A 225,886-nucleotide genomic window follows, 5' to 3' on the forward strand; every position below is an offset into this window, starting at 1 on the left:
GCCAGATCGGAGGCGGACAGGTTCGCCCTGTTGAGAGCCGTCTGGACCACCGAGCGGGTGCGTTCCCAGATCTCCACCGGGTCGTGCTCGACCCAGCCGGCCCGGGGCAGGATCTGCTCGTGTTCGAGCTGGTGGCGGGCGACCTCGTTGCCGCCGTGGTCGAAGATCATGAATCGGGTGCTCGTCGTCCCCTGGTCGACTGCTCCGACGAAGTCAGGCATGAGGGTCGTGTCTCCTTTGGCGCTCGGTTGATCAGCCGGGGCCTCTCCGGTCCGGCGGCTTGCGGGGCGGCTCGCGCGCGGTCTCCCGGCCGGTCTCGTGTACGGTCCCGGACGGACGTCAGGCGGGGTCAGGCTGCCTCGCTGTCGGCCGGCACCCGGCCCGCCCCGGGCTCGTCGGCCGGCACCGGCACCCGGCCCGCCTCGGGCTCCTCGCCGGGCGGCAGGAACCGGGCCACCATGATCTGGTAGAGGCCCGCGCCGAGCAACCCTCCGATCAGCGGGCCCACGATCGGCACCCAGAAGTAGAGCCGGCCGTACTGGTCCTGCCAGGCGGTCTCGTAGCCGGTGAGGAAGGAGGCCAGGCGCGGCCCGAAGTCGCGGGCGGGGTTGATGGCGTAGCCGGCGTCGGTGCCCCAGGCCATGCCGATCGCCACCACGATCAGGCCCACCACGAAGGGCGCGAGGTTCGCCGCGGGCGCGGAGTTGCGCAGGTCGGAGACGGCGAGTATGAGCAGGAGCAGGATCGCGGTGCCGATCACCTGGTCGCGGAGGGCGCCCCAGGTGCCCACGGGCAGGGTGCCGTTGCCGGGCAGCGTCGAGAAGACGCCCTGTGTCTTGATCGTCAGTCCCGGGTCGGCGGCGTGCAGCACCTCGGTGTAGTTCCACCGCACGATCAGCGCGGCGACGAACGCGCCCGCGGTCTGCGCCAGCGAGTAGGGAAGCACCTTGCGCCAGGGGAAGCCCTTGAACGCGGCGAGTGCGACGGTGACGGCGGGGTTGAGGTGCGCCCCGCTGATCCGGGCCGCCACGTAGACGCCGAGGGTGACGCCCAGGCCCCAGGCCCAGGCGATGCTGTCGTGGTCGCCGATCCCGCCCGCGACGACCTGGGCGACGACTCCGGTTCCGAACAGGATAAGGATCATGGTTCCCGCGAACTCGGCGGCCAGCTCACCGAGCAGGCCCCGGGCTCTCACAGATTCCGCCACTTCTCCTCCTCATCGTGCCGTGCTGCGGCGCGGGCCGTACCCGGCTCGATGCGGCTACCGGGGGCCTCGCGGACAGCCATGGAGGAAGGCCACCGGAACCCGGCGGCCCTCGCACAATTCGGACGTTAAGGTCATGATGATCAACGGTCAACCGTAATAACAGAGAAATATTCTGGCATTTCGGCGCGTTTCCGCCGTGGCGATTCCGCCGGTCGTGACGTGTGCGCCGGGCCGCCACGCCCCCGGCGAACCGGGACCCGGCCCTTGCCGTGCCCGCCCTGACATGTAACGGTCGAAGAGAATCCGACCGCGAGTACAGGGGGGTACGTTCCGCATGGAGAAGAGGATGCCGTTCGAGCGGGAGAACCTGCTCGACCTGCCCGACACGTACCGGGAACTGCGCGCCACCGAGCCTGTGGCGCGGGTCCGCACCTACGTGGGCGACCCCGCGTGGCTGGTCACCGGCTACGAGGAGGCCCGGCAGGCCCTCTCCGACCCGCGCCTGGGCCGCTCGTCCCCCGATCCGGAGCGCTCCTCCCGGATCTCGGACTCGGTGCTGTTCGGCGGCCCGCGCGACGAGATCGAGACCGAGAAGTCCCGGCACCAGCGGATGCGCCGGATGCTCACCCCGGCCTTCTCCGCCCGCCGGATGGGCGCCATGCGGCCGCGCGTCCAGGAGCTCGTCGACGAACTCCTCGACCGCCTCGCCGAGCTGCCGAAGCCGGTCGACCTGCACGAGGGGTTCTCCGTCCCGCTGCCCATCCTGGTGATCTGCGAGCTGCTCGGCGTGCCGTACGAGGACCGCGACCACTTCAGGAAGCTGGCCGACGAGATGGGGATGCTGGGCGACCCGATGCGGGCCCAGGCGGCGATGGACGCCATGACCGACTACGCCGGGGGGATCCTCGCCGAGAAGCGGGCGCGCCCGGCCGAGGACGTCTTCTCCGACCTGGCCACCATGGACGCCTCCGACGAGGAGGCGGCCAAGCTCGCGGGAGGGCTGCTGTTCGCGGGTCACGAGACCACGGTCAGCCGGATCGACTACGGCGTGCTCCTGCTGCTGTCCAACCCCGAGCAGCGGGACGCCCTGGTCGCCGACCCGTCGCTGGCGGACGCGGCGGTGGAGGAGATCCTGCGCCTGGCCGCGCCGAGCGACCACGGCCTGCCCCGCTACGCCCAGGAGCCGGTCACCGTCGGCGGCGTGGCCGTCGAACCCGGTGAGGCGGTGGTCGTCTCCATCCAGTCGGCCAACCGCGACGAGCGGGCTTTCCCGGATCCCGAGCGGTTCGACCTGCGCCGCCCCACCGGCGAGCCGCACGTCGGGTTCGGTTACGGCCCGCACTTCTGCATCGGGGCGAGCCTGGCCCGGGTGGAGCTGCGGACGGTGTTCGGCACGCTGTTCCGGCGCTTCCCCACGCTGGCCCTGGCGGTGCCCATGGAGGAGATCCAGGCTCGTCCGAACGCCCTGACCGGCGGCCTCACCGGCCTGCCCGTGACCTGGTAGCCCGGCCGTCCCCTGAAAGGGGCGGCCAGGGCGGGGAGATCGCTCAGGCCAGGGGGACGAAGGAGTCGCGGGCGTGGTCGGCGACGGCGGCGCCGACCACGGTCGCCTCGATCGGCAGCACGTCCATGCACAGCCGGATCGCGTCCACGAGCATCGGGCTGGGCACCCGCATGGACAGCGTGCAGTGCGGCACCCAGCGGCCGGGCAGATAGACGTCGAAGCCGCCGATCCCGGCCCGGCCGAGCCGTTCGTGCACCGCCGCGTGGTGGGCGAGCAGCTCCGGCGTCGGGATCGGGCCGAGCCAGAGCACCCGGCCCAGGAACTGCCCGACGAAGTCGAAGCGCAGCTCGAACGGCACCGCCACCCGCATGTCCCGCAGCGCCGCGACGACCCCGGGGCCGTCGAGCCGGGGAGCGCCGATCAGCGAGACGTGGGGACGGTGCCGGCCGCTGAGCAGGTCGCGCATCGACGGCACACCCGCCCGCGCCAGCGCGTCCCACAGCGTCCTGATGCGTTTCTCGGCGGCGGGATCGAGATAGAGCTCCAGGGCGGCGACCATGAGGGAAGGGTAGGGCCTTTCCCGCGGACCCCCGTCCCGCCGGGTCCGGCACCCGGGTCAGGGACGCGGGTGCCGGACCGGTGGGACGGGCGCCGGACCCGGGCCAGGGCGCCGGGTCCGGCGGGTCAGAGCAGGAAGCCGGTCGCCCCGTAGGTGACCTCGGACAGGACGGCCTGACCGCCGGTGTTGGGGTGGAAGTAGTCCCAGGTGCTCAGGTGCGACAGCGTGAAGGGGTAGGAGAAGACGGCGCCGCCGTCGTGCCGGCAGTTGACCTGCTCGGAGCAGACCCGTGTCAGGACGTCGTTGAAGTCGACGACGCGCTGCCGCACCCGGTCACGCCGGTCGGCGTCGGCCTGGGCGGTGGACAGCGGGTTGGCCAGCATCGACTTGCAGATGCCGAAGGCCGACCACGCCGTCCGGGCCGACGAGCTGCCCTTGCCCGCCTCCCACAGCCGCTTGATGTCGGGGATGGTGGCGACGAAGATCGACGCGTTGGGCAGGCCGGTGACGAGCGTCTGCATCGCCGTACGGAATCTCGCCTCGAAGTCGGCGACCGACGTCATGGTGGACTCCGACGACGTACAGGCGTCGTTGGCCCCGATGAGGATCGTCACGTAGCCGGCGTTCTGGGAGACGGCCTTCTGGGCCTGGCCTGCCATGTCGGCGACCTTGGCGCCCGTCTTGGCGTCGTTGTAGGCGACGAGAGACGGGTTGGCGGCGCGCAGGCGCAGGTAGTGGCTGTTGACGGACGTGCTGGACCCGGTGGACCACGACCTGGACGCGCAGTCGAGGTAGTAGCCGCAGGCGTTGAAACCGCGGGTGATGGAGTCGCCCATCGAGGCCATGACGCCGGGGGCCTGGGCGGCCTGCGAGGCGTTCGCCAGGGTCAGGGCCGGGACGAACGCGAGCATCACGGCCGCGAGGAGGGTGAGGGCGCGATGGAGGGTGAGGGCGCGACGGAGGGTGTGCATCTGCTCTCCTGGGGGGTGCTCCCCTGTCGGGGGTCGTGCTCAGAATGTCAGGTCGCCGCCTCGCTTTGACAAGTGGAGATGACAGATCGGTTATTCATTCTTGACTTTCGCCTCCGCGCCGCCGCGAGACCGGGCGGGGCGCCGCGCCGGGTCCGGTGTCCGGACCCGGAAGTCCCAAGACACGCCCAAGGACGTTGCCGGAGTTATTGGGGGCCCGGGGGCGGCGCGGTGACCTGCGGCGGAGGAGAATGGGAACGGTTGTCCGGGAGTGGACGGGGCGCGAGCGCCCACACGCCGAGAGGACACGGCAATGATCACCATCGAAACTCCTCTCTGGGCCGCCCGGCTGCGTGCGCGACGGCGGGCCCGCCTGTGGAGCCGGAGAGAGCTCGGGGAACGGGTCGCCGAGGCCGCGGGTGACGCCGGCCGCGACCGCCTGCCCGGCCCGGACGGGATGGCCGGGATGGTCGCCTCCTGGGAGGCCGGGGAGCGGCCGGACGAGATGTGCGCGGAGTGGCTGTGCCGGGCGTTCGACGCCGACGAGACCGGCGAGAGAGGCCTGTTCGGCGGGGAGGCGGCCGGCACGACGCTCTGGCACCACCTGACGGGCGTGCCGCTGGTGCCCGAGCGGTTCTCACCCGACGACGAGGAGCGGACCGGCCGGGCGATCGAGGACCCGGCGCGGGCCGACGACCGTACGGTCGCCTACTTCGAGGCCGTGCTCGACGCCTACACCCGCACGGACATGCGCCCCGCGGGCCTGGTCGGCGCCCTGGCCCCGGTCTTCGGCGCGATCCAGGGGCTGCGCCGCGACGCGGGCCCGGCCGTCCGCCGTTCCCTGCTGCGGCTCAGCTCGCAGGACGCCGACCTGGTCAGCCGGATGTACTGCGAGGCCGGTGACCCGGAGGCGGCGCTGGTCTGGTCGGACCGCGCCCTGCGGGCCGCCCGGGAGGCCGGTGACGAGCGGCTGGTGGCGTACGCGCTCGCCCACCGGGCCGGGCTGGAGGAGTTCCGCGGCGATCCCGGGGAGGTGATCGGCCTGGCCGTCGCCGCGCGCGAGCACGTCACCCCGGCCGAGCCGCCGGCCGCGACGGCCCGCAGGCACGAGGCGCAGGGGCACGCCATGGCGGGTGAGGAGGACATGTGCCACCGCTGCCTTGAGGAGTGCGCGGAGGAGGCGGCCGCGGGGACGCCGGAGACGCCGGGAACGCCGGGAACATCGGCGGCGTCCGAGGCGCTCGGGGCGTCACGGTCCGGGGTGGAGGGGGTGGCCCGCCCGGAGCCCGGGACGCCGGACGACGACCGGCTCCGCCCGATCGAGTACCCCGCCGGGCTGGGCGGCGCGCTGGCCGCCGGCTGTCTCATCGACCTGCACCGTCCCGCCGACGCGATCGAGATGCTGGAGCGGGAGCTGCCCGGCGCCCCGGCCGGGTACATGACGGCGTACGCCATGGCACGCCTGGCCCACGCCTACGCCGACGCGCACGAGGACGAGCGGTCGGCCGCGACGGCCCGCGCGGCGCTCGCGCTGTCGCAGCGGACCGGCGCGACCCGTGCGATGCGGGAACTCCTCCTGATCCACGGCGAGGCGCCCCGCTGGATGTTCGCGGGCTGACAGCCGGCCCCCGCGAACTCAGGCGGGGTCACCGGGGTCCCGGGACGCGCGGAGGATTCCGGCGCGGGCGGCGACCAGGGCGGTGTCGGCCGCCCGGTCGGCGATCGTGTCGTCCACCGGCTCGCCGCTGACGAACAGCCGGTAGTACAGCGGCGCGACGGCGGTCCGCACCACCTCGGCGGGGTCGGTGCCCGCCGGCAGCTCGCCGCGCTCGACCGCCCGGGTGACGAGGACGGCCGACTGCTCGTGGCGGGCGGCGAAGAACGCGCGCAGCGCCCGCGCCGTGGGCACGTTGCGCATGGCGGCCGCGATGAACGCGGTCGAGACCGGCCCCAGCTCCGGATCGGCGAAACCGGCCACCACCAGGCGGGCGAGCGCCCGCAGGTCGCCCTGGATCGAGCCGGTGTCGGGGACGGGCCAGGGCTCGCCGCCCGCGAGGTCGAGGGCGTCGGCGGCGAGCCCCTCCACGCCGCCCCAGCGCCGGTAGACCGTCGTCTTGTGGACGCCGGCGCGCGCGGCGACGCCCTCCACGGTCAGCCCGTCGAACCCCTTCTCGCCCAGCTCGGCGAGGGTCGCCTGCCGTACGGCCTCGCGCACCCGCGCGGCGCGCCCGCCCGGCCGGGTCGTCCCACCGGAATCCACGATCCCTCCCGTTATCCGTTTGCCCGTCCCGCGTCGCGTCGGGCATACTCCATCTTAACGCAACTAGTTGCGTTAAGATCTGCCACAGCGACCAGGGAGCGCAGCAGCCATGGGCATCTCGCCGGACACCGCCACGACCCGTTCATCCCGTCTCCCGGAGGAAAACCCTGTCCACCCAGCTCTCCCTTCGCGACGTTTCCAAGGCGTACGGCGACCGGCCGGTTCTTGACCACGTCTCCTTCACCGTCCGACCCGGCGAGCGCGCCGGGATCGTCGGGGAGAACGGCTCCGGCAAGTCCACGCTGCTGCGGCTGATCGCCGGCGTCGAGCCCCCGGACGACGGTGAGATCACCGTCGTCGCCGACGGCGGGATCGGCCACCTCGCCCAGACCCTCGACCTGCCGGACGACCACACCGTCCAGGACGCCGTCGACGCCGCGCTCGCCGACCTGCGCGACATGGAGCGGCGGATGCGCGAGCTGGCCGCCGACCTCACCGGGGACCGGCTGTCCGAGTACGGCGACCTGCTCGACGCCTACGAGGCGCGCGGCGGCTACGAGGCCGACGCCCGCGTCGACAGGTCCCTGCACGGCCTCGGGCTCGGCCGCGTCGGGCGCGACCGGCGGCTGGGCGGCCTGTCCGGCGGTGAGCGGGCCCGCCTCGCCCTGGCCTGCCTGCTGGCGGCCTCCCCGGAGATCCTGCTGCTCGACGAGCCGACCAACCACCTCGACGCCGCCGCCACGCACTGGCTGGAGGAGCGGCTTCGGTCCCACCGGGGCACGGTGGTCGCCGTGTCGCACGACCGTCTCTTCCTCGACCGGGTGGCCACCGCGATCCTGGAGGTCGAGGACGGCGGGGTGACCCGCTTCGGCGGCGGCTACACCGGGTTCCTGGCGGAGCAGGCCGCGGCCCGGCGGCGCTGGGAGCAGGCGTACGCCGACTGGTGCGAGGAGGTACGGCGGGCCGAGGAGTTCACGGCCGTCACCGCGCACCGCGTCGCCCACGGTCGCGCCATGAAGGACAACAACAAGATGGCCTACGACCGTGACGCCGGCCGGGTGCAGAGCTCGATCGCCGGCCGGGTCCGCCAGGGCGCCGAACGCCTGCGGCGGCTCCACGAGGACCCGGTGCCCAGGCCGCCCGATCCCCTGCGTTTCGGGGGCGTCCCCGCCTCCGGCGCGGCGAACGACACGGTGAGCGACGCGGCGGACGGTACGGCGGACGGCCCGGTGAGCGGCCCGCTGGACGGTACGACGGCCGGCGCGGTGCACGGCACGGTGAACGGCACGACGGCCGGCGCGGTGAACGGCACGACGGGCGGTGCGATCGCCGAGCTGCGGGCCGTACGGGTGGCCGACCGGCTCCACGTCGGCTCCCTGACCGTCGGGCCGGGCCGGCGGCTGCTGGTCCACGGCCCGAACGGCGCGGGCAAGTCCACGCTCCTGCGGGTGCTGGCCGGCGTCACCGAGCCCGACGAGGGCACCGTACGGCGCCGCGGCCGGATCGGCTACCTGCCGCAGGAGTCGTCCTTCGACCGGCCGGAGCGCCCGCTCCTCGCCGCCTTCGCCGAGGGGCGGCCCGGCCACCCCGAGGAGCACCGGGCGCGGCTGCTGTCGATGGGACTGTTCCGGCCCGAGCAGCTCACGACGCCGGTCGGGGCCCTCTCCGTCGGCCAGCGGCGCCGGCTCGGCCTGGCCCGCCTGCTGACGGAGGAGGCGGACCTGCTGCTGCTGGACGAGCCGGCCAACCACCTGTCGCTCAGGCTCGTCGAGGAGTTGGAGGAGGCGCTCGCCGCCTACCAGGGCGCCCTCGTCCTGGTCTCCCACGACCGGGCGCTGCGCGGCCGGTTCACCGGCGAGGAGATCGAGCTCCGCGACGGCCGCCTCCGCTGAGCGCCGAGCCCCGTCCGCGGGGAAGGTCCTCCATCAGCCGGTCCAGGACGTCGCCGCCGAGCGCCGAGCCCCCGCCCGCATGGAAGAGCCCGTCCTCCCCCGTGACGACCGCCTCATGGCGCGCTCCGACCCACCATCTGTTCCCCCGGACGAAAGGACCCCCATGTCATCCGACCAGACCTTCTCCGTGACGGAGATCCACGTGTCCGGCCCGGACGCCGGGCCGTACGGCATCGCCGCCGGACCCGACGGCGCGCTGTGGTTCACCCTGGTCCACCAGGGCCGGATCGGCCGGATCACTCCCGGCGGGGAGCTCACCTCCCATCCGCTCGATCCGGCGTCGGGCGGGCCGACCACCATCACCGCCGGGCCCGACGGCGCCCTGTGGTTCACCGAGTACCGCGGCCACCGGATCGGGCGCCTCACCACCGGCGGTGAGGCCACCGCGTTCCCGCTGCCCACGCCGGAGGCGGGGCCGTTCGGGATCGCGGCGGGGCCCGACGGCGCCCTGTGGTTCACCGAGACCGGCGCCGACCGGATCGGCCGCGTCACGGTGGACGGGGAGGTCACCGAGTTCCCGCTGCCGGAACGCGGTGCCTTCCCGTCGGCCATCGCCGCCGGGCCCGACGACGCCCTGTGGTTCACGATGAACCAGGCGAACGCCATCGGCAGGATCGGCATGGACGGTGACGTCGCCGTCCACCGGCTGCCGACCGAGGGCGCGGCCCCGGTGGGCATCACCGCCGGGGTGGACGGCGCGATGTGGTTCGTGGAGATCGGTGCGGGTCAGATCGGGCGGATCACCCCGGACGGGCGGATCGAGGAGTTCCCGCTCCCCGACCGCGCCGCCCGCCCGCACGCCATCGTCGCCGGCCCGGACGGGAACTGCTGGTTCACCGAGTGGGGCGCCAACCGCGTCGGCCGGATCACCCCCGGCGGGCGGATCGACGGGTACGCCCTGCCGACCCCGTCGTCGGAGCCGCACGGCATCGCGGCCGGTCCGGACGGCGCGCTGTGGGTGGCGCTGGAGATCGGCGCGCTGGCCCGCCTCGCCCCGGAGTTCGCGGGCTGACCGTCCGGCGTACGGGCAGGACCGGGAATTCAGTTCCGAAGCGCGGGTATGGACCCCGAATGAGCATCAACGACGAACTTCACGAGGTTGAAGAGGAAATCGCGCGACTGCGTTCCGAGGCGGCCGACCTGCGCGAGCAGGTGAACGATCTCGGCCCGACCGACGCGGTCGAGCGGTCGGCTCTGATCACCATGGCCGAGCAGCAGGAGTCCCTGGCCGACGACCTGGAGGTCAGGCGCGAGGGGCTGAACCGGAAGCTCGGCGAGGCGGGCCAGGGGGAGTCGCGGGGGTCCTGAGCCGCGGGGACCGGTGGGCCGCTTTCTCCGGGGACGTGACGTGACACATCGCAGGCGGTCGGTTACACGCCACCTCGAAGGGTACCCATAACAACGAACCATCATCGGGGGGACGAAATGATCAAATCGCTGCACAAGATGGGCGTGAAGTCCAGCATGATGTATGCGGCCGGGCTCGCGTCCATCGGCCTGTCGTTCGCGACGTGGTACATGTCGCTCTCGCAGGAGAAGGCCGGGCTGGACCGGGCGGACCGCTGGGGCATCTTCATCGGCGAGTGGGCGCCCACCTTCTTCGCGATGGGCGTCGCGCTGCGGATCGAGGAGACCCACGAGGGCATGGAGCAGGGCCGGGGGCACGGCATGGAGATGACCGAGGGGACCTACGCCGAGGGCATGATGCCCTCGCGCGCCGGGGTCTAGCCCTTCGCGGTCCCCGCCGCGGGGACCCACGCGAAGGTTCGGTTCACGGTGACGACCGCGAACGGGCCGCGTCCACGGGTGCGGCCCGCTCGCGGTCATGACCGTCCGACCACCGCCGGATGCCGGGGGTCGTCGGCGCGGACGACGACGTCGGCGCTCTTCACCGGCCCGGCCTCGTCCTCGTAGCGCGCGTAGGCGGGCAACGTCCACCGCAGCCCGGGGTCGGTCCGCCGGTCCAGCGCGCCCGGCGACAGCCACAGGTGCACGGTCAGATCGAACGGCAGGCCCCGGCCCAGCAGCAGGCCGCCGTCCAGCAGCAGCACCCCGCCCGGCGGCACGGTGACGTACGGCGCGCGGGTGGCCCGGTCGGTGACGCTGTCCCACAGTGTGGGGACGATCCGCCCCGAGGAGCCGGGGCCGAGCGGGGCGAGGACCTCGCGCACCAGGCCCTTGAGGTCGAGCCAGTCGTCGTAGTAGGCGTCCGGATCGGTACGGCCGTGCTCCAGGCGCAGCGATGCCGGGCGCAGGAAATCTCGCGCCGACACCCTCATCACCTCCCTGCCGCGCAGGCGGAGCGGGCCGGCCAGCGCGTCCGCGAGATCCTCCGGCCGCGCGGCCGGGGCTCCGTCGAGCGCCACCCGGACCCAGGCGTCACGGGGGGCCGCGGCGATCCGGTCGGCGAGTTCCTCCACCAGCAGCGACGGGGTGATGGGCCGTATCCTCACCGGGACATCCTCTCCCACACGCCTGTCCGGAAACTCCCGCGAACCCACCTGGAAACCCTCGCGCGACCGTCCGGAAGCCCCCCGCCCGCCCGGGAGTCCCCCCGCGCCCGGAGACACGCGACGACCCGGCAACGCGCCGCCATCGAGGACGCGCCACCACCGGGGCGAACTCATCGTCCGGCCGGCAAGGCCCGCCCTCCGGGGACGCGCCGCCACCGGGGCGAAACCGCCGTCCACCGCCCGAGGCCCGGCCAATCGCCATGATCCAGTCAAAGTCGGACGTGATCTCGCTCAAAAATCAGCACATCCGGGTTGTCACACGGTCACTCGCGGTAACGATCCTGATGGATCGTACCGGCTCGGCCGTGACTGGACGCCGGTCTCCCTGGCGGCGCCGCCCTCTGGCGGAGGCGGCGACGGGAGGCCGACGTGACCTTCGCGTCTCACCGTCACCGCGCTCGCGGCCGGCTACTCATGGAGACCGCGAGTCAGGAGAACTTCAATGATCAAGCGTGGCAAGCCGACCAAGAACGGACAGGTCAAGCTCACCTTCAGCGTGCCGGCCGACCACGCCGCCGGCGGGATCTCGCTGGTCGGCGACTTCAACGGCTGGGATCCCTACGCCCACCCGATGCAGCGCAGGAACGGCACCTACCAGGTGAGCCTCACCGTCCCCTCGGAGAGGCCCATCCGCTTCCGCTACCTCGCCGACGGCGGCGTGTGGTTCGACGACGCCGACGCCGACCACTGTGACGAGCACGGCTGTCAGCTGAACCCGACGGGCCGCGAGGACTCCTCCACGGCCCCCTTCCCGGCCTGACGCGCCGCGTCCCGGCCGTGCCGGCCCCACCCGATGGCCGCCGTCCACCGGGACGGCCCTACGCCTCCCGCTCCGGACCGCGGCGGAGACGGTCCAGCAGGACGGCGAGCACCGTGCCGTACACCACATGGCCGGCGGCCATCACCGCCGGCCGACCGGGCCGGTCGTCGGAGATCGGCGGCAGGATGCCGAAGCCCGGCACCCAGCCCTGGTAGCTGACGAGCCAGATGGCCAGGCCGTAGCCGGCGCCCAGGGTGACCGGCGCGCGCCGTCCCCCGCGGAGCAGCGCGAGCAGGGAGCCGCAGGCCGCGCCGAACCCGAAGTGCGCGATCGTGCCGAGCGCCTTCTCCCCCGGCTTGGGACGGTGCCGGTGGCCCGGCAGGACGGCGCGGGCGATCCGCTTGGGAGGCTGGTCGGGCATCAGCCCCGCCCGCTGCCCGGCGATCGTCACCGCGCTCATCACCGCCGTCGCACCCGCCCCGGCGACCGCGCCGCGCACGAGATTCCCCACCGTCACCTGATCTCTCCCGTCTTCCCGTCCCCGTCGGACGCCTTCTTCCCGTCTCCGCCGAGCGCGGCGAGGGTGTCGCGGGCGAGCTGGAGCTCCTCCCGCGGTTGGACCACCAGAACCGGTACGGCCGCGCCCGGCGCGCTCACCACCCCGTCCTCCTCCACCGCGGCACGGGCCGGCGGTTCGACGCCGAGCAGGCCGAGCCGGGCGCAGACGGCCTCGCGGACCTCCGGCTGGTCCCAGCCGATCTCCCCGGTGAACACCAGCGCGTCCAGCCGGTCCAGGCTCGTCGCGGCGGCCCCGATCTCCCTGGCCACCCGGTGGGCGAACACCGCGAGGGCCAGCGCGGCGGCGGGGTCGGCGGCCTTCACCAGCTCCCGCGTGTCACCGGACCTGCCCCCCGACAGCCCGATCAGCCCGGAGCGGTGCTCCAGGCCGTCGCGCAGTTCCGCAAGGGTCAGCCGGGAGTCCGACAGCAGCCACAGCAGCATGCCGGGGTCGACGCTGCCCGACCGCTTGCTCATCGGGACGCCCTCCAGCGGTGTGAAGCCCATCGAGGTGTCCAGGCTGCGGCCCTCGCGGACCGCGCACACCGAGGAGCCGCCGCCGAGGTGGGTGAGGACGAGCCGGAGCGTCCCGGCGGGCCTGTCCAGCAGCTCCGCCGCCCGGCCCAGCGCCCAGGAGTAGGACAGGCCGTGGAAGCCGTAGCGGTGCAGGCCGTACTTCTCGCGCCACTCCGCGGGCAGCGGGTAGGTCGCGGCGCTCTCGGGCAGACCGGCGTGGAAGGCGGTGTCGGGGCAGAGCACGTGCGGGACGCCGGGCAGCAGCCGGCGGCACGCCTCGACGAGCGCCAGCGCGGGCGGCACGTGCAGCGGGGCGAGGTCGGCGTATCCGCGCACCGCGGCCACCACGCCGTCGTCGGCCACCGTCGGGCGCCGTACGGCCTCGCCGCCGTGCACCAGGCGGTGCCCGACGGCCGTGATCTCGTGGTCCCCCGCGGCGTCGAGGAAGTCCGCCACGGTCCGCTCGACCTCCGCCGGGTCCGGGCTCCGCTCGCTGTGCTCGACGCGCAGCACCTCGCCGTCGCGGACGAGGTGGAGCTGGAGGCTCGACGAGCCCGCGTTGACGGTGAGCACCGCCCGGTCTGTGGTGGCCATGGTCTCCGGGTGCCCGGCCCGGAGCGGGGCAAACGCCCACCCGGACCGGGGCGGACGCCGGCCGGGCGGGGGTGGACACCGGCCGCGCGGGGGCGGATGCCGGGGCGGACGGGGGTGGACGACCGGCCCGGACCGGGGCGGTCGACCGGGGCGGACCGGGGCGGACGACCGGGCGACGCCCCTCCTCCCGGGGCGCGGCGGGTCAGGCCCCGGCAGCATTGAACTGTGCCCGGCCCGGGCGTACGGTGGTCGCAGCGGTTATCCGTCTCTGCACGCTCCGTAGGGAGCCGTCAGGCGTGGTGAGAAGAACGCCGGGTCCGCCCGGCGGGGAGGCCCTCGCTGATATGGTTCCCGTGATCGAAACGGGCAGGGTTGTCCGTCGCCCACCTCGACCGGGGAAAGCGAGCAACCGCTCTCCCCAGAGGGCGGAGAGGTCGCGAGGGCGCTGTTTCCAACAGCTGTGGACAGCGGGGCACATATTGATGAACCGGCTCTCCATCGCCGTGAACGACCAGCCGCGGTTCGCCGTGGTCTCGCTGGCCGGCGATCTCGACAAGCTGTCCGCCTCCGATCTGGAGGAGGCTCTCTCCGCGCTGCTGACGCGCGGGCGAGTTCACATCATCATCGACGTGCACGAGCTGAGATTCTGCGACTCCACCGGCGTGTGGGCGCTGCTCAGCGGCCTGCGCGGCGCCTACGAGCGCAAGGGCTGGCTGCGGCTGGCCGGGGTGCACGGCTTTCTGGAGCGCCTGCTCGACCTCACCCGGCTCAGGGACGCCTTCCCCATCGACGCGAGCGTGGACGAGTCCGTCCTGCGCGCCTTCGAGGGAAACGTCCCGCTCTCCCTCTGACCCGTCTCCTCTTCTGAGATCACGGAGAACCATCGAGGGACCATCGGGTCCGCCCGCCCCCCGCGGTGATCCGCCGGGGCGTCCTCCGTCCCGGTTCCGCCGCGCGGACCTCCCCCTCCCGCACGGCCGCGCATACCTCCCGTACGGCTCGCCCGCCGTCCCCGGCGCCACCCCCGGCCTCCCGTTCGGATGCCTGCCGTACTTCGGATGCCTGCCGTACTTCGGATGCCCGCCGTACGAGCAATAAAAACGAATTCGGATTGCCATTACCGGAAAATCCACGTTTAACCCTCCCTTTAAGGGAAGGGGCCTGTCTCACAAGTGAACCAAGGAGGCGTGGATGCCCAAGTACCACCCGGGCCGTATCTCGGCCGTGGCCCTCCTGGTGGCGGCCCTCAGCGCCTGCGGCGGCGTCGGAGCGAACAGCGGTGACAGCCGCGGCGGAAGCGGAGAGGCGGGCAGCGGTGGCGCGGGATCGTCACTGACCACGATGGGATTCGGTCTCCCCGACGAGATCGCCACCGTCCGGGTCGACGCGTTCAGGAAGGCGTACCCGGACGTGAAGGTCGCGATCAACGAGGGCCAGTTCGACGAGCAGGCGTTCCTGTCGGCGGTGGCGAGCGGCAACCCGCCGGACGTCGTCTACCTGGGCCGTGAGCGGATCGGCAGCTACGCCGCGCGCGGGGCCATCCAGCCGCTGGACGACTGCGTCTCCCGCGAGAAGATCGCCACCGGCGACTTCTACCCGGCGGCACAGCAGCAGTCGAAGTACGACGGCAAGTGGTACGCCGTCCCGGAGTTCTACAACTCGATCGTCCTGCTGGTGAACAACAAGGCCGCCAAGGACGCCGGGGTCGATCCGGCGAGCATCGACACCTCCGACTGGGACGCGCTGGCCAAGCTCGCGGAGAAGATGAACCGCGTCCGGGACGGCAGGATCGAGCGGTTCGGCTTCTATCCCAAGTTGCCGGAGTTCCTGCCGCTGTGGGCCAAGGCCAACGGCGCCGACATCCTGTCCGCCGACGGCCGCACCGCGAAGCTCGACGACCCGAAGGTGGTCGAGGCCCTCGACTACGCCGGCCGCCTGGTGGAGTCGCAGGGCGGCTGGAAGAAGCTGAAGGCGTTCACCGAGACCTTCGACTACTTCGGCGAGGAGAACCCGTTCGCCACCGACAGGCTCGGCGCCATGCTCACCGAGCAGTTCGTGGTCAGCGCCATGGCGGGCACGACGCCGGACGCCGACATCACCGTGCTGCCGGTCAAGGACCGCCAGGGCCACCCGGTCAACAACGTGGGCGGCAACGCGTGGGTGGTCCCCAAGGGCGCCAAGCACCCCGACGTGGCCTGCCGCTGGATGAAGACCATGACCTCCGCCGACACCTGGATCGCGGCGGCCAGGGCCCGCGCCGACAAGCGCGCCAAGGAGGGCAAGGTCAACATCGGCACCTACACCGGCAACGTCAAGGCCGACGACGTCATCTTCTCGGAGGTCGTGAAGCCCAGCGGGCACAAGGCCTACGACGACGCGGTCAAGACGATCCGCTCGGTGCAGCAGGCCGGGTTCGTGGTTCCGCCGTCGGCGGCCGCGGCCGAGTTCACCAAGGCATGGCAGGACGCGGGCAACCGGGTGCTGCTCGGCGAGAGGAAGCCGGCCGACGCCATGAAGCAGGCGCAGCAGCAGGCGCAGCAGGCCATCGACGAGGCGACACAGTGATCCGCGCAGTGATCCGCGCGGTGGTTTCCGTGGTGAGCCGCGCGGTGGTTTCCATGGTGAGCCGCCGGTCGGCGGCCCCGCGGGGGCCGCGGTGAGGCGGATCCGTCCGGAGACGCGGTGGGCGTACGTCTTCCTGCTGCCGTGGCTGATCGGCCTGGTGGTCTTCCAGCTCGGCCCGATGGTCGCCAGCCTGGTGCTGTCGTTCACCGACTTCGACCTGATCGGCAGCCCGGAGTTCGTCGGCCTCGGCAACTACGCCAAGACGGCCCAGGACCCGAAGGTCCTCCGGGCCGTCGGCAACACCGTCTACTACACGGCGCTGCACGTGCCGCTGTCCATCGCGCTCGCGCTCGCCCTGGCGCTCATGCTCAACCGGATCACCGGGCGGGCGGCGGGCGTGTTCCGGACGATCTTCTACCTGCCGTCCATGACGCCGTACGTCGCCGTGGGCGTGCTCTTCCTGTTCCTGCTGAACGGCCAGGCCGGGATGGTCAACCAGTTCCTCGGCCTGTTCGGGATCGAGGGACCGCAGTGGACGACCGACCCGGACTGGATCCTGCCGGGCATCGTGCTGATGTCGCTGTGGAACCTGGGCTCGACCACGATCATCCTGTTCGCGGCGCTGCGCAACGTGCCACGCGAGCTGACCGAGGCGGCGATGATCGACGGGGCCGGCCGGTGGCAGCGGTTCCGGTCGATCACGCTGCCGATGATCAGCTCGGCTGTCTTCTTCGTGGTGATCATCAACACGATCTCCGCGCTGCAGATGTTCGACCAGGTCTACGCGATGTTCTTCGGCAACCAGATCGCCCAGCAGTCCCACGGTGACGCGGCCCTGTTCTACGTGGTCTACCTGTTCCAGCAGGCCTTCCAGTTCCTGCACATGGGATACGCCTCCGCCCTGGCCTGGGTGCTGTTCCTGGTCATCATGGTGATCACCCTCATCCAGGTGAAGGTGGGCAACCGGTTGGTCTACTACGAAGCCGAGGAGCACGCCGGATGACCACCACGCTGGACCGGGCGCGGCCCCGGGTCGAGGCCGGCGGCCCGGCCGACGACGCCGGACGCGGGTCGCGGAAGGTCTTCTTCCTGGTCATGCTGTCCGCGGCGTCGGCCCTGTTCCTGTACCCGTTCGTCTGGCTCGTGGTCGCGTCGCTCAAGCCGCGGTCCCGGACGTTCGCCGACCCGTTCGTCCCGTGGCCCCACCCGTTCGCGCCGGAGAACTACCTGGCGGTCTGGGACGCGGCGCCCATGCTGGCGTGGCTGGTCAACACGCTGATCATCGGCGTCGTCGCGGCGGGCGCGGCCACCCTGTCGAGCGCCTTCGTCGCCTTCGGGTTCGCCTACTTCCGCTTCCCGGGCCGCAACCTGCTCTTCGGCAGCGTGCTGGCGACGATGATGCTGCCCGCGGCGGTCACGCTGGTGCCGACCTACCTCATCTGGAACTCGGTGGGGCTGACCGGCACGCAGGTGCCGCTGTGGGCGGGCAACCTGTTCGGCTCGGCGTTCTACGTCTTCCTGCTGCGCCAGTTCCTGCTGGGCGTGCCCCGGTACGTCTTCGAGGCCGCCCGGGTGGACGGGGCGTCCTACCTGGACCTGTTCTGGCGGATCGCCGTGCCGCTGGCCAGACCGGCGCTGATCATCGCCTTCGTCTTCGAGCTCAAGGCGAGCTGGTTCGACCTGATGAAGCCGCTGATCTATCTCCAGGACCCGGCGCTCTACACGCTGCCGCGCGGCCTGAAGGCGATCGTCGACCAGTTCTACCAGGGCGGCGACCCCAAGTGGGAGATCGTCCTGGCGGCGAGCGTCATCACCACGCTCCCGCTGGTCGTGATCTTCTTCTTCGGCCAGCGCCACTTCGTCCAGGGCATCGCCACCACCGGACGCCGCTGAGCGGCCGCCGGGCCGCCGGGCCGGAAGGACGGCCCGGCGGCCCGGCGGCCCGGTCAAGCCGGTCGCCGCTCGAAGGGGGTGCCGGGCCGGTACAGGACGGCGTGGATGCCGACCGCCGCGGCGGCCTCGACGTTGACCGCCCGGTCGTCGAAGAAGGTGACCTCGCCCGGTTCCGCGCCGAGCTCGTGCAGGACCTTCTCGAAGATCTCGGGGTCGGGCTTGGCCAGGCCGAGGCGGCAGCTGTAGAAGAGGTGGTCGAACGCCCGCGCCCACGGCGCCCGGTCGATGGCCGCGGCCATCGGCTCGGGGGCGTTGGACAGCAGCGCGAGCCGGTGGCGGCCGGCGAGGGCGCGGATCGCCTCCAGGCTCGCCGGGTCGGGGCGCGACCAGCTCGCGGTGTCGGCCGCGTCGAGCGCGGCCACCAGCGGGTCCCCCTCGGAGAACCCGCGGTCCAGGACGTCGCCCCAGTAGGCGTGGGAGGGTCTCCCCCGGTCGTAGAGGTCCCGGTGACGCCAGTAGCGGTCGAGGAACGTCTCGGTGTCGAGGTCGGCGAGGACCGCCATGGCCGTCACGTCCTCGGCCGCCTGCGGCAGCGAGATGACCTCGCCGTAGTCGAGCAGCATCCAGGTGGTCACGCGTCTCCTCCGTCTCGTGGCGAACTTCGTCTCCGTACCGGAGCCGGTCGCGGCGGTCCCGCGGCACCCGGCCGGCCACTGCGGGCGGACCGCCGGAGGCCACCGGAGACCGTCCCCGGAGCCTCGCCGTACAGAGGACCGCCGGAACCGCTCCGCAAGGCTTTCCGGTTCATTTGAACATCTCACGTGTTCGAAGACAAGGGAGACCGGTCACCGGGAGAAGGCACGGGTACGGCGAACGGACCGCCCAGGTGGTGCGGCGCGGTCCGGATCAGTCGCAGCGCATGACGAGCCGGACCGTCGAACCGGCCGGCCCGGATGTGATCTCCACCTCGTCGCACATCTGGCGCATCAGCCAGAGCCCGTAGCCGCGGCGGGACCCGACCTCGGGCGCGGTCATGCCCGCCCGGGGATCGGTGAGCGTCCCCGCCTCGTCGCTGATCTCGGCCACGACGCGGTCGGCGTATCGCCGCAGGACGAGGACGCCCGGGGTGCGGGCGTGGTCCAGCACGTTGTTGGCGGCCTCGCTGATGGCGAGGATGAAGTTCGCCTCCTGCCGCTCGCCCAGCTTCGCCGGGGTGAGGAAGTCACGGGTGCGCTCGCGCAGCTCCGACAGGTTCCCTCCGATCGGGAGGCTCGTCACCGCCTCTCCATGAGCGTCATCGGCCATGGGGCGGCTCCTCGATGATCGGGACGACCCGGTCGAGCGCGGAGAGCCGGAAGAGGCCCCGCAGATGCTCGCCCACGTCGGCGAGGGCGAGCCAGATGCCCCGGCCCGTCGCGTCGGCGTGGGCGTCGAGCAGCATGACGATCCCCGAGGAGTCGCAGAACGGCACGTGGGTCATCCGGATCACCAGGCGGGCGGGGCGTCCGGCGAGCTCCTCGCCCACCGCGGCGCTCAGCGGTTCCACGGCGTCCCTGTCGAGGTCACCGATCGGGATGAGGACCCGAGCGCCTTCTCGATCCGTCTGTCTGTCCAGACGAATGCCCATATGTCCCCGCCGTGGAATAGATCGATCGACCAGGTATCGTCACACTACCCAACGCATGGGAGGCAAACTCCGAGGTGAGAGCCTACGGCGGCGAGATGGGCAGGCGGGTCCGCGAGCACGACTGGGCCGGCACCCCGCTCGGTTCGATGGAGCGGTGGCCGGCGGTGCTGAGGACCGCCGTCGACATCGTCCTGTCGTCACGCACCCAGATCGTCCTGTTCTGGGGCCCCGAGCACATCGGCGTGTACAACGACGCCTACGTCGCCGCGATCGGCGCCAAGCACCCGGCGGCCCTCGGCCGGCCGGCCGCGGAGACCTGGCCCGAGATCTGGGACGCGCTGGGCCCGCTGCTCGACCGGGTCCGCGAGTCGGGAGAGCCGTTCTGGGACCGTGACCACCCCTTCCTGCTGGAACGGCACGGCTTCCTGGAGCAGACCTACTTCGACCTCTCCTACGACCCCGTCCGGCTGCCCGACGGCACCGTCGGCGGAGTCCTCTGCCTGGTCAGCGAGATGACCGGCCGGGTTCTCGGAGAGCGCAGGACCCGCGCCCTGAACCGTGTCGGCCTGGCCGCGAGCGGGATGACGACGCGGCCCGACGTGGCGGCGGCCGTGGTCGCCGCGCTCGCCGGGCACGGCCGCGAGGACGTGCCGTCCGCCCTCGTCTACCTCCTCGGCGACGACGGCGACCTGCGGCTCACCACACCGCGCGACACCGCTCCCGGCCGGATCTCCGCCGGTGACGAGCCGGTGGCCGCCGCCCGCCGGGCCCCGGTCGTCGCGGCGTCCGGCGGGCGTTTCGGCGTGCCCGGCCCCGTCATCGTCCTGCCGCTGGACTCCGGGACCAGGTTCCAGGGCCTGCTGGTGTGCGGGGTGAACCCCCTGCTGCCGGTGGACGAGTCCTACCGGGAGTTCTTCCAGGCGCTCGCCGAGAGCGTGTCGCGGGCGCTGACCGCCGCCGAGGCCCACGAGCGGGAACGCGACCGGACACGCGCGCTCGCCGAGCTCGACAGCGCCAAGACGGCGTTCTTCGCCAACGTCAGTCACGAGCTGCGCACGCCGCTGGCGCTGATCCTGGGACCGCTGGAGGAGCTGCTCGGCCGGGTGCGCGGGATCCTACGGCCTGCCGAGGCGCGGTCCCGGCACAACCGCCGGCTGCGCGAGCTGACCGAGGCCGCGCTGGCGATCAACAAAGCGTCGACGGCCCACGAGGTGCTGACCCTGACGGAGCGGTACGGCCGGCTGCTGGCGGACTCCCCCGGGGCGGCGGTGACGCTCACCTCCGACGGCCTCGTCGTCACCCCGCCGGACGGAAACGCCCCGGGCGGGACCGTCACGGGCGAAGCCGTCGCGAGCGGAGACGCCTCGGAGGGGACCGTCGCGGACCGAGACGCCCCGGAGGGAACCCTCGCGGGCGGGACCGTCGCGGGCAGAGCCGCCGTCACCGGTGAGCCGGCGCTGGACCGGCTCGCCCAGCTCGCCCTCGCGCGCCTGGCGAACCTGGAGCGGCTGGAGCTGGAGCACCGGATCGCGACCACGCTGCAGCTCGCCCTGCTGCCCGAGGTCCCCTCCGCCGGCGACCTGCGGATCGCCGGCCGCTACCTGCCGGGCAGCGACGAGGCGGAGGTGGGCGGCGACTGGTACGACGCCATCCGGATCTCCGACGACGAGCTGATGCTGGTGATCGGCGACGTCGTCGGAAAGGGCGTCGAGGCCGCCGCCACGATGAGCCGGGTGCGCAACGCGCTGCGTGCCTACGCCGTGGAGGACCCCGAGCCCGGCCGCGTCCTCTTCCGCCTCAACCGGATGGCCTGCGGCCCGGGTGAGCGCATGCGCTCCACCGTCCTGTGCGTACGGATCTCCCGGGTCACCGGGTACGTGCGGTACGCCGGCGCCGGGCATCCGCCTCCCCTGGTCTGCCGGGCGGGCGGGGAACCCGAGTACCTCGACGGCGCGCTCGCCCCGCTGATCGGGGTGCTGCCCTCCATCGGCTTCCCCGCCTCCGAGGCGCGCCTCGGGCCCGGCGACCGGCTGCTGCTGTACACCGACGGCATCGTGGAGAAGCGGCCGACGGGCATCCTCACCGGCATGGACCGGCTCCTCACCGAGGCGGCGCGAACGGCCGGCCTCGACCTGGAGGCCCAGCTGGAGTCGCTGCTCTCGCTCGTCGAGGGCGTGGACAACCGGGACGACGTAGCCCTTCTCGGCTTCGTCCACCCCGTGGAGCGGTGACCGGACCGGGACGGCGGAGCGGGACTTCCAGGCCGGGGCGGCGGGCCAGGACGCCCAGGTCAGGACGGCGGGACCGGAAAGGCAGGGTCGGAAACGGCCTAAACTTCACCCATGATTCGCCCCGCGACACCGGACGACGTCCCAGCCATCATCGGTATGATCCGCGACCTCGCCGAGTACGAGAAAGCGCTGGACAAGGTCCAGACCACCCCCGACGACCTGCGCGAGGCGCTCTTCGGCGACTCCCCCGCGGTGTTCTGCCACCTCGCCACCGAGCGCGACGAGCGGGGCGAGGAGAGGCCCGTGGGCTTCGCGATCTGGTTCCTCACCTACTCCACCTGGGTGGGCAGGCACGGAATCCACCTCGAAGACCTCTTCGTCCACCCCGACCGGCGGGGCGGGGGGCACGGCAAGCAGCTGCTCGCCGAGCTGGCGCGTATCTGCGTGGAACGCGGCTACGGCCGTCTGGAATGGGCGGTCCTCGACTGGAACACCCCCTCCATCGAGTTCTACCGGTCGCTGGGGGCCGTGCACCTCGACGAGTGGCACACGTACCGGCTCGCCGGCCCGGCGCTGGAGAAGCTCGCCGCCCGGTAGGGACCTGCGGGGAACGGCCCCGGCGGGATGCCCGACGCGCCTCCCGGCGGGGTCGCCGACCGGGGCCGATCCGGAGATCACCGTCGGCCGGGGCATGAACCTTTCATCCTTCCGTCCATCCCCGCACCCCGCTGACCTGCGCCGATGACGCACGCCCCGCCCGCGGCGACCGCACCGCGTTCACTCCCCGGAGACGACGGCCTAAAGTCCGTCTCGCGTGAGCGCTTCACCGCCATGAACCAGCGGTTCGTCGTCCCCGGAAGGGGGAGGTAATCCCGTGAAGAAATGGCCAGGCGCCGTCGCCGCGGGCGCGGTCGCCCTCCTGTCCGCGTTGCTCGCGGTCGTTCTCGTCCCCGGTTCGGCGTCCGCGCACGGCGCGATGATGGTGCCGGGCAGCCGTACCTACCTCTGCTGGCAGGACGGGCTGTCGCAGACGGGGCAGATCATCCCCGTCAACCCCGCCTGCGCGGCGGCGGTCGCGAAGAGCGGCCCCAACTCCCTGTACAACTGGTTCGGCGTGCTCCGCTCCGACGGCGCCGGGCGCACCCGCGGGTTCATCCCCGACGGGCAGGCGTGCAGCGGCGGCAACCCCACCTACAGCGGGTTCGACCTGCCGCACGCCGACTGGCCCGTGACCCACCTGACCGCCGGAAGCTCCATCCAGTTCCGGTACAACAAGTGGGCCGCGCACCCCGGCTGGTTCTACGTCTACGTCACCAAGGACGGCTGGGACCCCACCCGGCCGCTGACCTGGGACGACCTTGAGGCAGAGCCCTTCTACACGGCCGACCACCCGCCGAGCGTCGGCGCGGCGGGCACCGCGGACGCCTACTACTACTGGGACGCCCGCCTGCCCTCGGGCAAGTCGGGCCGGCACATCGTCTACTCGGTGTGGAAGCGGTCCGACAGCGCGGAGACCTTCTACAACTGCTCCGACGTCGTCTTCGACGGTGGAAAGGGCGAGGTGACCGGTGTGGGCCGTCCCGGCTCGACGCCGACCGCGACCCCCACGGTGACGCCGACCTCGACGCCCACCTCGACCCCCACCTCGACGCCCACGGTGACCCCGAGCTCGACGCCGATCGCTGGCGCCTGCACGGCCGCCTACCGGACGGTCAGCTCCTGGCAGGGCGGGTTCCAGGGCGAGGTGACCGTGACCAACCGCGGCTCCTCCCCGCTCAACGGCTGGACGGTGAGCTGGACTCCGGGCAGCGGCACCACGATCAACAGCGTCTGGAACGGCGTCTACACCGCGTCCGGATCGGTCGCCGTGGTCAGGAACACCGACTGGAACCGGACCGTCGCGGCGAACGGCTCGACCACCTTCGGGTTCGTCGCCAACGGCACCAGCGGCTCTCCCACCCCGACCTGCACCAGCCCCTGACGGATCCCGGTGAAAGGCGGTCCCGGCCGGCGCCCGCGTTCCGCGCCGGCCGGGACCGCCGCGGTCCGCCGCGTTCCCGCACGGAAGGAGGCCCCGCGGTGGTGACCCGGAGGATCGCGCCCCTGCTGGGCGCCGTCTCACTGGGGGCCGCGGCGGCGCTGGTCGTGGCGTCCTGCGCCGGCCGTACGGCGGACACCCGGCACGCCGCCGGGCACGCGGCGGAGACCCGGAACACCGCCGGGCACACCGCGGAACCCCGGAACGCCGCCGGAGCCGCGGCGGGGACCCCGGACGCCCCCGGGTCCGCGACGGCGTCCGACGTCGGCTGCACCGCCACCGTCACCCTCGTCGAGTCCTGGCCGGGCGGCTACCGGGGAGCCGCGACGATCAGCAACGTCTCCGGCCGGCCGATGCGCGACTGGTACATCCAGTGGCTGCTCCCCCAGGGCGCCAAGCTCACCCAGGCGTGGAACGGCACGCCCATGCAGAGCGGGCCCATCGCGATGATCCACGCGCCCGAGGGGGCCGTCCTCGCCCCCGGGGCCACCGTCTCCGAAGTCGGTTTCGTGGGCTCCGCCGCCGCTCCCCCGGCCTTCACCGAGATCACCTGCGGCTGACCGGCCGGCCGGCCGTGCGGGGCGACCGCTGACACCGGCCGGTACGGTGCCGGCAGATCATGTTGCCTGAACGCTTCAGGGAATTACACAATCTCTGCAGGAGGACGGGGGGAGGATCGTGGCACGCGCGGGACTGACGACGGAACGCCTGGTCCGGGCGGGGGCGGAACTGGCCGACGAGGTCGGCTTCGACCAGGTGACCGTCTCGGCGCTCGCCAGGCGGTTCGACGTCAAGGTCGCGAGCCTGTACTCCCACCTGAAGAACTCGCAGGACCTCAGGACCGGGATCGCCCTCCTCGCACTGGAGGAGCTCGCCGACCGGGCCGCCGCCGCCCTGGCCGGGCGGGCCGGCCGGGACGCCCTGGCCGCGCTGGGAAACGTCTACCGCGACTACGCCCGGGAGCACCCGGGCCGCTACGACGCGGCGCGGCTCCGGCTCGACCCGGACACGGCGGCCGCCGGCGCCGGGGGCAGGCACGCGCAGATGACGCGGGCGATCCTGCGCGGTTACGACCTGACGGAGGCGGACCGGACGCACGCCGTACGGCTGCTGGGCAGCGTTTTCCACGGTTACATCAGCCTGGAGGCGGCCGGCGGCTTCAGCCACAGCGATCCCGGCTCACAGGAGAGCTGGGAGTGGATCCTGGACCACCTCGACGCCCTGCTGCGGAGCCGGGTCGTGCCCTGAAACCCGCCCGCGGCGACCCGGTGGCCGACGGAACGACGCGCCCCGCGGCGCCTGACACCGGGCCCCGCCCGGAGCGCGCCCGCCGGGACCGCCCGGGGAAGACCCCCGGGCGGTGAGGACCGGCGGGACGGGATCTCAGCGGTCCTCGCGGAACTCCACGTGGCGCCGGGCGATCGGGTCGTACTTGGTGAGCGTGAGCCGGTCGGGGGAGTTCCGCCGGTTCTTACGGGTCACGTAGGTGTAGCCGGTGCCCGCGGTCGAGCGCAGCTTGATCACGGGACGGAGCTCGTTTCCAGCCATGGCCTTCTCCTTTTCCGATCGACGAGACCCACAACAACGCCGATAACGATTTCCATTCCTCTCGGCGCGGGGCCCCCGGCCGGACGATCGGTCGAATCGCGGGATCGCCGACCGCCGGACATGCCGCGATCTCCCCGACGCCCCGGAAGGAGCGGATCGCCGCCGACCGGAGAACCGGTGCCACCGCGGCCGACGGAGCCGTCCGGGGTGGAACACCCGCGGCACCGGAACGGCGATCCGGCCCCCGCGCCGAAGCCGCCGACGCCACCGTGACGCCACACGACATCCAGAGAGACGTCATAAATGACGTCATTCGGCTTGACGTGACGTCACCATTGGCGTCATAGTGATGCCCATGGACGTCACGCCCTTCGTCGAGAACCTCCGCCGGGCACTGGCCGCGTCGGCGGCGGTCGCCGACCCCGAGACCCGGGCCGCCGTGGAGAACCTGACCACGTCGCTCGACTCCGCGGTCAGGCTCACCCTCATCGAGGTCCTGTCGGCCGCGGCCGACGAGGTCACCCGTGAGCTCGCGCCCGGCTCGGTCGAGGTACGGATCCGCAACCGCGAACCCGAGTTCGTGGTGACACCGCCGGACTTCGGGGAGACCGGGGGTTTCGCGCCGCCGCCCGGAATGCCCGGCGCGTTCGCGCCGCCGGGCGCTCCGGCCCCGCCGGGGCCGCCCGGCTTCCCCACACCGCCGTTCCCCCCGGCCCCGCCGACGCCTCCGACGCTCCCGGGCGAGGAGGGCACGGCCAGGATGACCCTGCGCCTGCCCGAGTCGCTCAAGAGCCGCATCGAGGAGGCGGCGGGCGCCGAAGGCGTCTCGGTCAACGCGTGGCTGGTCCGCGTGCTGTCCGCCGCGTTGCTGGACGGCCCGCGGGAACCGCGTCCCCGCGGGGGCGGCAAGCGCCTCAGCGGCTGGGCCCGCTGAGACTCCCGCGCCCGCCGGTCCGCGCCTGAGCGACGGGCACCCGTTCCCCGGCGGCGGGCGCCCGCCCCCCGTTCCCCGGCGCGGCGGCACCGCGTCCGCCGCGCATCAGCCCATCGCACGCCGGCCCGCCATACGAAGCGCACCACCCGCCGGCCCGCCGTACGAGGTGCACCGCGCGCCGGTCGCTCGCCCCGGGCCTTCGCACCCTCCGCACCATTCCATGATCCCCCGCACCCGAAAGGGAGATTTCGCCATGCCCTCGTTCCCCGCCCCCGGACCCGTCACCCTGCGGGTCAAGCTCCCCGCCGGCCTCCTGGAGGTCACCGCCGCCCCGCGCGAGGACGCGGTCGTCGAGGTCCGGCCCTCCCGGCCGTCCAGCTCCGCCGACACCGAGGCCGCGAGCAGGACCCGCGTCGAACGGCTGGACGACGGCACGATCCTCGTCGAGACGCCCGAGCAGCGCGCGATGCTGGGACGCCGGGCGAGCGTGGACGTGCTCGTCGCCCTTCCCGAAGGGTCGGCGGTCGCCCTCGACGCCGCCTCCGCCGACGTCCGCACCTCCGGGCCGCTGGGGGACGTCGCGGTCGGCTCGGCCTCCGGCGATGTCCGGATCGAGCGCTGCGCCCGGCTTGACGTCAGAACGTCGAGCGGTGACGTCACATGTGATGTCACCGGCGCCGAGGCCGGCGTCCAGACCTCCTCCGGCGACATCCGGCTGCGTGAGCTGCGCGGCGAGGCGGAGATCACCACCTCCAGCGGACGCGTCAAGCTGGGCGCCGCCCACGGCGACACCACCGTCAGGAGCGGCTCCGGCGACATCACCGTCGAGACGGCGGCCGCGTCCTTCAGGACGAGGAGCACCTCCGGCGAGGTCACGATCGGGACGGCCGGTGACCTGGTGGAGATCCACAGCTCCTCGGGTGACATCGAGATCGGGGCGGTGACCCGCGGCCGGGTGTCGGTCGACAGCGTGTCGGGCGACGTCGGGATCGGTGTCGCCGACGGGGTGAGCGCCTGGCTCGACGTCTCCACGGTCTCCGGCGACCTCCGTTCCGGCCTGGAGGAGGCGGACCGGCCTGATGACGAGACCCCGCGGACCGAGATCCGCGTCAAGACCGTGAGCGGCGACATCTCCCTGGTGCGCACCCGCCCGTAGGACCCGTGCCGCGGATCCCGCCACGAGAAGGATCCGCGGCACGGGCCGCCGAACCGCTCCCGGAAGGCAGACCCCCCGTTCCCAGAAGGGAAGAGCCGTGAACAACGAGTTCCAGATCACCGCCCTGTGCCGGGCGACGCACGCCGAGGCGATCGCCGAGGCCGAGCTCTCACGCCTGGCCCCTCGGCGTCCCGGTCCCGCCCGCCGGTGGACCGCCGGCGCCATGCGCCGGCTCGCCGACCGGATCAGCCCCGAACCGGCCGGGGCGCGTCCCGGCCCCGCCCACCGCCGCCCGACCGCCGTCTGACCATCACCGGGCCGCCGTCCGGCCACCGCCCGACCACCATCCGGCCGCCACCCGACCATCACTCGGCCGCCACCCGGCCGCCGGCCGACCATCGCCTGACCACCGCCGAGAAGGCCGGGCATCCGGCCGGTGTCGCATCGCCCGGCCGCGACCACCGAGCCCGCCGCGACGCCGGCGCCGCCCTCCCGTCACTCTCGCCCCGCTCGCGGACACCACCGGGACAACCCCGTCTCCGCCGGACCCTGTCGGGGTCGCGCGGTAGCTTTGGGGCTGCCCACAGGGCCGCCCGCCCCGGCTGCCCGTCCCGAGGAAAGAGAGACCGTGACCACGTCAATTCATCAGCGGATCGCCGACGAGCTGGGTGTGCGCGAGCGGCAGGTACAGGCGGCCGTGGAGTTGCTCGACGGCGGCGCCACGGTGCCGTTCATCGCCCGTTATCGCAAGGAGGTCACGGGGGCGCTCGACGACACGCAGCTGCGCACGCTGGAGGAGCGGCTGCGCTACCTGCGGGAGCTGGAGGACCGGCGGGCCGCGATCCTGGAGTCGATCCGTTCCCAGGGCAAGCTCGACGACGCCCTTGAGGCGCAGATCGTCGCGGCCGACTCCAAGGCCCGCCTGGAGGACATCTACCTCCCCTACAAGCCCAAGCGGCGGACCAAGGCGCAGATCGCCCGCGAGGCCGGTCTCGAACCGCTCGCCGACGGCCTGCTCGCCGACCCGTCCGTCGACCCGCAGGCCGCCGCCGCGGCCTTCGTCGGCGAGGGGGTGCCCGACGCCGCCGCCGCGCTGGACGGGGCGCGGGCGATCCTCGTCGAGCGGTTCGCCGAGGACGCCGACCTGGTCGGCGAGCTGCGCGAGCGGATGTGGACGAAGGGCCGCATGGTCTCGGCGGTCCGCGAGGGCAAGGAGGAGCAGAGGGCGAAGTTCTCCGACTACTTCGACTTCGCCGAGCCGTTCACCAAGCTGCCCTCCCACCGGATCCTGGCGATGTTCCGCGGCGAGAAGGAGGAGGTCCTCACCCTCACCCTGGAGCCCGAGCCGGAGCCCACCGGTTCCTACGAGGCGAGCATCGCCCACCGCTTCGGCGTCTCCGACCGGGGCCGCCCGGCCGACAAGTGGCTGGCCGACACCGTCCGCTGGGCCTGGCGCACCCGCGTCCTCGTCCACCTCGGCATCGACCTGCGGACCCGGCTGTGGCAGGCGGCCGAGGACGAGGCGGTGCGTGTGTTCGCCGCCAACCTCCGCGACCTGCTGCTCGCCGCGCCCGCCGGCACCCGCGCCACCATGGGCCTGGACCCGGGCCTGCGCACCGGCGTGAAGGTCGCGGTGGTCGACGCCACCGGCAAGGTGCTGGAGACCGCCACGATCTACCCGCACGAGCCGCGCCGCCAGTGGGACCAGTCGCTCGCCACGCTGGCAGCGCTCGCCAAGAAGCACGACGTGGAACTGGTCGCGATCGGCAACGGCACCGCCTCCCGCGAGACCGACAAGCTCGCCGGCGAGCTGGTGAAGCTGGTCCCCGGGCTGACCAAGATCGTGGTGTCGGAGGCCGGCGCCTCCGTCTACTCCGCCTCCGCCTACGCCGCCCAGGAGCTGCCCGGCCTGGACGTCTCGCTGCGCGGCGCGGTGTCGATCGCCCGGCGCCTGCAGGACCCGCTGGCCGAGCTGGTCAAGATCGACCCCAAGTCGATCGGCGTCGGCCAGTACCAGCACGACCTCGCCGAGACCAAGCTGTCCCGCTCGCTCGACGCGGTCGTCGAGGACTGCGTGAACGCGGTGGGGGTCGACGTGAACACCGCCTCGGCGCCGCTGCTGGCACGTGTGTCGGGCATCACGGCGGGCCTGGCCGACAACATCGTCGCCCACCGCGACGCGTCCGGCCCGTTCCGGTCGCGCCGGGCGCTCAAAGAGGTGCCCCGCCTCGGCCCCAAGGCGTTCGAGCAGTGCGCGGGCTTCCTGCGCATCCCGGACGGCGACGACCCCCTCGACACCTCCAGCGTGCACCCCGAGGCGTACCCGGTGGTGCGCCGCATCCTGTCGGCCACCGGCGGCGGCATCCGCGAGCTGATCGGCAACGGCACGGTCCTGCGGTCGCTGCGGCCCCAGGACTTCGTCGACGACACCTTCGGCCTGCCGACCGTCACCGACATCCTGTCGGAGCTGGAGAAGCCCGGCCGCGACCCGCGCCCGGCCTTCAAGACGGCGGCCTTCAAGGAGGGCGTGGAGAAGATCTCCGACCTCGAACCCGGCATGGTGCTGGAGGGCGTGGTCACCAACGTCGCCGCCTTCGGCGCGTTCGTCGACGTCGGCGTGCACCAGGACGGCCTGGTCCACGTCTCGGCGCTGTCGCACACCTTCGTCAGGGACCCGCGCGAGGTCGTCAGGCCCGGCGACATCGTCCGGGTGAAGGTGCTCGACGTCGACATCCCGCGTAAGCGCATCTCCCTGACCCTCCGGCTGGAGGACGAGCCCGCCCGCGGCGGGGGCAGGCGTGACCAGGCCGACGGCGGCCGCCGCGGCGGCGACCGGCAGCAGGGCCAGGGCGACCGCCGTCAGGGGCGGGGCGGGCAGCAGGGACGCGGCGGCCAGCAGGGGCGTGGCGACCGCCGGCGTGAAGCGCCGGGCGGCGCGATGGCCGACGCGCTGCGCCGCGCCGGGCTCACCGGCTCCGACGGCGACCGGTAGCCGGCGACGCGCCACACGGTACGGCCGCCGCCCGCGTGGGCGGCGGCCGTACCGCCGATCCAGGCCGTACTGCCTGCCAAGGCCGTACCGCCGGCCGGGCCGCGCCTCCCGGAGGCCGGATCCGCCGTCCGGACCCGGGCGAGCCGGGCGGTCGTACCGCCGGTCAGCCGCGCGGCGCGTACATGATCACGGCCATTCCGGCCAGGCAGATCAGCGCACCGGCCACGTCCCAGCGGTCAGGCCGGAACCCGTCCATGACCATTCCCCAGACCAGCGAGCCCGCGACGAACACCCCGCCGTAGGCGGCGAGGATCCGGCCGAAGTCCTGCGCGGGCTGAAACGCCGCCGCGAAGCCGTACGCGCCGAGCGCGATGACACCGCCCGCGATCCAGAGCGGCCCGCGCCCCTCGCGCACGCCCTGCCACACCAGCCACGCGCCGCCGATCTCCGCCACGGCGGCGAAGGCGAACAGCAGCAGGGAGCGGAGGACCGTCATGGGTACGACGGTACCCGGCGGCGATCAACAGCCCGACCAGGGCCAGCACCGCCACCTCGAAGACCACGACCAGCCGCTGGGTCACCCCGGCGGGGATGTCCTCTCCCGCCAGGGGGATCCCGAACATCCGCACCACGTACGGCAGGACCACCAGCACCAGCACGCCCAGGGACGCCAGGCTCAGCAGGCGCACCGGCCGGGCGTAGGAACCGGCGGCGTGCCGCCGGGAGAGGATCAGGCCCGCCACCGGCATGGCGAGGAAGGCCCCGAACGCCGCGTAGCGGTGGATGCCCCCGGACATCGACAGCGGCAGGCCGGGCGCGTCCGTGGGGAAGACGCCGATCAGCAGCATGCACAGGCCCCAGGCTCCGACCAGCAGCGCGGCCCCGCGGTCCGCGGCGCGCCGCGCCAGCGCGATCCCGAAGGCCGCGGCGCCGGCCGCGAAGAACGTGAGGGAGACGGGCAGCAGCCACCCGTCGGGCGCGAACGCGTACTCGCTGATCAGCGTGTGCACCGGGTCCAGCCCCGTGGCCACGTGCAGCCCCACCATCGACGCGGCTCCGGCGCCGATCGCCGCGTAACCGCCGTGGATCATCCCTGTTCCGGAGAAAGCCTGACTCGCCATGACTCAAAAATGGCGATCGACCAGGGGGTCGGAGTATTGGAGATGGTCCCCAGGCGTCCCTGAGCCGTCCCCGAGGGGCTCCGGCCCGGGGTGGGGTCACCTTCTTCGGGGACGTCCCGGGTATGACAGCTCTGAGCTGCGCGAAGACCGCCGGGGGTAGGGCCTTCCCCCTCAGGGTCGGACCCCCGGGACGGCTCCGGAGCGCAAGTCCCCTCACGGGGCGTCTCCGGACCCGGCACCCGCGGACGGGACGCCTCCGATCCGGCGCCCGCGGACGGGACGCCTCCGGACCCGGCGCCCGCGGACGGAACGCCTCCGGGGCCGGGTTTCCGCTCGCGGGACGCGCCTCCGGAGCCGCGTGCCCCGCCTGCCGGACCGCTCCGCGAGCCGGGCGCCCCGGGGGGACCCGCTTGACTTCGAGCGCGCTCTAAGCGGCAAGGTGAGACATATGGGGATCACCATCCAGGAGGCCTCGCGCCGCTCGGGACTGAGCGCGCACACGCTGCGGTACTACGAGCGGATCGGGCTCATCCACGAGGTGGAGCGCGACCCGAGCGGGCACCGCGCCTACACGGAGGCCGACCTGGCCTGGCTCGACTTCCTGACCAGGCTGCGATCGACCGGCATGCCGATCGCGGACATGTGCCGCTACGCCGAACTGCGCCGCCGAGGCCCGGAGACCACCGCCGAACGGCGGCGGATCCTGGAGGCCCACCGGGAGCGGGTCAGGACGCGGATCGCGCGGCTCACCGAGGACCTGGGGATCCTCGACTACAAGATCGACTTCTATGCGACAACGGAGGCACGATGAACAGGCGCCGTCTCGGCCTGAACGGCCCGGAGGTCTCGGCCATCGGCCTGGGCTGCATGGGGATGTCGGAGTTCTACGGCGCGGCCGACGAGGCCGAGTCGATCGCGGTCATCCACCGCGCCCTCGACCTGGGGGTGAACTTCCTGGACACCGCCGACATGTACGGCAGGGGCCACAACGAGGAGCTGGTGGGCCGGGCGATCGCCGGCCGCAGGGACGAGGTGGTGCTGGCCACCAAGTTCGGCATCGTCAGGAGCGACGACCCCGATGCCCGCGGCGTCGACGGCAGCCCCGCCTACGTCAGAAAGGCCGCCGAGGCCTCCCTGAAGCGGCTGGGCGTGGACCACATCGACCTGTACTACCTGCACCGCCGCGACCCCGACGTCCCCATCGAGGAGACCGTGGGGGCGATGGCCGAGCTGGTCGCCGAGGGCAAGGTCGGTCGCCTCGGCCTGTCGGAGGTGAGCGCGGAGACCCTGCGCCGGGCGCACGCCACGCACCCGATCGCCGCCCTGCAGAGCGAGTACTCGCTGTTCACCCGCGACATCGAGGCGGAGATCCTGCCGGCCGCGCGGGAGCTGGGCGTCGCGCTGGTGGCCTACTCCCCCATCAGCCGGGGCCTGCTGGGCGGCACGCTGCCGCCCGCCGGGGAGCTGCCCGACGACGACTTCCGCAAGCGCCACCCCCGGTTCACCGGGGAGAACGGGGCACGCAACGAGGAGCTCGTGGCGGAGGTGCGCAAGGTCGCCGGGGAGGCGGGCTGCACCCCGGCCCAGCTCGCCCTGGCCTGGCTTCTCTCCCGGGGCGAGGACGTGATCCCGATCCCGGGCACCAAGCGGCTGCGCTACCTGGAGGAGAACGCGGCGGCGGCCGGCGTCACGCTGACCCCGGACCAGCTCGCCGCGCTGGAGGCGGCGGTGCCGGGCGGCGCCCGGGGCGAGCGGTACGTGAACATGTCGCTGATCGAGCGCTGACCTCACCGGAGCCGGAACGCCGGACGGCGGCTCCGGCCCGGCTCCCGGTCCCACCGGTTTCCGGACGGCCGGGAGCCGGACCCACGCCCCCGGGCGGCGGGAGACCGGCACCCGGCCCCACCGGCCTCCGGAAGACCGGGAGCCGGGCGCACGCCCCCGGACGGTGGGAGACCGGGAGCCGGGCCCACATCCCCCGAACGGCGGGAGAGTCGTGACTCCTATCAGTCTCACGGCGGATGCCGCGCGCCCGGCGCCCGCCCTACCCTCGCCCCATGAGCCTCCGTCTTCCCCCCACCGCGGCCGGTCGGCTGCCGGCGTTGGCGCTGGTGACGGCGGTCTGCGCCGCGGCCGGCGCGGGCCTCGCCGTACGGCGGCGCCTGCGGATCGGTCGCCGCGCGCGGGAGTGCGGCGAACTGCTCGCCCGCGAGCCGGTGCGCGGGAAGCGGACGGTGAGCGGCCGGACGGTGAGCGGCCGGACGGTGAGCGAGCGGACGGCCGGCGGCGGGACGGCGGGCGAGTGGGCGGCTGACGAACGGGCGGCGAGCGAGGAGCGGGCGAGGATCGCCCGGGAGCTGCACGACGTCGTCGCGCACAACGTCAGCGCGATGGTCATGCAGGCGGGCGCCGCGCGCCTGTCGCTCCGCCCCGACCAGATCACCGAGCGCGAGGCGCTGCACGTGGTGGAGGAGACCGGCCGGGCCGCCGTGGAGGAGCTGCGCCGTACGCTGGGGCTGCTGCGCACCGGCGCCGAGGACGACGGGCTGGCGCCGCAGCCGACCCTCGCCCACCTGGACGATCTCGCCGAGCGGATGCGCGCCGCGGGCCTCGACGTGCGGCTGAGCGTCGAGGGTGAGCCGAGCCCGCTGCCCGTGGGCCTGGACCTGTCGGCGTACCGGATCGTGCAGGCGGCGCTGGACAACGCCCTGCGGCGCGCGGGTTCCACCGCCGCCGAGGTGCGGATCGCCTACCGGCCCCGGGAGCTGTTCCTGGAGATCACCGACAGCGGGCCGCGCGACGGCCGCGCCGGGGCCTGGGCCGGGGCCGGGCTGGTCGGCGTGCGGGAGCGGGTCGCGCTCTTCCACGGCAGCCTGTCGGCCGGTCCCGAGCCCGGCGGAGGGTACGGCGTGCGGGCGGCCCTCCCGCTGACCGCCCACGCGGTCAGGCCGAGCAGGGTCACGGGGTAGGACGGCCTGGCCGCCGGCCTCCCACGCGGTCGGGCCGGGCGAGGTCACGGGCGGCCTGGCCGTCGGCCTCCCACGCGGTCGGGCCGGGCAGGGGCACGGGATGGGGCGGCCTCCCCGCCGGCCGCCCAGGCGGTCAGGGACCCGGACCCGGCAGCCGGCCCCCGTCAGGTCCGGCCGGAGCGTTCCGGCGGAACCGCGGGTTCAGGAAAGGGATGATGATCACCTATCCGGCGTAAACCCCTACATTCGCCCTGTCCTGTAAGGCTGCCGTGACCGCCCGGCAACCTGGGATGGTTACTGTCCCGTAACATGCACAGTAAGAAGATCGCCGTCCTCGGCATGGCCGGGCTGACCGCCCTGGCCATCCCGTCGGTCGCACACGCCTCGGCCGGCAAGTCGGTGACGGTGACCGTGATGGGCACCTCCGACCTGCACGGCAACACCCTCAACTGGGACTACTTCAAGAACGCCGAGTTCGACGACGGCAAGGGCAACGACGTCGGCCTCGCCAAGGTCTCGACGATGGTCAACAAGATCCGTGCCGAGCGCGGCGCCGACCACACCCTGCTGTTCGACTCCGGCGACACCATCCAGGGCACGCCGCTGGCCTACTACTACGCCAAGGTCGAGCCGATCACACAGACCGGTGAGCTCCACCCCATGGCCCGCGCGATGAACGCCATCGGCTACGACGCGGTGACCCTGGGCAACCACGAGTTCAACTACGGCCTGCCGCTGCTGGCCACCTGGATCAAGCAGGTGAAGGCCCCGGTGCTCGGCGCCAACGCCGTGGACGCCGCCACCGGCAAGCCCGCCTACCAGCCGTTCGTCATCAAGACGATGAAGGTCAAGGGTGAGAAGCCGATCCGCGTCGGCGTGCTCGGTCTCACCAACCCCGGCGTCGCGATCTGGGACAAGGGCAACGTCGAGGGCAAACTGCGCTTCGACGACCTGGTCAAGACCGCCGGGAAGTGGGTGCCGGTCATCCGCGGCCTCGGCGCGGACGTGGTCGTGGTCACCGCGCACGCGGGCGACAGCGGCCTGTCCTCCTACGGCGGCGACCTGCCGGTCGAGAACGCCGCCGCCATGGTCGGCGAGCAGGTCCCCGGCGTGGACGCCGTGCTGTTCGGGCACGCCCACAACGAGGTGCCGCAGCGGTTCGTCACCAACAAGGCCACCGGCCGGCAGGTCCTGCTGACCGAGCCGGCCAAGTGGGGCCAGCGCCTCAGCGTGCTGGACTTCACGCTCACCAAGCAGCGGGGCCGGTGGACGGTCACCGGCAAGTCCTCCACCACGCTGAACACCAACACCGTCGCCGAGGACCCGAAGATCGTCACGCTCATGAAGAAGCAGCACGACACCACGGTCGGGTACGTCAACAAGGAGGTGGCCGCCTCCAAGGACGAACTGCTGGCCGCCGAGTCCCCCTACAAGGACACCCCGATCCTGGACTACATCCAGAAGGTCCAGACCGAGACGGTGAAGAAGGCCATCGCCGGCACGGCGGACGCCGACCTGCCGGTGCTGTCGCTCGCCGCGCCGTTCAGCCGGACCGCGACGTTCCCCGCCGGGCCGGTGAGCATCCGCGACATGGCCGGCCTGTACATCTACGACAACACGCTGATGGCCGTGAGGCTCACGGGCGCCCAGCTCAAGGACTACCTGGAGTACTCGGCGAAGTACTTCGCGCAGCTCGCCCCGGACGCCCCGGTCGACCTGTCCAGGCTGACCAACGCCGACAACATCCCCGACTACAACTACGACCAGCTCTCCGGCGTCGGCTACGACGTGGACGTCGCCAAGCCGGTCGGCCGGCGGATCACCGGCCTGTCCTACAACGGGCAGCCCGTCTCCGCCGACCAGCGTTTCGTGGTCGCCGTCAACAACTACCGCCAGTCGGGCGGCGGCGGATTCCCGCACGTCTCGACCGCGCCGGTGGTCTACAACGCCCAGGTGGAGATCCGCCAGGCGCTGATCGACTATGCCACGGAGACCAAGGTCATCGACTCCGCCGACTTCGCCGAGGTCAACTGGAGGCTGACCCGCGACGGCAAGCCGCTCTTCTAGGTCCTCGGACCCCTTTTTCCGGAACCTTCCGGATCACGACGGTCCATCGATGTCCCGGGGCCGCCTCCGCCGTACGACGGAGGCGGCCCCGGCCCGTCTCCCTGGCGGCCCCGGCCCGTCTCCCTGGCGGGCCCGGACCGACGGCGACCCGCGCTCGACCGGGAGGCGCCCGGGACGCCCGGCCCGCGCTCGACCGGGAGGCGCCCGGGACGCCTGGGACGCCCGGCCCCGGCCGGGAGCGGACCCGCGACGCCCGGCCCGGCTCAGCCCCCGCGGGAGGCGCTCCGCCGGGGGACGACGGCGACGGGTTCCGCCATGTACCACCGGGTGAACCGCTCGCCCCTCGCCAGCGAGTCGAGCCTGCGGGGCAGCTCCCGGCGGGAGAAGGGGTCGGCGCCGGCGTTGCGGATGTGGATGCCCACGGCGTACATGTCGCGGACCTCCATCAGGGTGGCGTAGCCCGGCCACGACCGCAGGTCCCGGCCGTAGGCGAGGGCGAAGGCGTCCACGTCGGCGGCGGTGAGCCCGAAGCGGCGCTGGCCGTGGTAGGTGTGGACCAGGTCCCACTCGCACGGCCCGACCGCGACGCCGTCCCAGTCGCAGAGCACGACGTGCCCGTCGGTGCGGCGCAGCAGGTTGTCGATCCAGGCGTCGCCGTGCAGCAGCACCGGGGCGCCCTTCACCTCCAGGCCCGACCACCGCTCGGTCAGCTCGGCGATGCGGTCGCGCAGCCAGGTCCGCTGGCCGGGGGTGAGCACGGTGGAGCGGTCCACCTCGGCGTGGATCCCGGCCAGCGGGTCGGTGAACCGTTTCACCGCCACCGGCGGCACCGGCAGCAGGTGCAGGGTGCGCAGGATCTCGCCCAGCTCGGTGGTGGTGGGACGCTCGGCCGCCGCCGGGACGTAGTGCCAGAAGGTGACGACCCTGCCCTCGTGGACCACCGGCTGCTCGCAGATCGTGTCGGCCGGCCGTACCGCGGGGAAGCCCTGCTGGGCCAGCCACCGGGCCACCGCCAGGACCACCGGCAGGCGGGCCCGCGCGTCGGACGCGGTGGCGATCCGCACCACGATCCCCCCGCGCAGCTTGAAGACGGCGTTGCTGCGCACCCGCAGCAGCTCGGCGCCCCGGTGGTCGATCCCCAGGTCCTCGCAGACGTCGCGCAGGACCGCGAACGCGTCCCGCGCCAGCGAGCCGCCCGAGCCACCCGGACCGCTTGAGCCGTTCGAACCGCCTGAGCCGCCCATCACACGGCCCGCGCCGCGTCGTCGAGCAGTTCGGCCAGCCGGCGCGCCGCCGCCGTACGGTGCCGGGACGGCGGCACCTCCGCCAGTACCGCCCGGGCCCGGTCGAGCACGATGGAGGTGCGGTGCTCCGCCGGCACCTGGAGCAGTGCCTTCTCCGCCAGCAGGCAGGCCTCCTCGACCTCGCCGCCGCGGGCCAGGTGCGCGGCCCGGTCGAGCAGGATGAGCACCGGGTCGATGGCGTAGGCGCCGGAGGGGCCCGGTGTCCAGTCGACCTCCTCGCCCAGCTCGATCAGGGTGCCGATCCGGTAGAACTGCAGCCGCCGCTCGGAGAAGCGGAAGGCCAGGTGGTCGTGGCCCTCGGGGGGCATCCTGGCGAAGATCCGTTCCGCCTCGGCGAGCGCGACCCTGGCGGCCCGGTGCTCGCCCATCCTGGCGAGCGCGCGGGCCTCGGCCGCCGCGCCGAGGGCCGCCGGGGAGCTGGGCGCGCTGCCGGCCAGCGTCCGCGCCTCCCGGGCGAGCCGCACGGTCTCGGCGAGGTCGCCGTAGTAGTAGGGCAGCATGGCCTCCTGCGCCCGGACCAGGGCGCGCAGCCGCAGGTCGCCCATGTCGTCGGCGGCGGTGCGGGCGGTGCCGTACCAGGTGTGGGCCTGGCGGGTGTCGCCGAGCTTCATCAGCGCGTCGGCCGACAGCAGCGCGAGCATCACGGTGGCGTTGAGCAGGCGCCGCTGGGCCATCGCGGGCTGCCGGGCGCCGACGAGCGTCCGCACGTCGGACAGCTCCAGCATCAGCCGGTAGAGCATGGGCAGCGGGGCGCTGGTGACGTACTCGCGCCGGTAGCGCAGCACCTGCTCGTCGAGGCGGTCGAGTTGCTCCTCGGAGACGGTGGCCGCGACGAGCGTGCGGTCGAGGTCCTGGCGGATCCACTCGACCTCGGCGAGCAGGCGCCCGTTCAGCGGCAGCCGCGCGCCGAGCAGCGCGTGGTGGAACAGCGCGCGGCGCTCCATGCCGTCGTCGCCGCCGGCCCTCTCGTCGGCCTGGTACGGCATGCGGCCGTCCCCCGCGGCGACCACCACGATCCTGGCCCCGCCGCCGTCGTCCTCGCAGTAGTCGCCGGCCAGTCCGAGCCGTACGGCGTTGGCCCGGTACAGCCGCGCCAGCAGGTCGATGGTCTGCGGCCGCGGCCGGGCCCGGTGGTTCTCCCAGGCGTTGAGCAGGTCGATGCTGGCCCGCGCCTCGCCCAGGTCGTGGCGTTCGCACAGCTCCTCCAGCTCCTCGACCGCCTGCCGGGCCGACCAGCCCCGGGCCAGCCGGTGCGCCTTGAGCAGGCTCACCCCGCAGCAGCCATGGATGGCCTGGGCCGTCTGCCAATGGGTCCATCGCCTCGCCTGCGCCTGCTCGCGCCAGCGCCGCGCGCACGCGGGCGGGTGTTCACCTCGGGCCACGGCGCCCTCCCCGGTCGCTGTTCACCCATCACGGACGGGGGCGCGCCACAGCGTGAGCGCTCCGCGTCTCGCCTTCCCGTTATCGCGCTTTCCGCACGGAACAGCGGGAATTTTCCTCCCTATTCCACCAGTTCGGTGGGAGATAGCAAGATGGGACATTGCCTGCCGCGCCGGGAAAACGCACTCTGCTGGGAAGAACGACACCAGCATCCGCCGGGAGTGATCCGGATGACGGCAGACGACGGCCAGGCCGTTGATCATCTGCGGCGACTCGCCGCCCAACTGGAGGCCCACTCCTTCAAGGTGTGCCTCGACGCCCCGGCGGGGCCGCTGCCCCGCCTGCACGTGACCAACCCGATGGTCCCCACCGTGTCCGAGGACGTCCTCGCCGCCCACGAGGAGGACGGCGAATGGTGGTTCTGGCTGTCGTGGGCCGGCCGCATCGGGCACGCCGAGGACATCGCCACGGCCGCGGAGCGCGTGGCCAGTGTGCTGCACGTGGCGCGCCGATAGGTGATTCTTGGCGAGGACATGGGTAACACGTGTTAAGCCCGTGAGAGGAGTGACCTGTGAGAAGGATCCAGATCATCCAGCGGCCGCGGCCGCCCCGTGGACCGGCGCCGCTCGACATGCGGACCCCCTCGGGAAAGATCCTGCCCTTCTAGCCCCGCCGGAGGAAGCCCCCGAGACCTCCCTCGGCCTCCGGCCGGCGTGCCGGAGCGAGCGCCCCACCGGCACACTCCATCCGTGCCGAGGCCGTACCGAGGTCGCGTCCGAGCCCCGCCGGGGCCGTGCCGCGACGCCTCCCCACGGCCGTGCCGCGGGCCTTGCAAGGAGGCTTAAAGCAGGTTGCAGGCGGTCCGGTGAACCTTGGGACCATGAGCAGCCGTCCCTTTCCCGTGAGCGTCAGCGTGGTGGTCCCCGCCCTCAACGAAGCAGCCAACCTCCCACACGTCTTCGCGACCCTGCCCTCGTGGATCGACGAGGTGATCCTCGTCGACGGAAACTCCACCGACGGCACCGTCGCCGTCGCCCGGTCCATCCGTCCCGGCCTGCGCGTGGTCACCCAGACCCGCAGGGGCAAGGGCAACGCCCTCGCCGAGGGGTTCGCCGCCGCCACGGGTGACATCATCGTCATGATCGACGCCGACGGATCCACCGACGGCCATGAGATCTTCGCCTTCGTGACCGCGCTGGTCGAGGGCGCCGACTTCGCCAAGGGCTCCCGTTATGCCCCCGGAGGCGGATCCGACGATCTCAGCCCGCTCCGCTCGCTGGGCAACAGGGCGCTGACCCTGGTCACCAACCGGCTGCACGGCACCCGCTACACCGACCTGTGCTACGGCTACAACGCCTTCTGGGCGCGCCACCTCGACGCCCTGGGCCTCGACTGCGACGGCTTCGAGGTGGAGACCCTGATGAACATCCGCGCGGCCAGGGCCGGGCTGGTGATCCGCGAGGTGCCCAGCCACGAACGCAGCCGCATCCACGGCGTCAGCAACCTGAACGCCGTACGGGACGGCTGGCGGGTGCTCCGCACCATCCTGCGCGAGCACCGCTCGGCCGAGTCCTCGACGCCCGTCCACGCGGCCGCCACGATCTGACCCGCCCTCCCCGGAGCGGAAAACCCTCTTTCCGCCTTGGGTTTGGCTACTCTGCATCTAGACAGGCTAGACAGGGGGTTGCCATGAGCGGGTGGCAGGTCCAGGAGGCGAAACAACGCTTCAGCGAGGTGGTACGGCGCGCGATCGACGAGGGCCCTCAAGTGGTCACCCGGCACGGCGAGGAGGTCGCCGTCGTCATCGACATCGCCGAATACCGACGGCTCAGGGGAGACCTTCCCGATTTCAAGGAGTTCCTCCTCGCCTCGCCGGACTGGGACGACGACATCGAGTTCCCGCGCAGCCGTGACCTTCCCCGAGAGATCGATTTCGACTGATGGGCTCCGGCTACCTGCTCGACACGAACGTGATCTCCGAGCTACGGAAACGAAACAGAGATCCCCAGGTCGGAGAATGGATCGCCGGGACGCACGGACCCACTCTCCACCTCAGCAGCCTCACGGTCGGCGAGATCCGCCGGGGCATCGAGCTCCGGCGGCAGAAGGACCCCGCTCAGGCCACCGTCCTCGAGCGCTGGCTTCACGCCCTTCACCGGCAGTTCGGCGACCGCGTCGTTCCCGTCACCCCGGAGGTGGCCGAGGAGTGGGGGCGGCTGAACGCCGTCCGTCCGCTTCCCGTGGTGGACGGGCTCATCGCCGCGACGGCCAGGGTCAACGGATGGACCCTGGCCACCCGGAACGTCAAGGACTTCACCGGAACGGGGGTGTCGGTGGTCGACCCGTTCGAGCCCTCCGCCTGATCACCGGGGCCCGCCGTACGGCGGCCGGGCGGGGTCAGCAGGTGGTGGCCTCCAGGGCCTCGGTGACGGAGGGGAAGATCTCGAAGACCTGGGTGAGCCCGGCGAGGTTGAGCCGCCGGGCCAGGTTGCCCTGGATGCCTGTGAGGATGAGCCGGAACCCCCTGACCTGTCCGTTGTGCCGTGCCTGAAGCAACTCGCCGATGCCGGAGGAGTCGCAGAAGGTCAGGGCGGACAGGTCGAGGATGACGGTCTTCGACGGCGCGGCGCGCCAGACCTTGCTCAGCTCGGCCCGCAGGATCGGCGTGTGGTAATGATCCAGTTCGCCGCTGGCCTGCACGACGATCGTCGAACCGTGCAGTCCTGACGTCGCCGTGAAACTGGGCTCCGGCTCATTACCCACGAACATGATCAACCTTCTACAGCGGCCGTTCTCAGCCATGCAACTGTCTCATACGGAGCGGACCATCCCGGTGGCACGGCGGTCCGGCGCCCCTCGGCGCCCGGCGTCCCCACCCGGTCTCCGCGTGCGCCCGCGGTGTGGAACGTCCGCGGATCCCGGCCGGGGTCGCCCCTTGTACGACGCCTGTCAATCCCCTTCGGGTGACAGGTGCCCCCCGGCGGGGGGAGTATTCAGGATCCGACCGCCGTCTTGTGGCACGGGGCCGGAGAGCCGCCGGAGGAGCGGGCGAGACCGTGAATCCCCGCAGGTCCCCGCGATGGCGGCGCATCGGGGAGGCGGGCCGGCCGGACCGCGCGACGCGGCCGCGGGGCGAGCGGACGAGGGCCGCCGTGGACGGCGGCGTCTCAGCATGTGAACAAAGGAGGCGAAATTCCCGAGGCGTTGGCGTAGTCTCTCCGAAACTCCACCTAAAAGGGAGTCGGAGATGAAAAGGGTACGAATCGTTCAGAAGCCCCGTCCGCCTCGTACGCCCGCCCCTCTCGACCTGCGCACGCCCTCAGGCCGAAGGCTCCCTTTCTGACGGCTCCCCGCGCCGCCCGCCCCTCGCCCGCAGGAACAGGCGGTTGGCGAACCACAGGACCACCCCCACGGCCAGGAGCGCGCCCGCGCGAAGGTACACCTCGCCTTCGCGGCCCGTGACGGGCAGCGCCAGCACCACGCAGACCACCGCGCCCAGGACGGGCATCCAGCTCGGGGCCCGGTAGTGCGCGTGCTCCACCGGATCCCCGCGCAGGATCAGCACGGCCACGTTGACCAGCGCGAACACGCACAGCAGCAGGAGCACGGTGGTGTCCGCCAGGCCGCTCACGTCACCGGTGACCACCAGCGCCACCGCGATGCCCACGGTGAACAGGATGGCCACCCACGGGGTGGACCTGCGGTGGTGGACGGACGCGAAGACGCCCGGCACGATGCCCTCGCGGGCCATGCCGTACACCAGGCGCGAGGCCATGAGCATGTTGATCAGGGCGGTGTTGCCCACGGCCAGCAGGGCGATGAGCGCGAACAGCTTCGGCGGGAACGCCAGGCCCGCGACCTTGACCACCTCCAGGAGCGGCCCGGTGGACTCGGTCAGGGTCCTGGTGTCCACCAGCATGGTCGCGGTGAAGGCGACGGCCATGTAGATCAGCGCGGCCACGGTGATGCCGCCGAACAACGCCCGGGGGAAGTCCCGCTGGGGGTCGCGGCACTCCTCGGCGAGGTTGACCGAGTCCTCGAAGCCGAGCAGCGAGTAGAAGGCGAGGGCCGTGCCGCCGAGGACGCCGAGGAACGCGCCGTTGACCGGATGGAACTGCACGGCCCTGGCGGGCTCGCCCTCGCCGGAGACCAGCGCGTAGACCCCGATCGCGACGATGACCAGCAGGCCGAACGCCTCGATGATCGTCAGGACCACGTTGACCCGGACCGACTCGGAGATGCCGGCGAAGTTCACCAGCGTGACCAGGCCGAGGAAGATCAGCGCGCCGACGACGGCCGGCAGCGTGACGAACTCGCCCAGGTAGTTGCCGCCGAAGGCGCGGGCCGCCGCGCTCGCCGAGGTGATCCCGCTCATCAGCACGGCGAACGCCACCATGAATGTGACGAAGGGGATGCCGAACGCCTTGTTGGCGTACAGCGCCGCACCGGCCGCCCGGGGGTACTTGCCGACCAGCTCGGCGTAGGCCGTGGCGGTGAGGGCTGCGAGCACGAAGGCGATGAGGAAGGGCAGCCACAGCGCCCCGCCGACGTAGCCGGCCACCTTCCCGACCAGGGCGTATATCCCCGCGCCGAGGATGTCCCCAATCACGAACAGCAACAGCACCTTGCGCCCGATGACCCGCTTCAACGATTGCTTACCGGTTTCGGACCCGACGACAGCCTCAGCCATGCGGCTGCCTTACCCGAAGTCGAGACGGAATCACACTCGGTCACACCGGCCGCTTTTTTCGGCAACCGTGAAGTGCCTTTGAGGACAGCCCCCTAAGGTACACCTGTCACAAAAGGCAAAGAAGGGTAAAAAGTGGTTTCCGTCCTCACCTCCCGCCGTGTCGCCGCCACCGTCGCGGGAGCCGTCCTCCTCTCCCTGTCCGCCGCCTGCGGCGGATCCGCCGACGCGGCGATGTGCGCCGACGCGAAGAAGGCCATGACCGGCTTCCAGACCGACATGGCGGGCGCCGGCCTGGATCTGAAGAACATGACCGCGGTCGCCGAGAAGCACGCCGCGAACCTCAAGGCCATGGCCGCCAAGGCCGACGGCGACCTCGCCTCGGCGCTCAACGACCTGTCCGCGTCCCTCGGCGCCCTCAAGCTCGACGCCGATGACCCGGAGGCCTCCGCCGCCGCCACCCACGACTTCAGCAAGAAGGTCATGGAGGCCAACGCCAAGCTCACCACCACCTGCTCCTGACGCGCACCGCGCCTCCCCCTCTCCCCGAGCTCCCCGGGGAGGCGCGCCGCCGTACGGCCCGAGCGGCCGGGCCGTGACCGGCACCGCATCGGCCGCGCACCGCATCGGCCGCGCACCGCACCGGTCGCGCGCCGTACGTGCCGCGCGAGCGGATCCGTACGGCGCGCACGGCTCAACCCCGCGGCCCCCGCGCCTGCTCGTAGCAGCGGTCGAAGCCCTCCAGCACGGCCGGCCAGGAGCTGCGGACCGGCTCGGTCGCGCGGTTGTGCGCCGTGATCGCCTCGCGCAGCTCGCGGTCGCGCACCAGCCTGGCCACCGCCGCGACCAGGCCGTCGAAGCTCTTGCCCAGCAGCCCCTCCTTGCCGGGCCGCACGAAGTCGGCCACCCCGCTCTGCGCCCGCGCGACCACCGGTACGCCCGCCGCCCTGGCCTCCAGCGCCGCCAGCCCGAACGACTCGCGGGGCGCCGGGGCGACGAACACGTCCGCGGTGGTGAGCAGCTCGCGGATCCGGTCGCGGTCGTAGCGGCCGGGCAGCGACACCCACCCGGTCATGCCGTTGGACCGCAGGTAACGCTCCATCTGGGCGCGCGCCGGGCCGTCCCCGACGATCGTGGCCCGCATCGGCGTGTCCCCGGGGACCTGCGCCCTGGCCTCCTTCAGCAGCCGCAGCAGCCGGACCGGCTGCTTGCGGGGCGCCAGCCGCCCCACCGCGACGACGTGCACCGGCTCGCCGCCGGGCACGCGCCGGGCCGGGCCGGTGGCGCGCCAGCCGGAGACGTCCAGGCCGTTGGAGACGACGTGCACCGGGACGCCCCGGCCGGCCACCGCGCGGATCGGCCGGGCCGCCGCCTCGCTCACCGTGGTGCCCACCAGCCCCCAGCGGTGCCACTCGAACGCCAGCCGCAGGCCGGTGTAGACGGCGCGGGTGACCGGGTCCCACATGCTGTGCACGGTCACCACGGTGGGCAGCCCCAGACGGACGGCCGCGCGGACGCCCATCCAGGCGAACGGCGAGACCGCGCCGGTGTGCACGTGGACCACGTCGGGCCGCCGGGCCCTCATCAGCCGCAGCAGGTGCCCCACTCCGAACGGGTGGACCGGCAGGTCGAAGGGCAGCCTCGCGACGATCCGGTGCACCCCCGGCAGGGGGTCGCCCGGCGTGGCGGTCGCCACCTCGACGTCGTGGCCCGCCTCGCGCTGCGACCGGATCAGATCGGCGACCTGGACCTCGATCCCGCCCAGGCGCGGCAGGTAACAATCGCTGACGTGGAGGATCCTCACCGTGCCAGCGTATCCCCGCGTGAGATCATGCCTGCGTGCCCGTCTGGGGAGGGCCCCATGAGCGGGAGACGGACCGCGCGAACGGAGTGAGGGCGATCAAGACCGTCAGGACAGCCGTGTTCTTCCATGCCCATCCCGATGACGAGGCCCTGCTGACCGCGGGGACCATGGCCATGCTCGCGGCCGAGGGGCACCGGGTGGTCCTCGTGGTGGCGACCTCCGGCGAGCGGGGCCAGGCCGACCTGGAGCCGGGCGAGGCGCTGGGCGCGGCGCGGGTCGCGGAGCTGTACAGGTCGGCGGCGGCGCTGGGCTGCGCCCGCGTGGTGAACCTCGGGTACGGCGACTCCGGGCTGGCGCCCGGCGGCGGGATCGCCGACGACCGCCCGGACAACGCGTTCATCGACGCCGACACCGAGGAGGCCGCCCGGCGGCTCGCGGCGATCCTCGCCGAGGAGGACGCCCACCTGCTGACGACCTACGACCCGGCCGGGGGCTACGGCCACCCCGACCACGTCCAGGTGCACCGGGTCGGCGCCCGGGCCGCGGAGATCGCCGGCACCCCGATCGTGCTGGAGGCCACGGTCAACCGCGACCCGCTGCTCCGGGGCATCCGCCTGATCAGCCGCTTCTACCCGCAGCTCGACATCCGCGCCTTCGAGAGCGCCTACTCCCCCGGCGAGGCGATCACCCACCGGGTGGCCGTGCGGCGCTTCGCCCGCCAGAAGCGGGCCAGCATGGCCGCCCACGCCTCCCAGGCCACCGGGGCCGACACCCGCACGCTGGGCGTGATGCTCAAGGTCCCCCGCCCCCTCTATCGCCTCATCTTCGGCACCGAGTGGTACGTTCAGCGCGGCCTGCCGCCGGGCACGAAGTTGAGGCACCCCTTCGAAGTTCCTTCGAAAGGATGAGCCCCGGACCGGCAGACTGGTTCATGGGGGTGTGATGAAGAACAAGTGGGTCCAGATCGGATTGTCGGCGGTGTCGCTGGCACTGGCCGCCACGCTGGTGCTCTTCCTGCCGGAGATCCTGCAGGCGATGACCGGTGAGCACGTCTCCTGGTCGACGATCGGCGCCCAGTTCGCCAAGCTGAGCTGGCAGACGGTCGCGTTGATGACCGCCGTCTGGCTGGCGAGCCTCCTGGCCTACACGTTCGTGCTGACCGCCTCCCTGCCGAAGCTGACCCACCTTCAGGCGCTGACGCTCAACGCGGGCGGCAGCGCGGTGAGCAACCTGCTGCCGTTCGGCGGCGCCGCCGGGGTCGCGATGACCCTCGCGATGACCAAGGGCTGGGGCTTCCCACTCCGGGCCGTCGTGGTCTCCACCCTGGTCAGCGGCATCTGGAACACCCTCTTCCGGTTCATCCTGCCCGCCGTGGGCATCGTGGCGCTGCTGTTCAGCGGCCACGACCTCAACCCCGCCGTGACCGGCGCGGCCTGGGCGGGCGTGCTGTCCATCCTCATCCTGGTCGCCGTGGTCACCGCCGCCCTCTACTGGGACCGCGCCGCGGCCCTGCTCGGCCGCGCCCTCGACGCCCTGGCCCGGCTGCTCCCGTCGGGGATCCGGCCCGACCGGCACGGGCCGTCGCAGGCGCTGGAGAAGCTGCGCGCCGACACCTCCGAGATCGTCCGGCGCCGCTGGTCCGGGCTGACGCTGGGCATGATCTTCTTCCTCGGGCTGCAGTGGCTGATCCTGGTCTGCTGCCTGCAGGCGACCGGCGCCTACACCGGGCTGGCCCAGTCGGTCGCCGCGTTCGCCCTGTCCAGGGTGCTGACCACCGCCCTGGTGACCCCGAGCGGGGCCGGGATCATGGAGGCCGGCACCGTCGGCGCACTGGTCTTCTTCGGCGCCCCGGTCGATTCGGCGACCGCCGCCGCCCTGCTCTTCGGGTTCTGGACCTACACTGTCGAAATCCCCTTCGGCGGCCTGGCGCTCGGCGCGTGGGCGCTCCTGCGCCGGCGTGAGAACGCCGCCCCGGCCCGCGAGGAGGAGCCGGTCCGCCGTTAGGAGAAAAGACCTTGTGCGCGATTCGAAGGCACGCATAGCGTGGCGCCTGACATGGTGGCGTTCCGGGTTCTCGGGCCGGTCGAGGCGCATTCGGATGATGACGAGCTCGACCTCGGCGGGCTGCGCCAGCGCGCCGTCCTCGCCCGGCTGCTCGTGGCGCGCGGGCAGGTCGTCCCGGTCGACTCGCTGCTGTACGACCTGTGGGACGACGACGGCGCCCGCGGCGCCCAGGCCAACCTCCAGGTGTACGTCTCCAGGCTGCGGCGGGTCCTGGAGCCCGGCCGCCCGCGCGGGGGCCCCAACCGGCTGCTGGTGACCGTCGCCTCGGGATACGCCCTGCGGGCCGGCCCCGACCAGGTGGACGCCCTGCGGTTCGAGGCACTGGTCCGCACCGCCGGGGAGCAGTTGGAGGGCGACGACCCCGTCTCGGCCCGGGCCCGCCTCTCGAAGGCGCTGGGGCTGTGGCGCGGCACTCCTTACTCCGACTTCGCCGACCAGCCGTGGGCCGAGGCCGAGGTCAACCGGCTGGCCGAGCTGCGCCTGGTGGCGCTGGAACGGCACGCCGACAGCGGCCTGCGCCTGGGCATGCCCGCCGAGTCGGTGCCCGACCTGGAGGCGCTGACCGCGCTGCATCCGCTGCGCGAGGAGGGCTGGCGGCTGCTGGCCCTGGGCCTGTACCGCTGCGGGCGGCAGGGCGACGCGCTCGCCGCGCTGCGCCGGGCCCGCACGATCCTCGCCGACGAGCTGGGCATCGACCCCGGCCCGGCGCTGCGCAAGCTGGAGTCCGACATCCTCGCCCAGGACCCCGGGCTGGAGCTGGCCGTACCGGTCACCCGGCAGCGCGTCGCGGCCCCGGCCGACACCTGGCCGCCCAGGCCCGCGGCGGGCGCGGCCGGTACGGCGGGCGCGGTGGAGCCGCCGCCGCTGGAGACCGAGCCGTTCGTCGGCCGGGACGCCGAGCTGGGCCGACTGACCGCGGCCGCCGCCCGGACCGCCCGCTTCACCGTCTCGCTGGTCGGCGGCGACGCGGGCGCGGGCAAGACCACGCTGGTCCGCCGGCTGGCCGCGCGGCTCGCCGCCGACGGCTGGGTCGCCGCCTCCGGCGCGTGCCCCGACAGCAGCGCCACCCCGCCGGGCTGGGCGTGGGTGGAGATCCTGCGGACACTGGTGGACGCGGCCGGCCCCGGCGAGTACGCCCATCTGCTCGCCCCGCTGCTGGACGACACGGCCCCCGAGCCGGACGACGACCAGGCGTCCGGGGGTTTCCGGCTGCACCGGGCGGTGGGCGGCTACATCGCCGCCGCCGCCCGCGCGACGCCGATCCTGCTGACGCTGGAAGACCTTCACTGGGCCGACGACCAGACCCTGGCGCTTCTGCGCGCGCTGCCGAGCCTGCTGTCCACCAGCCGCGTGCTGCTGGTGGTGACCTGCCGCGACAGCGAGCTGAGCGACCAGCAGGCCGACGTGCTGGCCGCGCTGGCCCGGCTTGGACCGGTCCGGGTCGGCCTGGACGGTCTCGACGCCGAGGCCGTCGCCGAGCTGGTCCGGGCGACCTGCGTGCGCGAGGTCGACGAGGACGCGGTCGGCACCATCGCCGAGCGGACCGGCGGCAACCCCTTCTTCGTCCGGGAGACCGTCCGCCTGCTCGACGCCGAGGCGACGCGCGACCGCGCGACGGCCGCCGAGGTGCTCTCCGGCGTGCCGTCCGGGGTGCGCGACGTGCTGCGGCGGCGGATCTCCCGGCTGCCCGCCACGGCCCAGCAGATCCTGCTGCAGGCCGCGGTGATCGGCCGCGACGTCGACGTCGACGTGCTGGTGGACGTCGCGGGCGACGAGGACGCCGTGGTGGACGCGGTGGAGGCGGCGCTGCTGGCCGGGCTGGTCACCGAGCCGGGGCCCGGCCTGCTGCGGTTCGACCACGACCTGGTCCGCGACACGATCTACTCCGACGCCTCCCGGCTGCGCCGTTCCCGGCTGCACGCCGCGGTGGCCGCGGTGATCGAGCGCAGGAACCCCGGTGACGTGGCGGCGCTGGCCCACCACTACGACGCGGCGGGCACCGTCGAGACGGCGGGCAAGGCGGTCCACTACGCCCGGCTCGCCGCCGCGCAGGCCGAGCGCCGCTTCGCCCACCGCGAGGCCGCCACGCTGTGGGAGCGGGCCGTGGCCGCCTTCGACCGTTCCGGCGCGGCCCACACCCCCGAGACCACCCGCGAGCGGCTGCTGCTCACCCTGAATCTCATCAAGGCGCTGGCGTTGTGCGGGGACATGGCGGCGGCCCGCAGGCGGCGGCGCGAGGCGATGGACGCGGCCCGGCCGCTGGGCGACCTGGAGCTCACCGCCCGGGTGGCGGCCTCGCTGGCCGTACCGCACAAGGGCATGGCCCGCGACTTCACCCGCACCGCGTGGGAGATCGTCGACGTCGCCGAGCAGGCGCTGGTGGAGCTGCCGGCCGCCGAGCAGTCGCTGCGGGCGAGCCTGCTGGCCACGCTCGCGCTGGAGCTGGAGGGCTCGGCCACGCCGCGCGGCGAGCAGGCGTCGCTGGAGGCCGAGGAGCTGGCCCGGCGGACCGGCGACCCGGCGCTGCTGGCGACCGCGCTGAGCGGGCGGCTGCGCCAGTCCTACGGCATCACCCCGGTCGGCGAGCGCGAGGTCATCGGCCGGGAACTGCTGGAGGTCGGCGAGGCGAGCGGGCAGGTCTCGGTCCAGGCCCTGGCCCACCTGGTGCTGATGGAGTGCGCCGCCGCGCAGGGCGCGTTCGCCGAGGCCGACGCGCACGTCGCCGCCGCCGAGCGGCTGGCCAGGCGGTACGGCCTGCCCGCCCCGGCCGCCGTGGGCGCCTGGTACGCCGGGCAGCGCCTGATGATCGCCGGTGACTTCGCGGGCGCGGAGCGCGCCTACCGCGACGCGGCGCGGCTGACCGCGCGGGCCGGGATGCTGGAGGGCCGTCAGGACCTGCCGCTGATCACCGCGTTCTGCCTGCGCCTGGTGAACGGCCGGGCCGCCGAGATGGTGGAGTCCCTGGCCGAGGCCCACCAGCGCGGGGCCAAGTGGACCACCGACGCCTACGCGGTGGCGCTGGCCTCGGCCGGGCACCCCCTCGACGCCAGGGCGGTCATCGCGGTGAAGACGCCGGTGCGGCCCGACTTCCTCTACGAGCTGGCGATGATCTGGCGGGCGCTGGCGGGCATGCTGCTGGACGACCGGGAGCGGATGACCGAGGCGTACGACACGCTCAAGCCGTTCTCCGAGCGGATCGCGGGGGCCGGCACCGGCGTGGTGGCGCTGTGGCCGGTGGCGCTGACGCTCGGCGATCTGGCGCTGCGGCTCGGTTTCACCGACGCGGTCCGGCCGCACTACGAGAAGGCGCTCGCGGTGGCGCGGCGGGTCGGGGTGACCCGCTGGATCGAGGCGGCGCAGCGGTCGCTCGGCGGCTGACCCGGCAGATCCGCTCCGGACGCCCGTCCGCGGTGACGGCCACCGCGCCCGGCGTGGAACCGGAGTGGCGGGCCGCCGCACCGGGGCCGGAGCCGGCGTGACGGGCCGCCGCGTCCGGAACGGAACCGGAGTGGCGGGCCGCCGCGCCCGGGACGGAGCCGGAGTGGCGGGCCGCCGCGCCCGGGACGGAGCCGGCGTGCTCCACGGTCGTGCCCGCGTATGCCCCGGCGAAGGCGAGGCTCGCCACCAGCAGTCTCGTGACGCTCGCGGTTCCGCTCGCCAGCACCGTGACCCATCCGCTCCGCGGACCCATGACCGCACACCTTCCCCTCTTCGTGTCAGGTGTACGCCTCGACGGTTGATCTCTGCTTGACGCCCGCTTGCAGTGGGTCCGTAGTATCGAACAGGTAAGCCTGACCTAATATCCGACACATCCGGCATGTGCCGGCGATTCAAGCGCGAGGCGGTGTTCACCGGTGCGATCTCCGGCGGCGGGCGTCCCCGACCCCACCTCCGCGGCGCTGTGGGGCCTGCCGCTGTGGCTGTGGGTCGTCCTCGGCGGCATCGGGCTGTTCGGGGTGTTCCAGGTCTACTACTGGGTGGGCCACCGTCTCGGCTCCCGGCTCTACGCCTCCCGGCTGGGCCGCAGGCTCGGCCAGGACAACATCCGCCGGGTGGAGAACGCCGTCCGGAGATGGGGGGCGCTCGCCGTCTACGGCTGCTTCTGGGTCCCCGGGCTGCGGCACACGCTGCCCTGGACCGCCGGGGTGCTGCGGATCTCCTACCCCTGGTACGTCGTGGCCAGCGCGCTCGGCTGCCTGACCTGGGTGCCGGTGACGTCCTTCGGCCTGTACTCGATGATCTGGGGCTGGCTCCGGCTGGCCGCGCGGTCGCCCGCGCTGGCGGCCGGGGTCGCGGTCGTGGTCGTCGCCGCCGTCGCCGTCCTCGTCCTGCGGCGCCGCCGTCGCCGTCGCCGCGAGGCCGAGCGGCGTCCCGAGGACACCCTGACCACCGCCTGAGGCCGCCGCCCGGTCAGGGAGCCCCGCGGGAAAGGCCACCGGGACCCCGCCGGGAGAACACCGGGACCCTGCGGGGAGAACGCCGGGGCCTGCCGGGAGAACGCCGGACCCCGTGGGGAGAACGCCGGGGGACACCGGGCCCGCGGGAGGCCGCCGGGAAGACGTCTCACCCGGAAAACGGTCAAGGGTCGTGTGCCGGAGGCCGGTTCTGTCACCATGATCCCATGCAGATCGGGGGAATCCGCCTCGGCGCGTGCGCCGCCCTTGCCGCCCTTGCCGTCTTCGGCACCGGCCTGTCCGCGCCCGCCCACGCCCACCCGGCGCCCGCCGCCGCGCGGGCCGGCCACGCCGCGCCGGCGGTCACCGGCGTCCCCGGTACGGCGGGCTCCGCCGTACCGGCCCTGCCCACCGGGGCGGACGGGCTCGCGGGCGCGGCGGCCCGGCCGGTCGCCGGCCGCACCGCGCCGGCGGTCACCGGGAAGGCCGCCTACCTCTTCGACGCGGCCACCGGGACGGCCTACTTCGGCAAGCAGGCGGGCAGGCGGCTGCCGGTCGCCAGCCTGACCAAGGTCATGACCGCCTATGTCGTGCTGCGGCAGGCGAGCCTCGACACCGTCGTCAGGATCGACGCCTCGGACGTGCGGCACGCGCGGGCCAACGACGCGACCTCGGCGGGGCTGCGGGCCGGTGAGCGCCTGACCGTCAGGGACCTGCTCTACGGCGTGATGCTCCCCTCGGGGGCGGACGCCTCCCACGCCCTGGCCCGCGTCTACGGGCCGGGCGCCACCCGTTTCACGGCCAGGATGAACGCCGCCGCGCGCGCCCTCGGCCTGTCGCTGACCCGCTACGCCAACCCCGACGGACTGCCCGAGCCGGGCGGCGGCTACTCCACCGCCATCGACCAGGCCAAGCTGGCCCGGGTGGCGCTGAACGACCCGGTGCTGCGGACCATCGCCTCCACCAGGCGCCACGTCGTGCGGGCGTCGAAGCTGCACCGGGCGCACACCTGGACCAACAGCAACAAACTGCTCGGCAAGACCCCTGGGGCGCTGGGCGTCAAGACCGGCTACACCCGGGCCGCCGGGTACTGCCTGTCGTTCGCCGCCGACCGCGACGGCCGCCTGCTGATCGGCGTCGTCCTGGGCGAGTCGAGCTCCGACCGGCGGTTCAGGAGCGCCGACCGGCTGCTGGACTGGGCGGCCGGGCAGGCCGCGGAGCCGCCGGACGTGGGCGCCGGGACCGTCCGGAACCTCTGAGGGCGCGTCCGCGCGGGTCTCAGAAGGGCACGGGTTCGGCGTCTGAGGGCGCGTCCGCGCGGGTCTCAGAAGGGCACGGGTTCGGCGTCGCCCTCGCGGCGGCGCTGCGCGGCGCGGGCGCGCAGCACGGCGTCGAGCAGGCCGGGGAAGAGCTCGTCGAGGTCGCGGCGGCGCAGCGCGTTCATCTTCGCGGTGCCGCGGTAGACCTGGCTGATCACCCCGGCCTCGCGGAGCACCCGGAAGTGGTGGGTGCTGGTCGACTTGCTGACCACCAGGTCGATCGCCGAGCACGGGGCGCCCTCATCGTCCACCCCGGACAGGAAGGCCACCACCCGCAGCCGCATCGGGTCGGACAGCGCGTGCAACACGGCCTCCAGCCGGATGTCCTCGCGGCGGGGGTGATCGAGAGCCCTGTCGGACGTGACCCGCATGACGACTCCTTCCCTCGGGATCACCCGATTGTACGAGAATCATCGTAGTTTGACATACCTCGTACTACGAGGTTTATCGTACAAGGGTGCCCGGACGGCGAGACCCCCGCTCCCGGCACGGAGTGCCCGGAGCGGGACGACCCCGCACGACGACGAAGGAGCAAGGCCGTGAGCGCGCTGTTCGAACCCCTCACCCTGCGGGGACTGACGATCCCCAACCGCGTCTGGATGGCGCCGATGTGCCAGTACTCGGCGGAGGCCGAGGGCCCCGAGCAGGGCGTTCCGCACGACTGGCACTTCTCGCACCTCGCCGCCCGGGCGGTGGGCGGGACCGGCCTGATCATCACCGAGGCCACGGCCGTCACACCCGAGGGCCGCATCTCCCCCTTCGACCTCGGCATCTGGAACGACCGCCAGGTGGAGGGGTTCGCCCGCATCACCCGCTTCCTGAAGGAGCACGGGACCGTTCCCGGCATCCAGCTCGCGCACGCCGGCCGCAAGGCGTCCACCGACGCCACCTGGCACGGCGGCGGCCCACTCGGCCCCGACCGGTACGGCTGGCAGCCCGTCGCGCCGAGCCCGCTGCCCTTCACCGACCACCACCCGGCCCCGGAGGAGCTGAGCGTCGAGGAGATCGGGCGGCTCGTCGAGGGATTCGCCGCCGCGGCCCGGCGGGCGCTGACCGCCGGCTTCCAGGTGGCGGAGGTGCACGGCGCGCACGGCTACCTGATCAACGAGTTCCTGTCGCCGCACACCAACCGCCGCACCGACGCCTACGGCGGCTCCTTCGAGGGCCGCACCCGGTTCGCCCTGGAGGTCGTGGACGCCGTGCGCGCGGTGTGGCCGGAGGAACTGCCGGTCCTCTTCCGCGTCTCGGCGACCGACTGGCTGACCGAGAACCCCGAGGACGGCCGCGAGGGCTGGACCGCCGACGACACCGTACGGCTGGCCAAGGAGCTGCTCTCCCACGGCGTCGACCTGCTGGACACCTCGACCGGCGGCAACGCCCCCGGGGCGCGCATCCCGACCGGCCCCGGTTACCAGGTGCCGTTCGCCGCCCGGGTGAAGGCCGAGACGGACCTACCCGTGGCGGCCGTCGGGGAGATCACCGAACCCCGGCAGGCGGAGGAGATCATCGCCTCCGGCCAGGCCGACGCCGTACTGCTCGGCCGGGAGCTGCTGCGCACGCCGTACTGGCCGAACCTCGCCGCTCGCGAACTCCGCGGGCTCGGGGCCGAGCCCCGCTGGCCGGACCAGTACCACCGGGCGGTCTGACCCACAGTTCCCTATATTCCAGATATAAGCGCATTAATATTCAAATAACGCCTTACGCTTATTTATTTCTTATTTATGCGCACCCTATGGCCTTTGCCGAAGCATAGGTCCTTTGCGGTTTAATGGTCGATCCCTGTCCGGCAGTGTTGTTCCTCAGGGAACCCCGAGGACGAATCCTGTCCTCACTTTCACCCGGAGGGTCGCATGAGGACGAAGATCACTGCTCCGGCCGTCGCCGGCGCCGTGGGGGCGGGCCTGCTGGCCGGCACCCTGCTCGCCGGCCCGGCGGGAGCCACGGTGACGCCGGCGTCGGCGCCGCAGACCGTCTCGCAGGCCGCGGCGGCCACGACACAGACCGCCGGCTCGCAGTACCACCCCTGCTACCGCTGCCACCGCTGGCACCGCTGGCACCGGTGGAACAACTGGGACGGCGGCTGGCGCTGGAACCGGTGGAACAACTGGAACGATTGGGGTGGCTGGTCCTGGTGACCGCGTTCATCCGTACGGCGGCCCGCCCGGACCGCCGTACGGACGGTCCTTCACCCCGGGGGCTCAGCGCCCGCGCATCAGGCCGTGGCAGGCGATGGCGGCCGCGGCGACCACGTTGAGGGAGTCGACGCCCAGGTCCATCGCCCGCGGGCTCATCGGGATGCAGACCGGTTCGTCGGCCTCGCGCAGCCAGCGTGAGGAGAGCCCGTCGCCCTCCGAGCCCAGCAGGAGCGCCACCCGCTCGGTCATGACGGCCCGGTCCATGGGCGTGGCCGACTGGTCGGGGGTCAGCGCCAGGGTGCGGAACCCGGCCGCGCGCAGCTCCGCCAGCCCGCCGTACCAGTCGGTCATCCGCGCGTACGGCACCGCGAACACCGCCCCCATCGAGACCTTCACCGACCTGCGGTAGAGCGGGTCGGCGCAGCGGGGCGACAGGATCACCGCCTCGACGCCGAGCGCGGCGGCGCACCGGAAGATCGCGCCGACGTTGCCGTGGTCGACGAGGTCCTCCAGGACGACGACCCGGCGGGGCCCTTCGGCGGACGGGCCGCCCAGGACCCCGGCCACGGAGGGCAGCTCCCTGCGTTCCATGGCCGCCAGCGCGCCCCGGTGCACCGGGAAGCCGGTGACCTCCTCCATGACGGCGTCGTCCACCACGTGGACCCGGTCGCCGAGGCCCTCCAGCACGTCGGAGAGGGAGGCGACCCAGCGGCGGGTCAGCAGCACCGAGCGCACCGGGTAGCCCGCGGCGACGGCCCGGCGGATCACCTTCTCCCCCTCGGCGACGAAGAGGCCGTGCCGGGCCTCCAGGCTCTTGCGCAGCTCGACGTCGCGCAGGTTGGCGTAGTCGGCCAGTCGGGGATCGGAGGCGTCAATCACCCTCGCATACTGCCACGACGGCTCCGCGCCGCCACCCGGCGGTCCGTCCCCCAGGAGCGGGCCGCGCCGCGTTCCGGCGGGAGCCTCGCGTACGCGCCCCCGTGACGCTCCGTGACATGTATGTTGCTGGGAGCTTCGTCGCGGAGATCGGGGGCGTCGTGACCGACCAGGTCGTGCTGTCACAGCCGGTGGCGGGAGACGGGTGGCTGCGCGACGCCCGGCGGGCCCGGCTCCTGTCGCTGGCGACCCTGGCGTGGCTGGGCGTCGAGAGTGTGCTCGGCCTGGCCGCCGGGCTGGGCTCCCACTCGCTGGCGCTGATCGGCTGGGGGGTGTCGTCGCTGGTGGAGGCGGCGGCCAGCCTCATCGTCGTCTGGCGGTTCACCGGGGCGCGCACCCGCTCGGCGGACGCCGAGGTCAAGGCGCGCAGGGCGGTGGCGGTCAGCTTCTGGGTGCTCGCCCCCTACCTGGTGCTCCATGTGGCGCACGACCTGGAGGCGGGGCACCGGGCCACGCCCAGCCTGCTGGGCGTGGTGGTGACGTCGGTCAGCCTGGTGAGCATGCCGCTGCTCGGGCTGGCCAAGCGGCGGCTCGGCGCGCGGCTGGGCTCGGCGGCCACCTCGGGCGAGGGCACCCAGAACCTGCTGTGCGCCGCGCTGGCCGCCGGGGTGCTCGCGGGGCTGGCGCTGAACGAGGCCGGCTGGTGGTGGGCCGATCCCGCCGTGGCGACGCTGCTGGCGGCGGTCGCCGTGCGCGAGGGCCGCCGGGCCTGGCGTGGGCACGCCTGCTGCCACCACTGAGGACCCGGGAGGGGCCCGGGACCCGCGATGCTCTCCGGGGTCGGCGCAGGTGCCGGGGATCCGGCATGAGCCCCGAGAGCCGGGAAAGCCCGCGAAGGCCTCATCCCGGCACACGCTGTGATCTCCGCACCACGAGTGGTGTTTCGCCGCACCGGTCATTCCCAGTACAGTTCCCTGCACATTGCAGGACATCTGCCTATAAGGTGACCGGCCAAGGCGCGTTCCGCACGCCGTGCCCGCCGTACCGGCGGGTCGGCGCGGCGGGTCTCCCGGCGTGGCGAGGCCGCCCGCGCGGACGCCGCCGGACGGCGGCTTCCCCGAGAAGGACGGGCCCGGCGCGGCCGCCGGGGCGGATCGGCGTGGCGTGCCCCAGCATCGGACTTCGAACCCCTGAGAGGGCATCGTGGGCGGACGCCACCGGACGGATGAACTCGACGACGGCAACCTCTCCCCCTCTCCCCGGCCGGCCAGGCGGCGCCGTACCCGGCCCGGCATGGTGCTCGCCCCGCTGGCCGGCGCGGTCGCGCTGGCCGTACTGCTGGGTGTAGCCGCCTTCGTGGTCGTCAACCGGGACCGGGGGTGCACCGGGGGGCAGGTCGCGGTGCGCGTCACCGCCTCGCCGGACATCGCGCCGGCCGTGTCCCGGATCGCCGAGCGCTTCACCAGGGCCCGGCACGACGTCGGCGGCCGCTGCGTCAAGGTCGCGGTGACGAAGGAGACGCCGGCGACCGTGGCCTCCGCGCTGGAGGACGGCGCCGGCACGCCGGGCGCGATGGACGTGTGGATCCCCGACTCGTCGCTGTGGGTGACCGGGCTGCGGGAGCGGAACCCCGGCGTGCCGGCCCCCGGCGCGTCGCTCGCCCGCTCCCCCGTCGTCCTGGCGGCGTCCGAGGCCGTGGTCGGCGACCTGCGGAAGAACCTCGGCGAGGTGAGCTGGCGCGGCGTGGTCGACGCCGCGAACGTCGCCAACGTCGAGGGGCCCGGCCGCAAGGTGCGGGTGCTCGCGCTCGACCCCGCGGCCAACGCGGCCGGGCTGGGCGCGCTCCTGGCCGCCTCCGGGGCGGCCACGGCGGCCGGGGCGAGCCAGGAGCAGCTCGCCGGCGCGCTGAAGACGCTGTCCGGCTCCGCGGTCCGCGACCCGGAGGCGCTGCTGTCGAGCCTCGGCGTCAAGGGCAGCCGCGCCCCCGTGGGCGTCGCCTCGGAGCAGGCCGTGTGGGCGTTCGGCGCGGTGGGCGGGCCCGAGGTCCCGGTCGTGCCGCTCTACCCGGCCGAGGGGACCCTCGACCTGGACTACCCGATGGTGGTCACCGGCGACGACCCGGCCGTGCGCCGGGCGGCGGCGGCGTTCGCCGCCGAGTTCGGCACCGAGGCGGCCCGCGAGGTGCTGCACGGCCAGGGTTTCCGCACCCCGGACGGTACGGCCGGCGCGGCGCTGTCCGCCGCCGGCGGTTTCAGGGCCGAGGCGCCCCGGCGGCTGGAGACGCCCGGCCCCGCGGAGATCGCGCGGATGACGCGGTCGTGGTCGCGGCTGAACCTCGGCACGCGGCTGCTGGCGCTGGTGGACGTCTCCGGCACGATGGCCCTGCCGGTCCCCGGCACCGGGCGCGACCGGATGGAGGTGATCTCCAGGATCGCCGTCGAGGGCATGCGGCTGTTCCCGCCCAAGAGCGAGATCGGCGTCTGGGAGTTCTCCACGGACCTCGACGGCCCGGGGGTGGACTTCCGGAAGACGGTCCCGGTCGGCCCGCTGGCCGAGCGCGTCGACGGCGTGCTCCGCAAGGACCTGCTGGCGCGGAGGCTCTCGGCGGTCCGGGCCGTGCCCACCGGCGACACCGGGCTGAACGACACGCTCCGGGCCGCCTACGAGCAGATGACCGAGGAGTACCGGAGCGACAAGATCAACACGATTCTGGTGCTGACCGACGGCGCGGGCAACGACGACCCCGGCGGCCTGTCCGACGCGGAGATCCTGAAGTACCTGCGCGGGGCCTACGACCCGGACAAGCCGGTCAGCATCCTGCTCATCGCCTTCGGGCCGGACGCCGCCCGGGGCAAGGCCCGGATGGACGCGCTGGCCAAGGCCACCGGCGGCGAGGCGTTCATCGCCAAGGACATCCTCCAGGTCCGCACGTTCTTTCTGGAGGGCATGCGGCGCCGCACCTGCCTGCCGGACTGCTGAGCCCTCCGGTCGTGAACGGCCCCCGCGACGGGCGTCGCGGGGCATTCACAACAGCCCCATCAATCACAGTTTTACCAGTTCATGCCGTGTCGGCATGGGATGGGGCGATCAGGACAACCCGCCGCCCGGGGGTGGCGTCTCCTACGCGTATGGGGTCTCGGGCGTGGCCCGTGAACGAACGAGCCCGTCCCGCGGGGAGGAATGTACGTGCCCGGATGGCCGGCCGTGGGCCGCACCGACGATCAGCGACTGGTGGAGGAGCTCCGGCGTGCCGACGCGACTGCGGCGGCACGCCTCTACGACTCCTATGCCGAACGTCTCTACGACTACGCCCGCTCGCTGCTGGGCGACCGTGACGGCGCGGCCGGCGACGCGGCCGGCGCCGTGCACGACGCCCTGGTCACCGCCCGGGAGCGGGTGGGCCTGCTGCGCGAACCGGGACGGCTGCGCCCATGGCTGTACGCGCTGACCCGGGTGGAGTGCGCGGAGCGGTCCCGGACCCCGCGGGAGCCGGCCCGCACCGCGGTGCTGGACCCCGGCGACCTCCCCGACGACCCGGGTGAGCGGGAGCTGGCCCTCCTGGTGCACGAGACCCTGGCCGAGCTGGGCGGGCAGGAGCGCGAGGCGCTGCTGCTGGCGGTCCGGCACGGCCTCGGCGCGGCGGAGGCCGGCGCCGTGCTGGGCCTGAGCTCCCGGCAGGCCGGCGCCCGCCTCGCCCGCGCCCGCGACCACCTGGAGAACACCGCCGCCGCGGTGGTGCTGGCCAAGGTCGGCCGGGCGCACTGCCCGGACCTGTCGGCCATGGTGGACTCCCTGGAGGGCCCGCTGCCGGTCGCGCTGCGCAGGCGCCTGTCGAGCCACATCGGCCGGTGCGAGGTCTGCGTGGAGCGGCGCGGCCGGCACGTCGCGGCCGAGCGGCTGCTCGACCTGGTGCCGGCGGCCTTCGCGCCGCTGTCCCTGCGCCGCCGGGTCGTTGCGACCTGCGTGAACCCGGAGCTGCGCGACGCCCGGGCCGCCGCGGCCCTGCCGGTCGGCCGCTTCGACCGGTCGGGGTTCCCGGTGTCCGCCGGGGAGCGCGGGGGGCGGCGCCGTACGGCGGGGGCGCGGCGCGCGAAGGCGGGCCGGGCGAGCGAGACCGCGGGCCGGGGACGCGAGGCCGCGGGCGGGGCCGCGCGGCGTGCCCCGCGGGGGGCGAAGCCGGCGGTCGTGGCGGCGGCGTGTGTGCTGGCCGCGACCGGGGCGATGGTGGCCGTCACCGGGGGCGGCTTCGCCGGCGGCCCGGCGCGTGGCGCCGCGCCCGCCGGGGAGCCCGCCGTGATCTCCCTGGAGCCGGGACCGGAGACGGACCCCTCCGAGCCGGTGCCCGATGACCCGGCGGACGCCGGGGAGACCGCGCCGGCGGCCCCGGAGCCGACCGGGGACGGGGAGGACGGGGAGGACGGTGGAGCGGACGGGGCCGGCGGGTCCAGGACGTCCGCCCCGGCCGTCCCCACCCCCTCGCGGGCCGCCGGCCCGGCCCGGCCGGCCCCGCCGCGGCCCGCTCCCCGGCGCAGCCCCTCCCGCCGCGCCTCCGCGACCCCGGCGGCCGGGCGGCCGGCCGTCTCGTGCCCGGCGGACCTCGGCAGGGGCGCGGGGCGGGTTCTCCTGACGGCGAGCGGAGGCGCGCTGTCGTGGTCGGCGTCCGCCTCGGGCGGGCTGGACGTCAGCCCCGCCTCGGGCCGGTTGGCGACCGGCGGAAGGGCTGTGATATGGGTCACAGCCGCCGATCCGAGCGAGAGCGGCTCCGGCCGGGTCTCCATCAGGGCCGCGGGCCGCACCCTCGGCTGTGCCCTTTCTTGGGAAGCTCCTGGTCAGGAGGAGGAAGACCCGCCGGGCGACCCGCTGCCCGTCCCCTCGTCCGACCCCTCGGCGGCCACCTCCGCGGACGACCCGTCGGCGCCGGAGGCGACCTGACCTCGTGACCTTCCGCCGACTCGATTCGGCACTTCCTTTTGCGATCCGGTAAACCAGGCACCTCTGCCAGGCGTCGGCATTGACGTGCAGTGAAGTGGTTGGTCACATGAAGTTGCGATCAACCGTGCGAAGACGAGATCGGATCGGGGAGCCAGGAGATGCCGGGTCACCGCGTGGTGCTCAGGTGGATCCTGGTGCCGGCCTGCGCCGCGGGCGCGGTGATCGCGCTGGCGGGGTTCGACACCCCGCTGCGTCCGGTATTGACGGGTTTGTTCATTTTGCTCACACCCGGGGTCGCCGTGGTAGGACTGTTGCGTGATCGTGACTCTCTTGCGGCAATATCGACTGGGGTAGCGGCAAGTCTGGTCATGAACGTTTCCCTTGCCACCTCGATGCTGATCCTTGACGCATGGTCGCCTCGCGCCGGAGTGGCGACGATCGCGGTGCTCAGCGGCTTCATCTACGTACTACGCCTGCTGCAGCCGAAGAACGCACGCTTGCAGACCGAACAGGGGGCCGGGTCGAAGTGAAGATCACCGTCGTGAGTCCGAGGGATCTCGGGGAGTCCGAGGCGTCACGGTGGCGCGAGCTCCAGAAAACCTCTCCCAGCCTCGACAATCCCTTCCTGTCGGTGGAGTTCACCCAGGCCATGGGCCGGCTGCGCGACTACGTGCGGGTCGCCGTGATCGAGGACGGCGGGACCGTCGCCGGTTTCTTCCCCTACGAGCGGCACGGCCTGGGCGTCGGCAGGCCGCTGGGCGGCTTCCTGACCACCTGCCACGGGCTGATCTCCGTACCGGGTCTGCGGCTCGACTCCCGCGAGCTCCTGCGGGGCTGCGGGATCTCGGCCCTCGAGTTCGAGTACCTGGTCCCGGGCCAGCCGACGTTCGCCCCGTACGAGACGGACGTGCGGCCGGCCCCGCTCATGGATCTCCGCGGCGGCTTCGACGCCTACATCGAGCAGGTGCGCGCCCAGTCCGCCAAGAACTACAAGACGGTCCGCTACAAGGAGCGCAAGCTCGGCCGCGAGCAGGGCGAGATCCGCTTCGAGTACGACTCCGCCGACCCCGCGACGCTGCGCACGCTGCTCGCCTGGAAGTCCGACCAGTACCGGCGGACCGGCCGCGTGGACCGTTTCGCCCAGCCGTGGATCGTCCGGCTCGTCGAGGAGCTGCACGCCCGGCCGTCGGCCGGCTTCGCCGGCGTCCTGACGATGCTCTACGCCGGTGACACTCCCGTCGCCGGGCACTTCGGCCTCCGTACGGAGACCACCCTCGTCGGGTGGTTCCCCGCCTACGACCCCGAGTACGCGCGGTACTCGCCCGGGATCATGCACCACCTGCACATGGCCGAGCACGCCGCCGCGGCGGGCCTTGAGCAGGTGGACATGGGCAAGGGCGGGCGCGAGTACAAGGACTGGCTCAAGACCGGCTCCGTCATGGTCGCCGAGGCGCGCGTCTCGCGGCCGTCCCCCGTCGCCGCCGCCCAGTGGCTGCGCCGGGTGCCGGTGAACCGGCTCCGCGCCGTCGTGGTGGAGAACCCCACGCTGTTCCGTGCGGCCGACCGGGTGCTCAAGGGCTACGGCCGGGCGCGGTCGAGCCTCCAGTCACGCCCCGCCCCGCGGGATGCCGGCCCCGCGTCGCAGCCCGCCGCGCCGGAACGATCCGCCGCACCGGAGCGGTCCACCGCGCCGGAACGGCCCGCCCAGGAGTCGTCGCGGACGCGCTGAACCTCCCGGCCCCTTTTCTCCCCTCCAGTCCCTGTCCCTGTCCCCAACGCAAGGCTCCCTCTATCGAAGTCGCGCCGTTCTCATTTCCCGAGTGAGGGCGAGCGGGCGGAAGGACCAAAGGAACATCCGTCATCATGAACCCTGACACCGTCAGACAGAACTCCAAGCAGCTCGGCGTGCTGCGCTCGGTGCCGCCCATCGAGCGCTTCACCCCCATCACCCCGCACGTGGCCGTCTCCCCGACCGTCAGCGTCGTCGTGCCCGCGATGAACGAGGCGGAGAACCTCCCGCACGTCTTCGCCACGCTGCCTCAGTGGATCGACGAGATCGTCCTGGTGGACGGCAACTCGGTGGACGACACCGTCGCCGTGGCCCGGCGGCTGCGTCCCAACGTGAAGGTCGTCACCCAACGCGGCAAGGGCAAGGGCGACGCGCTCTCGGCGGGCTTCGCCGCGTGCACCGGCGACATCATCGTGATGATCGACGCCGACGGCTCCACCGACGGCCGCGAGATCATCCAGTTCGTGGGCGCCCTGGTCACCGGCGCCGACTTCGTCAAGGGGTCGCGCTACGCCGCCGGCGGCGGCAGCGACGACCTGACCTTCAGCCGCCGGTTCGGCAACACGGTCCTGACCACGCTGGTGAACTGGTTCTACGGCACCCGCTACACCGACCTGTGCTACGGCTACAACGCCTTCTGGGCCCGGCACCTGCCGGCCCTCGACCTCGACTGCGAGGGTTTCGAGGTCGAGACGCTGATGAACATCCGCGCCGCCAAGGCCGGGCTGCGCATCCAGGAGGTTCCCAGCCACGAGCGGTGCCGGATCCACGGCCAGAGCAACCTGCACGTCGTCCGCGACGGCCTGCGTGTGCTGCGCACCATCCTGCGCGAGCGCTACCGGCGCCCGGCCGCCGCACTGCCGGAGCCCGCGACCACCCCCGCGGCGGACCAGGGCGCGGCATAACCATGAAGATCAGTGTCGTCATCTGCGTCTACACCGAGGAACGCTGGGAGGACATCCGGGCGGCCGTCCGGTCCGTGCAGGACCAGCGGCGCGCACCGTACGAGATCGTCCTCGTGGTCGACCACAATCCGGACCTGCATCTGAGACTCAAGCGGGAGTATCCGGACGTGGTCGTGGTGGAGAACACGCACCAGAAGGGCCTGTCCGGTGGCAAGAACACCGGCGCGGAGATCGCCACCGGCGACGTCGTGGCCTATCTGGACGACGACGCGGTGGCGGAGCCTGGCTGGCTGGAGGCTTTGGAGGAGGGCTTCCAGACCCCGTCCGTCGTGGGGGTGGGCGGGCTGACCAGGCCTCTGTGGGCCACGGGGCGCCGTCCCCGCTGGTTCCCCGAGGAGTTCGACTGGACCGTGGGCTGCACCTATCGGGGCATGCCCACGGTCCGGGCGCCGATCCGCAACGTCATGGGCGGCAACGCCGCCTTCCGCCGCGAGGTCGTCGGCGAGGTCGGCGGCTTCCACACCGGGATCGGCCGCAGCGTGCAGGGCCGCAAGAGCCGCCCGCTGGGCTGCGAGGAGACCGAGTTCTGCATCCGCCTGTCCCAGCGGCGCCCCGGCTCGGTGATGCTGTTCGAGCCGGGGGCGGTGATCGGCCACAAGGTCCCCGTCCCCCGGATGGGCTTCGCCTACTTCCGGTCGCGCTGCTACGCCGAGGGCCTGTCCAAGGCCCTGGTCGCCTCCAGCGTCGGCACCGAGGACGGGCTGTCGAGCGAGCGCAGCTACGCGACGAAGACGCTGCCCCTGGGGGTGCTGCGCGGCGTCGGCTCGGCGCTGCGGGGCGACCTCGCCGGTCTCGGCCGGGCCACGGCGATCGTGGTCGGCCTGGTCTGGACCGCCTGGGGGTACGCCGTGGGCACCGCGCGGCTGAGGCTGGGACGGTCATGACCGGCGTTCCGATCCTGATGTACCACTCGGTGAGCGACACCCCGAACGACGAGACCCGGCCGCTGGCCGTCTCGCCGCGGCGCTTCGCCGAGCAGCTCGGCCTGCTGCGCGACCGGGGCTTCACCCCGATGACGCTGTCTGACCTGGTCGCGGGCGTGCACCGGACCGGGAAGCTGCCGGCCAAGCCGGTGGCGATCACCTTCGACGACGGCTACGCCGACTTCCACAGCGAGGCGCTGCCGATCCTCGACCGGTTCGGCTACCCGGCCACGGTCTTCGTGACCAGCGGCTGGATCCAGGACGCCGGCCCCGACGAGGCCGGGCGCAGGCTGGCTCCGATGCTGACCTGGAGCCAGGTCCGCGAGGCCGTCTCCTGCGGCATCGAGATCGGCGGGCACAGCCACAGCCACCCGCAGCTCGACCAGCTCCCCGACGCCGAGCTCCGCAACGAACTGCGCACCAACAGGGCCCTCCTGGAGGACCAGATCGACCGCCCGGTGGCCACGATGGCCTATCCCTACGGTTACTCCAGCGCGCGGGTGCGCCGGGAGGTGCGCCGGGCCGGGTACTGGACCGCCTGTGCGGTGGCGAACGACGCCTTCGAGGAAGGCGACGAGATGCTCACGATCCCCCGTCTGACGGTCACCGAGCGGACGTCCATGACGAAGTTCGCCAGGGCCGTCGAGGGAGAGGGGATCCCGCTGCTCTATCTGCGGGAGCGGGCCCTCACCAAGGGCTACGCGCTGGTGCGCCGCGCGCGCTACGGGTTGCGCCAAGTCTCGACGAGGGCCGCGCGGGGGCGGGTAACGGCAGGTGAGTGACACGAGTCTCTCCGGCGGGACGACGGGGACCCGGGCGACGCGGGGCGGACCGCTGAAGAACCTCTGGAGCCGTCTTCCCAAGGACCTCAACGACCCCCTGCTGCGCAACGCCTACTCGCTGATCGTCAACGCGGGCGCCGCGGGCGCCCTGGGGCTCGCCTACTGGACGGTGGCCGCGCGGTTCTACGACGAGGGCGACTACGGCCGTTCCTTCGCGCTCATCGCCGCGATGCGCCTGCTCGCCGCGATGACCGCGTTCGGGTTCGTCGGCGCGCTGACCCGGTTCCTGCCCGAGGGCGGGCGGGCGACCGGGCGGCTCGTCGGCGCCGCCTACCTCGTGGGCGGCGGCGCGGCCGCCCTGGCCACCGGCTTCTTCCTGGCCACGCTCGACCAGTGGGGTTCCAACTACGGGAGCCTGCACGGGATCGGCACGGCCGGGTGGTTCCTGCTCTCGGTCGTCCTGTGGTCGGTCTTCACCCTCCAGGACGTGGTGCTCACCACGCTGGGCAAGGCCACCTGGGTGCCGCTGATCGGGGTGGGCGTCGGAATCGCCAAGATCGTCCTGGTGGCGGTGCTGGCCCCGGTCTTCCCCGGCACCGGGATCTTCCTGGCCTGGACGATCCCGGTGGCGTTCACCGTCGTGCCGATCAGCATCGCGATCTTCGGCAGGCTGTCCCCGCTGGCCGCCGCCCGGGGCGCCCACCGCGCCCCGCCCCGCCCGCGCCGCATCGGCCGCTTCCTCGCCGGGGACTTCCCCGGCACGCTGCTCACCCTCATCAGCGTCTATCTCATGCCGGTGATCGTGTCCGGCGGCGTCGACGCGGAGATGGCCGGATACTACGGCGCGGCCGTCACGCTCGTCGGCGTCTTCGACATGCTCGCCCTCAACATGGCCATCTCGCTGACCATCGAGGGCTCCGGCGACCCCTCGCTGCTGGCCGGCAAGTGCCGGCTCGCGCTGCGGCGGACCCTGATGCTGCTGGTCCCGGTGGTCACCGTGACCGCGCTGAGCGCGCCGCTCGTCCTGCGCCTGGGCTGGGGCGCCGCCTACGCCGAGCACGGGGCGGCGGTGATGCGGCTGCTGGCCCTCGCGTGCCTGCCGCACGCGGTGATCGAGATCTACCTCGGTGTGCTCCGCGCGCGCAGCCGGGTGCGGACGCTCCTGATGCTCCAGGCGCTCCTGTGCGTCCTGGTCGTGGGCCTGTCGTTCGTCTTCTTCCGGCTCTACGGCATCACCGGCGTGGGCGTCGGCACGCTGACCGCCCAGCTGGTCGTGGTGGCCATCGTCGCGCCCGGCCTGGTCTCCGTGCTGCGCGCGGCGCCGCGGGCCCCGGCCGCGGAGGCCGAGCTCTCGCCGGACGAGACCCCGACCCTGGTCATGATGATCGTGGACGCCCAGCCCACCGTGGCGACCGTCGCGTCGGCCGCCCACGACCCGGGCCGGGCCTCCGGGCGGGAGGCGGCGCCCGCGCGGCCCCGCGTGCCCCTGGTGGTGCGGGCCAGGGCCTGGCTGCCGCCGCTGATCACCGCCGAGGGGCTGGCCGTGGCCGCGCTCGCCGCCCTGTCCGGCGGCGCCCTGTCGTTCCCGTCCACCGCCGCGGCCGTCGCGGCCGCCGGTCTGGTGGTCGTCGCCTTCGCCGCCGAGCTGCTGATGAACCGCCGCCACCCGGTGCTGTGGACGCAGCTCGTCGCGGTCGCGGTGTGCCTGAACGCCACCGCGGCGCAGGCCGGTCCGGCCGCGGAGCTCGCCGGCCGGGTGACGCGCATCATGGCCACCGGCGAGGCCACGGGCGGCGACCTGCTGCTGGCCCTGCCGGCCTTCCTGGCGCGCGCCATGGGCCTGGCCGACCCCACCTGGCTGCTGGCGTGGGCGCCGGCCGCCTTCGCCGTGGCCGCGCTGGCTCCGGCCGCGCTGGCCGTACGGACGATCCGTCCCGGCGGGCGGCTGCGCTGGCCCGCGGTGATGCTGGTGACGATCGTCTTCCGGCTCGTCTCGGCGGGGTCCCCGCAGGTGGCCCTGGCCGTCCTGCTCGGCCTGTGCGTCGCCGCGCTGGCACTGGTGCCGGCGCGCAGGACCCGGCGCGGGCCCGAGCCGGCCGTCTCCACGACGGACGAGACCCTGAGAACGGCGGCCTGAACGGCCTAGACTGCCGCCGCGGGGCTCGACCTGCGTCCCCCCACAGCTCAAGCTCCATCGAAAGGACCCATCGTGAACGACTGGCCGGCGGTCACCGCAGTCATTCCCACCCGCAACCGCCCGGACATGCTCCGGGAGACGATCGGCTCGATCCTCGGCCAGGACTACCCGGGCGACGTGACCTGCATCGCGGTGTTCGACCAGAGCGACCCGGACGAGTCGTTCGTGTCCGACACCCCGGGACGCCGCGTACTGGTCACCCCGAACAAGCGGCAGCCGGGGATCGCCGGGGCCCGCAACACCGGCAGTCTCATGGCCGACGGCGAGCTGGTCGCCTTCTGCGACGACACCGACCTGTGGCTGCCGCACAAGCTCCGCGCCCAGGTGGCCGCGCTCGGCGACGGGCACTTCGTGACGTGCGGGGTCGAGCTGTTCAACGACCGCGTCTCCTACCCCAGGTCGATCCCCCTGACGTCGGTGACCCTGCGCGACCTGCTGAACAAGCAGCTCCCCACGATGCACCCCTCGACCTACCTGATGCGGCGCGAGGCGCTGGTGAACGGCTTCGGGCTGGTCAGCGAGGAACTGCCCGGCGGCTACGGCGAGGACTACGAGCTGCTGCTCCGCGCCGCCAAGATGGGGCCGATCGCCAACCTCACCGAGGTCGCGGTGCGGCTGCGGATGCACAACTCCTCCTATTTCTCCATCGTCGACACCAGCGCGACCATCTCCGAGGCACTGCGCTGGATGCTGGACCGGTATCCGGAGTTCTCCGGGGCGGGCGGCTACGCGCAGCTCGCCGGGAAGATCGCTTTCGCCGAGGCGTCCCTGGGCCACTCGTCGCAGGCGCTGCGCTGGATCGGCCGCACCGTCCGCAAGCGTCCCTGGGAGCCGCGCGCCTACCTCGCGCTGGCCGTGACCGCCGGGGTGCCCGCCGACGCGATCGTGAGCCGGCTGCAGCGGATCGGCCGCGGCATCTGACGGACGCGGGTCCCGCGACGGCGGGCCCGCGTCCGCGGTGAGACCGGAGCACCCGCCCCGGCGAAATCCAGCGGAATCCATGGGTCCACGGATTCACAGGAAACCGTAAGAAACGGCCGGAACGGCGATCACCTGCGGCTAAGCACGTTTCCTTATGCTCGCCATAACAACGGACGAGCATGATCTCATATAAAAATCAATTAAAACTCGAACGACCCGGAAAGCCGCGCTCTATGTTGATCATCACCGGTCCACCGGCCTCACCCACTCGGACGGATTCATGATCCAGCCTGGAAACAGAAAGCGCGCCGGAGCCGCGGCGAAGTCCCCGGCCTCACGGTGGCTGCTCGCCACCCTGGCCGTCGTCCTCGTGGTCGCGGCGGGCGTCTACGCGCTCGTCTCCAGGGGCGGCGGGAGCAACGAGGCCGCCGCGCCCCCTCCTCCCCCGACGGTCCCCGGGGAGAGCACCCCGCCCGCCTCGTGCGCCCCCACCGACAAGCTCGTGCCGCCCTGCGGGGCCTGGTGGGGCATGCACGTGCCGGTGTCCAGCGACGCCGAGCTCGTCTCCGGCGTGGAGGGCATCGAGAAGCAGATCGGCCGCAAGCTGGACGTCACTATCAGCTACCACGACATGTCCGACAGTGAGGCGGGGCGGTTCTTCCGGGACGGCGAGGTCGCGCTGAGCTCCGACCGCATCACGTTCCTCGGCTGGGAGTCGTCGATCTGGAGCGACAACCTCGACATCCCCTGGCGGGAGATCGCGGCCGGATATTACGACCAGGCCATCACCGACCAGGCCGCCCGGGTCAAGGCGTACGGCAAGCCCGTCCTCGTGGGCTTCGACGGCGAGAAGGACCGCGACGAGACCGGCCAGGACCCGAAGGACTACATCGCGGCCTACAAGCGCATCGTCGACGGCTTCCGCCGGGAGGGCGCGACCAACGCCGTCTGGGTCTGGGGCGTCACCGGCTACTACCCGTTCCGCGACCGGTGGAAGGCGTACTACCCGGGCGACGAGTACGTCGACTGGATCAGCTACGACCCCTACAACTTCGCCTCCTGCCGCAACGCCTCCTGGCAGAACTTCGAGGAGACCGTGAGGCCGACCTACGACTGGTTCCAGGAGAACGGCTTCGCGGGCAAGCCGATGATGCTGGCCGAGTACGGCACCGAGAGCGACAAGGGCGACTCCTCGGCGCGGGCCGACTGGTACCGCGACATTCCGAATGTGGCGAAGACCATGCCCAACCTCAAGGCGTTCATCCAGTGGAACAACGTCGACGGCGACTCCTGTGACTTCCGGCTGACCGGTTCCGGCGTCATGGAGGCGTTCGCCGAGGCCGGCCGGGACCCCTACTTCAAGCAGCCGGGCGCGGCCCAGGGCGACGCGGCGCAGGCCACGGGCTGAGCGACGGCATACCCGCCGTCCGGGTCGTCCCCGGGCGGCGATATGCCGGGAACGGGGTGGATCCCGGCGGAACACGCCAGACGGGAGTCCCGGCCGACACGCACGGAGAAGAATCCGCGCGGAGTAAAGTCGTGGTCTGGCATTGGCATGGCGGGGACCGGGAAAGGGCGAGCGTGGAGGGCAGAAAGGCCGAAGAAATGATCGAGGAGCCGGCCACCCGAGCGTTCGCACGACCGCCGTCCACCCCGGCCGCGCCCCCCGGCCACCCCGCGGAGACCGAGACGCCCGGAACACCGGAACGCTCCCCGGACGACGGGAAGACCCCGGACCGCGCGGAGCCCTCGGGCGAGGAGAAGCCCTCGGACGGCGGGACCGCGTCCGACAAGCCCTCGGATAGCACGGCCGCGTCCGGGGAACCTCCGAACGCCACCGACGACGGAGCCGCCCCGGACCGCACGGGCTCGGATCGCACGGCCGCGTCCGGGGAGCCTCCGGACGGCGCCGCCGGTGGCGGAGCCGCCCCGGACCGCACGGACGACGAGAAGGACGAGCCTCCCCCCTGGCCCGTGTGGCGCGCCCTGCGGAACGAGGACCGTGCCGGTGACGAGACCGCCGGAGGGAAGGCCGCCGACGGGCCTTCTGACGGGGGCGGGTCCGCCGGCGAGGACGAGATCCCCGGCCGGGACGACCCCGGCGCGGAGGGCGCGACCGTCGTCGTGACCGGCGCCTCGCTCGCGGCGCTCCGCGCCGACACCCGCGACGGTGACGGCGACGAGATCGAGATCCTCATCGAGGACGAGGCCCCGGACGAGCACGCGGACGCCTCCCCCGGCGGCAAGGACGGCGGTCACAAGGCCGAGAAGGCTGAAGAGGCGGGCGGCGCCCCGCCCCGGACCTCCTCCGGCGACGCCCCACCCGAGGACGACGGCGACGCATCCGGCGAGAAGACCGGGGAGGACAAGGGAGACGAGGGGGACGAGGAACTCGTCGTCCTCGCTCCCCCCGTGGAGGACGACGACGCCACCGTGAGCTGGCGCATCCCGGCCGACCTCCTGAGCGGACAGGCCCGCGGGTCCTCCGTACCGTCCGCCGGATCGTCCACCTCGCCGGCCGCCGGTTCGGTGCGGACGGCCACGAGGACGGCGATGCGGACCGCGGACCCGTCCCTGTCGGTGGTCCTCACCGGCGACTCCATGGACTCCCGGGCCCGGCTGACCGCCACGGTCGCGGCGCTGCGCGCCCAGGACCCGGCGCCCGAGGAGATCATCCTGATCGTCGACCAGTGCCCGGAGCTGGTCTCCTGGGCCGAGGCCGAACTCACCGGCGTCACGGTGCTGCCGGGACGCGAGGCGGGCGGCTCGGCCGCGGCGCGCAACCTCGGGCTGGCGAGCGCGCACGGCGACGTGATCGCGTTCCTGGACGAGGGCTCCCTGCCCGAGCCGGGCTGGTCGGCGTCCCTGCTGGCCGCCTACGCCGACGACGACGTGGTCGCGGTGCGCGGCCGGGTGACGCCGCGCTGGAGCGCCGGCCGTCCCGACTGGTTCCCCACCGAGCTGTCCTGGGTCCTGGGGGTGCCGTGCACCGGCTCGCCCGACGAGACCGAGGAGATCGACGACCTGTACGGCGGCGCCCTGTCGTTCCGGCGCCGGACGCTGACCGAGGCGGGCGGCTTCCCCGAGACGCTGGACCGCCGGGCGGGCGACGCCGCCGCCGAGCCCGCCGGGGGGACCGCGACCGAGCTCCGCTCGCGCCTGCGGGAGCTCGCGCCCGAGGCGAAGCTGGTCCACGAGCCCTCGGCCGCGGTGCGGCTGAACGTCCCGCCGCGCCGGGCCCGCCTCTCCTACTTCCTGGCCCGGTGCTTCGCCGAGGGCCGGTCACAGGCGGGCGTGCCGCAGCGGGCCAGTGGGCGGGAGGGGGCGCTGGCCCACCTGGCGCCCGTCAGGGCCGGGCTGCCCAAGGCGATCTTCCGGGCCGTCACCTTCACCGGCCCGGCGGACGTCAAGGGCTGGAAGGCCCTGCTGGTGATGCTCCTCGGCCTGGTGACGGTCAACGCCGGTTACGTCGCCCGGCGGCTGCGCACCACGCGCACCGAGGGGACCGCCGGGCAGGTGAACACCCTGACCTGGTTCGTCTCCCGCACGTCGCTGCCGCTGGCCAGCATCCTGTGGGGGCTGTCGCTCCGCGGCGTCCACCTCGACGGGATGACCGACCTCGGGCTGATCACGGTCATGCCGGTCACGTTCTGGCTGGCGATCGCGGTCATGGTGATCGGGTTCGTCTGCCTGCTGGGCGACCGGGAGGCACTCGAGTTATGGCACGCGGGCTACGTGCTCGTGCTGATCGCCGTGCTCCACGCGACCCCCGCCCTGCTCTACCCGTCGCTGCGCTACTCCTGGGCGTGGAAGCACGTCTCGGTCATCGACTACCTGATCAGGCACGGCGCGACCGACCCGGACGTCACGCCGCTGTCGGCCTACCACCAGTGGCCCGGGTTCTTCTCCTTCTTCGCCCTCATGACGAGGGCCGCGGGGCTGGAGAACGCCCTCGGCATCGCCGTGTGGGGACCGGCCGTCTTCAACGTCGCGCTGCTCCTGCCGCTGCTGCTGCTGTGGCGTACGGTGACCCGCAACCGGCAGCTCGTGTGGGGCGCGGTGTGGGTGTACTTCTCCTGCTCCTGGGTCGGGCAGGACTACTTCTCCCCGCAGGCCACCACCCTCGTCCTCTACCTGATCGTGCTCTCGGTCGTGGTCAGGCGCTTCCGGCGCGGTCCGATCCGGGCGGGCGAGGATCCCGAGGCGCTGGGCGCCGAGCCGCCGCCCGTCTCCGACACCCGGACCCGCCTGGTCTGGTCCTGCCTGCTGGTCGTCGTCGCCCTGGGGATCGCCTCCTCCCACCAGCTCACCCCGCTGGTGCTGACGGCCGCGCTCTTCTCCCTCGTCCTGCTGCGCCGCCACCGCAACGTGGGCATCCTGGTGGTCACCGGGCTCGTCGTGGCGGGGTGGGACCTGCTGGCCGCCCGGCAGCTCCTGGAGGAGCGCTTCGGGGACATCGTGGAGTCGCTCGGCGACGCCGGCGGTAACCTCGACGACGGACTCATCGCCCTCGGCGACGCCTCCCCGGGCCAGGTGATCGTCGCCTACGCCGACCGCGCGCTGTCCGCCGGCCTGTGGCTGCTGGCGTTCGCCGGAGCCTACAAACGCCGCCACCTGCTCAGGCGGGCGTGGCTGCCGCTGGTCGCGATCGGGCTGAGCCCGCTGCTGTTCCTCGCCGGCGGAAGCTACGGCGGTGAGATCGTCTTCCGGGTCTACCTGTTCACGCTGCCGCTGACCGCGTTCCTGGCCGCGGCCCTCTTCCTGCCGGCCCGCCGGGAGTGGATCCGCCTGGCGGTGCTGCCGCTCGTCTTCCTGCTGATGGTCACCGGCTTCTTCTTCGGCAACTACGGCAAGGAGCAGACGAACTACTTCACCTCCGCCGAGGCCGCGCTCGTCCAGGCGGTCTACAAGGTCGCGCCGTACGGCTCGCAGATCGTGGCGCCCACGTTCGTCCTCCCGGGGGCCTACGACTACTACGAGCGCTACGACCACACCTGGCTGGACGAGCTTCCGCCGACGCGCACCGCCGTGAAGAACCTGCCCGACTACGTCCCCACCCTGCCGGAGATGATCAAGAATCCGATACCGTCCCTGACCAGCCTGATGTCGAGGCTCCCACCGGGAGGAAAGGCGTATCTGATCATCAACCGGGCGCAGAAGGCCGCCACCGAGACGGCGGGCATCTTCCCCAAGGGGACGGTGGACCGGATCGACAAGGGCGCCGCCGCGTCGGACCGTTTCAAGCTGCTCATGCGCACCTCCGGGGGCGTCGTCTACGAGCTGGTCCCGGAGAAGAGCAAATGACCCCCTCGAACCGGCCGAGCTGGCCCATGCCGCTGCTCGCCCTCACCGGATGGCTGGCCCTGCTGGTGACGCACGTGGCCGACCCCGGCTTCCTGCGGGTCACGGTGACGGTCGTCTTCATGATCACCTGCCCGGGGGCCGCCGTGCTGGCCCTGGCGCGCCCGCTGTTCGGACGCCGTGACCACGCCGGGGACGCCACGGAGAGCATGGCGCTCGCCCTGGCCCTCAGCGTGGCCATCGGGATGATCGTGAGCGAGGCGTTCTTCATGAGCGGCACGTTCACGACGGACCGGGCGATGATCGCGCTGGCCTCCATCACCACGGTCGCCGCGCTGGGCGCGCTGCTGACCGGGCGGCTGGCGCGGCGTTCCCGCCGCGACGCCCGCCGCCGCGCCGTGGCGGGCTCCACCGACCCCTCCTGACGTACGGGCGCGCCGGGCGGCGGCGCGCCCCGGAGCGGAGCGGCGCCGAGCGTGAACCCGGGGGCGGGCGTGTGGCGATACATCACCGACCACCCGTCCCACGGAAGGCCGGCCTCGATGCCATGGTGCCCGCGATGACCGCTCCGCCCACAGTCCGGAGCCTCGACTCCGACCTCGTCAGGGAGTCCCTGACACGTCCGGAGGCGTTCTCCGCGTTGTTCGACCGCTACGCGGCGATGCTCTACCGGTACGTCTCCCGCAGGCTCGGCCCGGAGATCGCCGAGGACCTCGTCGGCGAGACGTTCCTGGTGGCCTTCGCCCGCCGGAAGAGCTACGACCTGGCCTGCGAGGACGCCCGCCCCTGGCTGTTCGGCATCGTCACCAGACTGGTCTCCCGGCACCGCCGCACCGAGGCCGCCCGCTACCGGTCGCTGCTGCGTACCGCCCCCGAGGACGTCGTGGAGTCGCCCGCCGACCGGGTGGCCGCCGGGGTCACCGCCCAGGCGTCCCGGCCGGCACTCGCCCGCGCCCTGGCCGGGATCGCGGCCCGCGACCGCGACGTCCTGCTGCTGGTCGCCTGGAGCGACCTGTCGTACGAGGAGGTGGCCCGCGCCCTGGACATCCCGGTCGGCACCGTGCGGTCCCGCCTCAACCGGGCCCGGCGCAAGCTCCGCGCGGCGCTCGGCGACACCAACCCGCTGCGCGAGGAGGCGTGACCATGGACGACCTGACGACGCTCCGCGACCTCGGCCGCGACCTGGAGCACGAGCCGCCGGCGACGCTGGCGCACCAGCGGCGGCGCCTCCTCGACACCGCCTCCGGCCCGCGCTGGACGTTCCGGGCGGTCCGGCCGCTCTGGACGCTCCGGGTGACGCGCGGCTGGGCGGCGCTCGGCCTGGCCGCCGCGGTCACCGCGGCCGCCGCCGTCGCCGTCCCCGTGGTGTTCCGGACCTACGGCTTCCAGGCGGCCGTCGGGGACCCGTCCGTCACCGCTCCGCGGGGCGAGCGCCCGCCTGGGGCGGAGGGGACCCTCGACATCCTGTTCGTCGGAACCGACAGCGAGGCGCTCAACCCCCGCCACCGGGCGGGCACCGGCGCCCGCAGTGACACGATGCTGCTGATCCACCTGCCCGCCGGGCGGAAGAAGGCCACGGTCGTCTCCTTCCCCCGCGACTCGATCGTCCGGATCCCCTCCTGCGAGACCCCCGGCGGGAAGCCCGTACCGGCCCGGACCGACATGATCAACTCCGCCTACGACAAGGGCGGGCTGAACTGCGCGTGGAGGACGGTGGAGTCCCTGACCGGGATCCGCGTCGACCACGTGGTGGAGACGGACTTCTCCGGGTTCGCGAAGCTGGTGGACGCGCTGGGCGGAGTGGAGATGACGCTGCCGCGGGCGGTGGTCGACCCCAAGGCGAAGGTGCGGCTCCCCGCCGGCCGGCAGATACTGAACGGCAGGGCCGCGCTGGGCTACGCCCGGGTCCGCTACGCCCTGGGCGACGGCTCGGACCTCATGCGCGTCCAACGCCAGCAGCGGCTGATGGGCGCCCTGGTGAAGAAGGCGGAGAAGCTGACCGGCGATCCGGCGAAGCTGGCGGGCTTCCTCACCGAGGCGCGCAAATGGGTCAGGACCGACCCCGGGTTCGACGCGGAGACGATGCTCGCCGTCGCCGAGAGCCTGCGGACGGTCGGGCCCGGCGAGGTCGAGTTCGTGACCGTCCCCGTGCATCCCCACCCCGAGGACCGGAACCGGCTGCAGTGGGACGCCCGCGGCGCCGAGCGGCTGTTCGCCGGGCTTCGGAAGAAGTAGGGCCGGGCGCTCCCCGGCGGGCGGGCCGGGGAGCGCGTTCGGCGCGAGCACACGTCAGAGGACACATCCGAGACGGAGACACGACGGGGGCGAGGGCCGTCGCGGCGGGGGCGCCTCAGAGGCCCTCGTCCAGTGCCCGGTGCGCCCGGGCGACCAGCAGCGGCACCGCGGCGCCGATCTCGTCGAACCCCTCCCCGACCGTCTTGCCCTGGACGAAGCGGGCGTGGATGCCCTCCACGATGACCGCCAGCTTGTAGTTGCCGAACGCCACATAGAAGTCCAGGTCGCCCAGGTCGGCTCCGGACACCCGGGCGTAGTGCTCGGCGAACCCCCGGCTGTCGAGGAAGCCGGGGGTGAGGGTGATGTCACCGGCGACCGGCAGGGCCGAGCGCTCGTCGTCGCCCGGGTCCTGCCAGTAGGTCAGAGTCAGGCCGAGGTCCGCGATCGGGTCGCCCAGGGTGGACATCTCCCAGTCGACGACCGCCCGGATGTCCGGGGCCGCGCCGGGTGCGAGCCGTACCAGCGTGTTGTCCAGGCGGTAGTCGCCGTGCACGAGGGCGGCGCGGGAGGCGGCGGGCAGGCGGTCGCGCAGGCGGGCGGCGAGCCGGTCGTACTCGGGCAGCTCGCGGGTCTTCGAGCGCTCCCACTGCTGCCCCCAGCGTTCGAGCTGGCGGGCCATGTAGCCGTCGGGGCGGCCGAAGTCGGCCAGGCCGACGGCCTCGTAGTCGACGGCGTGGATGGCCGCCAGGATCTCGGCGAGCCGCTCCGACAGCGCCCTGGCGTCCTCCGGCGACAGCTCGGCGTCCTGCCGACCCCGGACGGCCTGCCCCTCGACGTGTCCCATCAGGTAGAACGGCGCGCCGATGACGTCCTCGTCGACGCAGAGCGCGACCGGCTCGGGCACCGGCACCGCCGTCCCGGACAGCGCCGAGATGACGCGCCACTCCCGGCGCATGTCGTGCGCGGTGGGCAGGACGTGGCCGAGCGGGGGACGGCGCAGGACCAGGGCGCGGCCCTCGGTGTCGGCCCGGGTGTCGATTCGGGTGTCGATCCGATACGTCAGGTTGGACTTCCCACCCGAGATGAGGGAGACCCCGGTGGGTTCCCCCACGTCGGGGACGTTGCTCGCCATCCAGGCGACCAGGCGGGACCAGTTGATGCCGGGCGTGCTCATGACCAAACATTAGAACGTCATTCGGCTTTTATCCGCCAGACGGGCCACGCCGGGCGTCCTTTCCGGTCCGCGCCCGTCTCCTCCTGTTTTCTCCCGTCCGCCCTCCCCCGCGCCTCTCCCGCTCTCCCCGCGTCTTCCTGGCTCTGCCTGCGCCTCCCCTTTCCGGCCCTCCCCGTCCCGCCAGGCCGCGACCAGCTCGGCGATCACCGCGGCGCCCCGCCTGACCTCGGTCAGCGAGGCGGAGCCGTACCCGAGCACCAGTCCGTGACCGCGCGGCCGGTCGCCGCGGCGCGGGTTCTCGGTCCAGTCGACCAGCACGCCCCGCTCGGCGGCGCGGGCGACGACGAGGGGGACGGCGGCGGGCGGGACCTCGATCATCACGTGCAGCCCCGCGGTGTCCCCGCTGACCAGCGGGCCCAGGGCGTCGACGACGACGGCGCGGCGGCGGGCGTACTCCAGCCGCATGCGCCGCAGGTGCCGGTCCAGGTCCCCCCTCTCCAGCAGTACGGCGACCGCCTGCTGGGCCGGGCCGCCGGTGCGGTCGGCCAGGTCGTTGCGGGTCCGGGCGACGGCGGCGAGCAGATCGGGGGCGGCCACCAGCCAGCCGACCCCCACGTCCGGGGCCAGGGACTTCGACAGCGTGCCGAGCAGGACGACGCGGCCGGGGTCCAGGCAGTGCAGCGCGGGCAACGGGGCGACGTCGTAGCGGAACTCGGCGTCGTAGTCGTCCTCCACGACGATCGCTCCGGTACGGCGGGCCCAGGCCAGCAGGCGCTCCCGCCGCGGGATCGGCAGGCGTCCGCCGAGCGGGTACTGGTGGGCGGGGGTGGTGTAGAGGACGCGCAGGTCGCCGGGGAGCCCCTCGACGACGACCCCCTCCCGGTCCACCGGGCAGGGCACGATCTCGGCGCCCCGGGCGGCGAAGACGTTGCCGGCGACGCGGTAGCCGGGGTCCTCGACGCCCGCCCGGTCGCCGGGGCGCAGCAGCGTGGCGGCGACGAGGTCGAGGCCGTTGCCGGTGCCCCGGGTGACCATGATGTTCTCCGGGCCCACGGCGACCGCCCGGGTCTTGCGCAGGTGTTCGGCCAGCGCCTCGCGCAGGCGGGGCAGCCCGTAGGGGTCGGGGTCGTCTCCCGGCGGCAGGTCGGCGGCGGCCCGCCAGGCCCGGCGCCAGGCGGCCCGGTCGTAGTCGTGGACCCACGGCCGGCCGGGCCGCAGGTCGATCACGGGCCCGGCGGGAGCGGCGCCGTTCCCGGCGGAGAAGGCGGGCGGAACGGCGCCGGACCGGGCGGCTCCGGCGGCCCCGGACGGCCGGGTGGAAACGGCAGGCCCGGCGGGGGCGGGCGGGACGGCGGGGGCGGCCGGCGGGGAGGGGGCGTGGACGACCACGTCGGCCACATAGGTGCCCGAGCCGTGGCGGCCGTCCAGCCAGCCCTCGGCGTACAGCTGCTGGTACGCCTCGGTGACCACGGTGCGGCTGACCGCGAGCTGGCGGGCGAGGGCGCGGGTGGAGGGCAGGCGCTCGCCGGACTTGAGGGTGCCGTCGCGCATGGCGGCGCGGAGCCGGTTCCCGAGCTGGACGGTGAGCGGAACGGGGGCGTCGCGGTCCACCGAGACGGGCAGGTCGACGGAGGTGCGCGGCAAAGTGGTCTCCCGGAAGCATGGAAAAGTGGCCATGTTTCTTATGTCCACTTCTTCCTAGATTAGGGTCATGCTTTCCACGACTCCGCGCACCCGGCCCGGCCGCATGAAGGAACGGGCCAGGACCGGCCGCGAGGACCTGTACGCGGTGCTGGACGCCGGGCTGATCTGCCACCTGGGCGTGGTGAGGTCCGACGGGACGCCGACGGTGCTCCCCACCTGCTACGGCCGCATCGGCGACACCCTCTACCTGCACGGCTCGACCGGCTCCCCCTCGTTGCGGGGGGAGGGCGAGGTGTGCGTGACGGTGACCCACCTGGACGGGGTCGTGCTGGCCCGCTCGGTGTTCAACCACTCGGTGAACTACCGCTCCGCCATGGTCTACGGCCGTCCCCGCGTCGTGACGGACCCCGAGGAGCGGCTGGCGGGGCTGCGTGCGATCACCGAGCGGCTCGCGCCCGGCCAGTGGGACGCCGTCCGCCTGCCGACGCGGAAGGAGCTCGCCGCCACCGCCGTGGTGGCCCTCTCCCTGGCGGAGGCGTCGGTGAAGGTACGGCAGGGCCCGCCGGGCGACGAGGAGGAGGACTACGCGCTGCCCGTCTGGGCCGGCGTGCTGCCGCTGCGCGCCTCCTGGGGCGAACCGGAGGCGGACCCCGCGCTGCCCGCGGGCGTGGACGTCCCCGGGCACATCGCCTCCCGCGCCGCACCCGGCCGGTAGGGCGCGTTTTTCCAGGCGTTCTGACGGTTTGTGGTTAATCCCCGGAAACCGATGTTCTGTCGCTAAGCTACGGTCCGTCTTTCATGGGTGGGGGCCCAGTCAACTGAGGAGACCGCATGTACGGCACGTCATCGGCATGGCGAGTCCCCGGCTACACGGAGATCCGCGAGCTGGGCGCCGGCGCGGCCGGCCGCGTGATGATGGCCCGGCACGACGCCGACGACGTCCTGGTGGCGATCAAATATCTGTCCGACAGGCTCAGGGGCGACGTCGGCTTCGTCGCGCGCTTCCGACACGAGGCCCGGGTGCTCTACACCCTCGACAGCCCCCACGCCGTCCGGCTCTACGACTACGTCGAGACCGGCGAGGGCGCCGCGATCGTCATGGAGCTGGTCAACGGCGTCCCGCTGCGGGCCGTACTCCGCTCGGAGGGGCCGACCGGCCCGGAGGCCGCGCTGGTGGTGCTCAAGGGAGCGCTCACCGGCCTGGCCGCCGCGCACAAGATCAACGTCGTGCACCGCGACTTCAAGCCCGAGAACGTCCTGATCGAGCCCGACGGCACGAGCCGGCTGGTCGACTTCGGCATCGCCGTCCGCTCCGGCGAGGGGGACGTCCCGGCGGGAACGCCGCCCTACATGGCGCCGGAGCAGTGGTCGGGGGGTCCGGCCTCCCCGGCCACCGACGTCTACGCCGCCACCGCGGTGTTCTTCGAGTGCCTGACGGGCGCCCGCCCGTTCCGCGGGACGAACATCGCCGCGCTGGCCCGGCAGCACCAGAGCATGGCCCCTCCGTCGGAGGAGGTGCCCTCGGCCCTGCGGGGCCTGGTGGAGCGGGGCCTGGCCAAGCACGCGGCGGACCGCCCGCCGACCGCCATCGCCTTCCTCACCGAGCTGGAGGCGGTGGCCGCCGACGCCTACGGCCCCGACTGGGAGGAGCGGGGCCGCCGCCGCCTGGCGGCGCTGGCCGGGATCATGGCGTCGCTCTTCCCCTTCCCGCGCAGGTCGGCGACCTCGGAGGCGCACACCTCGCTCGCCGAGACCGACCTGGGTGATCCGGTGCCGGGCGAGGCCGACCCGGACGGGCGGGAGGACCTGGACCTGGACGACCACGGCTGGCGGGCGGTGCTGTCCAGGCGGACCTCCAAGATCCTGGTCGGCGTCGGGTGCGTCGCGCTGGTCGGCGTCATCGGGATGGTACTGGTCAACTCCTCCGGCTCCAGCGAGATCCAGGCCCGCAGCTCGGCCGCCACCGCGAGCGCGACCCCCTCGGACCCGGTGGAGTCGATCACCCCCGGGGAGACCGACGAGCCGCAGGAGGAGACGCCGGAGGAGACGCCGGCGAAGGCCACCCCCAGCGCGTCGGCGACCGACGAGACCCCGGCGGCGACCTCCGCCGCCAGCCCGCCGCCGGTGTCGCCCACGCGCAGGCCCACCGCCCGGCCCACCAGGACCACCGCGGCCCCGTCGGCCACCCCGACGCGGACCCGCCGCCCGCACCGGCCCACCCCCACCCGGACGGCCTCACCGTCCACCACCGAGGAGGAGACCTCCGACGTCGGCCGCCCGGGTGAGCAGCCGGCGCGGACCTCGACGCCGCGGGCCACCTCCACGCCGCAGGCGACGCAGCCGCCGAGGACGCAGCCGCCGAAGACGCCGAAGCCCGACCCCAGCTCCAGCTCCAGCTCCAGCTCCAGCCCCAGCGGGGATGACGGCACGTCCAACCCCTCCCCGTCGGACACCCGCAGCGGAGACATCGGCTTCTCGCCCACCCCGCCCGCCACGACCGCGTCCGCCGCGTTCCTCGCCCTCGGGGCGCTGACCGGCGCCGTCCCGTTCGCGGCCGTCCCGTTGGCGGCCGGGCTGCGCCGCGGGCGTCCGAACGGCCGGACCCGGCGGTGAACCCGGGCCCGGAGGGCCCGGCCGGGTTCCGGCCGGGCCACCGAACGCGGGCCGGTGAGCTGGGCACCTGGTGGTCCGCGGTGACGGCCGACGGGCGTCCGGGCGGCGCCCTGCGCTTCTCCCCCGAGTCGGTCGCCGACCCGGCGGCGCGGCGGCGGCTGGCCGGGGTCGTGACCGCGGACCTGGGGTTCGCCCGGGGCGGCCGGAGCGGACTGCTTCCGGTCGCCGACCTGGTCGCGGCCGGGGACGACGTGTGGCTGCTCACCGCCGAGCCCGCCGCCCCCACGCTGGCCGACCTGCTGTCCGAGCCGCCCACCGCCCACGGTCCCGGCCCGGGCGGGGCCGCCGCGGTCCTGGTGGAGACCGCGCAGACGCTCCTCGCCCTGCACGCGGCGGGCCTGGCCCACGGCGCGCTGCATCCGGGCACGGTGGTGGTCGCCGCCGACGGGTCGGCGCTGCTCGCCGAGCGCGGGCTGGCCGGGGCGCTGCGCGGCCGCCCCGCCGCTCCGGAGCACGACGTCGCGGCGTGGGCCTCGCTCGCCACGGAGCTGGCCGCCCGCTGGGCGGCGCCGTACCCGGAGGCGGCCGGGCTCCTGGAGCGGGCCGCGGCGACCGCCTCCGCCCGGGGCCTCGCCCAGGCCCGCGACGTCCTGCTGGCCGGGCGCGACCTGCTGCCGGACGGCTTCGCCGGACGCGACCGGCTGGCGGAGGCCGCGCGCCGGCGGCCGGCGGAGGCCACGCTTCCCCCGGGGCCCGTCCCCGGGGCTCCCCTGCCGGACGAGGGGGGGATCGCCACGCTGCTGCCGGCCGCCGCGGGCGGCGGGCGCGCGGGCGGTGACGAGAGCACGGTCCTGGGGTCCGGGTCCGGGGCGCCGGCGGAGACCGAAGCCGCGCGGATCTGGCGGGGCGGCCGCGACGGGTCGTCCGGTGCGGCCTCCCGAGGGCGGCGGGCCTCCCGCGGCAGGGTCCGGCGCGGCCGTACGGCTCTCGCCTCGGTGATCATCGCGTTGATGGTGGTCGCGGGGGTGCTGGTCTGGCTGTTCCGCGAGCCGGCGGACCCGGGGACGCCGCTGGCGGTGACCGGGGTGCAGGTGACCGCGCCGAAGAAGCCGCAGGGCTGCGGCACGACCGTCAGGATCACCGGCGTGCTCTCCACCAACGGCTCCGCCGGAAGGATCCGCTACCAGTGGCGGCGCAGCGACCGCAGGACGCCGACCGAGCAGACCGAAGAGGTCGAGGCCGGGAGGACCTCGCACGAGGTGACCCTGCTGTGGACGGTCCGTGGCGACGGGGACTTCCGGGGGACCGCCACCCTGCGGGTCCTCTCTCCCCTGCCCAAGGGCGGAAAGCTGCAGGGCAGGGCCTCTTTCACCTACCGGTGCACGTCATGATCCGGATATACCGATAATGCAGGATAAATAGGTTCTTACTACTCTGACGGCCATGACCACGCAGACCCCCGCCGGCTGGTACCCGGATCCCTACGGCTCACCGCGGCTGCGGTGGTGGGACGGAAACCAGTGGACCGACGCCACCCACCCGGTGGAGTCCCCCGCCGGACCGGCGTCCCCGCCCCAGACCGGACCGCTCCCCGGGCAGACCGGACCGTTCCCCGGCCAGGCGGGTCCGGCCGGGCCGCACGACCAGCCGGGGGCGTCCCCGTGGCAGCCGCCGGGACAGGCCGGGCGGCAGGGACCGGCCGGTCCGCCGGGAGGACCTCCGTCTCCGGAGGCCCAGCACGGCCGGCCGGGTCCGGGAGGCGGGCCCGACCAGCACGGCCGACCGGGACAGCCCGGCCAGTACGGGCAGCACGGGCAGCCGCCGTGGGGCGGCCCGCCGAACGTCACGGCGCAGCTGCCCGCGGGCGCGTACGGCCCGCCGCCGCGCCGGAGCGCCCCCTGGCCCTGGATCCTCGGCGTCGGCGCGGTGGTCCTGGTCGCGGTGATCGTCGCCGCCGTGTTCCTCATCCCCAGGGGCGGCGAGCTCGCGGACGACCGCCCCTCGCCGCTTCCGACGACGACCGCGGAGCCGACCTCCCCGCCGACGCCCACGCCGTCGGACCCGGCGACACCGGAGTCACCGCCCTCGGACGGCCCCGAGCTGCCCCAGCCGGAGAACGGGCGCATCACCGACTCCACCTCCGGCCTGTCCTACGACTTCCCCGGCGAGCCCTGGAAGGTGCCGCCCGGCACCCGTACGGACGGCACGAGCTTCCTGAACGGCAGCAGGGTCGAGGCGACCTCCCAGAAGAACTTCGATGGCGAGGGCCACGACTGGGTCGGCAACCTCTTCACCGGCGAGCTGCCGGACAGGTTCGGCTACGACGGCGTCCCCGGCATGCGGGCGACCCTCTCGTCGCTGCTGCTGGGCGTCGAACCGGTCTTCTACAGCCCCCCGCACACCAAGAAGATCGTCGAGAACAAGGCGATCAAGGTGAGCGGCAGGGACGCCTGGCTCCTCGTCTTCGACATGGACTTCTCCCAGGAGGCCAAGGCCAACGGCTGGAAGTTCAAGAAGGAACGCGGCGCCATGGTGCTGGTGGACCGCGGCGCGGGCAGGCGCCCGGCGCTGATGTACATGTCCGTGCCCGACAACCTCGGTCTCGCGGTGGTCGACCGGGTTGTCGGCTCCCTCAAGCTCTCCTGAAGGTGGGACTACGCTGAAGGCTATGAGTGACCTGCTGGTCTGGATCGACTGTGAGATGACCGGGCTCGATCTCGGCCGAGACGCCCTTGTCGAGGTGGCCTGCGTGGTCACGGACAGCGAGCTGAACCAGCTCGACGAGGGCATGGACGTGGTGATCAAGCCTCCGCCGGAGGCGGTGGAGCAGATGTCGGACGTCGTCCGGGAGATGCACACCGCGTCCGGCCTGCTGGAGTCCCTGGCCGGCGGGGTGACCCTGGCCGAGGCCGAGGCCATGGTCCTGTCCTACATCAAGGGCCACGTCCCGGAGGCGAAGCGGGCGCCGCTGTGCGGCAACTCCATCGCCACCGACCGCTCCTTCATCGCGCGCGACATGCCGGGGGTGGACGCGTTCCTGCACTACCGGATGGTCGACGTGTCCTCGATCAAGGAGCTGGCCCGGCGGTGGTACCCGCGGGTGTACTTCGCCGCGCCGGAGAAGCAGGGCGGGCACCGGGCGCTGGCCGACATCACCGAGAGCATCCGCGAGCTGCGCTACTACCGCGCGGCGGTCTTCGTGGCCCAGCCCGGCCCCGACTCCGCCACCGCCCGCGAGCTGGCCGAGGGCGTCTCGGCGGAGCCGGTCTGACGGTGCTCGCGGAGCCGGTCTGACGGTGCTCGCGAAACCGGGTACGAAACGACTCCCGGGAACCGCTACACTTTTCCATGTGCTGCTGCGGCAGACATGGTGGGTGTAGCTCAGTTGGCAGAGCGCCAGGTTGTGGTCCTGGATGTCGAGGGTTCAAGTCCCTTCACTCACCCCACGGAGAACGGCCGGTCCTACGGGACCGGCCGTTCCGCTTTCCACCCGCGACTGGATCACCAAATCCAGATATAACCAGTTATGCTCACTTCTATCGCCTCGCCGTAAGATCGGGGGGTTCGGCGACCTGACCGTGTAGCCGCCACGGAGGCCGGATGAGACCCGACGACGCCCCCCACGCCGCCGACCCGCGAACCGCGACGGGCCTGAGCAGACGCGAGGCCGAGGTCATGGAGCTGATAGCCACGGGCCGCTCCAACGGGCAGATCGCCCAGCACCTCTTCCTCAGCGAGAAGACCGTGAAGAACCACGTGAACCGGATCTACGCCAAGCTCGGCGCCGACTGCCGGATGACCGCGATCGGCCTGTGGCGGCAGCGCTCCGGCAAGGGCGACGTCCCGGCCAGAGCCCCGGACAGGACGTCCAGGGCGGCCGGCTAGGCGGGCTAGGGCGCGTCCCGCAGGGTGGTCAGGGCGCGGGAGATCGCCTCCGTCCCCTCCTCCAGCTCCTCGCGGGTGATCGACAGGGCCGGGCGCAGCCGTACCGACCGCTCGCCGCAGGGCAGCACGAGCACGCCCTCGTCCTGCCGGAGCAGGACGACCAGCCGGTCGCGCGCGGCCGGGTCCGGCAGGTCGAAGGCGCACATGAGGCCGCGGCCCCGGGCGTTGCCGACCAGTTCGGGGAAGCCCGCCTGGATCTTCTGCAGCGTGGCGAGGAGTTCGGCGCCGAGCTCGCCGGCCCGGGCGATGAGCCCGTCGCGTTCGATGATCTCCAGGATCCGGCGGGAGCGGACCATGTCCACCAGCCCGCCGCCCCAGGTGGAGTTGATGCGCCCGCTCACCCGGAAGACGTTGTCGGGAACCAGGTCCACCCGGCGGCCCGCCATGATCCCGCCGACCTGGACCTTCTTGGCGAAGGCCACGATGTCGGGGCGCAGGCCGAGCTGCTGGTGGGCCCAGGGGGCGCCGGTGGTCCCGGCGCCGGTCTGCACCTCGTCCATGACGAACAGGGCGTCGTGTTCGTGGCAGAGCCGTTCCATCGCCTGGAGGAACTCGGCCCGCATGTGGTTGTCGCCGCCCTCGCCCTGGATGGGTTCGGCGATGAAGCAGGCGATGTCGTGCGGGTGACGTTCGAAGGCCGCCCGGGCCTGGGCGAGGGCCCGCTCCTCGGCGGCCTCGACGTCGCCGAGGTGGATGGCGGGCACGTCGATCCGCGGCCAGTCGAACTGCGGGAAGCGGTCGGTCTTGACCGGGTCGGTGTTGGTCAGCGAGAGGGTGTAGCCGCTGCGGCCGTGGAAGGCCCGGGTGAGGTGGAGGACCCGGGCGCCGAGTCCCGGGGAGCGGCCCTGGGCCTCGTTGTGGCGGCTCTTCCAGTCGAAGGCGCACTTCAGCGCGTTCTCGACGGCCAGCGCGCCGCCTTCCACGAAGAACAGGTGCGGCAGTTCGGGATCGCCCAGCACCCGGACGAAGGTCTCGGTGAACTCGGCGAGGTGGACGGTGTAGAGGTCGGGGTTGGCCGGCTTGTTCGCGGCGATCCTGCCGAGCCGGTCCAGGAACGCGGGGTCGTCGTCGAACGGGTTCACGCCCAGCGGCGCGGAGGCGAAGAAGGTGTAGAAGTCCAGGTAGCTCCGGCCGGTGCGGGCGTCGACCAGCCGGGAGCCCCGGCTGCGTTCCAGGTCCAGCACCAGGCGGTAGCCGTCGACGAGCAGATGACGAGAGAGCCGGCCGTGCACGTCCATATCGCCTCCACGGTGTTTGGGAAGATGATTCCCCGTTGAACGGTCATCCCTATGGAGACGTTACGCAGAAGAGGCGGTTTTTATAAATATTCTTCGGCGTCTCCCCTTGGTGACCTTTCCGGTCGTCCGGCCGCCCCGGGCCTCTTCCCCGCCGTCCCGCTCCCCGGCCGCCCGGCATCCCCGCCGCCCCGCCCCGGCGGCCTGACCCGTCGTCCCGCTCCCCGGCCGCCCGGCGTCCCCGCCGTCCCGCCCCGGCGGCCGTACGCTCCGGCCGGGGCCGCCCCGGCGCGGCGGGGTCGCCTCCCCGCCGGGAAGACGACCCCGGGCCCCGGCCCCCGTCAGGCGACGGTGGGCGCGGCCCCCGCGGGACCGGCCCTGCGGGAGTGGAGCGCCCGCACCCGGAAGGCGAGCGCCATCAGGGCGACGCCGTAGACGATCGCCATCGTGCCGATGAGCCAGACGACCGCCAGCGCGCCGGCGGCCGGCCAGACGAACAGCAGGACGCCGAACAGGACCGCCAGCACCCCGCTGAGGATGAACGCCCACTCCCCCGTCACGGCCTTCCGCAGGCGGATCCCCGCCATGATCTCCGTGACGCCGACGACGACGGCCCAGGCCGCGATCAGGAACAGCAGGGTGAGCGCGGTGATCCCCGGCCAGACCAGGGCCGCGACGCCGGCCAGGACGCTCAGCACGCCGTAGGCGATCATCCAGGTCCGGGAGCCGCGTTCCCTCGACCCGAGGAGCGCGAACACGCCGTTGACGATGGCGTACACGCCGAAGACGACGACCAGCACGAAGACCGTGATGCCCGGCCAGAGGATCGCCAGCAGGCCGAACAGGATCGCGCAGACTCCGCGAACGAGATAGACCCACCATGTACGGGTCAGCTCTTCCATGACCCACCTCCCCTTTTGACCGATTTATGCCCAGAAAATCCCTGATGACGGTCCGAGATTCGGTCAAAACGGTCTTATTCTCCGGAGGTCGGCCGGCTCGTCGCCCCGGCCCGCGCTCCCCGCCCTACGGGCGGGGCCGCACGACCGCGACCGGGCAGTGCGCGTGGTGCAGCACCCCGTGGCTGACCGAGCCCAGTACGGCCGAGCCGAACCCGCCCAGCCCCCTCGCCCCGACGACGACCAGGTCGGCGTCCCGCGACTCCTCCGTCAGGAGCGGCACCGGGTGGGTCAGGGCCGCCGACTCCGCCACCTCGACGTCGGCGTACTTCTCCCGCCAGGGTTCCAGGCGCTGCCGAGCCGTACGGACCTCCTCCTGGAACGGCTCCTCCAGCAGGGACGCGTAGTCGAAGGTGTAGGAGGGGATCACCGGGGCCCGCCAGCCGTGGACCACGCGCAGCCGGGCCCCGCGCAGCCGCGCCTGGGCGAACGCGTGGCCGAGGGCGGCCTCGGAGTGCTCGGAGCCGTCGAAGCCCACGACGACCGTCCCGTGGACGGTACGGGCGGGGGCGCGGACCACGACGACCGGGCCGGGGGCGTGCCCGGCCAGGCCGAGTCCCACCGACCCGAGCAGCAGCTCGGCGAAACCGCCCGCGCCCCTGTTGCCGATCACGACCTCGTCCGCCCGCCCGGCCTCGTCCCGCAGCCGCTCGACCACCGCGCCGGTCACCACGGAGCCGGTGACCTCGATCTCCGGCGCGCACTCGCGGGCCCGCCGTACCGCCGCGTCCAGCACGTCCTGGCAGTACCGGGTTCGCACGTCCTCGCTCATGCCGGTCCCGGCCAGCGGGAACGCCGCGGCCCACGGCTCGCTCACGTGCACGACCCTCAGCGCCGCGCCGGCGCGCGCGGCGTCCAGCGCCGCCCACTCCACCGCGGCCGTCGCGGACGCGGAGCCGTCGGCCCCGACGACGATCAATCCGGTCATCGTTCTCTCCTTCTCGGTCTTTCCTCGCGTTCTGCGATCATTGCCCGTCACCCCACGCGCATTCACCCGGACATGCCGGTGCCCGTCCCGGGGGCGGGGACGGGCACCGGACGAGGGTGGGCGCTACCGCAGGATCGGCAGGCGGCGGACCAGGGCGGTGCCGCCCCACCACCGGCCCAGGCCCAGGGTCCCGCCCGCGCCGGCCAGGGCCAGCCCGACGAGGACGACGGCGTAGATCAGGTGCTCGTCCAGGAAGGGATTGTTGGCCAGCGGCAGCTCGGCGGCCCACATCAGCACCAGCATCAGGGTTCCGGCGGCGGCGGCGATCCGCATGCCGACGCCGAGGACGAGGGCGGCGCCGATGCCCAGCAGACCGGTCATGAACAGCCAGTCGACCCAGGCGTGCCCGGCCAGGGCGCCGAACAGGCCGCCGAGGGCGTTGTCGCCGGTGCCCTTGAGGAAGCCGGTGGTGGGGCTGCCTCCGTTGATCCAGGCGCGGTCGGCGGGGGTGGCGAAGCCCCAGCCGAAGACCTTGTCGAGGAAGGCCCACAGGAAGATCCAGCCGATCCCGATCCGGGCCGCGGCCCAGGCGTAGGCGGCCGGCCGCGCCGTGGCCGCGGTCGTGGTCGTGGTCTCCCCGGCGGCTCCGGCGACGGTCGCGGGTCCGGCCGGCTCGGTGGTCCCGGCGGCGGCCCGGTGGACGAGCTTGCGGTTGGTGTGGTGGTGCGCGGTGGCTGCCATGGGGGGCTCCTTCGTCGCCGGCCGCTGCCGGTGTTCCCTGTTCTCCGGTACGTCTCCATCACACTCTTTGCCGGGCCTTTACCGCAGGTGCCGTACGGCCCGTCCCGCGGCGGCGGAGGTCCCCGGCGGCCCGGGACCTTGGTCAATTACCGCCCATGCATCGCGCGGGCACCCATGGGAGCCGTACGGAAGGTCCCGCCGGAACCCCGCGGAGGCGGCGCACCGCCGACGTCCCCGCACCGGGAACGTCGGCGCGGACATCGGGCCGCGGCGGACCGGACGTCCGCGATGACCGATTTCATGCCAGAAGATGGCCGTCGGGAAACGACAATCCGCGCAAAACGGTCTTATGGTGCTTCAGTCCCACGAGCGCAGAGGAGCCTCCGATGTCGCTTCGCGCGTCAGCCGACGACATGCGGGACGAACTGGCCCGCCTCCGTCACGACCTGCACCGCGAGCCCGAACTGGGCCTCGACCTGCCGAGGACCCAGGAGAGGGTGCTGACCGCCCTGACGGGCCTCCCCCTCGACGTACGGCTCGGCCGGCGGCTGAGCTCGGTCACGGCTGTGCTGCGCGGCGCGTCCCCGGGGCCGGTCGTGCTGCTGCGGGGCGACATGGACGCCCTGCCGGTCACCGAGCGCGGCGACCCGGCGGTCGCCTCCCGGGTGGCGGGCCGGATGCACGCCTGCGGACACGACCTGCACACCGCCATGCTGGCCGGGGCGGCGCGCCTGCTGGCGGCCCGGCGCGACCTGCTCGCCGGAAGCGTGGTCTTCATGTTCCAGCCGGGCGAGGAGGGGCAGGGCGGCGCGAAACTCATGATCGAGGAGGGCGTGCTGGACGCCGCGGGCGAGCGTCCCGTCGCGGCCTACGCCCTGCACGTGTTCAGCTCGGGGCTCCCCCGTGGGGTGTTCGCCACCCGGGGCGGGCCGATGCTGGCCGCCTCCGACACCCTCTCGGTGACCGTGCGCGGCGTCGGCGGCCACGGTTCGGCGCCGCACCGCGCCAGGGACCCTGTGCCGGTCGCGTGCGAGATCGTCACCGCGCTGCAGACGATGGTCACCCGGAGCTTCGACGTGTTCGACCCGGTGGTGCTCACGGTCGGCAGCTTCCACGCGGGCACCACCGAAAACGTGATCCCGGACCGGGCCCGCTTCGAGGCGACGGTCCGCTCGTTCTCACCGGCCTCCCACGCCCTGGTCCGGGACCGCTCGACGGCCCTGGCCCGGGGCATCGCCGCGGCGCACGGGCTGGAGGCCGACGTCGAGTACCGGGTGAGCTACCCGGTGACGGTCAACGATCCCGAAGAGGCGGCCCTGGTCGCAGAGACCGTGCGGGAGGTGTACGGCGAGGACCGGTTCGTCATGGTCCCGCGGCCGTTCCCCGCGTCGGAGGACTTCTCGTTCGTCTGCGCCGAGGTTCCGTCGGCGTTCGTGGCGCTCGGCGCGTGCCCGAAGGGCGTCGACCCGGCCACCGCCGCCGTCAACCACTCCCCGGACGCGCTGTTCGACGACGCCGTGCTGCCCGACGGGGCCGCGCTGTACGCCGAGCTCGCCGTCCGCCGCCTGGCGCGCGCCGCGGGCTGAGCCGCCGGGGAGCGGGCCGGGCGTACGGGCGCAGGCCGGGCGCGGGCATGGGCCGGGCGCGGGCATGGGCCGGGCGCGGGCATGGGCCGGGCGCGGGCATGGGCCGGGCGCGGGCATGGGCCGGGCGCGGGCATGGGCCGGGCGCGCGGGTGTCTCAGGAGGCCCCGTAGACCACCAGCGAGACGGCGACGTACTGGACGACGTAGGCGGCGACGGTGAAGGCGTGGAAGACCTCGTGGAAGCCGAACCACCGGGGCGAGGGGTCGGGGCGGCGCAGGCCGTACACCACCCCGCCCGCGGTGTAGAGCACCCCGCCCGCGATCACCAGGGCCACCGCGGCCACCCCGGCGCCGGACAGGAGCTGGGGCAGCACGAACACCGCCGTCCAGCCCAGGGCGATGTAGAGGGCGGTGGACAGCAGGCGCGGGGCGGAGATCCACAGCACCCGGAACAGCACCCCGGCCATCGCGCCGGTCCAGATCACGGCCAGCACCACGACGCGGGCCGGACCGTCGAGGGCGAGCAGCGCGAACGGGGTGTAGGTGCCCGCGATGATCAGGTAGATGTTGGCGTGGTCGAGGCGGCGCAGCACCCTCTCCAGGCGCGGGGAGAGCGTGCCGCGGTGGTAGGTGGCCGAGACGCCGAAGAGCAGGCCCGAGGTGATCGCGTAGACCGCGGCGGCGAGCCGCGCCTGCAGGGTGGGGCCCAGGGCGACGAGGACGTACCCGGCGATGATCGCGACGGGTAGCGCCCCGGCGTGCAGCCAGCCGCGCAGCCGCGGCTTGATCGACATGGAGATGGAGGGTCTCTGGGTGCCGGTCGAGCTCATGAACCTACGGTAGCGTAAGTTACGCCTCCGTAGGTTGTGATCTTCCCTACATCGCCCCCAAGGGGCCGCCTTGCCCACAAGGACAACCTGATTTACTATCTAGACAACTGGGTTGACCTTTTGGCGCGGCGCACCGAATCACCGCGCCCGGTCGCGCCGGGCGCCCGGCCCCGTCCGCCGGACCCGTCCCACCGCCGCGCCGCGCTCCGCCGTACCGCGGCGGACGACCCTTCGACACCGAGAAGAGAGAAGACACGTGCTCGACGACCTGTTCGTCCTCCACACCCTCGAAAGCGCCCCCGCCGAGGCCCGCCCCATCATGGAGGGCACCGCCCGCAAGTTCGGTCACGTCCCCGCGGCGGTCGCCCTGATGGCCGGTGCCCCGCACCTGCTCAAGGGGTTCCTCGCGGCCAACGGCGCCTTCGAGCAGACCTCCCTGACCCCGCTTCAGCGGGAGGTCGTCGTCATGACGGTCGCCACCCGCAACGCCTGCCACCTCTGCGTGGCGATGCACACCGCCGCGCTGGCCGGGCTGGAGGCGCCCGCCGGACTCGTCGAGAGCCTGCGGGAGCGCACGCCGCTCCCCGACCCCGGGCTGGAGGCGCTGCGGCTGTTCACCCTCGCGGTCATGGACCGCCGGGGCGCGGTCAGCGACGAGGAGATGCGCGCCTTCCTCGACGCCGGCCACACCCCGCGGAACGCCCTGGAGGTCGTCCTCGGGGTCGGCGCCTACACGATCTCCACCTTCGCCAACCGGATGACCGCCGCACCCGTCGATCCCGCGCTCCAGCCCTTCGTCTGGGAGGGCGAGCCGACCTGACAGGATGGTCGGGAGCACGACGCACCAGGAAGGCGGGCCGCGGGCGATGAGCAGGCGGGAACCACGGGAGCCGATGCCGGGCCGCTACCCGGTCACCTTCGGCGAGGTCGAGCTCCTGGCCGACCTCGACCGGCCCGCCGGATGGGTGATCTCCAAGGACGGCGTGCCCCAGTCCTACGTGGACCTGGACGACCCCACCTACCTCGACTTCGAGTACGTCCAGCTCATGGCCATCGTGATCGACCTCCTGGCGGAGGGGCCGGTGGACGCCGTGCACGTGGGCGGCTGCGCCTGCACGCTGCCCCGTTACGTCGCGGCGACCCGCCCGGGGTCGCGGCAGATCGTCGTCGAGCCGGACGGCGACCTCGTCCAGCTCGTCAGGGACCAGCTCCGGCTGAAGTCGGTGCCCCGGCTCAAGGTCAGGGTCCTCGACGGCCGCGCCGCGACCGCCGCGCTGCCGGACGCCTCGGCCGACCTGTTCGTGCTCGACGCCTTCAGCGGCGCCACGATGCCGCTCGACCTGGCCACCCGCGAGTACATGGACGACGTCGCCCGCGTCCTGCGCCCCGGCGGCACCCTGCTGGTCAACGTCGCCGACGGCAAGGGCCTGGCCTTCGCCCGCCGGCTGCTCGCCACCGTCGGCGGCGTCTTCCCGCACACCGCCCTGCTCGCCGAGCCGGGCGTGCTGCGGGGACGCCGCTTCGGCAACCTCATCGTCACGGCCTCCCCCGCCGAACTGCCCACCGCCGGCCTGACCCGCCGGTGTGCGGGAGGCCTCACCCAGGCCAGGTGCCTGTACGGCGAGGCGCTGACCAACTTCGTCGCCGGAGCGCCGCCGCTGCGGGACGGCGACCCGGTGGTCACCCCGGTTCCGCCCCCGGGCGTATTCGGCTGAGCGAACGTCTCGCCGGCCTCGGGCACGGCTCCTCCCGTCCGAGGTCGGTGAGACGTCGCGATGCCCGCAATATACTATTTCCCGGTTGGTAAAGGAGGTTTTATGCCATACATGGCCATGTCCCCCGACACCGTGAAGTGGTCCGTCGCGAGGCCCTTCACGACGGAGGGCACCGAGCTGACCAAGGGCGTCGTCATCGAGACGAACAGGCTGTACACGGTGGGGAACTTCTGGGGGGACGACCGGGCCGGGAGGCTCTTCTACGACGGCGACTCCGGATCACCGGGCTACCGGCACATGACCGAGGGGGTCATGGGCGAGGCGCACGCCCTCGCGGGCCTCTGCGTCCGGATCGGGGACCGCCTCTTCGCCATGGGCACGAACGTCGAGGCCGCCGAGTGGGAGGCCATCGCCCAGGTGCCGCGGATGCCGTGGTGAGGCTCGGACGCCCGGCGCTGTACCCGCTGGGCCTCACCGGAATGGCGGGCCTCGTCGCCTACGACCTGTACGAGCACTGGCCGGAGGGCGACCCGGAGGGGGCGCGCGCCGCGGCGGCCGTCTGGAGGTCGCTCGGGGAGCGGGTGCGCGGGGCGGCGAGGACCCTCGACCCGGTGGCGGCGCGGATGTGGCACGACCACCCGGGTCAGGGCAGCACGGCGTTCCGGCGGTTCTGGCAGGGCGGTCTCCTGGCCGTCGCCGCGCGTCCCGCCGGCGGCCGGGACGAGGGCGTCCGCCTCTCCTTCGAGGAGTACGCCGGGACCGTCGTCGCCCACTGCGAGCTGACGGCCGAGGCGTGCGAGGGGTACGCGGAGGCGGTCGAGGCGACCCGGCACGCCCTGAAGGTCCTGGCCGCGACGAGCATGGCGCAGCTCGCGTTCGCCGGATCCTGGCCGTGGCTGGGCGGGCCCGGCACGGCCGCCGTCAAGTGGGCCGCCGAACGTCTGTACCGGAGGATCCGGGCGCGGCTCATCGGGCAGCTCCTCGAACGGCACGTCGCACAGATCGTGCGGGAGAAGGCGGCGACGTACGTCGCGGGCAGCGCCTTCTTCGCGCTCGGCGACACCGCGTTGTCGATCGGCACGAAGGCGGCCTTCGGCGACGGCCCCGGTTCCTTCGAGGACAACGCGGTGGCGACCATGAAGGACTTCGCCTCCTGCCTGGTCTTCTTCGGCGTCTGGGACCTCACCAAGGTCGGACCCCTGTCCCGGGTGTTCCGGAACAACGACCTGGGGGACTTCGCCTCCTACTACGTCGGGTCGACCTCCTACACCGTCACCTACAACGCACTGAGCGGCGAGACCGGGACCGACCTGGCGCCCACCCCGGAACAGCTCGCCGGCAAGCTCTTCATCGGTACGGCGCAGCGGGGCAAGGCCCCCGGCTGACCGCCACGGCGGCCGGACGGCCGCGCGCCGCGGTGGCAGGTGACGCGGCGGCAGGTGACGCGGGCCCATGCGGCACGGAATAGTTGAACTATCAACTGAGTTGATGTCGACAAGTTCTTTGGAAGGAGCCGTCGGCCGCGCCGGCGGATGCCGTGCCGCGCCCCGTGATCGGTGTGACGACCGCACCGATCGACGGCGTCTTCGACCACCAGGACTCCCACGGTGGTGGCGGCACCATCACCAACGGCGACACCCAGTGGATGACGGCCGGCGCCGGCCTGCTCCACATCGAGGCGCCGCCGGAGCACCTGGTCATGTCCGGCGGGCTCTTCCACGGCCTCCAGCTGTGGGTGAACCTCCCGGCCAGGGACAAGATGATGGCCCCGCGCTACCAGGACATCCGCGGCGGCAACGTCCGGCTGCTCACCTCCCCGGACGGGGGCGCGCTCCTGCGCGTCATCGCGGGCGAACTGGACGGCCACGAGGGCCCCGGCATCACGCACACGCCGATCACCATGATCCACGCGACGCTGGCGCCGGGTGCGGAGATCACGCTGCCGTGGCGGGAGGACTTCAACGGCCTCGCGTACGTCCTGGCGGGCCGCGGGGCGGTCGGCGCCGAGCGCCGGCCGATCCGCCTGGGCCAGACGGCGGTCTTCGGCGGCGGCGGCTCGCTGACCGTCCGCGCGGACGAGAAGCAGGACTCCCACACGCCGGACCTGGAGGTCGTGCTGCTGGGCGGACAGCCGATCCGGGAGCCGATCGCCCACTACGGCCCGTTCGTCATGAACACCCGGCAGGAACTCCAGCAGGCGTTCGAGGACTTCCAGAAGGGCCGGCTGGGCACGATCCCGGCCGTGCACGGCATGTCCGAGGGCGGCCTGTAGGGCCCGCAGGGGCCGCACGCGGACGAGTCCGGTCCGGACAGGGACGGGACCCGTCCGCGCTCGCCGCCCACCTCTGACGCCCGATACCTCCCCGCCCCGCACAGCGCCCTACAAACTTCGGGGCCGGACCTTTGTCCGGTCCGGCCATTGGGCGAACCGGAGCCGGGTCCGAAGATCGGTTCCATGGATCTGCTGACCCGGCTGGTGGACAAGGGCCTGCGCGGCGAGTCCGCGACGCGCGAGGAGGCGCTGGCGGTGCTGGCGACCTCCGACGACGACCTGCTGGCGGTGGTCACCGCGGCGGGGCGCGTGCGGAGGCGGTGGTTCGGGAACCGCGTCAAACTCAACTATCTGGTCAACCTCAAGTCCGGCCTGTGCCCGGAGGACTGCTCCTACTGCTCCCAGCGGCTCGGCTCGACCGCGGGCATCCTGAAGTACAGCTGGCTCAGGCCGCAGGAGGCGGCGGACGCCGCCGAGGCCGGCGTGGCGGGCGGCGCCAAGCGCGTGTGCCTGGTGGCCAGCGGGCGTGGGCCCACCGACCGCGACGTCGAGCGGGTGGCCGACACCATCGCGGCGATCAAGGATCGCGCCCCGGACGTGGAGATCTGCGCCTGCCTGGGACTGCTGTCGGACCGGCAGGCCACCCGGCTCCGCGAGGCCGGCGTGGACGCCTACAACCACAACCTCAACACCTCCGAGGAGGTCTACGGCGAGATCTGCACCACGCACACCTTCGCCGACCGCGTCCGGACGGTGCGGAGCTCCCACGAGGCGGGCCTGTCGGCCTGCTCGGGACTGATCGCGGGCATGGGAGAGACCCCCGAGGACCTGGTGGGCACCGTCCTCGCGCTGCGCGAGCTGGCCGTGGACTCGGTGCCGGTGAACTTCCTGATCCCCTTCGAGGGCACCCCCCTGTCGGAGAACTGGACGCTGACCCCGCAGCACTGCCTGCGCATCCTGGCGATGACCCGGTTCGTCTGCCCCGACGTGGAGGTACGGCTCGCCGGTGGCCGGGAGATCCACCTGCGCACCCTCCAGCCGCTGGCCCTGCACGTGGTGAACTCCATCTTCCTGGGCGACTACCTCACCAGCGAGGGGCAGCCGGGCGCGGCCGACCTCGACATGATCGCCGACGCGGGCTTCGAGGTCGAGCAGGCCGACGAGCCGTCGCTTCCCGAGCATCGCCGTACCCAGGACGGCGGCACGGCCGGCGCCCCCGCGGCCGCCGCTCAGGCCGATACGGCCGCCGACGCCCCGGCCGCCGACGCGTCCAGCGGCACCGGCACCGCCACCGGCTCCCCGGCGTCCGCCCGCACCGACCTGGTCGCGCTGCGCCGCCGCGGCGCCGGCACCGACCTGCCGCCCAATGCCTGAGCCCGGCACGCCCGCCCGGGGCGACGTCGCGCGGCTGCTGGAGCTGGACCGGGCGCACGTCTGGCACCCGTACGGGCCGATGCCGGGGCAGGAGGCCCCGCTGCTGGTGGAGTCCGCCTCGGGGGTACGGCTGCGCCTGGCCGAGCCCGTCGAGGGCCGGACCGAGCTGATCGACGCCATGTCGTCGTGGTGGGCCGCCATCCACGGATACGGCCACCCGGCGCTGGACGCCGCCGTCCGCGACCAGCTGGGCCGGATGAGTCATGTGATGTTCGGCGGGCTCACCCACGAACCGGCGATCCGGCTGGCCACCCGGCTGGTGGAGATCACCCCCGAGCCGCTGGAACACGTCTTCCTCGCCGACTCCGGCTCGGTGTCGGTCGAGGTGGCCGTCAAGATGTGCCTGCAGTACTGGCGCTCGCTCGGCCGGCCCGCCAAGCACCGCCTGCTGACCTGGCGCGGCGGCTACCACGGCGACACCTTCCTGCCGATGTCGGTGTGCGACCCCGACGGGGGGATGCACGCGCTGTGGACCGGGGTGCTGCCACGGCAGGTCTTCGCCGACGCCCCGCCCGCGGGCTTCGACGCCGAGCCCGACCCCGCCTACCTCACCCACCTGGCCGACCTGATCGGTCGGCACGCGCACGAACTGGCGGCGGTCGTCGTCGAGCCGGTGGCGCAGAACGCCGGTGGCATGCGCTTCCACTCCCCCGGCTACCTGCGGGCGCTGCGCGAGCTGTGCGACGCCCACGACGTGCTGCTGGTCTTCGACGAGATCGCCACCGGCTTCGGCCGCACCGGCGCCTTCTTCGCCGCGGACCACGCGGCCGTCGCGCCCGACGTGATGTGCGTGGGCAAGGCCCTCACCGGCGGCTATCTCACCATGGCCGCCGCCCTGTGCACCTCGGAGGTGGCGTACGGCATCGGCCGGGGGGAGCATCCCGTGCTCGCCCACGGGCCCACCTTCATGGCCAACCCGCTGGCCGCCGCCGTGGCCTGCGCCTCCCTCGACCTGCTCGGCGACGGGGCGTGGGAGGCGCGGGTCAAGCGTGTCGAGGCGGGGCTGCGGGCGGGACTCGCCCCGGCCCGCGAGCTGGACGGCGTCCGCGACGTGCGGGTCCTCGGCGCGATCGGCGTGATCCAGCTCGACCGGGAGGTGGACAGGGTCGCGGCGACCCGCGCCGCCGTACGGCACGGGGTGTGGATCCGGCCCTTCCGCGACCTGATCTACACCATGCCCCCCTACGTCACCGGCGACGCCGACCTGGCCCGGATCACGGCCGCGCTCGTGGCGGCCGCCGGGGCGACATCCCCGGGAGGCCCGGCCGCCTGATGGCCGCGCCCGGATCCGGCCCCCTCGGGGCGGCCCGGCCGGCTTGACCAGGTCGACTCGGGCCGGCATGACCAGGCCGACTCGGTCGGCTCGGTCAGCTCGGCACGAGGGTGACGCAGGCGACGCGGGCACCGGCCGCGCCGGCGTCGGGGCCGGACGTCGTGGTGGGCTCGGCGTGGATGACGAGGGAGCGCGGCCGATGGGCCGGGGTGAACGCCCAGTCCTGCCGGGAGGTGGCCGTGGCGGCGCCGGTGGCGTCGGTGGTGAAGTCGAGCCAGAACTCGGTGGCGGCGCTCGCCCCGGCGCCGTCGTGCCCGTGATCCGCGCCGGGGTTGGAGTGACCGGCCTTGGCACCGGGATCGGAGTGGCCGGTCTTGGCGCCGGGTCCGTGCCCCCCGCCGGGATGGGCGTGGCCGGCGTCGCCGGGACGGCGGAAGTGCGGGCCGGCGGCGGCGGGCTTCTTCCCGCAGGGGTCGACGTGCAGGTGCGCGCCGTACGTCCGGCCGGGTAGGAAGCCGCTGACAGTGGCGGTGGTGACGGCGAACACCGACCCCGACTCGGCGGTCACCTGGACCGAGGCGCCGGGTGGCGCCAGCGCGGCGTCGTAGACGATCGCCGTGGCCTTCGGCGCGGCCGCGGTGAGCACGCCGCCCCCGGAGAGACGGATCTCGGCCGGGAGCGGTTCCCGGGCCGGGATGGGGTCCTGGGCGGGGGCGTGGCCCACCGGGTGGGACGCCACCCCCCGCTGCTCCCCGCAGGCCGCGCAGAGCAGCCCGGCGGCGACGAGGACGACGACGGCGGCACGCATACGGCATCTCCTTCGGCGGATACGGCGTGGGCGGCCACTCTATTGAGTGACCGCATGATCACGCATGGTATTCGCCGTTCTCGTCCGGCGGCCGTCATCGCCGCCCGTCAGGCGTGTGAGGCGGCGATCCCGTCGATCCGCGCGGCCAGGGTGAAGTCCAGCTCGGTCAGGCCGCCCGCGTCGTGGGTGGTCAGGGCGAGGTGGAGGGTGCGCCAGCGGATGTCGATGTCGGGGTGGTGGTTGAGCTTCTCCGCCTCGACCGCGATCTCGTCGACGATGCGGATCGCGGTGGGGAAGTCGCGGGCCTCGACCGTGCGGCGGATCTCGTCGCCCTCGCGCCGCCACTGGGGCACGCCGTCCAGCCTCTGGTTCACGGTGGAGTCGTCAAGCGGGTCCATCGGGCCATGACATCACACCGGGCGGGGCCGCGCCGAGCCGAGGCGCCTCTCGGGCGCGGCCCGCCGCCGGAGTGGGGACGACCTCGCGGACGGTTTCCCCGGAGGCGCCTCTCGGGCGCGGTCCTCCGTCCGGTGCGTGGACGGGGTTTGCCGCTTCTCGCGGCGAGCGCCTACTTTGATCGCATGTTGCTGGCGGAGCAGCGGCGCCTGCTGTGTGAGTACGGCCGCCGGGTGGTCGGGACCGGACTGGTGCTGGGGACGTCCGGGAACCTCAGCGTGCGCGCGGGAGACCTGGTGGCGGTCACCCCGGCCGGGGGCGCCCTGGACCGGCTGGAGCCGGAGTCGTGCCCGGTGGTCGACGTCGAGGGCCACCTGGTCGACGGAGACCTCCAGCCGTCCTCGGAGACCCCGATGCACCTGGCGGTGTACGCCTCCGCCGACGTCCGGGCGGTGGTGCACACCCACTCCACCTTCGGCACCGTGGTCGCCACGACCATGACCGAGCTGCCGCCGATCCACTACAACACCCTCCTGCTGGGCGGCATCGTCCGGGTGGCCGACTACGCGACCTACGGCACGCCCGAGCTGGCCGCCAACGTCCGGGCCGCGCTCGACGGCAGGCGCGCCGCGCTGCTGGCCAACCACGGCGGGGTCACCGTCGGCGACGACCTGGAGGCCGCCTTCGAGGCGGCCCGGCTGCTGGAGTGGCTCTGCGAGGTCTACGTCCGCGCCAGGTCCGTGGGCGAGCCCAGGGTGCTCACCGAGGAGCAGCTCGCCGAGGTGGTCCACCGCTCCCGGAACCCCCCGAGGTTCCCGCGCCGCGAGGGCTGACCGGCCCGCCCGGCGCCCCGCCCCGGAACGCCCGCCATCCCGTGGCCGCCCCGGCGCCCTCCGGTCCGGGAAATCCCGGAACGCCCGTCACCCCGTGCCGCCCCTCCCCGCCACGGAGGGTCCCCGGAAAGCCCCCGGAACGCCCGCCCCGCTCCCCCGTCGGAGGTTCGATCCATGCCCCTGCAGCTCACCGGCACCCCCGATGACCCCGACCTGATCCGGCTGCCCTGGGACCGGCCGCTCGCGGAGTGGCCCGAGCACCACCTCGTCTCGCTTCCGCGCGGCATCTCCCGGCACGTCGTGCGCTTCGCCCGCCTGGCGGGCCGGGTCTACGCGATCAAGGAGATCAGCGAGTACTACGCCAAGCGGGAGTACCGCCTGCTGTGGGACCTGCACCGGCTGGACACCCCGGCGGTGGAGCCGGTGGCCGTGGTCACCGGGCGGACCGGCCCGGACGGGGAGCCGCTGGACTCCGCGCTCGTCACCCGGCACCTGCAGTTCTCGTTGCCCTACCGCGCGGTCATGTCGGGCACGCTCCGGCCCGAGACGCTCAACCGGCTGCTGGACGCGCTGGCCGTACTGCTGGTGCGGCTGCACCTGACCGGGTTCTACTGGGGCGACTGCTCGCTGTCGAACGTGCTGTTCCGCCGGGACGCCGGCTCGTTCGCCGCCTACCTGGTGGACGCCGAGACCGGCGAGCTGCACCCGTTGATCAGCGAGGGGCAGCGCCTGCACGACATCGACGTGGCGCACGTCAACATCTTCGGGGAGATGCTGGACCTCCAGGCGGGCGGCCTGCTGCCTCCCTCGATCGACCCCGAGGAGGTCGCGGACTCGGCCCGTGACCGCTACCACGGTCTGTGGGAGGAGCTCACCTCCGACGACATCATCGAGGAGGTGGACTGGCACGTCATCGACCAGCGCATCCGCCGGCTGAACTCGCTGGGCTTCGACGTCGCCGAGATGATGGTCCGCCGCAAGGCGGGCACCGGGCGGCTGGTCGTCCGCCCCAAGGTCGTGGACGCCGGCCACCACCAGCGCCGCCTCCTGCGCCTGACCGGCCTGGACGTGGAGGAGAACCAGGCCAGGCGGCTGCTCAACGACCTCGACTCCTTCCGGGTGTCGCACGGCCTGCGCCACGAGGACGAGGCGATCGTGGCGCACCGCTGGCTCGCGGAGGTCTTCCTGCCGACGGTGGAGGCGGTCCCCGGGGAGCTGCGCGGCAAGCTGGAGCCGGCCCAGTTCTTCCACGAGGTGCTGGACCACCGCTGGTTCCTGTCGGAGGAGGCCGGGCGGGACGTCGGACTGACCGCCGCCGTGGAGTCGTACGTGAAGCACGTTCTCGTCTACAAGCCGGATGAGGAGGCCTTCATCTCCGGAGAATGATCCGGGGCGGATGATGTTTTCCCCCGGGGGATGAACATCCTTCTTCTCAGTCGAGGAATATCACCTCCTGAAATATCTGTGTTTCACATAGAACGCTTCCTTCCTCAGGAATGTCCCTACGCTAACCGGGCGACGCCTTGAAGTCGTCGGCGAGGGAGATCCAGTGCTCGGAATCGAAGACTGTGTGACGGAGGCCATGGCCATCCCCGGCGCGCTGGACGCGCTGCTGATCGACCAGACCAGCGGGATGGCGGTGGCGGTGGGCGGTGGCCGCGACGAGGACGTCGACGAGTCGGCCGCCGCGCTGAGCGAGACCCTGCGGGCCGCCATGGACGGCCTCGCCCTGAACTCCCCCGGCGGAACGATCCGAATAAACGACATGATCGTAACCGCGGATAACGGACATCATTTACTCCGGCCGATGGAAACGGCATTCGACGGCCCGCTGGTGATTTACGTCCGTCTTGACCCGGAACGCTCGAATCTCGCTCTCGCCCGCCACCGTCTGCGGTCCATTTCCGGCCGGCTCGTCACGACGTGACGTCATGCCGACGATGGAGAGCGTTCTCAGCGATCTGGCCGAGGACCGCGTCACCGGCGCGCTGCGCCTGGACGAGGCGGGGACGGTCTACCTGACCGACGGCCGGGTGACCTACGCCGAGAGCCCGGCCGTCCCGAGGCTGGAGGACCTGCTGACCGCGGACGACAGGATCCCGGCGCAGGCCGTACGGCAGGCCAGGCAGGCGGCCACCGAGGACCGGCCGGGCGGCGAGCGGCTGGTCGGGCAGGGTGTGCTGACCCGTGGCGAGCTGGAGTTCTGCGTGCTGAGCGCGGTGCTCGACGCCGCCTACTTCCTGTCGGGCTCGGCCGCGCACCACAGGGGCTTCCGGCCCGGGGACCGGCACTGGCTCGGCCCCCAGTGGTATTTCGACGTGGCCGGGCTGTCCCGGGAGTGCGAGCGGAGGAGGGCGCAGTTGGACCGTGCCTGGCCGTCCGGTGAGCTGGACACGCTCCCGGTCGTCCCCCTGGCGCGCATCCCCGCCCAGCGGGTGGTGCTGACCTCGCTGCAGTGGGAGGTGCTGGTCGCGGCCGACTCCACCGCCACCCCCGCCGAGCTGGCGCACAGACTCGGCCGGCCCGCCTACTCGGTGCTGCTCGCCGTACGGCGGCTGGCCGCGGCGGGGCTGCTCCGCGTCCCGGAGGCGGGCGGACGGCCCGGCGCCGCGCCCGCCGGGACGGGAACGCCGGCACCGGCTCCGCAGACGCCACCGGCTCCGCAGACCTCGCAGACGTCGCAGACGCCGTCGGCTCCGCCGGCGCTGCCGCGGCGTCCGAAGACCACCGGGGAGCCCCGGGCGGGCGGGGAACCCCGGGAAGGCGCCGCGGGGAGCGCCGCGTCCGCGCGGTGGCTCCCCGCGGCGACCGGGGACCCCGCCGACGTGAACCTGCTCATCCGGCTGAGGAACGCACTGGAGGCACTGACATGAGCTCGTCCCGATGCCGCTGAGGTTGCGGACGTTGAAGCTGATCGGAAGGAGGCCGCCGGTGGAGGCGCGTGACCGGGAACCGCAGGGGACGCGGCCGTACGCGGACCCCGCCGCGTCCCGCGACCGGGACGTCGTGCCGTTCCGCGAATCCGGCGCCGAACCTCCCGGTCCCGGCACCGAGCCGTCCGGACCGGGTGCGCCGGGCGCCGATCCGTCCCGACCGGGCACGCCGGTCGCGCCGGGCGCCGTACCGGTGTCCTCCGCCGCGGACGGCGCCGGGGCGCCCACGGAGGCACCCGTGGAGACGTCGGCGGGGACGCCCGCGGGCGCGTCCTCCGCGCAGGCGCCTCCCGCGCCGGACGGGGAGCGGGTGCCGCTCCACGACCGGGCCCGGCGGGAACTGACCCTGCTGCGCGACCGGCTGCACGAGGAGATGGCGCTGCTGCGCGAGCGCGTGCCGGAGGTGAACGGGAGCGTCGCCTGCAGCGTGGACGGCCTGCCGATAGCGAGCGACCTGCGAGGGGAGACCGAGCAGATCGGCGCGCTGTCCTCCGCGGTGCTCGCGCTCAGCGGCCGGCTGACCGCCATGGCCGACAAGGGCTCCTTCGAGGAGACGCTGATCTCCGGCAGCAACGGCTACGCGGTCTTCTACGCCGCCGGCCCCACGATCGTCCTCACGGTGCTCGCCCGGCCCGGGACCAACCTCGGGCTGCTGCGCCTGGAGGGCCGCAAGACGGCGGCGAGGCTGGCCGCCATCACGTCCTGCACATCGACAACCCACTGATCGGAGTCAGACATGGGCAACATGGACATCTCTCTCAAGGAGATGATGGGCATCGACGGCGCGATCGGCGCGGTCGTCGTCGACTACAACAGCGGCATGGCGCTGGGCGCCCTCGGCGGCTCCAAGGACCTGGACCTTCAGGTGGCCGCGGCGGGCAACACCGAGGTCGTCAAGGCCAAGCTGCGGACGATGGACTCCCTCGGCCTCAAGGAGGCCATCGAGGACATCCTCATCACGCTCAGCGGGCAGTACCACATCATCCGCCCGGTCACCGGCCGGAGCGGCAAGGGCCTCTTCCTGTACCTGGCGCTGGACCGCAACCGGGGGAACCTGGCGATGGCCCGGCACACCCTGCGGATGATCGAGGAGAGGCTCGAGATCTGATCCTCCGGTACGGCTCCGCGCACCGGGAGCGCGGGCCGTACCGGAGCTCACCGCTCGGCGGAGGCGGTGAGCTCGCCGATCGCGTCGGCGAAGTCCGGCCAGAGCCGGCGTGGCAGGTCGTGGCCCATGCCGGGGAAGGTGACCAGCTTGGCGCCGGGGATCGCGTCCGCCGTGGCGATCCCCCCGGCCACCGGGATGAGCTGGTCGGCCTCGCCGTGCAGCACGAGGACGGGTACGGTGACCTCCCCGAGCAGCGCCGTACGGTCGCCCGAGGCCATGATCGCGGCGAGCTGCCGCGCGGTCCCGGCCGGGTCGTGGCCGCGGTCGTAGCCGAGTCCGGCGATCTGGGCGACGCGCTCCCGGTCCATCCGGTAGCCGGGGGACCCGAGGATCTCCCAGGTGCTCAGCGCCTGCCGGATCGCGGCCTCGCGGTCGGGCGGCGGCGGCGCCATGAGCGCCGCCATCGCCGCCTCGGTGGGCGGGGCGACCGCGTGGCCGGGGGTGGACATGATCGAGGTGAGGCTCCGCACCCGGCGCGGGTGGCCGATCGCCATCGCCTGGGCGATCATGCCGCCCATCGAGGCGCCGACCACGTGGGCCGACTCCCAGCCGAGCGCGTCGAGCAGCCCGGCGGCGTCGTCGACCATGTCGTCGAGCCGGTAGGGGGCCCCGCCGCCACCGCCGGGGGCGGGCATCCCGGCGTCGCCCAGGTGGGTGGACTCGCCGGCGTCGCGGTTGTCGAACCGCACCACGTGGTGCCCGCGTCCGGCGAGCAGGTCGCAGAACTCCTCGTCCCAGTGGATCATCTGGGCGCCGAGGCCCATGATCAGCAGGAGTGGCCGGTCGCCGGGAGATCCGAAGGTCTCGTAGACGATCTCGATGCCGTTGGCCCGGACGCGCGTCGTCATGTCGCTCCCTCTCCCCGTCCGTCCGCGGGCGGGCCGGGTGGCCGCCCGGGCGGTTCCCGCCGCGCGGAGGCGGCGGACCGGTGACCCGAAACAGAATGTCATTCTGCCCAGGCCGGGGCAAGGCATCCCCGCGCCGGAGGGCCGGAGACGCAGAACGGGAGCGGACGCCCTGCGCCGGCGTCCGCTCCCGTGTCCAGGGGAGGCTGGGGTTCGAAGTTCTTCGCTTCCGGCCGTCACGGTCCGACGGCATCGTGGCGGCGCGACGGCATCATGGCGGCGCGACGGCATCATGGCGGCGCGACGGCATCATGGCGGCGCGACGGCCGCGACGGTCCGGCGCCGTGACGGCGCGGCGGCCGTGACAGCCGTGCCGGTCCGGCGCCGTCGCCGTCGTCACGACTTCGGCGGCGCCGCCCTCATTACGGCTTGACGGTGATCTGGACCGGCTTGGCCGGGTCGCCGTCCCGCTTGTTCCAGGCACCGGCGGAGAACGGGACCGGGTAGTTCTTCTTGCCCGGGCCGTCGCCCCACTTGGTGATGACGTAGTCGACCTTGATGTGGCCCATGCCGCCGTTGCCGTCCACGCCGAGGGTGTCGGGGTTGAACGTGCCGCCGGTCAGGTCGGCGAAGGTCTTGGCGTCGAGGTCGATCATGACGCCGCTGCTGGAGGGGACACCGGGACCGCGGTCGCCGACGAAGAACTTGGCCTTCTTGCCCTTGTAGATGACGTAGCCCTCGGTGAACAGCGGCCAGCTCGGGCTGGCGATCATGCCCTTCTGCATCGGCTTGCCGCTGGCGGGGAGGCCGGTGTCGCCGGCGCGACCGGAGGAGTCGTCCCAGAAGTAGGAGGCCTTGGTGTGGCCCTTCAGCATGACGGTCTTGGTGACCTTCTGCGGCTTGGCCGGGGCGGCCTGCTCCGGCGCGGCCTGCTCGGGGGCGGCCTGCTCGGGGGCGACGGCGGGCTTCAGCGCGGCGGCCTGGGTGGGGGCGGTCTCGGGGGCGACGGCCGCGACCTGCTCGGTCACCGCGGCGACCCGGGCGCCGGCCGCGGGGACGGCGGCGGGCACGTCGTGGTCGGCCGAGGGGAGGGCCGAGACGGCGGCGGCGGAGGCGAGGAGCCCGGCGCCGACCAGGCCGGCCACGGCATAGCGGGTCTTGCGGGCGTTCTTACGGGGGTCCAGGGAGGAAGGCATGAAGAAACGAACTCTTTCGCGAGGGAACGGGGCAGCCGCGTGCCATTGCGAAAAGGCACCGGCGGGGTCGCGCTCACAGGGAAGAGGGGCGCAGGAGTAGATCAGGTGGTGCTACACGGAGCGCTGGGGGATGCCGCGACCGATCGCGGCGAGAGGGCCCAGGGGGCGTGGAAGTCTCAGAGGACCGGCAGTGAAATGGTGTATACCGGTACGAAAGTGGCGCAGTCTCCCACTGGGGGATCTCCTCTCCATCTCGTCTACCGGGTTAGCTGACGGGTTCGGGCGGTGGAGTGCCCTACCACCGCGTTCGCGGCGGATTCACCCCGGAAGGGTGGGTCCCCGGCTCCCGTGGCCCTGGCGGCTTCGGGATTCGACGTCGGCCCGGCCGCTCCCTCGGATGAGGGTGCAGGTCACCTGCCGATGACTAGGACACTACCGGGCAAATGCGACAAAGCAAAGCAGAACCCATGGAAACGCCAGAAGATCTACCTTCTATAGCCAAGAAAGGGCAGGCGTCCGGGTTTAGCCTCCGTCAGACCGGCTCGGACCAGGGGATACACGCCGCGGCGAATTACCTGAAGGTGATTCACCGCCGCCATTCCCGGTGGTCCGGCCCGCCGTTCCCACCCGGCCTCGCGGGCCCCGCGCCCGCCCCCCGGGACGTCCCCGCACCGGTCAGTCCCACCAGAACGACCAGGCGTTCCTGCCCATGATCTGCTCGGCATAGCCGGCGAGCGTGCCGGCGCTGTAGATGACGCTGTCCGGGCAGAACGTCCAGTGCTCGGCCGCGACGTGCAGGGCGTGCTCCGCCGTCGTCGGGGGCGCCGCGACGCTCAGGTCAAGGGTGTTGAAACCCACGCCCACCAGCCGCGCCCCGAACCGCTCCTCCCAGCTCCGCACCACGGCGGCCAGCGGGACCATCCACTCGTTGTGGTTCAGCGCGCCCTGCCATCCCATGACGGCCAGCGCGTCGGCCCCCCGGCCGGCGGCCACCAGGCCCAGGGGGGTCCTGCGCTCGGCGACCAGGCCGGCGTACCAGTCGGCGACCACGTCGGGGTCGGCGGCGAGCCGCCCGGAAGGGGCCGGCCCCGGGCACCGCGAGCCGAACGGGGCCAGCAGCTCCAGCTGGTCGTCGCTCGCCTTCTCGGTCCAGTCGGCCCAGACCTCGGCCATGAAGGCGGAGGTGTGGTAGTTGTCGATCTCCTCCACCGTGTCCGGGGCGATCTGCCCGGACGACCACGGCTGGACGGAGTCCTCCAGCAGCAGCGGCCACAGACCCGAGCGCGGATGCTCGGCCCGCAGGCCGGACCACAGCTCGGCGGAGACCGGCTCGTCACTGAGCCAGAAGGCCGGACGGTAACCGACCATCAACGGGGAGTAGCCGGGGTCGGGCCACACCACGTCGCCCGGAGGCAGCTCGACCGAGAGCGCCCGGCCCTCACCGCCGCCGGCGAACAGCTGGCCCAGCAACGGCGGAAGTTGCCCCCGCTCGCAATCGCTCATCCCTGTCGATCCGATCCTGACCACGGACCAATTTTGGCCTGTCAGGCGGCGGGAGGACAGTTCTCCCCCCAGCGCGGCCGAAAAACAACGCGCTCGCGGCCCTCGCGGGGAGGACTCCCCCCCGCCTCCCGGCGGGAAACGGGCGGCCTGCCAGGGGGGGCCGGGCGGTCTCCCCGTGAGGACGCCGGACGATCCTCCGCCGTCTCCCGTCGGGAACCGGGCGGCCTTCTCCGCCGCCCTCAGCGGGAACCGGGCGGCGCGGACGCGAGCTCCGCGAGCTCGCGGACCACCTCGACGAACCCGCGCACCAGCGGGTCGTCCGTACCCTCGTGCCAGGCCAGGGCCACCCGCAGCGGCTCGACGTCGGTGAGGGGCACCCAGGCGAGGTCGGGGCGGGCGTAGTAGCGGGCCATGCTCGACGGGGCGAAGCAGACGGCGACGCCCTCGGCCACCTGCTCCAGCATCTCCTCGACGTTGTCGTTGGTCGGTCCCCAGCGCGGGGCTGAACCGTCCGGCCGGGGGTTGACCGCCCACCAGTCCACCCATTCGCGCGGCGCCCGCTCGGTCCACATCAGGGGCTCCTCGGCCGTCTCCATGATGGAGACGCCGTCGCGGCCGGCGAGCGGGTGACCTGACGGCAGGCCGACGACCCGTCCCTCGACGTGCACGATCTCGGACCGCATGCCGGTGAGGTCGGCGGGCAGCCAGGCGAAGGCGACGTCCACCCGGCCCTCGCGCAGCGCGGCGGCCTCCTGGCCCCAGTCGAAGCGCTTGGGCTCCACCCGCACGCCGGGGTGGCGGCGGGCGAACTCGGCGCGGGCGCGGGTGGTGAGCTCTCCGGCGCCGCTGGCCTCGAACCCGACGCGCAGCCTCCCCGCCCGTCCCAGCCGGTGCCGCTCCGCGGCGGCCGTCACCCGGTCGGCCTGCAGGAGCGTACGGCGGGCCTCGTCCACCACCTCGCGTCCGGCGGCGGTCGCCCGCACGCCCCCGGCGTGCCGGTCGAACAGCCGGACGCCGAGCTCGCCCTCCAGGCTCCTGAGGGCGTAGGACAGGGCGGGCTGGCTGACATAGAGGCGCTCGGCGGCCCGCCCGAGGTTCCCCACCTCGTCGATCACGACGAGGTACCGCAACTGGCGAAGCTCCACCCTGCGATCATAAATCCCCTTTATGGCTTGCCTCGTTCTCTGTCTTGGACGCCCCCGCATGCCGTCCGGCATAACGGAAGACGTTGACGACGACATGGAGGCCGAGATGGACATCCGTACGGGTACCGAGACGAACACCGGGACGAGCGCTCCCGCACGCCGGGCGGAGGGCCGGGTCTGGCTGATCACCGGCGCGTCCTCCGGCTTCGGCCGGGCGATCGCCGAGGCGGCGCTGGCGGCCGGTGACACCGTCGTCGCGGCGGCCCGCAGGCCGGAGGCGCTCGACGACCTGGCCGCCGCCCACCCGGAGCGGGTCGTCATGGTCGGGCTGGACGTCACCGACACCGCCCGGATCGCCGCAGTGGTCGCCGAGGTCGTCCTCTGGTACGGGCGCGTGGACGTGCTGGTCAACAACGCCGGGCGAGGGCTGGTCGGCGCCGTCGAGGAGACCTCCGACCGCGAGCTGCGCGACCTGATGGAGCTGCACTTCTTCGGCCCGGCGGCGCTGACGCGAGCCGTGCTGCCGCACATGCGCCGGCAGGGATCGGGCGCGATCGTGCAGATGAGCAGCATGGGCGGCCGGTTCACCTTCCCGGGCGTGGGCGCCTACTCGGCGACCAAGTTCGCCCTGGAGGGGCTCTCCGAGGCGCTCGCCCAGGAGGTCGCGCAGTTCGGGATCAAGGTGCTGGTCGTCGAGCCGGGGGCGTTCCGGACGGGCTTCGCCGCCGGCGGCGCCCTGCTGCAGTCGGCCGCCATCCCCGCCTACGAGGCCGTCGTCGGGCAGGTCCGCGCGGACCTGCCCGGCTCCGACGGCAGGCAGCCCGGCGACCCGGCCAAGGCGGCGGCGGCCATCCTCGCCGCCCTCGACGCGGAGGAGACCCCGCTGCGCCTTCCGCTGGGCGACGACGCCGCCGACGCGATCGCGGCCAACCTGGAGAACGCCCGCGCGGAGTTCGCCGCCTGGGAGAAGGTGGCCCGCGCCACCGGCTTCGACGCCTGACCGGCCCGGCGCGCCCCCGGGGCCGGGCGGGGGCGGGAATCCGCCGGGCCGGCCCCCGGCTCCACGCGGGAGAGGGACCAGGACCCGGGACGCCTCAGAGCCGGCCCGGCGAACCCCGGCTCCGCGCGGGGAGGGACCGGGTTCGATGGAAGCGGGCCCCGATCAGGTCACGGGACGATAACGGTTGACCGTTACCGTCCCAATGAAGATCGGAAACGGATATCCAGGAGCGGCTCCGTCCCCTTTTCGACCTGGAAGACGGCCCATGTCCCACCCCGAACGCACCCGACACTCGCGCCGCGCACCGCGCCCCCGGCCCGCCTGGCCCCTCCGGCTCGCCCGGAGCCTCCCCGTCCGGGTGGTCCTCGTCGCGGCCGTGACCCTGGCCGCCTTCGCCTACTCCAACAACGGCTCCTGGCGGGCGCACGGCAAGGGCGAACCGCTGCTCCTCGCCCACCGCGGCCTGGCGCAGACGTTCGGCTTCGAAGGCATCACCAACGAGACCTGCACGGCCGAGCGCATCCACCCGCCGGAGCACTCCTACCTGGAGAACACGCTGGCCTCGATGCGGGCGGCCTTCAGGGCGGGGGCCGACATGGTCGAGTTCGACGTCCAGGTGACCCGGGACCGCCGGATCGCCGTGTTCCACGACGCCACCCTCGAATGCCGCACCGACGGCCGGGGCGAGGTCCGCGACCACACCCTCGCCGAGCTGCGACGCCTCGACATCGGCTACGGCTACACCGCCGACGGCGGCGCGACCCACCCCTTCCGCGGCAAGGGCGTGGGCCGCATGCCGACTTTGGAACAGGTCCTCGCCGCGTTCCCGGAGCGGAAGCTGCTGATCCACGTCAAGAGCGACGTGGCGGCCGACGGCGACCTGCTCGCCGGCCGCCTGGCCACGCTGCCGCCGGAGCGGCTCGCCGCGCTCACCGTGTACGGCGGGGACAGGCCGGTGGCCGCGCTGGCCGCGCGGCTGCCGGCCGTACAGGTGATGTCGAAGGCCCTCATGATGGACTGCCTGAAGCGCTACGTCGCCGTGGGCTGGACCGGATCCGTCCCCGACGCGTGCGCCGGCCTGGAACTGCACGTCCCGGAGAAGTACGGCCGGTGGCTGTGGGGCTGGCCCAACCTGTTCGTCGAGCGCATGCGCGCCCGCGGCACCCGCGTCGTCGTCGTGGCGGGATCCGGCGACTTCTCCGAGGGCTTCGACGCCCCCGCCGACCTCTCCCGCCTCCCCGAGGGCTACACCGGCGGCGTCTGGACCAACCGCATCGACGTCGTCGCCCCGCTCCTGGACCGGTGAGACCGGCCGGGGAGCACGCGGTGGTCAGCGGCCGACGGCCGCCCGTACCTCCCTCATCAGGGCCGCCGCCTCGGTGACGGTCTCGGCGATCCGCTCCGCCGGCTCGCCGACGCGGCCGAGCAGCCGCCCCGCCCGTACGGCGAAGTCCTCGGGCGCGGCGGGCAGCCGGCCGGCCGAGGCCACCATGCCCTTCTCGTTGATCAGCCAGCGGCCCGCGTGCCCGTGCAGCGCCTGGCAGGCGACGCCGACCGCGCGGAACAGACAGCCGGCCGCGTAGGCGGGGTCGGCTCCGGACACCCCGTAACGGGCCAGCTCGACGCAGAAGTCCGCCTCCCACATCCCGTCGGCGAGCGCGTCGCCCAGGGCGGGCGGGTAGGCGCGGGTCCGCTCCCGCAGGTCCGTCAGCTCCCCGCCGGGATCGGCCAGCACCCGGCACAGCGCGACCTCGCCGGCGTAGGCGTGGGAGTAGAAGCCCAGCGGGTGGCCGGGCTGGACGCCGATCTCGTAGCGGCCCTCCCGGCAGCCGGCCCAGACCCGGTGGACCCGGTCCAGGTCGCGGTAGATCCAGTCGACCCGGTGACCGCCGACGGTCAGCCAGCCCCCGCCGTTCACCCACGGGCCCCAGCCGCCCGGCGCGGTCAGCTCCGCCCGCTCCCCCGCCTCCCGTACGGCCAGCGCCCGCAGCGCCGTCACGTCCAGCTCTCCCCGGTAGTACAGCCCGAGGTCGAAGTCGGAGTCCGGGCGGTGCGTGCCGCGGGCCCGGCTCCCGCCGAGCACCACCGCGACCACTCCGGGCACCTCCGCCATCCACCCGGCGAGCGCCTCCAGCTTCGTGTCGTCCACGACGACATGATCACACAGCCGTCCCGCCGGCGGCGTCGGCGTCAGTCGTCGTCCTCGTCATCGTCCTGGTCGGCGGCGGCCGTCGAGGTGATCCCGCCGGTGGCGGCGTCCACGACGATCTCCTGCACGGCCCCCTTGCCGTCGGCGACCTCGACCTCCCACGAGGTGGCGTCGCCCTCGGTCTCCAGCTCGGTGGAGACGATCCATCCGCCGCTCACCTTCGACAGCGCGGTCCGCTGGGCCTGCTCCGCCGGTACGGCGGGCTTGCGCAGGGCGCCCGCGTCGTCGCCGGAGCCGGTCCCGGGGGTGGCGGACGAGGACGGCGAGGCCGGGTCGGCCTGGATCTCGTCGGCGAGGGCGGCGCCGCCACCGGCCACGACTCCGGCGAGGGCGAGTCCGGCGATAACGATCATCGGCTTGCGCATCGGGCTTTCTCCATATCCGTTGAGAGGCGCGGTTCCGTGGAATCCGCGACGACCCCTCAAGGCTGCTCGCCCGGGTGATAGCGCGTTGCTGCGAAGTTCCTAAGGAATCGTTAACAGCCCGCCCCGGACGGCCCGCCGGCGGCGCCCCGGGATCGGCCGGCGGCCGGGGCGCCGCCGGAGGACGCCGCCGAGCCCGACCGGATCCTGCCGGGATCGGCCGGCGGCCGGGACGCGGCCACCACGCCCCCACGGGCCGCGGTCTCCGGGCCGCCGGCGATCGACGCCCGTACGCGCAGGTCAGGACGTCACCGCGCACTGCCCCCTGTTCTCCCTGACGGGACCGGCCCCTCCGGGGCGGATGTCGAAATCGAACATCTCCGTGGGCAGGTAGAGCGTGCAGCAGGCGTTCGGGACGTCGACGATCCCGCTGATCCGCCCCTCCACGGGCGCGGAGCCGAGGAGCAGGTACGCCTGCTCACCCGTGTAACCCCACTTCCTGAGGTACTCGATGGCGTTGAGGCACGCCCGGCGGTAGGCCAGCGTCGCGTCGAGGTGGTGGTTGACGTCCCTGTCGTGGTCGACCGAGATGCCGACGAACGACAGGAACTCCGAGTAGCGCGGTTCCACGTTTCCCGGCATGAAGACCGGGTTGGTGGTCACGCCGTACTTCTCCATGCCTCCCTTGATGAGGTCCACGTGGAGGTCGATGAAACCTCCCATCTCCACCGCGCCACAGAAGGTGATCTCGCCGTCGCCCTGGCTGAAGTGCAGGTCTCCCCCGGAGAGCTTGGCGCCCTCCACGTAGACGGGGAAGAAGACCCGCGCCCCGCGGGTGAGGTTCTTGATGTCCTGGTTGCCGCCGTTCTCCCGGGGAGGCACGGTGCGGGCGCCCTCGCGGACGATCCGCGCGGCCAGTTCGCCGGTGGCCGTCCCGGCGAGGGCGCCGTCGGACAGCGGCGGCAGCGCCAGCGGCGGGACCCGGTTGGGATCGGTGTCGATGAGGGCCTGCTCCCGGCGGTTCCAGCGCGCGAGCATCTCCTCCGACGGCGCCGTGCCGAACAGCCCCGGATGGGTGATGCCCGTGTACCGGATGCCGGGCAGGTGGCGTGACGTCGCGAATATGCCGTGGAAGTCCCAGACCGCCTTGTAGGCGTCCGGGAAGTAGTCGGTCAGGAAACCGCCGCCGTTCACCCTGGCGAAGATTCCGGTGTACCCCCACCCCTGCCCGGACACGGGGCCGGACTGCTGGGGGATCGGGCCGATGTCGAGGATGTCGACGATCAGGAGGTCGCCCGGTTCGGCGCCCTCGACCCCGATGGGGCCGCTCAGCATGTGCGGGACGGACAGGTCGACGTCCCGCACGTCGTCGGCCGAGTCGTTGTTCCCGATCTGGGAGTCGGTCCAGTCGCGGCACTCCAGGCGGAACTCGTCTCCCGGCCGCACGGTGGCGACCACCGGGATGTCCGGATGCCACCGGTTGTGGCCGGGCACGTCCTGGTCCCGCATTGACTTCGACTGGTCCACGCCGAACACGACTTCTGGCATGACGGCCCCCTTCTCGTGGAATCCGTGCTCCCGGTACGGCGGGCGCCGGCGGGCGAGCCGGGTGACCCCGTACCGCTCATGGCCTGGGCAGGCGTGCCGTCGCCGGGTGCGGAGGGCGCACGGCCCGCCGGCCGGGCGGCGCGGGGACGACCTCGGGCGCCTCCCGGCTCCGTTCCCCACGGTCGAGGGCGGCCGACAGCGCGGGAGACACCCGGGAAAGGCGAGGTGCGGACAGGACGCGCCGCGCGGCCCGCTCACAGGCGGGGCAGTCCCGGGTGGGCGGCGCGGCCCCCATCGGCAGGCGCACCTCGAAGCGGCCGCACTCCGGGCAGAGATATTCGTAGGTGACCATGGGCACCCCTCCGCGTCGGAAGGACGGATCTCCGGTACGGCCACGGGGCCGGCCCCCGGAATCGGATGGATCGCCTCTCATCACGTCGGATGACCCGGACAACGCGTTCCCGCCGGACCGGTCGCGTTCCCCCGGATGACCGACGATGTCTCCCGGTCTCCCGGTCTCCCTGGTCTCCCGGGTCTTCCGAGACTCCCGGGCGATGTTCCCCCCGGGCGACCGCGAACGTCTCCCGGCAGGCGGGACGCTACCCCGCCGACCGGCGAGAGTCCGTTTCATACCCGCCGTGAGCAGGGCGAATCCCGGCGCGCCGGGGCCGGGCCCGTTCTCAGCGGGCCGGGCCGGGGCCGAGCTCGACGACGACCTCGGCTCCCCCCGAGGCGCGTGTGCGGGCCAGCAGGCCGCCGCCCGACTCCTCGGCGGTGCGGCGCGCGATGTCGAGACCGAGACCGGTGGACGCGCCGCCGCTCACCCCCCGGCCGGTCGGGTCCGGGTGGGCGAAGCCGGGTCCCTCATCGGTGATCACCAGCCGGGCTCCGCCCCCGGGCCGCCGGGGTGTCAGCTCGACGGCGAACGGGGTGCCGTCGGGGGTGTGGGCGAACACGTTCTCCAGCAGCAGGTCCACGCAGGCCGCGAGATCGTGCTCGCTCACCCCCACGGTGATCGGGTCGTCCGCGAGGTCCAGCCGCAGCGGCCGGTCCTGGTCCTCGGCGAGCGCCGACCAGAAGGCGACCCGCTCGCCGACGACCCGGGTGGCGTCGCAGCCCGGCACGCCGTCCCGGTCGAACCGGCGCGCCTCGCGGATGATCTGGTCGACCATGCGCTCGACGCTGTCGACGACCCGTCCCACCCGTTCCGCCTCGTCCCGGTCGCGCATGCCGTCGGCCTCCAGCCGGAGCGCGGTGACCGGGGTGCGCAGCCGGTGGGAGAGGTCGGCGACCGCCTCGCGTTCGTGGGTGAGCAGCCCGCGGATGCGGGCGGCCAGGTGGTTGAGGGCGTTGCCGACCTCGCGGATCTCCGGCGGGCCCGCCGGTTCCACCCGGGCCCGCAGGTCACCTCGGGCCAGCCGCCGGGAGACCTCCGCGACCTGCCCGACCGGCCGGATCAGGGAGCGGGCGAGCCGGTCGGCGACGGTGATGCCGACGAGGAGCAGCGCCAGCCCGGTCAGGCCGAGCACCAGCCAGGCCCACCCGACCCCCCGGCGCAGCCGTTCGGCGTCCACGAACGCGCGGACGACCATGGTGCCGCGCTCCCCACCCTGGACGGCCACCAGCACCTCCCGGCCCGCGGGCGTGTCGACGGTGATGCTCCGGCCGCGCGCGGCCAGCTCGACGCCGGGTCCGCGCGGCGCCAGCGCGCCGAGGAAACCGTGACCGGGCAGGAAGACGGTGATCGGCACCCCGCCGGCGCCGCTCGCCTGCCGTACGGTGGCCTCCAGGACCTTCCGGTCGTCCAGCGCCGCGGCGGTGGCGACCGACTGCGCCCACGTGGTGGCGGCGGCCGTGGCCCGCTCGGCCGCCAGCGTCCTGACCAGCAGGGCGAGCGGCACGAGGAAGGCGATCAGGACCAGCGAGGTGGTCGCCACCGCGAGCAGGGCAAGGCGTCGCCTCATCGGGGTCTCCTCACGTCCCCGGATCGACGATCTTCACGCCCACGCCGTGAACGGTCTGCAGGTAGCGGGGCCGCTGGGCGCTCTCGCCGAGCTTGCGGCGCAGCCACGACAGATGGACGTCGACGGTCTTGTCCGCGCCGCCGTACGCCATCCGCCACACCTCGGCCAGCAGTTCCCGCTTGGGGACGACCTGGCCGGGGCGGAGCGCGAGGTAGTGCAGCAGGTCGAACTCCTTGGGCGTCAGGTCGAGTCTCACTCCGTCGAGGAACGCCTCCCGGCCGGCCGGTTCGATGAGCAGCCCGCCGACCCGCACCGGCGCCGCCTCGGCGCCGGCGCCCGCGTCCCGGCCGCGGCGCAGCACGGCCCGGATGCGCGCGTCCAGCTGGGCCGCGCTGAACGGTTTGACGACGTAGTCGTCGGCTCCGGCGTCCAGTGCCCGGACGATCTCCGGTTCGGCGTCGCGCGCGGTCGCCACGATGACCGGGACGGCGCTGACGGCCCGGAGCATGCGCAGCACCTCGCAGCCGTCGAGGTCGGGCAGGCCCAGGTCGAGCACGACCAGGTCGGGCCGGTCCTCCACCGCCAGGGTGAGTCCGGGCATGCCCGCGACGGCCGAGGTCACGGCGTGGCCCCGGTCGGTCAGCGCGCGGCTCAGCGCGGATCGAACCTGGGCGTCGTCCTCGACGAGCAGCAACCGGGCCACGGTGACGTACCGACCTCTCCTGGCTGGTTAACGGTCCCGACGAGAATGGAAGGTTCCCCGTCGGACAGGAAAGACACCGGGGGAGGAAACCCGCCGACGGGAGGGACGTGATGGACCGCCGCGCGTTGCTGGGGGTGGGGGGCTGGCTGGCCGCCGCCGTCCTGACCACGATCGCCGTCGTCTGGGCGGTGTCCCTGATCGGCACCGACATCACCGGCCCCGCCGCCCGCCCCATGACCCTGGAGGAGGTCGAGCGGGCCCTGGCCACCGCTTCCGCCGTGCCGAGCGTCGGGCCGCCGGCCTCGGCCGGTCCCGGCTCGCAGGCCCTCGGCTTCTCCTACGCCGAGGGGTCGGTGACCGCCGCCTGCGACGCCGGGCGGGCCCTGCTGCTGTCCTGGACGCCCGCCCCCGGGTACGGCGTCGACGACGTCGAGCGCGGTCCGGCCCACACCGCCTCGGTGGTCTTCGAGTCGGACGACCGCACGACCACGGTCAGCCTGACGTGCCGCTCGGGAACGCCCGTCGCCACGGTCCGCTCCGAGATCGAACACGACGAGGACTGACCGCGGCGGTCCCCTTCAGGTCCCCGCCAGGTCCCGGTCAGGTCCCGGTGGGGACGGACGGCGGCGTGTCCCCGGCCTCCGCGTCGTCCTCCGCGTCGTCCCGGCCCGCCGCCAGCCGGCGTCGTCCGGCGAACAGGAGGAGGGCGCCCGCGGCGGCGCCCGCCGCGCCGCACGCCGCGGCCCAGGGGGCGCTCGCGTGCTCCAGGACGAACCCGGCGGCGGCCGATCCCAGCGCCGTCCCGCTGGTGATCAGCGTGACCAGCCAGGCGAACGCCTCGGTCACCGTTCCGCGCGGGGCGAGCTCCCCGATCAGGGCGAACGTGACCGTCAGCAGGGGCGCCAGGAACAGCCCGGTGACGATCATCAGGCAGGCCATGAGGGGCGGGGCGGGCAGCAGGCAGAGCAGGGCGTAGCCGCCGGCCAGCCCGGCGGCCAGCGGCGGCACCCGCCGTGCGGGACGCGCCGCCGGGCGCATCGCCCCGTACAGCAGGGCTCCGATCATGGCCCCGAGCGCGTTCAGCGCCAGGAGCGCGGGGGCGCCGCCGAAGACGCGGTGCTCCTCGGCGTAGGAGACCACCAGGACGTTGAGCGTGCCGATGGCGACGCCCGCGCCGGTGAGCCCGGCCAGCAGGAGGAGCAGGGCCCGGCTGCGCAGCGGCCCGAGCCAGTCGGTCGAGCGGAAGGGGGCCCGCCAGTCGCGGGAGGGCGGGGCGGTCACGACGAACAGCACGCCGGCGACGCCCAGGGCCGCCCCGGCCCACAGCGCGGCGACCGGCGAGGCCAGCGCCACTGCGCCGGCCACCACCAGCGGCCCGCCGATGAAGATCAGCTCCTGGGCGGCGGCGTCGAGGGCGTAGGCCGACCCCAGCAGCTCGGGGCCGACGAGGTTCGGCCACAGCACCCGCAGGCACGGTTCGAGCGGCGGCGTCGCCGCGCCCGCGAGGACCGCCCCGGTCAGCACCGCGTACGGGTTCCCGGGCGCGACGGCGACGGCCGCGAACCCGGCGGCCGCCGCGAGCGCCGCCGGGAGGAGCACCCGCGCCTGGCCGGCCCGGTCCACCATGCGTCCCAGGACGGGCCCGCCCACGGCCGCCGCGACGGCGAAGGCCCCGGCCGCGACGCCGACGAAGGCGTAGCCGGCGCCGTTCTCCCGCAGCGCCAGGGGGATGGCCACGGCCGCCATCGCGCTGGGCAGGCGGCCGACGAGGCTGCCCAGCAGCAGCCGGACGACGTACGGGACGCGGAGCAGGCTGAGATATCCCATCCGAGCATTCTGAACCGATCCGCGGGCGTACGGGAGGTGCCGGTCGTGTCACCTGCCGCGGCGGCGGGGTGGCGGGGCGGCAGGGCGGCCGTGCCGGCGAACGCGCGGGCGGGCCGTACCGGGGGCGGCGCGGGCCGTACCGGGGGCGGCGCGGGCCGTACCGGGGGCCACGCGGGCCGTGCCCGCGAACGCGCGGGCCGGCCGTACCCGCGACCGCGTCCCAGTGAAATGTCCGGTACGGTCATACACCGCCGTCTGCCGGGACGAAACGGGAGGAACCAATACCGTGGTGCGCAAGGCGCGTGAGGCGCTGCCCATCGCCGTCCTGGCGGTGAGCCTGACCGGCTGCGGCCTCGTGTCGCCCTTCTCCGCCCGGCCGGCCGGCACGCCCGCCGCGGCCTCCCCCTCCCGGCCGGGCGCGACGCCCGCCCCCGCCACCACCCCGGCGCCGACGCCGGAGCCGTCGTCCGGGGCGCCCCGGCTCACCCCCGCCGCGGCGAAGAAGGCCGCGGCGTCCTGGGTCGCCGCGTACAACAAGATGATCAAGAAACGCGGATGGTGGCGTGACCCGGCCCTGATGGTCACCCTCCTCGGCGAGGCCGCCCTGCACGAGGCGGTCATCGACCGCGCGCACGCGGCGGAGGACAAGAAGCGGACCCGCAAGCCGATCCGGCTGACCGGCAGGCAGACGTACTACGTGCCCCGGGAGCAGCCGCCCGGCGGGGAGTGGTTCATGCTCCAGGCGACCTACCGCGGGGAGGACCGCCCGCACATCCTGTCCTTCTGGCGGGAGGCCGGCACGCCGTCCTTCGTCCTGGCGGGGAAGAGCCCGCTGCACTACGGCGAGCGGGTCCCCGAGCCGCGCCGGGACTCCGGCGGCTACGTCACCGCCGCGCCGCGCACGGTCGGCACGCTCCTCGCCCTGGAGTACCAGACCTTCTGGAACTCCCCCAAGCACACGAGCGCGGCGGGCGCCACCGGCTACCGGCTGGCCAAGGACAACTTCAGCCGCCGCGCCTTCCCCCAGGTCTACAAGGGCCTCTACGCGGCCTACCGGTCCTTCACCCCCGCCTACGGCTTCGTCACCCGGAGCGGCGGCTCGTTCTACCTCTTCAGCCTGCTCAACCACCCGCAGGGGGTCACGCAGGTCCTCACCGTCGGCGCGTTCGTCCCCCGGGGCCGTAAGACGATCGACGAGATCGCCGGAGACTGGTACGCCTGACCGTCCGCCGGACCGGCCGGCGACGCGGCGCGTCGCCGGCGGGTGATCGCGCTCGGCCGGATCCTTCCGCTCGCCGGATCCCGGCGGGCCTCCACGGCGGCCTGCCCGCTCTCGGCGCCACGGCTTGAAAACATATCTCCAATCTGTTTTCATGGCCACAGAGAGGAGATCGCGACATGCGAGCCATCATCATCGGAGCGGGGATCGCCGGACTGGCCGCCGCGCTGCGGCTGGAGCAGGCCGGCTGGGACGTCCTGGTGGCCGAGCGGGCGCCGGAGCGCCGCGGCGGCGGCTACGGCGTCACCTTCGGCGGGATCGGCCACGACGGCGCCGAGCGGATGGGGATCCTGCCCGCTCTGCGGCGGCGGGCCTTCACCACCCGGGAGCTGGTCTACCGCAGGCCGGGCGGAGAGCCCCGCTTCACGCTCAGCGGCCAGGTCATCACCGCCACCATGGGCGCCAGGTCCTTCAACATCCTGCGCGGCGACATCGAGGCGGTGCTGTACGAGGCGGTCAGGGAATCGGCCGCGATCCGCTTCGGCACCACGGTCACCGCGGTCGGCCAGGACGACGAGGCGGTGCACGTCACCCTCAGCGACGGCACTGTCGAGCACGCCGACCTGCTCATCGGCGCCGACGGGCTGCACTCCGCGACACGTGCCCTCGTCTTCGGGCCCGAGGAGGACTACCGCCTCGACATGGGGCACCGGGTCGCGGTCTACATGCTCGGGGAGCGGCCCGCCGGCCTGCCGGAGGGCACCACGGGCACCATCAGCGCGGGCGGGCGCACGTTCGCGATGATGAGCGTCGGCGACGGCCGTACGGCCGCCTTCTTCGGCTACCGCAGCGACCTCGGCCGCCCGCAGAGGTCGCCGGAGGAACTGCACGAGGTCTACGGCGACATGGGCTGGCTGGTCCCGCAGGCGCTGGAGGGCCTCAGGAGCGCCGACTCGGTCTACTTCGACACCATCAGCCAGATGGTGGTGGACCGGTGGAGCCACGGCCGGGTCGTGCTGCTCGGCGACGCCGCCTGGTGCGTCACGCTGTTCGCCGGCTACGGCTCCTCCCTCGCCGTCGGTGGCGCCGACCTGCTCGGCGCCGCCCTGGAACGCCACCCCGGCGACGTCGCGGCCGCGCTCGCGGAGTGGGAGGCGCGGCTGCGGCCGGAGGCGGAGAAGAAGCAGAGACTCGGCCGCCGGGTCAAGGGGGTCTACGCCCCGCGCAGCCAGGTCGCGCTGGAACTCACCCAGCTCCCGCTGCGGCTGTCGTCGTGGGGGCCGGTCCGGCGGATGGTCGAGCGGAGGTTCCAGCTGCGAGGATGAGGTCCTGCCCTTCTGAAAACATATGATCGGCATGTTCATATGGAAGGGACTCGCTCATGCCTCCAGCCTTCTCCGCCGAGGAGCGAGCCCGTATCACCGGGCTTCTCGTGGCCAACGGCCGACGCCTGTTCACCACCCAGGGCCTGCGCAAGACCTCCCTGGAGGACCTGGTCGCCGGCACCGGCATCGCCAAGAGCACCTTCTACGTCTTCTTCGACTCCAAGGAGGCGCTCTACCTGGAGCTGATGCTCGCCCAGATGGCCGAGGTCAAGCACCGCGTCATCGACCAGGCGCTGCTGGGCGGGCCCGACGCCCGCGCGGGACTGCGCCGCTTCCTGCACGCCACCATCGAGGAACTGACCACCAACCCGCTGTACGGCAGGCTGATGACCCACCCCGAGGAGATGGAGGCCGTGACCAGGAGGCTGGATCCCGACCGGGTGGCGTCCGCGCCGGAGAACCCGGTCACCGCGCTGGCCGCCTTCCTCGCCCGGCACGGCGAGGACTTCGTCGACGCCGACCCCGCCGTGATCACCGGCGTCCTGCAGACCGTCCTCCTGGCGCCCATGCACAGGGACAGGCTGGCCGACCCCGACCTGTACCCGAAGATCCTCGACCTGCTGATCGACATCGTCGCCACCGGCCTGACCGAGAGATCGCCGCGGCCCCGCCCTTCGTGAGGGCGCAGTGTCCGTCTCCGCAGTGCGGGATGCGGCGTCCGTCTCCGCGGTGCGGGATCTCGCCGCCTCCGCCGCCGGACCCTTCCGGCCGCGGAGGCGGGGCGCCGGGGATATCCGGTGGTACCGCCCCGTGCGGGTGTGCCACCGTGGGCGGATGCGACAGACCGTGGGCCCACGCCGGGCCCGGCCCGAGGACGCCGAGCGGATCGCCGACGTCTTCCTGGCCGCCCGCGCCGGGATGACCTACCTGCCGGACCTGCACACCGACGAGGAGACCCGGAGCTGGATCGCCCACGTCGTGATCCCGGACGACGAGGTCTGGGTGGCCTGCCCGGACGGCGAGGTCGCGGCCTTCGCCGCGCTCGGCGACGGATGGCTGGACCACCTGTACGTCGCGCCGGAGGCCCAGGGCCGGGGCGTCGGCGCCGCGTTGCTCGCGCTGGCCAAGGAACGGCGGCCGGACGGGCTCGACCTGCACGTGTTCCAGGAGAACACCGGCGCCCGCCGCTTCTACGAGCGGCACGGCTTCACCCTGGTGGAGCTGGGCGACGGCGGCGGCAACGAGGAGAACCTCCCCGATGCCCGCTACCGCTGGCGGCCCGCCGCCCGGAACGCCTGACCGTACGCTTCCCGGCTCCGCCGCCCGGAACGCCTGACCGTACGCTTCCCGGCTCCGCCGCCGGACGCCCGACCGTACGCCTCCCGGCTCCGCCGTCTGGAACGCCCGGCCTCGCTCACCGCCCCGGCGTCCGGCCGTACGCGCCCCGGGTCCGCCGCAGGGTCGCCGCGACGGCGTGGGCGAAGCCGTCCACGTTGTCGATCATGATGTTATGGCCGCAGTCCGGGACCGCCATGACGTCCACCCCGGCCGCGGCCAGCCCGGCGGCGCCGTCCGGCGCCCCGTCGGCCTCGGGGTGGAGGAAGGCGCGCGGGATCGTGAGCTCCAGCAGCAGTTCGCGCACGGTGCGCGTGGCTCCGCCGTACGGCACGGCGCACCGGACCAGGTGGACCGCGCTGCGGTGCAGCGCCTCGGGGCCGGCCAGGCGCATGGTGGCCGCCCAGTGCGGGCCGACCCGCTCCATGGTCTCCGCCCAGCCGTACCGCAGGAAGTCCTCCTCGGTGTAGCCGGCGATCCCCGAGCTGCCCGGCCGCGGCGCGGGATCGGTCGGATCGAGGTTGGAGTCGACCAGGACGAGCGCCGAGACCAGGTGCGGATGCCGTACGGCCAGCACCGTCGCCACCGCGCCGCCCATGCTGTGCGCCACGACCTCCGCGGTGCCGACGCCCGCCTCGGTCAGCGCGGCGGCGAGCATGTCGGCGTGCCCCTCCAGGGTGTAGCCGAAATCGGCGGGCCGGTCGCTGATGCCGAACCCGAGCATGTCGATCATCAGGGTCCGGTGGCCGGACAGCGCCGGGTGGGTCACGGCCGGGGTGAAGTACGGCGCCGACGACGCGCCGAGTCCGTGCACGAACGCCCTGACCGGTTCCGCGCCCGGCAGCTCCACCCAGCGGATCCGGCTTCCGTCGGCCCTCACCCGCGCGTCACGCATGTGCTCTCCTCCTCTGATGCGCATGTGCGTGTACCGGTGCGCCGACGCGTTCCGGCACGTCAGGTGTCGCCAGGCGCGTCTGATACATCGCGAAGGAGATACTAAGACACCGATATATATCGAGCGCAAGTTACGATGCGGTCATGCTGGAGCTGGCCATCCTGGGGTTCCTCTATGAAGAGCCGCTGCACGGCTACGAGCTGCGCAAGCGCACCGCCGCGCTGACCGGGCACGTGCGGCCGATCGCCGACGGCACGCTCTACCCGGCGATCAAGCGCCTGGAGCGCGCCGGGCTGCTCGCCCGCGAGCTGCGGCCCGGCACGCTCGCCGCCCCCCGGCACGTGCTGAGCCTCACCCCGGCCGGACGGGAAGAGCTGCTGCGCCGCCTGGGTGAGCCGGACGAGCAGTTCGTCACCGACGAGAACCGCTGGTTCACCGTCCTGGCCTTCCTGCGCCACCTCGGTGACCCCGCGCGGCAGGCCGCGGTCTTACGCCGCCGGCTGGACTTCCTCACCGAGCCCGCCAGCTTCTTCTGGGACGGTGACCGCCCGCTGCGCGCCGCCGACTTCGACGACCCCTTCCGGCAGGGCCTGTTCACGATCGCCACCGCGACCAGCCGTACGGAGATCCACTGGTTGCGCGAGACCCTCGACCTGCTGGACCGGGAGCCGGGCCCGGCACGCTGACCGGGGCACGCCGGAGCGGACGCCCGGCGACCGCCATGCGGGTGGGCCGGGAACCCGGATCGGGCCGGCACCCCTTCGGCCGACCTGGCCGGAGGCACGGCTCAGGCCGGTGACCAGACGGCCGGCGGCACGAGCATCTCGTCCTCGGTGCCGGAGGCACGGCTCAGGCCGGCGGCCAGAGTGCCAGTGGCACGAGCATCTCGTCCTCGGTCAGCGCCCCGTGCTCGAAACGCGGGCCGCGCACCGGGAGGGGGAAGCGGGGCGAGGCCGCGACGGCCACCACCTCCCCGAGCCGCTCCCGGACGGCCGGGGTCAGCTCCAGCAGGCCCAGGCCGGGCAGCTCGCCGGCGGCCAGCACGAGCGCGTGCTCGCCGAGCGCGGCGGCGAGCCGTTCCGCCGCCTCGCCGGCCCGTCCCGGGCGCGGGTGGAGCCAGCGCACCCGTCCCGCGCCCCCGCCCGGCAGCGCGCACAGCTCCGGGGCGTCCACCTCGGCCCACGCGGCCTCCAGGACCGGATCGGGGGCGACGGGCACCTGTCCGTGGTCGGAGTGCGCGATCACGTGCCAGCCCCGCGCGGCCCAGGACAGCGCGTGACGCTCCAACCCGGCGACGGCGCGCATGGCGAGAGGGTCGTAACCGTGCCGGTGAAAGTGGTCGTCCAGGTTGACGTAGATCCACAGCAGCAGCCGCCGGCCGTCCGCGGCGTGCTCCGCGAACGCGGCCTCGACGTCGCGGGCCACGGCCGCCACCAGGCTCTCCGGGTCGAGCGCCTGGGCCGCGAGTTCGCGCCGCCGCGCCGCCGGGACGCCGCCGGCGTCCCGGAACGCCGGGAACCGGGCGGCTCCCCGGAGCAGGGCCGCCGACCAGGGGCTCGTGAGCGTGTCGATCTCGCGCCCCACGGCGACGGCGACGGTCCCGGGAAGCGCGGCCGCGCGCTCGAACACGGTCGTCCGCGCCGCGATGAGATCACCGTTCGGCGGACCGCCGTCGGAGAAGGCGCCGCCGGAAAGGGCGTCCACGGGAGGGCCGCCGCCCGGCGGAGCGCCGTCCGCCCGGTCCGGTACGGCTCGCGCGAGGGTCTCGCCGGTGATCACGTTCACGAGGGAGCCGTCGGCGGGCGAGCGGCAGGCGGCTCCGATCGCCAGGTGCCCGGCGACGGGAAGGCCGGTGACCGAGGTCATCCAGGCGGTCGCCGAGGTGCTGGGGAACGTCGAGGTGAGGCGGGCGAGATCGGCCGCGGGCCAGGCCGCGCGGGCCGCCCGCCATGACAGGCCGTCCACCGCGAGGACGACGACGCCGCGCTCGGCCCGGTCCAGCGCCGCCAGGATCCGGTCCGGCACCGCGCGCAACGACTCCCGGGGGTGGGGTGTGACACCGACCCCCGGGACGCCGGCGTGTCCGCCCGTCAGGTCCGCGTCATCCGGCAAGGCCGGACGGGTTTCTCGCGACGGACGTCCCGGGTACTCCGATCATCAGTAATTCGGCACGCAGTCCGTGCAGGTCGTGCGGAATTTCATCACCTGTACGGCCTGGCGCTCGGAGAGCATTGTCTCCACGAGTTCAGGCGTGAGCATAACCGGGGTTTCGGTCGTCGTTTGCTGCAGGATCTCGGGCATCACGCGGGACCTCCTGACGGGGATTTGACGATTTCCCCTGAGATTATGTGAATGAACGTAAAATGGGGCGACTTACCTGTCAACGGGGAAATCGCACAGTCCGCCGTTCATTTACCGGCGGGCTCGCGCCGTGCGCCGGTACGTCCCGTCAACGGCCCCGGCCGCATACCGGTGCGCCGCTCACCGAACCGGTGAAAACCTCCGGAAGCCCCGACGAACCCCGAGGGCCCGGGCACCGGCCCGTCCCGGCCCCCGCGCCCGGCGACGCCCGGGAAGGGCCCCGGGTCACCCGGCCTCCCCCGCGGCCACCGGGGACCTGCGGCGCGACAGCAGCACGTACGCCGCCACCGCCGCGAACGCCACCGCGCTGAAGGCGTAGATGAGCCGGAACTCCACGAACCGGATGATGAACGCCCCCACCGCCATCGACGCCACGAACGGCAGGTCGATCAGCGCGTCCATCGCGGTCAGCGCCCGGCCCTGCAGCCCGGCCTCGGTGCGGCGCTGCACGAGCGTGGTGGTCGCGACCATGAACACCGGGATGGAGAAACCGACGAAGACGCCGCTCACGCAGACGCTCACCACGCTCGTCGGGATCACCAGCAGCAGACCGAACGCGCTGGAGGCGAAGCCGACGGCCGCCGTGCGCTGCTCGCCGTACCTCCTGATGAGGGTCCCGGTGATCAGGCCGCCGACGATGGCGCCACCGCCCTCGAACGCGGCGATCACCCCGACGAACGCGGGCGGCCGGTCCAGTCCCTGGTCCACCGCGGCGAACATGGCGGAGTTGATGAGCCCCGCCGCGCCCAGTGCCAGGCCGAGCGCGACGACGCCCGCGCGCAGCTCCGCGTCGCGCAGGATGTGGCGGATGCCGGCGGTGAGGTCGCGCGTCAGGCGGCCCGGCTCACGCTCGCGCTCGCCGGAGCGCGTCAGGTCGGGTGCGCGGCGCAGCGCCAGGAGCACCAGCACCGACACCAGGAAGGTGCCCGCGTCCAGCACCGCCACCGCGCTCAGGCCCATCGCGGTGAAGAGGGCGGCGCCCAGCAGCGGCCCGATGATCCGCAGCCCCTGGCTGAAGGAGCCGAACAGGCCGTTGGCGTCGCCGAGCAGCTCGGAGGGGAGCATGGAGTGGACCAGCCCGCCCCTGGCCGCGTTGAACACCTGGTTGGAGACGCCGTAGCCGAAGGTGACGACGAAGACGATCCACAGGTCGCCGGGGTGCCGTACCAGCAGCAGCGACAGCACCAGCACGGCGGCGACCAGGTCGTTGACGATCATCGTCGTGCGACGCGGGAACCGGTCCACCAGCAGCCCGGTGAGCGGGGCGATGAAGGACGGCAGCGACAGCAGCACCAGGACGACGCCGGCCATCGAGTCCGACCCGGTCAGGTCCTTGACGAAGATGGCGAGGACGATCAGCAGGGCGCGGTCGCCGAACATGTTGACCGCCTGGCCGAAGAAGAGCAGGACGAACTGTCGGTCACGCAGGAGCCTGCGCATCGGCGCCCCTTTCGGCGGTGGTCGTCTCCTCTGCCCAGCCCGCCTCGACGAGGACGGACAGGAACCCGTCGGCGAAGTCCGTCCCGACGGGCAGTTCGGCGGCGTACTCGGCGTACCGGGCCAGCTCCGCGCGGTCCCGCGTGCCGTCGACGCCGTGCGCCAGCGCGAGCATCAGCGCGTAGGCGCGGGAGCGGTCCGCGGCCAGCCGCCCGTCGATCCAGTCCCGCCCGGCCGGGCTCGCGGCCTCGGCCAGCCCGCGCAGGTTGAAGGGCCCCTCCCAGGTACGGCGCAGCGGCGGCCCCACGGGCTCCGGTGTGCCCGGCCCGGTTCCCGACGCCGACGGCTCCGGCCCCGCGCGGCCCGCCGACGCGGTTTCGGGCCGCGCGCTGCCAGGGCTCTCGGGCTCCGCACGGCCGGAGCTCTCGGGCCCCGCCGACGCGGGCTCCGACCGGGTGTCGGGCAGCAGCCCGGCGACGTGCGCGGACAGGCCCTCGACCCACCGGCGCGGCCCCGGGTCGCCCGGTCGGCCGCACAGCCGGTCCACCCCGTCGAACGCGCCGAGCGCCACCGCCGTACGGTGCCGCAGCAGCCCGCGCGCCCGCTCCGCCATCCGGTCCGCCGTCCGGTCCGCCGTCCGCTCCGCTGTCCGTTCCACCGCCCGTTCCGCCGCCCGCTCCGCCGTTCGGTCAGCCGTACGGTCCGCGATTCGGTCCGCCGGGGGCGCGCCGGGCCGGGGCAGGCACTCCAGCAGCCGCGCCGCGGCCCAGCGGGTCGCGATCCGCTCCAGCTCCTCCCGGTCCTCCTCGCCGGCGGCGGCCAGCACCGCGGCGGTGGCGCAGGCGATCGTCGCGGTGCGCCGCAGCTCCTGGAAGTCCACCTTGTCGAGGGTGTCGGCGGAGCTGTGGTTGAACCGGTCCGGCCAGTGGCCGAGCGTGACCGTGGGGCAGCCGACCGACCGGTCCACCAGCAGGCTGTGGTCGGAGGCGCCGACGAACGGCGTGGCCCGCCAGGCCCAGGTGTCGCAGGCCACGGCGCCCGAGTAGGAGCGGCCGGCCTGCGGGAGCGCGCCGACCACGTACTCGGCCAGCGCGTTGACGAAACCGGGCAGGTGGTCGGGGCTGCGCTCGACGATGAGCGGGCCGCCGCACAGTCGCTGGTCCTGACCCGCCATGTCCACGTTCACCGCGGCCACCGGCGGAGCGGGCGCGACGTCGTGCAGGTAGGCGGCCATGCCGGTGAACTCCGGGCCCCACACGAAGCGGACGGCCCGGCGACCGCGCCGGGCGCCCGCGAGGACGGCCGCCGCGCCGAGGAGGGCGGCGACCCCCGAGGCGTTGTCGTTGGCGCTGGGGCGGGGGTGGCACAGGTGCGCCGACAGCAGCACCTCCTCCTCCGCCGCGGGGTCGCCGGGCTCCCGGGGCTCCCCGGGCAGCAGCGCGGTGACCACGGGCATGGGCGCCGCGCCGTGGGTCCGTACCGTGACGCGCACGCGGTCGCGTCCCGCCAGGTCGGCGAGCTGCCCGGGGGTGAGACTGAAGGCGAGGAGGGTGCCGCCCGCGCGCAGCTCGATCCGGCCGGTCCTGCCGGGGCCGGAGACGCGGTCGGACGCCAGGCCGAGCGCGCCGTACCGGGCGGCGAGGTCCAGCGCCGCGGGCAGCGGCAGGTCCGGGTCGTCGTGGACGGCGACGGCGCCGCGCAGCCGTTCCGGGTCGTCGTGCGCCGTGACTGCGCCGCGCGTGCGCCCCGGCCCGCCCGCCCCGGGCGCGGACCCCGGCGCCGTCCCGCGTGCGGACCCCGGCGTCGCTCCGCGGGTCGTCCCCGGTCCCGCGCCGAGCCGGACGACGGGAGCGTCGACCCCGTCGGGACCGGTGGGCGCCGAGTATGCCGCGAGCGCGAACGGCCGGTCCGGGTAGGCGGCCACGCCGGCCAGCTCGGCGTGGACGGGCGTCCACGAGGAGGGGGCGCGGAAGGTCCACCAGTGCCGGCCGCCGTCGGCGGGGAACTCCAGCAGCCGCACGTCGGAGAGCCCCGCCCGCTCCGCGCGCTCGGCGACGTACGCGGCGGCCGCCATGATCCCGTCGGACGCCTGGTAGCGGTCGAACCGGCACAGCTCGGCGACGTCCCGCTCGGCCGCCCCGACGTCGAACCGGGCGTGCACCAGCCCGGCGGTCCCGCCGACGTCCCCCGCCGCGCCGGGCCCCGTCATCCGGCCCTCCCGCCCGCCACCGGCTCCGCCTGCCCGCCACGGACCACCGTGTCCGCCGCCACCGTGTCCGCCGCCATCGGTTCCGTCACCGGTCCCGTCATCCGCTCACCGCCGTCCGGCCGGTCCGCCCGCCGTCGCCCGCGGCGGCCACCGCCTCGCGCAGCGCCCGCCGGCGCGCGGCCGACAGCGGCACGCTGATCCTCGTCAGCGCGGGGCCGCCGGCGCGGTGGCGCAGCGGCCTGCCGAGAACACCCGGCGGGGCGTCTCCCTCGACCGTCACCCACGGCAGCGCGGGGTGTCCGGGGTCGGCCTCCCGGCCCAGGGCGCGCAGGGCCGCGACGAGCTCCGGCTTGGCCTCCGCGACGGCCGCGCGCAGCGGGCCGAGGACGTCGCCCTGCTCCAGCAGCTTCAGCGCGACCTCCAGCGACAGCGGTGACACGGCCAGCGGCGGGGCCACCGCGCGCAGGGTGTCCGCGGCGCCGGCGGAGGCGACGGCGAACCCGGCGCGCAGGCCGCCGCAGCAGTACCCCTTGGAAACGCTGCGCAGCACGACGAGGCCGCGGGCTCGCGTCGTGAGCGGCACCGCGCTCACCTCCGGTCCCGCGTAGGCCGCGCACGCCTCGTCGACCACCAGCAGGCCGCCGGCCCCGCTCACCGCCTCGGCCAGTTCCAGGACGCGGCCGGGCGGCAGCAGGTCACCGCGCACCCCGGGCCGCTCGACGAGCACCATCGAGGGCCGGAGCCGGGCCACCAGCTCCGGGGCCGCGACGTCCGCCGGGTCGAACACGTGGAGGGCCGCGCCCCGCCGCGCCGCCCACGCCGGCAGGTCGGGATGGGCGTACGGCGTGCACAGCAGCGCCCTGCCCGGCGCGGCGAGCGCGCTCAGCGCGTTGAGCAGCCCGGTCGTCCCGGCCCCGGTCACGACCCGGTCGGCGGACAGGTCCGCGCCGAAGTGCCGGCCGAGCACCGGTGCCGCGCGGGCGCCGCCGTACGGATCGTCCAGCGCGTAGCGCCGCGCGGTCTCGGCGAGCCCGCCCGGTTCCGCGGCCGCCCCCGCCCAGGCCCGGTCGACGGCCCCGCGCACGTACTCCACCTCGTCGGGCGCCCAGCGCAGGTCCACCTCCCCGGCGGACGGCTCCGAGCGCGCGTGGTCGAGCACCGCGGGCTCGGGGCGCGCGGGCGCCACGGCGACGAACTGGACGTACCGGGTGCCGGGCCGTACCGGGGAGCCGGCGGTGAAGTCCGCGTCGGCGCGCACGATGTCGAAGCCGGTCTCGCGGAGCAGGGCGGCCACCTCGTTCGGCTGGTAGAGCCGCACGTCGTCGCGGAGCACGGTGACCGTCTCCCCGGACCCGGGCCCGGAGCCGGAGGCGTCAGGGTTCCCCGTACCGGCGGCGTTCCCGGAGCCGTTCGCGCTTCCGGCCCCGGTGCGGCGGGTGACGCGCAGCTCGCCGCGGCTGCGCCCGCTCACCGGGTCGTAGGAGCGCAGGAAGTCGAAGACCTCCCCCTCGGCCTCGAAGCGCGCGGTCGGCTCGTAGCGGCTCAGGATGGCCGAGACGTTGGAGTGGTCCAGGATCAGCACGCCCCCGGCCGCGAGGCGCTCGCGCACCCGGGCCAGCAGCGCGCGCTGCTCGGCGTCGGCGCCCCAGCCGAACGCCTGCACGCAGATCGCCGCGTCCGCCTCGGGGAGGTCGGGGGCGGCCAGCAGGTCGGCGTGGCGGAACTCGACGCGGACGCCCGCCCGGCCGGCCGCCTCGGCGGCCCGGTCGAGCGCCCACGCGCAGACGTCGACGCCGACCACCTCGAAGCCGTGCCGGGCCAGGGGGACCGCGTGCCGTCCGACGCCGCAGCCCAGGTCGAGCACCCGCCGCCCGGGGGCGTGCTCATGGAGGATCTCGGCCAGGTAGGCGACCTCGCCCGCCGTACGCTCGGCGGTGTACTCGTGGCGGGCGAAGCTCCAGTAGTCGGCGGTGAAGTAGTCGGCGTACCAGCCCGTCACGCGAACCGGCCCGTCACATGGACCCCCGGCGCGTGAACCCCCGGCGCGGAGAAGCCCGTCACGCGAACTCCCGGCGCGCGAAGAAGTCGCACACGTCGCACAGGCCGGCCGGGTTGCCCGGGACGCCCTCCTGCATGACGTACACGCCCTCGCACACCCGGCACTTGTCCTCCACCAGCGGGAACATGTACCGCTGCATGTTCCCGAAGGCCTCGAACAGGTAGTAGTCGATGCCCGGCCACAGGTCGTAGAGGTGGTCGGCCATCGCGTAGGCCATCGACCTCTCCTGCGGCCCGGTGGTGAACCGGCCCGGCGTGCCCTGGCGGTTCAGCTCGGGCGCCACGAGCTCCAGGTAGAGGGTGAGCTCCTTCTTGGGGATCCGGTAGAGCGGGAAGATGTAGCGCATCCCGCCGATCTCCCGGACCGGGATGCCGCCCATCCGGTAGCCGCTCGTCATCCAGGTGACCATGCTGGCGACCAGGTCGTCGGCGTTGAACCCGAAGGCGACGGTGCCCGCGCCGATCCGCTGGGCGTGGTCCTCCAGCATGCGGCGGAGCACCTGGTGGCCGACGACCATGGTCAGGTGGCTCGTGTCGCCCGCGACCACGCTGTTCATCGCCTCGACGAACGGCCTGCGCAGCTTGAAGACCCGCTCGATGTCGGTGGCGTCCACGATGACCTGGTCGATGCCGAGCCCCTCGGCCGAGGCGCGGGCCGCGGCGAACGTGGCGGGCTCCTCCCAGTCGGGCAGCCCGGTGATGGTCACGGAGGTCATCGTGAAGGCGGGCAGCCGGTGCCGGGTGCGTTCCAGCAGTTTGAGGAAGGCCACGCTGTCCCGGCCGCCGGACAGCCCGATCACCACGGAGTCGCCCTGCCGCAGCACCTCGCCGCGCAGCACGCTCTGGACGAAGGTCTCCTCCACGTAGCGGACGAACCCCTCGGCGTCGAACTGCTCGACGCGCTGCTCCAGGCGGCCCAGGGTGTCGAACAGGACCGACTTGACGTAGACCGGGTCGGGCGTGCCGTAGACCGTGCGGGCGGGCCTGCGGGTGACGTCCAGGTCGTAGTGACGCACCTGGCGGACCTCGATGAGGTCGTCCTCCCCGACGATCGTCGTCTGCTCGGGGACGATCTGCCCGTTGCGGGTCGTCAGGACGGCGTTGATCGGGATGCCGTGCGCGGCGAGGACCGCCGTCAACGGCTGGCCGGGGGCGGCCGCGAGATTTTCGGACCCACCGACTTTGTTGTGGAAGACGACGTGAACCACGGCTTTCTCCCTCGCTACGGAGAGCAGTATCCGCTTAGTATTGCGCCATATACGACATTGTCGTCAAGCGTCTTGTCTCCCCCGATCCGCGCCGGTTTCCGAGGCCAGGTGTGCCATGAGTGCGTCCTTAACCGTCGAGATCAGCACGTCCATAGAGACCGTTGACACCGCCGAATGGGATGAGGTTGTATCGAGGTCGGGAGCACCGGTTTTCTACCGGTCCCGCTATTTGCGCGCCTACGAGCGGTTTCCCCTTATCGCGATCGAGGCGTTTTTCTATTTCGTCGTGCGCGCCGGCGGACGTGCCGTCACGGTGCTTCCGGTCACGCTGCTGCGCGGGCTCGACCCGCTCGGTCAGCTCCGCGTCCGCTACCCGCTGTCGGGAGACGAGACCGGCCTGCTCAGCCACGTGTGGCACTGCTACGACGCCTGGGTGCCCGGGGAACCGAACCTGGAGGCGGTCACCGGGGCCATGCGGGAGCTGGCCGCCGAGCGGGGAGCGGCGTGGTACGGCTTCGTCAACGTGCCGCGCGGGTCGGCGCTGGGCGACGGCCTGGTCTCCCTGGGCTTCCCTGCCCGGCACATCGAGGACCGTTTCCGCGCCGACCTGCGCCCCTTCGGCGACGTGACCGACTACGTCGCGAGCGCCAACCCCCGGGGGCGGGCCAACATGCGGCGCAACGGCCGCCGGGCCGGCGACGCCGGGGCTCGGAGCGCGTCCATTCCCCTGGAGGAGGCGGACCTCGCCGAGATCGGCGAGCTGTGCGAGCGCACCGCCGCCCGGCACGGCACCGGGTCCTTCTACCCGCAGGAGGTCTTCGCCGGGTTCCTCACCGAGCTCGGCGACGCCGCGCACGTCATCGAGGTCCGCGAGCGCGGGCGGCTGGTCGGCGCGGCCGTCTGCCTGCGCGACGAGAGCCGCTTCCACGCCTGGGCCTGCGGGGTGGACTACGAGGTCGGCGGCAACTACAGCCCCTACCCGCTGCTCTACCCCCTCTCGGTCGGGCAGGCGCTGCGCGAGGGGCTGACGACCCTGGAGGGCGGTCGGGGCAACCACGTGTTCAAGCTCAGACACGGCCTGACGCCGCTTCCCCTCGACGCCTGCCTGCTCCCCGTCCGATGAGCGCCTTCGAGTTCGAGGCGGTGGCCGGCCGCCCGCCGGAGTGGCCCGCACTGGCGGCGGACGGGCCGATGTTCGCCACCGAGCGGTGGCTCGCGGCGATGCGCGGCCGCGTGCCCGGCGCCGCATACACCTTCGTGCTGCGCGAGGCGGGCGCGGCCGTGCTCGCCCTCTACGGCACGGTGGTCACCGGCGTGGACCGCCCCGGCCGCGGCGAGGTCTTCGACCTGCCGTACGTCCTGGTCGGCGACCCGGCCGAACTGCCGCTCAGCGCCGCCGCGCGGGCCGCGCGGGCCGCGGGCCCCCCTCTGCCCGCGCCCCCTCGGGAGGACTGGTTCCCGTACCTGGTGGTGATGCTGCCGGGCTACGAGTGCCATCCGCTCGGGCCGCTGGCCCGCGACCGCGAGGCCCTGGACGCCCTGGTCGGGGCGATCACGGACTGGGCCCGGGAACGCGGGCTGCGCGCCGTCGCCTTCCTCTACCCCCCGCCCGGCACCGCGCCGCTCGGGCGGGTCCTGGCCGCCCGGGGGTTCACCGGGGTCCCCCTGGCGTACTCCTGCGAGCTGCGGCTGCCCGGTGGCGGGTTCGGGGACTACCTGGCGGCCCTGTCCCGCAAGCGGCGCGGCGAGGCCCGCCGCGAGCTGCGCCTGCTCCGCGAGGCGGGGGTGGAGGTGCGCGCGGAACGGGTGTCGGAGCCCGGCGCGGACGTCGTGGAGCTCAAGTGCGGCCACTCGGCGAAGTACAACGGCCGCCCGCCGGACCGGGCGAAGACCGCCGGGCGGCTCCGGGACCTGTGCGCGGGCGGGGCGCTGCTGCTGCGCGCCGAGCGCGCCGGGGACCTGCTCGGCTACGGCCTGTTCGTCGAGCACGCGGGCGTCTGGTACTGCGTGAGCACCGGCATGGACTACTCCTCCACCGCGGCCCGGCACACCTACTTCGCGACGGTCTTCTACGAGCCCGCGCGGCTCGCCTACCCGGCCGGTGTACGGCGTCTGCACTACGGCCAGGGGAGCTGGCGGGCGAAGACGGCACGGGGGTGCGAGGCGGTGGAGCTGTCCGGGTGGGTGCTGCCGCTGGATCCGGCGCTGGAGCCCGCCGTGACGTGGAGCGCCCGCACGACGGCCCTGTCCCCGTGAGTCCCTGTGAGCCCCCCGGGTCCTCCCGGGCGTGCGGGGTGCGGGTCAGTCCCGCCGCAGCGGGGGGAAGATCATGGAGGTCTGCAGCACCACGTTCTCCCACCGGTCGAGGGTGAGGCCGTACACCGCCATCCGCGCCGCCGCCCGCCTGAGGTCGATCTTCGGGTGGTCCGGCAGGAACTCGCAGGAGAGCAGCTCGGCCAGCGGGTGCGCGGTCCCGCCCGGCAGCAGCGCGGCCAGCTCGGCCCCCACCCCCGGGCGGGTCAGCCCGGTCAGGCCGGGCGCCAGCTTGCGCCCCTCGGGGGTCAGCTCGTTCCAGACCGCGGCGACCAGCTTGGCGCGCAGCCCGGTGAGCACGTCGTCGTACTCCCTGGTCTCCCTGGGGATGCCCGCCTCCAGCAGCGCCACCAGGTCGCGCAGCTCCGCGGGGCCGCCGTCGAGCGGCCTGCCGAGTCCGGGGCCGAAGAACACCTCGGCCTCGTGCCGGGAGTCCTCGGGGCTGTCGGAGCTGTGCACGATGTCGAGCATGACGTTGATGCCGCGCAGGTCGCGGCGGATTGTTCCGGGCGCGGCCTCGGCGGGGTCGCTCGCGCCCTTGAGCGCGCGCAGCCGGGTGTGGCTCGTGCCGGGCGCGGCGTCGGCGCGCCTGTCCTCTACCAGCAGGGCGAGGGTGGGTCCGAGGTCGAACACCAGGTCGACCTGCCGGTAGAAGTAGGCCTTCCAGACGGAAGTGATGTTGCGTTCCTGAAAGGCGTCCTGGTTGGGGGGCCGGTGCCATAGAACGTCGTACCGGACCGGCGAGAACCCGTTCTCCTCCAGCATGTCGAGGACGGGTCCGCACAGGTGACGTTCGAGCGCGTCGGGCGGTAGGAGGAACAGGACGGTCCTGTGCCACTCGATCGCGGTCACCGATCACTCCCCGTTCGTTCGCCTCGGTTCTCCGGCCGGTCATGGTTCCCGGCCGGTTTCGGCCCGCGGCCGGCATCGGTTCTCCCCGATCCCAGCCGCCGGCTGACGCCGGTCCTCGCCGGCCTCAGCCCCTGATCCGGTTTCGTTCTCCGGCCCGGGTCAGCCCTTGGCCTGCTTCACGATGCGCGGCCTGCGGGCCGTCACGCGGTTACGATCCATCGGTCACCCCTTCTTGGGCTTCGCCGTCCGGGGGCGGCGGAGCAACTGGTGCCTGCGGTCCATCGTCACCCCTTCTTGGGCTTCGCCGTCCGGGGGCGGCGGAGCAGATGGTGTCTGCGATCCATGGTCACCTCTTCCTCGGCTTGGACGTCCTGGGCCGGCGGAGCAGATTGCACCCGCGGTCCATGATCAGCTCTTCCTCGACGCGACGGCCCTGGGCCGGCGGAGCAGTTTGCGCCTGCGGTCCATGGTCACTTCCCCTTCGGTTTGACGGTCTTGGGGCGGCGAAGGAGTTTCGCTTTCCGGTCCATACCGATCCTCCCTTTCGGCCATGGATCACCGCCGAACAGGACAGGAAATGTCCCGCCGGGCCGATCCCTGATAAATGAGTTTTTAGGGATAAATCAGCATTAGTCAATACCGGCGATGGCGATGACGAGGGGGTCCATCGCCGCCCGCAGCGCGGCGAGCACGTCGTCCGAGGTCACCGCGCGGATCGCGGCGACCTGCGCGTCGAGCGTCCAGTGCGGGTCACCGCCGAGCAGCCCGTACCGCCCGTACAGCAGCGCCTCCTCCAGCGACTCCTCGGCCTCCAGCCGGAACAGGCCGGCCGTACGGCGGGCCGCCAGCGCCACCTCCTCACCGGTCCAGCCGAGTCCGGCGCGCTCCTCCAGCAGCGCCACGGCCGTGTCCACCACCTCGCCGACGTTCTCGGGGGCCGTGGAGACGAAGGCCCGCCACACCCCCGCGTCGCGGTAGGCGTTGGCGAACCCCCACATCTCGTACGACAGGCCGCGCCGGTTCCTGATCTCCTCGGTGAGCAGCGCCGAACTGGCGTCCGCGACCAGGTCCATGAGGACCTGCCAGGCGGGCAGCAGCCGGTCGCCGTACGGCACCGCGGGCCCGCCGAGGACCACGCCCGCCGAGTCGCTGTTGAGCGCGAGCGTCCGCCGCCCGCCGCCGCCGAAGCGCGGCCGTTCCGGCTCGGGGAGCGGGCCCGCGGGCGGCAGCGCGCCGAGCGGACCGGTCTCCAGCGCCCGCAGCAGCGCCTCGGGGTCGGCTCCCCCGCAGATCACCGCGGCCACCGTCCCGGCGCGCGCCCACCGGGCGTGGTGGGCGCGCAGCGCCTCCAGCCCCAGCCGGCCGACGCTCCCGGCCGTCCCGCCGACGGGGCGGCCCAGGGCTCCGCCGGGGAAGGCCGCGTCGAAGAACAGGTCGTGGACCACGTCGGCGGGATCGGACGCGGCCAGGCGCAGCTCCTCCTGGACCACCCTGCGCTCGGCCTCCAGCACCTCGGCGGTGATGACCGGCTCGGCCAGCGCGCGCGACAGCACGTCCAGCGCGGCGAGCGTCTCGGAGGTGGGCACGCGGGCGTACAGCACGAGGTGGTCCCGGCTGGTGACCGCGTTGGCCTCGCCGCCGAGCGCCTCCAGCAGGTCCACCGGGCGGCCCCCGCCGGGCAGCGGGGCCTGCATCAGGATGTGCTCCAGCAGGTGGGTGCCGCCCGAGAGGTCCTCGTCCTCGTATCTGGACCCGGTCAGCGTCCACAGCGTGACGGTCGTCACGCCGGCCCCGGGCCGGTGCAGGATCCAGGCGGGCACGCCGCCCGCGAGCTCGGCGCGGATCGGCTCCGTCATCCCCGGTCCTCCTTCCCCTGCGGCTCCTCGCGCCCGCCGCCCGCCGCCCTCTCTCCCTGCGGTTCCTCGCGCATGCCGCCCGCCGCCCTCTCCTCCTGCGGTTCCTCGCGCATGCCGCCCGCCGCCCTCTCCTCCTGCGGTTCCTCGCGCATGCCGCCCGCGACCTTCGCCCCCGCCAGCAGTTCCTCGTCTATCTCGTCGCCGTGGACCAGGACGAACCCGCCCACCGGCGTGTGCGCCCACAGCACCCCGCCGCGCTCGATCAGCGTGAGCCCCTCCGCCCGGTGGTCGTCGCCCTCGACGGGCAGCGCGAAGAGCGGCAGCCCCGCGTCGAGCGCGGCGCGCGGGCTCATCCTGCGCGACACGGCGTCCCAGGCCCGCCTGCCGAACATGCCCGCGGAGCCGTTCACCATGCCGTTCTGCAGCGCGGTCACCGCCAGGCCGAACGGCCGCCGCAGCCCGCTCGCCGCGGTCGCCCGCCGCCACATGCGGCTGGCCCGGACCAAGGCCCGCTCGTCCCCCGGCAGGCGGGGGACGGTGAACGGGCTCTCCTCCAGCAGGGCCGCCAGCTCCGCGTACTCGGGCCACAGCGCCAGCTCGTGGACCGCGAGCGCGCAGGACGCGAGCAGCCGCCGCGGGGCCCCGGTCAGCAGCACGGCGGCGTCGACGAGGTCACGGGCCCGGTACGGCTGCTCGAACCGCTCGAAGAGCAGCGCGACCAGGTTCTTGACCACGGGGTCGGCGCACAGGGCGGGCAGCGCCGTACGGACCGGCACGCCGATCCGGTCGCCGACCAGCGGCGTGGTGCTCAGCTCGATGCCGTACGGCAGCGCGTACGGATCCTCCGGGAGCCTGCGGAGGCTGAGCAGGAACTGCAGGTCCCCGCCGGCCAGCATGAAGGTCGCCGTGTGCATCGACCAGCCGTCCGCGAGCAGCAGGCCAGCGGCCTCCCAGAGCCGGTCCCGCTGAGGGAACCAGTAGTCCAGGTCGTTCATGTAGCGCACCAGCGCGTCCGGGTAGCGGTCGGCGACCTCCAGGCCCTTGAGCGGCACCGCCTCCGGCCACGCCCGGCCGAGACCCGCCTGCAGCCCGCGGTAGAAGTCCGTCCGCGCCCGCTGCTGCCGCAGCTCGTGCGAGAGGGCGGGCCCGAGATCGCGCCCCTCCCGTTCCCAGGCGCTCAGCAGCGTCGCCACCAGGGACGGCTGCTCGCGGCGGGCGACGTGGAGGATCTCACCGGGCGTCTCCTCCTGCTGCCCCGTGACCAGGGTCAGCACTTCCTCCAGGTCACCGGACGTCAGCTCGATCACCGCGTTCCGCCTTCCACGCGCGCCGGCCGGGATAGTGGATCTTCTGCCGACTGTGACAGATGGGGTTACCCCCGACAAGAGGCGACCGGCCGTTCGTGGCGTTCGCGGCGTTCATGGCGTTCATGGCGGGGGCGCACCCGGGGCTCCCCGGGGACGAGGAGCCGGCAGATCGGGGATTGACGAAATTTAGTTACATGCTTTTCATGTGAAAAGTCAGGAAGTTTCATGCTACTGCGCCGCCTGATCGGGCCCCCGACGCCCCGACGTCACCCCCACCTGATCGGGCCCCTCAGCACCCACCCCACCCCCCGCCTCCCATCCCCCCAGGAGGACGCGCATGACGCGCAGCCAGCCCACCGATCCGCCCATCGACCTCCTCGCGGCCGTCCAGGGAGAGGTCTCCTGGTTCTGCTGCGGCACGGCCTGGGGGCCGTGCAGCAGTACCGGCAAAGGCGCCTGCGGCACCTGCAACTCGGGAAGCCTGCAACACGCCTGGCCCAACACCTCCGACGCCTGCTGGTCGATCACCCGGCCGGACAGCTGCGGGGTGTCGCTGAGCCGGAGGACCTGCGGCTTCCAGCACCGGATCACCTCGCTGTGCGGCGGCGGCAGCGTCGTCACCTCCATCGCCGACTGCGGCCCGCAGACGGACCTGTTCTGCGGCGAGCGGAGCTGCTGCGGCTCGACCTGCGCGAGCAACCGCCTGATCGACCTGACCCCGGCCGCCTACAGCCGGATCGCCAGCCTGTCCACCGGCCTGCGGCCGTGCGAGATCTCGACCCCCTAGGAGGGCGACGATGACCAGCAGAAGGCAACTGCTCAAGTCCGCCCTCCTCGGGGGCGGGGCCGGTGTCGTCGCCGCGACCGCGCTGGGATCGCTCGGGCCGGAGGCGGCCTTCGGCGCCGCCGCCCCCGACGTCGCGCCCGGCGCGCCCGACCCCGACTTCGCCGAGGGCCGCATCCGTTCCGTCAAGGAGAACACCCTCCTCGTCCTGGGGTCGAACATGGTGTTCCACCGCATCAGGATCGTGGACGGAACGAGCCTGTGGAAGCTGGGCCCCACCACCTTCGACCAGGCGAAACCCGGTGACGGCCTCTACGCCCGCGGGGTCCGCATGCCGGACGGCGTGCTGGCGGCCGAGGCGGTGTGGCTCAACATCGTCAACATCAAGGGACACGTCCGGAACATCACCGCCGAGCGGATCCACCTCGACCACAAGGGTCAGCAGGTCCTCTGCCACCGCGTGCCGGGCAAATCCGTCGCCATCTACTCCGACGCGCCGCCCTCCGGTGACCTGTCGCTGCTGCGCGTGGGCCAGCACGTGCAGGTCATGGGCGCCTGGCGGCCCGACACCAACGAGGTCGACATCGCCACCGTCTTCTCCGCCCACTAGGAGCGACAGATGCAAGGGATCGCCGCGCTGCAGCCGTACGTGATCAGCCTCTTCCTCCTCTGGGCCGCCCTGCTGAAACTGCTCGACCGGCGGATGCGGGCGCAGGCCGGGCAGACCGCTCTGGCCGGGCTGGTCGGCCCGGCGCGGGCGGTTCCCGCGCTCCGGCTCGTCGGGGTGCTGGAGCTCGCGGTGGCGGCGGCGCTGCTGCTGCCGCCACCGTCCGCCGCGGAGGGTGTGGCCGCCGCCGCGCTCTCCGCGGGTTTCCTCGGCTATCTCGCCTACGCGCACCGGGTGGCGCCCACCTCGTCGTGCGGCTGCCTGGGCGCGCACTCGCGCCCCGTCGACCGGCGCGGCTTCGTCCGGGCCGGGCTCCTGCTCGCCATGAGCCTCGTGGCGATCGGGGCGGAGCCGTACCCGATGGATCCGTCGCTCGTGGCGCTGGGCCTGGCGGAGGCCGTCGTCCTGCTGGGGCTCTCGGCGGAGCTGGACCGCCACTGGCTCACCCCCCTGCGCCGGCTGCGTGTACGGCTGCGCAGACCGCTCGCCCCGCCCTCCCCCGGTGAGGTCCCGCTGGAGGTCACGCTGCGCCTGCTGTACCTCAGCCCCGCCTACTGCTCGGCGTCCGCCCTGCTCACCTCGGACGTCCAGGACACCTGGGACGAGGACGGCCTGCGGTTCGTGGCCTACGGGGCCGGTCGGCGGACGGCGGTGTTCGCCGCCCCGCTCGCCGGCGGCGACCCGTCGGCCGTCCGCGTCGCCCTCACCGAGGTCCCCGCCCTCACCTGACCGCTCGCCGGACCCGTCGGGACACCGCGCGAACGACCGCCCCTCGTCCGGTACGGCACCGCACGCCGGCCGGGCGAGGGGTGGCACGGATGTCGTGGGGTGGGAGCCCGAACCGGTTCCCGTCGCTGCGAATCCGGGGTCCTTCCGATTCCCGTCGCCGCGAATCCGGGGCCTTCCGTCTCAGGCCGTTCCGGGCACGGCGACGACGACCTTGCCGCCCGGGTGTCCCCCGGTGAGGTGGCGGATCGCGTCGGGCGCGGCGGCGAGGGGATAGACACGGTCGATCACCGGGGTGACGGCGCCGGACTCGACGAGCCGGGTCAGTTCCTCCAGGTGCTCGGCGCGCTCTCTTGACATGAGTGGGCGAAGCCGCTGCCTCGTGAACATCGACAGCAGCGGCGCCCGGAACGTGCGCCCCATGCCCCCGGTGAAGCGGTACGCGGTGTGCCCGCCGCCGACGACGACCAGCGTCCCCCGCGGCGTCAGGACGCGGCGCAGCAGGGACAGCGGCCGGTTTCCCGCGGTGTCGAGGACGACGTCGTAGCGTCGCCCGTCCCGGTCGATCTCCCCGTGGGCGTAGTCGATGACGTCGTCGGCCCCGAGTGACCGGACGAGCCCGGCGTTCGCCGCCCCGCACACGCCGGTGACGCTCGCGCCGTCGGCCTTGGCGATCTGCACGGCGAACGACCCCACGCCTCCCGACGCGCCGATCACCAGCACCCGCTGCCCCGGCCGTACGCGGGCGCTGTGCCGTACGGCCTGCAGCGCCGTCATGCCGGAGACCGGCACCGCGGCGGCCTGCTCGAACGTGAGATCCGCCGGCTTCGGCGCGAGCCTGTTCTGCCGGGCGCTCGCGTACTCGGCGTACGAGCCGCTCTCGCAGGTGCCGTACACCTCCTGACCCGGCTGGAACCGGGTCACGCGGGCGCCGACGGCCGCCACCACCCCGGCCACGTCACGGCCCCGGACCGCGACCTTGGGCCGGCGCAGCCCGAAGCCCGCGGCGCGCATGAGGTACGGCCGGCCGGTCATGAGGACCCACACGCCGGGGTCCACCGCGGCGGCGCGGACCTCGACGAGCACCTCCTCGTCACCGATCCCGGGGCGTTCGACGTCGCCCAGGCGGAGCACATCCGCCGGGCCGTACGCGTCCTGGACGATGGCTTTCATGGCGTTCCTTCCGGGAGGTCTGGGTACTGGAACACGTCGTCGAGCGGAGCGCCGAACACCCGGGCGATCCGGAAGGCCATCTCCAGGGAGGGCGAGTACCGGCCCTGCTCGATGGCGATGACCGTCTGCCTGGTCACACCGATGCGTTCGGCCAGTTCGGCCTGGGTCATCTCGTCGTGGGCGAACCGCAGCGCGCGGATGCGGTTGGTCACGTGTGTCGGCTTCACCACTCCGGAAGACTCCTGCGATAGAGGACGATTTTGGTGATGCCGCCGAGGACCGCCGACAGCGTGAAGCAGAGGTAGACCGCGTTCGCGATCCAGAAGCGGTCCCATCCGGCCATGGCCATGAGCATCGCCGCGAGCGCGCCGATCACCACGAACGCCTGACCGGTGTACTCGCCGAGCCGCCCGATCTCCCTGTCGCGGACGTCGACGACGCGCGAGGCCCCCGGGTTGACGATCGCCATTCCGATCTCGGCCACGATCGAGACGACGATGCCCCCGCCGACCGACCACAGCAGGGCGGCTGTGTACGGCACGTCGGGTAACGGCCCTCCGTCCGCCCGTCTGAGGACGGCGACGACGTACGCCGCGTAGGCGAGCACGGCGACGACCAGCCTGATCCAGGCGCGCTTCTCCACGTGAGTCATGATCGGCACCTTTCTATGTACAGAATCTTTGACACCTTCAAGGTAGCCAATCTTTGACCTCGTGTACAGAATTTTTTACATCGCGCCCCGCCGTTCGCCGGTGGGCACCCGCTCTACGCCGATCGCCTGCTCGTCGGATGTTCGGCCTCTGAGGCCATCCGCTGATGCCATGACGAGGAAGGTCGCGCTCGTGTCACCCCGCTGCGGCCCCCCGGCCGGGAAACCGGGTGGCAGGCATGGCGGGCGTCCTTCCCGGGGCGGACCGGCCGCCCCGCAGGCACGCCCAGCGGTGACCACCCCTCCATGCCGCTTCCGCCGGAACACCAGAAATGATCAATCGCGTCGCGGCGGCCCCTCGAACGCGCCCGCGCCGACGCGAGGCCCGGCCTTTCCGGCACGGCCTCGCCTGGGCCGGGGGGCTGATGGCAGGATTCGACGACCGCGGGGGCCGGCCCGGTTCACGTCGCGCCGGTCAGGCGGGTGAACTCCTCGCGTACGGCGTGGCCGAGCCCGTCGAGGAGCCGGTCGGTACGGCCGTCCGAGGTCGCGGAGAGCAGTCCCGCGGCGACGGCGGGCGGCATGTGGGCGAGCACCCGGCAGGCGCGCCGTAGCGTCATCGCCTCCACCAGGCGGGCCGTGGCGGGGACGGTGCCGAGCGCACCGAGGACGGCGGCCGTGACGCGGTCGTCCGTGTGCACCAGGACGCTCGCGGCCAGGCCGGGGGGCATCGCGCCCACCAGCCTGGCCGCCCGCTGCGGGATCATGTGATCGATCAGCCGTGCGGCGCGCGACGGCGGCAACAGCGCCAGCGCCTCCGCCGCCGGGCCCGGTGTCTCAGCCGCGTCGTTCAGGAACCGTCCGGCGGCGTTCGGCTCCATCGAACCCAGCAGGATGGCGGCCTCCCGGCGGGACCGGCCGAGCAGCGGGTTCCCGCCGTCGCCGGCCTCCCTCGGCCGGACCGCGTCCCCGACCCGTTCCGGGCCGTGCGCGCCGGGTCCGCGTCCCGCCTCCCGGACGCGCTTCGGCCCGTGGTCGTCGGGTCCGCGCCGCGCCTCCCCGTCCTGACCCGGCCTGCGGGCGTCGGGTCCGCGCCGCGCCTTCCGGTCCGGCCCGCGCTCGTCGGGTCCGCGCCGCGCCTTCTGGTCCGGCCCGTGCGCGCCCTGTCCGCCCCGCGCATCCCGGTTCGGCCCGTGCGCGTCCTGTCCGCCCCGCGCATCCCGCTTCGGGGGGCGCGGGTCGTGTCCGCCTCGCGCCTCCCGGCCCTGTCCCCGGCCGGTGCGCCGTTCCTCCTCGCGTCCACGGGCCCGCGGCCCGGCCGCGAGGATCGCGTCCAGCCGGCGTCCCAGTTCGGCCGCCCCCGTCCGCCCGGCGGGGTCGGCGACGAGCAGGCCGGCGATCGCGTCGGCGAGCGGGCCCGGCCGCCGGAAGCCCGGGGGACGCCCAGAGGTGACCGCCCGCACCGTCTCGATCGGACCGTCGCGGAGGAACGGCGAGTAGCCCTCCAGCGCGCAGAACAGCGTCACCCCCAGCGACCACAGGTCCGACGCCGGTCCCACCGGCTGTCCCTCGATGCGTTCCGGCGCCATGAACTCGACGGTTCCGATCAGGGTGTTGGCCGAGGTGAGGCCGCGCTCCCCGGAGATCCGCGCGATGCCGAAGTCGACCAGGAAGACCCGGTCTCCGGAGTCGACGATGATGTTGGCCGGTTTGACGTCCCGGTGCAGCACCTGCGCGTCGTGCGCGGCGGTCAGCCCGTCCAGCACGTCGCGCCCCACCCGGGCGATCTCCCGTTCGGAGAGGGTCTGCCGCTCGATCCGGCTTTCCAGCGAGGTGCCCTCGATGTACGACATGACGATCCAGGGCGACTCGTCGTCCATGATGGCGTCGTAGACGTGGACGACGGCCGGATGCCGGATCCGCGCGGCGGCGCGCGCCTCGCGCAGCGCCCGCTTCCGCCGTACGGTCATGTCCTCGCCGTACGGCGCCAGCACGACCTCCTTGAGCGCGACGGACCGCTGCAGCGTCCGGTCCCAGGCGAGCCACACCGTGCCCATGCCGCCCCTGGCGAGCCGGGACCTCAGTTCGTACCTGCCTCCGATGATCCGTGCCGTCACCCGGGGCCTCAGTCCTCGTCGGGGAGCAGCTCGACGCCGCCCGAGCGCCCCGCGCCCGATCCCGCGCCCGGTCCGGCGCCCGAGTCGGGTCTCCGCACGATGCGGGTGTCGGCCATCCCGCGCAGGGCCTGGTCCTCCAGGGGCTCGTACCCGTCGCCGGACGGGGGGCCGTACTCGTCGCGCGGAGAACGGTGCCCACCACGCGGGGGACCGTACCCGTCGCCGGACGGCGGCCCGTACTCGCCGGTCCGGGGACCGTACCCGCCGTCGTCACCGGACTGCTCGACCCGGGTGCCGCTCGGCCCGCGGGGCGTCCCCGTCTCCCCCCCGAAGGCGGGGCCGGATCGCGGCGGCGTGTCCTGCGAGGACGACCAGATGCTCCAGACGCTGTTCGACCCGCCGGACTCCTCCGGCCCGGACCGGGATCGCGAGCCGGAGCGGGTGCCGAACTCCTCGCGCACGCTGTCCATCTGCCGGCGTTCGGCGAGCGCGAGCGCCTTCTCGTAGACGCCGGGCCGCTGCATCAGCTTCACCGCGACCGGCAGGCACTCGATGAGCAGGAACAACGCGAACAGCAGCAGCCGGGCCGCGCTGAGGGTGAAGTCCTTTCCGGTCAGCTCGTTGAGCGCCCGGAGCCGGGTGAGCAGCCCGTCGGTGGCGAGGTTGTCCTCGTCGAAGGACCGCTGGATGCGGGCCTGCTGCTCGACCGCGGCGTCGAGCTGGCGCTGGGCCCTGGGCAGGGCGTCCTGCGCGGCGGCGAGCCGTATCCCCTTGGCCTGTTCCCCGGTCGCGTTCAGCTCCCGCTTGCGGTCCTCCATCTGCCGGGTGAGCAGCTCGATGCGCTCCTTGTCCTTCTCGTAGGCGCGGCGGCTCTCCTGAGCGAGGGGACCATTGCCCTTTTTGGGGCAGTTTGCACCGCCGTAGAGCTGGCACTGCCACTCTTTGTAGTGTTTGTCCGCCTGCTTCTGCTCATCGGCGCGCCGGGTGGACAGCGCCTTTATCTTCGGGTCCTGCTCCAGGTCGAGGGGGACGTCCCCGCCGGAGGAGATCACCTGCTGCAGGCCGGTCACCTCCTTGCGGAGCTGGTCGACGCTCTTGCCCACCGCGCCCTTCTCCTGCTGCACGGTGAAGGCGTCGGCGCGCCGCTGCTTCATCTCGGAGATCTGGGTGTCGATCTCCGCCTTGAAGACCTGCAGCACCAGGGGGGTGGAGATCACCAGGCCGAGCACGATGGCGATGGCGACGCGCGGCGCGGCCAGCGCCCAGCGGTTCGGCGCGTCGGCCCTGATGGTGGAGACGAGCCACCGGTCGAGGCTGAGGATGGCCAGGCCCCACAGGAGGGCGACGACGACGGCGAGGACGATGTTGACGCCGAGCGCGCTGTTGAGGGCGAACGTCATGGAGACGGCGGCGAGCACGCTCGTGGTGAGGACCGCGCCCCCGATGCCCTCGAACTTGCCGCGTTCGGTGGGACACGTCCGGAGAACCTCGGGGCGCGCCCCCGAGAGCGCGATCAGCACCGCGGACAGCGCGGTCAGAAAACGTCGCATACCCCTCCTCGGAAAGGAAGTCGTACCGCGCCGGCATCGATCGGAACGCCGCGGGCCCCCTCGGAGGGGCTATCATAGGCGCCCAATGTCACATTTCCGGATGCCCAGTGGGATTTCACCGGTGAAACTCGCGGAACCTTATTCGGATAGCTCGTCATAGCATTCTATAAGCCGACTAATCGGGATATTGGGGACGCGGCGCAGCTGATACGACATACCTACGGAGGACTCCCCGTGCCGGAGCCCGACAGGGACCTGACCAGGAAGGCGATCGCCCAGGCTCTGGCCGGCCTCGCCGACACCGGCCACCTCACCGTGGTGGAGGTCGCCGCCGACGGCGTCACCACGTTCCTGCTCCACCGGGACGGCAACGGCCGCCCCCGCGGCCGGAGCTGGCCGGCGACCTGGCCGGACCTCGCGGGCGAGCACGGGTGGGACGCCGATCCGGCCGCGGCCCGGGAGGCCGTGCTCCGCGCGGCCCGCGTCCACCCGTCCCCCGCCGACGTGATCCTCGTGGCCGCGTCCGCCGACCCGAGGGCCGAGCGGGCCCTCGACTGGCTGCGCGCGGCGCATCCCGCCGCGCAGATGCTGCGCGGCGACGCCCCGACCGCCGCGCTGATCCGGGAGGTCATGGCGGACGACCCGCTGACCAGGCCGTACGAGCTGGTGGTCCTCCTCGCCGATCCGGGCACCGGCGGGCTCCGGCTGACCGGCAGGCGGCTCTTCCCCATCGGCTCCCGCCCGGGAGCCCGGACCCGCGTCGCCCTCCGCTGCACGGAGCCGGGCGCGCACGGCACCGCGCTGGCCGTGGTCACCTGGCAGGGCCCCGAGCCGCGGCTGCTGTCCCTCCAGTCCGCTCCGCTCGCACCCGGCCGGTACGACGTGACCGCCGAGCTGGTACGGCCCGGCCGGGTACGGTTCACCGGCCTGCCCGCGCTCTCCCCCGACCACCGCGACTGGGAACGGCTCGTCGGCTCGCTCCCGGACCGGCTGCCAGGGCGCGCCGGCCCGGCGCACCTCGTCTGCGCGGTGGAGATCTGCGGGGCCGACGACCAGGTCGCGGAACGGCTGAGCCGGGCACGCCAGATGATCAGTTTCGCCTCCGGAGAGCTCGGCGACCTGCTCCGGGTCTCCCTCCTCGCCTACGCGGCGCACTCCTTCGACCCGTCGGCGCCGGAGCACCCGGTGCGGGTCGCCGCCTGGAACGCCGACGCCGGGGAGGCCCTGGACGCGCTCGGCGAGCTGGAGGAGCAGGGGGCGGTGACCAGGGGATATCCGTACCACCCGCAGGCGGCGCAGCTGGAGGACGCGCTCGCCGCGGTGGCCGGACGGCTCGGCCACACCGACCCGGCGCCCGCCGTCGTCCTCACGGTCGGGGGCCGCCCGCCGCACCCGCCGCGCACCGACCGGTCCAGGATCCTGCCCTGCCCCCGCCGGCACGACTGGCGGAAGCTGGTCGCCGTCCTGCGGCAGCGGCCGGGCACGACGCTGGGCGCGATCTGCGACCACGCCGCCGGTCAGGCGCATCCGCTGTGGCACGAGCTCGGCGCGACGGCGCTGGCCCACCTGGAGGCGGTGGACGTGCGCGGGCTGGCCGCCGACCTCGGCCTGACCGCCCCCTCCCCGGTCCACCTCCCGTTCCCCCTGCTCGACGAGACGGAGTGACGACGCCCATGCAGCCCGACCCGAGCCGGGGACGCCCCGATCACGACATCGCCATGTGGGGCGCCCCCGGCAGCGGCAAGACCACCCTGCTGGCGGCGCTGTACATCGCCCTGACCAAGAGCGGCAACGGCTGGAAGATCGTCGGCTCCGACCCCGCGTCGTCGGACTACCTGGTCGAGCGGACCAAAGACCTGCTGCAGGGCAAGGTGTTCCCCGAGGCGAGCATGGCCCTGGAGCGCTACCACTGGTCGCTCATCGGCCCCCCTCCCCGGAAGACCGGCTTCTGGAACAGGAAGGCCAAGCCGGGGCAACCGCCCAGGATCGGCATCGGCATGATCGACGCCCCCGGAGGGTTGTTCGGCGCGGGGCAGCGCCCGGCGGGCGGCCCGAGCCCCCAGGACGGCTCGGGGGACCCGCGCCGGCAGGAGCTGCTGGACAACCTGGAGCACAGCCGGGGAATCGTCTTCCTCTTCGACCCGATCAGGGAGTTCACCTACGGGGACGCCTTCGACCACATGTATCCCCCGCTCACCCGGCTCGCCGAGCGGATGCTCGCCGCCGGCGAGTTCACCGACGGAAAGCTGCCGCACCACATCGCCGTGTGCGTCACCAAGTTCGACGACCCCCGGGTGCTGGAGACGGCCGAGGCCCGGGGGCTGCTCACCACGGACGACGACGACCCGTACCGGCTGCCGCGGGTGGCCGGCGACGACGCGCGGGAGCTGTTCCACGAGCTGTGCCAGGTGTCGGCCACCGGCAGCGCCGACATGGTGCTCGAGACGCTTGACCAGTACTTCCACCCCGACCGGATCCGCTTCTTCGCCACCTCCTCGATCGGCTTCTACGTCGACCGGCGCGCCAGGCGTTTCGACTGGGACGACTTCCAGAACATGCTCCCGGAAGAGGTGGACGAGGACTCTCGCATCCGGGGGCAGCTGCATCCGATCAACGTGGTGGAGCCCCTGCTCTGGCTGGGACAGCGACTCGCCGCGATCCGGTCGGCGAAGGGGGTCTCATGACCGGCCGTACGGCGGGACCCCGGCCCGGGACGCCCGCCGGACGGCCGGGGAGGGAGGTCTCGTGACCGGCCACGAGATCGGGTTCGAATGGGCGCTGGAGGGGAAACGGCCCGGCGCCCACAACGACTACGAGCTGCTCTCCTGGAGCGACGGCCGCCTCGGGCCCGAGGTCTTCGAGGAGATCAGGAACAGGTTCGCCGTCGGCCTGTCGGCGGACCTGCCCCAGCTGACGGTCGCGGTCGCGGCGACCAGGGAGCGGGAGCGGGTGTCGCGCCACGTCGTGCTCGCGATCCAGGAATGGTCCGGGCACCGGGACGCCACCAACCGGAAGATCGCCTACACCCGCTGGTTCTACGTCCCGTACGAGGAGCTGGCCGCTCACCGGGTGTCCTACGAGGCGCTCTACCGCGCCCTCGCGCGCCTGCCGGTGACCCCGTACGCCCCGCCGGCCGTACGGGTGCCGGAGTCCGATCCCGCGGCTCTCGTCCCCGGACCGGACGCGCGGTGCGCCGCCGCGCTGCTGCTGACCGGGCGGCCCGTCTGCGTGGTGGGCGCGGACGGGGTTCCCATGATCGAACGGCTGCGCTTCCTGGACACCGTCGCCGCGCTCCTGCCCTACGGCATGCGGACGAGGCTGACCGCGGCGACCTGGGTCAGCAGCACGGCCCGGCACCGGATCAAACTGTCCTTCGCGCGGCACGCGCCGGAGGGCGCCCACGAGGTGTGGTGGGGCCACGGAACGGAGACCGCCTGGCAGGACAGCCGGGCGAGCGTCTGCCTGGACCTGCTGACCCGGCCCGACGTCCGCGTCGAGGACATGCTGGAGAACCTCTCCAGGATGACCGAGCCGCTGTCGTTCGGCCCCGAGGACCTTCCGTTCGCCGTACGGCTGCTCGAACACTCGGGCTATCCCGAGGAGCAACTGTCCTCCGATGACGCCGAGGCGGAGGCGGGGGCGGGGTGGGAGCCGGAGTTCCGGGAGGCTCCCGGCGCGGCCCCGGGCTTCACGGCCGGCCGCCAAGGCGCGGAGGACCCCTGGGCGGAGGAACCCGGCGCGGCCCCGGGAGCCACGGCGGGGCTCCGGCGCGCCGTGCCCGGCGGCGGGGTGCCGGAACCGGTTCCGGCGGGCGGCTCCCCGTGGCCCGGCGCGGCCCCGCGCGCCCTCGGACCCGGCGAGGAGCGGGAACCCGACGAGGCGCGGCACACCTCTCCCGTCAGCAGGCTGACCTCGCTCATCGGCACGCCGTGGAGGCGGCTGAGCCGGGGCGCCGACGGGACGCGGGTCGTGCGGCCGCCCGCAGCGGCGCTCGACGCCGCGCCGGGGAGCCGGACCGCGCCCCCGCTCGATCTCACGCCCGGAGGCCGGGCCGCCCCCGCGATCGGACCCCCGGCCGAGAGCCGGGCCGCGGCCGGCGCGGCGACCGTGCCCCATCGGCCGGGCACCGTACCAGGGCCGGGCGCCGTGCCGCCCCTGATGCGTGCCAAGCTCGGCGGGCTGGAGCGGGCGGACCACGCGAAGCGGTTCGGGCCCCTCTGGAGCCCGCACGGCAGGCTCACCCTGGCCGCCGCGTTCATGGCGCTGGCCGTCACCCTGATCGCCATCGGCGCCGTCGCGATGGTGAGCGCCTCCGGCGACGACCCGCCCGCCGAGGAGGGAACCGCCGGGACGGGCCCGGACGTGGTCGTCGTCCAGGCATCGGCCGGGCGGCGCGACGAGTTCGCCAGGCGTCTCGTGGAAGCGGCCGTACGGCGGGCGGGCCACCGGCCCGAGGTCCGGCTGAGCGACACCCCTGCCGCCGCCGCGCCCCTCAGGGAACCGGCCGTGCTGCTCGTGGCGGCCCCTTCCCCGGACCCCGCCCCGCCGGACGGCGCCGCGCCCGAGCCTCCGGCGGATCCGCCTGCGGCGCAGGGGTTCTCGGAGGTCGCCACCGTCCCGGTCCCGGACCCGTACGTCCTGGTCTACGACGCCAGACGGACCGGACCAGAGCAGGTGACGGCGGCCCTGACGAGCCCGGACGGGAAGGCCCGGGTCTCGGTGCCCGACACCCCTCCCGACGCCCTCTCCGGGGAGAGCCCCGAGCGGTTCCTGCGCGAGCGCCATCCCTCGCTGAAGCCGAGGACCGTCCCGGCGGCCGACCCGCTGCACGACCTCCGGAAGGAAGAGGTGCTGGCCGCCCTCGTGCCCAGGGAGGTCGCCGGAGACTATTCCAGGTCGGAGGCGTTCGCCGACCCGCCGGGCCGCTCGATCCTCGTACTGGCCAACGGGTCCGTCGGCCGCGGGCTGCGCGACGCGCTGGGCAGGGTCGCCCGGTCCGTCGATCCCGGCAAGCTGGTGTCGGCGGAGTTCGACACCCCGGCGCGGGCGGCGACCAGGCTGGTCGAGTCGGCCCTGCCGCCGCCCGCCGCCACCTCCCCCGCCGCGGACCGGGAGGACGACCGAGGGCAGGGCGACTGGCGGCTCGCCCTCATCCTGATCATCAGCGGGGGCGTCATCGGGTTCCTGGCCCTCCTGCTGGCCATCCGGCTGCCGTCCAGGTTCGAACCGCGCTGAGACGGCGACGTGAGGAGATCCGTACTCGAAGCCCCGCCGGAGGGGTGAAGCGAAGAGACCCCGGCTCGGTCACACCGAGCCGGGGTCTCTTCTCTGTGCGCCGCCAGGGACTCGAACCCCGGACCCGCTGATTAAGAGTCAGCTGCTCTAACCAACTGAGCTAGCGGCGCGTGAAGCCCTTGAAGAATAGCGCACTCCGCCGGACGATCCGAACCGGAATCCGGGGCCGGGACCGGAGGCGGGGGCGACGGCCGGCCGCCGGCGGCAGGCGATCCTCCACCCGGAGCACCGGAGCCGTCCGCGTCGTGATCCGCAGCACCGCCGGGCGCGATCAGCGGCTACGCTAGAACAACATTCGGTCCCTGTCCGAGCCTGTTCGAGCCTGTCCGAGTCCGCCCGGATCGCGTCCGGGTCCTGTCCGGGAGCACACATGTGGTTCGCCTCGCCCGCCGACGTCCGCGACCGGCTCGCCGCCGCCGACTACCTCTCCGACGACTCCATCGCGACCTCGGTGTTCCTGGCCGGCGCGCTCGGCAAGCCGCTGCTGGCCGAAGGCCCGGCGGGGGTGGGCAAGACCCAGCTCGCCAAGGCCGTGTCGGCGGCGACCGGGGCCGCGCTGGTCCGGCTCCAGTGCTACGAGGGGCTGGACGAGGCCCGGGCACTGTACGAGTGGAACTACAAGAAGCAGCTCCTGCGCATCCAGGCGGGCGGCGGCGAGGGCTGGGACGCCGCCCACGACGACATCTTCACCGAGGAGTTCCTGCTGGAGCGGCCGCTGCTGCGGGCGATCCGCGCCGAGGCCCCGACCGTCCTGCTGATCGACGAGATCGACAAGGCCGACGTCGAGGTGGAGGGCCTGCTGCTGGAGGTCCTGTCCGACTACCAGGTCACGATCCCCGAGCTGGGCACGATCACCGCCGCGCGCCGGCCGTACGTGGTGCTGACCTCCAACGCCAGCCGCGAGCTGTCGGAGGCGCTCAAGCGGCGCTGCCTCTACCTGCACCTTTCGTACCCGACACCGGAGCGCGAGCGGGACATCGTGCTGACGCAGGTGCCCGGCATCGAGGCGGACCTGGCCGAACGGCTCGCCCGTACGGTCGCCACGATGCGCGCCCTGGAGCTGAAGAAGTCGCCCTCCATCGCCGAGACCGTCGACTGGGCCAACACCCTGCTCGCCCTCGGGCGGACCGAGCTGGACGAGGCGACCGTGGACGCGACCCTGGGGGTGGTGCTCAAGCACGCCTCCGACCAGACGCGGACCCGCAAGGAGCTCGGCCTGTGACCGGCCGGGGCGACGCCCGGCAGGGAGCCGGGCGGTGAGCCTGCTGGACCGGCACGTCGGCTTCGTGCGCGCGCTGCGCGAGGCCGGGCTGCCGGTGTCACCGGCCGAGGGGCTGGACGCCGCGCGGGCGCTGCTGGTCGTCGACCTGGCCGAGCGCGAGTCGCTGCGCGCCGCCTACGCCGCCACGCTGGTCAAGCGGCCGTCGTACCGGCCGGGGTTCGATGCGCTCTTCGACCTGTGGTTCCCCGCCGCGACCACCGCCCCGCACGCCCTCCAGGACCCGGAGGACCCTCGGGACCCGCGCACTGGGGACACTGTCGCGGACCTCTCCGAAAGAGCGGACCTCTCCGGCGGCGTGGACCCGGGGACCGCCGAGCTGCCCGCGCTGCGCGACCGGCTGGCGGAGCTGCTGCTGGACCCCGAGGGCATGGACGCCTTCGCCCGCGCCATGGTGGAGCGCTTCGGCCGCCAGGCCGCCTCACCCGGCCGGCAGAACTGGTTCTCCTACCCGGTGCTGCGCGCGCTGTCCCCCGAGACGCTCATCGCCCGGCTGCTGGCCGAGGTCCTGGCCGGGCGGGAGCGCGGCGGCCTGGCCGAGAAGGTGGCCCGGCGGCGGATCGGCGACAGCATCCGGCGCTTCGAGGAGGCCGTCGCCACCGACGTGCGCCGCCGGATCGCCGAGGAGTCGGGGATCGAGCGGATCGCGCGCTCCGCCGTACGGCCGCCGCTGGAGCGGGTGGACTTCCTCCGGATCACCCGGGCGGACCTGGCGAACCTGCGCCGGGAGGTCCACCCGCTCGCCCGGCGACTGGCCGCCCGGCTGACGGTCAGGAACCGGACCGGCCACCGGGGCCGCCTGGACTTCCGCCGTACCGTGCGGGCCTCGCTGTCCAGCGGCGGCGTGCCGTTGGCCGTCTTCAACCGGCCGCGCCGCCCGCACCGGCCCGAACTGGTCGTCCTGTGCGACGTCAGCGACTCCGTCGCCTCCTTCGCCCATTTCACGCTGCTGCTGACCTACGCGTTGCGCGAGCAGTTCGCCAAGGTCAGGGCGTTCGGGTTCGTGGACACCGTGGACGAGATCACCCGCTTCTTCACCCCCGGCGCCGACGTGGCCGAGGCGATGACGCGAATGGCGGCCGAGGCCGACATGGTGCGGTTCGGCCGGACCAACTACGGCCACGCCTTCGAGCGGTTCGCCGAACGGTACGGCGACGCCGTGGGGCCCAAGACGTCCCTGCTGATCCTGGGCGACGCCCGGTCCAACTACCAGCCGCCCGCCCTGGAGACGCTCCGCGGCCTGGTCCGCGAGGCCCGGCACGCCCACTGGCTCAACCCCGAGCCGGTGAGCCAGTGGGACACCGGCGACTCCCTGGCGAGCGCCTACGGCGCGGTCGTCCCGATGCGCGAGTGCCGCAACGTCGTCCAACTCGCCGCCTTCGTCGAGGACCTGGCCTGACGGCCTGCCGTCGGTGTCACCTGAGGATCCAGCGTTCGGCGGGGGCGGGGTAGCAGTTCTTGGTGCCCGACTCGAAGCCGTCGCCGAAGGCGCGGGTGCGCTCGAACCCGCTGCCGTGGGCGGCCGGGTCGGTCCACGCGGTGCCGGGCAGGTCCCGGCCGGAGAAGACCGCCAGCGTGGCCTCGTCCAGGTCGCCCTCCTCCAGCAGGTTCTGCTGCGCCACCCACCGCGCCCAGGCTCCGGCGAAGCAGTCGGCCTGCAGCTCGCGCAGCACCCCCGTCTGCTCCTGGCGCGGCAGCCGGGCCTGCATGGCGTGACCGAACTCGTGGGCCAGCACGAAGGAGGCGGCGAAGTCGCCGCCGCTGACGTAGTACGGGATCATCAGCCCGGACTCGTCCCAGGCGATGAAGTCCCCGGCCGGGCAGTAGAAGGCGTTGCGGGCGGGGGCGGGCTGGTCACCGCAGACCGGGCCGCCACCCTCGTCGGAGCGGTAGTAGGTGTAGGCCCGCGGCTTGCTGTAGGAACCGCCCAGCTCAGGTACCTCATCGCTCCAGTACCGCTCCAGAAGACCGAGCGTGACCGACAGGGTGCGCTGGTAGGCGGCGTAGTCGAAGGACGTGCGCCCGTCGGTGCCCAGCGGCGTCGAGTCCCGCCGGCTCGCGGTGGTGCCGCTCTTCTGCTCCCGGTGCCGTTTGACGTCGTCGATCGCCTGCTTGATCACGTCGGTGATGCTGCGGTGCTCGCCGTCCCCCGCCGAGCAGGCCGGCAGCAGCAGCACCAGCGCGGCGATCACGGCGTGCAACGCCCGGAACCGGCCGCGGGGACGAGGCGGGCGGGGGCTTGTCTTCGGCATCACCCGCCCGCCGCTACCCAATCACTGACAAAACATCCATGGCGCACCTACCGGGGCGAACCATCCGCAACCCACCGGCAGCGGGACGGTGAACAGCGGAACGCCGGGCGAACCGGCCGTGGCCCGTGGTCCGATGTGGCTCACCGGACGCCGCCCGCGAGGCTTCGCCCACCGGATGCCGCTCAGCGGACGTTTCTCACCTGACGCCGCTCAGCGGATGCCCGCGAGGAAACCGAGCACGCGCTCGGTGAGCAGCGCGGTGGCCTCCGCGTCGTACGTGGACAGACCCGGGTCGGCGAACAGGTGCCGGTCACCGGGATAGAGGAACAACTCGGCGTTCTCGGCCTCCGCGACCAGGGCGCGGGCCGCGTCGAGGCTGCCCCCCTCGACGAAGAGCTCGTCGGCGTCCATGCCGTGGACCTGAACCGGGACCCCCTCCGGCCACGCGCCGACCTCCGAGACCGGCATGCAGGTGTGGAAGAACAGCGCGCCCTTCGCGCCGGGCCGCGTCTGGGCCAGGGCCTGCGCCGGGAAGACACCGAGCGAGAAGCCGGCGTAGACCAGCTCGCCGGGCAGCCCCTCGGCGGCGGCCCGCCCGCGCTCGGTCAACACGTCGAACCCGACCTTCCGGGCATAAGCGACGCTCTCCTCGAAGTCGTCGAAGACCTTCCCTTCGTACAGGTCCGGGACGTGGACGGTGTGCCCGGCCCGCCTGAGCTCCTCGGCGAACTCCAGCACCCCGGCCGTCAGCCCGTGCACATGGTGGAACAGCAGAACCTCGGCCATCTCATTCCCTTCATCCGGCGGCGCCGGAACGGCTTCCGCCGGGGAACGAGTATGGCCGAGGGCACCGACAGTTTTCGATCATGGCGGTGGCACTCAGGCCGGACCGTCGAACTCCCCTGACTTGACGCCACCGACGAAGGACCGCCACCCGGCGGGAGAGAAGAGGAGCGCAGGACCGGCGGGGTCCTTGCTGTCGCGGACCGCCACCACCCCCGGAAGGTTGGCGGCGACCTCGACGCACTGCCCGCCGTTGTCCGAAGAACGCGATGACTTCCGCCACACTGCGGCGCTCAGGTCCATTCCCGCCTCACTTCCTCGATCTTTCTCATGGATATATGCCCAGGATAAGCCCATTGGCGTATCGCTTCATAGCGGTCCCATATCGAAGCCACATAGATAGGGTCATCCGTAACCTGCCCTTCGACAGGAGAATCCGCGTGCACGGTGTCCGGTTGTCCGTTCGGAAGCTTGGCGATCATAAAGGGACCGGCCAGTCCGGCCATGCACTCCGGGTCGACGACCTGAATCGAGACGTCGGGTCGTTGCGTGGTCTCCAGCAGGTGCGAGAGCTGCTCACGCATTACCTCCGAACTCCCGACCTTGCGGCGCAGCACCCCCTCGTCGAGGAGGACCAGAAGCAGGGGAGAGTTCTCTCGACCGAGGATCAGCTGACGTTGCATGCGGGCCTGGACGCGTTCTTCCACCTCCTCGGGAGCAGCCCGGGGGCCATTGACGAAAAGATGCCGGGCGTACGCCTCGGTCTGCAGCAGGCCCGGAATGAGGAGCGGATCCCATGACCGCAGGACGAGGGCGTTGGGTTCGATCTCCTCGGTCCAGCTCATGAACCAGGCCGGGCTGCCCGGCTTGGCGAGGATGCGGTGGTAGAGCCGGGTGAAGGAGGTGGCGCCCTCCAGGCCGAAGAACCGGTCCAGCCGTTCGGCGTCCGACCTCGACGGGGTGCGGGTCGCGGCCTCCAGGCGGCTCACCTGGGTCTGGGTGCATCCCAGCCGGGCGGCCACCGCCGCCTGGGAGAGCTGGGCCTCCTCCCGCAGCCGGCGCATCTCCGCGCCGAACCGCGTCCGCGGTGACCCGGGGTCGAGAAAAGGCTCGACGCTCATCGCATTCCTCCCAAAAAGAGAAAAACGGACTCCCCGTTCCGGCGGCGATACCGCGACACGGTTTGCACAAACCAGCGGTCGTCATTCCCCGCCATCTCCGATTACGCGGACCAGCCATTTTCTCACCTGCCGCAAGGGCAATCTAATCACACGCATTGTCCTTCCCGCAGGAAGGACAGGAAAGCGGATACGCTCCCTTCGGACAGGAGAGAAACCAGCGATGCCCCATCAGGAAAGCAGCATTTCCCATTCCTCTCCCGGCCCCTGGAAGACGTCGGACCCCGCGACCGTGGAGCAGCAGACCCGGTTCATCCACCTGGTACGGCTCGGCTGGGACCTGCGCACCCTCGGGGTCCGCAGCTCGCTGGTCCTTCCGGTGGCCGGGGACCCCGTCCTGGAGGTCCACGCGGCGGCCGGGATCCTCGCCCGGATCACGGCCGTCCGGCGTCACCGCGGCTGGGTCTTCACCTGGCGGCCCTGGTGGGCGCGCCTGTGGCGGCGGGGCGCGTGGGTGTGGGCGGAGGCCGACAACGCGGCGGACATCGTCATGTCCATCGTCGTATCCGAGGCGGGAGCGTGAGACCGGAGCGGAGGGACGTGCGCGAGGCCGACGTCCCGGACACGCGCCACGGATTCTGGTGGCGGGAGTTCCCGGGCGAGGAGGCGTCCGTACCGGCGGCCCGTGCCTGGGCACGCGGGCTGCTGGCCGTACGGCTGGCACCCGGGACGCTCGACGACGTCCTGCTGCTGCTGAGCGAGCTGGTCACCAACGCGGTCGCCCATTCCGACTCCGGCCGTACGGCGGGCGGCCGGGTGACCGTTCACCTGGGCGACGATCCCGGGGGCGTCCACGTGGAGGTGACGGACGACGGCTCGGCCACGAGCGCCCCGGCCGTACACGTGCCGGACGCCGACGACGACGGCGGCCGGGGCCTGTGGCTGGTGGCCCTGCTCGCGACCGCCTGGGGCACGTCCCGCCACGACGGCGAGGCGGGCAGGTCCGTCTGGTTCAGGATGGCGCACCGGTGACCGGGCCGACGCCTATCGCCCCGGGATACCGGTCGCCCGGCGGGCTCGGCGTGGTCAGGGCGCCGAGTCCGCCGGGCGATGCGTCACGGCTTCACGAGCCGGACGGGGGTCACGGCGTACGAGCTAGCCGAAGGTCACGTTGAGCCGGCCGTCCGAGGCGAAGGACCAGTGCAGGGCTCCGGAGTAGGTGGAGCACCGGGAGCCGTTCGAGCCGGTCCAGAACTGGTTGGAGCCGTCGACGTTGCCGACGGTCTTGTCGTTGCTCCCGCTGCCGCTGCGGCAGGAGGTGTTGCCGCGGAAGACCGAGGTGCCGGTGTCGAAGGAGAAGTTGCGCTCGGTGTTGTCGACGCTGACGTTGTCCGAGATCGTCATCGAGCCGGGGTTGCTGTTGTAGGTGAACCCGTGCTTGCCGTTGCGGTAGGCGATGCTGCGCCGGACGACGTGGTTGACCGCGATCTTGTCGCCGCCGAGCTTGTAGCCGTTGCGGTCACCGTTGCCGGCCTGGGTGCCGTTGCTGAGGGTGCCGTTGCCGTAGGCCAGGGAGTCCTCGATGGTGACCGGGCCGATGGGTCCCGTGTCCGTCTTGGTGTAGAGGTCCCAGCCGTCGTCGATGTTGTTGTGCGACACCGCGTAGCGGAAGACGTTGCCTGAGCCGACGGTGAGCTTCGCGGCGAAGCCGTCGGCGTCCTCACCGTCGGAGTCGGCGTTGTCGTGCGACTCCGCGCTGAGGATGAGGTTGTTGGACGGCCACTGGTCGCGGGGGGTGTCGGAGGCCATCCGCGAGATCTGCAGCCCGGTGTCGCGGTTGAAGCGCGTCACCGTGCGCTCGAAGACGTTGTCGCTGCCGCCGACGAAGATCCCGTTGTCCCCGGCGCGCTCGACGACGATGCCCTGGACGCGCCAGAACGACCCGTTCACCGCGAGCCCGCGGTTGGCCGGGTCCTCGCTCTGGGCCGAGAAGTTCAGGACCGGGGTCTCACCCGGGTAGGCGGCCAGGTTCTTGCGGGCGCCGGAGGTGCCGTTGTTGCCCGCCGCGATGGTGACGGTCTGCGAGAAGTTGTACGTCCCGCCGCGCATGTAGATCGTCCCACCGGCGGCGACACGGGTGATCGCCGAGGTGAGCGTCGTCGGGTCCGACTGCGTCCCGGCCGCGCCGTCCCTGCCGCCGGGCGCCACGTACAGCGTGCCGCCCGACGTGGGGGTGACCGTCGGGGTCGACGTGGGGGTCGAGGTCGGGGTGGACGTGGGGGTGACCGTCGGGATCGGTGAGGGACCGCTGCCCGCGGGGCGCAGGGCCCACTGCTTGCTGGTCACCGAGTCGCAGGAGTTCTGCTGCAGGAGGGCGCCGGAGGCCGTGGAGCCGTCCTTGACGTTGAGGCACTTGCCGCCGTTGGAGTTGACCAGGCGGTAGTTGGATCCGGACGCGGTGAGGTTCCAGATCTGCGAGGCGGCGCCGGTGCACGCCTCCTGCTGTACGGCCTTGCCCGCACTGGTGGAGGCGTCGCGGACGCCGACGCATCTGCCGCTGTGCGCGGCCCTGATCTGGTAGCCGGAGCCGGAGGCGGTGAGCGTGAAGGTCTGCCCGGCGGACTGGTCGCACCCGTTCTGCACGAGTTGCACGCCGTCGCCGGTGCTCTGTCCGGGGACCGCGGCGCACAGCCCGCTCCCGGCGTTGACCAACGTGTAGTCGCCGTTCGACGGGGCCGCCGAGGCCGGTGTGCCGAGCACGGCCATCAGCCCGCCGGTCGCGACGACGCCGGTGGTCAGCACGACCGCCGTTCTCTTTCCGAGGGGTTTGTTCCTGCGCACGTCCAGCTCCATTCGTAGGGGGTGCCGAGGGTGAGGCGTTTCAGGGCATGGCGAAGCAGGCCATGGGGCGGGGTGGGCCGGCCCGGACCGGCGCCGCGAGGAGCGTCGTGGCGGGACTCCGTCGGCGACCGGGCGGTGGAGCGGGCCGGATGGGGTGGGAGGGCGGGGACGGCTACGGGTTCGCTGTCACGCGCGTTTCACCTTCTGTGCACCCGACAGCAACCGGTTGTAGAAACAGTGACGTCACAGAACGGAAACGTCAACAGGCCGGAGTAAAGCTGCAAACGCCGCTGGGCGTCCTCCCTGGTTACGCCCGCTATTTCTGCAACAACCGTTTGCAGGAACGGTGGCCGGACGGCCTCATACGGGGTGCCGGCGGGACTGGAGCCCGGCGTCTCGTCCGGGAAGCGCCGACCATGGCCTCATGGCCTCATGGCCGCCGAACCGCGCGGTTCGGCGGCCATGAGGCCATGAGGCCATGAGGCCATGAGGCCATGAGGCCATGAGGCCATGAGGCCATGGTCGGTGGCTCGGGGCGGTGCGGAACCCGAGCGGACGGACGGTCAGTTCATCCGGCGCAGGACCCGGGCGGCGGTGCGGGCGAGCAGTTCCACCTGCTGGGCGTCGTAGTCCGCCCGCGGACCGCTCAGGATCCAGCGGGTCACCAGGCGCGGCTTGAGGAGGGTGATCCCCTCGGCGGTGACCGTACGGCGCAGCCTGCCGCCGTGCACCGCGAGCAGCGGCTCGATCGTCACCTCGACACCCGACTCGCGGGTGAGCACCTCGGCCAGGGCGGTGGAGACGTCGACGAGAGCCTTGGCCACCTTCGTGCCGTACTTCTCGCCCAGGAACAGCCGCTCACCGTAGCGGGCGATCTCGGTGTCGGGGTCCCACGCCTCGTTGTCGACGACCCAGACGCCGCCGGGACCGATCACGAGGTGGTCGATGGACGCCTGCCCGGGGACGGCGCGGCCGTCGAGGACCTGGTAACCGCGTCTGCGGAGCCTGCGGCGCAGCAGCCTGCCGGTGATGGTCTCGCCCCGCCGCCTGCCCCGCCAGACGGCGGTGGCGTTGTAGGAGTACCAGGCCCAGGCGGCGTCGGCGGCGGCGACCAGCAGGGCGGTCACCACCCCGGCGAGCGGGAGGTTGAGGCCGAAACGGTAGCCGAGCAGCACGCCCACGACCAGGCCGCCTGCGGCCTTGACCGCCCGCGCCTTCCGGCGCTCGCCCGCTTCCTTGATCCAGAACTGCTCGTACATGACCTGAGGGGACAGGCCGTGCACCTGGTCCTCTGGCGTCACGTAGATTGATCCGCCGGACACAGCGAACCCCCGGAGGTCGAGAGCTGACAAGGAGCGGATCTGCCACGCTGAAGATCCCTGTGCCAGAAAATACCCAACCGGGGGCTCCAGGCAGCCGAAGGTGACGCAAATAACACACCTACGCCATGTACCGGACGCTTTAACCGACCAGTCGGTATGCTGGGTCGGCACACGGCGGGGGGCCAGACGGCTGGGGCCGGCGGCGGGGAGGGACCAGATGACGCGCGACAGGGAGTCCGTACGGCAGCGCCTGCTGAGCGAGGCCACGCGCCTGTTCGCCGAGCAGGGCTTCGAGAGCACCTCGGTGCAGGAGGTGGTCTCGGCGGCCGGCGTCACCAAGGGCGCCATGTACCACTACTTCGACTCCAAGGACGACCTGCTCCACGAGATCTACGGGCGCGTGCTGCGCATGCAGATGGAGCGGCTGACCGCCATCGCCGACGGTCCCGGCACGGTGGCCGAGCGCCTGCACGCCGCCGCCGCGGACGTCGTGCGGACCACGGTCGAGAACCTGGACGACTCCAAGATCTTCTTCCGCTCGATGCACCTGCTGGCCCCCGACACCCGCAAGAGCGTGCGCGCCGAGCGCCGCCGCTACCACGAGCGCTTCCGCGACCTGGTCACCGAGGGGCAGCGCGAGGGCGTCTTCAGCACCGCCTCCCCCGCCGAGATCGTGGTGGACTTCTTCTTCGGCTCGGTCCACCACCTGGGCACCTGGTACAGCACCGAGGGGCCGCTGTCGGGCGCCGAGGTCGGCGGGCACTTCGCCGACCTCCTCCTGTCCTCCCTGCGTCCCTGACCTCACCCACTCCGGCCCCCGCCTCACCTCTCTGCGGCCTGACCACACCCGCCCCGGTCCCCGCCTCCCTGACCCCACTCTCCCCGGCCGCCCTCGCGGCCGAAGACGCGCCCATCGCGGAAAGGTTTCTTCCGCGATGGGCGGCACAATCGGGGGATGCTGGAAACCTCGGCGCGGCTGCTGCGCCTGCTCTCCCTGCTGCAGACCCCTCGTGACTGGACCGGCCCCCAACTCGCCGAACGGCTCCGGGTGACCACCAGAACCATCCGCAACGACGTCGAACGGCTGCGTGAGCTCGGCTACCCGGTGCACGCCACCCCCGGCGTCGCGGGCGGCTACCGTCTCGGCGCGGGCGCGCAGATGCCGCCGCTGCTCCTCGACGACGAGGAGGCCGTCGCGGTCGCCGTGGGGCTGCGCACCGCCGCGGGCGGCTCCATCGCCGGGATCGAGGAGATCTCGCTGCGGGCGCTGGCCAAGCTGGAACAGGTGCTGCCGTCCCGGCTGCGCCACCGGGTCAACGCCCTGCACACCGCGACGGTGGCGGTTCCGGACCGCTCCCCCGCCACCGTGGACGCCGCCGTGCTCACCGCCATCGCGAGCGCCTGCCGGGACCACGAGCGGCTGCGCTTCGACTACCTCAACCACGACGGCGACGAGAGCGTCCGGGAGGTGGAGCCGCACCGGCTCGTGCACACCAGGCGGCGGTGGTACCTCGCGGCCTGGGACCCCGCCCGGCAGGACTGGCGCAGCTTCCGCGTCGACCGGATCCGGCTGCGCACCCCGAACGGCGGACGGTTCGCCCCCCGGGAGGCGCCCGGCGGCGACATCGCGGCCTATGTCACCAGGGGTGTGACCACCGCGGTGATCCGGCACCGGGCCACCGTACGGTTCCACGCGCCGGCCGAGGCGGTCGCCGAGCGGATCTGGCCCGACTGGGGGGAGCTGGAGGCGGCGGACGAGCGGAGCTGCCTGTTCCGCACCGGGGCCTCGTCCCTGGACGCCCTGGCGATCCACCTCGGGATGACCGGCCTCGACTTCGAGGTCGTCGATCCGCCGGAGCTGGCCGCGCACCTGCGTGAGATCGGCGCCCGCTACACCCGCGCGGCCGGCACGCCCGCGGAACCGTCCTGAGCACCTCGCGGAGCCGTCCTGAGCGCCTCGGGAGGCGGGCCGTTCCAGGCCACGGTCCCGACGGGGCGAGGCGAACCGTCCCGGGCGTTCGCCGCGCTCCCGGCGGGTCTCCTCTCCGGAGTTCCACGGCCTGACACCAATGCGGAACCATCCTTTCCGCGATGATCCCTAGTGTTCCTCCCGTCCCCCGAACGAGACGCTCTGGAGGAGCCGATGACCACTCTCGACACCCACCCGGTACAGGCGCCGGAGGCCGCCGGGCCCGCGCCGTACCGGTGGCGCTGGCCCGCGCTCTTCGTGATCCTCGCCGGGTCGGTGATGGAGCTCCTCGACGCGACCGTCACCAACATCGCCGGGCCGACGATGCGGGCCGACCTGGGCGGCGGCACCTCGATGATCCAGTGGCTCGGTGCGGCCTACACCCTCGCCATGACGGCCGGGCTGCTCACCGGCGGCCGGCTGGGCGACATCGTCGGGCGCAGGCGGATGTTCCTCATCGGCGCGACCGGGTTCGTCGTGGGCTCGCTGCTGTGCGCGGTGTCCTTCTCGCCGGAGACCGTCATCGCCGCCCGGGTCGTCCAGGGGCTCTTCGGCGCCGCGATGGTCCCGCAGGGGCTCGGCATGATGCGGGAGATGTTCCCGCCCACGGAGCTGCGGGCGGCCCTCGGCATGTTCGGCCCGGTCATGGGCCTGTCGGCGATCGGCGGGCCGATCCTGGCGGGCTGGCTGGCCGACGCCGACCTCCTCGGCACCGGGTGGCGCATGATCTTCCTGATCAACCTGCCGGTCGGGCTGGCCACCCTGGCCGCCGCGCTGCGGTTCCTGCCCGCCTCCCGCCCGGCGCGGTCGCTCACCCTCGACCTGCCCGGCGCCGCGCTGGCCTCCCTCGGCGCCCTGCTGGTCGTCTTCCCGCTGGTCCAGGGCCGCGAGTACGGCTGGCCGGCCTGGGCGTTCGCGATGATGGCCGCCTCGGCGGCGGTGTTCGCACTGTTCGGCCGGTACGAGTCGCGCCGCGCCGGCCGGGGCCGCGACCCGCTGGTGGCGCCCAGCCTGTTCCGCAAGCGCTCGTTCGTGGGCGGCCTGTTCACCGGCACGATCTACTTCGCGGCCTTCACCGGCTTCGGCCTGGTCTTCAACCTCTACACCCAGCTCGGCCTCGGCTACAGCCCGCTGAAGGCCGGCCTGGCCGGGATCCCGCTGTCCGCGGGCATGATCGTCGGCATGGGCCTGGTGCAGGCGCTTCGCGGGCACGGCCGCCGGTTGCTGCACGCCGGAGCCCTGATCATGACGGCCGGGGTCGTCGCCCTCCTGCTGCTCCTGGGCGCGGAGGCGGGCCCCTGGCAGTTCGCCCCGGCGCTGCTCGTCACCGGTGTCGGATCGGGACTGATCATGGGCCCGTACTTCGAGATCGCGCTGGCCGGCGTCGAACCGCACGAGATGGGGTCGGCCTCCGGGACGCTCACCGCCCTGCAGCAGGTCGGCGCGGCGCTCGGCGTGGCGCTGCTCGGCACGGTCTTCTTCGGCGCGACGGGCGGCGACCCCACCGCCGCCGCGCGGCAGACGTTCTGGGTGGTGGCCGGGATGGTCGCCCTGACCTTCCTGGCCGGCTTCCTCCTGCCCCGCCGGACCGGCGAGGACACCGGGCCCGGCCACTGACCCGCATCCGGCCTCGTACCCCGCGCGGCGCCTCCGGCCTCCCGGAGGCGCCGCGGCCCGTTCACCGGCCCCGGCGGTGCAGGCCGAGAGACGACACGAACCGGAAAGCGGCACAGGCTGGGAAGCGGCATCGGCCGCTCAGCGACGACCGGGGACGGGGCCGACCGCCTCGTCCGTGCGCCTCCCCGCCACCCCGCCACCCCGCGCGCCGGGACGGACGGGCCACCAGGAGTGGGGTCCGAGGTCCAGCAACAGCGCCGGCACCAGCACCGACCTGACGGCGAAGGTGTCGAGCAGCACGCCCAGGGCGACCAGCACGCCGAACTGGACGGCCCACACCAACGGCAGGATCGTCAGCGCCGAGAACGTCGCCGCCAGGATCAGCCCCGCACCCGTGATCACCGAACCGGTCAGAGACAGCCCTCGGAGCACTCCCCGCCGGTGATCTCCGCCCACCGCCGTCTCCTCCCGGATCCTGCCGGTCAGGAAGATGTTGTAGTCGACGCCGAGCGCCACCAGGAAGACGAAGCCGAGCAGGATGGCGTCATAGCCGAGAGCGGGAAACCCGAGCAGGTGGTGGAAGACCGTCCAGCCCAGTCCCAGCACCGCGCCGAACGACAGCACCACGGTCGCGGTGAGCAGCAGCGGCGCGACCAGCGAGCGGAGCAGCGCGACGAGTACGGCCAGCGTCACCAGCAGCACCAGCGGGACCACCAGAAGCAGGTCGTGCCGCTGCGCGGCGGCCGTGTCCACGGCGGTCGCCGTCTGCCCTCCGACGAGCGCGCCCGGCACGCCACCGAGGGCGGCGCGCAGCCGCTCGACGGTCCGCTCGGCGGCCGCGCTCTCCGGCGGGTCGGCGAGCGTGACCCGCAGGCCGGCCAGGTCGCCGACGGCGCCGTCCTGCCGTACCGCGGCGACGCCGGTGACCCCGGCGGCCACCGCGGCGGCCCTGCCCCGGTCGGCCGGGCGGACGAGGACCTCGGCCGGGGCGGAGGCGCCGGCCGGGAAGTGGGCGGAGACCAGCCGCTGCCCGGTGATCGACTCCGGCGGCGCGGTGTAGGCGTCGGAGCCCGGGATGCCCGCTTCGGCTCCGGTGAGCGGCAGGCACAGGGCGGCCAGCACCGCGACCGTGACAAGCCACACCGCGCGGGGCCGGCGGGCGACGCGCCGTCCCACCCCCTCCCAGACTCCGTGCCGGATCCGCCGTCCCGGGCGGGGGATGAAGGGCCAGAACGCCCCGCGCCCGCAGACCAGCAACAGCACCGGCAGCAGCATGGTCACGGTCAGGAACGTGCAGAGCACCCCGACGGCGGCCACCGGGCCCAGGGAGGCGCTGGACCGCATGTCGGCGACCAGCAGGCACAGCACTCCGGCGGCGACGGTGACGGCCGACGCGGTGACGGCGGGCAGCGCCCCCCTGAGGGCGGCAGCCATGGCCTCGTGACGGTCCTCCGTACGGTGCAGCTCCTCCCGGTAGCGGGCGATGAGCAGCAGCGCGTAGTCGGTGCCCGCGCCGAAGACCAGCGCGGTCAGCACTCCCGAGCTCATCCCGTTGACGACCAGGCCCGCATGCCGGGCCAGCAGCGTGACGGCGCCCTGGGACATCCCCGCCGACAGCACGACGGCCACGAACGGCGGCAACCACAGCAGCGGGCCGCGGTAGATCACGATCAGGAAGACCGCCACCACGCCCACCGTGACGAGCAGCAGGGTGAGGTCGGCCTCGACGAAGGCGTCGGCGCCGTCCACGTAACCGCCCGCCGGGCCCGTCACCGCGACCGTCAGCCCCGCGGGCAGGCCCTCCCGCACCCGCTGCCGCAGGTCCTTGACCCGTTGGTAGACCACGTCCTCGGACGCGGCGTCGATCGGCACCACCACCATGGCCGCCGCGCCGTCGGCCGAGGGGACCGGCTCCGCGCCGGGCACGGCGGCGTCCACCGCCGCCCGGTCGGCCGGGGTCAGCCCTCCGTCGCGGGCGAACACGACGACCGCCGGCAGGTCCCGCCCCCGGGACGACCGGGCCACCAGGTCGCGCACCCGGGACGACTCCGCGGCGGCGGGGGTGAACTGCGTCAGGTCGTTGCGCATGACCTCGTCGATCTCACTCGCGTGAGACGCCAGTGGCAGCGCGAGTGCCGCCCACAGCAGAAGAATCAGGTATTTGGTCCTCCGACCCGTGATCCATCTCATGGCATCAGGGTCGCGGCGGTCCCCTCACACGTCGTCGGCGTACGGACCGATCCTCACCGCACATCCGGCGTACAGCGCGCTCCACGCTCGGCGTAGGGCACGGTTCGGCTCGGCCTGGCACGGCTTCACACCCGGCGTACGGCACGCTCCGCACTCGGCGCAGGCGTGCCCCGGATTCGACGCAGGCGCGCTTCACGCCCGGAGCGCGACCCGGTCAGCGGGCGAGGCCGCAGCGGTGGGCGATGACCACGAGCCCTGCCCGGTCCCTGGCGCCGAGTTTGGCCATCGCCCGGCTCACGTGGGTGCGCACGGTGGCCGGGCTCACCACGAGACGGGCGGCGATCTCGTCGTTGGACAGGCCCTCGCCGACCAGGCCGAGAACCTCCAACTCCCGCGCGGTCAGCTCGGCGAGCCGGCGCGGCGGGGGCCCCGGAGCGGGCCGCGCGGCGAACTCCCGGATCACACGGCCGGTCACGGTCGGCGACATGAGCGCGCCGCCGTTCACCGCGGCCGACATCGCCCGCAGCACCTCACCCGGCTCGCCGTCCTTGACCAGGAAACCGCTCGCACCGTCCCGCAGGGCCTCGAAGATGTACTCGTCCATCTCGAACGTGGTCAGCATGATGACGCGGACTGCCGAGAGCGCCGGGTCGGCCGCGATGTCACGCAGGGCGGCCAGGCCGTCCCGGACCGGCATGCGGATGTCCATGAGGACCACGTCCGGCCGCAGGCGGCGGGTGAGGTCCACGGCCTCCCGGCCGTCGGCCGCCTCACCGGCGACCTCGAAACCGTCCTCGCTCTCGATCAGCACCCGCAGCCCGATGCGGACCAGCGGCTGGTCGTCGGCGATCAGCACCCGGATCACGGCGCACCGCCCCCTTCTCCACCGGGGGAACCGGCTTCCCCACCGGGGGAACCGGCCGGGGAACCACTCGGGGAAGCCGGGGAACCGTCCACGGAACCGCTGTCGCGGCCCGTCCGGGGACCGGGGCCGGGCCCGTGCCCGGGTCCGGCCCCGTCGCCCGGACCGGGTGGCCGCGCGGGCAGCCATGCCCACACCGCGAAGCCCTCACCGGGCTCCGGCCCGTGGCCGAGCCGTCCACCGACCGCTGCGGCCCGCTCGGCCATCCCGGCCATCCCGGCGCCCGGCCGTCCGGGCGCGGCCGTGCCGTCGTCCACCACGCGGACGCTCACCCCCTCGTCGTCATAGCCGAGCCGTACGGTGGCCCGTGTACCCCGGGCATGGCGGACCACGTTGGTGAGCGCCTCCTGCACGATTCGGTAGACCGCGTGACCCGTGGCGGCCGGGAGTTCCCCGGCGTCGCCCGTCACGACCAGTTCGACCCGCGGCCCCGCCGCGCCGACCGACTCGACCAGATCCGCGACGTCGGCCACGCCGGGAACGGGCCGTTCCCTGATCACCCCGAGAGCGGCCTTGAGATCGCCGAGCGCGTCCCGGCTGATCTCCCTGATCGCCTCCAGGGCCTCGATCGTCTGCTCAGGGCGGCGGTCCGCGACGTGCAGGGCGACCCCCGCCCGCATGGTGATGACGCTCAGGGTGTGCCCGAGCACGTCGTGGACCTCCCTGGCGACGGCCAGCCGCTCCTCCTGGGCGCGGGCGAGGTGACGTTCGGCCTGAGCCCTGGTCTCCGCCGCCCGGTGCTCCCGTTCCGCCCTGATCACCGCTCCGACCCCGAACGGCAGCAGCGCCGCCGCGTACCAGGCCGGCCAGTAGGCCGCCGCCGCCTCCGCGTCGCGGCCCGCCCCCACGACGTCGGCGAGCAGGAGGGCCGTGCCCATGGCACCCGCGGCGCCGAGACCCGCCCGCGGTCCGTGCCTGACGACCACGGTGGCCAGCGCCAGGCAGGGGGAAAGGAACACGGGACCGAACGCGTGGTGCCGGACCAGCATGAGGGCGCCGCAGGCGAGAGTGACCGCGAAGACCGTGCCGGGGCGAACGGCCCGCAGCGCGAGCGCCGCGCCCGCGAGCACCAGCAGGGCGTAGGCCGGCAGGTCGAGGGCGCGGTGGGGCGGTACCTTCGCCGAGGAGGCGAGCTGGGTGCCGACCACGTACAGGGGGGCGGCCACCGTGGCGATGACCGCGTCGGCCCGCCGGATCCGGCGGGCGCGGATCCACCGGAACAGGCGACGGGCCACGGTCGTCAGGGCGGCCGGGCGGGGCGGACGGCCGTTCGCGGCACCCGCCCCGTCAGCGGCGAGCCCGGCGTCCGCGGTGAGTTCGGTGTCCGCGGCGGGTCCGGCGTTCAGGGCGAACACCGACCTTACGGTCCTCAAGGTCCTCACGGTCGCACCATAGGCCGGACTCGGCGGTGTGTCGTCAGCCCTGGAACGTACATCGGCCCGGACGCGCCGCTCCGGAAGCGTCCACCGCACCGGCCCGGCCCCGGGTTCCGGCGGGGGTCGCCGGCGACCTCGGCCGGTCGGGTCGGGGCCGTCGGCGAATCGGCCGGGTCAGATCGGGGCGGGGAGGTCGGCGAGGGCGGACAGGGCGTCGCGGTGGGCGCCGGGGGTGCCGAGCGCCGTCTCCGACGCCTTGGCCCGCTTGAGGTAGAGGTGCAGCGGGTGCTCCCAGGTCATCCCGGTGCCGCCGTGGAGCTGGACGCCCTCCTCGGCGACGCGGACCGCCACCTCCGAGCACCACGACTTGGCCACCGCCGTCGCGGCCTCGGCCTCCAGGGCGGCCTCGGTGCCCGGCTCCGGGCGGGCGGCCAGCAGGTTCGCGGCGTTCCTGGCCGCCGCGCGGGCCCGCGCCACGTCCAGCCACAGATCCGCCATCCGGTGCTTGATCGCCTGGAAGGAGCCGATCGGCCGGGCGAACTGGTGGCGCTCCCTGATGTGGGCGAGCGTCGTCGCGAGGCACCACTCGGCGACCCCGAGCTGCTCGGAGGTGAGCAGCCCGGCCCCGAACGCCAGCACCCGCCGCGCGTCGAAGGCCCCGACCCGCTCGCCGGGCGCGCCGGAGAGCGTGACGACGGCGATCGGCCGGGTCAGGTCCAGCGAGGGCAGCACGTCGATCCGGGCGTCCCCCGCCCGCACCCGGTAGAGCGCCGTGCCGACCGGGACGAGCAGCACGTCGGCCGCGTCGGCTCCGGCCACCGCCCGGATCTCGCCGCCGAGCGTGCCGTCGTCGTTCAGCGTGACCGGCGGCGGCAGCGGCCGGTACGGCGAGGCCGCCAGCGACACGGCCAGCGCCGCCGTGGTCTCGCCCGCGGCCAGCTCGGCGAGCAGGTCGCGCCCGCCCGCCGGAAGCCCCTCGTGGACTCCCGCCTGGAGCAGGGCCTCGGTCGCGAGCACCGCGCTGGTCAGGAACGGCACCGGCGCCACGGCCCGGCCCAGCTCCTCCAGCACCACCGCGGCCTCGCGGGCCGACGCGCCGGCCCCGCCGTACTCCTCGGGTACCAGCAGGCCCGCCACGCCGATCTCCCGCGACAGGGTCTTCCACAGGTCGGCGTCGTACGGCGAGGCCGACTCGGCCCGCCTCAGCACGGCGTCGGGCCGGCAGCGGTCGGCGAGCAGGTCGCGGACGGAGGCGCGCAGCTCCTCCTCGACCTCGGTGTACAGCAGCGTCATCGGCACTTCTCCTCGTTCGCCGTGGGAGCCGCCGGCCGGCCCGCTCCGGGGCCCGTCACCGGGGCAGGTCCTTCCAGGGCACGTCCTTGTCCACGCGGGGCTCCGAGGGCAGGCCCAGCACCCGCTCGGCGACGATGTTGCGCAGGATCTCCGAGGTGCCGCCCTCGATCGAGTTGCCCTTGGCCCGCAGGTAGCGGTATCCGGGGCCGCGGCCGAAGAAGTCGACGCTCTCGGAGCGGCGGAAGGTCCAGTCGTCGTACTCCAGGCCCTCCTCACCGCGCAGCTCCACGTCCAGCGCGCTGAGCGCCTGGTTGAGGGAGGCGAACGAGAGCTTCATGGCCGAGCCCTCCGGGCCGGGCTGTCCGGCCGCGAGCTGCTCGCGCAGCCGCGCCCCGGCCAGCCGGGTGACCTCCGACTCCACCCACAGCGCGAGCAGCCGCCGGTGCAGGTCGTGGGTGCGCAGCTCCGGGCGGGACCGCCAGGTGTCGGCGACCAGGCCGATCATGCCGCCGCCCCGCCGGACCGGCCCGCCGCCGATCGCCACCCGCTCGTTCATGAGCGTGGTGGTCGCGACCCGCCAGCCGTCGCCGACGGCGCCGAGCCGCAGGGAGTCGGGGAGCCGCACGCCGGTCAGGAAGACCTCGTTGAACTCCGCCTCGCCGGTGATCTGCCGCAGCGGCCTGACCTCGACGCCGGGGGCGTGCATGTCGCAGACGAAGTAGGTGAGTCCGCGGTGCTTGGGAACGCCGGGGTCGGTCCGGGCGACGAGGATCGCCCACCGGGCGTGGTGGGCCCCGGAGGTCCACACCTTCTGCCCGTCCACGACCCACTCGTCGCCGTCGCGGACCGCCCGCGTGGCGAGCGTCGCCAGGTCGGAGCCGGCGCCGGGCTCGCTGAACAGCTGGCACCAGATCTCCTCGCCCGTCCACAGCGGGCGCAGGAACCGCTCCTGCTGCTCGCGGGTGCCGAACGCCAGGATCGTCGGCGCCGCCATGCCCAGCCCGATGGCCTGCGTGCCCGGGTCGGGCTGCGGGGTGCCGGCGAGCTCCCGCTCGACGACGTTCTGCAGTTCCCGGGGGGCGCCGAGCCCGCCGAGCCCCTCGGGGAAGTGGACCCACGCCAGCCCGGCGTCGAACCGGGCCCGCAGGAATCCCGTACGGTCCCCGGGGTCGTGCCCGGCCAGGAACGCGACGGCGCGCTCCCTGACCGCCTCCTCGTCCAACGTCACGACGCTCCCTTCGCAGTCACGCGATCACCTCTGCCGCCCGGTGTTCCGGATGTTCCGGATAGGTTCGGCCCGCGCCCGGAGCCCGGTGACCCGGCGCAGGGGGGCGCGGCCGGCCCCGGGTCAGCTCATGTGCTTCTTCAGCTCGCGGTAGGCCAGCGAGCGCTTGTGGACCTCGTCCGGGCCGTCGGCCAGGCGCAGCGACCGGGCGCCCGCCCACAGCCCGGCCAGCGGGAAGTCCTGGCTGACGCCGCCGGCGCCGTGGGCCTGGATGGCCTTGTCCAGGATCCACTCGACCTCGCGCGGGGTGGCGATCTTGATGGCCTGGATCTCGGTGTGCGCGCCGCGGTTCCCGACGGTGTCCATCAGCCAGGCGGTCTTGAGCACCAGCAGGCGGAGCTGCTCGATCCTGACCCGCGACTCGGCGATCCAGTCCTGGACGACCCCCTGCTGGGCGATCGGCTTGCCGAACGCCGTACGCGACAGGGTCCGCCGGCACATCAGCTCGACCGCGCGCTCGGCCATCCCGATCAGCCGCATGCAGTGGTGGATGCGGCCCGGCCCGAGGCGGGCCTGGGCGATGGCGAAGCCGCCGCCCTCCTCGCCGACCAGGTTCTCCACCGGCACCCTGACGTCGGTGAAGTCGATCTCCGCGTGCCCGCCGTGGTCGGCGTCGGAGTAGCCGAACACGTGCATGCCGCGCCTGATCTCCAGGCCGGGGGTGTCGCGCGGCACCAGGACCATCGACTGCTGCCGGTGGGTGGCGGCCTCCGGGTCGGTCTTGCCCATCACGATGAGGATCCGGCAGTTCGGGTTCATCGCGCCGGAGGCGAACCACTTGCGGCCGTTGATGACGTACTCGGAGCCGTCGCGGACGATGGACAGCGAGATGTTCGTGGCGTCGGAGGAGGCGGTGTCCGGCTCGGTCATGGCGAACGCCGACCGGATCTCCCCGCGCAGCAGCGGCTCCAGCCACTCCTCGCGCTGCCACTCGTTGCCGAACATCGACAGCACTTCCATGTTGCCGGTGTCGGGGGCGGCGCAGTTGGTGGCGGTGGGGGCGATCCTCGGCGAGCGGCCCATGATCTCCGCCAGCGGGGCGTACTGGAGGTTGGTCAGGCCGGCGCCGTGCTCGCCGGGCAGGAACAGGTTCCACAGCCCGCGCTTGCGCGCCTCCTGCTTGAGGTCCTCCATCAGCGGCGGGCTGGACCACCCGCTCTGCGCGGCCTGGGCCTCGAATGCCTCCTCGGCCGGGTGGACGCACTCGTCCATGAAGGCGAGCAGCCTCTCCCGCAGCTCCTCGGTCCTGGCGTCGAACGCGAAATCCATGACTCTCCTCACGGTCTCCACGGAGCGTACCGACCGGACGGTATGGCTGTCGACAAGGAACGGCGGGGTGTCGGCCGCCCGGCCGCCGAAGCGCCCCCTCGGTTGTTCGACCGCCGAAGCGCTCCCCCGGCCATCCGGCCGCCGGAGTGCCCCCCGGCCGCGGGGGCGGCGAATCGTCCGCGAGGCCCGAAGGCGCCGGGGGTCCGCTTCCTACCGGGCCTTCCGCACGTGGGTGGTGTCGGTGTCGAGGGGGGCGCCGTCGGCACCGGTCGGCGCGATCTCCGGCACGGGGGCGCCGTGCCGGTCGACCAGGACCGAGTGGGCCTCGCCGGGGGCGAAGGCGTGGCGTTCTCCCCACTGCCGCAGGGTGAGGACGACCGCGAAGAGGTCGCGGCCGGCGTCGGTGAGCACGTACTCCCGGCGGCGGCCCGACGGGGCGGCGCGCTGGGCGAGGAGCCCGTGGGCGATCAGCCTGCGGAGCCGGTCGGTGAGGATGTTGCGGGCGATGCCGGTGCGCCGCTGGAACTCGGTGAACGACCGCGCCCCGTCCATCGCGTCACGGATGACGAGAAGGCTCCACCTGTCGCCGACGAGGTCGAGCGCGCGGGCGACCGGGCACTCGGGGTCGGTCCAGTCGAGGTTCGGGACGCCCGTGGTGGCGAGCGACATGGCACCTCCCGATGAGTTGCGAATTGAAACCATCATGCCGTACGGTCAAATTGGTTGCAATTTGCTACTTATTGGATCGGGGTGCGATGAACCCGTGGCGGCGGTCGTTGCTCGCGGTGGTGTGCGGTGTCTCTGTGGCGAGCGTCTACGCCGCGCAGCCGGTTCTGGGTCCGATGGGACGTGATCTCGGTGTGCCGGCGGAACTCACCGGCTGGATGGTCGCGACCGGCCAGTTCGGCTATCTGGCCGGGCTGGTGCTGCTGGTGCCGCTCGGCGACGTGGTCGACAGGCGCCGGCTCATCCCCGCGCATCTGGCGATCACCGCGCTGGGGATGATCCTGACGGCCTCGGCGCCGGCCGCGTGGGTGGCGTTCTCGGGGCTCGCGGTGGCCGGGATGTTCGCGGTCGTGGTGCAGACCACGGTGGCCTACGCCGCGTCGGTCTCGCCGCCCGCCGAACGCGGGCGGAACATCGGTGTCGTGACCTCGGGCGTCGTGGCCGGCATCCTGGGCGCGCGGATCGTCGCCGGCACGCTCGCCGAGGTGTGGGGCTGGCGGAGCGTCTACGCCGTGCTCGCGGTGCTGTCGCTCGGGCTCGCGGCCCTCGTCCTCGCCGTGCTGCCGTCAGAGGATCGCCCCGACCGGCCCGCGGGGGTCGGGCGGGCCGTCGTCTCGCTCGGCGGGCTGTTCGGCCGGCGCGTCTTCCTGACGCGCGGGATCATCGCGTTCTTCCTGTTCGCATCGTTCGGAACCCTGTGGAGCGGACTGTCCCTGCCGCTGGCGGACACGCCGTGGCGACTGAGCGAGAGCCGGATCGGGCTGTTCGGCATCGCCGGGCTCGCCGGCGCGCTCGGCGCGGCCCGCGCGGGACGGTGGGCGGACGCGGGACGGGCGGCCCCGGTCACCGGTCTCGCGCTCACCCTGCTCATCGTCTCGTGGGCGGCGATCGCGCAGCTGCCATGGTCACTGTGGATCCTCGTCGCCGGAATCGTGGTCCTCGACTTCGCGGTCCAGGCCGTGCACGTGAGCAGCCAGCACCTGCTCACCGCCGCGCATCCGGATCGCACCAGCGGCGTCATCGGCGGCTACATGGTCTTCTACTCGCTCGGCTCCGCCCTCGGCGCGGCGACGACCACCGCCGTCTTCGCCGCCCACGGCTGGGCGGGTTCCAGCCTCCTCGGGTCCGGATTCGCGGCCTGCGCGCTGGCCGTCTGGGCGGCCGACCGGCGAGCGCCCCTCGGCCGAAGGGGCCGGCCGCTCACCGGGGACGCCGCCCCGCCTCCGAAGTGGTCGTCCGGCAACCGGGCCGAGTGGACCTTCCGGGCCGCGCGCCGCCGGCCGTAGGGTCGCCGCCATGACCGCGAAGATGCCCGACCCGCTCGTCCTCGAAGGCGCCGCCGTACGGCTGGAGCCGCTGACCGCCGGCCACGTCCCCGACCTGTTCGCGGCGGGCGGCGGCGACGAGGAGGTGTGGCGCTGGCTCCCGTCCGCCGCGCCGCGCGCCGAGGCCGAGCTGGCCCGCCTCGCCGACGCGCTGATCGGCGACCCGGGGCACGTGCCGTTCGCGGTGGTCCACCGGGAGAGCGGCCGCGCGGTCGGCTGGACCTGCTACATCGACGTCCCCGGCTTCGACTCCAGCATCGAGATCGGCTGGACCTGGTACGGCAGGGCCGTGTGGCGCTCGGCGGTGAACACCTCCTGCAAGATCCTGCTGATCGACCACGCCTTCGACCACCTGGGCGTGAACCGCGTCCTGCTCAAGACCGACATCCTCAACACCCGCTCCCAGGCGGCGATCCGGCGCATCGGCGGCGTCCCTGAGGGCGTGCTGCGCCGCCACCGCCGCCGTCCGGACGGCACCTGGCGCGACACCGCCTACTTCGGCATCCTCGACGACGAGTGGCCCGCCCACCGCGCCCGCCTGCTGGCACGCTGAGACCCGGCTCCGCCTCCTACGGGCCCCGCGCGGCCCGGGACCGGGAAGGCCCGGGTCAGGGGCGGCCGGGTTCGGAGGCGGCCGGAGGTGGGCCCAGCATGCCCGCCAGCACCTCCCTGACGCCCAGGCGCAGGTCGTCGAGGGTGGGTTCGGCCCCGGCCCCGGCGATGGCGTCGAACATCACTCCTTCGCCGTAGGCGACCATCTGGCGGCCGTGCCGTACCGGGTCGGGGGATCCGGCGGCGGTGAGGACCGCGACGGCCAGCGTGCGGAAGCGCTGTCCCGTCTCGTCGTAGATCTTGCGCAGTTCTGGGCGGCGGGTGGCCTCCAGCGCCAGCTCGTAGCGGGCGACCGTGCGGCGGCGGTCGACGGTGAGCTGCGCCCACAGGGCCCGCGCGGTCATCTCGGCGAGCGTCTCGGGCGTGACCGGCCCGGCGCTCCCCCCGGGCGGCGCGTGTTCCACGGCCTCCGAGCCCGGAGCGGCGGATTCCGCCTCCGAGCCCGGAGCGGCGGGTTCCGTCCCGGTCGCGGCGGGTTCGGTGGCGCCGAGGAGCGGCTCGAAGACCGCGCCCTCGATCTCGGCCAGCCGCTCCAGGGCCAGTTCCAGCAACGCCGAGCGGGTGCGCGCGAGGTTGGAGGTCGAGCCGGGCGGCAGCCCCGCCTCCTCGTCCACCGCCCGGTGGGTCAGGCCGCGCATGCCCCGCTCGGCCAGCAGGGTGATGGCGGCCTCCGCGACGACCCGGGCCCGTTCCGACTTCATGCGACGAGACTACATGTGTAGTGAAGCCGCGTTCACCCACCGGGAGCCCCGGCGACCGCGCCACGTCCGAGCCACGACCGCGCCGGCTCCGGCGCCGGGTGCATCCCGCCCGCGCCGCCGGAGCCGGAGGAATGACGGGCCCCGGCACACCGTGGTGCGCCGGGGCCCGCCGCCGTCCGCGCCGGTCACCCACCGGTCATCGGACCGGTGGGTGACCGGCCGGGATCACCCTCCCCCCGCCAGACGGATGATGTGCATGAAGAGGCTGTCCAGGTCGCCCTCGTTGATGAACTTGGTCGACCGGGCCGCCGTCTCGGCGATGATGCCCGTCCGCGTCGAGGGCGGGTCCAACTCCGCCGGCTTGTAGTCCTGCCGCATGGCCTGACCCGACCCCGAGGGCCGCACCATGCCCGCGGGCGGCTGCCCTTCGGGGTACATCTTCCCGTTGCGGTAGACGCTGACGGATTTCGACGGCTGCCTGCTCCCGTCGATGCGGTAGTAGCTCCCGTCCCTGACCGGCGAGCGTTGCGCCTTGGGCGGGGACTGCCGTTGGACCGCCTTGCGGCTGGTCGGACGGTGGGCGGGCCGCTGCCGGGCAGGCTTGGCCGGGGCCCTGCTCACGCGCCTGCTGCGCGCCTTGGCCGCCGCCGCCTTGGCCCGCTTGGCCGCCGCCCGGCGGGCGGCCGCCGCCGCTCTTCGCTTGGCCGCCGCGGCGGCCGCCTTCCTGGCCTTCTCGGCCGCTCGTTTCTTCGCCGCCTGCGCGGCCTTCTTCTTCGCCAGCTCCGCGGCCTTCTTCTTCGCCAGTTCCGCGGCCTTCTTCTTGGCGAGCGCGGCGGCCCGCCGCTTGGCCAGCGCGATGGCCGCCCGCCGGGCCGCCGCCTGGGCCGCCCGCCTGGCGGCCGCCTGAGCGAGCTTCCTGGCCAGGGCGCGCGCCGCGATCCTGGCCGCGATGCCGACGACGATCCAGACCAGCTGCCCGTCGGGGTCGCTCATCGTGACGGGGCTGTTGTTGGCGTAGGCGTAGGCGTTGAGCTGCTGGGGGTCCTCCTCGTCGATGACCGGGTCGACGGACAGGAACCGGCCGTTCACGGGGTCGTACTCGCGGGCGCCGAGCTGGACGAGCCCGGTCGACGCGTCCCGCACGCCTCCCACGAATCCCCGCTGGCCGGGCCACCACGGCGGTGCCGTGCCACGGTCCTCACCGAACGGCGTCGTCCTGCGGACGGCCACGTCTCCGGTGCCGCCGTTGACCGCCGCCTGCGCGGTGCCCTGGTGGTCGGACGCCAGGAAGTACACCCTGTTGTCCGGGGTCCGCACGGCGATCGTCTCGTCGCCGATGGTGTAGTAGCGGGTGCACTCGACGACGTCCTTGGCGAGGTCGAGCCGCAGCTCCATGTCGTCGATGTAGAGCGTCGAGTCCGTCGGCGTCTTGCGGAGCAGCCGCTCGCCGTCGGCGTCGTACACGAACGACGTGGTCTTCCCCGCCTCGGTCACCGATTCGAGGTTGCCCTCGGCGTCCCAGACCAGGGTCTGGTCGGCCGCCCCGACCTTGCGCCGGGTCGTGTTCCCGGCCTCGTCGTAGGCGAAGACGTCCGTGCCGGCCGTCAGGAGGGCGTGCGGCCGCGCCTCACCCGCGGCGGGGTAGGTGTAGGAGCGGACGGACTCCGCGCGCCCGCCGAACGCGTGCCGCGTCTCCTTCGTCCTGTTGCCGGTGGAGTCGTAGGCGTAGCTGGTCGCGTACGGCGCCACGCCTCCGATCGTGTCCGACCGCGGGCCGCCGCCCGCGCAGTCGTCGGTGGCCGTCCACGCCGCGGTCAGGCGGCGCAGGTGGTCGTAGGTGAAGCACTGGGTGTCCCTGGACCGGCCGCCGTCCATGTCCGCGATTTTGGTGATGTTCCCGGCCGGGTCGTAGGTGTAGTTGAGGTCCAGGTCGGGCGCCGGGGCCGACTCGCGGTCCAGCCGGGTCCGGGTCAGCCGCCGGGTGCTCTCGTCGTGGGTGTAGGTGAGCCAGCTCTTCTTCCCGCCGCTGTTCAGCTCGTACTGCAGGGTCTCACCCAGCTTGGAGTAGCGGGTGGCCGTGACGTACGACGACAGGCCGCTGACGGTGACCGGCTGACTGAGCCCGTCGTAGGTGTAGACGACCGACTCCTCCGCCAGCCCGCCCGCGGCGGGGAAGCTGACGGACTGCACCTGGTCGTCGAGGGTGTAGCGGCTGTTGAGCACGTACGACCCGGCCAGCTTGCCTTCTCTGGCGGGGACGGTGACGGTCTGCCGCAGGGTGCGGTACTCGGCGTCGATCGCGTTGATCTCCGCCTTGTACGCCTGGCCGCCGACGTAGCGGATGCTGGCGTTCATGTGCCCCTTGGCCAGCGCGTCGTACTTCCACTCCGCGAGCAGCGGGCCGGTCGTGGAGCCCTCGTGGAGCTCGCGCTTGCGTCCCAGCGCGTCGTGGACGTACGCCAGGGTCCGGCCCCGGGCGTCGGTGGAGGTGACGACCTCGTCGACGTCGTTGTAGGTGAACGTCGTGACGCCCTTGTCGGGGTCCTCGGTCCTGATCTCCCTGCCCCGCAGGTCGTAGGTGTGCCGCCACACGTTGCCCGCGTGGTCGGTCACGGTGGACAGCCGGTCCGACGTGTCGTAGGTGTACCTGGTCGCCTCGTAGTCGCCGGTGGGCGTGGCCCCCTTGTACTGCCGCAGTTCGACGAGCCGGCCCTCGGCGTCGCCGATGCGGGTGACGGCGGTGCCCCCGGCGGGAGCGGTGATGTGCATCCGGTCGCCGCGGTAGGTGGCGGCGGCCCGCCACTTCTCCACGCCCTTGACCCGGAAGGCCTGGACGGACACCTCCCCGGTCCCGTCGTAGGAGGTGACGATCTGGCTGGGGACGGCCGTGTCGGCCACCCCCAGCAGCTCGGTGGACGGCTCGCCGGGGCTGAAGTAGCCGCTGTTGGACTTGGCCACCTCGCCGAGCGAGTTGTGGAAGGTGTCGGTGATCGTGCGCCCGTCGCGCAGCGCGGGATCCTGCGCCTGGTCGTCCCGGGGCGCCGGCTCCTGGGTCTGCCGGGGGCGCAGCAGGCCGTCGAGCAGCTCGTGGCTGACGGTGTAGCCGCCGTCCGCCCGCAGGGTCTTCGTGGTGACGACGTTGGGGCCGTCGTTACGCGTCAGGTACGAGTACTCGGTGCTGGGCGACTGGCCGGCCTCCTTGCTGCGGTCGCCCTGCCACACCTTGACGAGGCGGCCGAGCGCGTCGTGCTCCAGGTCGACGCGCCGGTTGTTGGCGTCGATCTCGGTGACGACCTCGCCCCAGGCCGGCTCGATGAGGGTGCGTTCCACGTGACCGAGCGGGTTGGTCTCCGTGACCTCAGTCGCCGGCGCGCCGGAGGTCGGCGTGTAGGTGGTGACGACCTTGGTGCCGGCCGCGTCGGTCTCGCTGGTCATCCGCCCGTAGGCGTCGTAGGTCTTGACCGACTCGGTGACGGCCGAGCCGTCCCCGGCCACGGACTGGACGGCGGTGACGTCGCCCTTGACGGGCGCCTGGCCGTACGGCCCGCCGTCGAACTGCATCCGCTCGTCGGAGATCACGTCGGCGGCGGCCAGTTTCGACACGCCGGCGCCGCATCCCGCGGCGACCTTGTGGATCCTGCTGGTGTAGTCCAGCAGCCACGCCGTGGTGTTGCGGGCGTAGGTGTAGCGGGTGCACTGGTCGTCGTCACCGGTGTCCAGGTCGCCCTTCTCGTCGACCTGGGTGAGCATGCCCTGGGTGTCGTAGGCGCGTTCCTCGGCGGTGCGCCGCCACTTCCCGCCCTCCAGCGCGGTGCGGGTCACCATGGATTTCGGTTCGACGATGTGGGCGAGCTTGGTGACGCCGCCCTGGGTGGACTCGGCCGTCTTGAGCGACCACGGCTCCTCCGCCGTGGCGGTCGCGATCTCCCCGCCGTCGCCCTCGTAGAGGATCTCCTCGCGCTCGAACCCGGCGAACTGGTCGAGGTCGTCCAGCTTGCCGCCCTCGGAGTCCACGACCTGCGCCCGGCGCTTGGAACCGTCGGCCTGGCGGTCGCCGTCCATGCCGCGGAAGTACCTGAACTCGGTGAGCGTCCGCTTGGTGTCCTGCCCGTCGCCGCCGCGGACCCTGACCCTGCCGAACCCGCGCCACTCCGACCAGGTGCGGTGCTCGGGCTTCACCAGGATGTTGTCGGCGTAGTGCCAGGCGGCGCCGTCGAGGTACTCGTAGTCGGTGACGACCGGCGGTGACTGCGCGACCCGGTCGATCTCCAGCGTCCGCGTCACGACGTACTTGTGGAACCAGTCGGTGACCTCGCCCTCGTCCGGCGGCGCCCACCGCTGGGGGAAGCAGAGCCGGCCGTTGCGGTCGGCGGCCGGCGCGTCTCCCGGCTTGCAGTCGGCGGGGCCGTACTCGACCCGGAGTTCCCCGCCGCTCTCGTTGTTCACCGACCGGACCCGCCACTTGACGAGCGGCGCGCGGCCCTCGTCGGAATCCACCCTGTTCGGCAGCTGGACGCCGACGAACGTGACCTTCGGCAGGGTGACGGTGCCGCCCACGTGGCCGCTCTGCTGGATGGACGCCAGCCACAGCGAGGGGCTGAGGCCGTCACCCGTCGCGGGGAAGGAGTGCGTCAGCGTCCAGGAGTCGACGTCGCAGTACGGCTTGCCCGAGCACTTGGCCGTGTCGGGGTTGAGCACCTGGGTGGTGACCTTCGCCAGGCGCAGGCGGGTGAAGAACGTCGGCGACAGCCGGTTGGTGCACTTCTCCCCCGAGCCGCAGATCTGGTCGAAGGGGACGTCGGGCCAGTGGCTCGCCGTCTCCTTCTTGAGCTGGTCGGCGGCGCAGGTGACCGTCCCGCCGGGCACGCAGCGTTCGGCGACGTCGAAGACGACGCGGGCCGCGGGCGACCGGGTGAACAGCTCGCCCCGCAGGTAGCCGTAGTCGATCCGCTTGAGGTATCCGCCGCGCACGTACTCCGTGCCCAGCTCGGGCTTCATGTTCCGCCCGTAGTGGTTCTTCTCGGCCCCGTACCAGTAGGTGGTGGCGTTGCCGTGCGTGTCGACGGCGAGGTCGAGGTTCCACCGGTAGGCCTGCTGGCACCAGGAGGACGCCGCGTCGCTCTTGTGGCAGGGCTCGCCGCTGTTGTTGCCGAACACCGGCACCGTCCACGTCGACCCGGTCTCCGGCTTGCCCGTGGCCCAGCCGGGCAGGCGGTTCAGGCCGAAGGTGTACTGGGTGCCGTCGTCGGTGGTGACGCGCCAGTACTCACCGTTGTCGTCGCCGTTGGCGGCGCCCGTGAGGTACTCGACGCGCGTCCCGTCGTCGCGCCTGGGCCGCCACTGCTTGGTCGTGGCGTCCTTGACCAGTTCGACGGCCGAGTTGCCGAGGGCCAGTGTCGCGTTCTCCTGGTCCCAGCACAGGTCGCCGGTCTTCTTGCCGTCGATCATGCACGACTTGTAGCGGCGTTCGATGTAGCCGCCGGGGTTCAGCTCGAACCCCTCGCCCGCCCAGGACGGCTGGTTGTTCGTCGAGACGGTACGGCCGTCCACGCTCTGGGAGCTGTAGACGAGCGACATGTCGGGCTCATCACCGCCCAGCGCGGGTGGCGCCCGCAGGCCGTAGTCCCAGGTGAAGTCACCCGACTGCGTGCCGACGCTCCAGTTCGACGAGGGGGCGAGCGAGGTGGCCGCGTGGTCGCCCGACGGCCCGGAGGGCGCCGCCTGCAGCGCGTACAGCGCCGGCAGGTCGACGTCGGCGGCCAGCGTGCCGCTCTTCGCGTCGTTGTCGGACGGCACGGGTTCGGGTCGCGGGCAGGCGGCCGCGGCGGCCGGCGCGGCCGGGGCTGTCAGGGCGCACTCGTCCAGCCGTACCAGCCGCAACCTGGCGCCGTAGTCGCCGCCGAAGGCGTACCGGAAGCCGGAGTAGTCGATCTCCAGCCGGGTGCGTCCCCTCGCGACCGCCAGCCCCTGCCCCGCCGTCACCCGCAGGGCGAGACCGAGCAGTCCGGACGGCGCGGTGTCGAGCAGTTCGACGCGGACCCTGTCGGGGGTGGCCGCCGCCGCGGCCTCCTTGCCGTCCTTGGCGTCCTTGGCTTCCTTGCCGCCCTTGTCGTTCCCGTCGTCTGCGGCCTTGGTGGACTCGGCGGACTCGGCGGGCTTCTTCGGCGGGGCGAGCCGTACCGGGAAGTCGGCCGCCAGCGTGCGCGCCCCCGCGCCGCCGGTCGCGTCCAGCTCGACCGCCTGCGGTTTCGGCCAGACGACGCTCGGCGGCGTCTTCCACGCCTGTTTCTCCGCCGGGTCGGCCGTCCTGGGCAGTACGGGGACCCGCTTTCCGAGGACCGGGGTCTCCCGCTGGACGGCCGGGGCGGAACGGGGCGCGGCGCTCGCGGGCACCGCGGGCACCAGCGGCGCCATCACGACGACCGCCAGCGTGGCCGCCAGCCGCCGGGGCCACGGCGACTTCCGTACGGGAAGCGTCAGACGGTTCCAGTAGGACTCCGGAGGATCTGGATCATGTGCCAGGTTCACTGACTTCACCCAATCTGTGGACGAGTCGAACGGGGGGAGTGACCGGCTGGACGAGCCGGGGCGGAGGGGTGAACGACCGGTTCGGAAAGGGACGGGAAGGGGTGGGGCGGTGGGCGACCGAGAGGAGAAGAAACGGGATAAGAAGGGATAAAAGGAGACATAGAAGGCCGAAATCGGGCAGGGAAGGTCGGCGCGGGACCGGAGGAAGACCGGGGTCGGGGAAAGGCCGGGATCGGGGGCCGGGGATCGGTGAGGCGGGGAGACCGATGGGGCGGGGTCCGGTGGGTCGGTGCTCGGTGGGTCAGGGACCGGCGGGTCGGGGCTCGGTGAGTCAGGGACCGGTGAGTCAGGGACCGGTGGGACGGGGCTCGGTGGGACGGGGCCGCCCGGCGGAGTGCCGGGCGGCCGATCGGGAGATCCGCCCCGGGACTACTGGGCGGCCAACTGGGCGATCTGTTCGGCGCTCAGCACGCCGTCGTAGGTACGGACGTCGTCCACGATCCCCGGCCAGTGACCGGTGAAGACGCCCGCCGTCTTGGCACGGCCCAGTTGCAGCGGGCCGGTGGCGTTCCACGCGCTGACGTGGGCGGTGACGGTGCCGGCCGACAGCCGGCCGTTCACGTAGATGCGCAGCTCGCCCTGGAGGGGGTCGTAGACCCCGGCCACGTGGGTCCACTCGAACGGCGCGGGGACCGCGTCGGAGCGTGTCCGCGCCACCGCGGCGGTGTCGGTGTCGGCGGCGGCCATGCCGAGGACCCAGCGCCCCTTCTCCTTGTCGTAGCCGAGCTGGAATCCGCTGGCCCTGTTCCCGGCCTGGGAGACGATCGCCGCGTCGCGGGTGGGCAGGTAGTCGAGCTGGGTCCAGGCGGTGACGGTGAATCCCGCCGCGGTGTTGACGGCGGGACCGGCGGCCTGCGCGTGGCCGCCCGTACCGTCGAGGGCGAGCGCGCCGTCCAGCCAGCCCTCGGTCCACGACGCGCCACCGCCCAGCGTCGCCGCCGACGCCCGGCCGGAGGAGTCGGCGGCGACGGTGCCGGATCCCTCGTCCAGCTTCCAGTGCCCGACCAGCGTCGCGGCGCTGTTCACCAGGTCGGCGACCTCGTCACCGAACATGGCGCGCCCGTGGACGCGGACGTCGTCGACGTCGCCCGGCCAGAACTCCGTCTCCGCCCCGCCGGCCTTCGTCCTGCCGATCGTCAGCGGCCCGGTCGCGTCCCACGGCCGGGTGAACGGGACCGTCGACTCCAGGCGGCCGTTGACGTAGAGGGACAGTTCCCCCGCGGCCGTGTCGTAGACGCCGGCGAGGTGGGTCCACTCACCGGGCTTCGGCGCGGACGCCGACAGCGCGCGTACCACCGCCGCCCCGTCGGTGTCCGCGACGGTACGGCTCAGCGCCCAGCGGCCGTCGGCCTTGGAGTACCCCAGGGAGAAGCCGCCGTTGCGCCCGCCGTCCTGGCCGACCGCGGTCGCGGCGGCGCCGGTGCCGGTCAGCCGCACCCAGGCGGCGACCGTGAAGTTGCCCAGGGTGGACACGACGGGGCCGGTGGTCCGCGCGTGGCCGCCGGCGCCGTCGAGTCGCAGCCCCGCGCCCGTCCTGCCGGATGTCCAGGCGGCCGCGCCGTACAGGGTGGCCGGGTGGGCGCCCGTGCGGTCGGCGGCCACCCCGCCCTGCCCGTCGTCCAGGGTCCAGTGCCCGTCGGGGCCGGTTCCCGGGTTGACGTTGAACACGTAGGTGCGGATCGGGCTCTGGTGTCCCGCGCGGTCCTTACTGCGCACCGCCAGCACGTTGGGGCCGTCGTGGCGGGGTGTGAGCCGGATCGTCGCGGGCCCGCCCGCCTGGTCGGCCGCGACCTCGGCCTTGGGGGCGGTGTCCAGCCCGTAGACGTAGCCGACGACGTCCGCGACGCCGGCCGCGGTGAACGTGAAGGATCCGGTCCGGCCGACGCCGCCGCTCCAGCCGTCCTCCGGGTAGTCCGTCGAGGTCACCACCGGTTCCCCTCCGGGCGCGGAGGCGTCGGCGGTCATCTCGCACCAGGGACTCCACGCGCTGTTGATCCTGCCGTCCTCCGCGCGGACCCGCCAGCGGATCACGTCGCCGTCGCCGAAGGCGCCCTGCGGGACGGTCGCGTAGAAGGCGCTGCCCGTTCCCTGCGACTCGGTGAGCCGCTCCCCCACCTTCGTGCCGGCGGCGGTCCACCACTCGAACCGTCCCCTGACCGCGTCGTCGGCGTCCCGCAGCTTGGCCCACAGCTTCGGCGTGGTGGTGCCGATGATCGGCCGTTGGTCGCCGGCGGCGCAGGCTCCTCCCGGGTCCGACCAGGTGTCGGCGGCCACGGGCGCGGCGGGCGGCGAGTTGAACTCGATCACCAGGCTGGGGTTGTTCTTGAACTTCTTCCAGGCGTAGACGTCCGTCTCGCTCGTGGCCCTGAGCCCGACGGTGATGTTGGGCCAGTTCTTCGCCGCGGCGTCGGCGGCCTGGCTGGTGACGTCGAACTCGACGCCGCCGGGCAGGCAGGACGCCCCCCAGCCCTTCGCGACGTTCACGGTGTCGAGGAGTCTGGACCAGGTGGGCTGCTTGCTCCAGGTGGTGCTCTTGCTGATCGTGCCGGTCGCCCAGGCCTCGACCTTCCGCGCGCCGCACGAGTAGGACCAGGTCTCGTACGTGCGCAGCGTCGCCTTGAGGATCTGCTTGCCGTGGATGGTCGTGCCGGTGTTCATCTGGAAGAACGACCTGTTGGTCTGCCCGGAGACGTGTCCCACCCTGGCGACGTCACTGGCGTTCAGGAAGTTGGACGAGGGGTGGTTGCTCCAGACGGCCGTCCAGGCGCCGCGGGCCGCGGAGAAGAACGGGTCGAGGTAGACGGGGAACCTGGTCCCCGGGTCCTCGATCATGCCGCGGTGCGGCCTGAGCACCAGCTTCCCGCCGGCGAGTTCCACTCCCATCACCTCGTGGCGAGCGCCGGGGGGCACGCCCTCCCCCGCCGCCGCCTCGACCCCGGCGGCCGTCTCCGCCCCCGCCGACGCCGGCGTGCGCGTGGCCGGGGTTCCCGAGGAGTCCCACATCAGCGGCGGTGAGGCGGTGAAGACCGATCCGCCGTTCCCGTCGACGGCCTCCAGGTTGCCGCCTCCGGTGGATCTCAGCGACAGCCCCTCGGCCGAGATCGGGAAGTTCAGCTCGGCGATGGCCCTGTTCCGGGCCGCGGCGCGCGACTTGACCACGAGGAGGTGGGAGAAGCCGTCGACGTCCGCCCTGACCTGGAGGTCCACCCCGGGAAGCACCTCGGGGTAGGTCGCGGTGTCGCCCTTCAGCACGGGCTTCGGCAGCGTGCCCGGCCAGCCCAGCTCCAGCGTCCTGTCACCGCGGGCCATCCGGGCGAGCGGCGCGTTCCCCCCGCCTGAGAAGGTCAGGCCGACCGCCGTCGCGACGGGGGCGATCGTCCCGTCGGGGCGGGCCCGGAGCGTCGGATCCACGTCCACCCATCGGCCGTCCTGGCGGACCCGCACCGGACGCGCGTACTGCTCCAGGGTGAAGGTGCCGTCCGGCCTGGCGAAGACCTGGCGCGTCTCCGTGCGCATCGCGGCGACCTCGACCGGTTTCCCCGTCCGGCGAGCGAGTGCCTGGGCCGGTTCCTCCGCCGGTCGTTCCGTACGGCCGGCGAGGGGTCCGGCCGGTTTCCCCGCGGGATCCGCGTCCCGCCGTCCCGTGACGGCGTCCGTGGTCTGTTCCCACGTGCCGGCGACGGCGTCCGAACGATTGAGGGGTGTCACGGCGGCCACGCCCGCCAGCATCACCACGACCAGTCCACGACCTAAGCGCATCGGCCCTCGCCGTCGTCGAGCTGGGACGTCGCGCGGCTCATGGCCGCCCGGCGTCTCCATGATCTTGAATTGACAAGCGGATTGTCACCCGCGTGGAGGGGGCCGTCCAGATCTTGTGACACATTTCTTCAGAAACTTCCCCTTCCTGAAGAAAACTGCCAGCACACGGCCCGACCGGCCCGCGAAGACGGGCCGGGCGGCCCTGCCCCCTCCCCGGCGATCACGGTGTCACCCGGCGACCGTCCCGGCGGGGACCGGTCCTCTACCTCCAGGTCGCGCCCCCGCGACGCCCCCCTTGCGGCGCCCTTTCCGCGGACCCGGCATGCCACGAATCCCCGCCCCCGAAACTACACTTGTAGTGAGACTACAGACGTAGTACCGTCACTACATCTGTAGTGACGAAGGAGGGGCCGTGGCGCACGCGGTGGTGGTCGGGGCGGGAATCGGCGGACTGACGGCGGCGGTGGCGCTGCGGCGGCGCGGCTGGGAGGTCACGGTGTTCGAGCGGGCGCCGTCCCTGGAACCGGTCGGTTCGGGGCTGGGCATCGCCGCCAACGCGCTCCGGGCCCTCGACACGATCGGCATCGGGGACGACATCCGGCGGCTGTCCGCGGTCCAGGGCGAGGCCGGCGTCCGCCGCGCGGACGGCCGATGGCTGATGCGGACCACCGAGGAGGCCACCTCCGCCCGGCACGGCGACTCCGTCGTGCTGCTACGCCGTACGGACCTGGTCGACGCGATCGCGGCCCGGCTGGAGCCCGGCGTGATCCGGCTCGACTCCACGGTCACGGCGGTGGACCCGTACACCGGCCGGGTGACCGTCCGGACCGGCGGCCCGTCGGGCGCGGACACCGGTGCGGGCGGCGCGGACACCGGTGCGGGCGCGGGTTCGGGTGGAGCGGGCGCGGACACCGGTGCGGGCGGCGCGGCCCATGACGGCGCCGCCGGGACGACCGAGGTGGTGGCCGACCTCGTCGTGGCGGCCGACGGCATCCGCTCCCCGATCCGGACCGCGCTGTTCCCCGATCACCCGGGCCCCTCCTACGCGGGCGTCACGAGCTGGCGGCTGCTCGTCCCCGGCGGGGGACGGCCCGGCCGGACGTTCGAGAGCTGGGGCGAGGGCAGGGTCTTCGGCGTCATGCCGCTGGCCGGCGGCACGGCCTACTGCTACGCCACCGACACCGTCCCGGCGGGCGGGGACCCCGGGGACGGCGAGAGCCGCCGTGCCGAGTTGCTCCGCCTGTTCGGCGGATGGCACGACCCGATCCCGGCACTGCTGGAGGCGGCCCCGCCGGAGCTCGTCCTCCGCAACGACGTCCACCACCTCGCCACCCCGCTGCCCGCGATGCACCTCGGCAGGGTGGCGCTGCTGGGCGACGCGGCCCACGCCATGACGCCCAACATGGGCCAGGGCGCCTGCCAGGCGATCGAGGACGCGGTGGTGCTCGCCCACGTCGCCGGGGACGGCGACGGCCCGGCGGGCGCGGCCCGTGGCACGGGTACGGCCGGCGCGACGGGTGTGGACCTGGCCCCGTACACCGCCGCCCGGCTGGAGCGGACCAGCCGGATCATCGCCAGGTCGGCGTCGATCTGCCGGACGACACGGATCCGCAACCCACTGGCCGTACGGCTGCGCGACACGATGATGGGGCTCGCCTGGCGTCTCGCCGGCGGGCGGATGACCGCCGCGATGGACGAGGTGCTCGGCTGGCGACCGCCCGGGTCCCGGGTCAGGCCACCCGTGACGCCTCGGACGTCTCCGGCGGCTGCGGCGTCTCCGGCGGCTGCGGGCCGGCGGGGGGCGAGGTGATCGGCGGGACCTCCGGGACGGGGGTGCGGCCGTGGTCCGGGGAGAGCCGTCCGAGGGTGACGGTCCCCCAGATCAGCAGCGCCGAGGCCAGCAGAGCGGGGATCGCGTCGGCGGCCCCGCTCGGCAGGGCCTCGTCGAGCAGCAGCGCGCCGGCGAGGACCGAGGTGATGGGGTCGACCACCTGGACCGCGGCGTAGGCGATCCCGAAGTAGCCGACCGCGTAGGACCTCTGCAGCAGCACCACCGCGCAGACCAGCAGCACCGGGATGGCGAGCGTGAACCAGGTCAGCAGCCTGCCCAGATCACCCTGGAGGTCGCCGCCCACCACCCGGACGAAGGTGGACACGCTGGCCGTCACCGCTCCCGCGCCGACCGACATCAGCAGCGCCTTGGCCGGGCCGCGCGCCCTGCGGGAGGCGAGGTGGGAGATCAGCACGACCAGCCCGACGCAGCCCAGGAAGCCCAGCGCCTCGGTGTTCGTCAGGTGCGGGACGCTGGGGTGGGCCGGGACCAGCAGCATCAGCCCGAGCAGGCCGACGGCCACCGCGACCGACCCCAGGATCTCCGCCCGGTGCGGCCGCCTTCCGTGCAGCATCGCCGCCAGCGGCACCGCGAACACCAGTGTCGCCACGCTGATCGGCTGCACGACCACGAGGGGGGCGAGGCTCAGCGCGACGGCGTGGAGGCTGGCGCCGGTGAACCCGATGATGCCGCCGATCCACCAGCGGGGACGCCGCATCAGCTTGAGCGAGGCTCCCTCGGTGACCGCCTCGAACTGCTGGAGGGCGGCGCCGAGCGCGTAACCCAGCGCGCCGACCAGGGCGATCGTCACTCCGACCCAGGTCATCGCCGCTCCCCGAAGACGAGCGGGACGGGGTAATGCGATGGCAGTCGGATCATTGTTCCAGCTTAGGGGCCCGGCGGGGAAGTAAGCGCCGGGTCATGCACCGGCAGATACCTCTTGGCGATGTGAACCCGTGTCCTCCCCCGCGGGCGGGAGCCTCAGTCCTTCTGCGGGCAGACGCAGAAGAGGTGCCCCTCGGGGTCGGCGAGGACGACCCACCGGCCCTCACCGGGCTGGAAGTCCGGCTTGGAGGCGCCGAGCTTCAGGTAGTCCTCGACCGCCTGCGCCACGTCCGGGACGAGGACGTCGAGGTGGAACTGCTTGTCGGGCCCCGGCCAGGTGGACGGCCTGCGGTCGGGGTTCTGCTGGAAGTAGATGTTCATCGTGCCGTCGCCGATCCCGGCGTAGGTGTCCTCGGCGTACTGCACCTCGTAGCCGAAGACCTTCGAGTAGAACTCGGCGAGCCCCCGGGGGTCGGCGCAGTCGATGTTCACGGCGAGGAATTTCGCGGTCGTTGTCATGACCCTCATCGTGCCGCCCATACCTGCCATGTGCTGTCAGGTACGGGCCGAAAACGCGGATCTCCCGGATCGGCGAGGCTCCCGCGCCCGGCCCCCGGTACGGCGGGCGGACCCCTTCCGGCCGGTCGCGTCACATGCCGGGGCCACGGCCGCGGCACGTGGCACGGACACGACGTCCGGAACCCGCCGGAACCCGAGGCCGGGCCGGCGTTATACAGGGTGAGGGGGAAAAGGGCGCGTTCCAGCCGCCGCCCATGTGACCCGGACCCGAGCCGGGTGCCCCGGTTCCCACCGACGCGACACCGAGGAGCGAGCATGCCGACACCGATGGCGGTCACCCCGCACGAACGCGTGGCGGGCACCGACTGGGCCGGCCTGGCCGAGGAGATGGACGCCCACGGCTGCGCGCTGACCGGTCCAATCCTCACCGGGGACGAGTGCCGCGAGATCGCCGGACTCTACGACGAGGTCTCCCGGTTCCGTTCGACGATCGACATGGCACGGTTCCGCTTCGGCCGCGGCCAGTACCGCTACTTCGACCGGCCCCTCCCCCACCTGGTGGAGCAGCTGCGGCAGGCGTTCTACCCACGGCTGCTGCCCATCGCCCGCGACTGGGCGACCAGGCTCGGCAGGCCCGCGCCCTGGCCGGACAGCCTGGACGAATGGCTCGCGATGTGCCGTGCCGCCGGGCAGACCAGGCCGACGCCCATCCTGCTGCGTTATCGCGGCGGTGACTGGAACGCCCTGCATCGCGACCTGTACGGAGACCTGGTGTTTCCGCTGCAGGTCGTGATCGGCCTGGACCGGCCGGGCACGGATTACGACGGCGGGGAGTTCCTGCTGGTGGAACAGTGCCCCCGGGCCCAGTCGCGGGGTACGGTGACGCTGCTGCCTCAGGGTCACGGGCTGGTCTTCACCACCCGCGACCGGCCGGTCGCCTCCGCGCGGGGCTGGTCCGCCGCTCCGGTACGGCACGGCGTCAGCACGGTACGGCGCGGCCTGCGGCACACCCTCGGGCTGGTCTTCCATGACGCGGTCTGACGTCCGCCCGGGCTGGCCGCGACAGACCGGCCGCCCGGTCCACACGGGAACCGGAGGGCATGGCGCCATGCGAACGGCCTCGCCGCTGCTTCACGGGATGCGGGCCACCGAGACGATCACACCCCCGCACACGGCCGCCGAACTGGCCGCGCTGCTCGGCCTGCTGCGTGCCCAGCGCCCCAGGATCAGGACCGTCACGATCGGCCACAGCCGCGACGCCGTCTCGGCGGCCGCCGCGGCGGCGTTCGCCGACGCCTGGGAAGGGAAGATCCTCGCGGTGGTCGACTGGCCGGAGGAGGCCGCCTCCTGGCTGCGCCCGGCCCGGCGTTTCACCGCGGGCCCCCCGGACGCCTGGGTGGTGGCCGGCGTCCCTCTCGGCTGGGCCCAGATGAGCCGCCGCCTGCGGCACAGCACCGGCTGGCGGCCGGCGAGGACCTTCGGCTTCGCCTCCGTCACGCGAAGCGCGGCGCTCGCCGGCCCCGGCACGCTGGAGGGCCTGCGCGGCGCCGCGTTCGACGGCGGCACCTGGGAGATCGGTCCCGGCCTGATCACCTTCTTCCCGCCATGGACCGAGCGGGGACCGTCACCCGATGACCGTAAGGTCGCCGCGTACGGACCGCGTGGTGACCGGTTCCGCGGAGCCGGAGCCGCGGAGGCTTGGGCTCCCGGCCGGGGACCGCGTTAGGATCCATCCGTGCGCATGCTGATCGTTTCTCCGCCGCCCGCCCGCTGACGCGGGCGGTTCCCTCTCCTGACGACCGGATCCGAGCGATCCGGTGGGTGGCTGCCGCCCGCACACGTGCGGCCTGACAACCACCTTCCTTTGGAGAGAACTCCATGACGCACGTCTCCGTACGGCGAGGCCTGCTGTACGTCTCCTTCGCGGCGACCGCCTGGGGCACCGGCGGCGCCGCCGGGGCGATGCTCCGCCTCTCGGGCGGACTGGACCCCGTCTCGATCTCGTTCTGGCGGTTCGCCGCCGGAGCGGCGACGCTCCTTCCGATCCTCCATCTCATCGGCCGGAACCGGGGCCGCGAGACCCGGCGGACCGCTCGCCCCGGCCTCCGGCGGCCGGCTCCGGTCCGTGACATCCGGCTTCCCGGCCGGGCCACCGCTTCCGGCATCCCGGGCGTCGGCGGGTTCGTGCTCGCCGGTGTCCGGCGGTACGGCCGGATCGCGGCCACCGGCGTGGCGATGGCCGTCTGCCAGACGGCCTACTTCGCGGCCGTCGCCTCCTCCGGCCTGGCCGTCGCCACGGTGGTGACGATAGGCGCGACCCCGGTGTTCGTGGCCGCCGCGGCGCGGCTGCTGCTGGGCGAGCGACTGGGCGCGGCCGGGCTGGGCTCCGCGGCGGTCGCCCTGGCGGGCCTGGCCATGCTGGTCCTCGACGGCGGCCCGGCGTCCTTCTCGGCGGCGGGCACGGGCTGGGCGCTGCTGTCCGCGGCCGCCTACGCGGGGGTGACCCTGCTCAACCGGGCCTTCTCCGCCGAGCCGTACGCCGCGACCTTCGGCGGCTTCGCCGTCGGCGGCCTGTGCCTGCTGCCTCTGGCGCTGTCCGGGGGGCTGTTCCCGGACGGCGACCCGCTCGTCTTCTGGGCGGCCGTCGCCTACCTGGGCGTCGTCCCGACGGCGCTGGCCTACGTCCTGTTCTTCACCGGGCTGGGATCCGTCCGGGCCACGACGGCCTCGGTGATCTCGCTCGTGGAGCCGGTCGGGGCGGCGGCCATCGGGATCATCGCGTTCGGCGAGCGGTTCACCGCGCAGGGCGTCGCGGGCGCGGCCCTGCTGCTCGCCGCGGTGGCCCTCCTCGCCCTGCGGGAGAGGAGGGAACCCGCGCCGGTGACCGGCTGATCCCCGGCACGGTCCCGCGCCCGCCGTCCGGCGGCGCGGGACCGCGCACCGGGACCGATGTCCCGGACCGCGCACGACCGGACGCGGGACCGGACGGCGGGGACGCGGGGACCGCGCCCCGGGGCCACCCGGCCCGGTGTCAGTCGAACATCTCCGGCTCGGCCGCGCTGATCTGGTCGTAGAGGGGCTGGAAGTTGACCCAGCCGACCAGGTCGTTGCCGATCTGCCCGTGGGTGAGCTTGGCGTTCTCGTGCTCGATCGGGACGGTCGGCCCGGCGGCCTTGGCCAGCAGCTGCGCCTGGCACGAACGCTCCATCGTGATGAACCACCAGGCCGCGGCGTCCACCGAGTCGCCCACGGTCAGCAGGCCGTGGTTGCGCAGGATGACCGCCTTGCCGGACCCCAGCGCCGCCGCGATGCGGCGGCCCTCCTCCGTCTCCAGGACCACGCCGGTGTAGTCGTCGAACAGGGCGTGGTCCTCGTAGAAGGCGCAGGCGTCCTGGGTCAGCGGCTCCAGCAGCGTGCCCAGCGACGACAGGGCCTTGCCGTACACCGAGTGGCTGTGGGCGGCGGCGACCGCGTCCGGCCGGGCCTGGTGGATCATCGCGTGGATCGCGAACGCGGCCTGGTTGACGTGGTAGCGGCCCTCGACGACCTGCCCCTCGTGGTTGACGAGGATCAGGTCGCTGACCTTGATCCGCTTGAACGACATGCCGAACGGGTTCACCCAGAAGTGGTCGGGGTGCTCGGGGTCGCGGGCGGTGATGTGCCCGGCCACGCCCTCCTCGAAGCCGAACCGGCCGAACAGCCGCAGCGCCGCCACCAGGCGCTCCTGGCGGTGGCGGCGCTCGTCGGCCACGTTCTCGAACTTCTGCGGCAGCCGGAAGGTGAGCTGGTCGGCGGGGATCGGCTTGAGGTCGGACAGGCTCATCGTGCCTCCAGTGCGAACGGGTCGGGATGGGCGGGGACGAAGCGGAGGGAGATCACAGGAGGGGATCACAGGGCCGGCCGGAGCGGGCCGGCCGGAGCGCGGGGCCCGGGCCGCGACGGGTCACCGGACCGACAGGACGGACGGGTCGAGACCGGCGGGCGAGCGGTGTCCCGCGAGCCCGAGCGTGAGGTCGAGTTCGGCGAGCAGGCTCCGCACCACGTGGCGCACGCCGTCCTCTCCGCCGGCGGCCAGCCCCCAGACGTACGGCCTGCCCAGCAGCACGGCGCGCGCCCCGAGGGACAGGGCCTTGAAGATGTCGGCGCCGGTGCGGATCCCGGAGTCGAACAGCACGGTGAGCCGGTCGCCCACGGCGGCGGCGATGCCGGGGAGGGTGTCCAGCGCCGCCACGGCGCCGTCGATCTGCCGGCCGCCGTGGTTGGAGACGACGATCCCGTCCATCCCGGCGTCGGCGGCGCGCAGGGCGTCGTCGACGTGCTGGATGCCCTTCAGGACGATCGGCCCGTCCCAGTTGTCGCGCAGCAGCGGCAGGCGGTCCCAGGTGTGGGAGCGGCCGTTGAACATCGGCGCCCACTGCATGATCGCCGCGTTCAGGTCCTCCTCCACCGGGCGCGCCAGCCGGGAGCGGAAGACCGGGTCCGACAGCGGGATGGCCAGGCCGGTGCCGCGCAGGAACGGCAGGTACGCCTGGTCGAGGTCGTTGGGCCGCCAGGCCAGGGTCCAGGTGTCCAGGGTGACGACCAGGGTGTCGTAGCCGTTCCCGGCCGCCCGGTCGAGCAGGCTGAGCGTGACCTCGTCGTCGTGCGGCCAGTAGAGCTGGAACCACCGCGGGCCTTCGGGACCGGCGGCCTCGGCGACCTCCTCCAGCGTGTGGGAGGAGGCGGTGCTCAGGATCGCGGGGACGCCGAGGGCCGCCGCCGCCCTGGCGGTCGCGAGCTCGCCGTCCGGGTGGACGATCGACTGCACGCCCACCGGGGCGAGCGCGACGGGGGCGGGGTAGGTTCTGCCGAACAGCTCGGTGCGCAGGTCCCTGACCGAGGCGTCGCACAGCATCCGGGGCACGATGCGCCACCGGTCGAACGCCTCGCGGTTGGCCCGGTCGGTCGCCCCGGTGCCGGCCGAACCGGCGACGTACCAGTAGGGGCCGGGGTCGAGCTTCTCCCTGACGGCCTGTTCGAGCCTGCCGACGTCGGTCGAGTACGGCGGGAGCCGCCCGGCCAGCCCGTTCAGGTAGATCTCGTACTGGTAGTCAGAGAAGTTCACGGGTCAAGCCTGTCCCGGATAGAGGGAGATGTCCATATTCACCGCGGGTCCGCGACCTTCCGCGTTCGCCGCGGGCCCGGCCCCTCCGCCGGGCGGGTGAGGAACCGGGAAGCCGGCTTCGCTAAAGCTGCTTCAAGAACCGGAAAGCGGGCGATTCGGTCCCTCGCTCCGGACCTTCGCCTTCCTACCGTGGTCGCCGAATACGGCCGCCGGGCGACCTCCGCCCGCGGTCCGATCACGGGGAGGAACCCATGTACGGCAAGAGAGAACTGACGGCGCTCGGCACGGCGCTTCTCGCCGCCCTCGCCATCGGGGCGGTCTCGGTCTCGGCGGCCTCGGCCGCGCCGACCCCGGCGGGCACGGCGGATACCGCGCAGAGCGCGGCGCAGCCCACGATCGCGCCGCGCAGGCCGCCCCAGGACGACTACTGGCGGGGTTACCGGGACGGCTACCGCGCCGCCGGCCAGGACTGCGTGTCGGCCTACGCGAACTCGCTGAGGTCGCTGGCCTCCCCCGGCATGACCCGGATGAGCGACTACGACAGGGGATGGCTGGACGGCTACGACGACGGCTACGCCCGCTTCTGCAGGCGCCCTCCCCGGTAGCCGGCCCTTTCCCGGAGAGGGGACGGTCACCGCGGCCGCCCCTCCCGGGCACGGCGACGCGCCGGGTCGCCGCGCCGAGACACACCACAAATCACGAAAAAGGGCCTTAAAGCTCTGTTTATCGCATTCCCCCACGACACGTGATCCGTCCCCTGGGTACGGTGAGGCGACACCGGAACCATGGCCCCGGAAGCGGGCGTTGGAGGGAACGTGGCCTCGATAACCGCACGCATCAGACGATTCCTGGAGCGCCCCGGCTCGATCGATCTCGCACCCTTCCAGCGGATCGTCGCGGCGGCCGGGGAACGCGAGGACGACCTGCGGGCGGCGGACGAGCTGCCCCGGCCCTCCACCGACGACCTGGCCGGGTTCTGCGCGATCATGCGCGAGGCCGCCCGCCGTACGCTGGGGCTGCGGCCGTACGACGTGCAGCTCGTCGGCACCCTCGCCATGCTGTCCGGCAACGTCGCCGAGATGGCCACCGGCGAGGGCAAGACCCTGTCCGGGGCGATGGCCGCCGCCGGATACGCCCTGCAGGGCAAGCGCGTCCACGTGATCTCCGTCAACGACTACCTCGCCCGGCGCGACGCCGAGTGGATGGGTCCGCTGTACGAGGCGGTGGGCGTGTCGGTCGGCTGGATCTCGGAGTCCGCCACCCCGGACGAGCGCCGGGCCGCCTACGCCGCGGACGTCACCTACGGCTCGGTGAGCGAGATCGGCTTCGACGTGCTGCGCGACCGGATCGTCACCGACGTGGCCGACCTGGTCGTGCCCGAACCGGACGTGGCGCTGGTCGACGAGGCCGACTCGGTGCTGGTGGACGAGGCCCGGGTGCCGCTGGTGCTGGCCGGGGCCGCCGACCCGGGCGACGCGGCGCCGGAGACGGCGGCGCTGGTCCGCCGGCTCGTCAAGGGCTACCACTACGAGATCGACGACCAGGAGCGCAACGTCCACCTGACGTCCCGGGGCATCGACACCGTCGAGGAGGCCCTCGGCCTCGACCTGTACGACACCCCCGCCGCCCTCACCGAGGTCAACCTCGCCCTGCACGCCCACGCGCTGCTGACCAGGGACGTCGACTACATCGTCCGCGACGGCAGGGTCCACCTGATCAACCCCTCCCGGGGCCGGGTGGCGATGCTCCAGCGCTGGCCGGACGGCCTCCAGGCCGCGGTCGAGGCCAAGGAGGCGCTCGCCCCGTCCGAGAGCGGCGAGGTCCTCGACTCCATCACCGTCCAGGGGCTGATCACCCGCTACCCGCAGCGGTGCGGCATGACCGGCACCGCCGTCGCGGTCGGCGACCAGCTCCGGGAGTTCTACGACCTCAGGGTGGCCGTGGTCCCGCCCAACCGCCCGTGCGTGCGGATCGACGAGCCGGACCGGTTGTTCGAGTACGCGATGGAGCGGGACCACGCCCTGGTCGACGAGATCGCCGAGGTGCACGCCACCGGACGGCCGATCCTGGTCGGCACCCTCGACGTCGCCGAGTCCGAGCGGCTCGCCGGAAACCTCGCCGGCCGCGGCCTGGACTGCGTGGTCCTCAACGCCAAGAACGACGCCGAGGAGGCGGCGATCATCGCCCGGGCCGGGGAGCGCGGCGCGATCACCGTCTCCACCCAGATGGCCGGGCGCGGCACCGACATCCGTCTCGGCGAGGGTGTGGAGGAGCTCGGCGGGCTGTACGTCATCGGCTCCGGCCGGCACGCCAGCAGCCGCCTGGACGACCAGCTCCGCGGGCGCGCCGGCCGTCAGGGCGACCCGGGCGGGTCGGTCTTCCTCGTCAGCGGCGAGGACGACCTGATCACCCACTACGTGGCCGACGAGTACGCCAGGGGTGTGCCCGACCGCGAGCTGGTGGGCCACGCCCAGCGCGTCGCCGAGGGCGTGGACATGGAGATCCACCGCAACACCTGGCGCTACACCCGGCTGCTCGAACAGCACCGCGCCATGGTCCTCGGGCTGCGCGAGAAGGTGCTGCGCGGCCGTTCGGCGAGTGACGCCCTGTCCGGGGCCGCCCCGGAGCGGTGGACGGAGCTGTCGGAGCGCGTCGGCGAGGACGTGCTCGACGAGGCCGCCCGGCAGATCGTCCTGTTCCACCTCGACCGCTGCTGGGCCGACCACCTGGCCTACCTCGGCGAGCTGCGCGAGGGCATCCACCTGCGCGCGCTGGGCCGGCTGAGCCCGATCGAGGAGTTCAACAAGGAGGCCAAGCCGGCCTACGAGCGGATGCTGGCCGAGGTGGAGTCCCGCTCGATCGCGGCGTTCGAGGCCGCCGAGATCACCGCGGACGGCCTCGACCTCGACGGCGCGGGCCTGAAGCGGCCCACCGCGACCTGGACCTACCTCGTCCAGGAGAACCCCTTCGGCACCGAGTGGGAGCGCATCCTCAACCGCCTGACCACCAAGGTCCGCCGCCGCTGACCCCCGCGCCGCCCGCGGGTTCCACACGCCCGCGGCCGGGCGGCCCGGCGCACCCGAGGACCGCACGTTCCGGCCCGGCGGTGCCCGCGGCGGTTCGGCGTCCCCGCGGCGCTACGGGTTCCACGCCTCCGGCTCGGCCACCCAGCCGGCCGCCAGCACGAGGCCGCTCGTCCGGTCCGCGGCGAGGAACCCGAAGGGTCGGGTGAGATCGACCTCGACCCTCCGCACCCGGTGGGCGGGCCGCGTCACCGCCGCGGCCGTGACCATGCCGAAGGCGGTGACGGCCGCGGCCTCGAACCCGGTGGCGGAGAACGTCGCGACCGCGTCCTGCCTGGCCTGCCCGACGGCGAGCGGTTCGTCGCCGATGCCGGGGAAGTGGCCGCGGCCGGTGTCGGTCACCGCGGCCAGGCCGAACACCTCCGGCAGCGCCGTCAGGTCGTGCGAGGAGGCGACGGTGAACCGCGGCACCGTGACGGCCAGCAGGTCGCCCGGCTCGTGGGAGCGTTCGCTGGAGACGGTGACGCCCGGCCCCGCGTCCCCCTCCGCCAGGGCGTCGCCGTCCACCGCGGGGTGCCGCCCGGCCAGGACGCCGATGCCCTGGCTGAGGATCTCGCCGGCCGTACGGGACTCCTCGCCGAGGAGGAGGTGCACGTCCACCTCCCCGTCCCCCTCGATCCGGAGCGCGGTCAGCGGCCCGGCCGGGGTGCCGGCGACCCGGACCCGTCCGGGCGTCCGGGTGGTACGGCGCAGCACCGCGACCGGCCGGCCGGCCCACGGACCGGCGACGGGCTCGGCCCCCTCGTCGAGGAACGGGTGGCGCCAGGCGGTGCGGACGGTGAGCGCGCCGGCCAGCACCAGGCGCGTGTCCCCGGTCACGGACACGGGCAACGCCCGTATCAGCCCGCCGGTCCGGTCCGCGGCCCACGCGTCCAGCGCGGCCCGGTCGTCCTCCGGGACGCCGGTCAGCTCGCCGCGCAGGTGCTCCGGAAGCGCGGCGGTCCACGACGGCCGCAGCCGCAGCCCCCGCCCTGTCCACAGCCCGAGCGCCGCGCGGACCGCCGGCGAGCCGTCCAGGATCGCCAGGACCTCACCGGCCGCCCGGGCCGCGCCGGCGGCGTCCACCCCGACCGCCCGCTCCAGTTCCTCGCGTCCCGGCCCGTCGGCGGCCGAGGCGAGGTACGCCAGCAGCGGCCAGACACCCGCCCCCGCCAGCACGGTGGACGACTCTCCGGAACAGGCCGCGGCCCAGCGCGCGGTCAGCGCGTTCACCGCCGTGACGAGTTCCCCCTGCGATCCGCCGAGCACCATGCCCACCTCCGGGGTGAGAGTCCGTCGGAAGGCGCGATCATCTCACCACCTCCCATACCGGGCAATGCCCTCCGCCTCCACCTGTGGCACACCGCCGGCCCTTTCGCCCTTCCCACCGTCAGGCCCGGAGAACGGGGATCAGTACGGTGGGGCGGTGCAGGCGGTGATCTCGGCGTTCGCCCCCATCTGGCTCATCGGCGCCCTCGGCTGGCTGGCCGCCCGGTCCGGGTGGGCGGGTGAGGAGTTCCAGCGGACGCTCACCCGGTTCGCGTTCACCCTGGCGATGCCGGCCGTGCTGTTCGGCACGCTGAGCCGTACGCCGCTGGACCGGATCCAGCCGCTCCCGCTGCTCGCGTTCGCCGTCAGCACCTTCGCCGTCGGTCTGGCCGCGCTCACGCTGCGGCGCGGCAAGCTGCCGGACCGGGTGGTCGCCGCGATGGCGTCGGCCTACGTCAACTCCGGCAACCTCGGCATCCCGGTCGGCCTGTACGTCCTGCACGACGCGACGTTCGTGGTGTCGGTCATGGTCTTCCAGGTCGCGCTGGTCTCGCCGCTGATCTTTCTCGGCCTCGGCGCGGAACGCCCGTCCCCGCTGGCGCCGCTGCGCACGCCCATCGTGGTGGCCTCGCTCCTCGGGCTGGGCGTGTCCGCCCTCGGCCTGCACCCGCCCGAACTCGTGACGAAACCCCTGGAGATCCTCGGCGGGGCCGCCGTACCGCTGGCGCTCTTCTCGCTCGGCATGTCGCTGAACGGCTCGGCCGTCGCCTGGCGGGGGACCCTCCCGGTGGTGGCGCTCAAGCTGCTCGCCCAGCCGCTCGTGGCCTTCCTCGCCGGGAGGTTCCTCCTCCACCTCGACGACCACGCGCTCTTCGCGGCCGTCCTGTTCGCGGGGCTGCCCACCGCGCAGAACACCTACGTCTACGCCGTCGAGTACGGCCGCGCCGCCGACCTGCCGCGCGACGCCATCCTCGTCTCCAGCGTCCTGTCTCCCCTCACCCTCGCCGCCATCGTCCTCACCGCGGCCCCCTGACCCCCTCCGGCCTTCTCGGACCGGTGGCCTAACGCGACCGGTAGGCGTCTCCCCGATGCTGAACGGTGACCACCTGAACGATGACCCGGCCGTCATCGATCAGGTACAGAACCCGATATTCCCCTCGACGGGCCGACCATTGAGGAGCCAGCGGCTCATCGAGCGGCTTACCCACGCGGCGGGGGTTGTCCAGCAGCGGCCCGGTGATGAACTCCCAGACAGCGGGCACGACCTTCGCGGGCAGGTGCTCGGTGAGGTCCTGTCTCGCGCGACGGGTGAGACGAAGCTCGTACCGGTCGCTCACAAGCGGCCGATCCGGCGCAGCTCCGCTTCCACGTCGGCTTCGGAGTGGGTGCGTCCCGCCCCCAGATCGGCCAGCCCTTCACGGATGGCCTCAACCGTCTCCGCCGAGGAGAGGATGTCGATCATCTCACGCATCGTCTCGTAGTCATCGGCGGCCAGCAGCACGGCGGCGGGCACGCCGTTACGGGTGATCTCGAATCGTTCATGCGTGCTGATGGCGGACTCGACGATGCCGGACAGCCTCGCACGAGCGTCAGCCAGAGGAAGAACCGTCATGTACATAATTATAGTCAAAGCCCTTCGGGGGATGGGCGACATCGCCGGCTCCAGCGGTCCGAGATGGCCGGGGCCTGAGGAGGTGACGTCGGAGAAGCGCCCCGCCAGAGCCGTTCGGGACCGCCGGAGTGCGTCGGTGACTTCGAGGTCACGATTACGCTCGTGACGATGGTTCCGCCGGCGGGGCTGTGGCTATGGTGGTGATCGTGACCACCGCCAGCGCGTCCCGGCCGGTCGGCGAGCTGCTGCGCCAGTGGCGGGAACGCCGACGGATGAGCCAGATGGACCTCGCCCTGCAGGCCGACATCTCCACCCGGCACCTGAGCTTCGTGGAGACCGGGCGGTCCAAGCCGAGCCGCGACATGATCCTGCGGCTGGCCGAGGAGCTGGACCTCCCGCTGCGCGAGCGCAACCATCTCCTGCTGGCCGGGGGTTTCGCGCCGGTCTACTCCGAGACGCCGCTCAGCTCGCCGCACATGACCTCGGTGCGGGAGGCGCTCGGCCAGGTACTGCACGGCCACGAGCCGTACCCGGCGGTGGTCGTGGACCAGCGGTGGAACCTCGTGGACCGCAACGCCGCCACCGGCGTGCTGCTGCGCGGCGTCGCGCCGGAGCTGCTCGACCCGCCGGTCAACGTGCTGCGGCTGAGCCTGCACCCCAAGGGGATGGCCCAGCGGATCATCAACCTCGGCGAGTGGCGGGCCCACCTGCTGCACCGGCTGCGCCGCCAGATGAGCCTCACCGCCGACCCCGACCTGGCCGCGCTCTGGCGGGAGCTCGACGGCTACCCCTGCGACCAGCCCGAGCCGGAGATCGAACGGCCCGGCCCCGGCGACATCGTGATCCCCCTGCGGCTGCGTCGCGGCTACCGCGAGCTCGTCTTCTTCAGCACGATGGCCACCTTCGGCACCCCGCTGGACATCACCGTCGCCGAGCTGGCCATCGAGGCGTACTTCCCGGCCAACCCGGAGACCGCCGCCTACCTGCAACACCAGCACCACCCCGACTGACGGCCCGCGGCGGACCCCGGCCAGGCGTCCCCCGAACCCGTACGGCGGAACCCGGCCCGGTGTGACCGAACCCGGGTCCGGACCCGTACGGCGGACCCCTGATCCGGCCCGACGCGGCGAAGCCCGGGGCACACATTTGCCGAAGCGATCCCTTCCCTCGCCGACGGCCGGGTATGACCCTCTCTCACCAGCGAGGGAGGAAACGACATGGCACAGACCGTGGCCGAGGTGATGACCCGCGACCCGGCGACCGTGGACGCCGCGCAGCCCGTGTCCGTGGCGGCCCGGCTCATGAGCAGCCAGGACACCGGGGCGGTGATCGTCACCGTGGACGGCAGGGTGAGCGGGATCGTGACCGACCGCGACATCGCGGTCCGCGTCGTGGCCGAGAGCAAGGGGCACGAGACGCCCGTGCTGGAGGCCTACAGCGGTGACCTGGTGACCGTGGGTCCCGACACCAGCATCGACCAGGTGGTGCAGCTGATGCGCTCGAACGCCGTCCGCCGGATCCCGGTGGTCGAGGGCGACCGGGCCGTGGGCATCGTGAGCATCGGCGACCTGGCCATCGAACGCGACGAGGAGTCGGCGCTGGCCGACATCTCCGCCGCCCGGGAGAACAACCCCTGACGGCCCGCCTCCGGGTCCGGGCGCCGGTCCTTTCCGGCCCCGGCCCCGGATCCGGGCGGGCCCGGGTGACCGCGTCGCTCAGCCGGTGACCGGGACGATCCGCGCCTCGGCCAGCGTGCCGTTCTCGATCCGCAGCAACCCGACGGTGCCGTACGGCTGGCGGCGCCGGTCGGTCGGCGAGCCGGGGTTGAAGATCCGCAGGCCGCCCTGGTCCTCGCCGCCGCTCTCGTCGAGCGGGATGTGGGAGTGACCGAAGACGACCAGGTCGGCGGCGGGGAACCGGCGCCGCATCCGGGTCAGGCGGCCCTTCGCCGCCCCGCTGTCGTGGATCATCGCCACGCGCAGCCCGTCGAGGTCGAGCTCCAGGGTCTCGGGCGCCACCACGTCCGGCCCGTCGTTGTTGCCCTTGACCGCGCGCACCGGCGCGTAGCCGACCAGTTCCTCCAGCACCTCCGGGACGCAGACGTCCCCGGCGTGCAGGATCAGGTCGGCGTCGCGCAGGTGCTCGGCCACCCGCGGCGGGCACGACTTCCACCGCCGCGGCGCGTGCGTGTCGGACAGGACCACGACCTTCATCCCCCCATCCTCCCCGTCACGGCCGGCCGTATGTCCGGAGTTCCCATATGCCCGTGGCACGGTGGAAATCCGGGTGACACGCCTGTCCGGCGGGTGCTGGGATGGCCCGATGGACGCTGACGAGATGCTCGCCCTGTTCGACCGGCGGATGCGGCGGGAGGCGCGGGCCGACGCCCCGGGAGCCCGGATCGAGCACGTGGAGGTCCCCGGGCCCCCGGGCGGGCGGGCCGGCGTCGTGGTCCGCCAGGTCGGCGGTGACGGCGACTGGAACGGCGTCCTGTGGTCGGATCTGGACGAGACCACGGCCGACGCGGCGATCGCGGCCCAGACGCTGTTCTTCGGCTCGCTGGGACGCGACTTCGAGTGGAAGCTGTACGGCCACGACCGGCCCGCCGACCTCGGCGAGCGCCTGCGGGCCGCCGGGCTCGTCCCCGAGCCCGAGGAGACGGTGATGGTCGCCGAGATCGACGGCCTGCCCGCCGGGACCGGGCTCCCCGAGGGCGTCCGGCTGCGCCCGGTGACCGGCCCCGCCGGCGTGGACCTCATGGTGGAGGCCCATGAGCTGGCGTTCGGCCGGAGCGACCCCGGGATGCGGCGGCAGCTGCTCGACCGGCTCGCCGGGAACCCGGAGACGACCGTCATGGTCGTCGCGACGGCCGGGGACCTGCCGGTGAGCGCGGCCCGTATGGAGCTGCACCCGGGCACCGGGTTCGCGAGCCTGTGGGGCGGCGGCACCGTGCCCTCCTGGCGGGGCCGGGGCGTCTACCGGGCGCTGGTCGCCCACCGGGCCCGCATCGCAGCCGAGCGCGGCTACCGGTATCTCCAGGTCGACGCCTCCGACCAGAGCCGCCCGATCCTGCGCCGCCTCGGCTTCGTCCCGCTGACCGTCACGACCCCGTACATGTACGAGCTGTGAGCGCGCCGGCTCCCCGGCCCCGGCCCCGGACACCGTGCGACCTGGGCGCCGGGCCGGGGCGCCCCGGCCCGGCGCGGCCGGCCGTACTGAACTGGCCTTTCTTCGTCGGTTTCCGAATCCCCCACCGCCCCGCCGCCCTCCTCACACCCGGCCCTCGGCGGCGACCTGATCTCCGGGAAGGGGAGCTTCCACGCGACCACCGAGGTCGCGGCGGGCGTGGTCGACGGGCCCGGGCCACTCCCCTGAGCAGGCCGTCGGCCTTCCGGGTGGTTTGGTCAAGATTTGAGTAAAAAGTCCAGGTGTCGTGGCTCACCCTGTTGACGCCGTAATCCACATGGACACATACTCGCCCTCATGAGCCCACAGAAGTCCACAGAAACGGGCACGCATGCTGCCCGCTGAACGGCACTCGCGGATCGGCGAGGCGCTCCGGACCTCCCGTGTGGTCAGCACGGAGGACCTCTCCCGCGAGCTCGCCGTGTCCGCGGAGACGATCCGCCGCGACCTGGTGCTCCTCGAACGCCAGGGAAAGCTGGTGCGCGTTCACGGAGGCGCGACGATCGCGCTCGGGCGGCCCGCCGGCGAGGAGGCGCCGTTCGCCGAGCGGTCGGTGACCGCCGCGGAGGCGAAGCGGCACATCGGGCACGCCGCCGCCGCGCTCACGCGGCCCGGCCAGACGATCGTGATAGACGTGGGGACCACCGCCGTCGAGGTGGCCCGCGCCCTGCCGATGGACTTCTCCGGCACCGTCGCCACGTGCTCCCTGCTGGTCGCGGCGGAGCTCGCCGAGCGGCCAGGGGTCGAGATCCTCGTCTGCGGAGGTAGGCTCCGCAAGGGAGACCTCGCCCTGTCGGGGCCGGTCGCCCAGTCGTTCTTCGAGGACCTGAACCCGGACCTCGCCTTCCTCGGGTCCGGCGGCATCGACGCCGCGGCGGGCCTGACCGACTACTACCTGGACGAGATCGCGGTCCGCAGGATCATCCTGAGGAACGCGGCCCGGTCGTACGTGCTGGCCGACTCCGGCAAGTTCGGCCGGATCGCCCGCCACCGGGTCGCGGGCGTGGAGGAGTTCACCGGTCTCATCACGGAGGCGGAGCCGCCGCCGAGCGTCCGGGACGCCGTCACCCGCGCGGGCGGGGTGATAGCGCTGCCCTGAGACGTCTCCCCGATGGTTCGAAGGCCGGGCGGCGCGGCAACGCCACCCGGCGTGGACCCCTCACAATGCGCCATCTCACAGGAAACACAGAGGTCGAGGATCCATGTCCCAGTATTCACCATCCCCACCCCCGTCCGGTGATCAGGCGACCGCCGGAGGCGTCGAGGAGTTCGGTTACCAGCAGGCGATGAAGCGCGGCACCGGCCGTTTCGCCTCGTTCGCGGTGGCGTTCGCCTTCGTCTCGATCGCCACCGGCATCTTCACCACCTACGGCTCGGTGCTGAACAGCTCGGGACCGGCCGGCATCTGGACCTGGCCGCTCGTGATCGTCGGGCAGCTCGCCGTCGCGTTCATCTTCGGCTCCCTGGCCGCCCGCATCCCGGTGACCGGCTACTCCTACCAGTGGACGTCCCGGCTGGCGAACCCCGTGCTCGGCTGGATCATCGGCTGGATCTCGTTCACCTTCCTGGCGATCGTCGTCGTGGCGGTCGACTACACCATCGCCTCCACCGTCCTGCCCGTGCTGCTCCGGTACGAGGGGACGGCGCTGAACGCGTGGGTGATCACCGGGGTGGTCATCCTGGGCCAGGCCTTCCTGGTGGCGCTCTCCACGAAGTGGACCGAGCGGGTCAACAACTTCGCGGTGACGGCGGAGCTGATCGGCATGGTCGCCCTCGTCCTGCTGCTGCTCGGCGTGGGGTTCGTCGCCCGCGAGGTCGACTTCGCGAACCTGTTCGACACCGGCGCCGTCCCGTCCGAGGGCTACCTCCACTTCGGGACCCTCACGTCCGCGGGCCCGTGGATGCTGGGCTTCCTGCTCGGCGCGTTCACGATCGTCGGCTTCGAGTCGGCGGCCAACCTCGCGGAGGAGACGAAGGACCCGGCGCGGGTCGTCCCCCGCGCGATGTGGCAGGCGGTCCTCGCCTCCGGCGTGCTCGGCTTCCTGTTCCTCATCGCGGTGACCCTGCTCGCCGGCGACCCGGTCGAGCTGGCCAAGTCGGCGACGCCGATCGCCGACGTGATCACCCGGGTGCTCGGCCCGGTCGTGGGCACGGCCCTGCTGGTGCTGGTGGTCGTCGCGATCTTCGCCTGCGGCATGGTGATCCTCATGACCGGGGTGCGCCTGGTGTGGGCGATGTCCCGCGACGAGAGGTTCCCCGGCTGGCAGGCCTGGCGGAAGATCTCGCCGCGGTTCGGCACGCCGCTGAACGCCACCGTGCTCATGTGCGTCATCGGCGAGCTGATCCTGGCGATCTTCTCCACCCGGACCGACGCGCTGTTCGGCCTGTTCGCCGCCGCCACCCTGCTGCCCGCCATCATCTACACCGCGACCGTCGTGCTGTACGTGGTCAAGCGCAGGGTGCTGCCGCCGAGCAGGGGGTTCTCCCTGGGACGGTGGGAGATCCCGGTGATCGTCGTGGCGCTGGTCTGGCTCGTGTTCGAGCTGCTGCTGTTCCGGGACTCCTCGTTCGTGGACCCGTGGACCTACGTGCTGATCATGCTCGTCCTGGGCGCCCTCTACCTGGGCTACCTCCTGTTCTCCCGGGGCGGGGCGGCGGGCCTGGCGATGCCGACGATGCGCTCCATCGACGCGGAGCTGGACGCCGACGCCGAAGCGGCCGGGCACACCGGAACGACCGACGTGAACCGGAGCCGGGAACGATGACGACCGTACTGGCCATCGACCAGGGCACCTCCGGCACCAAGGCGGTCGTCGTCGACGGCGACGACACCGTGCTCGGCCTCGCCGAGCTGCCCGTCCGGCCCGCCTACCTGCCCGGCGGCGGGGTCGAGCAGGACCCCCGGGAGCTGCTCGACTCCGTCCTCGACGCCGGCCGCCGGGCCGTCGCGCAGGCGGGCGTCCCCGTCGACGCCGTCACGCTGGCGAACCAGGGCGAGACCGTCCTGGCGTGGGATCCCGCCACCGGCGAGCCCCTCTCCCCCGCCATCGTGTGGCAGGACCGCCGCTCGGAGGGCCTCTGCGCGGAACTGGCCGGGCACGCCGGCCGGATCGCGGAGGTCACCGGGCTGGTCCTGGACCCGTACTTCTCCGCGCCGAAGATGGCGTGGCTGCGCCGGAACGTGACCGCGGAGGGGGTCGTCACCACCTCCGACTCCTGGCTCGTCCACCACCTGACCGGGGAGTTCGTCACCGACGCCGCCACCGCCAGCCGGTCGCTGGTCACGCGGCTCGACGACGCCGAATGGGACGCCGGGCTGCTCGACCTGTTCGGGCTCGGCGGGGAACGGCTGCCGCGCATCGTCTCCTGTGACGAGGTGGTCGGCCACACCACCGCCTTCGGCGGGAACGTCCCCGTCGCCGGGCTCGTGGTCGACCAGCAGGCGGCGCTGCTCGCCCAGAACCGCCTGACGGCCGGCGACGCCAAGTGCACCTTCGGCACCGGGGCGTTCCTGCTGGCCAACACCGGCACCTCGGCCGCCCGCTCCACGGCGGGACTGGCCGCCTCCGTCGCCTGGCGGGCCAGGGGCGAGACCTCCTACTGCCTCGACGGCCAGGTCTACACGGCCGCCTCCGCCGTACGGTGGATCCAGGACCTCGGCCTCGTCCGCGACGCCGCCGACCTCGACGCGGTCGCCGCCGACGACGCCGAGGGGGTCATGTTCGTCCCGGCGCTGGCCGGGCTGGCCGCCCCCTGGTGGCGTCCCGACGCCAGGGCCGCGTTCACCGGGATGACGCTCTCCACCGGCCCGCGGCACCTCGTGCTGGCCGTGCTGCAGGGGATCGCGGCGCAGGTCGCCGGGCTCTGCGACCTCGTCGCCGCCGACCTCGGCCGGCCGCTGACCACCCTGTGCGTGGACGGCGGGCTCACCCGGAGCCGGGTCCTCATGCAGGCGGTCGCCGACCTGACGCAGCTCCCGATCGGCGTCTACCCGTCCCAGCACGCCACGCCGCTGGGCGCGGTGGCGCTGGCCCGCGCCGCACTGAACCCCTCCCTCCCCCTCCGGGAGGCGGTGCCGGCGTGGGAACCCGCCATGACATACGAACCTCGATGGTCCGCCGACCGGGCGGCCGGCTTCCGCTCCCGCTGGGAGAACGCGGTGGCCGGCGTCCTGGCGCGGGAGGGGAACCAGTGAGCACCACAGACAGGAACACGACCGCGAACGGCGACGCCTCAGCCACGTTCGACGTGGTGGTGATCGGCGCGGGCATCGTCGGCTCCGCCATCGCCCGCAAACTGGCCGGCCACGAACTGAGCGTCGCGCTGCTCGACGCGCGCAACGACGTCGGCGACGGCACGAGCAAGGCGAACACCGCCATCCTGCACACCGGCTTCGACGCGAAACCCGGCACGCTGGAGTCCCGCCTGGTGCGCGAGGGCTACCACCTGCTGTCCGACTACGCCGAGCGGACCGGCATCCCGATCGAACGCACCGGCGCCCTGCTGGTGGCCTGGAACGACGAGGAGCTGGAGGCCCTGCCCGGCCTGAAGGAGAAGGCCGAGCGGAACGGCTACGACCGTACGGAGATCGTCGGCCCCGCCGAGGTGTACCGGCAGGTCCCCCACCTCGGGGAGGGCGCGCTGGGCGGCCTGACCGTCCCCGACGAGTCCGTCATCTGCACCTGGACCACCAACCTGGCCCTGGCCACCGACGCCGTGCGGCGCGGCGTGACGCTGCTGCTGAACCGCAGGGTCGAGGCGGTCGAGGAGCGCGGCGGGACGACCGTGCTGCGCACCACCGGCGGGGACGTGACCACCCGCTGGGTCGTCAACGCCGCCGGTCTCGGCTCCGACGTCATCGACCGGATGTTCGGCCACGACCGCTTCACGGTCACGCCCCGCCGCGGCGAGCTGCTGGTCTACGACAAGCTCGCCCGCCCGCTGGCGGACAGGATCATCCTCCCGGTGCCCACCTCGCGTGGCAAGGGCGTGCTGATCAGCCCGACCGTCTACGGCAACGTCCTGCTCGGCCCCACCGCCGAGGACCTCACCGACCGCACCGACACCGGCACCTCGGAGAAGGGCATCGCCTTCCTGCTCGAAAAGGGGCGCAAGCTCATGCCGGAACTGCTGGAGGAGGAGGTGACGGCGACCTACGCGGGCCTGCGCGCGGCCAGCGACCACTCCGACTACGTCATCGACGCCGACGCGCGGCGGCGCTACGTCCTCGCCGGCGGGATCCGCTCGACCGGCCTCACCGCCGGCATCGCGATCGCCGAGTACGTCGCCGGGCTCGCCGGGGAGGCCGGCCTGGAACTGGTGCCGCGCGAGGACCTGCCGGAGCCGCCCCGCATGCCCAACCTCGGGGAGGCGTTCCCGCGGCCCTACCAGGACGCCGCCCGGATCGCCGCCGACCCCGCCTACGGCAGGGTGGTCTGCTTCTGCGAGCGGGTCACCGCCGGGGAGATCCGCGACGCCTTCCGCTCGCCGATCCCCCCGGCCGGGCTGGAGGGGCTGCGCCGCCGTACCCGGGCGATGAACGGGCGCTGCCAGGGATTCTTCTGCGGCGCCGAGGTCGGGAGACTGATGGAAAGCCGGGGCGCGGACGCCTGCGGACCCCGCGTCCCCCATGAGAATCGCGAGCACGGCGGGGAACGCCGCTCGCCGGAGGCCCGCCGATGAGCACCGACACCGACACCACGCCGGCGAGCGCCGGCGTCACCACCCTCACCCCGGCCGTCGTCATCGTCGGCGCGGGACCGTCCGGGCTGAGCGCCGCCCGCGAGCTCGCGCCGCGGGTCGGAGGCGAGGTCCTCGTCCTGGACCGGGAGAGCACCGCCGGCGGCATCCCCCGGCACAGCGACCACCCCGGCTACGGGATCAGGGACATGCGGCGCTTCATGAGCGGCCCCGCCTACGCCCGGCGGCTCGTCGAGCAGGCCCGGGCCGCCGGCGCGACGATCCGTACGAACGCGACCGTGACCGGCTGGGCCGGTGAGCGCACGCTGGAGGTCACCACCCCGCAGGGCCGTCTCCGGGTCGAGGCGGGAGCCGTCGTCCTCGCCACCGGCGCCCGCGAGCGTCCGCGTCCCGGCCGCCTCATCCCCGGGGACCGCGGCCGCGGCGTCTACACCACCGGCCACCTGCAGAACATCGTCCACCTGCAGCACGGCAAGGTCGGCAGGAGGGCCGTCATCGCCGGCGCGGAGCTGGTGAGCTGGTCGGCCGCGCTGACCCTGCGCGAGGCGGGCTGCGCGACCGTGCTGATGACCACCGAGTATCCCCGGCCCGACTCCTACGCCCTGTTCAACATCGGCGGCCGGGCCTTCTTCCGGCCCCGGATCGCCACCCGAACCCGGGTGTCGAGGATCATCGGCAAGCCGGACCTCCGGGCGGTCGAGATCGAGAACCTCGACACCGGCGCGCGTCGGATCGTCGAGTGCGACACCCTCGTCCTCACCGGCGACTGGATCCCCGACCACGAGCTCGCCCGCGCCGCCGGGATCACCCTCGACCCGGGCACGAAGGGCCCACTGGTCGACAGCGCGTTCCGGACGGACCGGCCCGGCGTGTTCGCCGTGGGCAATCTGCTCCACCCGGTCGACACCGCCGACATCGCGGCGATCGACGGCGCCCGCGCCGCCCGTTCCGTCCTCGCCTGGCTGAACGGCGGGAGCACGCCCGACGGGCAGGTGCGCCTCGTCGCCGAGGCGCCCTTCCGGTGGGTGACACCGGAGGTCATCCGCCGCGGCGACCCCGCCCCGGCCCGCCGCCGCCTGCTGCTGTGGAGCGACCGGTTCATCCCGTTCCCCCGGGTCGTCCTCCGGCAGGACGGGAAGGTCGTCGCCCGGAAACGGCTGTGGTGGCCGGCGTCCCCGGGCCGGGTGTTCCGCGTCCCGTCGATCATGCTGACCTCGGTGAACCCCCAGGGCGGACCGGTGAGCATCGGCGTGGAGGACTGACGGCGTGCCGGAGGTCCCCGCCCTCCCCTGACCACCGGCGCGCGGCGCGGCCGCCCCCGGCGCCGCGAGCGCCGCGGGCGGTCCCCACCGGATTTCCCTTGTTCTCACGGGATGGATCTAATAGGCCGGTGGCCAGGAAACGCGCTCGCGACGACTCCCGACCGGACCGCCCCACCCGCCGGCGTGCCACACCGTCGCCGGAGCCTTCGGACCCGCCGCCGGACCGTCCCGGCTCTTCGGCCCGGACCGACTGGACTCAGCGGCTGACCGCCGTCGCCGCCATGGCCGGCGTGTTCGTCACGATCGCCGCGCTCCTCTACACCAACGCGGCCAACCGCGAGACGATCAACGCCGCCCGGGCACAGCAACGCCTGGCGGAGCAGGGGCAGATCACCGACCGGTTCACCAAGGCCATCGAGCACCTGGGCTCCAGGAACCAGGACGTCCGGCTGGGCGGCATCTACGCCCTGGAGCGGATCATGAAGGACTCGCGGCAGGACGAGCCCGGCGTCATCGAGGTGCTCTCCGCCTTCGTGCGCGAGCACGCCAAGCTACCGCCGAAGCTGCCGCCGGCCCGTATGGGGGACGACGTCCGTCCGGCGGCGGACGTCCAGACCGCCGTCACCGTCCTCGGCCGCCGGCCCGCTCCGGGCGACCCCGCCCTTCCATCCGTCGACTTCACCGGGACGAACCTGCGCGGGGCGAACCTGACCGGCGGCGACTTCAGCAGGGCGATCTTCAGCCGTGCCGATCTCAGCCTGGCGCGACTGGAGGACGCGAAGCTCGTCGGGGCCGATCTGAAGTTCACGAACCTCTACCTGACCATGTTCTGGAGGGCGGACCTGTCGAACGCGTCATTGCTGTTCGCCGACATGGACGAGACGAAGCTCGGCAGGGCGATCCTGCGCGGCGCGTCCCTCGCCGATCCCGAGCAGGCCGATCTGAGCGAGGCCGATCTCCGTGGCGCGGACGTGAGCGGCGCGAACCTGGGATACGCGGCCACCCTGCACGGCGCGGACCTGCGGGGCCTCGACCTGAGCGATGAGGACTTCACCGACGCGCAGCTGAGCCGGGCGAAGCTCAACGGGGCGAATCTGACCGGGGCGACGCTCACCGGAGCGGAACTGGGGGGGACGGACCTGCGCGGGGCGAACCTGACCGACGCCGAGCTGACCGCCGGAAGCCTGGATGTCGCCCTGACGGACGCGACCACGAAACTTCCCGTCGAATACGCCGCGGCCACGAAGTGACCCTTCGGAGCCGGAACGCGCCCCGCCGGCCTCACCTGACCCGCCGAATTCCGCCCCGTTCTCCGGACGGACACGTTCCCGGGAGAACGGGTAGCCTCACCGGAAGCGAAGGAGTGTGATCATGCCTCGTTCCCCCGGCGGCCCGCCGGAGTACCGCGACCGGGTGCGCGGCTGCCTGCTGGGCGGCGCGATCGGCGACGCGCTGGGCGCCCCCGTCGAGTTCGACCCGATCGGCGCGATCCGCCACCGGTACGGCCCCGCGGGCGTGACCGGGTTCGTCCCCGACTCACGCGGCAGGGTCGGCCTGATCACCGACGACACGCAGATGACGCTGTTCACCGTGGAGGGGCTGCTGCGCGGGGGTGACGTCACCGCCGTCCACCACGCCTACCTGCGCTGGCTGGACACCCAGTCGTACCCCGCCCCGCCCCCGGCGGACGGCGCCGCGTTCCGCACCGGCGCGCTGCGCGAGCAGACCTGGCTCTACTCCCGGCGCGCCCCCGGCAACGCCTGCCTGTCCGGCCTGAGCCAGGGCCGGTCCGCGCCGCTCTCCGGCGGGTCCGGGCCGGACGGCCACGGCCTCACGTTCTCCGGCGGGTCCGAGCCGGACGGCTACGGCCTCACGTTCTCCGGCGAGCCCGGACCGGTCAACCCCGGCTCCAAGGGCTGCGGGACGGTCATGCGCTCGGCCCCCTTCGGCCTGAACGCGCCGAGCCCCCGGCACGCCTTCGAACTGGCCGCCGCGTGCGCCCGGCTCACCCACGGACACCCCACCGGTTATCTCGCCGCCGGGGCCTTCGCCGCCGCCGTCCGCCTCGTGGTGTCCGGGGAACCGCTCGTGCCCGCCGTACGGCAGGCGATGGACCTGCTGGCGGCCTACCCGGGCCACGAGGAGACCACCCGGGCGTTGCGCGCCGCCGTGTCCCTGGCGGCCGAGGGCGACCCGGACCCGGAGAAGGTCGAGTCGCTCGGCGGGGCGTGGGTCGCCGAGGAGGCGCTGGCCATCGCGGTCTACTGCGCGCTGTCCCATCCGGAGCCCGGTGACCTGCGGCGGGCGCTGCTGCTCGCGGTCAACCACTCCGGTGACAGCGACTCGACCGGCGCCGTCTGCGGCAACCTCCTGGGCGCCCTGCACGGCGGGTCCGCGCTCCCCGCCGACTGGCTCGCCGGCCTGGAGGGCCGCGACACCGTCACGGAACTCGCCGACGACTTCGCCGCCCGGTTCGGCGACGGGGCCGCCACGGATCGATCCGCCGGGCGCGGCCATCGATGAACGGCTCCATCGACCGCGGACATCGGTGAACTGCCCTGTCGGCCACGGCTGCCGGTAGACGACCTTCCTGGCGGACCCGCCGGGGAAGACCATGACCATTCGTCCTGCCGCACGCCTTCCGCCGCCTGCGTATCCGCTGGGAGGTCCGCGCCGACATCCACGAAGCCTTCCTCAAGCCCGGTTGCGCCTTGATCTGCCGGCGCCGCCTTGCTCATCGCGTCAGGAGCTCTTAATCGCCCCCGTCGCCCCCGTCGCCCCCGAGTCCCCCGTCTCCGCCGCCGCCGTATCCGCCGCCCCCGTATCCGCCGCCGCCGTTCGGTGGGTCGTCCCACGAGAAGGTGACGGCGAGCAGGACACCCAGGATGACAACGAGCGCGAGGGCCCAGGGTCCGTCCTCGTCCCGGTTGGCCGCAACGTAAAGGATGACAGCGGCTATCAGCGCCAGGATTACAACGCGCACACGCGTGAGCACGACGACCTCCTCGGCTTTGCGAGGAGCCCACTCTTTCTGACCGAAAGTAATGAAGTCAATACACTCGATTTCTCACCGGACACATGATCGCTCAGTCCGCGGCGGCCCCTCCCCTCGGCCGGATGGTGGTGCTGCCCCACCCTCCGCACGCCGGCCGCCATCCGCACCCGCGGGGCTTCGCCCGTGACGGGAACGGCGCCCTGCCCGGCCGGCCCGCCCGGCGCGGCGGCCGGGCCGTCCCGGGACGCGGCCGGGGCGCGGCCGGGGCGGGGTCAGCCGGTGACGGAGATGGTCCAGGTCTTCTGGCAGTTGGAGCCGAACACGCCGGTGTCGCAGCCTTTGACGTTCCAGCGGTAACCGCCGTTGGTGCGGAGGCGGGTGTGGGCGCGGCCTCGGACGCCGCCGATGAAGTCCTCCTGGGCACCGTTCGGGTCGGCGGCGCTGGCCCAGCGGACAAGGAACTTGTCGAAGGCGCGAGCGGTCGCGCGCCAGTCGAAGTAGGCGTAACCGTTGTCCGACCAGGCGGCCACCACCAGGTTGGGACCGTTCTTGGGGGACCAGGCCATCTGGCCTCGGGCGAACGTCTGACGGCGGCCGGCCCAGCCGACGTTGTTCTGGTAGATGTCGCTCTCGGACGTGGTCGGGCAGCCGAGCCTGCCGTTCTCGCCGCCGAGCTGGGCCCAGCGAGCGCCGATGAGGCCGTACGGCTGGATGCTGCAGCCGCTCGTCCCGCCGGCGGCGTGGGCGGGGAGGGCGACGGTGGACAGGACCGCGGCCGAGGCTAGGGCGACGGTCATGGAGAGGATCGCGCGGCGGTTCATCTGGACTCCTCGAGGTGAGACCCGCCCTGCTCGCTGCGGGCTTCGTACCTCAGTGGTACGGCGTGCCGCTTACCGGCCGCTTGAGTGCCGCTTGCCCGGACCCACCGGCCACGACCGCAGGGCGTCCGGCCGGTCGGCCCCTCGGCCGTTCCCGCCGCCGGGCAGGTTTCACCCCGACCGGCCCCGGCAGACGGACCGTACCACCGTCGACCACCGGCTGGGTCCCGGCGCCGACCTGGTCAGCTTCGGCCGCGCCTACATCGCCGACCCCGACCTCGTGGAGCGGCTGCGCCAGGGGCTCCCGATCGCACCGCACGACAGGTCCACCTGGTACCAGGGCGGCGACGAGGGGGCCGGGATCAGAGGACCCGGGTCATGAACACGCTGCTGGGGTCGGGGCGGTAGTCGGCGAACGGCTCGCAGTAGGTGAAGCCAAGCTTCTCGTACAGCCTTCTGGCGGGCAGGAAGAACTCGGCCGACCCGGTCTCCAGGCTCAGCCGCGTGAAGCCCATCGCCCCGGCCTCGGCGATGATGTGCTCCAGCAGCCGGGACGCGATGCCGCTCCGGGCGCGTTCCGGCGCGGTGCGCATCGACTTCAGCTCGGCGTGGCCCGCGTCCAGCCTCTTGATCGCCCCGCAGCCCACCGGGTCCTCGCCGTCCAGGACGGACCAGAACGTGACCCCGGGCGCGCGGAGCCCGTCAAGATCGAGGGCGTGCTTGCTCTCCGGCGGGGTGATGGACCGCATCTGCCGGACATGCCCCCGAAGGAACTCGATGATCCGCGGACCCGACAGGTCGTCCACCACGATCCTCAAACCGCTCAACTCACGTACTCCGCGTCATGGAGGGTCGCGCCGCCGGACCCCGAACCCGTCGATGTGCCGGGAGAGGCATCTCGCACCCGGCTGTGAGGGGCGTCCCGGTACGGCCAGGCCGTACCCGGATGCGCCCTCCTGCCCGGATCGATCCGAGCCTGCCCCAGGTTTGTTCCGGACCCGTTCCGGACCCGTTCCGGGCCTGTTACGGGCCTGCCCCGGCGCTATCCGGCCAGTTCGGCCAGGTCGTCGGCGGTGAGGCGAAGACCGGCCGCCGCGACGTTCTCGGCCACGTGGTCCGGCGAGCTGCTTCCGGGGATGGCGAGGACGACCGGTGAGGCGGCCAGCAGCCAGGCCAGGGCGATCTGCGCGGGCGTCGCCCCGTGGCGGGCGGCGACGTTCGCGACGCCGGGCCGGTCGATCGGCTCCCGGCCCCCGCCGAGCGGGAAGAACGGCACGTAGGCGATGCCGTCCTCCTCGCACTGCGCGAGCACGGCGGCGTCGTCCCGGTGGGCGACGTGGAAGTGGTTCTGCACCGCGGCGACCGGGGCGATCGCCCGCGCCTCGGCTAGCTGTGCCGCGTCGACGTTGCTCACGCCGAGGTGCCGGATCAGGCCCTGGTCGCGCAGCTCGGCGAGGGCGGCGAACCGCTCGGCGACCGCGAGGGGCGCGTCGGCGCCTGGACTGACGAGCGCCGGGAGCGCAGCGACCGGAGCGAGGAGGGAAGGAGCCGGCTCCGAAGCGTCCCGAGCCGCGGCGCGAAGCGCCGCCATCGGCACTGCCTCGCCGCCCGGCCGTCCCATGCCGCCCACCCGCAGGTAGACCAGGTCGAGGTGGTCACGGCCGAGGCGGCGCAGGTCCTCCTCGACCAGACCCCGCAACTGCCCGGCGGTCGCCTGTCCGGTGGGCACGACACCGCCCTCCAGGAGCGGCCCGACCTTGGTGGCGATCACCAAGTCGTCGGAGTACGGCGACAGCCCCCGCCGGATCATCTCGTGCGCCTGGAGGTCGCCGAAGCCGTAGAAGCCGGCGGTGTCGATGTGGTTCACGCCGAGCTCCACGGCGCGGCGCAGCACCGCGACGCCCTCCTCGGGGTCCCGGATCCGGCCGCCGAGGGCGAGCCGCATCGCGCCGAAGCCGAGCCGGTTGACCCGCAGGTCACCGCCCAGCGGGAAGTCTCCGGCGGCGGTGGCGGAGGGCTGGTTCATCGTCATGACGGCACCGTCTTTCTCGGGTTCTCTCGGGTTCTCTCGGGTTCTCTCGGGTCTTCTCTGGCTTCCCGGAACGGGGGGCGTACGGAACGGGCCGACCGTCCGGAGCGGGCGTGATGCGCGGAGTGCGGAATACAGGGGGCGCGGAATGCACGCGGGATGCGTGGATCTCAAGTGCCCCGGTAACAGTCGGCGAGCGCGGCGAAGGCGGCCTTGGGCTCCCACGGCAGTCCCGGATACGCCTCCCCCGTGCGACCGCCCTCCAGGACCTTGACCACGCCGTAGCTCGCCAGGTCGAAGTCCTCGCGGGGGTCGTCGCTGTGCGGCAGGTCGTAGCGCGCGAAGGTGTTGACGAACGCGGTGTCCACGCCTTCGGCGGTGAAGACGTCCAGCAGTTCCCGCAGGTAGGCGGCCTGTTCCTCCTCGTCGCGGACGTGGTCGCCGACGAGCCGGACCGGCCGGCCGTCCTGGCCCCATTCGACGATCATGTCGCCACGACCGCCCAGGTCCGCCGCGCCACGGTACGTGGTGCACCCGAACTCGGTGATGGCGAGCGGCTTGCCCCGCCGTACCGCGGCCCGGATGTCGTCGCGGAACCGGGGGGCGATCTCGGCGTTCCGGTAGCCGGCGTCGGAGGAGACGATGTCGAACGGCGTCCAGTCGACGCCGTCCATCGGCAGGGACGCGTAGCTGACCTTCCCGCCGAAGCTCCCCCGCACGGTCTCGACCGCGTGGGCGAGGAAGTCGTTCACCCGGGCTGGGACCTTCGGCAGCGCCTCGCGCAGCCGCTCCGGTTCGGCCAGCAGCGCGAGCCGCTCGTCGAGGGTGTCGCCGGGCAGGAATCCGACGGTGAACAGGCTCAGCTCGGAGCCGGTGAGCAGCACGACCTCGGCGCCGTCCCGGCGCAGCCGCTCGGCGCGGCCGGCGCTGTCGGCCAGGAAGTCGAGCAGTTCGCCGGTGGTCAGGTCGCAGGTGAACGGCGAGTACCAGACCTCCAGCCCGGCTTCCGCGGCGTACCCGGCGGCGATCTCCAGGCGGTCCTGCCGGCCACCGGTGATCCGTACGGCCGTGCAGTGCAGGTCCGTACGGATGATCTGCATCTCATGCCGGACGACGCCGGGGTCGAACGGCTCCCGGGTGCTGTGGCCCGACCCCGCGACGAACCCGGTGTCGTAGGTGATGCCCTTACCGCGCATGACGCGTTCCTCTCCCCGGCCGACACGGACTCCGGCCGCCGCCGAGGGCCGGCCCGGACGCCGGCCCTCGCTCGAAGACGGCCGCTGCCCGGCTCCATTTGAAGGTACGGTACGTACCGTACTCTAAAATCGATGTCCGTTCCAGCCGCCTCCCCCTCCCTGGGATACGCTCCATACCGGAAGGAGCGGGATGGCCGACGAAGCGACAGCGAGCTCGACCCAGCAGCCCCGGCCCGCGTCGGGCAGGCGGCGCGGGGCCGCGCTGGAGCAGGCGATCCTGCGCGCGGCCATGGAGGAGCTCACCGAGCACGGCTACGCCGGCATGACCATGGAACGGGTCGCCCGCCGCGCCGGCACCAACAAGAACGCCATCTACCGCCGCTGGCCCACCCGCGCCGCCCTGGGCATCGCCGCCTACGGACAGTTCGCCGTCATCCACGCCCAGGTCCCGGACACCGGCAGCCTGCGCGGCGACGCGCTGGAACTGCTGCGCCGCGCCAACGGCACCTACTCCTCACCCGTCGGCGGCATCCTGCGCGCCCTGCTGGCCGGCGCCCGCGACGACCCCGAACTGCTGGCCCAGCTCCAGGAACGCACGGCCGACGCGGGCAGCGACATCTGGCTGACCATTCTGGCCCGCGCCGTCTCCCGCGGCGAGCTGCGCCCCGAGGCCCTGCACCCGCGCGTCGCCACCGTGGCCGTCGTGCTGCTCCGCGACGAGTTCATCACCCGCGGGCACCCCTCGGCGCCCGACGAGGTCCTCGTCGAGATCATCGACGAGGTCTACCTCCCCCTCCTGCACGGCCGCGGCTTCGATCGCCCCGTCCGCTGATCCCGTACGGCCCCATCGCCCTGCCCGCTGATCCCGTACGGTCCCGTCGCCGCGGCGCGTGGAGGCACGGCGGCAGAGCCCGTCAGCCGCCGTGTGCCGCGCAAAACACGTTGAGCATGCAGTACGCGCACAACCATGATGAACCTCATGGACCTCACCCCCTCTCTGCCCGCCTTCGTCCTCGCCGTGGTGCTGATCTCCGCCTCGCCGGGTCCGGCGATGGCGCTGATCCTGCGCCGCGCGGCCCTGCGTGGCTTCTCCGGCGCGGTGCCCACGGTGCTGGGCCTGGAGGTCGGCCTCTACCTGTGGGCGTTGCTCGCCGCCGCCGGGCTCGCAGCCCTGGTGGCCGCCTCGGAGGTGGCCTTCCTCGTCCTGCGCGTGGTGGGCGCGGGCTTCCTGCTGTACCTCGGGATCAAGACCTGGCGCTCGGCGTGGCGCAGCCGCGGAACAGACGGAGCGGCCGAGGAGATCGCGACCGGGGAACCGAAGCCCGGATCGGCGCTGACCTGGTGGAGGGCGTTCGGCGAGGGATCGGTGGTGATGCTGGCCAACCCGAAGGCCGCCGCATTCATGATCGCGTTCTATCCGCAGTTCGTACCGGCCGACCGGCCGCTCTTCGCCACGACCGCGCTGCTCGCCGTACTCCAGGTGGCCATCGAGACCATCCTGTACCTAGCGCTGGCGGCCGCGGTCGGGCGGGCCGGCGCGTGGTTCCGCCGCCCGGTGATCCGGCGTCGGCTGGACGCGGTCAGCGGCACGGTCCTCGTCGCCCTGGGCCTGCGCGTGGCCATCGAGAGCCGCTGACGCGCCGGAGCGGGGCAGTGATCCGCCGGGGGACATCAGGCGGACCGCCCACTGGTGAACGACCGCACTTCGGTAGCGTGCTCGCATGACGGAGCTTGAGGATCTCGCCGACCGGCTGCGGCGGTTCGCGCGCGAGCGTGACTGGGAGCAGTTCCACACGCCCAAGAACCTCGCCATGGCGTTCGCCGGAGAGGCCGGCGAGCTGGTCGCGGAGTTCCAGTGGCTGACGCCCGAGGAGTCGGTCGCGGTCATGAACGACCCCGAGGCCGCCGAACGCGTCAGGTCCGAGCTGGCCGACGTCGTCACCTACCTGGTCCGCCTCGCCGACGTGCTGGGCGTGGACCTCATCGAGGCCACCCACGCCAAAATCGACCAGAACGAGAAACGCTTCCCGGTGGAAGCCTCCTGGGGACGGGCCAGGAAGGCCCCGCCGTTCGCCTGATCCCGCCGGAAGATCGCTGTAGTGTTCCCGGCGTGGTGATGCGGTCCGGCAGGTTTTGCGCCGATATCACGTGTTCACCGGCGAGGACGTCTCCGGCGCGAGCCTGGGCGACGGTCACGCCGACCACCGCTGTACGAGATCACACCGGAGCTCCTTCCGGCTTCACGCGCGATATCCGGCAAGAACGCAGTGATCGGCTTCGATGGCGCTGCGTCCCCGTCGGCCCGCGACGGGGACCGTATCGACGAACCGCGCGATGAGGGGTTGGGCATGTCGCCGAGAACACACCTGTATGACCTGCTGGTATCGACGATCTTCACCGAGGGGCTCGACGACCAGATGGACCTGTGGACGCTGGGGTTCAGCGCCATATGGATCAAGGGCGCGGACCTCGGCACGCTCGCCGCGGATCTGCACCTGGATCCCGCCACCCGCACCCCCTGCCACCTGAGTGAGATCCTCGACCGCAACATCGACGACGGATCCGACTGGGTGGCCGAGGTCAACGGCTGGATCGGCATCGTGCCGGGGGTCGACCGCGAGCGCCTGCGCTCCATCAGCGAAGGCAGCCGTGAGGTCCTCAACGTCAGTATGGACATCAGCGGCAGAGAGTACTTCGACTACGCCCGCGACGGGCGGATGATCGTCTCCTTCGATCCGGCCTTCCCGGATGATCGGTCCGGCGACGACCCGCACGCGCTCGATCACCTGATGGACGGTCTGCGCTTCCAGATCAGCGATGACGGCTCCGTCGACGACCGGGTGGAAGAGGACGAGAGTTTCAGCTCGGCCCTGGCGCTGATCGGACGGATCACAGGAACGGACATGGCCGCCGACTGGTTCGAGGCGCGGCATTCCAGCATGCGTCCCGTCTCCTCCTGATGGTCCTGTCGAGGAGGAAGCAGGCCGGCGGACCGCAGGGCCGGTGATGCGAACGGTTCCGGTCGTGGAAGGGCCCGGACCGACCTCGAAGACCTCGCCGACCGGCCGCGGCGGTTCACGCGCCACGACGCGGTGCGCTCACTCGGGAAGCAGCGGTGCGCTCACTCGGGGAGCAGCGGTCTCATGAAGGTCCGTTCGTAGCGGAGTACGCACCCGCTCTCGTCCCTGATACGGTCCGCCTCGACGAAGTCCGGGTGAACGCCGAAGAGGCCGCGGTACTCCTCGTACGCGGCGAGGCTGGGGAAGCTGAACAGGGCGAGGGCCTTGTCGCTGGCGCCCTCCGACGGCAGGAAATAGCCGTGGTGCGTCCCGCCGTGCAGGTTGACCAGCTCGATCCAGCGACGACCGAAACGCTCGAACGCGTCGATCTTCCGGGGATCGATCACATATTCGACGACGCAGGTGATCATAAGACCATTTCTATCCTGCGCGACGACCGGCCTCGACGGCACGTGGAGCGGAACAGGCCGAAACCGACTCCGTCGAAGGAGGAGGCCGTCCGCACCGAGGACGAAAAAGGCGGGGAGGTCGAACACTCCCCTTCACTTTCAACCTATAGCCCATAGGTGGGCTTGCGGCAAGACCCGGGTCGTGCCGCAGAATCTCCGACCGGAGCCATGACCCGTGGAAACAGGGCTCACCAAGCACGTGTGCTCCTGTCGGCGTCCGGGTCACGCGGGACGCCGAACAGGCGGTGGAACGCACGACATGGTCACGGAGGCTCCGCGCCGAGACGCGAGTGTGCGGGCCTCCGGACCGTGCGGAGCAACCGGCTGAAATGTGATTTCGAATGGGGGATTTTCGTGATCGACGTGATCATCGCCGGCGGCGGCCCGACCGGCTTGATGCTGGCCGCCGAGTTGCGGCTGTACGGCGTGCGCGTACTCGTGCTGGAGAAGGAGGTGGAGCCGCCCCGGCATGTCCGCGCGCTCGGCCTGCATGTGCGCAGCATCGAGGTGATGGACCAGCGCGGCCTGCTGGAGCGGTTCCTCGCGCACGGCAAGCAGTACAACGTCGGCGGCTACTTCGCCGGCATCATCAAGCCGTGGCCGGACCGGCTGGACACCGCGCATTCGTACATCCTCGGCATCCCGCAGACCATCACCGAGCGCCTGCTGGCCGAGCACGCCACCGAGGTCGGCGCCGAGATCCGGCGCGGCTGTGAGCTGGTCGGGCTGAGCCAGGAAGAGGACGGGGTGACCGCCGAACTGGCCGACGGCACGCGGCTGCGCTCGCGCTACCTCGTCGGTTGCGACGGCGGCCGCAGCACGGTGCGCAAGCTGCTCGGCGTCGGTTTCCCCGGTGAGCCCACCAGGATCGAGACGCTGCTGGGCGAGATGGAGCTGACCGAGGATCCGGAGACGGTCGCCGCCGTCGTGGCGGAGGTCCGCAAGACCCAACTGCGGTTCGGCGCCGGACTCCTCAGGGACGGGAAGGTGTACCGCGTCATCGTGCCCGCCGAGAAAGTGGCCGAGGACCGTACGGTTCCGCCGACCCTTGAGGAGTTCAAGCGGCAGCTGCGGGCCTTCGCCGGCACCGACTTCGGCGCGCACTCACCGCGCTGGCTCTCCCGGTTCGGCGACGCCACCCGGCTGGCCGAACGCTACCGGGTCGGCCGGGTGCTGCTGGCCGGCGACGCGGCGCACGTTCACCCCCCGATGGGCGGGCAGGGGCTCAACCTCGGCATCCAGGACGCGTTCAACCTCGGCTGGAAACTGGCCGCCCAGGTCAACGGCTGGGCACCGGAAGGGCTGCTGGACAGCTACCACACCGAACGGCACCCGGTGGCCGCCGACGTGCTGGAGAACACCCGCGCACAGGCCGTGCTGATGTCGACCGAGCCGGGGCCACAGGCACTGCGCCGGCTGCTGTCGGAACTGATGGACTTCGAGGAGGTGACCCGGCACCTGATCGAGAAGATCACCGCGATCGGGGTCCGCTACGACTTCGGCGAGGGGCATGAGTTGCTCGGCCGCCGGCTGCGGGACGTGGAGCTGAAGCGGGGACGCCTCTACGAGCTGATGCGCGGCGGTCGCGGACTGCTGCTCGACCGGACCGGCCGGCTTTCGGTCACCGGGTGGGCGGACCGGGTCGACCACGTCGCCGACGACGGTGAGGAGCCGGACGTGCCCGCGGCGCTGCTGCGACCGGACGGGCACGTGGCGTGGGTCGGCGAGGACCAGGAGGAGCTGTCCGGTCGGCTGTCCAGGTGGTTCGGCGCACCCACCGGGTGAGGCCGGGCGCGCCGACCTGAGCCGCCTCGGCCGGTCAGTCGCTATCTGCTTCGGCATGGGCCGCGAGGCGGGCGGTGAACCAGTCGAGGCAGGCGACGACCACGTCCCAGACGGCCTCGTCGGCCATCAGATCGACGTCGAAGGAGGGAAAGAGCTCCAGCTTGGCCATGGGCAGCTCCACGCCCGGGGCCTGGTTGAGCCTCCTACGCAGTTCGTCGCGGAGGATCGGGTCGTCGAACGGGACGCGCTGCTTGAGCGTCCTGAACGGCACCTCCACCGTCTTGGTGTAGAAGCGGACGATGGGCAGGATCTCGGTGCCGCGTTTGATTATGGGCGCGCAGGAGGCGCTCGCGGCCCGGCCGAACTGCACCTCGCCGCCGCGGCCGCGCCACCAGCCCAGCAGCCGGGAGACCGCGCCGGCCGTCTGCGGGCCGCGCTCGTCGCCCAGCTGCTGGAAGAACCGCTCCTCATGCTCGCCGACATCGGCGTGGCCGTCGTCAGCGGTCAGCTCCGCCTCGCTGAGATTCAGCGCTCCTGGGAGATCGAGCAACTCGGCCAGCTCCCGCGCCGTCATCCGCTGCGCGAGGTCGGCGCGGTTCGCCTCGTCGAGCTTGACACCCTCGGCACGCAGGACGTCGTGGACGTCCCGGTCATCGTCGTCGTCCGTCCACCGGAACCCCTTGGAGACCTGCCCCGACGCGTTCAGCACCCGATGCGCGTTGAGCATCGGGGACTTCGACAAGTGGGCGCCGACCGGTACGGCGTGCGATCCGATCAGCTCGGCCAGGTCACCGTAGGTCGTCCAGGTACCCGCGGGCAGCGCCGCGAGGGCCTCATGCAGCAACGTCCAGTCCCGGGAGGGACCGGCCGGGCCGACATCGATCGGGCTCGGCCAGATCTCGATGGCCCGCTCGGCGAGCCGGTCGGCACGAGCCTGGATCTCCTTTCTTCCCCACCGCTCGTGCTCGGCGATCTCCTGGTTCATGGCGAGACCGCTACGGCCGAGGAAGTCGCGCTTCCTGGCGAACGACATATTGCCGAGCTCGGAGTTGTAGCCGCTGAGCGTGAGGTTGCCGAGGGTGTGCACCAAGTCCTGGTGGAGACGCGCGGCGTCTCCCTCGGCGCCGAGCTGCTCCAGCCAGTCGGCCGTCGGGCTCTGCGGGAGCACGTGCTCGATGGTGATCTTCTTGTCCGAGAGATCCACGGCTTCCTTGGTCCCGTAGCTTTCCTCCAGGCGGCGGAGCACGAGCTTCTGCTGCGCGGTACGGCCCTGCCAGTAGAACGCCCGGTTCTGGATGTCCGCGCGGAACTGCTCGTCGGACGACCAGTACAG

204 protein-coding genes, 2 tRNA genes, 2 pseudogenes and 1 riboswitch (1 of these 209 only partly in view) are annotated in these 225,886 nt (G+C 73.3%); of the genes and pseudogenes, 120 read left to right on the forward strand and 88 right to left on the reverse strand.

The window, feature by feature from the left end; genetic code table 11:
* Both IEZ10_RS15305 and IEZ10_RS15310 read right to left on the reverse strand, forming a co-directional pair.
* A partial coding sequence (locus IEZ10_RS15305; RefSeq protein WP_268246318.1) for an FGGY family carbohydrate kinase occupies positions 1–221 on the reverse strand: 221 nt, incomplete at its 3' end.
* Positions 222–349: 128 nt separating this feature from the next.
* On the reverse strand, positions 350–1,207 hold the full coding sequence (locus IEZ10_RS15310; RefSeq protein WP_189247177.1) for an MIP/aquaporin family protein: 858 nt from the start codon (positions 1,205–1,207) through the stop codon (positions 350–352).
* Between the two features lie 346 nt (positions 1,208–1,553).
* Between IEZ10_RS15310 and IEZ10_RS15315 the strand changes: the two genes are divergently transcribed.
* Positions 1,554–2,711 carry a cytochrome P450 gene (locus IEZ10_RS15315; RefSeq protein ID WP_229811297.1) on the forward strand — a complete coding sequence of 386 codons (1,158 nt, stop codon included), beginning with the start codon at positions 1,554–1,556 and terminating at the stop codon, positions 2,709–2,711.
* A 43-nt stretch (positions 2,712–2,754) separates the two neighbouring features.
* Here the strand turns inward: IEZ10_RS15315 and IEZ10_RS15320 are convergent, their stop codons facing one another.
* Entirely contained in the window at positions 2,755–3,270 is a 516-nt protein-coding gene (locus IEZ10_RS15320) for a 2'-5' RNA ligase family protein (RefSeq protein ID WP_189247179.1), read from the reverse strand.
* Between the two features lie 125 nt (positions 3,271–3,395).
* Positions 3,396–4,241 (reverse strand): SGNH/GDSL hydrolase family protein, encoded by an 846-nt coding sequence (locus IEZ10_RS15325; protein ID WP_189247180.1) that lies wholly within the window; start codon positions 4,239–4,241, stop codon positions 3,396–3,398.
* A 310-nt stretch (positions 4,242–4,551) separates the two neighbouring features.
* Between IEZ10_RS15325 and IEZ10_RS15330 the strand changes: the two genes are divergently transcribed.
* Positions 4,552–5,856: a hypothetical protein gene (locus IEZ10_RS15330; RefSeq protein ID WP_189247181.1), complete on the forward strand. Its 1,305-nt coding sequence runs from the start codon at positions 4,552–4,554 to the stop codon at positions 5,854–5,856.
* An 18-nt stretch (positions 5,857–5,874) separates the two neighbouring features.
* Here IEZ10_RS15330 and IEZ10_RS15335 read toward each other — a convergent pair whose 3' ends face one another.
* The gene (locus IEZ10_RS15335) at positions 5,875–6,498 is read right to left on the reverse strand and encodes a TetR/AcrR family transcriptional regulator (RefSeq protein ID WP_308426275.1); all 624 of its coding nucleotides are present in this window, start codon (positions 6,496–6,498) and stop codon (positions 5,875–5,877) included.
* A 167-nt stretch (positions 6,499–6,665) separates the two neighbouring features.
* Here IEZ10_RS15335 and IEZ10_RS15340 point away from each other — a divergent pair, with 167 nt between their 5' ends.
* From IEZ10_RS15340 to IEZ10_RS15355, 4 genes are all read left to right on the forward strand, one after another.
* Positions 6,666–8,390 (forward strand): ABC-F family ATP-binding cassette domain-containing protein, encoded by a 1,725-nt coding sequence (locus IEZ10_RS15340; RefSeq protein ID WP_229811353.1) that lies wholly within the window; start codon positions 6,666–6,668, stop codon positions 8,388–8,390.
* Between the two features lie 163 nt (positions 8,391–8,553).
* A complete protein-coding gene (locus IEZ10_RS15345) occupies positions 8,554–9,462 on the forward strand; it encodes a Vgb family protein (protein WP_189247182.1) in 909 nt (302 codons plus the stop codon).
* Between the two features lie 59 nt (positions 9,463–9,521).
* The gene (locus IEZ10_RS15350) at positions 9,522–9,758 is read left to right on the forward strand and encodes a hypothetical protein (protein WP_189247183.1); all 237 of its coding nucleotides are present in this window, start codon (positions 9,522–9,524) and stop codon (positions 9,756–9,758) included.
* A gap of 117 nt (positions 9,759–9,875) precedes the next feature.
* Entirely contained in the window at positions 9,876–10,178 is a 303-nt protein-coding gene (locus IEZ10_RS15355) for a hypothetical protein (protein ID WP_189247184.1), read from the forward strand.
* A 95-nt stretch (positions 10,179–10,273) separates the two neighbouring features.
* On the opposite strand, the gene IEZ10_RS15360 is transcribed toward IEZ10_RS15355, so the two are convergent.
* Entirely contained in the window at positions 10,274–10,903 is a 630-nt protein-coding gene (locus tag IEZ10_RS15360; protein ID WP_189247185.1) for a nucleoside/nucleotide kinase family protein, read from the reverse strand.
* Between the two features lie 502 nt (positions 10,904–11,405).
* On the opposite strand from IEZ10_RS15360, the gene IEZ10_RS15365 reads away from it, so the two are divergent.
* Positions 11,406–11,723, forward strand: a complete 318-nt coding sequence (locus IEZ10_RS15365; RefSeq protein WP_189247186.1) for an isoamylase early set domain-containing protein — start codon at positions 11,406–11,408, stop codon at positions 11,721–11,723.
* A 58-nt stretch (positions 11,724–11,781) separates the two neighbouring features.
* Here IEZ10_RS15365 and IEZ10_RS15370 read toward each other — a convergent pair whose 3' ends face one another.
* Positions 11,782–12,240, reverse strand: a complete 459-nt coding sequence (locus tag IEZ10_RS15370) for a DUF6789 family protein (RefSeq protein ID WP_229811298.1) — start codon at positions 12,238–12,240, stop codon at positions 11,782–11,784.
* Positions 12,237–13,391 (reverse strand): acetate/propionate family kinase, encoded by a 1,155-nt coding sequence (locus tag IEZ10_RS15375; RefSeq protein WP_189247187.1) that lies wholly within the window; start codon positions 13,389–13,391, stop codon positions 12,237–12,239. The genes IEZ10_RS15370 and IEZ10_RS15375 overlap by 4 nt, the downstream gene beginning before the upstream one ends.
* A 482-nt stretch (positions 13,392–13,873) precedes the next feature.
* Between IEZ10_RS15375 and IEZ10_RS15380 the strand changes: the two genes are divergently transcribed.
* From IEZ10_RS15380 to IEZ10_RS15395, 4 genes are all read left to right on the forward strand, one after another.
* Positions 13,874–14,242 (forward strand): STAS domain-containing protein, encoded by a 369-nt coding sequence (locus IEZ10_RS15380; protein WP_189247188.1) that lies wholly within the window; start codon positions 13,874–13,876, stop codon positions 14,240–14,242.
* A 340-nt stretch (positions 14,243–14,582) separates the two neighbouring features.
* On the forward strand, positions 14,583–15,956 hold the full coding sequence (locus IEZ10_RS15385; protein ID WP_189247189.1) for an ABC transporter substrate-binding protein: 1,374 nt from the start codon (positions 14,583–14,585) through the stop codon (positions 15,954–15,956).
* A gap of 91 nt (positions 15,957–16,047) precedes the next feature.
* Positions 16,048–16,959, forward strand: a complete 912-nt coding sequence (locus IEZ10_RS15390; RefSeq protein ID WP_229811299.1) for a carbohydrate ABC transporter permease — start codon at positions 16,048–16,050, stop codon at positions 16,957–16,959.
* On the forward strand, positions 16,956–17,849 hold the full coding sequence (locus IEZ10_RS15395) for a carbohydrate ABC transporter permease (protein WP_189247190.1): 894 nt from the start codon (positions 16,956–16,958) through the stop codon (positions 17,847–17,849). Before IEZ10_RS15390 ends, IEZ10_RS15395 begins: the two co-directional genes overlap by 4 nt.
* Before the next feature lie 53 nt (positions 17,850–17,902).
* Here IEZ10_RS15395 and IEZ10_RS15400 read toward each other — a convergent pair whose 3' ends face one another.
* The 3 genes from IEZ10_RS15400 to IEZ10_RS15410 form a co-directional block, all read right to left on the reverse strand.
* A complete protein-coding gene (locus tag IEZ10_RS15400; protein ID WP_189247191.1) occupies positions 17,903–18,484 on the reverse strand; it encodes an HAD-IA family hydrolase in 582 nt (193 codons plus the stop codon).
* Between the two features lie 271 nt (positions 18,485–18,755).
* A complete protein-coding gene (locus IEZ10_RS15405) occupies positions 18,756–19,154 on the reverse strand; it encodes an ATP-binding protein (RefSeq protein ID WP_189247192.1) in 399 nt (132 codons plus the stop codon).
* Positions 19,144–19,476 carry an STAS domain-containing protein gene (locus IEZ10_RS15410; protein ID WP_268246319.1) on the reverse strand — a complete coding sequence of 111 codons (333 nt, stop codon included), beginning with the start codon at positions 19,474–19,476 and terminating at the stop codon, positions 19,144–19,146. The genes IEZ10_RS15405 and IEZ10_RS15410 overlap by 11 nt, the downstream gene beginning before the upstream one ends.
* A gap of 74 nt (positions 19,477–19,550) precedes the next feature.
* Here IEZ10_RS15410 and IEZ10_RS15415 point away from each other — a divergent pair, with 74 nt between their 5' ends.
* From IEZ10_RS15415 to IEZ10_RS15435, 5 genes are all read left to right on the forward strand, one after another.
* A complete protein-coding gene (locus tag IEZ10_RS15415; protein ID WP_189247194.1) occupies positions 19,551–21,707 on the forward strand; it encodes a SpoIIE family protein phosphatase in 2,157 nt (718 codons plus the stop codon).
* Positions 21,708–21,818: 111 nt separating this feature from the next.
* Entirely contained in the window at positions 21,819–22,304 is a 486-nt protein-coding gene (locus tag IEZ10_RS15420) for a GNAT family N-acetyltransferase (RefSeq protein WP_189247195.1), read from the forward strand.
* Positions 22,305–22,581: 277 nt separating this feature from the next.
* Positions 22,582–23,688, forward strand: coding sequence for a lytic polysaccharide monooxygenase auxiliary activity family 9 protein (locus tag IEZ10_RS15425; RefSeq protein WP_229811300.1), 1,107 nt, complete (start codon positions 22,582–22,584; stop codon positions 23,686–23,688).
* Positions 23,689–23,789: 101 nt separating this feature from the next.
* Positions 23,790–24,305 carry a cellulose binding domain-containing protein gene (locus IEZ10_RS15430; protein ID WP_229811301.1) on the forward strand — a complete coding sequence of 172 codons (516 nt, stop codon included), beginning with the start codon at positions 23,790–23,792 and terminating at the stop codon, positions 24,303–24,305.
* A gap of 118 nt (positions 24,306–24,423) precedes the next feature.
* Positions 24,424–24,993, forward strand: a complete 570-nt coding sequence (locus tag IEZ10_RS15435; RefSeq protein WP_189247197.1) for a TetR/AcrR family transcriptional regulator — start codon at positions 24,424–24,426, stop codon at positions 24,991–24,993.
* Positions 24,994–25,128: 135 nt separating this feature from the next.
* On the opposite strand, the gene rpmG is transcribed toward IEZ10_RS15435, so the two are convergent.
* Positions 25,129–25,293 carry a 50S ribosomal protein L33 gene (gene rpmG / locus IEZ10_RS15440; protein WP_189247198.1) on the reverse strand — a complete coding sequence of 55 codons (165 nt, stop codon included), beginning with the start codon at positions 25,291–25,293 and terminating at the stop codon, positions 25,129–25,131.
* A 355-nt stretch (positions 25,294–25,648) separates the two neighbouring features.
* Between rpmG and IEZ10_RS15445 the strand changes: the two genes are divergently transcribed.
* The 4 genes from IEZ10_RS15445 (at position 25,649) to IEZ10_RS15460 (ending at position 30,375) form a co-directional block, all read left to right on the forward strand.
* Positions 25,649–26,227: a toxin-antitoxin system HicB family antitoxin gene (locus IEZ10_RS15445; protein ID WP_189247199.1), complete on the forward strand. Its 579-nt coding sequence runs from the start codon at positions 25,649–25,651 to the stop codon at positions 26,225–26,227.
* 253 nt (positions 26,228–26,480) lie between these two features.
* A complete protein-coding gene (locus tag IEZ10_RS15450) occupies positions 26,481–27,383 on the forward strand; it encodes a DUF4097 family beta strand repeat-containing protein (protein WP_189247200.1) in 903 nt (300 codons plus the stop codon).
* 97 nt (positions 27,384–27,480) lie between these two features.
* Complete coding sequence (locus IEZ10_RS15455) at positions 27,481–27,690, forward strand: hypothetical protein (protein ID WP_189247201.1); 210 nt, start codon at positions 27,481–27,483, stop codon at positions 27,688–27,690.
* 321 nt (positions 27,691–28,011) lie between these two features.
* On the forward strand, positions 28,012–30,375 hold the full coding sequence (locus tag IEZ10_RS15460; RefSeq protein ID WP_189247202.1) for a Tex family protein: 2,364 nt from the start codon (positions 28,012–28,014) through the stop codon (positions 30,373–30,375).
* A gap of 163 nt (positions 30,376–30,538) precedes the next feature.
* On the opposite strand, the gene IEZ10_RS15465 is transcribed toward IEZ10_RS15460, so the two are convergent.
* Together IEZ10_RS15465 and IEZ10_RS40410 are read right to left on the reverse strand one after the other, a co-directional pair.
* On the reverse strand, positions 30,539–30,871 hold the full coding sequence (locus IEZ10_RS15465; protein WP_189247203.1) for a YnfA family protein: 333 nt from the start codon (positions 30,869–30,871) through the stop codon (positions 30,539–30,541).
* An 88-nt stretch (positions 30,872–30,959) separates the two neighbouring features.
* A pseudogene (locus IEZ10_RS40410) lies at positions 30,960–31,496 on the reverse strand (DUF998 domain-containing protein); the annotation flags it as partial.
* 448 nt (positions 31,497–31,944) lie between these two features.
* Here IEZ10_RS40410 and IEZ10_RS15475 point away from each other — a divergent pair.
* The 4 genes from IEZ10_RS15475 (at position 31,945) to IEZ10_RS15490 (ending at position 36,532) form a co-directional block, all read left to right on the forward strand.
* Entirely contained in the window at positions 31,945–32,307 is a 363-nt protein-coding gene (locus IEZ10_RS15475) for a MerR family transcriptional regulator (protein ID WP_189247204.1), read from the forward strand.
* On the forward strand, positions 32,304–33,281 hold the full coding sequence (locus tag IEZ10_RS15480; protein WP_189247205.1) for an aldo/keto reductase: 978 nt from the start codon (positions 32,304–32,306) through the stop codon (positions 33,279–33,281). The genes IEZ10_RS15475 and IEZ10_RS15480 overlap by 4 nt, the downstream gene beginning before the upstream one ends.
* 272 nt (positions 33,282–33,553) lie before the next feature.
* Complete coding sequence (locus IEZ10_RS15485; protein ID WP_189247206.1) at positions 33,554–34,465, forward strand: sensor histidine kinase; 912 nt, start codon at positions 33,554–33,556, stop codon at positions 34,463–34,465.
* Positions 34,466–34,774: 309 nt separating this feature from the next.
* Positions 34,775–36,532 carry a 5'-nucleotidase C-terminal domain-containing protein gene (locus tag IEZ10_RS15490; protein ID WP_189247207.1) on the forward strand — a complete coding sequence of 586 codons (1,758 nt, stop codon included), beginning with the start codon at positions 34,775–34,777 and terminating at the stop codon, positions 36,530–36,532.
* A gap of 263 nt (positions 36,533–36,795) precedes the next feature.
* Here IEZ10_RS15490 and IEZ10_RS15495 read toward each other — a convergent pair whose 3' ends face one another.
* Together IEZ10_RS15495 and IEZ10_RS15500 are read right to left on the reverse strand one after the other, a co-directional pair.
* Positions 36,796–37,776, reverse strand: a complete 981-nt coding sequence (locus IEZ10_RS15495) for a phosphotransferase enzyme family protein (protein ID WP_189247208.1) — start codon at positions 37,774–37,776, stop codon at positions 36,796–36,798.
* Positions 37,776–39,218, reverse strand: coding sequence for an NsdA family TPR-like regulatory protein (locus tag IEZ10_RS15500; RefSeq protein ID WP_189247209.1), 1,443 nt, complete (start codon positions 39,216–39,218; stop codon positions 37,776–37,778). Before IEZ10_RS15500 ends, IEZ10_RS15495 begins: the two co-directional genes overlap by 1 nt.
* Positions 39,219–39,446: 228 nt before the next feature.
* On the opposite strand from IEZ10_RS15500, the gene IEZ10_RS15505 reads away from it, so the two are divergent.
* From IEZ10_RS15505 to IEZ10_RS15520, 4 genes are all read left to right on the forward strand, one after another.
* Positions 39,447–39,731 carry a hypothetical protein gene (locus IEZ10_RS15505; RefSeq protein ID WP_189247210.1) on the forward strand — a complete coding sequence of 95 codons (285 nt, stop codon included), beginning with the start codon at positions 39,447–39,449 and terminating at the stop codon, positions 39,729–39,731.
* A 365-nt stretch (positions 39,732–40,096) separates the two neighbouring features.
* Positions 40,097–40,822 carry a glycosyltransferase family 2 protein gene (locus tag IEZ10_RS15510; protein ID WP_189247211.1) on the forward strand — a complete coding sequence of 242 codons (726 nt, stop codon included), beginning with the start codon at positions 40,097–40,099 and terminating at the stop codon, positions 40,820–40,822.
* 83 nt (positions 40,823–40,905) lie between these two features.
* Positions 40,906–41,157, forward strand: coding sequence for a type II toxin-antitoxin system Phd/YefM family antitoxin (locus tag IEZ10_RS15515; protein ID WP_189247212.1), 252 nt, complete (start codon positions 40,906–40,908; stop codon positions 41,155–41,157).
* Positions 41,157–41,579 (forward strand): type II toxin-antitoxin system VapC family toxin, encoded by a 423-nt coding sequence (locus IEZ10_RS15520; RefSeq protein ID WP_189247213.1) that lies wholly within the window; start codon positions 41,157–41,159, stop codon positions 41,577–41,579. The genes IEZ10_RS15515 and IEZ10_RS15520 overlap by 1 nt, the downstream gene beginning before the upstream one ends.
* Positions 41,580–41,613: 34 nt before the next feature.
* Here the strand turns inward: IEZ10_RS15520 and IEZ10_RS15525 are convergent, their stop codons facing one another.
* Positions 41,614–41,985, reverse strand: a complete 372-nt coding sequence (locus IEZ10_RS15525; protein WP_189247214.1) for an STAS domain-containing protein — start codon at positions 41,983–41,985, stop codon at positions 41,614–41,616.
* 550 nt (positions 41,986–42,535) lie between these two features.
* Positions 42,536–43,906, reverse strand: coding sequence for an APC family permease (locus tag IEZ10_RS15530; protein WP_189247215.1), 1,371 nt, complete (start codon positions 43,904–43,906; stop codon positions 42,536–42,538).
* A 132-nt stretch (positions 43,907–44,038) separates the two neighbouring features.
* On the opposite strand from IEZ10_RS15530, the gene IEZ10_RS15535 reads away from it, so the two are divergent.
* The gene (locus IEZ10_RS15535) at positions 44,039–44,425 is read left to right on the forward strand and encodes a DUF8711 family protein (RefSeq protein ID WP_189247216.1); all 387 of its coding nucleotides are present in this window, start codon (positions 44,039–44,041) and stop codon (positions 44,423–44,425) included.
* A 172-nt stretch (positions 44,426–44,597) separates the two neighbouring features.
* On the opposite strand, the gene IEZ10_RS15540 is transcribed toward IEZ10_RS15535, so the two are convergent.
* Positions 44,598–45,707 carry a glycosyltransferase family 4 protein gene (locus IEZ10_RS15540; RefSeq protein WP_189247217.1) on the reverse strand — a complete coding sequence of 370 codons (1,110 nt, stop codon included), beginning with the start codon at positions 45,705–45,707 and terminating at the stop codon, positions 44,598–44,600.
* Positions 45,708–45,742: 35 nt separating this feature from the next.
* Between IEZ10_RS15540 and IEZ10_RS15545 the strand changes: the two genes are divergently transcribed.
* The 5 genes from IEZ10_RS15545 (at position 45,743) to IEZ10_RS15565 (ending at position 53,424) form a co-directional block, all read left to right on the forward strand.
* Positions 45,743–46,615, forward strand: a complete 873-nt coding sequence (locus IEZ10_RS15545; RefSeq protein WP_229811302.1) for a PIG-L deacetylase family protein — start codon at positions 45,743–45,745, stop codon at positions 46,613–46,615.
* Between the two features lie 34 nt (positions 46,616–46,649).
* Entirely contained in the window at positions 46,650–47,711 is a 1,062-nt protein-coding gene (locus tag IEZ10_RS15550) for a lysylphosphatidylglycerol synthase transmembrane domain-containing protein (RefSeq protein WP_189247218.1), read from the forward strand.
* A 39-nt stretch (positions 47,712–47,750) separates the two neighbouring features.
* Complete coding sequence (locus IEZ10_RS15555; RefSeq protein WP_229811303.1) at positions 47,751–51,149, forward strand: ATP-binding protein; 3,399 nt, start codon at positions 47,751–47,753, stop codon at positions 51,147–51,149.
* Between the two features lie 476 nt (positions 51,150–51,625).
* Positions 51,626–52,168, forward strand: coding sequence for a DedA family protein (locus IEZ10_RS15560; RefSeq protein ID WP_189247219.1), 543 nt, complete (start codon positions 51,626–51,628; stop codon positions 52,166–52,168).
* Positions 52,169–52,392: 224 nt separating this feature from the next.
* Positions 52,393–53,424 carry a D-alanyl-D-alanine carboxypeptidase family protein gene (locus tag IEZ10_RS15565; protein WP_189247220.1) on the forward strand — a complete coding sequence of 344 codons (1,032 nt, stop codon included), beginning with the start codon at positions 52,393–52,395 and terminating at the stop codon, positions 53,422–53,424.
* A gap of 65 nt (positions 53,425–53,489) precedes the next feature.
* Here IEZ10_RS15565 and IEZ10_RS15570 read toward each other — a convergent pair whose 3' ends face one another.
* A complete protein-coding gene (locus IEZ10_RS15570) occupies positions 53,490–53,855 on the reverse strand; it encodes an ArsR/SmtB family transcription factor (protein ID WP_189247221.1) in 366 nt (121 codons plus the stop codon).
* A gap of 168 nt (positions 53,856–54,023) precedes the next feature.
* Here IEZ10_RS15570 and IEZ10_RS15575 point away from each other — a divergent pair, with 168 nt between their 5' ends.
* Both IEZ10_RS15575 and IEZ10_RS15580 read left to right on the forward strand, forming a co-directional pair.
* Positions 54,024–55,130 (forward strand): NADH:flavin oxidoreductase/NADH oxidase, encoded by a 1,107-nt coding sequence (locus IEZ10_RS15575; protein WP_189247222.1) that lies wholly within the window; start codon positions 54,024–54,026, stop codon positions 55,128–55,130.
* Positions 55,131–55,334: 204 nt separating this feature from the next.
* Positions 55,335–55,619 (forward strand): hypothetical protein, encoded by a 285-nt coding sequence (locus tag IEZ10_RS15580; RefSeq protein ID WP_189247223.1) that lies wholly within the window; start codon positions 55,335–55,337, stop codon positions 55,617–55,619.
* A gap of 63 nt (positions 55,620–55,682) precedes the next feature.
* Here the strand turns inward: IEZ10_RS15580 and IEZ10_RS15585 are convergent, their stop codons facing one another.
* Entirely contained in the window at positions 55,683–56,498 is an 816-nt protein-coding gene (locus IEZ10_RS15585) for a TrmH family RNA methyltransferase (protein WP_189247224.1), read from the reverse strand.
* 116 nt (positions 56,499–56,614) lie between these two features.
* On the opposite strand from IEZ10_RS15585, the gene IEZ10_RS15590 reads away from it, so the two are divergent.
* From IEZ10_RS15590 to IEZ10_RS15660, 15 genes are all read left to right on the forward strand, one after another.
* Positions 56,615–57,295 (forward strand): cation efflux transmembrane domain-containing protein, encoded by a 681-nt coding sequence (locus IEZ10_RS15590; RefSeq protein ID WP_189247225.1) that lies wholly within the window; start codon positions 56,615–56,617, stop codon positions 57,293–57,295.
* Positions 57,296–57,698: 403 nt separating this feature from the next.
* Positions 57,699–59,474: a substrate-binding domain-containing protein gene (locus IEZ10_RS15595; RefSeq protein WP_229811304.1), complete on the forward strand. Its 1,776-nt coding sequence runs from the start codon at positions 57,699–57,701 to the stop codon at positions 59,472–59,474.
* Positions 59,475–59,681: 207 nt separating this feature from the next.
* On the forward strand, positions 59,682–61,427 hold the full coding sequence (locus IEZ10_RS15600; protein ID WP_189247226.1) for a sigma factor-like helix-turn-helix DNA-binding protein: 1,746 nt from the start codon (positions 59,682–59,684) through the stop codon (positions 61,425–61,427).
* A 158-nt stretch (positions 61,428–61,585) separates the two neighbouring features.
* Positions 61,586–61,957 carry a hypothetical protein gene (locus IEZ10_RS15605; protein WP_189247227.1) on the forward strand — a complete coding sequence of 124 codons (372 nt, stop codon included), beginning with the start codon at positions 61,586–61,588 and terminating at the stop codon, positions 61,955–61,957.
* Between the two features lie 11 nt (positions 61,958–61,968).
* Entirely contained in the window at positions 61,969–63,156 is a 1,188-nt protein-coding gene (locus IEZ10_RS15610) for a GNAT family N-acetyltransferase (RefSeq protein WP_308426276.1), read from the forward strand.
* A gap of 134 nt (positions 63,157–63,290) precedes the next feature.
* Positions 63,291–64,121 carry a glycosyltransferase family 2 protein gene (locus tag IEZ10_RS15615; protein ID WP_189247229.1) on the forward strand — a complete coding sequence of 277 codons (831 nt, stop codon included), beginning with the start codon at positions 63,291–63,293 and terminating at the stop codon, positions 64,119–64,121.
* A gap of 2 nt (positions 64,122–64,123) precedes the next feature.
* A complete protein-coding gene (locus IEZ10_RS15620) occupies positions 64,124–65,065 on the forward strand; it encodes a glycosyltransferase family 2 protein (protein WP_189247230.1) in 942 nt (313 codons plus the stop codon).
* On the forward strand, positions 65,062–65,886 hold the full coding sequence (locus tag IEZ10_RS15625) for a polysaccharide deacetylase family protein (protein ID WP_189247231.1): 825 nt from the start codon (positions 65,062–65,064) through the stop codon (positions 65,884–65,886). The genes IEZ10_RS15620 and IEZ10_RS15625 overlap by 4 nt, the downstream gene beginning before the upstream one ends.
* Complete coding sequence (locus IEZ10_RS15630) at positions 65,879–68,023, forward strand: lipopolysaccharide biosynthesis protein (RefSeq protein ID WP_189247232.1); 2,145 nt, start codon at positions 65,879–65,881, stop codon at positions 68,021–68,023. The genes IEZ10_RS15625 and IEZ10_RS15630 overlap by 8 nt, the downstream gene beginning before the upstream one ends.
* Before the next feature lie 72 nt (positions 68,024–68,095).
* A complete protein-coding gene (locus IEZ10_RS15635; protein WP_229811305.1) occupies positions 68,096–69,004 on the forward strand; it encodes a glycosyltransferase family 2 protein in 909 nt (302 codons plus the stop codon).
* Positions 69,005–69,284: 280 nt separating this feature from the next.
* Entirely contained in the window at positions 69,285–70,412 is a 1,128-nt protein-coding gene (locus IEZ10_RS15640) for a glycoside hydrolase family 26 protein (protein ID WP_189247233.1), read from the forward strand.
* 197 nt (positions 70,413–70,609) lie between these two features.
* Positions 70,610–74,308, forward strand: a complete 3,699-nt coding sequence (locus IEZ10_RS15645; protein ID WP_189247234.1) for a glycosyltransferase — start codon at positions 70,610–70,612, stop codon at positions 74,306–74,308.
* Positions 74,305–74,730 (forward strand): hypothetical protein, encoded by a 426-nt coding sequence (locus IEZ10_RS15650; protein WP_189247235.1) that lies wholly within the window; start codon positions 74,305–74,307, stop codon positions 74,728–74,730. The genes IEZ10_RS15645 and IEZ10_RS15650 overlap by 4 nt, the downstream gene beginning before the upstream one ends.
* A gap of 134 nt (positions 74,731–74,864) precedes the next feature.
* Positions 74,865–75,446, forward strand: a complete 582-nt coding sequence (locus IEZ10_RS15655; RefSeq protein ID WP_189247236.1) for an RNA polymerase sigma factor — start codon at positions 74,865–74,867, stop codon at positions 75,444–75,446.
* 2 nt (positions 75,447–75,448) lie between these two features.
* The gene (locus IEZ10_RS15660) at positions 75,449–76,540 is read left to right on the forward strand and encodes an LCP family protein (RefSeq protein WP_189247237.1); all 1,092 of its coding nucleotides are present in this window, start codon (positions 75,449–75,451) and stop codon (positions 76,538–76,540) included.
* Positions 76,541–76,655: 115 nt separating this feature from the next.
* Here IEZ10_RS15660 and IEZ10_RS15665 read toward each other — a convergent pair whose 3' ends face one another.
* Together IEZ10_RS15665 and pdxR are read right to left on the reverse strand one after the other, a co-directional pair.
* Positions 76,656–77,714 carry a phosphotransferase family protein gene (locus IEZ10_RS15665; RefSeq protein WP_189247238.1) on the reverse strand — a complete coding sequence of 353 codons (1,059 nt, stop codon included), beginning with the start codon at positions 77,712–77,714 and terminating at the stop codon, positions 76,656–76,658.
* 9 nt (positions 77,715–77,723) lie between these two features.
* Complete coding sequence (gene pdxR / locus IEZ10_RS15670; protein ID WP_189247239.1) at positions 77,724–79,391, reverse strand: MocR-like pyridoxine biosynthesis transcription factor PdxR; 1,668 nt, start codon at positions 79,389–79,391, stop codon at positions 77,724–77,726.
* Positions 79,392–79,425: 34 nt separating this feature from the next.
* On the opposite strand from pdxR, the gene IEZ10_RS15675 reads away from it, so the two are divergent.
* The 7 genes from IEZ10_RS15675 to IEZ10_RS15705 all read left to right on the forward strand — a co-directional run bounded on the left by IEZ10_RS15675 (position 79,426) and on the right by IEZ10_RS15705 (position 85,856).
* Complete coding sequence (locus tag IEZ10_RS15675) at positions 79,426–80,073, forward strand: pyridoxamine 5'-phosphate oxidase family protein (RefSeq protein WP_189247240.1); 648 nt, start codon at positions 79,426–79,428, stop codon at positions 80,071–80,073.
* A 116-nt stretch (positions 80,074–80,189) separates the two neighbouring features.
* Entirely contained in the window at positions 80,190–81,971 is a 1,782-nt protein-coding gene (locus IEZ10_RS15680; protein WP_189247241.1) for a serine/threonine-protein kinase, read from the forward strand.
* Positions 81,968–83,362, forward strand: coding sequence for a serine/threonine-protein kinase (locus IEZ10_RS15685; RefSeq protein WP_189247242.1), 1,395 nt, complete (start codon positions 81,968–81,970; stop codon positions 83,360–83,362). Before IEZ10_RS15680 ends, IEZ10_RS15685 begins: the two co-directional genes overlap by 4 nt.
* A 52-nt stretch (positions 83,363–83,414) precedes the next feature.
* Complete coding sequence (locus tag IEZ10_RS15690) at positions 83,415–84,617, forward strand: DUF2510 domain-containing protein (RefSeq protein WP_189247243.1); 1,203 nt, start codon at positions 83,415–83,417, stop codon at positions 84,615–84,617.
* Positions 84,618–84,639: 22 nt separating this feature from the next.
* Positions 84,640–85,242, forward strand: coding sequence for an oligoribonuclease (orn, locus tag IEZ10_RS15695; RefSeq protein WP_189247244.1), 603 nt, complete (start codon positions 84,640–84,642; stop codon positions 85,240–85,242).
* Between the two features lie 99 nt (positions 85,243–85,341).
* A tRNA-His gene (locus IEZ10_RS15700) sits at positions 85,342–85,417 on the forward strand.
* Between the two features lie 154 nt (positions 85,418–85,571).
* Complete coding sequence (locus tag IEZ10_RS15705; protein WP_189247245.1) at positions 85,572–85,856, forward strand: helix-turn-helix domain-containing protein; 285 nt, start codon at positions 85,572–85,574, stop codon at positions 85,854–85,856.
* Positions 85,857–85,861: 5 nt separating this feature from the next.
* Here IEZ10_RS15705 and lat read toward each other — a convergent pair whose 3' ends face one another.
* From lat to IEZ10_RS15725, 4 genes are all read right to left on the reverse strand, one after another.
* Entirely contained in the window at positions 85,862–87,154 is a 1,293-nt protein-coding gene (gene lat / locus IEZ10_RS15710) for an L-lysine 6-transaminase (RefSeq protein ID WP_189247246.1), read from the reverse strand.
* 338 nt (positions 87,155–87,492) lie between these two features.
* Positions 87,493–88,053: an HdeD family acid-resistance protein gene (locus tag IEZ10_RS15715; protein ID WP_189247247.1), complete on the reverse strand. Its 561-nt coding sequence runs from the start codon at positions 88,051–88,053 to the stop codon at positions 87,493–87,495.
* 124 nt (positions 88,054–88,177) lie between these two features.
* The gene (locus IEZ10_RS15720) at positions 88,178–89,038 is read right to left on the reverse strand and encodes a universal stress protein (RefSeq protein ID WP_189247248.1); all 861 of its coding nucleotides are present in this window, start codon (positions 89,036–89,038) and stop codon (positions 88,178–88,180) included.
* A 123-nt stretch (positions 89,039–89,161) separates the two neighbouring features.
* Complete coding sequence (locus tag IEZ10_RS15725; RefSeq protein ID WP_189247249.1) at positions 89,162–89,779, reverse strand: DoxX family membrane protein; 618 nt, start codon at positions 89,777–89,779, stop codon at positions 89,162–89,164.
* A 386-nt stretch (positions 89,780–90,165) separates the two neighbouring features.
* Between IEZ10_RS15725 and IEZ10_RS15730 the strand changes: the two genes are divergently transcribed.
* Entirely contained in the window at positions 90,166–91,365 is a 1,200-nt protein-coding gene (locus IEZ10_RS15730; protein WP_189247250.1) for a M20 metallopeptidase family protein, read from the forward strand.
* A 154-nt stretch (positions 91,366–91,519) separates the two neighbouring features.
* Here the strand turns inward: IEZ10_RS15730 and trhA are convergent, their stop codons facing one another.
* A complete protein-coding gene (trhA, locus tag IEZ10_RS15735; protein ID WP_189247251.1) occupies positions 91,520–92,194 on the reverse strand; it encodes a PAQR family membrane homeostasis protein TrhA in 675 nt (224 codons plus the stop codon).
* A 256-nt stretch (positions 92,195–92,450) separates the two neighbouring features.
* Between trhA and IEZ10_RS15740 the strand changes: the two genes are divergently transcribed.
* From IEZ10_RS15740 to IEZ10_RS15770, 7 genes are all read left to right on the forward strand, one after another.
* Complete coding sequence (locus tag IEZ10_RS15740; RefSeq protein ID WP_229811306.1) at positions 92,451–93,014, forward strand: carboxymuconolactone decarboxylase family protein; 564 nt, start codon at positions 92,451–92,453, stop codon at positions 93,012–93,014.
* Positions 93,015–93,060: 46 nt separating this feature from the next.
* Positions 93,061–93,909 carry a spermidine synthase gene (locus IEZ10_RS15745; RefSeq protein ID WP_229811307.1) on the forward strand — a complete coding sequence of 283 codons (849 nt, stop codon included), beginning with the start codon at positions 93,061–93,063 and terminating at the stop codon, positions 93,907–93,909.
* A 102-nt stretch (positions 93,910–94,011) separates the two neighbouring features.
* Positions 94,012–94,347: a hypothetical protein gene (locus tag IEZ10_RS15750; RefSeq protein WP_189247252.1), complete on the forward strand. Its 336-nt coding sequence runs from the start codon at positions 94,012–94,014 to the stop codon at positions 94,345–94,347.
* Complete coding sequence (locus tag IEZ10_RS15755; RefSeq protein WP_189247253.1) at positions 94,344–95,294, forward strand: WXG100-like domain-containing protein; 951 nt, start codon at positions 94,344–94,346, stop codon at positions 95,292–95,294. The genes IEZ10_RS15750 and IEZ10_RS15755 overlap by 4 nt, the downstream gene beginning before the upstream one ends.
* A gap of 173 nt (positions 95,295–95,467) precedes the next feature.
* On the forward strand, positions 95,468–96,181 hold the full coding sequence (locus IEZ10_RS15760; protein WP_229811308.1) for a pirin family protein: 714 nt from the start codon (positions 95,468–95,470) through the stop codon (positions 96,179–96,181).
* 183 nt (positions 96,182–96,364) lie between these two features.
* Positions 96,365–97,555: a biotin synthase BioB gene (gene bioB / locus IEZ10_RS15765; RefSeq protein WP_189247255.1), complete on the forward strand. Its 1,191-nt coding sequence runs from the start codon at positions 96,365–96,367 to the stop codon at positions 97,553–97,555.
* Positions 97,548–98,888, forward strand: coding sequence for an adenosylmethionine--8-amino-7-oxononanoate transaminase (locus IEZ10_RS15770; RefSeq protein WP_189247256.1), 1,341 nt, complete (start codon positions 97,548–97,550; stop codon positions 98,886–98,888). The genes bioB and IEZ10_RS15770 overlap by 8 nt, the downstream gene beginning before the upstream one ends.
* Positions 98,889–98,982: 94 nt before the next feature.
* On the opposite strand, the gene IEZ10_RS15775 is transcribed toward IEZ10_RS15770, so the two are convergent.
* On the reverse strand, positions 98,983–99,696 hold the full coding sequence (locus IEZ10_RS15775; protein ID WP_229811309.1) for a hypothetical protein: 714 nt from the start codon (positions 99,694–99,696) through the stop codon (positions 98,983–98,985).
* A gap of 107 nt (positions 99,697–99,803) precedes the next feature.
* Entirely contained in the window at positions 99,804–100,094 is a 291-nt protein-coding gene (locus IEZ10_RS15780; RefSeq protein ID WP_189247257.1) for a 4a-hydroxytetrahydrobiopterin dehydratase, read from the reverse strand.
* A gap of 183 nt (positions 100,095–100,277) precedes the next feature.
* Here IEZ10_RS15780 and IEZ10_RS15785 point away from each other — a divergent pair, with 183 nt between their 5' ends.
* The 6 genes from IEZ10_RS15785 to IEZ10_RS15810 all read left to right on the forward strand — a co-directional run bounded on the left by IEZ10_RS15785 (position 100,278) and on the right by IEZ10_RS15810 (position 104,966).
* Positions 100,278–100,925, forward strand: a complete 648-nt coding sequence (locus IEZ10_RS15785) for a class II aldolase/adducin family protein (RefSeq protein WP_189247258.1) — start codon at positions 100,278–100,280, stop codon at positions 100,923–100,925.
* A 174-nt stretch (positions 100,926–101,099) separates the two neighbouring features.
* Entirely contained in the window at positions 101,100–102,311 is a 1,212-nt protein-coding gene (locus IEZ10_RS15790) for a DUF4032 domain-containing protein (RefSeq protein ID WP_189247259.1), read from the forward strand.
* A gap of 163 nt (positions 102,312–102,474) precedes the next feature.
* The gene (locus IEZ10_RS15795; protein WP_189247260.1) at positions 102,475–102,852 is read left to right on the forward strand and encodes a roadblock/LC7 domain-containing protein; all 378 of its coding nucleotides are present in this window, start codon (positions 102,475–102,477) and stop codon (positions 102,850–102,852) included.
* A gap of 4 nt (positions 102,853–102,856) precedes the next feature.
* The gene (locus IEZ10_RS15800; protein WP_189247261.1) at positions 102,857–103,798 is read left to right on the forward strand and encodes a transcriptional regulator; all 942 of its coding nucleotides are present in this window, start codon (positions 102,857–102,859) and stop codon (positions 103,796–103,798) included.
* Positions 103,799–103,856: 58 nt separating this feature from the next.
* Positions 103,857–104,582 carry a roadblock/LC7 domain-containing protein gene (locus IEZ10_RS38995; protein WP_229811310.1) on the forward strand — a complete coding sequence of 242 codons (726 nt, stop codon included), beginning with the start codon at positions 103,857–103,859 and terminating at the stop codon, positions 104,580–104,582.
* A 12-nt stretch (positions 104,583–104,594) separates the two neighbouring features.
* Positions 104,595–104,966, forward strand: coding sequence for a hypothetical protein (locus tag IEZ10_RS15810; RefSeq protein ID WP_189247262.1), 372 nt, complete (start codon positions 104,595–104,597; stop codon positions 104,964–104,966).
* A gap of 47 nt (positions 104,967–105,013) precedes the next feature.
* Here the strand turns inward: IEZ10_RS15810 and IEZ10_RS15815 are convergent, their stop codons facing one another.
* From IEZ10_RS15815 to IEZ10_RS15830, 4 genes are all read right to left on the reverse strand, one after another.
* The gene (locus IEZ10_RS15815) at positions 105,014–105,874 is read right to left on the reverse strand and encodes an alpha/beta fold hydrolase (protein ID WP_189247263.1); all 861 of its coding nucleotides are present in this window, start codon (positions 105,872–105,874) and stop codon (positions 105,014–105,016) included.
* A gap of 419 nt (positions 105,875–106,293) precedes the next feature.
* Complete coding sequence (locus IEZ10_RS15820) at positions 106,294–107,067, reverse strand: hypothetical protein (RefSeq protein WP_229811311.1); 774 nt, start codon at positions 107,065–107,067, stop codon at positions 106,294–106,296.
* A gap of 239 nt (positions 107,068–107,306) precedes the next feature.
* Positions 107,307–107,444, reverse strand: a riboswitch (cyclic di-AMP (ydaO/yuaA leader).
* 298 nt (positions 107,445–107,742) lie between these two features.
* Complete coding sequence (locus IEZ10_RS15825; RefSeq protein ID WP_189247264.1) at positions 107,743–108,570, reverse strand: DUF4253 domain-containing protein; 828 nt, start codon at positions 108,568–108,570, stop codon at positions 107,743–107,745.
* A 239-nt stretch (positions 108,571–108,809) separates the two neighbouring features.
* A complete protein-coding gene (locus IEZ10_RS15830) occupies positions 108,810–109,715 on the reverse strand; it encodes a LysR family transcriptional regulator (protein WP_189247265.1) in 906 nt (301 codons plus the stop codon).
* A gap of 106 nt (positions 109,716–109,821) precedes the next feature.
* On the opposite strand from IEZ10_RS15830, the gene IEZ10_RS15835 reads away from it, so the two are divergent.
* Positions 109,822–110,715, forward strand: coding sequence for an oxidoreductase (locus tag IEZ10_RS15835; RefSeq protein ID WP_189247266.1), 894 nt, complete (start codon positions 109,822–109,824; stop codon positions 110,713–110,715).
* Positions 110,716–111,073: 358 nt separating this feature from the next.
* Complete coding sequence (locus tag IEZ10_RS15840; protein WP_229811312.1) at positions 111,074–112,021, forward strand: glycerophosphodiester phosphodiesterase family protein; 948 nt, start codon at positions 111,074–111,076, stop codon at positions 112,019–112,021.
* A gap of 24 nt (positions 112,022–112,045) precedes the next feature.
* Here IEZ10_RS15840 and IEZ10_RS15845 read toward each other — a convergent pair whose 3' ends face one another.
* The 6 genes from IEZ10_RS15845 to IEZ10_RS15870 all read right to left on the reverse strand — a co-directional run bounded on the left by IEZ10_RS15845 (position 112,046) and on the right by IEZ10_RS15870 (position 117,501).
* Complete coding sequence (locus IEZ10_RS15845) at positions 112,046–112,864, reverse strand: nucleotidyltransferase domain-containing protein (RefSeq protein WP_229811313.1); 819 nt, start codon at positions 112,862–112,864, stop codon at positions 112,046–112,048.
* A 41-nt stretch (positions 112,865–112,905) separates the two neighbouring features.
* The gene (locus tag IEZ10_RS15850) at positions 112,906–113,289 is read right to left on the reverse strand and encodes a PepSY domain-containing protein (RefSeq protein WP_189247268.1); all 384 of its coding nucleotides are present in this window, start codon (positions 113,287–113,289) and stop codon (positions 112,906–112,908) included.
* Positions 113,290–113,586: 297 nt separating this feature from the next.
* Positions 113,587–114,834, reverse strand: coding sequence for a formamidase (fmdA, locus tag IEZ10_RS15855; RefSeq protein ID WP_189247269.1), 1,248 nt, complete (start codon positions 114,832–114,834; stop codon positions 113,587–113,589).
* 76 nt (positions 114,835–114,910) lie between these two features.
* Complete coding sequence (locus IEZ10_RS15860; RefSeq protein ID WP_189247270.1) at positions 114,911–115,186, reverse strand: FmdB family zinc ribbon protein; 276 nt, start codon at positions 115,184–115,186, stop codon at positions 114,911–114,913.
* Positions 115,187–115,514: 328 nt separating this feature from the next.
* A complete protein-coding gene (locus tag IEZ10_RS15865; RefSeq protein ID WP_189247271.1) occupies positions 115,515–116,798 on the reverse strand; it encodes a HAMP domain-containing sensor histidine kinase in 1,284 nt (427 codons plus the stop codon).
* Positions 116,799–116,808: 10 nt separating this feature from the next.
* The gene (locus tag IEZ10_RS15870) at positions 116,809–117,501 is read right to left on the reverse strand and encodes a response regulator transcription factor (RefSeq protein WP_179824319.1); all 693 of its coding nucleotides are present in this window, start codon (positions 117,499–117,501) and stop codon (positions 116,809–116,811) included.
* 110 nt (positions 117,502–117,611) lie between these two features.
* Here IEZ10_RS15870 and IEZ10_RS15875 point away from each other — a divergent pair, with 110 nt between their 5' ends.
* Positions 117,612–118,064 (forward strand): hypothetical protein, encoded by a 453-nt coding sequence (locus IEZ10_RS15875; protein ID WP_189247272.1) that lies wholly within the window; start codon positions 117,612–117,614, stop codon positions 118,062–118,064.
* 37 nt (positions 118,065–118,101) lie between these two features.
* Here the strand turns inward: IEZ10_RS15875 and IEZ10_RS15880 are convergent, their stop codons facing one another.
* Positions 118,102–119,328, reverse strand: coding sequence for an MFS transporter (locus IEZ10_RS15880; RefSeq protein WP_189247273.1), 1,227 nt, complete (start codon positions 119,326–119,328; stop codon positions 118,102–118,104).
* 286 nt (positions 119,329–119,614) lie between these two features.
* Here IEZ10_RS15880 and IEZ10_RS15885 point away from each other — a divergent pair, with 286 nt between their 5' ends.
* The 4 genes from IEZ10_RS15885 to IEZ10_RS15900 all read left to right on the forward strand — a co-directional run bounded on the left by IEZ10_RS15885 (position 119,615) and on the right by IEZ10_RS15900 (position 123,171).
* Positions 119,615–120,550, forward strand: coding sequence for a DUF8094 domain-containing protein (locus IEZ10_RS15885; protein WP_189247274.1), 936 nt, complete (start codon positions 119,615–119,617; stop codon positions 120,548–120,550).
* Positions 120,551–120,726: 176 nt separating this feature from the next.
* Positions 120,727–121,872: an FAD-dependent oxidoreductase gene (locus IEZ10_RS15890; RefSeq protein ID WP_189247275.1), complete on the forward strand. Its 1,146-nt coding sequence runs from the start codon at positions 120,727–120,729 to the stop codon at positions 121,870–121,872.
* Positions 121,873–121,928: 56 nt separating this feature from the next.
* Complete coding sequence (locus IEZ10_RS15895; protein ID WP_189247276.1) at positions 121,929–122,552, forward strand: TetR/AcrR family transcriptional regulator; 624 nt, start codon at positions 121,929–121,931, stop codon at positions 122,550–122,552.
* 154 nt (positions 122,553–122,706) lie between these two features.
* The gene (locus tag IEZ10_RS15900) at positions 122,707–123,171 is read left to right on the forward strand and encodes a GNAT family N-acetyltransferase (RefSeq protein WP_189247277.1); all 465 of its coding nucleotides are present in this window, start codon (positions 122,707–122,709) and stop codon (positions 123,169–123,171) included.
* Positions 123,172–123,286: 115 nt separating this feature from the next.
* Here the strand turns inward: IEZ10_RS15900 and IEZ10_RS15905 are convergent, their stop codons facing one another.
* Positions 123,287–124,102, reverse strand: coding sequence for an alpha/beta fold hydrolase (locus IEZ10_RS15905; RefSeq protein ID WP_189247278.1), 816 nt, complete (start codon positions 124,100–124,102; stop codon positions 123,287–123,289).
* 143 nt (positions 124,103–124,245) lie between these two features.
* On the opposite strand from IEZ10_RS15905, the gene IEZ10_RS15910 reads away from it, so the two are divergent.
* Positions 124,246–124,788: a PadR family transcriptional regulator gene (locus tag IEZ10_RS15910; RefSeq protein ID WP_189247279.1), complete on the forward strand. Its 543-nt coding sequence runs from the start codon at positions 124,246–124,248 to the stop codon at positions 124,786–124,788.
* A gap of 163 nt (positions 124,789–124,951) precedes the next feature.
* Here IEZ10_RS15910 and IEZ10_RS15915 read toward each other — a convergent pair whose 3' ends face one another.
* The 6 genes from IEZ10_RS15915 to IEZ10_RS15940 form a co-directional block, all read right to left on the reverse strand.
* Positions 124,952–126,127, reverse strand: coding sequence for an alkaline phosphatase family protein (locus tag IEZ10_RS15915; protein WP_189247280.1), 1,176 nt, complete (start codon positions 126,125–126,127; stop codon positions 124,952–124,954).
* 132 nt (positions 126,128–126,259) lie between these two features.
* Positions 126,260–126,406, reverse strand: coding sequence for a hypothetical protein (locus IEZ10_RS15920; RefSeq protein WP_189247281.1), 147 nt, complete (start codon positions 126,404–126,406; stop codon positions 126,260–126,262).
* A 282-nt stretch (positions 126,407–126,688) separates the two neighbouring features.
* Positions 126,689–127,903 carry an MFS transporter gene (locus IEZ10_RS15925; protein WP_189247282.1) on the reverse strand — a complete coding sequence of 405 codons (1,215 nt, stop codon included), beginning with the start codon at positions 127,901–127,903 and terminating at the stop codon, positions 126,689–126,691.
* A complete protein-coding gene (locus IEZ10_RS15930; RefSeq protein ID WP_189247283.1) occupies positions 127,884–130,109 on the reverse strand; it encodes a DUF4910 domain-containing protein in 2,226 nt (741 codons plus the stop codon). Before IEZ10_RS15930 ends, IEZ10_RS15925 begins: the two co-directional genes overlap by 20 nt.
* A gap of 97 nt (positions 130,110–130,206) precedes the next feature.
* Positions 130,207–132,108: an aminotransferase class I/II-fold pyridoxal phosphate-dependent enzyme gene (locus IEZ10_RS15935; protein WP_189247284.1), complete on the reverse strand. Its 1,902-nt coding sequence runs from the start codon at positions 132,106–132,108 to the stop codon at positions 130,207–130,209.
* A 58-nt stretch (positions 132,109–132,166) separates the two neighbouring features.
* Positions 132,167–133,375: a tRNA lysidine(34) synthetase gene (locus IEZ10_RS15940; RefSeq protein WP_179824353.1), complete on the reverse strand. Its 1,209-nt coding sequence runs from the start codon at positions 133,373–133,375 to the stop codon at positions 132,167–132,169.
* 286 nt (positions 133,376–133,661) lie between these two features.
* Between IEZ10_RS15940 and IEZ10_RS15945 the strand changes: the two genes are divergently transcribed.
* Together IEZ10_RS15945 and IEZ10_RS15950 are read left to right on the forward strand one after the other, a co-directional pair.
* A complete protein-coding gene (locus IEZ10_RS15945; RefSeq protein ID WP_189247285.1) occupies positions 133,662–134,498 on the forward strand; it encodes a GNAT family N-acetyltransferase in 837 nt (278 codons plus the stop codon).
* Positions 134,495–135,631, forward strand: coding sequence for a GNAT family N-acetyltransferase (locus tag IEZ10_RS15950; RefSeq protein ID WP_189247286.1), 1,137 nt, complete (start codon positions 134,495–134,497; stop codon positions 135,629–135,631). The genes IEZ10_RS15945 and IEZ10_RS15950 overlap by 4 nt, the downstream gene beginning before the upstream one ends.
* Before the next feature lie 45 nt (positions 135,632–135,676).
* On the opposite strand, the gene IEZ10_RS15955 is transcribed toward IEZ10_RS15950, so the two are convergent.
* The 3 genes from IEZ10_RS15955 to IEZ10_RS15965 all read right to left on the reverse strand — a co-directional run bounded on the left by IEZ10_RS15955 (position 135,677) and on the right by IEZ10_RS15965 (position 139,703).
* Positions 135,677–136,540: a nucleoside-diphosphate kinase gene (locus IEZ10_RS15955; RefSeq protein ID WP_189247287.1), complete on the reverse strand. Its 864-nt coding sequence runs from the start codon at positions 136,538–136,540 to the stop codon at positions 135,677–135,679.
* 629 nt (positions 136,541–137,169) lie between these two features.
* A complete protein-coding gene (locus IEZ10_RS15960) occupies positions 137,170–138,396 on the reverse strand; it encodes a M16 family metallopeptidase (RefSeq protein ID WP_189247288.1) in 1,227 nt (408 codons plus the stop codon).
* A complete protein-coding gene (locus tag IEZ10_RS15965; protein ID WP_189247289.1) occupies positions 138,393–139,703 on the reverse strand; it encodes a nucleotidyltransferase family protein in 1,311 nt (436 codons plus the stop codon). The genes IEZ10_RS15960 and IEZ10_RS15965 overlap by 4 nt, the downstream gene beginning before the upstream one ends.
* A gap of 337 nt (positions 139,704–140,040) precedes the next feature.
* On the opposite strand from IEZ10_RS15965, the gene IEZ10_RS15970 reads away from it, so the two are divergent.
* The 3 genes from IEZ10_RS15970 to IEZ10_RS15980 are packed head-to-tail and all read left to right on the forward strand — an operon-like array spanning position 140,041 to position 141,883.
* Entirely contained in the window at positions 140,041–140,490 is a 450-nt protein-coding gene (locus tag IEZ10_RS15970) for an RlpA-like double-psi beta-barrel domain-containing protein (protein ID WP_179824359.1), read from the forward strand.
* Between the two features lie 10 nt (positions 140,491–140,500).
* Positions 140,501–141,097, forward strand: coding sequence for a cell wall protein (locus IEZ10_RS15975; RefSeq protein ID WP_179824361.1), 597 nt, complete (start codon positions 140,501–140,503; stop codon positions 141,095–141,097).
* Positions 141,098–141,106: 9 nt separating this feature from the next.
* Positions 141,107–141,883, forward strand: a complete 777-nt coding sequence (locus IEZ10_RS15980) for a MauE/DoxX family redox-associated membrane protein (RefSeq protein WP_189247290.1) — start codon at positions 141,107–141,109, stop codon at positions 141,881–141,883.
* Between the two features lie 180 nt (positions 141,884–142,063).
* Here the strand turns inward: IEZ10_RS15980 and IEZ10_RS15985 are convergent, their stop codons facing one another.
* The 5 genes from IEZ10_RS15985 to IEZ10_RS16005 all read right to left on the reverse strand — a co-directional run bounded on the left by IEZ10_RS15985 (position 142,064) and on the right by IEZ10_RS16005 (position 147,369).
* Positions 142,064–143,053 (reverse strand): NAD(P)-dependent alcohol dehydrogenase, encoded by a 990-nt coding sequence (locus IEZ10_RS15985; protein ID WP_189247291.1) that lies wholly within the window; start codon positions 143,051–143,053, stop codon positions 142,064–142,066.
* Positions 143,050–143,283, reverse strand: a complete 234-nt coding sequence (locus tag IEZ10_RS15990) for a helix-turn-helix transcriptional regulator (RefSeq protein ID WP_189247292.1) — start codon at positions 143,281–143,283, stop codon at positions 143,050–143,052. Before IEZ10_RS15990 ends, IEZ10_RS15985 begins: the two co-directional genes overlap by 4 nt.
* Positions 143,277–143,705, reverse strand: a complete 429-nt coding sequence (locus IEZ10_RS15995; protein ID WP_189247293.1) for a hypothetical protein — start codon at positions 143,703–143,705, stop codon at positions 143,277–143,279. The genes IEZ10_RS15990 and IEZ10_RS15995 overlap by 7 nt, the downstream gene beginning before the upstream one ends.
* A 458-nt stretch (positions 143,706–144,163) precedes the next feature.
* Positions 144,164–145,819: a protein kinase domain-containing protein gene (locus IEZ10_RS16000; RefSeq protein WP_189247294.1), complete on the reverse strand. Its 1,656-nt coding sequence runs from the start codon at positions 145,817–145,819 to the stop codon at positions 144,164–144,166.
* An 8-nt stretch (positions 145,820–145,827) separates the two neighbouring features.
* Positions 145,828–147,369: a DUF4407 domain-containing protein gene (locus tag IEZ10_RS16005; RefSeq protein WP_189247295.1), complete on the reverse strand. Its 1,542-nt coding sequence runs from the start codon at positions 147,367–147,369 to the stop codon at positions 145,828–145,830.
* Positions 147,370–147,603: 234 nt separating this feature from the next.
* Between IEZ10_RS16005 and IEZ10_RS16010 the strand changes: the two genes are divergently transcribed.
* From IEZ10_RS16010 to IEZ10_RS16020, 3 genes are all read left to right on the forward strand, one after another.
* Positions 147,604–149,034, forward strand: a complete 1,431-nt coding sequence (locus tag IEZ10_RS16010) for a hypothetical protein (RefSeq protein ID WP_189247296.1) — start codon at positions 147,604–147,606, stop codon at positions 149,032–149,034.
* Positions 149,031–150,053, forward strand: a complete 1,023-nt coding sequence (locus tag IEZ10_RS16015) for a hypothetical protein (protein ID WP_229811314.1) — start codon at positions 149,031–149,033, stop codon at positions 150,051–150,053. The genes IEZ10_RS16010 and IEZ10_RS16015 overlap by 4 nt, the downstream gene beginning before the upstream one ends.
* 61 nt (positions 150,054–150,114) lie before the next feature.
* Positions 150,115–152,604, forward strand: a complete 2,490-nt coding sequence (locus IEZ10_RS16020) for a hypothetical protein (RefSeq protein ID WP_189247297.1) — start codon at positions 150,115–150,117, stop codon at positions 152,602–152,604.
* 96 nt (positions 152,605–152,700) lie between these two features.
* Here the strand turns inward: IEZ10_RS16020 and IEZ10_RS16025 are convergent.
* Positions 152,701–152,774, reverse strand: a tRNA-Lys gene (locus IEZ10_RS16025).
* A 260-nt stretch (positions 152,775–153,034) separates the two neighbouring features.
* Here IEZ10_RS16025 and IEZ10_RS16030 point away from each other — a divergent pair.
* Positions 153,035–153,886 carry an AAA family ATPase gene (locus IEZ10_RS16030; RefSeq protein ID WP_189247298.1) on the forward strand — a complete coding sequence of 284 codons (852 nt, stop codon included), beginning with the start codon at positions 153,035–153,037 and terminating at the stop codon, positions 153,884–153,886.
* A gap of 34 nt (positions 153,887–153,920) precedes the next feature.
* A complete protein-coding gene (locus IEZ10_RS16035) occupies positions 153,921–155,342 on the forward strand; it encodes a vWA domain-containing protein (protein WP_189247299.1) in 1,422 nt (473 codons plus the stop codon).
* A 16-nt stretch (positions 155,343–155,358) separates the two neighbouring features.
* Here IEZ10_RS16035 and IEZ10_RS16040 read toward each other — a convergent pair whose 3' ends face one another.
* From IEZ10_RS16040 to IEZ10_RS16055, 4 genes and pseudogenes are all read right to left on the reverse strand, one after another.
* Positions 155,359–156,135, reverse strand: a complete 777-nt coding sequence (locus IEZ10_RS16040) for a neutral zinc metallopeptidase (RefSeq protein WP_229811354.1) — start codon at positions 156,133–156,135, stop codon at positions 155,359–155,361.
* A 270-nt stretch (positions 156,136–156,405) separates the two neighbouring features.
* Positions 156,406–156,987, reverse strand: a pseudogene (locus IEZ10_RS16045) (dienelactone hydrolase family protein); the annotation flags it as partial.
* Between the two features lie 87 nt (positions 156,988–157,074).
* Positions 157,075–157,281 carry a DUF397 domain-containing protein gene (locus IEZ10_RS16050; RefSeq protein WP_189247302.1) on the reverse strand — a complete coding sequence of 69 codons (207 nt, stop codon included), beginning with the start codon at positions 157,279–157,281 and terminating at the stop codon, positions 157,075–157,077.
* A complete protein-coding gene (locus IEZ10_RS16055; protein WP_189247303.1) occupies positions 157,272–158,099 on the reverse strand; it encodes a helix-turn-helix domain-containing protein in 828 nt (275 codons plus the stop codon). Before IEZ10_RS16055 ends, IEZ10_RS16050 begins: the two co-directional genes overlap by 10 nt.
* 289 nt (positions 158,100–158,388) lie before the next feature.
* Here IEZ10_RS16055 and IEZ10_RS16060 point away from each other — a divergent pair, with 289 nt between their 5' ends.
* Positions 158,389–158,679, forward strand: a complete 291-nt coding sequence (locus tag IEZ10_RS16060; RefSeq protein ID WP_229811315.1) for a hypothetical protein — start codon at positions 158,389–158,391, stop codon at positions 158,677–158,679.
* A complete protein-coding gene (locus IEZ10_RS16065; protein WP_189247305.1) occupies positions 158,676–159,128 on the forward strand; it encodes an ATP-binding protein in 453 nt (150 codons plus the stop codon). The genes IEZ10_RS16060 and IEZ10_RS16065 overlap by 4 nt, the downstream gene beginning before the upstream one ends.
* A gap of 123 nt (positions 159,129–159,251) precedes the next feature.
* Here the strand turns inward: IEZ10_RS16065 and IEZ10_RS16070 are convergent, their stop codons facing one another.
* The gene (locus tag IEZ10_RS16070; protein WP_373287399.1) at positions 159,252–160,937 is read right to left on the reverse strand and encodes an RICIN domain-containing protein; all 1,686 of its coding nucleotides are present in this window, start codon (positions 160,935–160,937) and stop codon (positions 159,252–159,254) included.
* A 563-nt stretch (positions 160,938–161,500) separates the two neighbouring features.
* Positions 161,501–162,238 carry a nuclease-related domain-containing protein gene (locus IEZ10_RS16075; protein ID WP_229811316.1) on the reverse strand — a complete coding sequence of 246 codons (738 nt, stop codon included), beginning with the start codon at positions 162,236–162,238 and terminating at the stop codon, positions 161,501–161,503.
* 238 nt (positions 162,239–162,476) lie between these two features.
* On the opposite strand from IEZ10_RS16075, the gene IEZ10_RS16080 reads away from it, so the two are divergent.
* From IEZ10_RS16080 to IEZ10_RS16090, 3 genes are all read left to right on the forward strand, one after another.
* Positions 162,477–163,058 (forward strand): TetR/AcrR family transcriptional regulator, encoded by a 582-nt coding sequence (locus IEZ10_RS16080; protein WP_189247307.1) that lies wholly within the window; start codon positions 162,477–162,479, stop codon positions 163,056–163,058.
* A gap of 156 nt (positions 163,059–163,214) precedes the next feature.
* Positions 163,215–164,189 carry a helix-turn-helix transcriptional regulator gene (locus IEZ10_RS16085; protein WP_189247308.1) on the forward strand — a complete coding sequence of 325 codons (975 nt, stop codon included), beginning with the start codon at positions 163,215–163,217 and terminating at the stop codon, positions 164,187–164,189.
* A gap of 213 nt (positions 164,190–164,402) precedes the next feature.
* Positions 164,403–165,845, forward strand: a complete 1,443-nt coding sequence (locus IEZ10_RS16090; RefSeq protein ID WP_189247309.1) for an MFS transporter — start codon at positions 164,403–164,405, stop codon at positions 165,843–165,845.
* 138 nt (positions 165,846–165,983) lie between these two features.
* On the opposite strand, the gene IEZ10_RS16095 is transcribed toward IEZ10_RS16090, so the two are convergent.
* The 7 genes from IEZ10_RS16095 to IEZ10_RS16125 form a co-directional block, all read right to left on the reverse strand.
* The gene (locus IEZ10_RS16095) at positions 165,984–168,035 is read right to left on the reverse strand and encodes an MMPL family transporter (RefSeq protein WP_189247310.1); all 2,052 of its coding nucleotides are present in this window, start codon (positions 168,033–168,035) and stop codon (positions 165,984–165,986) included.
* A gap of 214 nt (positions 168,036–168,249) precedes the next feature.
* Positions 168,250–168,900 carry a response regulator transcription factor gene (locus IEZ10_RS16100; protein ID WP_189247311.1) on the reverse strand — a complete coding sequence of 217 codons (651 nt, stop codon included), beginning with the start codon at positions 168,898–168,900 and terminating at the stop codon, positions 168,250–168,252.
* Positions 168,897–170,339, reverse strand: coding sequence for a sensor histidine kinase (locus IEZ10_RS39955; RefSeq protein ID WP_189247312.1), 1,443 nt, complete (start codon positions 170,337–170,339; stop codon positions 168,897–168,899). Before IEZ10_RS39955 ends, IEZ10_RS16100 begins: the two co-directional genes overlap by 4 nt.
* Positions 170,340–170,507: 168 nt before the next feature.
* Positions 170,508–171,626, reverse strand: coding sequence for an acyl-CoA dehydrogenase family protein (locus IEZ10_RS16110; RefSeq protein WP_189247313.1), 1,119 nt, complete (start codon positions 171,624–171,626; stop codon positions 170,508–170,510).
* 55 nt (positions 171,627–171,681) lie between these two features.
* A complete protein-coding gene (locus IEZ10_RS16115) occupies positions 171,682–172,854 on the reverse strand; it encodes an acyl-CoA dehydrogenase family protein (protein ID WP_229811317.1) in 1,173 nt (390 codons plus the stop codon).
* A 120-nt stretch (positions 172,855–172,974) separates the two neighbouring features.
* Positions 172,975–174,180, reverse strand: a complete 1,206-nt coding sequence (locus IEZ10_RS16120; RefSeq protein WP_189247314.1) for an acyl-CoA dehydrogenase family protein — start codon at positions 174,178–174,180, stop codon at positions 172,975–172,977.
* Between the two features lie 210 nt (positions 174,181–174,390).
* On the reverse strand, positions 174,391–174,849 hold the full coding sequence (locus tag IEZ10_RS16125; protein WP_189247315.1) for a winged helix-turn-helix transcriptional regulator: 459 nt from the start codon (positions 174,847–174,849) through the stop codon (positions 174,391–174,393).
* 86 nt (positions 174,850–174,935) lie between these two features.
* Between IEZ10_RS16125 and IEZ10_RS16130 the strand changes: the two genes are divergently transcribed.
* Both IEZ10_RS16130 and IEZ10_RS16135 read left to right on the forward strand, forming a co-directional pair.
* Complete coding sequence (locus tag IEZ10_RS16130) at positions 174,936–176,192, forward strand: MFS transporter (RefSeq protein ID WP_189247316.1); 1,257 nt, start codon at positions 174,936–174,938, stop codon at positions 176,190–176,192.
* Between the two features lie 10 nt (positions 176,193–176,202).
* The gene (locus tag IEZ10_RS16135; RefSeq protein WP_189247317.1) at positions 176,203–176,784 is read left to right on the forward strand and encodes a GNAT family N-acetyltransferase; all 582 of its coding nucleotides are present in this window, start codon (positions 176,203–176,205) and stop codon (positions 176,782–176,784) included.
* Between the two features lie 55 nt (positions 176,785–176,839).
* Here IEZ10_RS16135 and IEZ10_RS16140 read toward each other — a convergent pair whose 3' ends face one another.
* The 3 genes from IEZ10_RS16140 to IEZ10_RS16150 form a co-directional block, all read right to left on the reverse strand.
* Positions 176,840–177,544 carry a TetR/AcrR family transcriptional regulator gene (locus tag IEZ10_RS16140; RefSeq protein WP_189247318.1) on the reverse strand — a complete coding sequence of 235 codons (705 nt, stop codon included), beginning with the start codon at positions 177,542–177,544 and terminating at the stop codon, positions 176,840–176,842.
* 225 nt (positions 177,545–177,769) lie between these two features.
* A complete protein-coding gene (locus tag IEZ10_RS16145; RefSeq protein WP_189247319.1) occupies positions 177,770–184,072 on the reverse strand; it encodes an RHS repeat-associated core domain-containing protein in 6,303 nt (2,100 codons plus the stop codon).
* Positions 184,073–184,501: 429 nt separating this feature from the next.
* Positions 184,502–187,648: a LamG-like jellyroll fold domain-containing protein gene (locus tag IEZ10_RS16150; RefSeq protein ID WP_229811319.1), complete on the reverse strand. Its 3,147-nt coding sequence runs from the start codon at positions 187,646–187,648 to the stop codon at positions 184,502–184,504.
* A gap of 655 nt (positions 187,649–188,303) precedes the next feature.
* Here IEZ10_RS16150 and IEZ10_RS16155 point away from each other — a divergent pair.
* Positions 188,304–189,701, forward strand: a complete 1,398-nt coding sequence (locus IEZ10_RS16155) for an FAD-dependent oxidoreductase (protein ID WP_189247321.1) — start codon at positions 188,304–188,306, stop codon at positions 189,699–189,701.
* Here IEZ10_RS16155 and IEZ10_RS16160 read toward each other — a convergent pair.
* Both IEZ10_RS16160 and IEZ10_RS16165 read right to left on the reverse strand, forming a co-directional pair.
* Positions 189,622–190,548: a DMT family transporter gene (locus tag IEZ10_RS16160; RefSeq protein ID WP_189247322.1), complete on the reverse strand. Its 927-nt coding sequence runs from the start codon at positions 190,546–190,548 to the stop codon at positions 189,622–189,624. The two genes, IEZ10_RS16155 and IEZ10_RS16160, sit on opposite strands and share 80 nt — an antisense overlap.
* Positions 190,549–190,703: 155 nt before the next feature.
* Positions 190,704–191,066, reverse strand: a complete 363-nt coding sequence (locus IEZ10_RS16165) for a VOC family protein (RefSeq protein WP_189247323.1) — start codon at positions 191,064–191,066, stop codon at positions 190,704–190,706.
* A gap of 315 nt (positions 191,067–191,381) precedes the next feature.
* Here IEZ10_RS16165 and IEZ10_RS16170 point away from each other — a divergent pair, with 315 nt between their 5' ends.
* The 3 genes from IEZ10_RS16170 to IEZ10_RS16180 all read left to right on the forward strand — a co-directional run bounded on the left by IEZ10_RS16170 (position 191,382) and on the right by IEZ10_RS16180 (position 193,958).
* Positions 191,382–192,107: a 2OG-Fe(II) oxygenase gene (locus tag IEZ10_RS16170; RefSeq protein ID WP_189247324.1), complete on the forward strand. Its 726-nt coding sequence runs from the start codon at positions 191,382–191,384 to the stop codon at positions 192,105–192,107.
* A 67-nt stretch (positions 192,108–192,174) separates the two neighbouring features.
* Positions 192,175–192,792, forward strand: coding sequence for a hypothetical protein (locus IEZ10_RS16175; protein ID WP_189247325.1), 618 nt, complete (start codon positions 192,175–192,177; stop codon positions 192,790–192,792).
* A gap of 152 nt (positions 192,793–192,944) precedes the next feature.
* Positions 192,945–193,958 carry a DMT family transporter gene (locus IEZ10_RS16180; protein ID WP_189247326.1) on the forward strand — a complete coding sequence of 338 codons (1,014 nt, stop codon included), beginning with the start codon at positions 192,945–192,947 and terminating at the stop codon, positions 193,956–193,958.
* A 139-nt stretch (positions 193,959–194,097) separates the two neighbouring features.
* Here the strand turns inward: IEZ10_RS16180 and IEZ10_RS16185 are convergent, their stop codons facing one another.
* Both IEZ10_RS16185 and IEZ10_RS16190 read right to left on the reverse strand, forming a co-directional pair.
* On the reverse strand, positions 194,098–194,889 hold the full coding sequence (locus tag IEZ10_RS16185; protein WP_189247327.1) for a class II aldolase/adducin family protein: 792 nt from the start codon (positions 194,887–194,889) through the stop codon (positions 194,098–194,100).
* Between the two features lie 120 nt (positions 194,890–195,009).
* On the reverse strand, positions 195,010–196,170 hold the full coding sequence (locus IEZ10_RS16190; protein WP_189247328.1) for a lactate 2-monooxygenase: 1,161 nt from the start codon (positions 196,168–196,170) through the stop codon (positions 195,010–195,012).
* 251 nt (positions 196,171–196,421) lie between these two features.
* Between IEZ10_RS16190 and IEZ10_RS16195 the strand changes: the two genes are divergently transcribed.
* On the forward strand, positions 196,422–196,775 hold the full coding sequence (locus IEZ10_RS16195) for a hypothetical protein (RefSeq protein WP_189247329.1): 354 nt from the start codon (positions 196,422–196,424) through the stop codon (positions 196,773–196,775).
* Positions 196,776–196,994: 219 nt separating this feature from the next.
* On the forward strand, positions 196,995–199,196 hold the full coding sequence (gene secA2 / locus IEZ10_RS16200; RefSeq protein WP_229811355.1) for an accessory Sec system translocase SecA2: 2,202 nt from the start codon (positions 196,995–196,997) through the stop codon (positions 199,194–199,196).
* A gap of 111 nt (positions 199,197–199,307) precedes the next feature.
* On the opposite strand, the gene IEZ10_RS16205 is transcribed toward secA2, so the two are convergent.
* Positions 199,308–200,504, reverse strand: coding sequence for a serpin family protein (locus IEZ10_RS16205; protein ID WP_189247331.1), 1,197 nt, complete (start codon positions 200,502–200,504; stop codon positions 199,308–199,310).
* Between the two features lie 154 nt (positions 200,505–200,658).
* On the opposite strand from IEZ10_RS16205, the gene IEZ10_RS16210 reads away from it, so the two are divergent.
* The gene (locus IEZ10_RS16210; protein WP_189247332.1) at positions 200,659–201,534 is read left to right on the forward strand and encodes an AEC family transporter; all 876 of its coding nucleotides are present in this window, start codon (positions 200,659–200,661) and stop codon (positions 201,532–201,534) included.
* A gap of 28 nt (positions 201,535–201,562) precedes the next feature.
* Here IEZ10_RS16210 and IEZ10_RS16215 read toward each other — a convergent pair whose 3' ends face one another.
* Both IEZ10_RS16215 and IEZ10_RS16220 read right to left on the reverse strand, forming a co-directional pair.
* Positions 201,563–201,838: a type II toxin-antitoxin system RelE family toxin gene (locus tag IEZ10_RS16215; RefSeq protein ID WP_189247333.1), complete on the reverse strand. Its 276-nt coding sequence runs from the start codon at positions 201,836–201,838 to the stop codon at positions 201,563–201,565.
* Complete coding sequence (locus IEZ10_RS16220) at positions 201,835–202,113, reverse strand: type II toxin-antitoxin system Phd/YefM family antitoxin (RefSeq protein WP_229811320.1); 279 nt, start codon at positions 202,111–202,113, stop codon at positions 201,835–201,837. Before IEZ10_RS16220 ends, IEZ10_RS16215 begins: the two co-directional genes overlap by 4 nt.
* Positions 202,114–202,319: 206 nt before the next feature.
* On the opposite strand from IEZ10_RS16220, the gene IEZ10_RS16225 reads away from it, so the two are divergent.
* Positions 202,320–203,123 carry a helix-turn-helix domain-containing protein gene (locus IEZ10_RS16225; protein ID WP_444545400.1) on the forward strand — a complete coding sequence of 268 codons (804 nt, stop codon included), beginning with the start codon at positions 202,320–202,322 and terminating at the stop codon, positions 203,121–203,123.
* Positions 203,124–203,330: 207 nt separating this feature from the next.
* A complete protein-coding gene (locus IEZ10_RS16230) occupies positions 203,331–203,750 on the forward strand; it encodes a CBS domain-containing protein (RefSeq protein ID WP_189247336.1) in 420 nt (139 codons plus the stop codon).
* Between the two features lie 78 nt (positions 203,751–203,828).
* On the opposite strand, the gene IEZ10_RS16235 is transcribed toward IEZ10_RS16230, so the two are convergent.
* Positions 203,829–204,326, reverse strand: a complete 498-nt coding sequence (locus IEZ10_RS16235; protein ID WP_189247337.1) for a metallophosphoesterase family protein — start codon at positions 204,324–204,326, stop codon at positions 203,829–203,831.
* Between the two features lie 109 nt (positions 204,327–204,435).
* Here IEZ10_RS16235 and IEZ10_RS16240 point away from each other — a divergent pair, with 109 nt between their 5' ends.
* The 8 genes from IEZ10_RS16240 to IEZ10_RS16275 all read left to right on the forward strand — a co-directional run bounded on the left by IEZ10_RS16240 (position 204,436) and on the right by IEZ10_RS16275 (position 214,784).
* Positions 204,436–205,242, forward strand: coding sequence for a GNAT family N-acetyltransferase (locus IEZ10_RS16240; RefSeq protein WP_189247338.1), 807 nt, complete (start codon positions 204,436–204,438; stop codon positions 205,240–205,242).
* 388 nt (positions 205,243–205,630) lie between these two features.
* Positions 205,631–206,398: a DeoR/GlpR family DNA-binding transcription regulator gene (locus IEZ10_RS16245; protein ID WP_189247339.1), complete on the forward strand. Its 768-nt coding sequence runs from the start codon at positions 205,631–205,633 to the stop codon at positions 206,396–206,398.
* Between the two features lie 103 nt (positions 206,399–206,501).
* On the forward strand, positions 206,502–208,064 hold the full coding sequence (locus IEZ10_RS16250; protein ID WP_189247340.1) for an amino acid permease: 1,563 nt from the start codon (positions 206,502–206,504) through the stop codon (positions 208,062–208,064).
* Positions 208,061–209,494 carry an FGGY family carbohydrate kinase gene (locus tag IEZ10_RS16255; RefSeq protein ID WP_189247341.1) on the forward strand — a complete coding sequence of 478 codons (1,434 nt, stop codon included), beginning with the start codon at positions 208,061–208,063 and terminating at the stop codon, positions 209,492–209,494. Before IEZ10_RS16250 ends, IEZ10_RS16255 begins: the two co-directional genes overlap by 4 nt.
* Positions 209,491–210,981, forward strand: a complete 1,491-nt coding sequence (locus tag IEZ10_RS16260) for an NAD(P)/FAD-dependent oxidoreductase (protein WP_229811321.1) — start codon at positions 209,491–209,493, stop codon at positions 210,979–210,981. Before IEZ10_RS16255 ends, IEZ10_RS16260 begins: the two co-directional genes overlap by 4 nt.
* On the forward strand, positions 210,978–212,261 hold the full coding sequence (locus IEZ10_RS16265) for an NAD(P)/FAD-dependent oxidoreductase (protein ID WP_189247343.1): 1,284 nt from the start codon (positions 210,978–210,980) through the stop codon (positions 212,259–212,261). The genes IEZ10_RS16260 and IEZ10_RS16265 overlap by 4 nt, the downstream gene beginning before the upstream one ends.
* Before the next feature lie 281 nt (positions 212,262–212,542).
* Positions 212,543–213,511: a pentapeptide repeat-containing protein gene (locus IEZ10_RS16270; RefSeq protein ID WP_189247344.1), complete on the forward strand. Its 969-nt coding sequence runs from the start codon at positions 212,543–212,545 to the stop codon at positions 213,509–213,511.
* Between the two features lie 121 nt (positions 213,512–213,632).
* Positions 213,633–214,784: an ADP-ribosylglycohydrolase family protein gene (locus tag IEZ10_RS16275; protein ID WP_189247345.1), complete on the forward strand. Its 1,152-nt coding sequence runs from the start codon at positions 213,633–213,635 to the stop codon at positions 214,782–214,784.
* 229 nt (positions 214,785–215,013) lie between these two features.
* Here the strand turns inward: IEZ10_RS16275 and IEZ10_RS16280 are convergent, their stop codons facing one another.
* On the reverse strand, positions 215,014–215,256 hold the full coding sequence (locus IEZ10_RS16280; RefSeq protein ID WP_189247346.1) for a hypothetical protein: 243 nt from the start codon (positions 215,254–215,256) through the stop codon (positions 215,014–215,016).
* A 272-nt stretch (positions 215,257–215,528) separates the two neighbouring features.
* Positions 215,529–216,077 carry an LGFP repeat-containing protein gene (locus tag IEZ10_RS16285; RefSeq protein WP_189247347.1) on the reverse strand — a complete coding sequence of 183 codons (549 nt, stop codon included), beginning with the start codon at positions 216,075–216,077 and terminating at the stop codon, positions 215,529–215,531.
* Between the two features lie 91 nt (positions 216,078–216,168).
* On the opposite strand from IEZ10_RS16285, the gene IEZ10_RS16290 reads away from it, so the two are divergent.
* Positions 216,169–216,456, forward strand: coding sequence for a hypothetical protein (locus IEZ10_RS16290; RefSeq protein ID WP_229811322.1), 288 nt, complete (start codon positions 216,169–216,171; stop codon positions 216,454–216,456).
* On the opposite strand, the gene IEZ10_RS16295 is transcribed toward IEZ10_RS16290, so the two are convergent.
* From IEZ10_RS16295 to IEZ10_RS16305, 3 genes are all read right to left on the reverse strand, one after another.
* On the reverse strand, positions 216,437–216,901 hold the full coding sequence (locus tag IEZ10_RS16295; RefSeq protein WP_229811323.1) for a GNAT family N-acetyltransferase: 465 nt from the start codon (positions 216,899–216,901) through the stop codon (positions 216,437–216,439). The two genes, IEZ10_RS16290 and IEZ10_RS16295, sit on opposite strands and share 20 nt — an antisense overlap.
* A 215-nt stretch (positions 216,902–217,116) precedes the next feature.
* On the reverse strand, positions 217,117–218,106 hold the full coding sequence (locus IEZ10_RS16300; protein WP_229811324.1) for an aldo/keto reductase: 990 nt from the start codon (positions 218,104–218,106) through the stop codon (positions 217,117–217,119).
* 167 nt (positions 218,107–218,273) lie between these two features.
* A complete protein-coding gene (locus IEZ10_RS16305) occupies positions 218,274–219,299 on the reverse strand; it encodes a glycoside hydrolase family 113 protein (protein ID WP_189247348.1) in 1,026 nt (341 codons plus the stop codon).
* A 190-nt stretch (positions 219,300–219,489) separates the two neighbouring features.
* Between IEZ10_RS16305 and IEZ10_RS16310 the strand changes: the two genes are divergently transcribed.
* From IEZ10_RS16310 to IEZ10_RS16325, 4 genes are all read left to right on the forward strand, one after another.
* Entirely contained in the window at positions 219,490–220,131 is a 642-nt protein-coding gene (locus IEZ10_RS16310; RefSeq protein ID WP_189247349.1) for a TetR/AcrR family transcriptional regulator, read from the forward strand.
* A gap of 147 nt (positions 220,132–220,278) precedes the next feature.
* Complete coding sequence (locus IEZ10_RS16315) at positions 220,279–220,935, forward strand: LysE family translocator (RefSeq protein ID WP_189247350.1); 657 nt, start codon at positions 220,279–220,281, stop codon at positions 220,933–220,935.
* A gap of 85 nt (positions 220,936–221,020) precedes the next feature.
* Positions 221,021–221,377, forward strand: a complete 357-nt coding sequence (locus IEZ10_RS16320) for a nucleotide pyrophosphohydrolase (RefSeq protein WP_189247351.1) — start codon at positions 221,021–221,023, stop codon at positions 221,375–221,377.
* 189 nt (positions 221,378–221,566) lie between these two features.
* Positions 221,567–222,259: a DUF6461 domain-containing protein gene (locus IEZ10_RS16325; RefSeq protein ID WP_189247352.1), complete on the forward strand. Its 693-nt coding sequence runs from the start codon at positions 221,567–221,569 to the stop codon at positions 222,257–222,259.
* A gap of 161 nt (positions 222,260–222,420) precedes the next feature.
* Here IEZ10_RS16325 and IEZ10_RS16330 read toward each other — a convergent pair whose 3' ends face one another.
* On the reverse strand, positions 222,421–222,729 hold the full coding sequence (locus IEZ10_RS16330; RefSeq protein ID WP_179824508.1) for an NIPSNAP family protein: 309 nt from the start codon (positions 222,727–222,729) through the stop codon (positions 222,421–222,423).
* 393 nt (positions 222,730–223,122) lie between these two features.
* On the opposite strand from IEZ10_RS16330, the gene rox reads away from it, so the two are divergent.
* Entirely contained in the window at positions 223,123–224,553 is a 1,431-nt protein-coding gene (gene rox, locus IEZ10_RS16335) for a rifampin monooxygenase (RefSeq protein WP_189247353.1), read from the forward strand.
* A gap of 34 nt (positions 224,554–224,587) precedes the next feature.
* Here rox and IEZ10_RS16340 read toward each other — a convergent pair whose 3' ends face one another.
* Positions 224,588–225,886: the 3' portion of a GmrSD restriction endonuclease domain-containing protein gene (locus tag IEZ10_RS16340; protein WP_189247354.1), read on the reverse strand. 1,230 nt of this gene lie beyond the right edge of the window; the window shows 1,299 of its 2,529 coding nt (coding positions 1,231–2,529); its start codon lies beyond the right edge, outside the window — the gene reads right to left on this strand; its stop codon occupies positions 224,588–224,590.

The sequence above is a fragment of the Streptosporangium pseudovulgare genome (assembly GCF_014648055.1).
GTDB lineage: Bacteria > Actinomycetota > Actinomycetes > Streptosporangiales > Streptosporangiaceae > Streptosporangium > Streptosporangium pseudovulgare.

What these genes read in the sequence shown, in the direction of transcription:
- IEZ10_RS15380 (WP_189247188.1), top strand. Translation starts at nt 13,874, where the DNA reads ATGAACCGGCTCTCCATCGCCGTGAACGACCAGCCGCGGTTCGCCGTG.
- IEZ10_RS16120 (WP_189247314.1), bottom strand. Translation starts at nt 174,180, where the DNA reads ATGGATTTCGCGTTCGACGCCAGGACCGAGGAGCTGCGGGAGAGGCTG.
- IEZ10_RS15675 (WP_189247240.1), top strand. Translation starts at nt 79,426, where the DNA reads ATGCTTTCCACGACTCCGCGCACCCGGCCCGGCCGCATGAAGGAACGG.
- IEZ10_RS15800 (WP_189247261.1), top strand. Translation starts at nt 102,857, where the DNA reads ATGCCGACGATGGAGAGCGTTCTCAGCGATCTGGCCGAGGACCGCGTC.
- IEZ10_RS15650 (WP_189247235.1), top strand. Translation starts at nt 74,305, where the DNA reads ATGACCCCCTCGAACCGGCCGAGCTGGCCCATGCCGCTGCTCGCCCTC.
- IEZ10_RS16160 (WP_189247322.1), bottom strand. Translation starts at nt 190,548, where the DNA reads ATGACCTGGGTCGGAGTGACGATCGCCCTGGTCGGCGCGCTGGGTTAC.
- IEZ10_RS16220 (WP_229811320.1), bottom strand. Translation starts at nt 202,113, where the DNA reads ATGACGGTTCTTCCTCTGGCTGACGCTCGTGCGAGGCTGTCCGGCATC.
- IEZ10_RS15980 (WP_189247290.1), top strand. Translation starts at nt 141,107, where the DNA reads ATGCAAGGGATCGCCGCGCTGCAGCCGTACGTGATCAGCCTCTTCCTC.
- IEZ10_RS16165 (WP_189247323.1), bottom strand. Translation starts at nt 191,066, where the DNA reads ATGACAACGACCGCGAAATTCCTCGCCGTGAACATCGACTGCGCCGAC.
- IEZ10_RS16125 (WP_189247315.1), bottom strand. Translation starts at nt 174,849, where the DNA reads ATGTCGCTCGCCACCACGGGCGTCCCGAACCTCGACTGGACCGACCCC.
- IEZ10_RS16055 (WP_189247303.1), bottom strand. Translation starts at nt 158,099, where the DNA reads ATGAGCGTCGAGCCTTTTCTCGACCCCGGGTCACCGCGGACGCGGTTC.
- IEZ10_RS16265 (WP_189247343.1), top strand. Translation starts at nt 210,978, where the DNA reads ATGAGCACCGACACCGACACCACGCCGGCGAGCGCCGGCGTCACCACC.
- IEZ10_RS15530 (WP_189247215.1), bottom strand. Translation starts at nt 43,906, where the DNA reads ATGGCTGAGGCTGTCGTCGGGTCCGAAACCGGTAAGCAATCGTTGAAG.
- IEZ10_RS15655 (WP_189247236.1), top strand. Translation starts at nt 74,865, where the DNA reads ATGACCGCTCCGCCCACAGTCCGGAGCCTCGACTCCGACCTCGTCAGG.
- IEZ10_RS16205 (WP_189247331.1), bottom strand. Translation starts at nt 200,504, where the DNA reads ATGGTGCTCGGCGGATCGCAGGGGGAACTCGTCACGGCGGTGAACGCG.
- IEZ10_RS15900 (WP_189247277.1), top strand. Translation starts at nt 122,707, where the DNA reads ATGCGACAGACCGTGGGCCCACGCCGGGCCCGGCCCGAGGACGCCGAG.
- IEZ10_RS15375 (WP_189247187.1), bottom strand. Translation starts at nt 13,391, where the DNA reads ATGGCCACCACAGACCGGGCGGTGCTCACCGTCAACGCGGGCTCGTCG.
- IEZ10_RS16310 (WP_189247349.1), top strand. Translation starts at nt 219,490, where the DNA reads ATGGCCGACGAAGCGACAGCGAGCTCGACCCAGCAGCCCCGGCCCGCG.
- IEZ10_RS15950 (WP_189247286.1), top strand. Translation starts at nt 134,495, where the DNA reads ATGAGCGCCTTCGAGTTCGAGGCGGTGGCCGGCCGCCCGCCGGAGTGG.
- IEZ10_RS15355 (WP_189247184.1), top strand. Translation starts at nt 9,876, where the DNA reads ATGATCAAATCGCTGCACAAGATGGGCGTGAAGTCCAGCATGATGTAT.
- IEZ10_RS15810 (WP_189247262.1), top strand. Translation starts at nt 104,595, where the DNA reads ATGGGCAACATGGACATCTCTCTCAAGGAGATGATGGGCATCGACGGC.
- IEZ10_RS16085 (WP_189247308.1), top strand. Translation starts at nt 163,215, where the DNA reads ATGCTGGAAACCTCGGCGCGGCTGCTGCGCCTGCTCTCCCTGCTGCAG.
- rpmG (WP_189247198.1), bottom strand. Translation starts at nt 25,293, where the DNA reads ATGGCTGGAAACGAGCTCCGTCCCGTGATCAAGCTGCGCTCGACCGCG.
- IEZ10_RS15520 (WP_189247213.1), top strand. Translation starts at nt 41,157, where the DNA reads ATGGGCTCCGGCTACCTGCTCGACACGAACGTGATCTCCGAGCTACGG.
- IEZ10_RS15815 (WP_189247263.1), bottom strand. Translation starts at nt 105,874, where the DNA reads ATGACGACGCGCGTCCGGGCCAACGGCATCGAGATCGTCTACGAGACC.
- IEZ10_RS16195 (WP_189247329.1), top strand. Translation starts at nt 196,422, where the DNA reads ATGTACGGCAAGAGAGAACTGACGGCGCTCGGCACGGCGCTTCTCGCC.
- IEZ10_RS15365 (WP_189247186.1), top strand. Translation starts at nt 11,406, where the DNA reads ATGATCAAGCGTGGCAAGCCGACCAAGAACGGACAGGTCAAGCTCACC.
- IEZ10_RS15720 (WP_189247248.1), bottom strand. Translation starts at nt 89,038, where the DNA reads ATGACCGGATTGATCGTCGTCGGGGCCGACGGCTCCGCGTCCGCGACG.
- IEZ10_RS15480 (WP_189247205.1), top strand. Translation starts at nt 32,304, where the DNA reads ATGAACAGGCGCCGTCTCGGCCTGAACGGCCCGGAGGTCTCGGCCATC.
- IEZ10_RS16080 (WP_189247307.1), top strand. Translation starts at nt 162,477, where the DNA reads ATGACGCGCGACAGGGAGTCCGTACGGCAGCGCCTGCTGAGCGAGGCC.
- IEZ10_RS16095 (WP_189247310.1), bottom strand. Translation starts at nt 168,035, where the DNA reads ATGAGATGGATCACGGGTCGGAGGACCAAATACCTGATTCTTCTGCTG.
- IEZ10_RS15680 (WP_189247241.1), top strand. Translation starts at nt 80,190, where the DNA reads ATGTACGGCACGTCATCGGCATGGCGAGTCCCCGGCTACACGGAGATC.
- IEZ10_RS16090 (WP_189247309.1), top strand. Translation starts at nt 164,403, where the DNA reads ATGACCACTCTCGACACCCACCCGGTACAGGCGCCGGAGGCCGCCGGG.
- IEZ10_RS15405 (WP_189247192.1), bottom strand. Translation starts at nt 19,154, where the DNA reads ATGGCCGATGACGCTCATGGAGAGGCGGTGACGAGCCTCCCGATCGGA.
- IEZ10_RS16110 (WP_189247313.1), bottom strand. Translation starts at nt 171,626, where the DNA reads ATGACGCTGCTGTACACCGAGGTCGAGGAGGAGCTGCGCGCCTCCGTC.
- IEZ10_RS15445 (WP_189247199.1), top strand. Translation starts at nt 25,649, where the DNA reads ATGGACGTCACGCCCTTCGTCGAGAACCTCCGCCGGGCACTGGCCGCG.
- IEZ10_RS15790 (WP_189247259.1), top strand. Translation starts at nt 101,100, where the DNA reads ATGCCCCTGCAGCTCACCGGCACCCCCGATGACCCCGACCTGATCCGG.
- IEZ10_RS15395 (WP_189247190.1), top strand. Translation starts at nt 16,956, where the DNA reads ATGACCACCACGCTGGACCGGGCGCGGCCCCGGGTCGAGGCCGGCGGC.
- IEZ10_RS15745 (WP_229811307.1), top strand. Translation starts at nt 93,061, where the DNA reads ATGAGCAGGCGGGAACCACGGGAGCCGATGCCGGGCCGCTACCCGGTC.
- IEZ10_RS15970 (WP_179824359.1), top strand. Translation starts at nt 140,041, where the DNA reads ATGACGCGCAGCCAGCCCACCGATCCGCCCATCGACCTCCTCGCGGCC.
- IEZ10_RS15615 (WP_189247229.1), top strand. Translation starts at nt 63,291, where the DNA reads ATGAACCCTGACACCGTCAGACAGAACTCCAAGCAGCTCGGCGTGCTG.
- IEZ10_RS15925 (WP_189247282.1), bottom strand. Translation starts at nt 127,903, where the DNA reads ATGCGCAGGCTCCTGCGTGACCGACAGTTCGTCCTGCTCTTCTTCGGC.
- IEZ10_RS16130 (WP_189247316.1), top strand. Translation starts at nt 174,936, where the DNA reads ATGAACCCGTGGCGGCGGTCGTTGCTCGCGGTGGTGTGCGGTGTCTCT.
- IEZ10_RS16245 (WP_189247339.1), top strand. Translation starts at nt 205,631, where the DNA reads ATGCTGCCCGCTGAACGGCACTCGCGGATCGGCGAGGCGCTCCGGACC.
- fmdA (WP_189247269.1), bottom strand. Translation starts at nt 114,834, where the DNA reads ATGCCAGAAGTCGTGTTCGGCGTGGACCAGTCGAAGTCAATGCGGGAC.
- IEZ10_RS15580 (WP_189247223.1), top strand. Translation starts at nt 55,335, where the DNA reads ATGAGGACGAAGATCACTGCTCCGGCCGTCGCCGGCGCCGTGGGGGCG.
- IEZ10_RS15525 (WP_189247214.1), bottom strand. Translation starts at nt 41,985, where the DNA reads ATGTTCGTGGGTAATGAGCCGGAGCCCAGTTTCACGGCGACGTCAGGA.
- IEZ10_RS15905 (WP_189247278.1), bottom strand. Translation starts at nt 124,102, where the DNA reads ATGCGTGACGCGCGGGTGAGGGCCGACGGAAGCCGGATCCGCTGGGTG.
- IEZ10_RS15320 (WP_189247179.1), bottom strand. Translation starts at nt 3,270, where the DNA reads ATGGTCGCCGCCCTGGAGCTCTATCTCGATCCCGCCGCCGAGAAACGC.
- IEZ10_RS15605 (WP_189247227.1), top strand. Translation starts at nt 61,586, where the DNA reads ATGCCGGGTCACCGCGTGGTGCTCAGGTGGATCCTGGTGCCGGCCTGC.
- IEZ10_RS15690 (WP_189247243.1), top strand. Translation starts at nt 83,415, where the DNA reads ATGACCACGCAGACCCCCGCCGGCTGGTACCCGGATCCCTACGGCTCA.
- IEZ10_RS16170 (WP_189247324.1), top strand. Translation starts at nt 191,382, where the DNA reads ATGCCGACACCGATGGCGGTCACCCCGCACGAACGCGTGGCGGGCACC.
- IEZ10_RS15835 (WP_189247266.1), top strand. Translation starts at nt 109,822, where the DNA reads ATGGACATCCGTACGGGTACCGAGACGAACACCGGGACGAGCGCTCCC.
- IEZ10_RS16140 (WP_189247318.1), bottom strand. Translation starts at nt 177,544, where the DNA reads ATGAAGTCGGAACGGGCCCGGGTCGTCGCGGAGGCCGCCATCACCCTG.
- IEZ10_RS15450 (WP_189247200.1), top strand. Translation starts at nt 26,481, where the DNA reads ATGCCCTCGTTCCCCGCCCCCGGACCCGTCACCCTGCGGGTCAAGCTC.
- trhA (WP_189247251.1), bottom strand. Translation starts at nt 92,194, where the DNA reads ATGAGCTCGACCGGCACCCAGAGACCCTCCATCTCCATGTCGATCAAG.
- IEZ10_RS16135 (WP_189247317.1), top strand. Translation starts at nt 176,203, where the DNA reads ATGACCGCGAAGATGCCCGACCCGCTCGTCCTCGAAGGCGCCGCCGTA.
- IEZ10_RS15590 (WP_189247225.1), top strand. Translation starts at nt 56,615, where the DNA reads ATGTATGTTGCTGGGAGCTTCGTCGCGGAGATCGGGGGCGTCGTGACC.
- IEZ10_RS15515 (WP_189247212.1), top strand. Translation starts at nt 40,906, where the DNA reads ATGAGCGGGTGGCAGGTCCAGGAGGCGAAACAACGCTTCAGCGAGGTG.
- IEZ10_RS15975 (WP_179824361.1), top strand. Translation starts at nt 140,501, where the DNA reads ATGACCAGCAGAAGGCAACTGCTCAAGTCCGCCCTCCTCGGGGGCGGG.
- IEZ10_RS15350 (WP_189247183.1), top strand. Translation starts at nt 9,522, where the DNA reads ATGAGCATCAACGACGAACTTCACGAGGTTGAAGAGGAAATCGCGCGA.
- IEZ10_RS15705 (WP_189247245.1), top strand. Translation starts at nt 85,572, where the DNA reads ATGAGACCCGACGACGCCCCCCACGCCGCCGACCCGCGAACCGCGACG.
- IEZ10_RS15995 (WP_189247293.1), bottom strand. Translation starts at nt 143,705, where the DNA reads ATGACTCACGTGGAGAAGCGCGCCTGGATCAGGCTGGTCGTCGCCGTG.
- IEZ10_RS16300 (WP_229811324.1), bottom strand. Translation starts at nt 218,106, where the DNA reads ATGACGATGAACCAGCCCTCCGCCACCGCCGCCGGAGACTTCCCGCTG.
- IEZ10_RS15865 (WP_189247271.1), bottom strand. Translation starts at nt 116,798, where the DNA reads ATGAGGCGACGCCTTGCCCTGCTCGCGGTGGCGACCACCTCGCTGGTC.
- IEZ10_RS15505 (WP_189247210.1), top strand. Translation starts at nt 39,447, where the DNA reads ATGACGGCAGACGACGGCCAGGCCGTTGATCATCTGCGGCGACTCGCC.
- IEZ10_RS15715 (WP_189247247.1), bottom strand. Translation starts at nt 88,053, where the DNA reads ATGGAAGAGCTGACCCGTACATGGTGGGTCTATCTCGTTCGCGGAGTC.
- IEZ10_RS16320 (WP_189247351.1), top strand. Translation starts at nt 221,021, where the DNA reads ATGACGGAGCTTGAGGATCTCGCCGACCGGCTGCGGCGGTTCGCGCGC.
- IEZ10_RS15510 (WP_189247211.1), top strand. Translation starts at nt 40,097, where the DNA reads ATGAGCAGCCGTCCCTTTCCCGTGAGCGTCAGCGTGGTGGTCCCCGCC.
- IEZ10_RS15570 (WP_189247221.1), bottom strand. Translation starts at nt 53,855, where the DNA reads ATGCGGGTCACGTCCGACAGGGCTCTCGATCACCCCCGCCGCGAGGAC.
- IEZ10_RS15985 (WP_189247291.1), bottom strand. Translation starts at nt 143,053, where the DNA reads ATGAAAGCCATCGTCCAGGACGCGTACGGCCCGGCGGATGTGCTCCGC.
- IEZ10_RS15495 (WP_189247208.1), bottom strand. Translation starts at nt 37,776, where the DNA reads ATGGGCGGCTCAGGCGGTTCGAACGGCTCAAGCGGTCCGGGTGGCTCG.
- IEZ10_RS15475 (WP_189247204.1), top strand. Translation starts at nt 31,945, where the DNA reads ATGGGGATCACCATCCAGGAGGCCTCGCGCCGCTCGGGACTGAGCGCG.
- IEZ10_RS15665 (WP_189247238.1), bottom strand. Translation starts at nt 77,714, where the DNA reads ATGAGCACGCCCGGCATCAACTGGTCCCGCCTGGTCGCCTGGATGGCG.
- IEZ10_RS15325 (WP_189247180.1), bottom strand. Translation starts at nt 4,241, where the DNA reads ATGCACACCCTCCGTCGCGCCCTCACCCTCCATCGCGCCCTCACCCTC.
- IEZ10_RS16330 (WP_179824508.1), bottom strand. Translation starts at nt 222,729, where the DNA reads ATGATCACCTGCGTCGTCGAATATGTGATCGATCCCCGGAAGATCGAC.
- IEZ10_RS15850 (WP_189247268.1), bottom strand. Translation starts at nt 113,289, where the DNA reads ATGCGCAAGCCGATGATCGTTATCGCCGGACTCGCCCTCGCCGGAGTC.
- IEZ10_RS15890 (WP_189247275.1), top strand. Translation starts at nt 120,727, where the DNA reads ATGCGAGCCATCATCATCGGAGCGGGGATCGCCGGACTGGCCGCCGCG.
- IEZ10_RS15385 (WP_189247189.1), top strand. Translation starts at nt 14,583, where the DNA reads ATGCCCAAGTACCACCCGGGCCGTATCTCGGCCGTGGCCCTCCTGGTG.
- IEZ10_RS15465 (WP_189247203.1), bottom strand. Translation starts at nt 30,871, where the DNA reads ATGACGGTCCTCCGCTCCCTGCTGCTGTTCGCCTTCGCCGCCGTGGCG.
- IEZ10_RS15875 (WP_189247272.1), top strand. Translation starts at nt 117,612, where the DNA reads ATGGACCGCCGCGCGTTGCTGGGGGTGGGGGGCTGGCTGGCCGCCGCC.
- IEZ10_RS16030 (WP_189247298.1), top strand. Translation starts at nt 153,035, where the DNA reads ATGTGGTTCGCCTCGCCCGCCGACGTCCGCGACCGGCTCGCCGCCGCC.
- IEZ10_RS15485 (WP_189247206.1), top strand. Translation starts at nt 33,554, where the DNA reads ATGAGCCTCCGTCTTCCCCCCACCGCGGCCGGTCGGCTGCCGGCGTTG.
- IEZ10_RS15880 (WP_189247273.1), bottom strand. Translation starts at nt 119,328, where the DNA reads ATGGGATATCTCAGCCTGCTCCGCGTCCCGTACGTCGTCCGGCTGCTG.
- IEZ10_RS16285 (WP_189247347.1), bottom strand. Translation starts at nt 216,077, where the DNA reads ATGAACCGCCGCGCGATCCTCTCCATGACCGTCGCCCTAGCCTCGGCC.
- IEZ10_RS16050 (WP_189247302.1), bottom strand. Translation starts at nt 157,281, where the DNA reads ATGGACCTGAGCGCCGCAGTGTGGCGGAAGTCATCGCGTTCTTCGGAC.
- IEZ10_RS15565 (WP_189247220.1), top strand. Translation starts at nt 52,393, where the DNA reads ATGCAGATCGGGGGAATCCGCCTCGGCGCGTGCGCCGCCCTTGCCGCC.
- IEZ10_RS15420 (WP_189247195.1), top strand. Translation starts at nt 21,819, where the DNA reads ATGATTCGCCCCGCGACACCGGACGACGTCCCAGCCATCATCGGTATG.
- IEZ10_RS15640 (WP_189247233.1), top strand. Translation starts at nt 69,285, where the DNA reads ATGATCCAGCCTGGAAACAGAAAGCGCGCCGGAGCCGCGGCGAAGTCC.
- IEZ10_RS15910 (WP_189247279.1), top strand. Translation starts at nt 124,246, where the DNA reads ATGCTGGAGCTGGCCATCCTGGGGTTCCTCTATGAAGAGCCGCTGCAC.
- IEZ10_RS15750 (WP_189247252.1), top strand. Translation starts at nt 94,012, where the DNA reads ATGCCATACATGGCCATGTCCCCCGACACCGTGAAGTGGTCCGTCGCG.
- IEZ10_RS15785 (WP_189247258.1), top strand. Translation starts at nt 100,278, where the DNA reads ATGTTGCTGGCGGAGCAGCGGCGCCTGCTGTGTGAGTACGGCCGCCGG.
- IEZ10_RS15825 (WP_189247264.1), bottom strand. Translation starts at nt 108,570, where the DNA reads ATGAGCGATTGCGAGCGGGGGCAACTTCCGCCGTTGCTGGGCCAGCTG.
- IEZ10_RS16185 (WP_189247327.1), bottom strand. Translation starts at nt 194,889, where the DNA reads ATGAGCCTGTCCGACCTCAAGCCGATCCCCGCCGACCAGCTCACCTTC.
- IEZ10_RS16180 (WP_189247326.1), top strand. Translation starts at nt 192,945, where the DNA reads ATGACGCACGTCTCCGTACGGCGAGGCCTGCTGTACGTCTCCTTCGCG.
- IEZ10_RS15410 (WP_268246319.1), bottom strand. Translation starts at nt 19,476, where the DNA reads ATGGGCATTCGTCTGGACAGACAGACGGATCGAGAAGGCGCTCGGGTC.
- IEZ10_RS15960 (WP_189247288.1), bottom strand. Translation starts at nt 138,396, where the DNA reads ATGACGGAGCCGATCCGCGCCGAGCTCGCGGGCGGCGTGCCCGCCTGG.
- IEZ10_RS16250 (WP_189247340.1), top strand. Translation starts at nt 206,502, where the DNA reads ATGTCCCAGTATTCACCATCCCCACCCCCGTCCGGTGATCAGGCGACC.
- bioB (WP_189247255.1), top strand. Translation starts at nt 96,365, where the DNA reads ATGGATCTGCTGACCCGGCTGGTGGACAAGGGCCTGCGCGGCGAGTCC.
- IEZ10_RS16275 (WP_189247345.1), top strand. Translation starts at nt 213,633, where the DNA reads ATGCCTCGTTCCCCCGGCGGCCCGCCGGAGTACCGCGACCGGGTGCGC.
- IEZ10_RS15775 (WP_229811309.1), bottom strand. Translation starts at nt 99,696, where the DNA reads ATGCGTGCCGCCGTCGTCGTCCTCGTCGCCGCCGGGCTGCTCTGCGCG.
- IEZ10_RS15725 (WP_189247249.1), bottom strand. Translation starts at nt 89,779, where the DNA reads ATGGCAGCCACCGCGCACCACCACACCAACCGCAAGCTCGTCCACCGG.
- pdxR (WP_189247239.1), bottom strand. Translation starts at nt 79,391, where the DNA reads ATGGCCACTTTTCCATGCTTCCGGGAGACCACTTTGCCGCGCACCTCC.
- IEZ10_RS16305 (WP_189247348.1), bottom strand. Translation starts at nt 219,299, where the DNA reads ATGCGCGGTAAGGGCATCACCTACGACACCGGGTTCGTCGCGGGGTCG.
- IEZ10_RS15315 (WP_229811297.1), top strand. Translation starts at nt 1,554, where the DNA reads ATGCCGTTCGAGCGGGAGAACCTGCTCGACCTGCCCGACACGTACCGG.
- IEZ10_RS15730 (WP_189247250.1), top strand. Translation starts at nt 90,166, where the DNA reads ATGTCGCTTCGCGCGTCAGCCGACGACATGCGGGACGAACTGGCCCGC.
- IEZ10_RS16270 (WP_189247344.1), top strand. Translation starts at nt 212,543, where the DNA reads ATGGCCGGCGTGTTCGTCACGATCGCCGCGCTCCTCTACACCAACGCG.
- IEZ10_RS16005 (WP_189247295.1), bottom strand. Translation starts at nt 147,369, where the DNA reads ATGCGACGTTTTCTGACCGCGCTGTCCGCGGTGCTGATCGCGCTCTCG.
- lat (WP_189247246.1), bottom strand. Translation starts at nt 87,154, where the DNA reads ATGGACGTGCACGGCCGGCTCTCTCGTCATCTGCTCGTCGACGGCTAC.
- IEZ10_RS16240 (WP_189247338.1), top strand. Translation starts at nt 204,436, where the DNA reads ATGGACGCTGACGAGATGCTCGCCCTGTTCGACCGGCGGATGCGGCGG.
- IEZ10_RS15550 (WP_189247218.1), top strand. Translation starts at nt 46,650, where the DNA reads ATGAAGAACAAGTGGGTCCAGATCGGATTGTCGGCGGTGTCGCTGGCA.
- IEZ10_RS16230 (WP_189247336.1), top strand. Translation starts at nt 203,331, where the DNA reads ATGGCACAGACCGTGGCCGAGGTGATGACCCGCGACCCGGCGACCGTG.
- orn (WP_189247244.1), top strand. Translation starts at nt 84,640, where the DNA reads ATGAGTGACCTGCTGGTCTGGATCGACTGTGAGATGACCGGGCTCGAT.
- IEZ10_RS15895 (WP_189247276.1), top strand. Translation starts at nt 121,929, where the DNA reads ATGCCTCCAGCCTTCTCCGCCGAGGAGCGAGCCCGTATCACCGGGCTT.
- IEZ10_RS15660 (WP_189247237.1), top strand. Translation starts at nt 75,449, where the DNA reads ATGGACGACCTGACGACGCTCCGCGACCTCGGCCGCGACCTGGAGCAC.
- IEZ10_RS15345 (WP_189247182.1), top strand. Translation starts at nt 8,554, where the DNA reads ATGTCATCCGACCAGACCTTCTCCGTGACGGAGATCCACGTGTCCGGC.
- IEZ10_RS15860 (WP_189247270.1), bottom strand. Translation starts at nt 115,186, where the DNA reads ATGGTCACCTACGAATATCTCTGCCCGGAGTGCGGCCGCTTCGAGGTG.
- IEZ10_RS15620 (WP_189247230.1), top strand. Translation starts at nt 64,124, where the DNA reads ATGAAGATCAGTGTCGTCATCTGCGTCTACACCGAGGAACGCTGGGAG.
- IEZ10_RS16315 (WP_189247350.1), top strand. Translation starts at nt 220,279, where the DNA reads ATGGACCTCACCCCCTCTCTGCCCGCCTTCGTCCTCGCCGTGGTGCTG.
- IEZ10_RS15625 (WP_189247231.1), top strand. Translation starts at nt 65,062, where the DNA reads ATGACCGGCGTTCCGATCCTGATGTACCACTCGGTGAGCGACACCCCG.
- IEZ10_RS15770 (WP_189247256.1), top strand. Translation starts at nt 97,548, where the DNA reads ATGCCTGAGCCCGGCACGCCCGCCCGGGGCGACGTCGCGCGGCTGCTG.
- IEZ10_RS15645 (WP_189247234.1), top strand. Translation starts at nt 70,610, where the DNA reads ATGATCGAGGAGCCGGCCACCCGAGCGTTCGCACGACCGCCGTCCACC.
- IEZ10_RS15490 (WP_189247207.1), top strand. Translation starts at nt 34,775, where the DNA reads ATGCACAGTAAGAAGATCGCCGTCCTCGGCATGGCCGGGCTGACCGCC.
- IEZ10_RS15930 (WP_189247283.1), bottom strand. Translation starts at nt 130,109, where the DNA reads ATGACGGGGCCCGGCGCGGCGGGGGACGTCGGCGGGACCGCCGGGCTG.
- IEZ10_RS16235 (WP_189247337.1), bottom strand. Translation starts at nt 204,326, where the DNA reads ATGAAGGTCGTGGTCCTGTCCGACACGCACGCGCCGCGGCGGTGGAAG.
- IEZ10_RS16175 (WP_189247325.1), top strand. Translation starts at nt 192,175, where the DNA reads ATGCGAACGGCCTCGCCGCTGCTTCACGGGATGCGGGCCACCGAGACG.
- IEZ10_RS16255 (WP_189247341.1), top strand. Translation starts at nt 208,061, where the DNA reads ATGACGACCGTACTGGCCATCGACCAGGGCACCTCCGGCACCAAGGCG.
- IEZ10_RS15780 (WP_189247257.1), bottom strand. Translation starts at nt 100,094, where the DNA reads ATGGACCCGCTTGACGACTCCACCGTGAACCAGAGGCTGGACGGCGTG.
- IEZ10_RS15330 (WP_189247181.1), top strand. Translation starts at nt 4,552, where the DNA reads ATGATCACCATCGAAACTCCTCTCTGGGCCGCCCGGCTGCGTGCGCGA.
- IEZ10_RS15820 (WP_229811311.1), bottom strand. Translation starts at nt 107,067, where the DNA reads ATGCCTTCCTCCCTGGACCCCCGTAAGAACGCCCGCAAGACCCGCTAT.
- IEZ10_RS16150 (WP_229811319.1), bottom strand. Translation starts at nt 187,648, where the DNA reads ATGCGCACGGAGACGCGCCAGGTCTTCGCCAGGCCGGACGGCACCTTC.